The organism is Streptomyces sp. 3214.6 (assembly GCF_900129855.1).
Classification (GTDB): Bacteria; Actinomycetota; Actinomycetes; order Streptomycetales; family Streptomycetaceae; genus Streptomyces; species Streptomyces soliscabiei.
In genome coordinates, this window is record NZ_LT670819.1 from 5,707,452 (window position 1) to 5,936,739 (window position 229,288).

At 70.8% G+C, this 229,288-nt stretch carries 207 protein-coding genes, 3 tRNA genes, 1 rRNA gene, 2 pseudogenes and 1 riboswitch (2 of these 214 only partly in view); of the genes and pseudogenes, 118 read left to right on the forward strand and 95 right to left on the reverse strand.

Going from position 1 to position 229,288, the window contains the following annotated elements; all coding sequences use genetic code 11:
* Window positions 1-988: the 5' portion of a potassium/proton antiporter gene (locus tag B5557_RS25855; protein WP_099936670.1), read on the reverse strand. It extends 515 nt beyond the left edge of the window; 988 of the gene's 1,503 nt are visible here — the first part of the coding sequence; its start codon is at window positions 986-988; the stop codon falls past the left edge of the window.
* Between the two features lie 267 nt (window positions 989-1,255).
* On the opposite strand from B5557_RS25855, the gene B5557_RS25860 reads away from it, so the two are divergent.
* Window positions 1,256-4,075: a penicillin acylase family protein gene (locus B5557_RS25860; RefSeq protein ID WP_079661688.1), complete on the forward strand. Its 2,820-nt coding sequence runs from the start codon at window positions 1,256-1,258 to the stop codon at window positions 4,073-4,075.
* Window positions 4,076-4,158: 83 nt separating this feature from the next.
* Here B5557_RS25860 and B5557_RS25865 read toward each other — a convergent pair whose 3' ends face one another.
* Window positions 4,159-4,773: a 5-formyltetrahydrofolate cyclo-ligase gene (locus B5557_RS25865; RefSeq protein WP_079661689.1), complete on the reverse strand. Its 615-nt coding sequence runs from the start codon at window positions 4,771-4,773 to the stop codon at window positions 4,159-4,161.
* Window positions 4,774-4,897: 124 nt separating this feature from the next.
* Here B5557_RS25865 and galU point away from each other — a divergent pair, with 124 nt between their 5' ends.
* From galU to B5557_RS25900, 7 genes are all read left to right on the forward strand, one after another.
* The gene (gene galU / locus B5557_RS25870; RefSeq protein ID WP_079661690.1) at window positions 4,898-5,809 is read left to right on the forward strand and encodes a UTP--glucose-1-phosphate uridylyltransferase GalU; all 912 of its coding nucleotides are present in this window, start codon (window positions 4,898-4,900) and stop codon (window positions 5,807-5,809) included.
* Complete coding sequence (gene glp / locus B5557_RS25875; protein WP_079661691.1) at window positions 5,806-7,131, forward strand: molybdotransferase-like divisome protein Glp; 1,326 nt, start codon at window positions 5,806-5,808, stop codon at window positions 7,129-7,131. Before galU ends, glp begins: the two co-directional genes overlap by 4 nt.
* 62 nt (window positions 7,132-7,193) lie before the next feature.
* The gene (moaC, locus tag B5557_RS25880; RefSeq protein ID WP_079661692.1) at window positions 7,194-7,673 is read left to right on the forward strand and encodes a cyclic pyranopterin monophosphate synthase MoaC; all 480 of its coding nucleotides are present in this window, start codon (window positions 7,194-7,196) and stop codon (window positions 7,671-7,673) included.
* Complete coding sequence (locus B5557_RS25885; protein WP_079661693.1) at window positions 7,670-8,188, forward strand: MogA/MoaB family molybdenum cofactor biosynthesis protein; 519 nt, start codon at window positions 7,670-7,672, stop codon at window positions 8,186-8,188. Before moaC ends, B5557_RS25885 begins: the two co-directional genes overlap by 4 nt.
* Window positions 8,185-8,811, forward strand: a complete 627-nt coding sequence (locus B5557_RS25890; protein ID WP_443031366.1) for a GNAT family N-acetyltransferase — start codon at window positions 8,185-8,187, stop codon at window positions 8,809-8,811. Before B5557_RS25885 ends, B5557_RS25890 begins: the two co-directional genes overlap by 4 nt.
* Before the next feature lie 140 nt (window positions 8,812-8,951).
* Window positions 8,952-10,307 carry a divisome protein SepX/GlpR gene (gene sepX / locus B5557_RS25895; RefSeq protein ID WP_079661695.1) on the forward strand — a complete coding sequence of 452 codons (1,356 nt, stop codon included), beginning with the start codon at window positions 8,952-8,954 and terminating at the stop codon, window positions 10,305-10,307.
* Between the two features lie 92 nt (window positions 10,308-10,399).
* Window positions 10,400-10,473 (forward strand) — tRNA-Ala (locus tag B5557_RS25900).
* A gap of 47 nt (window positions 10,474-10,520) precedes the next feature.
* Here B5557_RS25900 and B5557_RS25905 read toward each other — a convergent pair.
* Together B5557_RS25905 and B5557_RS25910 are read right to left on the reverse strand one after the other, a co-directional pair.
* Entirely contained in the window at window positions 10,521-13,007 is a 2,487-nt protein-coding gene (locus tag B5557_RS25905) for an ABC transporter permease (protein WP_079661696.1), read from the reverse strand.
* On the reverse strand, window positions 13,001-13,843 hold the full coding sequence (locus tag B5557_RS25910) for an ABC transporter ATP-binding protein (protein WP_079661697.1): 843 nt from the start codon (window positions 13,841-13,843) through the stop codon (window positions 13,001-13,003). The genes B5557_RS25905 and B5557_RS25910 overlap by 7 nt, the downstream gene beginning before the upstream one ends.
* A gap of 133 nt (window positions 13,844-13,976) precedes the next feature.
* Between B5557_RS25910 and B5557_RS25915 the strand changes: the two genes are divergently transcribed.
* Window positions 13,977-15,365: a sensor histidine kinase gene (locus B5557_RS25915; RefSeq protein WP_079661698.1), complete on the forward strand. Its 1,389-nt coding sequence runs from the start codon at window positions 13,977-13,979 to the stop codon at window positions 15,363-15,365.
* 20 nt (window positions 15,366-15,385) lie between these two features.
* Entirely contained in the window at window positions 15,386-15,997 is a 612-nt protein-coding gene (locus B5557_RS25920; protein WP_231976473.1) for a response regulator, read from the forward strand.
* Between the two features lie 15 nt (window positions 15,998-16,012).
* On the opposite strand, the gene B5557_RS25925 is transcribed toward B5557_RS25920, so the two are convergent.
* The gene (locus B5557_RS25925) at window positions 16,013-16,495 is read right to left on the reverse strand and encodes a GNAT family N-acetyltransferase (RefSeq protein ID WP_173877736.1); all 483 of its coding nucleotides are present in this window, start codon (window positions 16,493-16,495) and stop codon (window positions 16,013-16,015) included.
* Window positions 16,496-16,583: 88 nt separating this feature from the next.
* Here B5557_RS25925 and B5557_RS25930 point away from each other — a divergent pair, with 88 nt between their 5' ends.
* Window positions 16,584-17,387, forward strand: coding sequence for an exodeoxyribonuclease III (locus B5557_RS25930; RefSeq protein WP_079661701.1), 804 nt, complete (start codon window positions 16,584-16,586; stop codon window positions 17,385-17,387).
* 6 nt (window positions 17,388-17,393) lie between these two features.
* Here the strand turns inward: B5557_RS25930 and B5557_RS25935 are convergent, their stop codons facing one another.
* Entirely contained in the window at window positions 17,394-18,038 is a 645-nt protein-coding gene (locus B5557_RS25935; RefSeq protein ID WP_079661702.1) for a MerR family transcriptional regulator, read from the reverse strand.
* Window positions 18,039-18,199: 161 nt separating this feature from the next.
* Here B5557_RS25935 and B5557_RS25940 point away from each other — a divergent pair, with 161 nt between their 5' ends.
* From B5557_RS25940 to B5557_RS25960, 5 genes are all read left to right on the forward strand, one after another.
* The gene (locus B5557_RS25940) at window positions 18,200-19,732 is read left to right on the forward strand and encodes a flavin-containing monooxygenase (RefSeq protein ID WP_079661703.1); all 1,533 of its coding nucleotides are present in this window, start codon (window positions 18,200-18,202) and stop codon (window positions 19,730-19,732) included.
* A complete protein-coding gene (locus B5557_RS25945) occupies window positions 19,729-20,688 on the forward strand; it encodes an alpha/beta fold hydrolase (protein ID WP_079661704.1) in 960 nt (319 codons plus the stop codon). The genes B5557_RS25940 and B5557_RS25945 overlap by 4 nt, the downstream gene beginning before the upstream one ends.
* Entirely contained in the window at window positions 20,685-21,581 is an 897-nt protein-coding gene (locus B5557_RS25950) for an SDR family oxidoreductase (protein ID WP_079661705.1), read from the forward strand. The genes B5557_RS25945 and B5557_RS25950 overlap by 4 nt, the downstream gene beginning before the upstream one ends.
* 91 nt (window positions 21,582-21,672) lie before the next feature.
* Window positions 21,673-21,876, forward strand: coding sequence for a hypothetical protein (locus B5557_RS25955; protein WP_079661706.1), 204 nt, complete (start codon window positions 21,673-21,675; stop codon window positions 21,874-21,876).
* Window positions 21,877-22,011: 135 nt separating this feature from the next.
* Entirely contained in the window at window positions 22,012-22,767 is a 756-nt protein-coding gene (locus B5557_RS25960) for a hypothetical protein (protein WP_079661707.1), read from the forward strand.
* A gap of 39 nt (window positions 22,768-22,806) precedes the next feature.
* Here B5557_RS25960 and B5557_RS25965 read toward each other — a convergent pair whose 3' ends face one another.
* A complete protein-coding gene (locus B5557_RS25965; protein ID WP_079661708.1) occupies window positions 22,807-26,064 on the reverse strand; it encodes a S41 family peptidase in 3,258 nt (1,085 codons plus the stop codon).
* A gap of 191 nt (window positions 26,065-26,255) precedes the next feature.
* On the opposite strand from B5557_RS25965, the gene B5557_RS25970 reads away from it, so the two are divergent.
* The 3 genes from B5557_RS25970 (at window position 26,256) to B5557_RS25980 (ending at window position 30,172) form a co-directional block, all read left to right on the forward strand.
* On the forward strand, window positions 26,256-26,864 hold the full coding sequence (locus B5557_RS25970) for a TetR/AcrR family transcriptional regulator (protein ID WP_079661709.1): 609 nt from the start codon (window positions 26,256-26,258) through the stop codon (window positions 26,862-26,864).
* 162 nt (window positions 26,865-27,026) lie between these two features.
* Window positions 27,027-29,267 carry an MMPL family transporter gene (locus B5557_RS25975; protein ID WP_079661710.1) on the forward strand — a complete coding sequence of 747 codons (2,241 nt, stop codon included), beginning with the start codon at window positions 27,027-27,029 and terminating at the stop codon, window positions 29,265-29,267.
* Window positions 29,268-29,584: 317 nt separating this feature from the next.
* Entirely contained in the window at window positions 29,585-30,172 is a 588-nt protein-coding gene (locus B5557_RS25980; protein ID WP_231976040.1) for a lamin tail domain-containing protein, read from the forward strand.
* Window positions 30,173-30,502: 330 nt separating this feature from the next.
* Here the strand turns inward: B5557_RS25980 and B5557_RS25985 are convergent, their stop codons facing one another.
* Window positions 30,503-31,024 (reverse strand): ATP-binding protein, encoded by a 522-nt coding sequence (locus B5557_RS25985; RefSeq protein ID WP_079661712.1) that lies wholly within the window; start codon window positions 31,022-31,024, stop codon window positions 30,503-30,505.
* Between the two features lie 136 nt (window positions 31,025-31,160).
* On the opposite strand from B5557_RS25985, the gene B5557_RS25990 reads away from it, so the two are divergent.
* From B5557_RS25990 to B5557_RS26000, 3 genes are read left to right on the forward strand one after another with little or no spacing between them, the layout of a single operon-like run.
* Window positions 31,161-32,009, forward strand: a complete 849-nt coding sequence (locus tag B5557_RS25990; RefSeq protein ID WP_079665008.1) for a helix-turn-helix domain-containing protein — start codon at window positions 31,161-31,163, stop codon at window positions 32,007-32,009.
* Window positions 32,006-32,206 carry a DUF397 domain-containing protein gene (locus tag B5557_RS25995; RefSeq protein ID WP_079661713.1) on the forward strand — a complete coding sequence of 67 codons (201 nt, stop codon included), beginning with the start codon at window positions 32,006-32,008 and terminating at the stop codon, window positions 32,204-32,206. The genes B5557_RS25990 and B5557_RS25995 overlap by 4 nt, the downstream gene beginning before the upstream one ends.
* Entirely contained in the window at window positions 32,203-32,871 is a 669-nt protein-coding gene (locus B5557_RS26000; protein ID WP_079661714.1) for a hypothetical protein, read from the forward strand. Before B5557_RS25995 ends, B5557_RS26000 begins: the two co-directional genes overlap by 4 nt.
* Window positions 32,872-32,881: 10 nt before the next feature.
* On the opposite strand, the gene B5557_RS26005 is transcribed toward B5557_RS26000, so the two are convergent.
* A complete protein-coding gene (locus B5557_RS26005; RefSeq protein ID WP_079661715.1) occupies window positions 32,882-33,289 on the reverse strand; it encodes a RidA family protein in 408 nt (135 codons plus the stop codon).
* Between the two features lie 99 nt (window positions 33,290-33,388).
* Between B5557_RS26005 and B5557_RS26010 the strand changes: the two genes are divergently transcribed.
* Window positions 33,389-33,772, forward strand: a complete 384-nt coding sequence (locus tag B5557_RS26010; protein WP_079661716.1) for a winged helix-turn-helix transcriptional regulator — start codon at window positions 33,389-33,391, stop codon at window positions 33,770-33,772.
* 108 nt (window positions 33,773-33,880) lie between these two features.
* Here B5557_RS26010 and B5557_RS46315 read toward each other — a convergent pair whose 3' ends face one another.
* From B5557_RS46315 to B5557_RS26020, 3 genes are read right to left on the reverse strand one after another with little or no spacing between them, the layout of a single operon-like run.
* Window positions 33,881-34,087, reverse strand: a complete 207-nt coding sequence (locus tag B5557_RS46315; protein WP_159424512.1) for a hypothetical protein — start codon at window positions 34,085-34,087, stop codon at window positions 33,881-33,883.
* Between the two features lie 18 nt (window positions 34,088-34,105).
* The gene (locus tag B5557_RS26015; protein ID WP_079661717.1) at window positions 34,106-35,086 is read right to left on the reverse strand and encodes a DUF1648 domain-containing protein; all 981 of its coding nucleotides are present in this window, start codon (window positions 35,084-35,086) and stop codon (window positions 34,106-34,108) included.
* Window positions 35,083-35,430 (reverse strand): GntR family transcriptional regulator, encoded by a 348-nt coding sequence (locus B5557_RS26020; RefSeq protein ID WP_079661718.1) that lies wholly within the window; start codon window positions 35,428-35,430, stop codon window positions 35,083-35,085. The genes B5557_RS26015 and B5557_RS26020 overlap by 4 nt, the downstream gene beginning before the upstream one ends.
* Window positions 35,431-35,663: 233 nt before the next feature.
* Between B5557_RS26020 and B5557_RS26025 the strand changes: the two genes are divergently transcribed.
* Both B5557_RS26025 and B5557_RS26030 read left to right on the forward strand, forming a co-directional pair.
* The gene (locus B5557_RS26025) at window positions 35,664-36,149 is read left to right on the forward strand and encodes a YbaK/EbsC family protein (protein WP_079661719.1); all 486 of its coding nucleotides are present in this window, start codon (window positions 35,664-35,666) and stop codon (window positions 36,147-36,149) included.
* Window positions 36,146-36,991: a DMT family transporter gene (locus tag B5557_RS26030; protein ID WP_079661720.1), complete on the forward strand. Its 846-nt coding sequence runs from the start codon at window positions 36,146-36,148 to the stop codon at window positions 36,989-36,991. The genes B5557_RS26025 and B5557_RS26030 overlap by 4 nt, the downstream gene beginning before the upstream one ends.
* A gap of 2 nt (window positions 36,992-36,993) precedes the next feature.
* Here B5557_RS26030 and B5557_RS26035 read toward each other — a convergent pair whose 3' ends face one another.
* Window positions 36,994-37,383 carry a VOC family protein gene (locus tag B5557_RS26035; protein WP_079661721.1) on the reverse strand — a complete coding sequence of 130 codons (390 nt, stop codon included), beginning with the start codon at window positions 37,381-37,383 and terminating at the stop codon, window positions 36,994-36,996.
* Between the two features lie 282 nt (window positions 37,384-37,665).
* Here B5557_RS26035 and B5557_RS26040 point away from each other — a divergent pair, with 282 nt between their 5' ends.
* A complete protein-coding gene (locus B5557_RS26040) occupies window positions 37,666-37,938 on the forward strand; it encodes a DUF1876 domain-containing protein (RefSeq protein ID WP_079665009.1) in 273 nt (90 codons plus the stop codon).
* Between the two features lie 91 nt (window positions 37,939-38,029).
* On the opposite strand, the gene B5557_RS26045 is transcribed toward B5557_RS26040, so the two are convergent.
* The 6 genes from B5557_RS26045 to B5557_RS26070 all read right to left on the reverse strand — a co-directional run bounded on the left by B5557_RS26045 (window position 38,030) and on the right by B5557_RS26070 (window position 43,017).
* On the reverse strand, window positions 38,030-39,208 hold the full coding sequence (locus B5557_RS26045) for a serine hydrolase domain-containing protein (protein WP_079665010.1): 1,179 nt from the start codon (window positions 39,206-39,208) through the stop codon (window positions 38,030-38,032).
* Window positions 39,209-39,303: 95 nt separating this feature from the next.
* Window positions 39,304-39,777, reverse strand: coding sequence for an organic hydroperoxide resistance protein (locus B5557_RS26050; protein WP_079661722.1), 474 nt, complete (start codon window positions 39,775-39,777; stop codon window positions 39,304-39,306).
* A 142-nt stretch (window positions 39,778-39,919) separates the two neighbouring features.
* Window positions 39,920-40,387 carry a MarR family winged helix-turn-helix transcriptional regulator gene (locus tag B5557_RS26055; RefSeq protein ID WP_079661723.1) on the reverse strand — a complete coding sequence of 156 codons (468 nt, stop codon included), beginning with the start codon at window positions 40,385-40,387 and terminating at the stop codon, window positions 39,920-39,922.
* Complete coding sequence (locus tag B5557_RS26060; protein WP_079661724.1) at window positions 40,384-41,181, reverse strand: energy-coupling factor ABC transporter ATP-binding protein; 798 nt, start codon at window positions 41,179-41,181, stop codon at window positions 40,384-40,386. The genes B5557_RS26055 and B5557_RS26060 overlap by 4 nt, the downstream gene beginning before the upstream one ends.
* Window positions 41,169-41,930 carry a cobalt ECF transporter T component CbiQ gene (cbiQ, locus tag B5557_RS26065; protein WP_079661725.1) on the reverse strand — a complete coding sequence of 254 codons (762 nt, stop codon included), beginning with the start codon at window positions 41,928-41,930 and terminating at the stop codon, window positions 41,169-41,171. The genes B5557_RS26060 and cbiQ overlap by 13 nt, the downstream gene beginning before the upstream one ends.
* A gap of 4 nt (window positions 41,931-41,934) precedes the next feature.
* On the reverse strand, window positions 41,935-43,017 hold the full coding sequence (locus tag B5557_RS26070; RefSeq protein ID WP_079661726.1) for an energy-coupling factor ABC transporter permease: 1,083 nt from the start codon (window positions 43,015-43,017) through the stop codon (window positions 41,935-41,937).
* A 191-nt stretch (window positions 43,018-43,208) separates the two neighbouring features.
* Between B5557_RS26070 and B5557_RS26075 the strand changes: the two genes are divergently transcribed.
* Window positions 43,209-43,565, forward strand: coding sequence for an SsgA family sporulation/cell division regulator (locus B5557_RS26075; protein WP_079661727.1), 357 nt, complete (start codon window positions 43,209-43,211; stop codon window positions 43,563-43,565).
* Window positions 43,566-43,592: 27 nt separating this feature from the next.
* On the opposite strand, the gene B5557_RS26080 is transcribed toward B5557_RS26075, so the two are convergent.
* The 16 genes and pseudogenes from B5557_RS26080 to B5557_RS26160 form a co-directional block, all read right to left on the reverse strand.
* A complete protein-coding gene (locus tag B5557_RS26080) occupies window positions 43,593-45,278 on the reverse strand; it encodes a penicillin-binding transpeptidase domain-containing protein (RefSeq protein WP_079661728.1) in 1,686 nt (561 codons plus the stop codon).
* A 226-nt stretch (window positions 45,279-45,504) separates the two neighbouring features.
* On the reverse strand, window positions 45,505-47,139 hold the full coding sequence (locus B5557_RS26085; RefSeq protein ID WP_079661729.1) for a penicillin-binding transpeptidase domain-containing protein: 1,635 nt from the start codon (window positions 47,137-47,139) through the stop codon (window positions 45,505-45,507).
* 348 nt (window positions 47,140-47,487) lie between these two features.
* Window positions 47,488-47,910: pseudogene (locus tag B5557_RS45335) on the reverse strand (restriction endonuclease); the annotation flags it as partial.
* A gap of 294 nt (window positions 47,911-48,204) precedes the next feature.
* On the reverse strand, window positions 48,205-49,449 hold the full coding sequence (locus B5557_RS26100) for a tyrosine-type recombinase/integrase (RefSeq protein ID WP_079661732.1): 1,245 nt from the start codon (window positions 49,447-49,449) through the stop codon (window positions 48,205-48,207).
* 83 nt (window positions 49,450-49,532) lie between these two features.
* Window positions 49,533-49,778, reverse strand: coding sequence for a helix-turn-helix transcriptional regulator (locus B5557_RS26105; protein ID WP_079661733.1), 246 nt, complete (start codon window positions 49,776-49,778; stop codon window positions 49,533-49,535).
* 53 nt (window positions 49,779-49,831) lie between these two features.
* Entirely contained in the window at window positions 49,832-51,286 is a 1,455-nt protein-coding gene (locus B5557_RS26110; protein WP_079661734.1) for a DNA primase family protein, read from the reverse strand.
* On the reverse strand, window positions 51,286-51,630 hold the full coding sequence (locus B5557_RS26115) for a hypothetical protein (protein WP_231976042.1): 345 nt from the start codon (window positions 51,628-51,630) through the stop codon (window positions 51,286-51,288). Before B5557_RS26115 ends, B5557_RS26110 begins: the two co-directional genes overlap by 1 nt.
* Entirely contained in the window at window positions 51,627-52,544 is a 918-nt protein-coding gene (locus B5557_RS26120) for a bifunctional DNA primase/polymerase (RefSeq protein ID WP_079661735.1), read from the reverse strand. Before B5557_RS26120 ends, B5557_RS26115 begins: the two co-directional genes overlap by 4 nt.
* 89 nt (window positions 52,545-52,633) lie before the next feature.
* A complete protein-coding gene (locus B5557_RS26125; protein WP_079661736.1) occupies window positions 52,634-53,083 on the reverse strand; it encodes a hypothetical protein in 450 nt (149 codons plus the stop codon).
* Window positions 53,084-53,105: 22 nt separating this feature from the next.
* Window positions 53,106-53,414: a hypothetical protein gene (locus B5557_RS26130; protein ID WP_079661737.1), complete on the reverse strand. Its 309-nt coding sequence runs from the start codon at window positions 53,412-53,414 to the stop codon at window positions 53,106-53,108.
* A gap of 247 nt (window positions 53,415-53,661) precedes the next feature.
* Window positions 53,662-55,767 (reverse strand): ATP-binding protein, encoded by a 2,106-nt coding sequence (locus B5557_RS26135; RefSeq protein ID WP_079661738.1) that lies wholly within the window; start codon window positions 55,765-55,767, stop codon window positions 53,662-53,664.
* Window positions 55,768-55,885: 118 nt separating this feature from the next.
* Window positions 55,886-56,203: a hypothetical protein gene (locus B5557_RS26140; RefSeq protein ID WP_079661739.1), complete on the reverse strand. Its 318-nt coding sequence runs from the start codon at window positions 56,201-56,203 to the stop codon at window positions 55,886-55,888.
* Between the two features lie 2 nt (window positions 56,204-56,205).
* A complete protein-coding gene (locus B5557_RS26145) occupies window positions 56,206-56,595 on the reverse strand; it encodes an RRQRL motif-containing zinc-binding protein (RefSeq protein WP_079661740.1) in 390 nt (129 codons plus the stop codon).
* Window positions 56,592-57,446, reverse strand: coding sequence for a protein spdB (locus B5557_RS26150; protein ID WP_079661741.1), 855 nt, complete (start codon window positions 57,444-57,446; stop codon window positions 56,592-56,594). Before B5557_RS26150 ends, B5557_RS26145 begins: the two co-directional genes overlap by 4 nt.
* Window positions 57,443-57,889: a Pycsar system effector family protein gene (locus B5557_RS26155; RefSeq protein WP_079661742.1), complete on the reverse strand. Its 447-nt coding sequence runs from the start codon at window positions 57,887-57,889 to the stop codon at window positions 57,443-57,445. Before B5557_RS26155 ends, B5557_RS26150 begins: the two co-directional genes overlap by 4 nt.
* The gene (locus tag B5557_RS26160; RefSeq protein ID WP_079661743.1) at window positions 57,886-58,155 is read right to left on the reverse strand and encodes a DUF6284 family protein; all 270 of its coding nucleotides are present in this window, start codon (window positions 58,153-58,155) and stop codon (window positions 57,886-57,888) included. The genes B5557_RS26155 and B5557_RS26160 overlap by 4 nt, the downstream gene beginning before the upstream one ends.
* A 639-nt stretch (window positions 58,156-58,794) precedes the next feature.
* Here B5557_RS26160 and B5557_RS26165 point away from each other — a divergent pair.
* The gene (locus B5557_RS26165; protein WP_079661744.1) at window positions 58,795-59,571 is read left to right on the forward strand and encodes a GntR family transcriptional regulator; all 777 of its coding nucleotides are present in this window, start codon (window positions 58,795-58,797) and stop codon (window positions 59,569-59,571) included.
* A 14-nt stretch (window positions 59,572-59,585) separates the two neighbouring features.
* Window positions 59,586-60,134 carry a UTRA domain-containing protein gene (locus B5557_RS26170; RefSeq protein WP_079661745.1) on the forward strand — a complete coding sequence of 183 codons (549 nt, stop codon included), beginning with the start codon at window positions 59,586-59,588 and terminating at the stop codon, window positions 60,132-60,134.
* A 126-nt stretch (window positions 60,135-60,260) separates the two neighbouring features.
* On the opposite strand, the gene B5557_RS43120 is transcribed toward B5557_RS26170, so the two are convergent.
* Together B5557_RS43120 and B5557_RS26180 are read right to left on the reverse strand one after the other, a co-directional pair.
* Entirely contained in the window at window positions 60,261-61,820 is a 1,560-nt protein-coding gene (locus B5557_RS43120) for an ATP-dependent nuclease (protein WP_159424433.1), read from the reverse strand.
* Between the two features lie 331 nt (window positions 61,821-62,151).
* Entirely contained in the window at window positions 62,152-63,903 is a 1,752-nt protein-coding gene (locus B5557_RS26180; protein ID WP_079661747.1) for a dolichyl-phosphate-mannose--protein mannosyltransferase, read from the reverse strand.
* Window positions 63,904-64,042: 139 nt separating this feature from the next.
* On the opposite strand from B5557_RS26180, the gene rsmI reads away from it, so the two are divergent.
* The 12 genes from rsmI (at window position 64,043) to B5557_RS26240 (ending at window position 79,078) form a co-directional block, all read left to right on the forward strand.
* The gene (rsmI, locus tag B5557_RS26185) at window positions 64,043-64,894 is read left to right on the forward strand and encodes a 16S rRNA (cytidine(1402)-2'-O)-methyltransferase (protein WP_079665012.1); all 852 of its coding nucleotides are present in this window, start codon (window positions 64,043-64,045) and stop codon (window positions 64,892-64,894) included.
* A 277-nt stretch (window positions 64,895-65,171) separates the two neighbouring features.
* Window positions 65,172-65,600: a hypothetical protein gene (locus B5557_RS26190; protein ID WP_079661748.1), complete on the forward strand. Its 429-nt coding sequence runs from the start codon at window positions 65,172-65,174 to the stop codon at window positions 65,598-65,600.
* Between the two features lie 61 nt (window positions 65,601-65,661).
* Window positions 65,662-66,576, forward strand: coding sequence for a TatD family hydrolase (locus B5557_RS26195; protein WP_079661749.1), 915 nt, complete (start codon window positions 65,662-65,664; stop codon window positions 66,574-66,576).
* Window positions 66,577-66,690: 114 nt separating this feature from the next.
* Window positions 66,691-68,115, forward strand: coding sequence for a resuscitation-promoting factor (locus B5557_RS26200; RefSeq protein WP_079661750.1), 1,425 nt, complete (start codon window positions 66,691-66,693; stop codon window positions 68,113-68,115).
* A 45-nt stretch (window positions 68,116-68,160) separates the two neighbouring features.
* Window positions 68,161-69,096 carry a 16S rRNA (adenine(1518)-N(6)/adenine(1519)-N(6))-dimethyltransferase RsmA gene (rsmA, locus tag B5557_RS26205; protein ID WP_079661751.1) on the forward strand — a complete coding sequence of 312 codons (936 nt, stop codon included), beginning with the start codon at window positions 68,161-68,163 and terminating at the stop codon, window positions 69,094-69,096.
* Window positions 69,093-70,013 (forward strand): 4-(cytidine 5'-diphospho)-2-C-methyl-D-erythritol kinase, encoded by a 921-nt coding sequence (locus B5557_RS26210; protein ID WP_079661752.1) that lies wholly within the window; start codon window positions 69,093-69,095, stop codon window positions 70,011-70,013. Before rsmA ends, B5557_RS26210 begins: the two co-directional genes overlap by 4 nt.
* Complete coding sequence (locus B5557_RS26215; protein ID WP_079661753.1) at window positions 70,010-71,299, forward strand: HEAT repeat domain-containing protein; 1,290 nt, start codon at window positions 70,010-70,012, stop codon at window positions 71,297-71,299. The genes B5557_RS26210 and B5557_RS26215 overlap by 4 nt, the downstream gene beginning before the upstream one ends.
* Window positions 71,300-71,637: 338 nt before the next feature.
* On the forward strand, window positions 71,638-73,446 hold the full coding sequence (locus B5557_RS26220) for an ABC-F family ATP-binding cassette domain-containing protein (RefSeq protein WP_079661754.1): 1,809 nt from the start codon (window positions 71,638-71,640) through the stop codon (window positions 73,444-73,446).
* 189 nt (window positions 73,447-73,635) lie between these two features.
* A complete protein-coding gene (locus tag B5557_RS26225) occupies window positions 73,636-75,480 on the forward strand; it encodes an outer membrane protein assembly factor BamB family protein (RefSeq protein ID WP_079661755.1) in 1,845 nt (614 codons plus the stop codon).
* 73 nt (window positions 75,481-75,553) lie between these two features.
* Window positions 75,554-77,629, forward strand: coding sequence for an outer membrane protein assembly factor BamB family protein (locus tag B5557_RS26230; protein ID WP_079661756.1), 2,076 nt, complete (start codon window positions 75,554-75,556; stop codon window positions 77,627-77,629).
* A gap of 274 nt (window positions 77,630-77,903) precedes the next feature.
* Window positions 77,904-78,605, forward strand: coding sequence for a helix-turn-helix transcriptional regulator (locus B5557_RS26235; RefSeq protein ID WP_079661757.1), 702 nt, complete (start codon window positions 77,904-77,906; stop codon window positions 78,603-78,605).
* Window positions 78,602-79,078 (forward strand): hypothetical protein, encoded by a 477-nt coding sequence (locus B5557_RS26240; RefSeq protein ID WP_079661758.1) that lies wholly within the window; start codon window positions 78,602-78,604, stop codon window positions 79,076-79,078. The genes B5557_RS26235 and B5557_RS26240 overlap by 4 nt, the downstream gene beginning before the upstream one ends.
* Before the next feature lie 20 nt (window positions 79,079-79,098).
* On the opposite strand, the pseudogene B5557_RS26245 reads toward B5557_RS26240, so the two are convergent.
* A pseudogene (locus B5557_RS26245) lies at window positions 79,099-79,377 on the reverse strand (Scr1 family TA system antitoxin-like transcriptional regulator); the annotation flags it as partial.
* A 227-nt stretch (window positions 79,378-79,604) separates the two neighbouring features.
* On the opposite strand from B5557_RS26245, the gene B5557_RS26250 reads away from it, so the two are divergent.
* Together B5557_RS26250 and B5557_RS26255 are read left to right on the forward strand one after the other, a co-directional pair.
* Window positions 79,605-80,402, forward strand: a complete 798-nt coding sequence (locus B5557_RS26250; protein WP_079661759.1) for an SGNH/GDSL hydrolase family protein — start codon at window positions 79,605-79,607, stop codon at window positions 80,400-80,402.
* A gap of 112 nt (window positions 80,403-80,514) precedes the next feature.
* Window positions 80,515-80,787, forward strand: a complete 273-nt coding sequence (locus B5557_RS26255; protein ID WP_079661760.1) for a hypothetical protein — start codon at window positions 80,515-80,517, stop codon at window positions 80,785-80,787.
* Window positions 80,788-80,866: 79 nt separating this feature from the next.
* Here B5557_RS26255 and B5557_RS26260 read toward each other — a convergent pair whose 3' ends face one another.
* Both B5557_RS26260 and B5557_RS26265 read right to left on the reverse strand, forming a co-directional pair.
* Complete coding sequence (locus B5557_RS26260; protein ID WP_079661761.1) at window positions 80,867-81,262, reverse strand: hypothetical protein; 396 nt, start codon at window positions 81,260-81,262, stop codon at window positions 80,867-80,869.
* Window positions 81,263-81,310: 48 nt separating this feature from the next.
* Window positions 81,311-83,011: a sodium:solute symporter family protein gene (locus B5557_RS26265; protein ID WP_079661762.1), complete on the reverse strand. Its 1,701-nt coding sequence runs from the start codon at window positions 83,009-83,011 to the stop codon at window positions 81,311-81,313.
* A 148-nt stretch (window positions 83,012-83,159) separates the two neighbouring features.
* Between B5557_RS26265 and galT the strand changes: the two genes are divergently transcribed.
* From galT to galK, 3 genes are read left to right on the forward strand one after another with little or no spacing between them, the layout of a single operon-like run.
* Window positions 83,160-84,221, forward strand: a complete 1,062-nt coding sequence (gene galT / locus B5557_RS26270) for a galactose-1-phosphate uridylyltransferase (RefSeq protein WP_079661763.1) — start codon at window positions 83,160-83,162, stop codon at window positions 84,219-84,221.
* Window positions 84,218-85,198, forward strand: coding sequence for a UDP-glucose 4-epimerase GalE (gene galE / locus B5557_RS26275; protein WP_079661764.1), 981 nt, complete (start codon window positions 84,218-84,220; stop codon window positions 85,196-85,198). The genes galT and galE overlap by 4 nt, the downstream gene beginning before the upstream one ends.
* Window positions 85,198-86,355, forward strand: a complete 1,158-nt coding sequence (gene galK / locus B5557_RS26280) for a galactokinase (protein WP_079661765.1) — start codon at window positions 85,198-85,200, stop codon at window positions 86,353-86,355. The genes galE and galK overlap by 1 nt, the downstream gene beginning before the upstream one ends.
* Before the next feature lie 102 nt (window positions 86,356-86,457).
* On the opposite strand, the gene B5557_RS26285 is transcribed toward galK, so the two are convergent.
* The gene (locus B5557_RS26285) at window positions 86,458-86,913 is read right to left on the reverse strand and encodes a GNAT family N-acetyltransferase (RefSeq protein WP_173877860.1); all 456 of its coding nucleotides are present in this window, start codon (window positions 86,911-86,913) and stop codon (window positions 86,458-86,460) included.
* A 268-nt stretch (window positions 86,914-87,181) separates the two neighbouring features.
* On the opposite strand from B5557_RS26285, the gene B5557_RS26290 reads away from it, so the two are divergent.
* Window positions 87,182-87,949 carry a LuxR C-terminal-related transcriptional regulator gene (locus B5557_RS26290; RefSeq protein ID WP_079661766.1) on the forward strand — a complete coding sequence of 256 codons (768 nt, stop codon included), beginning with the start codon at window positions 87,182-87,184 and terminating at the stop codon, window positions 87,947-87,949.
* Here B5557_RS26290 and B5557_RS26295 read toward each other — a convergent pair.
* Window positions 87,908-88,405: a MarR family winged helix-turn-helix transcriptional regulator gene (locus B5557_RS26295; protein WP_079661767.1), complete on the reverse strand. Its 498-nt coding sequence runs from the start codon at window positions 88,403-88,405 to the stop codon at window positions 87,908-87,910. The genes B5557_RS26290 and B5557_RS26295 overlap by 42 nt on opposite strands.
* Window positions 88,406-88,524: 119 nt before the next feature.
* On the opposite strand from B5557_RS26295, the gene B5557_RS26300 reads away from it, so the two are divergent.
* Together B5557_RS26300 and B5557_RS26305 are read left to right on the forward strand one after the other, a co-directional pair.
* A complete protein-coding gene (locus B5557_RS26300) occupies window positions 88,525-89,325 on the forward strand; it encodes a trans-aconitate 2-methyltransferase (RefSeq protein WP_079661768.1) in 801 nt (266 codons plus the stop codon).
* 53 nt (window positions 89,326-89,378) lie between these two features.
* Window positions 89,379-89,582 carry a CsbD family protein gene (locus B5557_RS26305; protein WP_443031272.1) on the forward strand — a complete coding sequence of 68 codons (204 nt, stop codon included), beginning with the start codon at window positions 89,379-89,381 and terminating at the stop codon, window positions 89,580-89,582.
* 166 nt (window positions 89,583-89,748) lie between these two features.
* Here the strand turns inward: B5557_RS26305 and B5557_RS26310 are convergent, their stop codons facing one another.
* A complete protein-coding gene (locus B5557_RS26310; RefSeq protein ID WP_079661769.1) occupies window positions 89,749-90,435 on the reverse strand; it encodes a TetR/AcrR family transcriptional regulator in 687 nt (228 codons plus the stop codon).
* On the reverse strand, window positions 90,432-91,442 hold the full coding sequence (locus tag B5557_RS26315) for an acyl-CoA desaturase (RefSeq protein WP_079661770.1): 1,011 nt from the start codon (window positions 91,440-91,442) through the stop codon (window positions 90,432-90,434). The genes B5557_RS26310 and B5557_RS26315 overlap by 4 nt, the downstream gene beginning before the upstream one ends.
* Window positions 91,443-91,678: 236 nt before the next feature.
* Here B5557_RS26315 and ppc point away from each other — a divergent pair, with 236 nt between their 5' ends.
* Window positions 91,679-94,420: a phosphoenolpyruvate carboxylase gene (gene ppc, locus B5557_RS26320; RefSeq protein WP_079661771.1), complete on the forward strand. Its 2,742-nt coding sequence runs from the start codon at window positions 91,679-91,681 to the stop codon at window positions 94,418-94,420.
* Window positions 94,421-94,495: 75 nt separating this feature from the next.
* Here ppc and B5557_RS26325 read toward each other — a convergent pair whose 3' ends face one another.
* The 8 genes from B5557_RS26325 to B5557_RS26360 form a co-directional block, all read right to left on the reverse strand.
* On the reverse strand, window positions 94,496-95,233 hold the full coding sequence (locus B5557_RS26325; RefSeq protein WP_079661772.1) for an LPXTG cell wall anchor domain-containing protein: 738 nt from the start codon (window positions 95,231-95,233) through the stop codon (window positions 94,496-94,498).
* A gap of 135 nt (window positions 95,234-95,368) precedes the next feature.
* The gene (locus B5557_RS26330) at window positions 95,369-95,926 is read right to left on the reverse strand and encodes a hypothetical protein (protein ID WP_099936700.1); all 558 of its coding nucleotides are present in this window, start codon (window positions 95,924-95,926) and stop codon (window positions 95,369-95,371) included.
* A gap of 42 nt (window positions 95,927-95,968) precedes the next feature.
* Window positions 95,969-96,571, reverse strand: coding sequence for an aminoacyl-tRNA hydrolase (gene pth, locus B5557_RS26335; protein WP_079661773.1), 603 nt, complete (start codon window positions 96,569-96,571; stop codon window positions 95,969-95,971).
* Between the two features lie 75 nt (window positions 96,572-96,646).
* A complete protein-coding gene (locus B5557_RS26340) occupies window positions 96,647-97,243 on the reverse strand; it encodes a 50S ribosomal protein L25/general stress protein Ctc (protein ID WP_079661774.1) in 597 nt (198 codons plus the stop codon).
* Between the two features lie 208 nt (window positions 97,244-97,451).
* Window positions 97,452-98,426 carry a ribose-phosphate diphosphokinase gene (locus tag B5557_RS26345; protein ID WP_079661775.1) on the reverse strand — a complete coding sequence of 325 codons (975 nt, stop codon included), beginning with the start codon at window positions 98,424-98,426 and terminating at the stop codon, window positions 97,452-97,454.
* A 134-nt stretch (window positions 98,427-98,560) separates the two neighbouring features.
* Entirely contained in the window at window positions 98,561-100,009 is a 1,449-nt protein-coding gene (gene glmU, locus B5557_RS26350) for a bifunctional UDP-N-acetylglucosamine diphosphorylase/glucosamine-1-phosphate N-acetyltransferase GlmU (protein ID WP_079661776.1), read from the reverse strand.
* Between the two features lie 115 nt (window positions 100,010-100,124).
* A tRNA-Gln gene (locus tag B5557_RS26355) sits at window positions 100,125-100,195 on the reverse strand.
* Between the two features lie 6 nt (window positions 100,196-100,201).
* Entirely contained in the window at window positions 100,202-101,065 is an 864-nt protein-coding gene (locus B5557_RS26360) for a hypothetical protein (RefSeq protein ID WP_079661777.1), read from the reverse strand.
* 166 nt (window positions 101,066-101,231) lie between these two features.
* On the opposite strand from B5557_RS26360, the gene B5557_RS26365 reads away from it, so the two are divergent.
* Window positions 101,232-102,524, forward strand: a complete 1,293-nt coding sequence (locus B5557_RS26365; RefSeq protein ID WP_079661778.1) for a sensor histidine kinase — start codon at window positions 101,232-101,234, stop codon at window positions 102,522-102,524.
* 81 nt (window positions 102,525-102,605) lie between these two features.
* Here the strand turns inward: B5557_RS26365 and B5557_RS26370 are convergent, their stop codons facing one another.
* Window positions 102,606-103,100, reverse strand: a complete 495-nt coding sequence (locus B5557_RS26370; protein WP_079661779.1) for an SUKH-3 domain-containing protein — start codon at window positions 103,098-103,100, stop codon at window positions 102,606-102,608.
* 151 nt (window positions 103,101-103,251) lie between these two features.
* Window positions 103,252-103,878, reverse strand: a complete 627-nt coding sequence (locus B5557_RS26375) for a YwqJ-related putative deaminase (protein WP_443031273.1) — start codon at window positions 103,876-103,878, stop codon at window positions 103,252-103,254.
* 300 nt (window positions 103,879-104,178) lie between these two features.
* On the opposite strand from B5557_RS26375, the gene B5557_RS26380 reads away from it, so the two are divergent.
* The 4 genes from B5557_RS26380 to B5557_RS26395 all read left to right on the forward strand — a co-directional run bounded on the left by B5557_RS26380 (window position 104,179) and on the right by B5557_RS26395 (window position 109,782).
* Complete coding sequence (locus B5557_RS26380) at window positions 104,179-105,195, forward strand: SMI1/KNR4 family protein (RefSeq protein ID WP_079665017.1); 1,017 nt, start codon at window positions 104,179-104,181, stop codon at window positions 105,193-105,195.
* Window positions 105,196-105,203: 8 nt separating this feature from the next.
* Window positions 105,204-107,981: an SUKH-4 family immunity protein gene (locus tag B5557_RS26385; RefSeq protein WP_079661780.1), complete on the forward strand. Its 2,778-nt coding sequence runs from the start codon at window positions 105,204-105,206 to the stop codon at window positions 107,979-107,981.
* A gap of 105 nt (window positions 107,982-108,086) precedes the next feature.
* Entirely contained in the window at window positions 108,087-108,701 is a 615-nt protein-coding gene (locus B5557_RS26390; protein ID WP_079661781.1) for a dihydrofolate reductase family protein, read from the forward strand.
* Window positions 108,702-108,894: 193 nt separating this feature from the next.
* Window positions 108,895-109,782: a cellulose-binding protein gene (locus B5557_RS26395; protein ID WP_079661782.1), complete on the forward strand. Its 888-nt coding sequence runs from the start codon at window positions 108,895-108,897 to the stop codon at window positions 109,780-109,782.
* Window positions 109,783-109,893: 111 nt separating this feature from the next.
* On the opposite strand, the gene B5557_RS26400 is transcribed toward B5557_RS26395, so the two are convergent.
* Window positions 109,894-111,411 carry an MFS transporter gene (locus B5557_RS26400; RefSeq protein ID WP_079661783.1) on the reverse strand — a complete coding sequence of 506 codons (1,518 nt, stop codon included), beginning with the start codon at window positions 111,409-111,411 and terminating at the stop codon, window positions 109,894-109,896.
* Between the two features lie 476 nt (window positions 111,412-111,887).
* On the opposite strand from B5557_RS26400, the gene B5557_RS26405 reads away from it, so the two are divergent.
* From B5557_RS26405 to mfd, 3 genes are all read left to right on the forward strand, one after another.
* On the forward strand, window positions 111,888-112,676 hold the full coding sequence (locus tag B5557_RS26405) for an ABC transporter ATP-binding protein (RefSeq protein WP_079661784.1): 789 nt from the start codon (window positions 111,888-111,890) through the stop codon (window positions 112,674-112,676).
* Complete coding sequence (locus B5557_RS26410) at window positions 112,673-115,252, forward strand: ABC transporter permease (RefSeq protein ID WP_079661785.1); 2,580 nt, start codon at window positions 112,673-112,675, stop codon at window positions 115,250-115,252. The genes B5557_RS26405 and B5557_RS26410 overlap by 4 nt, the downstream gene beginning before the upstream one ends.
* A gap of 380 nt (window positions 115,253-115,632) precedes the next feature.
* Window positions 115,633-119,166 carry a transcription-repair coupling factor gene (gene mfd, locus B5557_RS26415; protein ID WP_079661786.1) on the forward strand — a complete coding sequence of 1,178 codons (3,534 nt, stop codon included), beginning with the start codon at window positions 115,633-115,635 and terminating at the stop codon, window positions 119,164-119,166.
* A 163-nt stretch (window positions 119,167-119,329) separates the two neighbouring features.
* Here mfd and B5557_RS26420 read toward each other — a convergent pair whose 3' ends face one another.
* Entirely contained in the window at window positions 119,330-119,515 is a 186-nt protein-coding gene (locus B5557_RS26420; protein WP_079661787.1) for an antitoxin, read from the reverse strand.
* Between the two features lie 186 nt (window positions 119,516-119,701).
* On the opposite strand from B5557_RS26420, the gene B5557_RS26425 reads away from it, so the two are divergent.
* The gene (locus B5557_RS26425) at window positions 119,702-120,448 is read left to right on the forward strand and encodes an HNH endonuclease family protein (RefSeq protein ID WP_079661788.1); all 747 of its coding nucleotides are present in this window, start codon (window positions 119,702-119,704) and stop codon (window positions 120,446-120,448) included.
* A gap of 73 nt (window positions 120,449-120,521) precedes the next feature.
* Here B5557_RS26425 and B5557_RS26430 read toward each other — a convergent pair whose 3' ends face one another.
* Window positions 120,522-120,986, reverse strand: a complete 465-nt coding sequence (locus B5557_RS26430) for a hypothetical protein (protein WP_079661789.1) — start codon at window positions 120,984-120,986, stop codon at window positions 120,522-120,524.
* Between the two features lie 269 nt (window positions 120,987-121,255).
* On the opposite strand from B5557_RS26430, the gene B5557_RS26435 reads away from it, so the two are divergent.
* From B5557_RS26435 to B5557_RS26495, 13 genes are all read left to right on the forward strand, one after another.
* Window positions 121,256-122,086 carry a glycoside hydrolase domain-containing protein gene (locus B5557_RS26435; protein WP_079661790.1) on the forward strand — a complete coding sequence of 277 codons (831 nt, stop codon included), beginning with the start codon at window positions 121,256-121,258 and terminating at the stop codon, window positions 122,084-122,086.
* 184 nt (window positions 122,087-122,270) lie between these two features.
* On the forward strand, window positions 122,271-122,915 hold the full coding sequence (locus B5557_RS26440) for a SurA N-terminal domain-containing protein (RefSeq protein WP_079661791.1): 645 nt from the start codon (window positions 122,271-122,273) through the stop codon (window positions 122,913-122,915).
* Between the two features lie 126 nt (window positions 122,916-123,041).
* Window positions 123,042-124,256: a nucleoside triphosphate pyrophosphohydrolase gene (locus B5557_RS26445; protein WP_269460182.1), complete on the forward strand. Its 1,215-nt coding sequence runs from the start codon at window positions 123,042-123,044 to the stop codon at window positions 124,254-124,256.
* A 44-nt stretch (window positions 124,257-124,300) separates the two neighbouring features.
* Entirely contained in the window at window positions 124,301-126,673 is a 2,373-nt protein-coding gene (locus B5557_RS26450) for a tetratricopeptide repeat protein (protein ID WP_079661792.1), read from the forward strand.
* Window positions 126,670-127,965, forward strand: a complete 1,296-nt coding sequence (locus tag B5557_RS26455; RefSeq protein WP_079661793.1) for a cytochrome P450 family protein — start codon at window positions 126,670-126,672, stop codon at window positions 127,963-127,965. Before B5557_RS26450 ends, B5557_RS26455 begins: the two co-directional genes overlap by 4 nt.
* A gap of 242 nt (window positions 127,966-128,207) precedes the next feature.
* The gene (locus B5557_RS26460) at window positions 128,208-129,332 is read left to right on the forward strand and encodes a LysM peptidoglycan-binding domain-containing protein (protein ID WP_079661794.1); all 1,125 of its coding nucleotides are present in this window, start codon (window positions 128,208-128,210) and stop codon (window positions 129,330-129,332) included.
* Between the two features lie 204 nt (window positions 129,333-129,536).
* Window positions 129,537-129,707, forward strand: a riboswitch (cyclic di-AMP (ydaO/yuaA leader).
* A gap of 3 nt (window positions 129,708-129,710) precedes the next feature.
* Entirely contained in the window at window positions 129,711-130,418 is a 708-nt protein-coding gene (locus B5557_RS26465) for a LysM peptidoglycan-binding domain-containing protein (RefSeq protein ID WP_079661795.1), read from the forward strand.
* Window positions 130,419-130,804: 386 nt separating this feature from the next.
* Window positions 130,805-132,091 (forward strand): phosphopyruvate hydratase, encoded by a 1,287-nt coding sequence (gene eno, locus B5557_RS26470; RefSeq protein WP_079661796.1) that lies wholly within the window; start codon window positions 130,805-130,807, stop codon window positions 132,089-132,091.
* A gap of 103 nt (window positions 132,092-132,194) precedes the next feature.
* A complete protein-coding gene (locus B5557_RS26475; protein WP_079661797.1) occupies window positions 132,195-132,671 on the forward strand; it encodes an FtsB family cell division protein in 477 nt (158 codons plus the stop codon).
* A gap of 26 nt (window positions 132,672-132,697) precedes the next feature.
* On the forward strand, window positions 132,698-133,345 hold the full coding sequence (locus B5557_RS26480; protein ID WP_079661798.1) for a DUF501 domain-containing protein: 648 nt from the start codon (window positions 132,698-132,700) through the stop codon (window positions 133,343-133,345).
* Window positions 133,342-134,301: a Ppx/GppA phosphatase family protein gene (locus B5557_RS26485; protein WP_079661799.1), complete on the forward strand. Its 960-nt coding sequence runs from the start codon at window positions 133,342-133,344 to the stop codon at window positions 134,299-134,301. The genes B5557_RS26480 and B5557_RS26485 overlap by 4 nt, the downstream gene beginning before the upstream one ends.
* A gap of 481 nt (window positions 134,302-134,782) precedes the next feature.
* Window positions 134,783-136,186: an NAD(P)/FAD-dependent oxidoreductase gene (locus B5557_RS26490; RefSeq protein WP_079661800.1), complete on the forward strand. Its 1,404-nt coding sequence runs from the start codon at window positions 134,783-134,785 to the stop codon at window positions 136,184-136,186.
* 252 nt (window positions 136,187-136,438) lie between these two features.
* Window positions 136,439-137,740 (forward strand): SAM-dependent methyltransferase, encoded by a 1,302-nt coding sequence (locus B5557_RS26495; protein ID WP_079661801.1) that lies wholly within the window; start codon window positions 136,439-136,441, stop codon window positions 137,738-137,740.
* 70 nt (window positions 137,741-137,810) lie between these two features.
* Here the strand turns inward: B5557_RS26495 and B5557_RS26500 are convergent, their stop codons facing one another.
* Window positions 137,811-140,339, reverse strand: a complete 2,529-nt coding sequence (locus B5557_RS26500; protein ID WP_079661802.1) for an ABC transporter permease — start codon at window positions 140,337-140,339, stop codon at window positions 137,811-137,813.
* 63 nt (window positions 140,340-140,402) lie between these two features.
* On the reverse strand, window positions 140,403-141,173 hold the full coding sequence (locus tag B5557_RS26505) for an ABC transporter ATP-binding protein (RefSeq protein ID WP_079661803.1): 771 nt from the start codon (window positions 141,171-141,173) through the stop codon (window positions 140,403-140,405).
* Between the two features lie 429 nt (window positions 141,174-141,602).
* Between B5557_RS26505 and B5557_RS26510 the strand changes: the two genes are divergently transcribed.
* From B5557_RS26510 to B5557_RS26520, 3 genes are all read left to right on the forward strand, one after another.
* Window positions 141,603-141,686 (forward strand) — tRNA-Leu (locus tag B5557_RS26510).
* A 200-nt stretch (window positions 141,687-141,886) separates the two neighbouring features.
* Window positions 141,887-143,071 (forward strand): 4-hydroxybenzoate 3-monooxygenase, encoded by a 1,185-nt coding sequence (locus tag B5557_RS26515; RefSeq protein WP_079661804.1) that lies wholly within the window; start codon window positions 141,887-141,889, stop codon window positions 143,069-143,071.
* Window positions 143,072-143,283: 212 nt separating this feature from the next.
* A complete protein-coding gene (locus tag B5557_RS26520) occupies window positions 143,284-144,186 on the forward strand; it encodes a Bax inhibitor-1/YccA family protein (RefSeq protein WP_079661805.1) in 903 nt (300 codons plus the stop codon).
* A 103-nt stretch (window positions 144,187-144,289) separates the two neighbouring features.
* On the opposite strand, the gene B5557_RS26525 is transcribed toward B5557_RS26520, so the two are convergent.
* Window positions 144,290-144,517, reverse strand: a complete 228-nt coding sequence (locus B5557_RS26525) for a DUF4287 domain-containing protein (protein WP_069768564.1) — start codon at window positions 144,515-144,517, stop codon at window positions 144,290-144,292.
* Window positions 144,518-144,621: 104 nt separating this feature from the next.
* Here B5557_RS26525 and B5557_RS26530 point away from each other — a divergent pair, with 104 nt between their 5' ends.
* Window positions 144,622-144,933, forward strand: coding sequence for a hypothetical protein (locus tag B5557_RS26530; RefSeq protein ID WP_079661806.1), 312 nt, complete (start codon window positions 144,622-144,624; stop codon window positions 144,931-144,933).
* Window positions 144,934-144,966: 33 nt separating this feature from the next.
* Here the strand turns inward: B5557_RS26530 and B5557_RS26535 are convergent, their stop codons facing one another.
* The 3 genes from B5557_RS26535 to B5557_RS26545 form a co-directional block, all read right to left on the reverse strand.
* Window positions 144,967-145,758, reverse strand: coding sequence for a hypothetical protein (locus B5557_RS26535; RefSeq protein WP_079661807.1), 792 nt, complete (start codon window positions 145,756-145,758; stop codon window positions 144,967-144,969).
* A 270-nt stretch (window positions 145,759-146,028) separates the two neighbouring features.
* The gene (locus tag B5557_RS26540; RefSeq protein WP_079661808.1) at window positions 146,029-147,249 is read right to left on the reverse strand and encodes an acetyl-CoA C-acetyltransferase; all 1,221 of its coding nucleotides are present in this window, start codon (window positions 147,247-147,249) and stop codon (window positions 146,029-146,031) included.
* A gap of 142 nt (window positions 147,250-147,391) precedes the next feature.
* A complete protein-coding gene (locus B5557_RS26545) occupies window positions 147,392-148,423 on the reverse strand; it encodes an SGNH/GDSL hydrolase family protein (protein ID WP_079661809.1) in 1,032 nt (343 codons plus the stop codon).
* Between the two features lie 161 nt (window positions 148,424-148,584).
* Here B5557_RS26545 and B5557_RS26550 point away from each other — a divergent pair, with 161 nt between their 5' ends.
* Entirely contained in the window at window positions 148,585-149,973 is a 1,389-nt protein-coding gene (locus B5557_RS26550; protein ID WP_079661810.1) for a cystathionine beta-synthase, read from the forward strand.
* A gap of 323 nt (window positions 149,974-150,296) precedes the next feature.
* Window positions 150,297-150,608 (forward strand): DUF6924 domain-containing protein, encoded by a 312-nt coding sequence (locus B5557_RS46320; protein ID WP_443031367.1) that lies wholly within the window; start codon window positions 150,297-150,299, stop codon window positions 150,606-150,608.
* Here B5557_RS46320 and B5557_RS26555 read toward each other — a convergent pair.
* Window positions 150,512-151,357: a helix-turn-helix transcriptional regulator gene (locus tag B5557_RS26555; RefSeq protein WP_079661811.1), complete on the reverse strand. Its 846-nt coding sequence runs from the start codon at window positions 151,355-151,357 to the stop codon at window positions 150,512-150,514. The genes B5557_RS46320 and B5557_RS26555 overlap by 97 nt on opposite strands.
* A 146-nt stretch (window positions 151,358-151,503) precedes the next feature.
* On the opposite strand from B5557_RS26555, the gene B5557_RS26560 reads away from it, so the two are divergent.
* Complete coding sequence (locus B5557_RS26560; protein ID WP_079661812.1) at window positions 151,504-152,301, forward strand: SDR family oxidoreductase; 798 nt, start codon at window positions 151,504-151,506, stop codon at window positions 152,299-152,301.
* Window positions 152,302-152,317: 16 nt separating this feature from the next.
* Here B5557_RS26560 and B5557_RS26565 read toward each other — a convergent pair whose 3' ends face one another.
* The 5 genes from B5557_RS26565 to B5557_RS26585 all read right to left on the reverse strand — a co-directional run bounded on the left by B5557_RS26565 (window position 152,318) and on the right by B5557_RS26585 (window position 156,166).
* Window positions 152,318-152,749 (reverse strand): hypothetical protein, encoded by a 432-nt coding sequence (locus tag B5557_RS26565; protein ID WP_079661813.1) that lies wholly within the window; start codon window positions 152,747-152,749, stop codon window positions 152,318-152,320.
* A gap of 110 nt (window positions 152,750-152,859) precedes the next feature.
* The gene (locus tag B5557_RS26570) at window positions 152,860-153,792 is read right to left on the reverse strand and encodes an ABC transporter substrate-binding protein (RefSeq protein WP_079661814.1); all 933 of its coding nucleotides are present in this window, start codon (window positions 153,790-153,792) and stop codon (window positions 152,860-152,862) included.
* A 12-nt stretch (window positions 153,793-153,804) separates the two neighbouring features.
* Window positions 153,805-154,476 carry an ABC transporter permease gene (locus tag B5557_RS26575; protein ID WP_079661815.1) on the reverse strand — a complete coding sequence of 224 codons (672 nt, stop codon included), beginning with the start codon at window positions 154,474-154,476 and terminating at the stop codon, window positions 153,805-153,807.
* Window positions 154,476-155,117 (reverse strand): ABC transporter permease, encoded by a 642-nt coding sequence (locus B5557_RS26580; protein WP_079661816.1) that lies wholly within the window; start codon window positions 155,115-155,117, stop codon window positions 154,476-154,478. The genes B5557_RS26575 and B5557_RS26580 overlap by 1 nt, the downstream gene beginning before the upstream one ends.
* Complete coding sequence (locus B5557_RS26585) at window positions 155,114-156,166, reverse strand: ABC transporter ATP-binding protein (protein WP_079661817.1); 1,053 nt, start codon at window positions 156,164-156,166, stop codon at window positions 155,114-155,116. The genes B5557_RS26580 and B5557_RS26585 overlap by 4 nt, the downstream gene beginning before the upstream one ends.
* A gap of 142 nt (window positions 156,167-156,308) precedes the next feature.
* On the opposite strand from B5557_RS26585, the gene B5557_RS26590 reads away from it, so the two are divergent.
* The 3 genes from B5557_RS26590 (at window position 156,309) to B5557_RS26600 (ending at window position 159,437) form a co-directional block, all read left to right on the forward strand.
* Window positions 156,309-157,829 (forward strand): aromatic amino acid ammonia-lyase, encoded by a 1,521-nt coding sequence (locus tag B5557_RS26590; protein ID WP_079661818.1) that lies wholly within the window; start codon window positions 156,309-156,311, stop codon window positions 157,827-157,829.
* Window positions 157,826-158,770 carry a MurR/RpiR family transcriptional regulator gene (locus B5557_RS26595; RefSeq protein WP_231976043.1) on the forward strand — a complete coding sequence of 315 codons (945 nt, stop codon included), beginning with the start codon at window positions 157,826-157,828 and terminating at the stop codon, window positions 158,768-158,770. The genes B5557_RS26590 and B5557_RS26595 overlap by 4 nt, the downstream gene beginning before the upstream one ends.
* Window positions 158,771-158,852: 82 nt before the next feature.
* Window positions 158,853-159,437, forward strand: a complete 585-nt coding sequence (locus B5557_RS26600; protein WP_107472632.1) for a hypothetical protein — start codon at window positions 158,853-158,855, stop codon at window positions 159,435-159,437.
* Between the two features lie 37 nt (window positions 159,438-159,474).
* On the opposite strand, the gene B5557_RS26605 is transcribed toward B5557_RS26600, so the two are convergent.
* Genes B5557_RS26605 through B5557_RS26620 form a run of 4 tightly spaced genes read right to left on the reverse strand, consistent with a single transcriptional unit; the run spans window position 159,475 to window position 162,018 of the window.
* Entirely contained in the window at window positions 159,475-159,849 is a 375-nt protein-coding gene (locus tag B5557_RS26605) for a hypothetical protein (protein ID WP_079661820.1), read from the reverse strand.
* Window positions 159,850-159,870: 21 nt separating this feature from the next.
* Window positions 159,871-160,398: a roadblock/LC7 domain-containing protein gene (locus tag B5557_RS26610; protein ID WP_079661821.1), complete on the reverse strand. Its 528-nt coding sequence runs from the start codon at window positions 160,396-160,398 to the stop codon at window positions 159,871-159,873.
* A gap of 34 nt (window positions 160,399-160,432) precedes the next feature.
* Window positions 160,433-161,551: a hypothetical protein gene (locus B5557_RS26615; protein ID WP_079661822.1), complete on the reverse strand. Its 1,119-nt coding sequence runs from the start codon at window positions 161,549-161,551 to the stop codon at window positions 160,433-160,435.
* Complete coding sequence (locus B5557_RS26620) at window positions 161,548-162,018, reverse strand: hypothetical protein (RefSeq protein ID WP_079661823.1); 471 nt, start codon at window positions 162,016-162,018, stop codon at window positions 161,548-161,550. The genes B5557_RS26615 and B5557_RS26620 overlap by 4 nt, the downstream gene beginning before the upstream one ends.
* 381 nt (window positions 162,019-162,399) lie before the next feature.
* On the opposite strand from B5557_RS26620, the gene hutU reads away from it, so the two are divergent.
* The 4 genes from hutU to hutI all read left to right on the forward strand — a co-directional run bounded on the left by hutU (window position 162,400) and on the right by hutI (window position 167,973).
* On the forward strand, window positions 162,400-164,064 hold the full coding sequence (gene hutU, locus B5557_RS26625; RefSeq protein WP_079661824.1) for a urocanate hydratase: 1,665 nt from the start codon (window positions 162,400-162,402) through the stop codon (window positions 164,062-164,064).
* A gap of 95 nt (window positions 164,065-164,159) precedes the next feature.
* Window positions 164,160-165,368: an allantoate amidohydrolase gene (locus tag B5557_RS26630; protein ID WP_231976476.1), complete on the forward strand. Its 1,209-nt coding sequence runs from the start codon at window positions 164,160-164,162 to the stop codon at window positions 165,366-165,368.
* On the forward strand, window positions 165,365-166,738 hold the full coding sequence (locus tag B5557_RS26635) for a formimidoylglutamate deiminase (RefSeq protein ID WP_079661826.1): 1,374 nt from the start codon (window positions 165,365-165,367) through the stop codon (window positions 166,736-166,738). The genes B5557_RS26630 and B5557_RS26635 overlap by 4 nt, the downstream gene beginning before the upstream one ends.
* 47 nt (window positions 166,739-166,785) lie before the next feature.
* Window positions 166,786-167,973 (forward strand): imidazolonepropionase, encoded by a 1,188-nt coding sequence (gene hutI / locus B5557_RS26640; protein WP_079661827.1) that lies wholly within the window; start codon window positions 166,786-166,788, stop codon window positions 167,971-167,973.
* Here hutI and B5557_RS26645 read toward each other — a convergent pair.
* Window positions 167,913-168,902, reverse strand: a complete 990-nt coding sequence (locus B5557_RS26645; protein ID WP_231976044.1) for a DMT family transporter — start codon at window positions 168,900-168,902, stop codon at window positions 167,913-167,915. The genes hutI and B5557_RS26645 overlap by 61 nt on opposite strands.
* 169 nt (window positions 168,903-169,071) lie before the next feature.
* Here B5557_RS26645 and B5557_RS26650 point away from each other — a divergent pair, with 169 nt between their 5' ends.
* Complete coding sequence (locus B5557_RS26650; RefSeq protein WP_079661829.1) at window positions 169,072-169,587, forward strand: DUF6584 family protein; 516 nt, start codon at window positions 169,072-169,074, stop codon at window positions 169,585-169,587.
* A 1-nt stretch (window position 169,588) separates the two neighbouring features.
* On the opposite strand, the gene B5557_RS26655 is transcribed toward B5557_RS26650, so the two are convergent.
* The 3 genes from B5557_RS26655 to B5557_RS26665 form a co-directional block, all read right to left on the reverse strand.
* Complete coding sequence (locus B5557_RS26655; protein WP_079661830.1) at window positions 169,589-169,795, reverse strand: DUF397 domain-containing protein; 207 nt, start codon at window positions 169,793-169,795, stop codon at window positions 169,589-169,591.
* An 8-nt stretch (window positions 169,796-169,803) separates the two neighbouring features.
* On the reverse strand, window positions 169,804-170,583 hold the full coding sequence (locus tag B5557_RS26660; RefSeq protein WP_269460183.1) for a DUF5753 domain-containing protein: 780 nt from the start codon (window positions 170,581-170,583) through the stop codon (window positions 169,804-169,806).
* 89 nt (window positions 170,584-170,672) lie between these two features.
* Window positions 170,673-171,608 (reverse strand): RNA polymerase sigma factor SigF, encoded by a 936-nt coding sequence (locus B5557_RS26665; RefSeq protein ID WP_079661831.1) that lies wholly within the window; start codon window positions 171,606-171,608, stop codon window positions 170,673-170,675.
* A gap of 239 nt (window positions 171,609-171,847) precedes the next feature.
* On the opposite strand from B5557_RS26665, the gene B5557_RS26670 reads away from it, so the two are divergent.
* From B5557_RS26670 to B5557_RS26695, 6 genes are all read left to right on the forward strand, one after another.
* A complete protein-coding gene (locus B5557_RS26670; protein ID WP_079661832.1) occupies window positions 171,848-172,222 on the forward strand; it encodes an STAS domain-containing protein in 375 nt (124 codons plus the stop codon).
* A gap of 215 nt (window positions 172,223-172,437) precedes the next feature.
* Window positions 172,438-173,049 carry an ATP-binding protein gene (locus B5557_RS26675; RefSeq protein ID WP_079661833.1) on the forward strand — a complete coding sequence of 204 codons (612 nt, stop codon included), beginning with the start codon at window positions 172,438-172,440 and terminating at the stop codon, window positions 173,047-173,049.
* Between the two features lie 281 nt (window positions 173,050-173,330).
* Window positions 173,331-174,008 (forward strand): LPXTG cell wall anchor domain-containing protein, encoded by a 678-nt coding sequence (locus tag B5557_RS26680; protein ID WP_079661834.1) that lies wholly within the window; start codon window positions 173,331-173,333, stop codon window positions 174,006-174,008.
* Between the two features lie 30 nt (window positions 174,009-174,038).
* Window positions 174,039-174,875 carry a COG1470 family protein gene (locus B5557_RS26685; protein ID WP_079661835.1) on the forward strand — a complete coding sequence of 279 codons (837 nt, stop codon included), beginning with the start codon at window positions 174,039-174,041 and terminating at the stop codon, window positions 174,873-174,875.
* Between the two features lie 58 nt (window positions 174,876-174,933).
* Complete coding sequence (locus B5557_RS26690; RefSeq protein WP_443031274.1) at window positions 174,934-176,136, forward strand: hypothetical protein; 1,203 nt, start codon at window positions 174,934-174,936, stop codon at window positions 176,134-176,136.
* A gap of 83 nt (window positions 176,137-176,219) precedes the next feature.
* A complete protein-coding gene (locus B5557_RS26695; RefSeq protein ID WP_079665020.1) occupies window positions 176,220-177,494 on the forward strand; it encodes a hypothetical protein in 1,275 nt (424 codons plus the stop codon).
* A gap of 72 nt (window positions 177,495-177,566) precedes the next feature.
* On the opposite strand, the gene B5557_RS26700 is transcribed toward B5557_RS26695, so the two are convergent.
* Entirely contained in the window at window positions 177,567-179,063 is a 1,497-nt protein-coding gene (locus tag B5557_RS26700; protein WP_079661836.1) for an oligopeptide:H+ symporter, read from the reverse strand.
* A 526-nt stretch (window positions 179,064-179,589) separates the two neighbouring features.
* On the opposite strand from B5557_RS26700, the gene B5557_RS26705 reads away from it, so the two are divergent.
* Both B5557_RS26705 and B5557_RS26710 read left to right on the forward strand, forming a co-directional pair.
* The gene (locus B5557_RS26705) at window positions 179,590-180,267 is read left to right on the forward strand and encodes a response regulator transcription factor (protein ID WP_079661837.1); all 678 of its coding nucleotides are present in this window, start codon (window positions 179,590-179,592) and stop codon (window positions 180,265-180,267) included.
* 116 nt (window positions 180,268-180,383) lie between these two features.
* A complete protein-coding gene (locus B5557_RS26710) occupies window positions 180,384-181,658 on the forward strand; it encodes an ATP-binding protein (RefSeq protein WP_079661838.1) in 1,275 nt (424 codons plus the stop codon).
* Window positions 181,659-181,676: 18 nt separating this feature from the next.
* On the opposite strand, the gene B5557_RS26715 is transcribed toward B5557_RS26710, so the two are convergent.
* Window positions 181,677-182,252 carry a GtrA family protein gene (locus B5557_RS26715; protein ID WP_079661839.1) on the reverse strand — a complete coding sequence of 192 codons (576 nt, stop codon included), beginning with the start codon at window positions 182,250-182,252 and terminating at the stop codon, window positions 181,677-181,679.
* Window positions 182,253-182,450: 198 nt separating this feature from the next.
* Here B5557_RS26715 and B5557_RS26720 point away from each other — a divergent pair, with 198 nt between their 5' ends.
* From B5557_RS26720 to B5557_RS26735, 4 genes are all read left to right on the forward strand, one after another.
* Window positions 182,451-183,590, forward strand: coding sequence for a 5-(carboxyamino)imidazole ribonucleotide synthase (locus tag B5557_RS26720; protein WP_079665021.1), 1,140 nt, complete (start codon window positions 182,451-182,453; stop codon window positions 183,588-183,590).
* Window positions 183,591-183,610: 20 nt separating this feature from the next.
* Entirely contained in the window at window positions 183,611-184,108 is a 498-nt protein-coding gene (purE, locus tag B5557_RS26725) for a 5-(carboxyamino)imidazole ribonucleotide mutase (RefSeq protein ID WP_079661840.1), read from the forward strand.
* A gap of 11 nt (window positions 184,109-184,119) precedes the next feature.
* Window positions 184,120-185,298, forward strand: coding sequence for a dipeptidase (locus B5557_RS26730; protein ID WP_079661841.1), 1,179 nt, complete (start codon window positions 184,120-184,122; stop codon window positions 185,296-185,298).
* Window positions 185,299-185,450: 152 nt separating this feature from the next.
* Window positions 185,451-186,650, forward strand: coding sequence for a dipeptidase (locus B5557_RS26735; RefSeq protein WP_079661842.1), 1,200 nt, complete (start codon window positions 185,451-185,453; stop codon window positions 186,648-186,650).
* 34 nt (window positions 186,651-186,684) lie between these two features.
* Here the strand turns inward: B5557_RS26735 and B5557_RS26740 are convergent, their stop codons facing one another.
* Both B5557_RS26740 and B5557_RS26745 read right to left on the reverse strand, forming a co-directional pair.
* Window positions 186,685-187,083, reverse strand: coding sequence for a VOC family protein (locus B5557_RS26740; protein ID WP_079661843.1), 399 nt, complete (start codon window positions 187,081-187,083; stop codon window positions 186,685-186,687).
* A 14-nt stretch (window positions 187,084-187,097) separates the two neighbouring features.
* Window positions 187,098-187,457 (reverse strand): VOC family protein, encoded by a 360-nt coding sequence (locus B5557_RS26745; RefSeq protein ID WP_079661844.1) that lies wholly within the window; start codon window positions 187,455-187,457, stop codon window positions 187,098-187,100.
* A 112-nt stretch (window positions 187,458-187,569) separates the two neighbouring features.
* Here B5557_RS26745 and B5557_RS26750 point away from each other — a divergent pair, with 112 nt between their 5' ends.
* Window positions 187,570-188,079 (forward strand): CGNR zinc finger domain-containing protein, encoded by a 510-nt coding sequence (locus B5557_RS26750; RefSeq protein WP_079661845.1) that lies wholly within the window; start codon window positions 187,570-187,572, stop codon window positions 188,077-188,079.
* Window positions 188,080-188,201: 122 nt separating this feature from the next.
* On the opposite strand, the gene B5557_RS26755 is transcribed toward B5557_RS26750, so the two are convergent.
* Window positions 188,202-189,545, reverse strand: coding sequence for a UDP-glucose dehydrogenase family protein (locus B5557_RS26755; RefSeq protein ID WP_079661846.1), 1,344 nt, complete (start codon window positions 189,543-189,545; stop codon window positions 188,202-188,204).
* Between the two features lie 211 nt (window positions 189,546-189,756).
* Between B5557_RS26755 and B5557_RS26760 the strand changes: the two genes are divergently transcribed.
* Window positions 189,757-190,914, forward strand: coding sequence for an acyl-CoA dehydrogenase family protein (locus B5557_RS26760; RefSeq protein WP_079661847.1), 1,158 nt, complete (start codon window positions 189,757-189,759; stop codon window positions 190,912-190,914).
* 236 nt (window positions 190,915-191,150) lie between these two features.
* On the opposite strand, the gene B5557_RS26765 is transcribed toward B5557_RS26760, so the two are convergent.
* Window positions 191,151-191,711, reverse strand: a complete 561-nt coding sequence (locus B5557_RS26765; RefSeq protein WP_079661848.1) for an acyl-CoA thioesterase — start codon at window positions 191,709-191,711, stop codon at window positions 191,151-191,153.
* Between the two features lie 120 nt (window positions 191,712-191,831).
* Between B5557_RS26765 and B5557_RS26770 the strand changes: the two genes are divergently transcribed.
* Complete coding sequence (locus tag B5557_RS26770) at window positions 191,832-193,130, forward strand: LCP family protein (RefSeq protein WP_079661849.1); 1,299 nt, start codon at window positions 191,832-191,834, stop codon at window positions 193,128-193,130.
* Between the two features lie 78 nt (window positions 193,131-193,208).
* Here B5557_RS26770 and B5557_RS26775 read toward each other — a convergent pair whose 3' ends face one another.
* Window positions 193,209-193,571 carry a four-helix bundle copper-binding protein gene (locus B5557_RS26775; protein WP_079661850.1) on the reverse strand — a complete coding sequence of 121 codons (363 nt, stop codon included), beginning with the start codon at window positions 193,569-193,571 and terminating at the stop codon, window positions 193,209-193,211.
* Window positions 193,572-193,820: 249 nt separating this feature from the next.
* On the reverse strand, window positions 193,821-195,296 hold the full coding sequence (locus tag B5557_RS26780) for an LCP family protein (protein WP_079661851.1): 1,476 nt from the start codon (window positions 195,294-195,296) through the stop codon (window positions 193,821-193,823).
* A gap of 133 nt (window positions 195,297-195,429) precedes the next feature.
* On the opposite strand from B5557_RS26780, the gene B5557_RS26785 reads away from it, so the two are divergent.
* Window positions 195,430-196,497 carry a glycosyltransferase family 2 protein gene (locus B5557_RS26785; RefSeq protein WP_079661852.1) on the forward strand — a complete coding sequence of 356 codons (1,068 nt, stop codon included), beginning with the start codon at window positions 195,430-195,432 and terminating at the stop codon, window positions 196,495-196,497.
* A gap of 46 nt (window positions 196,498-196,543) precedes the next feature.
* Here B5557_RS26785 and B5557_RS26790 read toward each other — a convergent pair whose 3' ends face one another.
* The 4 genes from B5557_RS26790 to B5557_RS26805 form a co-directional block, all read right to left on the reverse strand.
* Complete coding sequence (locus B5557_RS26790) at window positions 196,544-198,160, reverse strand: LCP family protein (RefSeq protein ID WP_173877739.1); 1,617 nt, start codon at window positions 198,158-198,160, stop codon at window positions 196,544-196,546.
* Between the two features lie 132 nt (window positions 198,161-198,292).
* On the reverse strand, window positions 198,293-200,143 hold the full coding sequence (locus B5557_RS26795; RefSeq protein ID WP_079661854.1) for an LCP family protein: 1,851 nt from the start codon (window positions 200,141-200,143) through the stop codon (window positions 198,293-198,295).
* Between the two features lie 244 nt (window positions 200,144-200,387).
* Window positions 200,388-201,593: an LCP family protein gene (locus B5557_RS26800; protein WP_079661855.1), complete on the reverse strand. Its 1,206-nt coding sequence runs from the start codon at window positions 201,591-201,593 to the stop codon at window positions 200,388-200,390.
* 294 nt (window positions 201,594-201,887) lie between these two features.
* Complete coding sequence (locus B5557_RS26805) at window positions 201,888-202,646, reverse strand: TIGR03089 family protein (protein WP_079661856.1); 759 nt, start codon at window positions 202,644-202,646, stop codon at window positions 201,888-201,890.
* 149 nt (window positions 202,647-202,795) lie between these two features.
* On the opposite strand from B5557_RS26805, the gene B5557_RS26810 reads away from it, so the two are divergent.
* Both B5557_RS26810 and B5557_RS26815 read left to right on the forward strand, forming a co-directional pair.
* Window positions 202,796-204,472, forward strand: coding sequence for a peptidoglycan recognition protein family protein (locus B5557_RS26810; protein WP_231976046.1), 1,677 nt, complete (start codon window positions 202,796-202,798; stop codon window positions 204,470-204,472).
* 197 nt (window positions 204,473-204,669) lie between these two features.
* Window positions 204,670-205,752, forward strand: coding sequence for a sugar phosphate nucleotidyltransferase (locus B5557_RS26815; protein ID WP_079661857.1), 1,083 nt, complete (start codon window positions 204,670-204,672; stop codon window positions 205,750-205,752).
* Window positions 205,753-205,916: 164 nt separating this feature from the next.
* Here the strand turns inward: B5557_RS26815 and B5557_RS26820 are convergent, their stop codons facing one another.
* The 4 genes from B5557_RS26820 to B5557_RS26835 all read right to left on the reverse strand — a co-directional run bounded on the left by B5557_RS26820 (window position 205,917) and on the right by B5557_RS26835 (window position 210,170).
* Window positions 205,917-206,960 carry a DNA-3-methyladenine glycosylase family protein gene (locus B5557_RS26820; protein ID WP_079661858.1) on the reverse strand — a complete coding sequence of 348 codons (1,044 nt, stop codon included), beginning with the start codon at window positions 206,958-206,960 and terminating at the stop codon, window positions 205,917-205,919.
* Window positions 206,961-207,121: 161 nt separating this feature from the next.
* Window positions 207,122-208,477 (reverse strand): coenzyme F420-0:L-glutamate ligase, encoded by a 1,356-nt coding sequence (locus B5557_RS26825; RefSeq protein ID WP_079661859.1) that lies wholly within the window; start codon window positions 208,475-208,477, stop codon window positions 207,122-207,124.
* Complete coding sequence (gene cofD, locus B5557_RS26830; RefSeq protein WP_079661860.1) at window positions 208,474-209,433, reverse strand: 2-phospho-L-lactate transferase; 960 nt, start codon at window positions 209,431-209,433, stop codon at window positions 208,474-208,476. The genes B5557_RS26825 and cofD overlap by 4 nt, the downstream gene beginning before the upstream one ends.
* A gap of 185 nt (window positions 209,434-209,618) precedes the next feature.
* A complete protein-coding gene (locus B5557_RS26835) occupies window positions 209,619-210,170 on the reverse strand; it encodes a cysteine dioxygenase (RefSeq protein ID WP_079661861.1) in 552 nt (183 codons plus the stop codon).
* A gap of 734 nt (window positions 210,171-210,904) precedes the next feature.
* Between B5557_RS26835 and B5557_RS26840 the strand changes: the two genes are divergently transcribed.
* The 3 genes from B5557_RS26840 (at window position 210,905) to B5557_RS26850 (ending at window position 216,603) form a co-directional block, all read left to right on the forward strand.
* Window positions 210,905-211,174, forward strand: coding sequence for a WhiB family transcriptional regulator (locus tag B5557_RS26840; protein WP_020128551.1), 270 nt, complete (start codon window positions 210,905-210,907; stop codon window positions 211,172-211,174).
* 183 nt (window positions 211,175-211,357) lie between these two features.
* A complete protein-coding gene (locus B5557_RS26845) occupies window positions 211,358-215,080 on the forward strand; it encodes a glycosyltransferase family 2 protein (RefSeq protein ID WP_079661862.1) in 3,723 nt (1,240 codons plus the stop codon).
* The gene (locus tag B5557_RS26850) at window positions 215,077-216,603 is read left to right on the forward strand and encodes a DUF5719 family protein (RefSeq protein ID WP_079661863.1); all 1,527 of its coding nucleotides are present in this window, start codon (window positions 215,077-215,079) and stop codon (window positions 216,601-216,603) included. Before B5557_RS26845 ends, B5557_RS26850 begins: the two co-directional genes overlap by 4 nt.
* A 52-nt stretch (window positions 216,604-216,655) precedes the next feature.
* On the opposite strand, the gene B5557_RS26855 is transcribed toward B5557_RS26850, so the two are convergent.
* Window positions 216,656-217,036 carry a metallopeptidase family protein gene (locus B5557_RS26855; protein ID WP_079661864.1) on the reverse strand — a complete coding sequence of 127 codons (381 nt, stop codon included), beginning with the start codon at window positions 217,034-217,036 and terminating at the stop codon, window positions 216,656-216,658.
* Window positions 217,037-217,412: 376 nt separating this feature from the next.
* Between B5557_RS26855 and B5557_RS26860 the strand changes: the two genes are divergently transcribed.
* The 8 genes from B5557_RS26860 (at window position 217,413) to B5557_RS26895 (ending at window position 226,163) form a co-directional block, all read left to right on the forward strand.
* Window positions 217,413-217,835, forward strand: coding sequence for a DUF3499 domain-containing protein (locus tag B5557_RS26860; RefSeq protein ID WP_079661865.1), 423 nt, complete (start codon window positions 217,413-217,415; stop codon window positions 217,833-217,835).
* Window positions 217,836-218,300: 465 nt separating this feature from the next.
* Window positions 218,301-219,665 (forward strand): phosphomannomutase/phosphoglucomutase, encoded by a 1,365-nt coding sequence (locus tag B5557_RS26865; protein ID WP_079661866.1) that lies wholly within the window; start codon window positions 218,301-218,303, stop codon window positions 219,663-219,665.
* 172 nt (window positions 219,666-219,837) lie between these two features.
* Window positions 219,838-220,008, forward strand: a complete 171-nt coding sequence (locus tag B5557_RS26870) for a Trm112 family protein (protein WP_079661867.1) — start codon at window positions 219,838-219,840, stop codon at window positions 220,006-220,008.
* Between the two features lie 146 nt (window positions 220,009-220,154).
* Entirely contained in the window at window positions 220,155-221,288 is a 1,134-nt protein-coding gene (locus tag B5557_RS26875) for an SIS domain-containing protein (protein ID WP_079661868.1), read from the forward strand.
* Between the two features lie 86 nt (window positions 221,289-221,374).
* Window positions 221,375-222,526: a mannose-6-phosphate isomerase, class I gene (gene manA / locus B5557_RS26880; protein WP_079661869.1), complete on the forward strand. Its 1,152-nt coding sequence runs from the start codon at window positions 221,375-221,377 to the stop codon at window positions 222,524-222,526.
* 163 nt (window positions 222,527-222,689) lie between these two features.
* Complete coding sequence (locus B5557_RS26885; RefSeq protein WP_079661870.1) at window positions 222,690-223,670, forward strand: cation diffusion facilitator family transporter; 981 nt, start codon at window positions 222,690-222,692, stop codon at window positions 223,668-223,670.
* 275 nt (window positions 223,671-223,945) lie between these two features.
* Entirely contained in the window at window positions 223,946-225,403 is a 1,458-nt protein-coding gene (ahcY, locus tag B5557_RS26890; protein WP_079661871.1) for an adenosylhomocysteinase, read from the forward strand.
* Between the two features lie 145 nt (window positions 225,404-225,548).
* On the forward strand, window positions 225,549-226,163 hold the full coding sequence (locus B5557_RS26895) for a hypothetical protein (RefSeq protein ID WP_079661872.1): 615 nt from the start codon (window positions 225,549-225,551) through the stop codon (window positions 226,161-226,163).
* A 17-nt stretch (window positions 226,164-226,180) separates the two neighbouring features.
* Here the strand turns inward: B5557_RS26895 and B5557_RS26900 are convergent, their stop codons facing one another.
* Window positions 226,181-227,128 (reverse strand): RDD family protein, encoded by a 948-nt coding sequence (locus B5557_RS26900; RefSeq protein ID WP_079661873.1) that lies wholly within the window; start codon window positions 227,126-227,128, stop codon window positions 226,181-226,183.
* Window positions 227,129-227,258: 130 nt separating this feature from the next.
* Here B5557_RS26900 and B5557_RS26905 point away from each other — a divergent pair, with 130 nt between their 5' ends.
* Both B5557_RS26905 and B5557_RS26915 read left to right on the forward strand, forming a co-directional pair.
* Window positions 227,259-228,266: a stage II sporulation protein M gene (locus B5557_RS26905; RefSeq protein ID WP_079661874.1), complete on the forward strand. Its 1,008-nt coding sequence runs from the start codon at window positions 227,259-227,261 to the stop codon at window positions 228,264-228,266.
* Between the two features lie 574 nt (window positions 228,267-228,840).
* A 16S ribosomal RNA gene (locus B5557_RS26915) occupies window positions 228,841-229,288 on the forward strand; it runs 1,078 nt beyond the window's last position.

A 229,288-nucleotide genomic window follows, 5' to 3' on the forward strand; every position in this document is an offset into this window, starting at 1 on the left:
GCTCCTGCCATGGCACCCGGAACGGTGTGAGGCAGAGCACGACGCTGAGCGGTCGGGCCACCATCGTGAGCACGAGACCGATGACGAGGGCGGGCAGCACGTCGTCGCCCAGCTCGTGCGGGGTGACCAGGAGGCCGAGCAGTACGAACATGCCGATCTGGGCGATCCAGCCGAGGCCGTCGGCGAACCCGCGCGTGGCGGGCCAGTGCGGCAGTTTCGCATTGCCCATGACCATCGAGGCGAGGTAGACGCCCAGGAAGCCGCTGCCGTGCGCCAGTGAGCCCGCCGCATACGCGGTGACGGCGATCGCCATGACGGCGATCGGGTAGAGGCCGGAGGCGGGCAGCGCGACGTGCCTGAGACCCCAGGAGCCCAGCCAGCCGACCGCGAGGCCGATGGCGGCGCCGATGGCCAGCTCAAGGGCTATCTCGCCCAGCAGCACGTACCAGTGCTCGACAGGGCCCGCCGTGGAGAAGGCGACCACCAGGATGACCACCGGGGCGTCGTTGAAGCCGGACTCGGCCTCCAGGGTGCCCGTCACGCGCGCGGGCAGGGGGATCTTGCGCAGGACGGAGAAGACCGCCGCCGCGTCCGTCGAGGACACCACCGCGCCGATGATCAGCGCCTGCCGCCACTCCAGCCCCACCACGAAGTGCGCGGCCGTGGCGGTGACGCCGACGCTCACCGCGACGCCGGCCAGCGCCAGCGCGGTGGCGGACGGCAGAGCCGGCTCGATCTCCTTCCACTTCGTGCCGAGACCGCCCTCGGCGAGGATCACGACCAGGGCGGCGTAGCCGATGACCTGTGTCAGTTCGGCGTTGTCGAAATGGATGTCGCCGATGCCGTCCTGGCCCATGGCGATGCCGATCCCCAGGTATACGAGCAGGCTGGGGAGCCCGCTGCGCGAGGAGATCCGGACCGCTGCGACGGCGACGAGCAGGACGAGCGAGCAGACGAGCAGGAGCTGGTTGAGGTGGTGGACAGTCAGCGGCGGTTCCCTTCACCGGCGTGCGCGCCTCGAGTACGGGCGCCCACGTGCATCGGATACATCGGACACGAAGCGGCACGCTCCGAACCCAACTACTTCGTTACCTTACCTAACTCTTGACGATTTCTTGACGCTCGCCGAGGCAAGATCGAACATCCTTCCGTGCTGGTACCCGACTCCGCGTCAAGTGGCGCGAGGCCCTGCGCCTATGGTTGCTCCAGCACTCCAGGACCGCCTGCCGCTCGCGTTAGGACAGCAAGGACAGCGATGCCCCCCAACACCACCGCCACATCGGGTGACAAGCCCGGCAAGTCCGGCAGGAAGAAGGGGCGCAAAGCCCGTTTGATCGTGCTTGTGCTGGTGCTGGCCATCATCGGAGGCATCGCCTACGGCGCCTACTGGTCCATCAGCACGGTCCGCGCGTCCTTCCCGCAGACCAAGGGTTCGATCACACTCGAGGGTCTGTCCGGGCCCGTCGACGTGAAGCGGGACGGCTACGGCATCCCGCAGATCTACGCGGATTCCGACGAGGATCTGTTCATGGCGCAGGGCTATGTCCAGGCCCAGGACCGGTTCTACGAGATGGACGTCCGCCGGCACATGACGTCCGGACGCCTGTCGGAGATGTTCGGCAAGGGCCAGGTCGACAACGACGAGTTCCTGCGCACCCTGGGCTGGGACCGCGTAGCCCAGCAGGAGTACGACACCAAGCTGAAGCCCGAGACCAAGAAGTACCTCCAGGCGTACGCCAAGGGAGTCAACGCCTACCTCAAGGGCAAGGACGGCGCGGACATCTCCCTGGAGTACGCCGCCCTGGGCTTCACCAACGACTACAAGCCCGCCCAGTGGACCCCGGTCGACTCCGTCTCCTGGCTGAAGGCGATGGCCTGGGACCTGCGCGGCAACATGCAGGACGAGATCGACCGCGCTCTGATGACCAGCCGTCTCGGCCCGCAGCAGATCGCCGAGCTGTACCCGCAGTACCCGTACGACCGTAACCAGGCGATCGTCCAGGACGGCGAGTACGACGAGCTGACCAAGACGTTCAAGCAGAGCGACGGCGACAACGGCAGTGGGGGCAGCTCGGACGACAGCTCCACGGGCGGCGGCGCCAGTGGCGGCAGCACGGGCGGTGGCGCCAGTGGCGGCACGGGAACGTCGAACAGGTCGGGCTCGGCCCTGCAGAGCCAGCTCTCGGGCCTCTACAACGTCCTGGACGACCTGCCGACGGCCGTCGGCGTGAACGGCAACGGCATCGGCTCCAACTCCTGGGTCGTCGCGGGGAAGTACACGATCACCCACAAGCCGCTGCTGGCCAACGACCCGCACCTGTCGGCCTCGCTGCCGTCCGTCTGGTACCAGATGGGCCTGCACTGTCGCACCGTGTCGACCAAGTGCCAGTACGACGTCTCCGGCTACACCTTTGCGGGCATGCCCGGTGTGATCATCGGCCACAACCAGACGATCTCCTGGGGCATGACCAACTCGGGCGTCGACGTGACCGACCTCTACCTGGAGAAGCTCTCCGGGAACGACGGTTACATCTACAACAAGAAGGTCAAGCCCTTCACCACGCGCGAGGAGACCATCAAGGTCGCCGGTGGCACGTCCAAGAAGATCGTCGTCCGGCAGACGGAGGACGGCATGCCCCTGCTGTCCGACCGCGACGACGAGCTCGTCAATGTCGGCAAGAAGGCCACCGTCGACACCGCGGCGCCCGACCGCGGCGACGGTTACGGCGTCGCCCTGAAGTGGACCGCGCTGGAACCGGGCAACTCCATGGACGCCGTCTTCGCCATGAACAAGGCGAAGGACTGGGACAGCTTCCGCGCTGCGGCCAAGCTCTTCGACGTGCCCTCGCAGAACCTCGTCTACGCCGACACCGCGAACCACATCGGCTACCAGCTGCCCGGAAAGATCCCCACGCGCGCGAAGGGCCTCGACGGCTCGATCCCCGCGCCCGGCTGGGACTCCAGGTACAAGTGGACCGGTTACATCGCCTTCGACGAGCTGCCCTACGAGTACGACCCCGCGCGCGGGTACATCGTCACCGCCAACCAGGCCGTCATCGACAAGGACAAGTACCCCTACACGCTCACCACGGATTGGGGCTACGGCGCCCGCAGCCAGCGGATCACCGACCTGATCAAGGGCAAGATCAAGGGTGGCGGCAAGATCTCCACCGACGACATGCGGCAGATGCAGCTGGACAACGACAGCCAGATCGCCCGGCTGCTCGTGCCCACCCTGCTGAAGATCAACCTGGACGACCCGGACGTCCGCGAGGCGCAGAAGCTGCTGCAGGGCTGGGACTACACCCAGGACGCCGACTCGGCGGCGGCCGCCTACTTCAACGCGGTCTGGCGCAACATCCTCAAGCTGGCCTTCGGCAACAAGCTGCCCAAGGAGCTGCGCGTCGAGGGCCAGTGCCTGTGGGTCGACCCGGTCAACAGCACCGGCCCGGTCGACGACACCGACAAGGTCCGCGAGTGCGGTGAGCGCGACGCCGACCAGGCGCAGCCGGACGGCGGCGACCGCTGGTTCGAGGTCGTGCGCAATCTCATGCAGAAGACCGACAGCGAGTGGTGGACGACGCCCAAGTCGGTCAGCGGCCGCCCCGGCGCCGACCACAACCGCGACAAGCTGTTCGAGCGGGCCCTGATCGACGCGCGCTGGGAGCTGACCGCCAAGCTCGGCAAGGACATCGACACCTGGAGCTGGGGGCGGCTGCACCGCCTGTTCCTGAAGAACCAGACGCTGGGCACCAGCGGCCCCGGCTTCCTGCAGTACATCCTCAACCGCGGCCCCTGGAAGCTCGGCGGCGGCGAGGCGACGGTCAACGCGACCGGCTGGAACGCGGCCGGCGGCTACGGCGTCGTGTGGGTGCCGTCGATGCGGATGGTGGTCAACCTCGACGACCTCGACAAATCGAAGTGGATCAACCTCAGCGGCGCCTCGGGGCACGCCTTCAGCGCCCACTACACCGACCAGACGGGCAAGTGGGCCAACGGCGAGCTGCTCGACTGGTCCTTCTCGAAGAAGGCGGTCGACGACAGCACCAGCGACACCCTGGTCCTCAAGCCTTGAGCGACCGCTCGGTGAAAGGGGCCCTCCACGCGCGCGTGGAGGGCCCCTTTCACCTCCTCCCGTTGCCCAGGAAGGTGGGTGCCTCAGGTGAAGCGGCGCACTGCCGAGGGCGTCACCACCGCGCGCACCGGTCGGTCGTGCGGCTGCACGGGGACCTGATCGACGACCTCGCTGTCGTAGAGAAGCACCACCAGGGAGGGACGCGCGTCGGAGTCCGCCAGCCGGGCCAGCACGCGGTCGTACGATCCTCCGCCGCGGCCCAGCCGCATGCCGCGCTCGTCGACCGCCAGCCCCGGCAGCAGCACCACGTCGGCATCCGTCACGGCGTCCTGGCCGAGGCGCTTGCCGGACGGCTCCAGGAGGACCATCTTCCCGCCGTGCCTGACCCGCGCGAGGGAGTCCTCGCCGGTGTAGGTGCCCCAGTCGAGGTCGTTGTCGGGCAGGAGCACGGGGAGCAGGACACGGACGCCCCGCGCGCGCAGCGCGTCCAGCAGCGCCAGGGTGCCGGGTTCGGTGCCCACGGAGACGTACGCCGCCACCACGCGCGCGTGCGCCAACTCGGGCAGCTCCAGGGCGCGGGCGGCCAGTGCGATGCCCGCCCGGCGCATGTCATCCGACGTCAACCTGTTCCGCACGGCGAGGAGCTCTCGCCGCAACGTAGCTTTGTCGGGCTCCTGTACGCCTTCGAGGTGACTCATATGTCGCTCCCGCATCGCTCCAGCATTGCTCCCGCACTCCTCGCGCCGTTCCAACGTGGTCATATGATCATGAATTAACCGGAGCTACAGATTTCTCTCAAAGTCACCGGATAAGGTTGCCGCCATGACTCAGTCGCACCCCAGGATCAGCAAGGCTGTCATCCCCGCAGCCGGTCTCGGTACCCGGTTCCTGCCGGCCACCAAGGCCACTCCCAAGGAGATGCTGCCCGTCGTGGACAAGCCGGCTATCCAATACGTGGTCGAGGAGGCCGTCTCCGCGGGGCTCGACGACGTCCTCATGGTCACGGGTCGCAACAAGCGTCCCCTGGAGGACCACTTCGACCGCAACTACGAGCTCGAGTCGGCGCTGCAGAAGAAGGGCGACGCCGCCAGGCTCGCCAAGGTTCAGCAGTCCAGCGACCTCGCGACGATGCACTACGTGCGACAGGGCGACCCCAAAGGTCTCGGACACGCGGTGCTGTGCGCGGCCCCGCACGTCGGACAGGAGCCGTTCGCCGTCCTCCTCGGGGATGACCTGATCGACCCCCGCGACCCGCTGCTCCAGCGGATGATCGAGGTCCAGGAACGGCACGGCGGCAGCGTCGTCGCGCTCATGGAGGTCGCCCCCGCGCAGATCCACCTCTACGGCTGCGCGGCCGTCGAGGCCACCGCGGAAGGCGACGTGGTCAAGGTGACCGGCCTCGTCGAGAAGCCGGACCCGGCGGACGCCCCGTCAAACTACGCGATCATCGGACGCTACGTCCTCGACCCGAGCGTGTTCGGCATACTCCGCCAGACCGAGCCCGGCCGCGGCGGCGAGATCCAACTCACCGACGCCCTCCAGCAGCTCGCCCAGGACGAGAAGGTCGGCGGACCCGTCCACGGCGTCGTCTTCAAGGGGCGGCGCTATGACACCGGCGACCGCGGCGACTATCTGCGTGCCATTGTCAGACTCGCGTGCGAACGTGAAGATCTGGGTCCGGACTTCCGGTCCTGGCTTCGCAGTTACGTCACCGAGGAGATGCAGCCACTTTGAGCACCGCCGCGCCCCGCCCCGCCGGCCAGGACCGCCTCTGGTCGGTGGACGAACACCTGGCGGACATCCTCGCCGCCGTCCGCCCCCTGGAACCCATCGAGCTCCAACTGCCCGACGCCCAGGGCTGCGTCCTCGTCGAGGACGTCACGGTGCCGGTCTCACTGCCGCCCTTCGACAACAGCTCGATGGACGGGTACGCGGTGCGGGTCGCGGATGTCGCGGGCGCGAGCGAGGAGTTCCCGGCGGCCCTGGACGTCGTCGGGGACGTCGCGGCGGGACAGCAGGCCGACCTGCTGTACGTGGGACCGGGGCAGGCCGCCCGGATCATGACCGGCGCCCCGCTCCCGTCCGGCGCCGAGGCCGTCGTCCCCGTGGAGTGGACCGACGGCGGGCTCGGCGAGGGCCCCGTCACCGGGATGCGGGCCCGCAGCCTCGCGCCCGAGCAGGCCTCGGGGCACGTGCGCGTGTACCGGCCCGCCGAGGCGCGCGCGCACGTGCGCGCGATGGGCAGCGACGTGAAGGCCGGCGACCGCGCCCTCGACGCCGGAACCGTCCTCGGCCCGCCGCAGATCGCCCTGCTCGCCGCGATCGGACGCGGCACCGTACGCGTGCGCCCGCGCCCGCGCGTGGTCGTCATGTCCACCGGCAGCGAACTCGTCCAGCCCGGCGAGGAACTGGGCAGCGGCCAGATCTATGACTCCAACAGCTTCGCCCTCACCGCGGCCGCGCGCGACGCCGGTGCCATCGCCTACCGGGTTGGCGCGGTCGCCGACGATGCCGACACCCTCCGCTCCACCATCGAGGACCAGCTCGTCCGCGCCGACCTCGTCGTCACCACCGGCGGTGTGAGCGTGGGGGCCTACGACGTCGTCAAGGAGGCCCTGGAGCACGTCGGCGACGAGGACGAGGCGGGCAGTGGCATCGCCTTCCGCAAGCTCGCCATGCAGCCGGGCAAGCCCCAGGGCTTCGGCTCCATCGGCCCCGACCACACCCCCCTGCTGGCCCTGCCCGGGAACCCGGTGTCGTCGTACGTCTCCTTCGAACTGTTCGTGCGCCCCGTCATCCGCACGCTCATGGGCCTCGACGACGTCCACCGGCCCACCACGCGCGCGAAGGTGACCGCCGAGAAGGCGCTGACCTCGCCGAAGGGCCGCAGACAGTTCCTGCGCGCCACCTATGCCGACGGCGCCGTCAGCCCGGTCGGCGGCGTCGGCTCCCATCTGATCGCGGCCCTCGCGCACGCCGACTCGCTGATCGTCGTCCCCGAGGACGTGGAGTGCGTCGAGCCCGGCACCGAGGTCGACGTGGTCCTCCTCGGCTGAGCACGCCTGGTTGGGGGTACCGTGTCGCGCACAACAGGCCCGACCGGGAGCGCCGACAGAGCATGAGTACGCAGGACCGACTGACGCACATCGACGACGCGGGCGCGGCCCGCATGGTCGACGTATCCGGCAAGGACATCACCGCGCGCACCGCGCGGGCCAGCGGCCGTGTCCTCGTCTCACCCCGGGTGGTCGAGCTGCTGCGCGGCGAGGGGGTACCCAAGGGTGACGCCCTCGCCACCGCGCGGATCGCGGGCATCATGGGCGCCAAACGCACCCCCGACCTCATCCCGCTGTGCCACCCGTTGTCGGTCTCCGGTGTGAAACTGGACCTGTCGGTCGCGGACGACGCCGTGGAGATCACCGCCACGGTGAAGACGACGGACCGCACGGGCGTCGAGATGGAGGCCCTCACCGCGGTCTCCGTCGCCGCGCTCACCGTGATCGACATGGTCAAGGCGGTCGACAAGGGAGCGGTCATCACGGACGTGCGCGTGGAGGAGAAGACGGGCGGCAAGTCGGGCGACTGGAGCCGGGCATGACAACGGCCGTCGGGTACCGGGCGCTCGTCGTGACCGCCTCCAACCGGGCCGCCGCCGGGGTCTACGAGGACAAGGGCGGCCCGCTGGTCGCGGACGGCCTCAAGCGGTTCGGCTTCGCCGTGGACGGGCCGCAGGTCGTCCCCGACGGCGACCCGGTCGAGGCGGCGCTGCGGGCGGGCGCCGAGGCCGGCTACGACGTCATCGTGACCACCGGCGGCACCGGCATCTCGCCCACCGACCGCACCCCCGAGGCGACGCGCAGTGTGATCGACCACGAGGTGCCGGGAATCCCCGAGGCGATCCGCGCCTACGGCCGGGAGAAGGTGCCGACCTCGGCGCTCTCCCGGGGCCTGGCCGGGGTCGCGGGCCGCACCCTGATCGTCAACCTGCCCGGCTCCACCGGCGGGGTGAAGGACGGTCTCGCAGTCCTGGAACCCCTGCTGATCCACGCCGTCGACCAGATCCGCGGCGGTGACCACCCCAGACCCGGGGCCGGCCCGGGGGGTGCGAGCTGAACAGCGCATCCTGGCCCGTGGAGCTCGCTGAGGGCGACATCGTCCTGCGGCCGATAAAGCTGCGCGACCAGCGGGCCTGGCGCGAGGTCAACCGGCGCAACCGGGACTGGCTGCGCCCCTGGGAGGCGACCATCCCGCCGCCCGCGCCGAGCGGGCCGATCGCGCACCGGCCGACCTACCGCCAGATGGTCCGGCACCTGCGGGCCGAGGCGAACGCCGGGCGGATGCTGCCGTTCGTCATCGAGTACCAGGGGCGGCTCGTCGGGCAGTTGACGGTGGCCGGAATCACCTGGGGGTCGATGTGCTCGGGTCACATCGGCTACTGGGTGGACGAGTCGGTGGCCGGCCGCGGGGTGATGCCGACGGCGGTGGCGCTCGTCGTGGACCACTGTTTCCGGACCGTCGGACTGCACCGCATCGAGGTCTGCATTCGCCCCGAGAACGGCCCCAGCCGCCGGGTCGTGGAGAAACTCGGATTCCGTGAGGAAGGGTTGCGGCCGCGCTATCTCCACATTGACGGCGCCTGGCGCGACCATCTCGTCTTCGTGCTCACCGCGGAGGAGGTCCCGGAAGGCCTGCTGAGCAGGTGGCGGCGAGCGCGCTCGCAGAACGCGTCCAATTGAAAAAACGTGTCGAATAAGCGTTCGAAAATGATCGGTTGATCGCATCGGTCGCAAAAAAAGCTCGAAATATCAGCCAGATCGTGCGACACACCGGCTCAATTGGCGGATGGCCTCACGCAAACCCCTCTACCGTGTGAGGCGTGAGCAGCAGCGGCCTCATCTACGCAGTCATTGTCGGGGCCTGGGCCGCCTACTTGGTGCCGATGTGGCTCCGTAGGCAGGACGAGCTGAACGAGGCCCGTCCGACGGAACGCTTCAGCACCGCCATCCGGCTGCTGTCCGGAAGGGCGGGTATGGAGCGCCGGTACGCCAGGGACCTGCGGGCGCGCTCCACCGAGGAGGGGGAGCAGGGCGCCGACGCCTCGGACGCCGTCACCGACTCGGTGGACGTCCGGGCCTTCGCCATGCCTCCGACCCGCCCGCAGGTGAAGGCGCCGGTTCCGGAGCGAGAGCAGGAGCGGGGGCACGAGCGAGGGCAGGAACGCGGCCAGGAGCGGGCCCAGGAACGAGGGCCGGGACGTCCGGAGACGGCGCGTGAACCGGCCCGCGACCCGGCGGCCAAGCCCACGCGGGAACAGCGGGAGCAGCGCGAACAGCGCGAGCCAAGGGATCAGGGTTCCGCCCCCGCGCGCGAAGGGAACGCCGCTCCGGCGGACCGGCGGCTGCCGGTCGCGCGGCGCGCGACCTCCGCGCAGGCGTCCGCCGCACGTGCCCAGCGCTCGAAGTCGCTCGCCCGCCGCAGGCGCACCACCGTGATGCTCTTCCTCGCCTTCACCCTCGGCGCGATCGTCGCGGCGGTCGGCGGCCTCGCCTTCCTCTGGGCGCCCGGCGTGCCCGCCGTCCTGCTCAGCGCCTACATCGCGTACCTGCGCTCCCAGGAGCACCGCCGCTTCGCCTACCAGATGGACCGCCGGCGCGCCGAGGTCGCCGCGCAGCGGCTGCGGGAGCGTCAGCCGCGCCGGCGCGCACCCGCCCCCGCGAACGCGTCCTCCGTCGACCCCGGCCCCGACGCCGGCGCAGAGGAGCCGCACGAGGCCCCCGAACCGGAGACCGACCCGGGCCTGTTGGCGCTCGCCGCGGATCGCAGGGCACTCGTCGAGCAGACCGACCACGCGGAGTGGGTCGACCAGCAGCGCGAGCGACAGCGCCGGCCCGGCCACGGCGAGAGCTGGGACCCGGTACCGGTACCGCTGCCCACGTACGTGACCGCCCCGGTCGCCCCCCGGGCCACCTCCGACGTGGACCTCGGAGCGCCGGACGCCTGGAGCTCGGCCCGCTCCAGCTCGGTCGCGCCGGAACAGGAAGCGGCGGACGCCGCGGACGCAGCGGCCGGGGACCCGGAAGACGCGGACCGCGCGGAGGACCGGACGGTGGACGGCGACGAGCGCAGCGACGCCCGACGCGCGGCCTCGGCCCGACGCTCGCGCGAACGCGGACGCACCCCGCTGTTCGACCAGTACGAGGACGGCGAACGCCCCCGCGCCGCCAACGAATAAGACCCCCCGCGCCCCCGAGCACCCCGCTCCCGGCCTCGGGGAACGGATTTCCAAGCAGGCCGATGGGGGTGCTAGAGTTTCACTCGTTGCAAGGGCCTGTGGCGCAGTCCGGTAGCGCACCTCGTTCGCATCGAGGGGGCCAGGGGTTCAAATCCCCTCAGGTCCACGCAGCATAGAGCCCCCGTCGGGTTACCGACGGGGGCTCTATCGTGTTCACGGCCAGTGCCGTCTGGCGGGTGGTCGTAGCGCCGCCGCCGTTGACGCCAGGGCGGTCGTCAGCGCGAGAAGCGTGCACGCTGCTGTGGTCCGGGCGAGGGCCGGCCAGGGCAGGGTGAGCGAGGTCGGGGCCGAGAGCTGGTGGAGGGCGGCTGTCAGGGCGGCCAGGTTGGCGCACGTCACCAGCAGGCCCAGCAGGCCTCCCAGCGCGACGACCGTCAGCGCCTCCGTGGCGACCAGCCGCAGCACCTGCCCGCCCGTCGCGCCGGCCAGCCGCAGGGCCGTCAGCTCGCGTCGGCGTTCGGCGGCCGACATGAGCAGGGTGTTCGCGAGCGAGATACCGGTGTAGAGCAGCGCGATGCCGAGGACGAGCAGCAGGCCGAGCCGGGTCGTCCGGTCGCTCCGCGGGTGACTCGCCCGCACCCACTGCGCCTTGCTCATCACCCGCACCCCGACGACGGCCCGCAGCCCCGCGGCGACCGCCGCCGCGTCGGCCCCCGCCCGCACCCGCACATCCACCCGGTCGACGCCCGTGCCCGCCGCGCCGCCCGCGTTGGCCGGGGTGACGTAGGCCCCGTTGTCACCCGTTCCCGTCGCCAGGACGGCGGCGACGCGGAGGGTCTTCGCGGTGCCGTCCCCGAGCCACACCCGCACCCGCTGCCCCACCCGGTGCCGGGCCCACTCCTCGGTCACGACGATCGACCCGTCGTCGAGATCGGCGAGCCGTCCGGCCGTCACCGGCAGCCGTACGGTCTGCGCGAGCAGCGTCGGATCGGCCGCCCGGGCCTCGGACTTCACGAGCGCCACGCCGTCCTCCAGGGTGTACACGGCGGTCGCGGTGGAGGCGGACACCAGCGTGCCGGGGACCTGCTGCAGGCGCTCTACGGCCGCCGCCCGCACGGTCGTTCCGGCCTGCGCCGTCACCACGAAGTCGGCGGCCGTCTTCTGCCGCACCTCCGCCGCACGGGCCTCGTTCAGCGTGGCCGTCGCACCCAGCAGGGACCCCGCGAGTGCCACCGTGACCAGGACGGGCGCGGCCACGGCGGCGGTACGGCGCACCCCGGCGACCGCGTTCGCCCGCGCCAACAGGCCGACCGCACCCGGCAGTCGGGGCACCAGCGGGCGCACCAGCACGGGCGACAGCAGCGCCACCGCCGTGATGAGCAGCATCGGGCGGCTGATGTACGTCTTGCGGTGCAGCAGGTCGCCCGGGTCGCTCACCAGCGCGTACGCCAAGGTCGCGGCGGCCGTCAGCAGCAGCGCCGTACCGCACAGGCGTCGGCCCCGGGTCAGGGCGCGGCCGTCGACCGAGGCCTCGCGCAGCGCCTGCGCCGGGGCGGTCCGGCCGGCCCGCCAGGACGCGGCGGCCGCCCCGCACAGGGTGACCAGCAGGCCCGTCCAGAAGGCGAGGTGGAAGGGCCACAGCGCGGCCGCGCGGCCGCCGATCGTGTACCAGGCCGGTGCGAGCCCGCCGTCGACCACCAGGTCGGCGAGGAGCGGGGCGGCGTACGCGCCCAGCGCGCAGCCCGTCGCCGAGGCGGCTGTGCCGACCAGCAGCGCCTCCGTCAGGACCGTCCGCCGGATCTGGCCGGGGGTGGCGCCGGCGGTGCGCAGCAGCCCGAACTCGCGGCGCCGCCGGTCGACCGCGAAGGCGAAGGTGGACGCCACGACGAACACGGACACGAAGGCGGTCACGCCGCCGGCCGTGCCGAACAGGGCGTTCAGCGCGGTCAGGGCCTCGGCGTCCCGGCCCGGGTCGGCGTCGGCCAGCCGGCGACCGTCACCGGTGAGCACCCGTACGTCGGCGGTGTGGGCGGTGTCGGCGGTGGCGATCGCTGTCCGGACGGCCGTGGCGGTCGCCTCCACCACCAACTGGACCGGCTCCGGGGAGAGCCGGGCGGCGTGCGCGTCCGTGTAGAACACGGCGTTCTCGAAGCCTCGTCCCCCCACCGTGCCGACCACCCCCACCGTGCCGACCACCCGCACCGTGCCGACCACCCGCAACGGGCCGTCCGGGGTGCGCAGTTCGGCGCCTACGCGCGCCCAGCCACCGGACGTCACGCCCTCGCCGGCCGTCTCGGGCGCCCGGCCCGCGGTCAGTTCGTACGGCGCGAAACGTGCCGTCGACCAGGGGTGGCCGACGAGATCGGTGGGGGCGCCTGGTGCGTTGACAGGGAAGACGCGGTCCTCGGTGACCGGGCCGACGGCGCGCAGTGCGGCGATGGTCCTGGCGGGGATGGGGCGCGGTCTCGCCAGGGTCGTCGACCGCTCGCCGTTCGGGGTCGGGACGCGCAGGGTGTCCTGGCCCCTGACCACCACCGGCGCCGCCGCGAACCGCTCCGGGGCGCGCACGGGCGCCTTCTGTGACGCGGCCAGCGCCTGGCCCATCACGGTGAGCAGCGCGACGCCGAGCGAGAGGGCGACGAAACTGCCGACGAACGCGGCCCACCGGGCGCGCAGGGTGCGCAGCGCGATGCTCAGCACGAGGTGCTCACCGCCGGGCGGGTCGCCGCCGGAACCCCGGTCTCCAGCCCGGCCATCCGGGCCGCGATCTCCTCCGCGGACCCACCCGCACCCGCTCCCGGACCGGATTTCACTCCTGCACTCGCACTCGCACCTGCACTCGCACCCGCACCCGCGCAGGCCAGGTCGCCATGTACGCGGCCGTCGACCAGGAAGATCACGCGGTCCGCGTAGGAGGCGGCGAGGGGGTCGTGGGTGACCATGACGACGGTCTGACCGCACTCGTCGACCAGGGAGCGCAGCAGGGTCAGGACCTCGCGGCCGGTGGTGGAGTCCAGGGCGCCGGTCGGCTCGTCGCCGAACAGGACCTCCGGGCGGGTAATCAACGCGCGGGCCAGGGCGACGCGTTGTTGCTGCCCGCCGGAGAGCTGGGTGGGCCGGTGACCTGCGCGGTCGGCGAGTCCGACCTGCCGCAGGGCCTCGCGGACCCGTGCCTTCGGCGGGCGGCGGCCGGCCAGCCGCAGCGGGAGGGCGACGTTCTGCTCGGCGGTGAGGGCGGACAGCAGGTTGTACGACTGGAAGACGAAGCCGATCCGCTCCCGGCGCAGCAACGTCAGCCGTCGCTCGCCCAGTCCGGTCAGTTCGGTCCCGCCGATCCGCACCGACCCCGAGGTCGGCCGGTCGAGCCCGGCGGCGCACTGCAGCAGCGTCGACTTGCCGGACCCGGACGGTCCCATCACGGCCGTGAACGAGCCGCGGGGGAGGGCGAGAGTGACGTCGTCGAGCGCGGTCACCCCGGTGTCCGCGGCACCGTATCGCCTGCTCACGGAGGTCAGTTGGACGGCGTGTGTGGTCATGGCTCCACGAAACCGTGCGCCCTCCTGTCCGGTCTGTGGGGCAGGGGCGAGACTTGGGGTAGGGCCAGGCATACCTCCGTTCCTCCGTCCAGCCCGGTGGTTGTGGCGCGGCGCCCCTTCTACGGTGATCCGCATGCAACCCCGACCCGCGTCCATGACCGTGTGGCAGGCTCTGGCCCGCCCTCGCTACCTGGTGTCGCCGTGGCCCTGGCGGGCGGCCGGCTATCTGCTGACCGGGGCGGTCACCGGGGCCGTCGTCCTGGTCGCCCTGGTCGTGCTGGTGGCGGTGGGCGGTGTTCTCGCGGTCGTCCTGGTCGGGTTGCCGCTGCTCGCGGGCGTCGCGTTCGCGGGGCTGCCCGTGGCCGCCCTGGAGCGGCGCCGGCTGCGGCTGGTCGACGCGGACGACGCACCCGGCACACACGTCGAGCCGCCCGCGCCGGGCCTGCGCAGCTGGCTCACCACCCGCCTGCGCGAACGGGCCACCTGGCGGGAACTCGGCCACGCCCTCCTCACCGCCTGTCTGCTCTGGCCGGCCGAGGCGCTGCTGCTCACCGTCGCCCTGGTCCTGCCCCTGTCGGCGATCGCGACGCCGGTGCTGCTGGCGACGGTCGGCGAGGGCCGTGAGACGAAGGTGTTCAAGGTGTGGACGGTGACCGGCTGGACGGGCGCTCTCGCCGCGTCCGCCCTGGGCGTGCTGCTCCTCCTCCTCGGGGAGTACGCCGTCGGGGTCGCGGCGGGCGCCCGGGCCGCGCTGACCCGGCTCCTCGTCGCGCCGCGCGGGGGCGACCCGGAGGCCAGGGTGGTCGAACTGACGCGTTCCCGCGCGCGGTTGGTCGACGCGTTCGAGGCCGAGCGCCGCCGTATAGAACGCGACCTGCACGATGGCGCGCAGCAACGGCTGGTCGCCCTCGCCATGACTCTCGGCCTGGCCCGGCTCGACGCGCCGCCCGGCGGACCGCTCGCCGAACAGCTCGCCCGCGCGCACGAGGAGGCGGGCGCGGCCCTCGCCGAACTGCGCGAGCTGATCCACGGCATCCACCCCAAGGTGCTCGCCGACTACGGCTTGGAGGCGGCCGTCGCCGACGCCGCCGACCGCTCGCCCGTCCCCGTGGACGTCGCGTTCGACCCGCCCGCCCTTCGGTTGCCGCAGGCCGTGGAGGCGGCCGCCTACTTCGTGGTCCGTGAGGCGCTGGCCAACGTGGCCCGGCACAGCGGGGCGCGACGTGCGTGGATCACGGGGGAGCACGGGGCCGGACGGCTGGTCGTGGAGGTGCGGGACGACGGCCGTGGTGGCGCCGATCCGGTGCGCGGCACCGGCCTCACCGGTCTCGCGGACCGGGTGTCGGTGCTCGATGGAAGACTGACCCTGACCAGCCCGCCGGGCGGACCGACCCTGCTGCGTGTGGAGATCCCTTGCGAGCCGAGCCAGCCGATCCAGCCGATCCAGCCGAGCGCGTTGACGGAAGCGACGGAGGTGACGGAGGTGACGGAAGCGACGGAAGCGGTGGGGCGCTCCGCGTAGTCCTCGCCGAGGACGGCGTTCTGCTGCGCGACGGCCTGACGACCCTGCTCACCCGCTTCGGCCACGAGGTCGTGGCCGCGGTCGGTGACGCGCAGGCGCTGCTGTCGGCGGTCGCCGAGCACACGCCCGACGTCGTCGTCACCGACGTCCGCATGCCGCCCGGCTTCCAGGACGAGGGACTGCGGGCGGCGGTCCGGCTGCGCGCGGAGCGGCCCGGGCTGCCGGTGCTCGTGCTCAGCCAGTACGTGCAGCGCGCCTACGCCGCCGAGCTCCTCGACTCCGGGGACGGCACCGGCGTCGGCTACCTGCTCAAGGACCGGGTCGGGCAGGTGGAGGAGTTCGTGGCCGCGCTGCGTGAGGTCGCGGCCGGCGGCACGGTCGTCGACCCGGAGGTCGTACGACAGTTGCTGCGCCGGCGCCGTGACCCGCTGGCCCGGCTCACCCCGCGCGAGCGGGAGGTGCTGGAGCTGGTCGCGGAGGGCCGGTCCAACGGGGCGATAGCGCGCCGGCTGGTGGTGTCGGAGGCGGCCGTCGGCAAGCACATCGGCAGCATCCTCACCAAGCTGGACCTGCCTCCGGCGGACGACACCCACCGCCGGGTCCTGGCGGTCCTCACGTACCTCAGGGCCTGAGCGGCTCGACATACCTCAGGAGGTGAGCGGCTTGGCGAAGCAGCGGCTCGACTCGTACTCCCGGTAGTAGCCGAACTTCGTGCACGGCGTGTACCCGTTGGAGGTGTACAGGGCGATGGCCTCGGGCTGCTCGGTGCCGGTCTCCAGGACCATGCGGAGCCGCCCGGCGCTTCGTGCGTCCTCCTCCAGAGCGGTGAGCATGCGCCGGGCCAGTCCCAGGCCGCGCATCTCGCGGATCACGTACATCCGCTTCAGCTCGGCGTCGCCGTCCTCGTTGCCCTCGCCGTTGCTGTCCTGGCTGCGCCAGCCGCCGGTGGCCACGGGGCGGTCCAGTTCGTCGTACGCGATGAGGTACACCCCGCGCGGCGGCCGGAAGTCGGACGGCTCCAGGGTGGTGGCGTCGCCGCCGTCGCCGTAGCGCTCGTGGTACTCGGCCTGGACCTCGGCGTTGAGCTTGACGGCGTCGGGGTGGTCGAAGGGGACTCTACGTACATCCATGCTACTCACTGTAGTTTTATGCACCCTCGGGAAAAGTGAAATTCGGACCGGCTCCAGTGTGCATGTATCCGACCGGTATCGTGCCCGGGTGCTGACCGTGACCTCCGTGAACGTGAATGGACTGCGAGCCGCCGCGAAGAAGGGCTTCGTGGAGTGGCTCGCGGACACCTCCGCCGACGTGCTGTGTCTGCAGGAGGTGCGGGCCGAGCCGGAGCAGTTGCCGGAGGCGGTCCGCGCCCCCGAGGGCTGGTACGTCACCCACGCCCCGGCCGCCGCGAAGGGCCGCGCCGGCGTCTCCCTCTACACGCGCCGCGAGCCGGACGCCGTCCGCGTCGGCTTCGGCTCGTCCGAGTTCGACGGCAGCGGCCGGTACGTCGAGGCCGACCTGCCCGGTGTGACGGTCGCCTCCCTCTACCTCCCGTCCGGCGAGGTCGGCACCGACCGGCAGGACGAGAAGGTCCGCTTCATGGACGAGTTCCTCGCCTACCTGAAGGACCTGCGCGGGCGTGCCGCCGCCGACGGCCGCGAGGTCCTGATCACCGGCGACTGGAACATCGCCCACCAGCAGGCCGACCTCAAGAACTGGCGCTCCAACACCAAGAACTCCGGCTTCCTCCCGGAGGAGCGGGACTGGCTGACCCGGGTCCTCGCCCCGCAGGACGGCGGGTACGTGGACGTCGTACGGTCCCTGCACCCGGACGTGGACGGGCCGTACACCTGGTGGTCGTACCGGGGGCGGGCCTTCGACAACGACTCGGGATGGCGCATCGACCTGCACGTCTCGACGCCCGGTCTCGCGGGCAAGGCCGTCAAGGGGCTCGTGGAGCGGGCCGCCACGCACGGCGAGCGCTGGTCGGACCACGCTCCGGTGACCGTCGTCTACGACCTGTAGGCCCCTTCAGTTCCCTTTGCGCAGCCGTCTGTCCAGCGCCAGGGAGAGTTCGGCTTCCATGACGCTGCGGGCCAGGGGGCGCAGGCGGGGGAGGTCTTCCTCGGTGGCGTGGCGGAGGATCAGGGCGGTGAAGAGTTCGGCGAGGGCGTCGGCGTGTTCGCGGACGCGGACGCCGGCGGCAAGCACCTCGGCGAGCGGGATGCCCTCGCGGACCAGGGCGGAGGAGACGTCCAGGAGCCGTCGGCTGATGTGGACGATCTCGTCGCCGTCGATGCCCAGATAGCCGAGGTCGAGGGAGGCGGCGAGGTTCTCGGGGGTGACCTGGCCCTCGAAGCGAGCCGCGAGTTCCTCGGGGGTGAGGTGGATCGGTTCCTCCTCGGTGGGGCCGTCGACGCCGAGGAGGTCGGCGACGCCGCGGCCGTGGTCGAGGGCGTCCGCCAGCTCCGCGATGCCGGTGAGGGTGTGGCCGCGCTCCAGCAGCGCCGCGATCGTGCGCAGCCGGGCCAGGTGATGGTCGTCGTACCAGGCGATACGGCCTTCGCGGCGGGGCGGCGGGAGCAGTTTGCGCTCGCGGTAGAAGCGCAGGGTGCGCACCGTGATGCCGGCCTCCCTGGCCAGCTCCTCAGTCCTGTACTCCCGCTTCTCGGTCACGGGCGAAGCTTATGTTGTACCGTCGGTAACTTTCGTTGCCCTGGCCTCTACCCATCGGTACGGCACTGCTCTACCCTCCCATTGCGCCAGTGTTCACTGGCAGAGTCCGCAAGGTCCGCAGAGTCCGCGAAGCGGTGCGCACGGCTGGGAGGTGTGTCGGGATGACCGAACACGTACGGGTGGCGGTGATCGGGTCCGGCTTCGGTGGGCTGGGGGCCGCGGTGCGGCTGCGCCGCGAGGGGATCACCGACTTCGTCGTCCTGGAGCGGGCGGGCAGCGTCGGCGGGACCTGGCGGGACAACGACTACCCGGGGTGCGCCTGCGACGTCCCCTCCCACCTGTACTCCTTCTCCTTCGCGCCCAACCCGGACTGGCCGCGCACCTTCTCCGGTCAGAAGCACATCCGCGCCTATCTGGAGCGGGTGACCGACGTGTTCGGGCTGCGTCCGCACCTCCGCCTCGACTCCGAGGTCCTGCGGATGACGTGGGACGCGCGGGAGTTGCGCTGGGACATCGAGACCAGCGCGGGACGCTATCTCGCCGACGTCGTCGTCTCCGCGACCGGGCCGCTGTCCGATCCGAAGATCCCGGACGTCCCGGGGCTCGACACGTTCCCGGGCAAGGTCTTCCACTCGGCCCGCTGGGACCACGACCACGATCTCACCGGGCAGCGCGTGGCCATGGTCGGCACCGGCGCCTCCGCCATCCAGATCGTGCCCGCCCTCCAGCCCGACGTCGCGCGGCTGACGGTCTTCCAGCGCACCCCGCCGTGGGTGATGCCCCGCGTCGACCGGGTGATCAGCGGCGCCGAGCGCGCGCTCCACCGTGCGCTGCCCGTCACCGCCCAGCTGCGGCGCGGGCTGCTGTGGGGTATCCGGGAGCTGCAGGTCCAGGCGTTCACCAAGCACCCGGGCGAGCTCGGCTTCGTCGAGCAGCTCGCCAAGCGCAACATGGCCCGGGCGATCAAGGACCCGGCCCTGCGGGCCAAACTGACCCCGGACTACCGCATCGGCTGCAAGCGGATCCTGCTGTCCAGTACCTACTATCCGGCCCTCGCGCAGCCCAACGTGGACGTCGTCGCGAGCGGCCTGAGCGAGGTCCGCGGGTCCACGCTGGTGGCCGCCGACGGCACCGAGACCGAGGCCGACGCGATCGTCTTCGGCACCGGGTTCCATGTCACCGACATGCCGATCGCCGACCGGGTGGTGGGCGCCGACGGGCGGACCCTCGCGGAGAGCTGGCAGGGCGGCATGGAGGCCCTGCGCGGCACCTCCGTCGCCGGCTTCCCCAACTGGATGACGATCATCGGCCCCAACAGCGGCCTCGCGAACTCCTCCATGATCCTCATCATCGAGTCCCAGCTGAACTACCTGGCCGACTATCTGCGGCAGCTGAACGTCCTCGGCCGCCGGGCGGCCCTGGATGCCCGTCCGAGCGCCGTGCACGCGTGGAACCGCCGGGTGCAGGAGCGGATGAAGCGCACGGTGTGGAGCACGGGCGGCTGCGTCAGCTGGTACCTGGACGCCAGTGGCCGCAACACGACCATCTGGCCGGGCACGCCGAGCGAGTTCCGGCGCGCGACGCGACGCGTGGACCTCGCGGAGTACGAGGTCCTGCGCGCCCCCGCCGTCGTCAGGAACGACGAGACGAAGGGCGAGAACATGGACGAGAAGAAGGACGAGGTGACCGCGTGAGCGTCCTCGGCGGCTCCCCCCGCGAGCTCACCGCCGTCTCCGCCGACGGCGCCCCGCTGCACGTCGAGGTGTACGGCCCCGAGACCGGCCCCGCCGTTGTCCTCGCCCACGGCTGGACCTGCTCGACCGCTTTCTGGGCGGCCCAGATCCGGGATCTCGCCGCCGATCACCGGGTCGTCGTCTACGACCAGCGCGGCCACGGACGCACCCCGCCGAGCGCGGTGTGCAGCACGGACGTCCTCGCCGACGACCTTCTCGCCGTTCTCGGCGCGACGCTCGCGCCCGGCGAGAAGGCCGTGATCGCCGGTCACTCCATGGGCGGCATGACGGTGCTGGCGGCGGCCGCCCGGGACGCCTTCCGGGAGCACGCGGCCGCCGTCCTGCTGTGCAGCACCGGCGCCTCGCGGCTGGTCGCCGAGGCCACCGTCGTGCCGATCCGGCCCGGCCGGCTGCGGAGTTGGCTGACCCGGCAGGTCCTCGGGTCGAAGGCGCCCCTCGGGCCGGTCACGCCGGTCGCCAAGGCGATCCTCAAGTACGCCACGATGGGCGCCGGTTCGGCCCCGCACCTGGTGGAGACGTGCGCCCGGATCGTGCACGCCTGCCCGCGCCGGGTCCGCCACACCTGGGGGCATGTGCTGAGCCTGCTCGATCTCGACCACGGGATACGGGAGTTGAGCGTGCCGACGGCGGTGGTCGTCGGCACCGGCGACCGGCTCACCCCGCCGGTGCACGCCCGCCGGATCGCCGCCGGGCTCCCGCGGTGCGTCGGCCTGACCGAACTGGCCGGCCTCGGCCATATGACGCCGGTCGAGGCGCCCGAGCTCGTCACGGCACGCATCCGCGAACTCGTCACCACGTACGCGCCGTACACCCCGAAGGCGCCGCACGCCACGCACACCCCGAACAGCACGACCACCACGCACACCCCGGACAGGCAGTTGAAGGAGGGCGCATGAGCGGCAGGGTGAGTCTCGAAGGGCAGGTCGCCGTCGTGACCGGGGCCGCGCGGGGCGTGGGCGAGTTGCTCGCCCGCAAGCTCTCCGCGCGCGGTGCGAAGGTCGCCCTGGTCGGCCTGGAGCCCGACGAACTCAAGCAGGTCGCCGAGCGGTTGCACGGCGACAGCGGGCACTGGTACGCCGACGTCACCGACCAGGAGGCGATGGCGCGGGTCGCGGCGGAGGTGAAGGAACGCTTCGGGAAGGTGGACATCGTCGTCGCCAACGCGGGTGTGGCGAGCGGCGGTCCGTTCGCCGACTCCGACCCGGAGGCCTGGCGCCGGGTCATCGAGGTCAACCTGATCGGCTCGGCGGTGACGGCCCGCGCCTTCCTGCCGGTGCTTGTGGAGAGCCGGGGCTATCTGCTGCAGATCGCCTCCCTCGCCGCGATCACCCCGGCCCCCATGATGACGGCGTACTGCGCATCGAAGTCGGGGGTGGAGGCGTACGCGCACTGTCTGCGTGCCGAGGTCGCCCACCGGGGTGTCCGGGTCGGCGTCGGCTATCTGTCCTGGACGGACACGGACATGGTGCGCGGGGCGGATCAGGAGGAGGTGATGCGGGAGCTGCGGCAGCGGCTGCCGTGGCCGGCGAACAGGACGTATCCGCTGGGGCCGACGGTCGACCGGATCGTGGCCGGGATCGAGCGGCGCTCGGCGCATGTGTACGGGCAGGGGTGGCTGCGGGGGATGCAGGGTGTGCGCGGCTATCTGCCCGGACTGATCGGGAGGGTCGGTGGGCGGGAGATGCGGCGGTTCGCGCCCCGGCTGCAGGGGATGCGGACGGGGCTGGTGGGGGCGGGCGGCTCCGCCGACGAGCAGGCGCGACAGGCGAGGACTACGCAGCGTGGTTGATCGACATGCGCGCCGTGACCGCCCGTGTGAATCTGGTCGAGGCCCCACCACGGGGCCACAATCCCCTCATCTCCCACAGGAGTGAACCCACATGGGTATGAAGGACAAGTTCCAGGACCAGTCCGAGCAGTGGCAGCAGCAGGCCAAGCAGAAGGCCCAGCAGGCCAAGGAGCAGGTCCAGCAGCGCGGCAAGAAGCGTCCGGGCGAGGAGTCCGAGCGTATGCGTCCGGAGCGCGGTGAGTCGGAGCGCCGCTCGCCGGAGGCCCCGCACCACCGCGACGACGAAGCGTTCTGACGCACCGCTCCCGGCGGACGTCGAACAGCGGTTGACGGAAGGGGTGTCCCCGACGGGGGGCACCCCTTCTCGTGTGCCAACTCACTGCTGCACACTGCTGGTTGACGCACAGGCGAGGGCGAGGGGGAGCCGGTCGTGCAGGATCTGACGGTCAACCTCATCGCTTCGTTTCTGGCGTTCGTCGTCGGGTGGCTCGGCCGCGCCCTGCTGCAGTACCGGCGGACCAGGAGGCCCGCCGCGCGCGTGTGGCGGCTCGACCGGCGCAGGCGGGTGGTGATGGTGGTCGCGGAGTCGACCAGTGGGACGCGGGGGCATCCAAAGATCTCCGAGACGGACGCCCTCGCGGCGATGAACCTGCGCCAGTTCCTCTCCCAGGAGCTGCGGCGGCACGAGGTGACCACGGTCCGGGCCAGGGCCTTCGTGATGGCGTCCGACGCCGAGGAGAACCTGGTGGTGATCGGCGGACCGGCGCGCAACGCCCTCTGGCAGGTGCTGGCCGACCGGCTGAACGCGCCGTACGCGTTCCGGCAGTATCCGACGGAGTACCGCATCGCCTCCGTGGACGGTGATGAGGACTACGGGGCGTCGACGCCGGACGGGGCGACGCTCGTGGATCACGCGATCGTCGTGCTGGCCCGCAATCCCTTCGCGCCCGGCAGCCGCCTCGTGATGATCGCGGGCTGTGCCCTGCTGGCGACGTCGGGCGTGACCCAGCTCTTCGCCCGGGGCGAGATCCGCGCACTGGCCAGGGCGTACGACACGGCGTCGCCGCTGGCGCTCGTGGTGCGGGTGGAGAGCGTCGGCGGGTATGTGCGCACGCCCGAGGTGGTGGCCGCGGCCAACTTCGCGCAGGCCCCGACCGGCAGCAACGCCCCCGCCTCAGCCTCCTGAGGACCTCAGCCTCCTGAGGACCTCGGCCTCCTGAGGACCTCAGCCTCCTGAGGCGCGTGGCGGCAGTTTCGGGCGGGAGCGGTCCGGGGTGTTGGCGTAGTCGGGTGGGGTCGCCGGGGGGCTGGTGGTGAGGAGGTCGAGGGCGAGCTGGACGGCGTCGTCCAGTTGGGCGTGGCGGCCCTCGGCCCAGTCCAGGGGGGTGCGCTGGATCTCCAGGTCGGGGGTGACGCCCTTGTTCTCCACGGTCCAGCCGTACGCGTCGAACCAGGCCGCGTTCATCGGGACGGTGATGACCGTGCCGTCGCCGAGCTGGTGGCGGCCGGTCATGCCGACGACTCCGCCCCAGGTGCGCTGGCCGACCACCGGGCCGAGCTTCAGCAGTTTGAACGCGGCCGTGATCATGTCGCCGTCCGAGGAGGTCGCCTCGTCGGCGAGGGCCACCACCGGGCCGCGCGGCGCGTTCGAGGCGTACGACACCGGCTGGGCGTTGCGGGTGAGGTCCCAGCCCAGGATGGTGCGTGTCAGTTTCTCCACGACCAGTTCGCTGATGTGGCCGCCCGCGTTGCCGCGCACGTCGACGATCAGCGCGGGCCGTGACACCTCCATCCGCAGGTCGCGGTTGAACTGGGCCCAGCCCGAGCCGCCCATGTCGGGGATGTGTAGGTAGCCGCACCGGCCGCCGCTCAACTCCCGTACCACGGCCCGGCGTTTGGTCACCCAGTCCTGGTAGCGCAGGGGGCGTTCGTCGACGAGGGGGACGACGGCCACCCGGCGGGAGCGGCCCGCCTCGCCCTCGGCGGGCGTGAAGGTCAGCTCCACGGTGGTGCCGCCGGCGCCGGCGAGGAGTGGGTACGGGCCGGTCACCGGGTCCACGGCCCGGCCGTCCACGTGCGTGAGCACCGCGCCCTCGCGGATCCCGGTGCCGGCCAGCGGTGAGCGTGCCTTGGAGTCGGAGGAGTCGCCGGACAGGATCCGCAGCACCGTCCAACCGCCTTCGCGGTGTACGAAGTTGGCGCCCAGGAGCCCTTGCAGGCGCTGGTAGTGCGGTGGTCCCTCGTTGCGGCGGGCGGCGGTGACGTACGCGTGGGAGGTGCCCAGTTCGCCGAGGACCTCGCGCAGCAGGTCCGCGAACTCGTCGGGCGAGGCGACCCGTTCGACGAGCGGCCGGTACTGGTCGAGGACGGCGTCCCAGTCGATGCCGCACATCCCGGGCTCCCAGAAGTAGGCGCGGATCAACCGCCCGGCCTCCTCGTAGGACTGACGCCACTCGGCGCCCGGGTCCACCTCGTGCATGATGCGCCGCAGGTCGATCCAGACCGTGGAGTCGGGGTCGCCGGACTCGACGGACGGCACCGCCCGCAGGTCGCCCTCGTCGACCACGACGAGCCGGGTGCCGTCGCCGCTGACCGCGAAGAAGTCCAGGTCGCCGACGAGTTCGGACTTCTTCGCCTTGCTGATGGTGAAGTACTCCAGCGTCGGCCGCCCGCTGGTGTCGTCGGGGTTGGCGAACGTCTCGCCCAGCGCGCCGGAGATCGGCCAGCGCAGCCAGACCAGCCCGCCGCCCGCCACCGGGTGCAGCGCCGAGTACTTGGAGGCGGTCACCGGGAAGGGCGTGACGCGGCTCTCCAGGCCTTCGATCTCGACGGTGACGGCCCCGCCGGCGCCTTCGTCCTCCTCCTCCACCGGGTCGAGGCCGCCGGCCGCCGGACGGCCCTCCGGGGTCAGCGCGAAGGGCGAGGGGGTCGCCGACGACAGCGGCACGAGGTAGGGGCGGCAGCCGAGCGGGAAGGACAGGTCGCCGGTGTGCACGTCGTACACGGGGTCGAAGCCGCGCCAGGACAGGAACGCCAGATAACGGCCGTCCCTCGTGAACACCGGGTTCTCGTCCTCGAAGCGGCCGTTGGTCACGTCGATGATCAGCCGGTCCTTTGTGCGGGCCATCTTGATCTGGCGCAGGGAGCGCCCGATCCCCGGGTGCGACCAGGTCAGCCAGCTGCCGTCGGGGGAGAAGGCCAGGTCGCGGACGGGGCCGTTGACCGACGAGATCAGCTCGGTGACCTCGCCGTTCGAGTCCTCCGTGGCGTCTATGAGCAGGAGCCGGCCGTCGTGTGAGGCCAGGGCGAGCCGCTCGCCCTCCGGGTCGGAGACCATCTCCAGCACCCGTCCCAGCTCCCCGGAGGCCAGCCGTCGCGGCTCGCGGTCGCCGCTCGCGCGCGGCAGGTAGGCGATCTCGACGGCGTCCTCGCCCTCCGCGTCCGTCACATAGGCGACCTGCCCGCCCGAGCCGAGCATCTCCGGCAGCCGCACCCGTACCCCGGGGGTGTCGGTGATCGTCCGGGCGGGGCCGTCGCGGTGCGTCAGCCAGTACAGGCTGCCGCGGACGACGACGGCGCTCGCGCGTCCGGTCTCGTCGACGGAGATGCCGTCCACATGCTGGGCGGCCGGGATCTGGTAGGGCCGCCGTCCGGCGCGCGGCCCGCTCAGCCGTACGTCGATCCGGCGCGGCTCGGAGCCGGCGGCGAGGTCGTCGACGATCCACAGGTCCCCGGCGCACTGGTACACCACCCGGGCGCCGTCGGTGGAGGCGTGCCGGGCGTAGAAGGCGTCGTGGTCGGTGTGGCGGCGCAGGTCGGAGCCGTCGTAGGCGCAGGAGTAGAGGTTGCCGACGCCTTCGTGGTCGGAGAGGAAGGCGATCCGGCCGCCGACGAAGAGAGGGGAGGCGAGATGCCCGTCGAGGCCTTCCAGGAGCCGCTGCCCGTGCAGCCACAGGCGGCCCGTGGCGCCGCCCCGGTAGCGTTTCCAGGCGGCGGGCTCGTGCGGCGGGGTGCCGGTGAGGAGCAGGGTTCTGCGCTCGCCGTCGATCTCGGCGACCTGGAGGTCGGAGACCGGCCCCCAGGGGAGTTTGCGGCCGGGGGCGCCGTCGGTGGGCACCTTGTAGGCCCACGTGTAGTAGGAGAAGGGCTCGCCGTGGGAGGCGACGGCGAGGATGTCGGCGTGGCCGTGCTGGTCGGGGGGCGTCCAGCCGCAGACCTGGGTGTCGGAGTTGCCCCAGTACGTCAGCCGTCGCCCCGGGCCGCCGTCGACCGGGACGAGGTGGATCTCCGGGACGAGGCTGCGCCAGCTCGTGTACGCGATCCGGCGGCCGTCGGGGGAGAAGCGGGGGTGTCCGGCCTTGGTACGGTCGACGGTGAGCCGCCAGGCGCGGCCCGGGTCGGCGAGGGGGGCCAGCCAGAGGTCGTCCTCGGCGACGAAGCACAACAGGTCACCGCTGAGATGGGGCAGACGCAGATAGCTCACCTTCCCATGCTTTTCCGGCGAAAGGGGGCGGGCAACTCGTGCGGCGGGCCCGCGACCCGTGCGGCTTGCTTACGCCTCCTTCACATGCGTGAGCCAGCACACGTACGAAACGGTTTCGTTTCGCTGCATCTCAGGGTATGTTCATGGTGTACGAAACGAGTGGGTGACGACGGAACCGGAAGGTGTGTGCCATGACTGAGATCGCAACGGCGCGTCGCAGTCGCATCACGCCCGAGCGTGAGGCCGAACTGTACGAGGCCGTGCTCGTCCTGCTCCGCGAAGTCGGCTACGACGCCCTCACCATGGACGCCGTCGCCGCGCGCACCCGTTCCAGCAAGGCCACGCTCTACCGCCAGTGGGGCGGCAAGGCCGAACTGGTGGCGAAGGCGGTCCGGCACAACAAGCCGGGCATCGCCGGTCTCGGCGAGATCGACACCGGCTCGCTCAGGGGCGACATGCACGCCCTCACGCAACGCACGGACGACTGCGAGATGGAACAGAGCTCCGCGCTGATGCGGGGTCTGGCGATGGCGATCCACGGCAACCCCGACCTCCTGCAGGCGTTCCGCGAGCATCTGATCGAACCGGAGATGGCGGACTTCCGCCGCGTCCTGCAGCGGGCGATCGACCGGGGCGAGATCCGAGCGGACAACCCGGCGATCGAGTTCGTGATGCACATGATGATCGGCGGGTTCGCCGCCCGTTCGATGATCGACGAGCAGCCGCCGACGCAGGAGTTCCTCCTTTCGTACATCGACGCAGTGGTCCTCCCCGCCCTCTGCGCACCTGCCACCACCTGACCCCGACCGTCCCCACGGTCCGCCCACCCTGACGCACCGCTCACGTCGTCGGGCCGATCACCCCTGCCTCCCCGCCGGGTTGGTCAACCCTGCCCTTGGGGCCTGTGTCGGAAATCCCGGCCGGGCGCCCTCACCACACGACCTGACCGGGAGTACGCCTCCGTGGCCACGTTCCTCTACAAACTCGGCCGGCTCGCCTTCAGGCGACGCCACTTCGTAGCCCTGATATGGGTGGCGCTGCTGACCCTCGCCGGGGTCGGCGCGGCCTCCGCGCCCGCCGCCGGCACCACCTCCTTCTCCATCCCGGGCGTCGAGGCCCAGAAGGCCTTCGACCTGCTGGAACAGCGCTTCCCCGGGGCCAGCGCCGACGGCGCGACCGGGCGCATCGTCTTCAAGGCCCCCGAGGGCCAGAAGATGACGGACGCCGCCAACAAGGCGACCGTCGAGAAGACCGTCAGCACGCTGGGCGACGGCTCCGAGGTCGTCTCCGTCGCCGACCCGTTCACGTCGCACGCCGTGAGCAAGGACGGCACGGTCGCCTACGCGTCCGTCAAGTACAAGGTCCCCGGCATGGAGCTGAAGGACTCGACCCGGGACGCCCTGGAGAAGGCCGCGGACGACGCCCGGGCCGGCGGACTCACCGTCGACGTCGGCGGCGACGCCCTGCAGGCCCCGGCCGAGGCCGGAGCCATCGGTGAGGTCATCGGCCTCGCCATCGCCGCGGTCGTCCTCGTCATCACCCTGGGCTCGCTGGTCGCGGCCGGACTGCCGCTGCTGACCGCCATCATCGGCGTCGGCATCGGCGTCTCCACCATCACCGCCCTCGCCAACGCGCTCGACCTCGGCGACACCACCTCCACGCTCGCGCTGATGATCGGCCTCGCGGTCGGCATCGACTACGCGCTGTTCATCGTCTCCCGCTACCGCAGCGAACTCGCCGAGGGCCGCGACCGCGAGGAAGCCATCGGCCGCGCCACCGGCACCGCCGGCTCCGCGGTGGTCTTCGCGGGCCTCACGGTCGTCATCGCGCTGGCGGGCCTCTCGGTCGTCGGCGTCCCGATGCTGACCAAGATGGGCCTCGCCGCGGCGGGCACGGTCGTGGTCGCCGTCCTCATCGCACTGACCATGATCCCGGCGCTCCTCGGCTACGCGGGCAAGAAGGTCCGGGCGACGGGCGAGAAGCGCAAGGCGGCCGGCGGCAAGCGCACGGCGGGCGGCGAGCAGGACAAGCCGGCCGCCAAGCCCGGCCTGGGCACCCGCTGGGCGAGCTTCGTCATCCGCCGTCCGGCCGCCGTACTGCTGCTCGGCCTGGTCGGCCTCGGCACCATCGCCGTCCCGGCCACCCAGCTGGAGCTGGGCCTGCCCGACGACGGCTCACAGCCGACGTCCACGACCCAGCGCCGCGCCTACGACCTGCTGTCGGAGGGCTTCGGCCCCGGCTTCAACGGCCCCCTGATGATCGTGGTCGACGCCAAGAACAGCGACGACCCGCAGGCCGCGGCCACCTCCGTCACCGACGGCATCAAGGACCTCAAGGACGTCGCGACGGTGACCCCGGCGGCCTTCAACAAGGCCGGCGACACCGCCACGATCACCGTCATCCCGGGCTCCAAGCCGTCCTCGGCGCAGACCGAGGACCTGGTGCACGCCATCCGTGACCAGGGCGTCGGCGTCAAGGCCGACAGCGGCGCGCAGGTCCTGGTCACCGGCACCACCGCGATGAACATCGACTTCTCGCAGAAGCTCACCGACGCGCTGATCCCGTACCTGGGCCTCGTCGTCGGCCTCGCCTTCCTCCTGCTGATCGTGGTCTTCCGCTCCATCCTGGTCCCGCTGAAGGCGGCCCTCGGCTTCCTGCTCAGCGTGCTCGCCGCGCTCGGCGCCGTCGTCGCGGTCTTCCAGTGGGGCTGGCTGTCCGGCCTGATCGGCGTCGAGGAGACCGGCCCGATCATGTCGATGATGCCGATCTTCATGGTCGGCGTGGTCTTCGGACTCGCGATGGACTACGAGGTGTTCCTCGTGACCCGCATGCGCGAGGCATACGTCCACGGCGAGAGCCCGAGCCAGGCCGTGGTCACCGGCTTCCGGTACAGCGCCAAGGTCGTGGCCGCCGCCGCGATCATCATGATGGCCGTCTTCGGCGGCTTCATCAGCTCCAGCGAGTCGATGATCAAGATGATCGGCTTCGGCCTCGCGATCGCCGTCTTCTTCGACGCGTTCATCGTGCGCATGGCGATCGTGCCGGCCGTGCTGGCGCTGCTCGGCAAGAAGGCCTGGTGGCTCCCGAAGTGGCTGGACCGCGCCCTGCCCAACGTCGACGTCGAGGGCGAGGGACTGCGCACGCAGGACGACGCCGCCTCCTCCCGCGACGGCGACGAGGACCGGGAACTGGTACGCGCCTGACACGCGCCTGATCTGCCAGTTCACCTGAAAGACCGCCGGTGAGGGCTCCGTGGGGACGGGGCGCCCTCACCGGCTTCTTCTTTCTTCTTCCTTGTGACCCACTTTCGGGTGAGGCGCGGTCCCGGCAGGGGCCGCGCGGGCCGATACGCCAAGGGTGTGGTGCGTTCGGTACATATATGGACATGGAAGGCTACTGTCACCGCAATATGGACGGTTCGTAACGAGTGGTGTTAATGAGGCGTTTGGTTCGTGGTTGGTGGTCAAGTGTTGGCCGTGCGGCCGGTTCGGCCGCGACCCGCACCAAGCAAGGAGACCTTGTGTCCGCTTCTGTTTCCGCTCGCTGTCTCGCCGCCGCCGCGCTCGCCGCCGCCGTGGTCGGGACGGTGGCGCTGCCGGCCTCCGCCGCCGACCACCCGCGTCAGTCCCGGCCGAAGGTGGAGATCAGCGCCGTGCAGTACGACGCACCGGGCCGAGACGACCGCTCCGGCCGCTCCCTGAACAAGGAGTGGGTGGAGCTGACCAACACCACCCGCAACGAGATCAACCTGCACGGGTGGACCCTCTCGGACGAGAGCGGCGACACCTACACGTTCCGCCACTACCGCCTGGCCGGCCGCGCCACCGTCCGCATCCACACCGGCGAGGGCCGCGACACCCGCACCGACCTGTTCCAGGACCGCCGACGTGAGGTGTGGGACAACCACGCCGACACCGCCACCCTCCGCAACGACCGCGACCGCTTCGTCGACGAGAAGTCCTGGGGCCACGACCGCCACCACGGCGGTGACCGCTACCACGGCGACGACCGTCACCACGGGGAGGACCGCCACCACGGGGAGGACCGCCACCACGGGGAGGACCGCCACCACGGCGACGACCGCCACCACGGCGGGGACCGTCACTGACGAACCCGCACAGACGGCGGCGCGTCCGACCCTTCCTTCAGGGTCGGGCGCGCCGCTCGTCCATGTCCCGAGCGCCGGCCCCTGGGAGGATGCGGACATGTCGACGGATCCCTTGCGGGCGAGAGCCCGCGCGCTGTGGGAGGACCTGGCCGGGGTGCCGGTGTCGTTCGCGCCGAGGGGGGAGGTGACCGTGGTGGCCTCCCCGCACTCCGGGCTGTGCCCGGCGGGCTGGGTCGGCGTGGTCGCGCTGGGCGGATCGCCGATCGTTACCGTGCCGGGCGAGGCGGCGGCCGGGCTGGTTCGTAAGGCGTTGGCGGGGCTGCCGGTGGATCAACTGCCCGCCAATGACGCGGAGTTGCAGCACCTGGCGGAGGCGGCCGGTGAGGACGACGCGGATGTAGTGGCGAAGCCGGGAGTCCTTTCCCCCTCTCGCAGTACGACTTCCGCCCACACCGTCTTGCGTGGACACGGTTCCGGGACCACGCCCCAGCGGTCTGCCAAAGCGTCCACCAGGAGGAGGCCTCTGCCCGAGGGGGAGTCCGCGTCGGGTCGGCCGGGGACCGGGAGGCGGTCGCCGCGGGTGTCGGTCACCTCGATGCGGAGGGTGTCCGCGATGACGTAGAGGCTGAGCCTGAAGTCCCGTCCCGGTACGCGGCCGTGGGTTGCGGCGTTGGTCGCCAGCTCGGCGACGATCTGCGCCGCGCTGTCCAACGGCAGTCCCCAGGAGCGGAGTTGCTCCGTCGCGAGGAGCCTCGCCAGGCGGGCGCCGCGGGGCGTGGGGGACAGGAGGACGGTGAAGTTGCGGAAGTGGGCGGAGAGTTCGTTTTCAGGGGCACGCGTTTCGTGATTCACGTGACTCAGAGTGGCGGAGCCTGCTTACTGTGATCAGTGGCGGCGCGTGTGCGTAGCGTTACTGTCCGGAGTTTGTCTCGTCCTGTCTCGGCTGTCCGTAGTGCCGTGCGGGTACGGGTGGGCGTTGGAGGTGGTCATGAACGACGGTATGGACGAGGCCGGTTGGGATGTCGAGCCGGGCGACGAGATCGAGCCGGTGGTGCAGGCGGTGGGGCGTCTGCTCAAGGTCTGCCGCGAGGCGGCGGACATGCGGACGGCCGACCTGGGCGAGGTCATGGGCTACGGCGAGGACATGATCCGCAAGATGGAGCGCGGGCAGCGGATCCCGAGGCCGGAGTTCCTGGACAGGGCGGACACGGTACTGAACGCGCAGGGTCATCTCAGGGCCTTCACGGAGGACATGAGGAAGGCCCGGTATCCGAAGAAGGTGCGGGAGCTGGCGGATTGGGAGGCGCGGGCCGCCGAGTTGCTGGTGTACAGCAACCACAACATCCAGGGCTTGTTGCAGACGCCGGAGTACGCGCGTGCGTTGTTCGAGATGGCGCAGCCGCCGTACTCGGCGGATCAGATCGAGCGTGGAACGGCCGCCCGCATGGCGCGCAAGGTGATCTATGAGCGGGATCCTGCTCCGTCGCTCAGCTTCGTCCAGGAGCAGGTAACCCTCGAGCGGCCGCTCGGCGGGAAGGTGGTGCTGCGTCGACAGCTCGAACACCTGCTGGAAGTAGGGCGGTTGCGCAACGTCACGCTCCAGGTCATGCCGACCGACTGCCACGAGCACGCCGGAATCCACCAGGGCATGATCCATTTGCTCAAGTTTCCCGACGGCACGGGAATGGGGCGATCTCCCGGTGCCTTCAATGGCCGCCCGGTCTCAACTCCCAGAGACCTCCGTATCCTTGAAATGCGCTACGGCATGATCCGGGCGCAAGCCCTCACGCCGAGGGAGTCGCTGGCCTTCATCGAGAAGCTACTGGGGAGACTATGAGCACGCCGGAACTCCACTGGTTCAAGAGCAGCTACAGCGACAGCAGTGACATCAACGACTGCGTCGAAGTGGCCACCACCCCCGCCACCATCCACATCCGCGACTCCAAGAACCCCGCCCACGGCATCCTCACCGTCTCTCCCGGCACCTGGGCCGAGTTCGTCGTCAGCGTGCGGGACCGGCCGCAGGTCGGATGAGTACTCGGGTACGGATACACCACGTACGGCTGGGCGGCGACGAGTACCGGGTGATCCGGGCGGACCCGGCCCCCGGACGGCTCGCGCTGCGCGACGACCGCCACTGGCTGTCGATGTACGCCGACCGGGAGGGCGCGGCCCAGCTCGTCGCCCTGTGGGCGCTGGCCGCCCGGTCCGCCCGGTCGCTGGTCTATCTGCCGATCCGGGCCAACCCGGTCCCCGAGGGTGTCGTCGGCGACGGCGCGCCGGTCTCGCTGGACCTGGTCCTGGTCCACCACAGCCTGCAGTTTCCGGCTGCGTCGTGGAAGCGGATCAGGGCGCGCCTCGGTGCCGGCAAACCCCATACCGCGACCACCCCGGACCAGGACTTCCCCGACGAGACGGCCATCGACTACGACAGGCGTCACCACCGCGAGTACCGCGACCACCTCGATTTCGACATGGCCGCGCACACCCTCTTCGTCGTGGGCAGTTCCACCGCGTTCCGCGAACACGGCACCGCGCTGCGCGGCCTCGTCGAAGAGGCCCCGTCGTACCCGCATCGCCACCCGGACGCCGGGCACTTCTGCGTCGAGCTCGGCACCGGACCCTGGCCACACGCCGATGCCCGTCGCCACGTACCCGCCCGTCTGCACATCCAGTACTCCAGCACCTGGCGAGTGTGACGAACGGCGCTCAGTCGACGACGGCCGTCGCCTCGATCTCGACCAGGTGGGCAGGGACGTCCAGTGCCGCGACGCCCAGCAGCGTGGCCGGCGGGACCGGGGTCACCCCCAGCTTCGCGAACGCACGACCCGCTCCCTCCAGAAACAGGGGCATCTTGTCGGGCGTCCAGTCGACGACGTAGGCGGTCAGCTTCGCGACGTCGTCGAAGGAGGCGCCGGCCGCCGCCAGGGCCGTACCGACGTTGAGGTAGCACCGCTCGACCTGCGCGGCGAGGTCGCCTTCACCGACCGTGACTCCGTCGGCGTCCCAGGCGACCTGTCCGGCGACGAAGACCAGCTTCGAACCGGTCGCGACCGACACCTGCCGGTAGGCGTCGATCTTCGGCAGTCCGGCGGGGTTCATCAGAGTGATGGGCATGATTCTGCCTGCTTCCTTGCTCTCTTGTGGTTACTGGGAAACCGTAAGAGAGTGGCTGCTGACATGGAAGAACGCACTTTTCGGTGACTGGGGAACCTGATGGTGACCAAACAGTTCAAGGGCACGCCCGAGGAAATGGCGGACCTCAGGCGAGCCGACTCCCTCGCGCGCGAGATCTTCTCGGACGTCGCCAACAAGTGGGCGCTCCTGATCATCGAGGCCCTCGGCGAACGCACCCTCCGTTTCAGCGAGTTGCGGGACGAGGTCGAGGGCGTCAGCCACAAGATGCTCACCCAGAACCTGCGCATGCTGGAGCGCAACGGCCTGGTCGAGCGGACGGTGCACCCCACCGTGCCGCCGAGGGTCGAGTACACCCTGACCGAGGCGGGCCGGGGCCTGCGCGCGACGGTCGACGCGATGTGCGACTGGACCCACCGGTACCTGGGCCACATCGAGGCCTCGCGCCACAGCTTCGACGCCTAGGCATGCGCGGCGCAGAGCCCGAACAACCATCGTGACCGGTGCGGTCGTCGTCGGAGCGGCACAAGCCGTTCGGGTGTGTCTGCGCGGTCTTTCAATCTGCGCGGTCTTTCAAGCGGGCACTCGCACCTCGGCGGATTCGTCGCTTGGCGCCGGTGATGCCGTGGGTCGAGGAGAGGCCCTGCGCAGGTGTCGCTTCCCCGACGGCGGCGACCAGATCACCTGACGCCAGTCCTCCTTTTGGGCAGCGGACAGCAGCAACGCGATCTCCACACCCTGGGCGCGTGATCTGCGGTCGAGTCCGAAAGCGCATTGAATCCTTGGCGGGAGGGTTCCTCACCTTGTGTGTCTGGCGCTCAAGGAGTTCAGAAGGGCGGCTCCGCGTTCGGCGTCGTCCACGCTCACGGCGAATTCCCTGCCCTTTGAGGGGTGGATGACCAGGCATTCGCCGCCGCGCAGCATCACCGTGGTTCCCTGCCCGCTGAGTCGGTAGCCCCAGCCACCGACCTGGGCGGGCGTGCGACTCTCGACGCGTGCCGACTCGACGTCCTCGGCGGCCCAGTGCCGCGTGGGCCAGCCGAGGGGGCCGAAAGCGACGTCCAGACCCTGCTCGCCGACCCGTGCCCGCACCGAGGAGCAGCCGAGGACCAGAACGGAGGCCAAGGTGAACGGCGCGGCCGCCAGCAGGAACGGAAGGTCCGTCAGGCCCGCGAGCGCCGACACGACGACGGCGATCGCGAGCAGCCCGGTCAGGGCGGCGATCGCCTGGAGCCAGGAGTTCGATGTGCGGGCGAGCCATACGACCCGTTGCCCGGCGGGAATGTCCAGGGTCGGGCCGTCCGGCGCGGGCCGGGGCTCGGCCGGCGCCCGGCGCGCGACCAGCAGGCCGGCCGTCCCCACGGCGGCCGCCACGACCAGCGTGCCCACGACGCCGCTCGTCACCGATCCCGCCTCGTGCCAGTTCGTGCGGTCCAGGTTCGCCCGTACGACGGATGCCTGCCCGCCGAGCAGTGTCACGCCGCCGAATCCGAGGCCCGCGGCCGCCCACCCCGGTACCCCGCCACCGGCCCCTGCCCGGCGCAGCGTCAGCACGACGACGACTGCCAGTACAGACCAGATCAGCGCCGGGAAGAGTGCTGCGGCCCAGAGCGGCATGGAACCGTCGGGCCTGCCCGAGCCGGCGTCCCAGTGGGTCGCCAGCCGGTCCGGGAGCCGGCCGCTCGCGGCCAACGGCAGCGTCGGCAACAGGGCCAGGACGCCGACGCCCCAGCTGACGGCGCCCCACGCCGCTCCGCTCTTGCGTGCCCGGTCGGTCACGAGATCCCCCTGATCACGTCGATGACGTCGTCCTTGCTGTAGCCGAGGTGCGCCGCGTCGGTCACCAGGTCGCGTACACGGTCCAGCAGGACGGAGCGCTGGTCCGCCCCGTCGGCCACCGTCACGCCCCGGCCGCGCCGGAACTCCAGCACCCCTTCGTCCCGCAGCGCCCGAAGGCCCCGCAGCACCGTGTTGACGTTCACATCCAGGGCCTGGGAAAGGTCCCGGGCCGGGGGAAGGCGCTCTCCCGGCCCGCACTCGCCCTCGGCGATGGCGCGCCGGATCGCGCCGGCCACCTGCTCGTGCAGGGGGCGACCGTCCGCAGCGTTCAGTCTCAACAGCATGGTGCTAGTGAAGATAGCACCAATGGCTTGAAGTGGGAGAGAGGTTTTGAGTCGTGCGATGCGGCGACGTCACCCGCGCGCTTTGATGCCCCTTCGCCGCCGCAGGCCAGGAGCGGGAGGCCGAGATGAGCCTCGTCGGCCAGGAAAACAGGCCCCGCGGGAGTGGGACCCGCCGCCTCGCGCCCGCGGAATTCCACTCGCCTGCCCCCTGCACCGACCGTTAGCGTGCCCGCATGACGACGTCCGCCGCGCACCCCCGTTTCGCCGAAGCCCTCCGCACCCTCGGGCTGGACGGCCTTCCGACGCGCAGCTTCCCCGAGGCGACCCGGACCGCCGCCGAGGCCGCCGCAGCGATCGGGTGCGAGCTGAGCCAGATCTGCAAGTCGCTGATCTTCGCCGCGGATGGCGTGCCGGTGCTGGTGCTGATGGACGGGGCCTCGCGTGTCGATGTGGAGCTGGTGCGCGCGGAACTCGGCGCCGAGAAGGTGACGAGGGCCGCCGCCGGCGTCGTACGGGAGACGACCGGGTACGCGATCGGCGGTGTGCCGCCCTTCGGGCACCGCACGCGCACGCGGGTGCTGGCCGACCGGAGTCTGCTCGCGCACGACGTCGTGTGGGCCGCCGCCGGCACCCCGCACACCGTCTTCCCCATGGCGCCCAAGGACCTCGTCCGGCACGCCGACGCGACCCTCGTGGACGTGCGCGAGCGCACCGCGTGACCCCGCTGGTCACCGCGGCCGTCCTGTTCGCCGCGGTCACCCACGCCAGTTGGAACGCCATCGCTCACAAGATCAGTGACAAGCTCGTCGGGTTCACGCTCATCGCGGGCGGCGGCATGCTCATCGGGCTCGCCCTCGTGCCGTTCACCCCGTTCCCGGCGGCCGGCGCGTGGCCGTACCTGCTGTCCTCCGCACTCATCCACATCGCCTACTACGTGCTGCTGATGCGGTCGTTCCGGCTCGGCGACTTCGGGCAGGCGTACCCGATCGCGCGCGGCTCCGCGCCGCTCGTCGTCACCGTCCTGGCCGCCGTCTTCGCGCACGAGGTGCCGGACGGCTGGGCGGCCGCCGGCATCGCCGTGTCGTGCGCGGGGCTGACCGGCGTCGCCCTGTGGGGGCTGCGCGGACGGCGGCCGAACTGGGCGGCGATCGGGGCCGCGCTGGCGACCGGGCTGACCATCGCCTCGTACACCGTCGTCGACGGACTCGGCGTCCGCGCCTCCGGCTCCTCCCTCGGGTACATCGCCTGGCTGATGGCCGTGCAGGGGGTCGTGCTCCCGGCGTACGCCGCCTACCGCTGGCGCGGGGAGACCGTTGCGCTGCTGCGCCCCTTCGCCGCCCTCGGCCTCCTCGGCTCAGCCCTGTCCGTCCTCGCCTACGCCCTCGTCCTGTGGGCGCAGACCCGCGCCGAACTGGCGCCGATCGCCGCCCTACGAGAGTCGTCGATCCTCGTAGGTGCGGCCATCGGCGCCCTGCTCTTCAAGGAGCGGTTCGGCGCGCCCCGCCTCGTCGCCGCCGGACTTCTCGTCGTCGGCATCGGGCTGATGCTGCACGCCGGTTGACCCTACGGGCGGGCGTACGGCCGCGTCATGATCTCCATGTTGTGGCCGTCCGGGTCGGCGAAGTACGCGCCCCGGCCGCCGAAGAGGTGGTTGGTCCGGCCGGGTTCGGTGTGCCGGGGGTCGGCGTAGTACGTCACGCCGACCGCATCCAGGCGGGCGAGCATGCCGTCGAACTGCTCCTCCGGCACGAGGAACGCGTAGTGCTGCGACTGGATCGGCTCGTCACGCTTCTCGTAGTAGTCGAGCGTGACGCCGTTGCCGAGGTCGACGGGGAGGAACGGGCCGAACGGGGCCCCGACCGTGAGGCCGAGGATCGCCGCCAGGAACTCGGCCGACAGGCGGCGGTCGCTGGCGTAGACCGCATGGTGGTTGAGCTGGACGGACGTGGTCATGTGAGCGGCTTTTCTCCGTGTCTTGGATGGTGTCCGGGGTGTCGGAAGACGCGGAGGAGAACGGCGGGCCTCTCGCCCGCCTCGGGCTCACGCCGAGGCCGGGCGCCTCACTCGTGCGTGGCCCATGGCCGACCCGGCAGTCACCCGGGCGACAGTAGTGTCCGGCGGGGGTCGCGGCAACGAGGTATTCCGGCGTCGCCGTCCTGAGCCGACTGGGTGCGTCCGCGCGCTCTCAGGAGCACCCTGGAAACAGGAGTTCCGGAGGTGATCGTCATGACCGCTATGCACACCGCTGTCGGATGGCACGTCGAGCTGGAGTTCGAGGAGGACGACCGGCACACGCGCGCGGTAGCGCTGGTACGCCTGCCCGACGGCACTGAAGTCAAGGCCGCGGGGCACGCGAGCCGGCACAACATCGACGCCAACCAGCCGCGGGTCGGTGAGGAGATCGCCGGCGCGCGTGCCCTCAACGAGATCGCCATGCAGCTGCTGACCAAGGCTCACACGGAGATCGACGACGCGTCGGGGCGGACGTCCCACTCGATCAACGTGTGAACGATCCAACGTGTGAACGATCCAACGCCTCAACGAATCAACGAGTCGATGACTCAACGATTCGGCGATTCGACGAATGAACGAGTAGGCGTCACGTCATCGCCGTGCGCAGCGCTCGTAGCAGCGCCTGCGCGCGCGGGTCCGCCGTCACGCTCGACCTGAAGCCGTTGGTGACGTAGCCGAAGGCGATGCCCGACTCCGGGTCGGCGAGGCCGAGGGCGCCGCCGCGGCCCGGGTGGCCGAAGGAGGTGGGGGACAGCAGCGGGGACGCGGGGCCGTGCAGCATGTAGCCGAGGCCGAACCGGGTGTTCACCACGAGCACCCGGTCCGGGCCCGACGACTGCTCGGCGCGCGCCAGTTCCACCGTCTCCGGGCGCAGCAGCCGTACGCCGCCGTCCACCTCGCCGATCAGCGACGCGTAGAAGCGGGCCAGGCCGTCGGCGGTGGCGATGCCGTTGGAAGCGGGGAGGGCGGCGGCCCGGTAGGCCGGGTCGTTCTCGTCGGGGAGCGGGGTGATCGCGGCGAACGCGCGGCGGGTGAGGGAGTCGGGGTCGGCGTAGGCGGCGGTGACGGCGGGCTTGGGCCGGGTCTTGAGCGCTCCCGCTTGCGCGGGCGCATCCACCTGCCCCACGCGCCCCACCCGCGCGCTCTGCGCCGCCGGCAGCCCGAGCCACAGGTCGGCCCCCAGCGGCCCGGCGATCTCGTCGGCGATCCACTCGCCGACGGGCCGGCCGGTGATCCGCCGCACCAGCTCGCCCGTCAGCCAGCTGAACGTCTGCGCGTGGTAACCGTGGTCGGTCCCCGGCTCCCAGGCAGGCGTCTGCGCGGCGACCGCCGCCGCGCCCCGTTCGGGGTCCGCGGCCTCGGCGGGCGTCAGCGGCCGGTCCAGCACGGGCACGCCCGCGCGGTGCGCGAGCAGGTGCCGTACGAGCGTCCGGTCCTTGCCCGCGGTCTTGTACTGCGGCCAGTACGCCCCTACGGGCGCGTTCAGGTCCAGCTCGCCGCGCTGGTGCAGCAGCAGGAGGACGGCGGCGGCGACGCCCTTGGTCGCCGACCGCACGATCTGCGCGGTGCCGTGCTCCCAGGGAGCCGCGCCCTCCGCGTCGGCCGCGGCGTCCACGTCCCTCGTGCCGGCCCACAGGTCGACGACCTTGTGCCCGTTCCGGTAGACGGCGACCGCCGCGCCCCGGTCGCCGAGCGTCTCGAAGTTCGCCGCGAACGCCTCCCGGACCGGCTCGAAGCCCTCGGCCACCGCACCGTTCACGTACACGCCCACGTTCGCACGCCCTCTCGACCCGCCTCGCTCGGCCTCGCCTTCGACTCTCCGCGGAACACGCCCGCCGGGCCTGCGATTCCTTCGTCTCGCTAGCCGAGAAGGATCGTTACGTCGATGTTGCCGCGGGTGGCGTTCGAGTACGGGCACACCTGGTGCGCCGCGTCCACCAGCTTCGCGGCGAGGTCGGCGTCCAGGACGGGCAGCGAGACGCTGAGGGCGACCGCCAGCCCGTAGCCCTTGCTCTGGTTCGGGCCGATCCCGACCTTCGCCGCCACCGTCGACCCGGTGAGGTCGTAGCCCGCCCGGTTGCCGACGAGGATCAGCGCGTTGTGGAAGCAGGAGCTGTAACCGGCGGCGAAGAGCTGTTCCGGGTTGGTGCCGTTGCCGTCGCCGCCCAGCTGCGGCGGCATCGCCACCTTCAGCTCGATCTGGCCGTCCTGGCTGGTGACATAGCCGTCCCGCCCGCCGTGCGCGGTCGCCTCGGCGACGTACATGATCTTGGTTGGACGGGTGTCGACGGTGTCGACGGCGGCGACAGCGTCGTCGGCGGCGCCTTCGGTCATGCGGGACCTCCCCCGGAATCTTCCCCGATTACATCGTGCACAAGGTACCGGCCGGTAGGGAGGTGGATGCTTACCAGGGGTAGTAACCGTGGGTAACCTCAGCTCAGGGCCCACCGCGTCCACGGTGCGGGGCCCACCGCGTCTACCGCGCGCGGTCAGCCGCGCTCTGGGCCCGTTCCGCGAGCACCCACAACTCCTCGCGCAACCGTGCGACCTCCGCCGCCAGGAGCCCCGTCGACGCGAGCAGGGTGCCGGGCACGCGCTCCGCGCGCCCCTTCAGCTCCTCGCCGCGCACGGTGCACGCGACGAGCACCGTGCGCTCGTCCTGCGCCGAGCGCTCCCGGCGCACCAGCCCCGCCGCCTCCAGCCGCTTCAACAACGGCGACATCGTGCCGTAGTCCAGCCGCAGCGCCGAGGCCAGCTCCTTGACGGTGGTCTCACCGCGCTCCCACAGGGCCAGCAGCACGAGGTACTGCGGGTAGGTGAGACCCAGTTCGTCCAGGAGCGGGCGGTACGCGGCGGTCACCGCGCGCTGGGCCGCGTACAGCGCGAAGCACAGCTGCTCGTCGAGGAGCAGCGTGCCGTCGGCGATGGGTGCCTCGTTCGTCACGCGCCCATTGTGGCCGAGCGCGGGTCGAACCCGAAGGGCAGCTCCAGGCGGTGCGCGCGCATGACGGCGTCGTCGGCGAGCAGATCGCCGGTCGGACCGTCCGCCGCGATCACGCCCTCGCTGAGGATCAGGGCGCGCGGGCACAGCTCCAGGGCGTACGGCAGGTCGTGCGTGACCATGAGCACCGTGACGTCCAACGAGCGCAGGATGTCGGCCAGTTCGCGGCGCGAGGCGGGGTCGAGGTTGGAGGACGGCTCGTCCAGGACGAGGATCTCCGGCTCCATGGCGAGCACCGTCGCGACGGCCACCCGGCGCCGCTGGCCGAAGGACAGGTGGTGCGGCGGACGGTCCTTGAACTCCGCCATGCCGACCTGCGCGAGCGCGTGGTCGACGCGGGCCTCCAGCTCCGCGCCCTTCAGCCCGGCGGCCGCCGGTCCGAACGCGACGTCCTCACGGACCGTCGGCATGAACAGCTGGTCGTCGGGGTCCTGGAAGACGATGCCGACCCTGCGCCGGATCTCGGCCATGTGCCGCTTGCCGACGGGCAGCCCGGCCACCGTCACGGTGCCCGCGCCGCCGGTCAGAATGCCGTTGAGGTGCAGCACCAGGGTCGTCTTCCCGGCGCCGTTCGGGCCGAGCAGCGCGACCCGTTCCCCGCGCGCGACGGAGAAGTCGACGCCGAACAGGGCCTGGTGGCCGTCGGGGTAGGCGAAGGCGAGGCCGCAGACCTCGAGGGAAGCCGTCACACCAGGAACCGTCACGTCGGAAGCCGTCACATCAGTCACAGGGACCATCCCAACACGCAGACGACGAGGGCGGCGAACGGGAGGGTCAGGGCGTACGACCACTGCGCCCGGGACGCGGTCACCTCGTCGATCACCGGCATCGATCCGGCGTACCCGCGGCTGACCATGGCCAGGTGCACGCGCTCCCCGCGCTCGTAGGAGCGGATGAACAGAGCGCCCGCCGACTTCGCGAGCACCCCCCAGTGCCGCACGCCCCGCGCCTCGAAGCCGCGCGACTCCCGGGCGATCCGCATGCGCCGCATCTCGTCGGTGATGACGTCGCCGTAGCGGATCATGAAGGAGGCGATCTGCACGAGCAGCGGGGGCAGCTTCAGGCGTTGCAGGCCGAGAAGCAGTGCGCGCAGCTCCGTGGTGGACGCCAGGAGCACGGAGGCGGCGACGCCCAGGGTGCCCTTCGCGAGGACGTTCCAGGCGCCCCACAGCCCGTTGACGCTGAGGGGCAGTCCGAGGACGTCGACGCGTTCGCCCTGTGCCACGAACGGCATCAGCACGGCGAACGCGACGAACGGCACCTCGATCAGCAGCCGCTTCAACAGGAAACCGGCCGGCACGCGCGCGTGGTACGCGACGAACGCCAGCAGGACGGCGTACAGGGCGAACGCCCACATCGCCTCCCGCGGCGTCGACACGACGACGACCACGAAGGCGAACGTGGCGGCGAGCTTGGTGTGCGGCGGCAGGGCGTGCACGGGCGAGTGCCCGTGCCGGTAGAGCCGGTGCGCGTGTCCCGCTCCCACGACGTCAGACGCCGCTCGTGGAGGCGCCCGTGGACGCGCTCGTCGACGTCGGGGACACGTCGTCCGTACGGCGCCTGCGCACCGCCCAGAACACCGTGCTGCCCGCGACGACGGTCGTGCCGACGCCGATCACGCCCGCGAGACCGCCCGAGAGGCGCGCGTTGGTGATGTCCTTGACGCCGTAGTCGGCGAGCGGGGAGTCGGAGGACGCGTGCTTCTGAGTCCGCTTGTCGATGCCCTTGTCGGCGGCGACCTTCTCCAGGCCGTCGGGGTTGGTGGAGGCGTAGAAGCTGACGAAGCCGGCCAGGACGAGGGAGGTGACCAGACCGGTCACCCACAGCGTGCGCCGGGAGGTGCGCGCCGCGACGGGCGTCGTGCGCGCCCCCTCTGCGGCGGGCGCGTCGACCAGTTCGCCGTTCACCCGCAGCTGGAGCCTCTGCCGCAGATCGCGCGCGCCGTGGACGAGATCCGGCCGTACCGCGACGACGGCGCCCACGGTCAGCGCGGTGATGACGGCCTCGCCGACGCCGATCAGCACATGCACGCCGATCATCGCGGTGGCCACCTTGCCGATCGCCACGTCGGTGGTGCCGCCGATCCAGTACAGGAGCGTGAACGCCACGGCGGCGGCCGGCACGGACAGCAGGGCGGCGACGAAGGACGCGGTGGTGATGGACCGGCGGCTGCGCGGCAGCACCTTCACCAGGGCGCGGAAGACGGCGTAGGACACGACGGTCGTCACGATCGCCATGTCGGTGATGTTCACGCCGAGCGCGGTCAGGCCGCCGTCGGCGAAGAGGATGCCCTGCATCAGCAGGACCACGGACACGCACAGGATCCCCGTGTAGGGGCCCACGAGTATCGCGGCGAGCGCACCGCCCAGCAGATGGCCGCTGGTTCCCGCAGCGACGGGGAAGTTCAGCATCTGCACGGCGAAGATGAACGCGGCCACCAGGCCGGCCAGCGGCGCGGTCCGGTCGTCGAGTTCACGGCGCGCGCCGCGCAGGCTCACGGCGATGGCGCCCGCGGCGACGACTCCGGTCACGGCGGAGGTCGGGGCGTTGATGAATCCGTCGGGTACGTGCACCCGTCGATGATAGTGGCTTAATGCGAACAGTTCGCAAGAGCGAGGGACTTGTCTCTCGTGGATGCTTGCCTATCGCAGATGTGAGATGGGTCGGGACGGAGGCGCGTATTCCAGAAAATATGGGACATTGGGAAGAGCGAAAGCGGACTCACAGTTTCCGCACAGGTTACGCTGCGTGAGAGGGTCGGCCGATGTCTGTAGTCGAGCAGTACGCGCGAGCCCACATCGTCACGGACGCGGACCAGGTCGAGGAGGAACGCACGGCCGTCCCCGTCGTTCTGCGCTACGACCCCGAGGACGACCCCCGCTCGGTACGCGTCGGACTCCCCGACCGGCACGAGTGGACGTTCTCCCGCAGCCTCCTGGAACAGGGGCTGCGCGCCCCGGCCGGCACCGGCGAGGTGCGGGTGTGGCCGCTGGGGCGCGTCCAGGCCGTCGTCGAGTTCCACTCCGCGCACGGCGTCTCGGTCGTCCAGTTCGAGTCGAAGACGCTGCTGCGCTTCCTGCGCCGCACGTACATGGCGACGGCCCAGCCGGTCACTCACTAGTGGTGTGACCGGCCTTCCAGTCGGGTCTCAGCCGCCCATCCGCAGCAGGGACGCCACGATCGGGCCCGCCGTGTCGCCGCCGTGGCCGCCCGCCTGGACGACGCCCGCGGCCGCCAGGTCGCCGCGGTAGGCGGTGAACCAGCCGTTGGGCTTGTCCTGGTTGTCGACCTCCGCCGAGCCAGTCTTCGCGCCGTAGTCCGGGCCGAGGCCCGACATCGCCTCGGCGGCGGTGCCGGCCGCGGCGGTGTAGTTCATCAGCTCCCGCAGCTGCGACAGCGTGGACGACGACATGGTGCGCGAGGCCGTCGCGAGCGTGCGGTCGTCCACCGACGGGGCGACCAGGTACGGCTGGTGGAACGTGCCCGCCTTCACCGTGGAGGCGACCGACGCCATGTTCAGCGGGTTCATCCGCACCCCGCCCTGACCGATCAGCGAGGCCGCCATCTGGGCCGCGGACTGCACCGGCACCGAGCCGTCGAAGGACGGGACGCCGATGGCCCAGTTGTCCATCGACAGGCCGAAGACCTGCTGCGCCTGCTGGGTCAGACTGTTGTTGTCCAGCTCGGGGGCCTGGCTGATGAAGGCGGTGTTGCAGGAGCGCGCGAAGCTCGCCTTGAACGTGCCGCCGGTGATCTGGAAGTCGTCGTCGTTGTGGAACTTCCAGCCGCCATAGGTGAACGTCTTCGGACAGGGGTGCACCTTGTCCGCCGACGCCAGGCCCTTCTCGATGAGCAGCGACGACGTGATGACCTTCATCGTGGAGCCGGGCGCGAGCGAGCCGTTGAAGGCGGTGTTGAAGCCGGGGCTCGCGTTGGCCACCGCGAGGATCTCGCCCGTGGAGGGGCGCATCACGACGACCGACGAGCGCGCCGTCTTCGCCACCTGCTGCTCCGCGGCGGCCTGCAGGGTCGGGCTCAGCGTCGTCTTCACCGTGCCCGGGGTGCCCTTGCTGAGCTCCAGCAGCGTCTTGTCGGAGGCCTTCTTCGCCTTCGACGCCTTCCCGCGGACGACCTGGAGCTCCACGCCCGCCTTGCCGCCCGCCTTCTTGCCGTACTTCTCCCGCAGGCCGTCCAGCACCGTGCCCAGGGAGGGGTACTTGGCGGCCGTCAGCTCGCCGCCGTCCCGGTCGACGGCCTTCACCGGCGGCGTGCCGGACTCGCCGGTGACGAGCGTGTCGCCGTCCTGAAGGTCCGGGTGGACGACGGACGCGTGCCAGTCGATCTGCGCCTTGCCGTTCTTCGGGTTGCGTACGACGGTGAGCGCGCTGGAGTACGTCAGCGGCTTGCTGACGTCCTTGTACTTCACCGTGCCCGTCACGGAGAACGGGACCTTGGTGCCGGAGGGCGCGCCGGCGGTCAGGGTGACGCCCGTGACGTGGGCGTCCTTGGTGTAGCCGGTCAGGAGGGCGGTGGCGGCGGCGGAGTCGTCCGTGATGGCGGCGGCCCGGTCCACCTTGCCCTGCTGCCAGGCCGTCAGGAACGTCGCGGCCAGGGTCTTCGCCTCGGCCGTCGAAGGTGCGTCGGCCCTGACCCGCGGGATCTGCTTGCCGTTGGCGGCCGCTGCCGAGCCCTCGTCGGCCGCCGCCCCGCCGCCGTACAGCGCGTAGACGCCGAACCCCGCCCCGCCGACCACGACGGCGATCATGCCGCCGACGACGGCGGGACGCCGCTTGCTCGTGCTGCTCCGCTCGTCGACACGCCTTCTCTTGCCCACTGCCCAGATCCTCCGGATCCTCAGGGACTTTCCCCCCAGCCCCACTGCCCTCGTTGCCCTCATTGACCCCAACGACGGCAACCACACTAGAGTCCCGTGCTGTGGGAGTGACGTCATATGTGACGTCAGCCACCTCGGAGCCGGTGCGCGTGGCCCGTCCGCGTGGCCCGTCCGCGTGGCCCGTCCGCTTGGCCCGGTGGGCCAGGCCGGTGCGGCAGTGGCCGGTTCAGCCCGCCCGCAGTACCTCCACCACGATCGGGCCGGACGCGTCGACGCCGTGGCCGCCGTCCTGGGTCATCGCCGCGGCGGCGACGTCGCCTTGGTAGCCGGTGAACCAACTGTCGGACTTCGTCTGGCCGTCGACCTCGGCGGAGCCGGTCTTGGCGCCGATCTGGCCCCTGAGCCCGGCCATCACCTCGGCGGCGGTGCCGCTGGTGGCGGTGCGGTTCATCATGGAGCGCAGCTGCTGCACGGTGCTCGACGACAGTCCACGCGCGTGTGCCGGTTCACGGTCGTCGAGGCTGAGCGGCACGATCACCGGCTGCCGGAACGTGCCCGTCATCGCGGTCGCCGTCACCGAGGCCATGTTCAGCGGGTTCATCTGGACCTTGCCCTGGCCGATCAGCCCGGCCGCGGTGTCCGGGCCGCCGGCGGCCGGGACGGAGCCGTCGAAGGACGGGATGCCGGTCTGCCAGTCGAGACCGATCCCGAAGCGGTCGCGGGCCTCGTTGGTGAGCGAGTCGACCTTCACCGAGTCCGCGAACTTCACGAACGCCGTGTTGCAGGAGCGGGCGAAGCTCTCCGAGAGCGTCGCGTTCTCGTTCGGCTTCATGTTCTTGATGTTCTTGAAGGTCTGGCTCTCCGAGACGGCCGACGGCGGACAGGGCGCGGGGCCGTTCGCGGTGGTGAGCCCGTTGTCGATGAGGGTGGCCGCGCTGATGATCTTCATGGTGGAGCCGGGCGCGACCTCCCCCAGGAACGCGGCGTTCCAGCCGTCCGTCCGGTGGTTGGCGACGGCCAGCACCTCGCCGGTGCTCGGCTTGACGGCCACCACCGACGACTGGGCGTACTTCTGCACCGCCCGCTCCGCCGCCGCCTGCACGCTCGCGCTGAGCGTGGTGGTCAGCTTGCCCGCCTTGCCCTCGGCGAGGGTCAGCAGCGGGGTGTCGGCGGTGTCCGGGGCGGCGTGGTGGATCGCCAGCTCGACGCTCGCCGTGCCGCCCGCCTCCTTCCCGTACTTGGCGCGCAGCTGGTCCAGGATCGGCCCCAGGGAGGGGTACTTCTCCTTCGTCAGGACGTTGCCGTCCCGGTCCACGGCCTCGATAGGCGGTGCCGCCGAGGCACCCGTGACCAGCGTGTCGTCCATGTTCTTCAGCTCGGGATGCACGACCGAGGGCTGCCAGTCCACCAGCGCCTTGCCGGTGGTGAGCCCGCGTACGACGGTGAGCCGGCTCTGGTACGCCAGCGGCTTGGACTTCCCGTCGTACGACACCGTCGCCCTGACGCTGAACGGCACGCTGTCCCCGACCGCCGCGCCCGGTGTGATCTTCACGCCGGTGATGTGCGCGGCCTGGCCGTACGAGGTCAGCAACGGCCCGGCCTTCGCCGCGTTGTTGGTGAGCTGGGCGGCCACCGCGGCCTGCCCCTTCTCCCAGGCCGCGAAGAACTTGCCGCTCGTGTCCTTCACCTCCGAGCCGCTGGGCGGCCCGGTCTTCACGGCCACCGGCTCGGACGACCCCGGCGCGCCGCCGTCGTCGTCCCCGTTGAGCGCGTTCACGATATTGAAGGCGCCATACCCGGCCCCGCCCACCATCACGGCGAACACCGACCCGACAATGGCTGCCTTGGCCCCCTTGCGCATGCTGTGCACCCTCCCCGTTGACCCCGCCGGACCCGCCGGACCCGACGGATCCCCCCGAACCCGTCCCCGCCTCACGGGCGCATTCTGAACGTGTTCAGAAAGTTCTTCTCAGGGTCACAGTAAGCGGAAAGGGTGACGCGCGGGGCGACAGTTTCCGGAATCGTTAGACCCAGGTGTCCAACCACATACGTGAACGCCAGTTGTCGATCGGGATCGACGTCCCCGTGTACAAAGGCCAGAAATAGATGAAGTCTGCGCAATCCGGCCCGAAAGGGGTCCGACCAGCGCGTTCGCCGCTTGCTGGGGCCGTCCTAGGCGGTCTGGGCCGTCTCTGGGCCGTGATGAGGCTCAGCGCCACGTGCCGCTGCCCATCTGCTGCCATGGCGCGGGGCCCGTGCGCCCAGACCAGGCCTCAAGATCATGTTTGTCGACGAGTACGATGTTCTGCATCGCCGCGTACTCGATCGCTGGGCGGGTGAACCCGCCGGTGGTCACGACGACAGCGACGTCTGCTCTATGGACAGTGAAGCAGGTGCCCCCGAAGCGCTGTAGATCTTGGGATCCGACCTTTCTGGCCGTCCCGTAGCGTTTGCATTGCACGACGAGTCTGCGTCCGTCGGATGTAGTGGCGAGTACGTCGGCACCGAGGTCACCCGCCCCTCCGATCGCGGCAGCATCTCCGCAGCCATCCCTCACGCACAGCCGGGCGATCGCCTCTTCGAACTCTCGGGCGCTCATTGATTGGTACGAGGTGACTTCGGCAGGGCAGGGGAAGGGCATCACGATCTCGTCAGCCTCTGGAGCTGGAGGGACGGGGCGAAAGAAGTCCCACCCCGGCCAGGGCCCCATCTTTCGGACCAGGGCAAACAAGCAGAGACCGGCGATGAGCAGGGTGACTAGGAACTGCGTAGCTCCTCGCCCGATCGCACCGTCCTGCCAGAGAACGATGCCGTTTGCGCCTGACAGCAGCAGGAAGATGCCGAAGCAGCCACCTGCGCAGCCGGCACCACTATTCGGTGAACTTCCCATACACCCCCCACCGATCACAGAAGTGCCATTTTGGCATCAGCGGGACGTGTCAGTAGGCGGCTTGGCATACACGCTGTCGACAGCTTTTCGGGTGCGTCCCTCACTGCTCGGCATCAGATGCGTGTACGTCCGGAGCGTGAACCCAGGGTCGGCGTGACCGAGGTACGAACTCAGGGCCCGGATGCTCTCGCCCGCGTCCAGCAGCACCGAGGCATAGAAGTGCCTGAGAGCGTGCATGCCGTGCTCGCGCGCCGACGCGTACCGCTCGCCTGCTTCCGGCTTCGGGATGATGCCCGCGACGGCCAGGGCAGGCTTCCAATGGTGGTCATTGATGTGGCTTACGCGCACGTGCCGACCCTCGACACCGCTGAACACGAGCCGCTTCGTCACGAGGGGGCCATCCGGCGTGCGCCAGGGGAGCGTGACGTCGACCGGCAGGAACGCTGCCACATGGTCTCGAAGCGCCGTTGCCACGGCTTGAGGAAGCGGCACGTCCCGGACTTTGCCACCCTTCGGCAGAGCGAACACGTACTTGCCCCGGATGCGCTTGAGCTGGTGGCCGACGTGCAGCCAGCCGCGCTCGTAGTCGAGTTCATCGACGGACAGTCCGAAGATTTCGCCTTGGCGCAGTCCGCACCCCGCCCCGACGTCCACAGCGGCCCGTAGGCGGCAGTCGAGGGCATCCCGCACCCCGAAGACCTGAGCGGCCGTCCAGGGCGTCACGTGGGGCTTCCCGGGCTTCGGGAGCTGCACTGTGCGGGCCCGGCAGGGGTTCTTACTGAGCATCCCGTCGTCGACCGCCGCACTCAGGGCCGCTGAGACGGTGCCGACGATGATGCGGCGGTGAGACTCGGCCGGCACGGTGGCTTCCAAGTCGGCAATCCAGGCCCGGATGTGCTCGGGCTTGAACGAGCCGAGGGGGCGCGACCCGATGTGCGGGTAGGCGTGCAGACGGAGCCGACGTTCCGCAGCCTCACGGCTGTTGATCTCGCCCGTATGTGTCCGCACCCACCGTTCCGCGTACTGCCGGAACGTGATCCGGGAGGCGCGGGGGTCGATGTATTGACCGCGCGTCATGTCCGCTTCGACCTGCGCAAGCCACTGCTTGGCGAGGCGTAGTTCCTTGTCACGGAACGACTTGCTTTTCTCCGTGCCGTCCGGACCGACGTACCGGGCCCGGTACCGGAGACCCGTTCCATGACGGTCGGTTTGGGTCTTGACGGGGTGACCGTTGGGACCGGCGACGGTCTTGAACCATCGGTCTTGGATGTGGCCTGCCATGTGGCAGTTGTCCTCTCGTCGACATGCAGCAGGGAGAGCTGTGTGCACGGCTCTCCCTGCTCGGTGGTGTGGTGGAGGCGGGCCTACGCTGCGGCCGCGTCCTCGGCTTTGCGCCGGTCGACGTAGGCGCGTACGTCGGCGGGGTCGTAGCGCACGTACTTGCCGATGCGGAACCCGGGCGGCCCGGTGCGCTTCTTGCGCCACTGGTAGACGGTTTCGACGGGGACGTCGAAGATCTCGGCGACGTCGTCGGGGTTGAGGTACCGATCGGGGAGACCGCCGCGGAGAGTTGCGCGGGGGCCGGTCTCTTCGAGGAGAGGGGGCGTCACTGCGTCCTCCGGAGGTTGGATTCACATTCCTCTGAGTCGCGACTCATCGGCACTCAGCGGCTCTCACAGGGGTCTTGAGACGCGATGAGTCGCGACTCAGGCAAATGTGGTTCAGACACGTTCACCGTGATTCCGGTGTAGGTGACGACCTGTCGGCCGTAGGCGTCGCGGGGTCGGGAGCGGTTGAGTTGGGGGACCACGGAGAGGAGGTTGCGGCCGAAGACCTGTTTGGTGCCGGGGCGTACGCCGTTGTCTTCGGCCCACTCGCGCCAGACGTTCCACAGGGTGTCCACGGGCACGCTGCACGTGGGTCCGGTGGCGCAGCGTTCGCGGACGAACGCGCTGGTGGGTGAGGCGGTGTCCTGCATGGTCGTGACCGCTTCACGGCTGGACTTGGGTTCCGTGATCCGGCCCGTGCGCTGGAGTTGGGCGAGGCCGTCGAGAGCCCAGTTGAGGATGCCGGGCATCTCGGCTGCGAGGCGGTCGGTAAGGGTGGTGTCTTCCTTGCCCAGCCACGAGACCCGCATGTTGAGCAGCACGAACCGTTTGGCGATGACTCCGGAGGAGTCGCCGAAGTGCGGCAGTTCGTTGGACAGCAGCATCAGCCGGGTAGGGAGCCTGCCGGTCCACTGTTGACGGTATTTGCGGTCGACGTCGATGGTGTCCTCACCGGAGATGGTGAGCAGTCGCTCGACGACTTGGCTGCTGTCGTTGCCGGACAGGCGGGCGTCGGAGATGACCGCGAGCGGCTTGCCGACCAGGGTGGCCAGACCGAAGTTCGTGCCCAGGCCGGCGAGGGTGGGGCCGGCAAGGTTCTCCTTGCCGACCAGCTCTTTGAGGACGCGCGCGATGGTGCCCTTGCCGGACCGGGACGGCCCGACGATGAGCAGGATCTTCTGTTGGTCGGTGCGGCCGGACAGGACGTAGCCGAACCACTCTTGTAGTGCGGCGATGGCGTCGGGGTCGTCGGGCCAGATCTGCGCCAGGAACCGTTCCCACGTCGGCGCGGTCGCGGCGGGGTCGTAGGCGAAGGGGACGGAGACGAGGTTGAAGAAGTCGGGCCCGTGCGGCAGCAGTGCCCGGTCCCGGATCCTGAGCAGGCCGTTCTCGCACGCCACGATCGTTCCGTCGTCCTGCTCACCGTCACCGTGGGTGTCGAGCCAGGTGGGTGCGTCGGTGTCGGTGGGCAGGAGGGTGAGGGCTCCGAGGGCGTCGAGAAGGTTGCTGATCTTCTGCTTCGTGGGTGCCCAGTCGCGCTGTTCGGGTTCGCCGTCCTTGCCGCGGGCGCTGTAGACGGTGTGCTCAAGCCGCTCGTACATGGCCTTGCGCACCTGCGCTTCGTCCAGCTCGCGCCAGCAGGTGCCGGTCCAGCGCATCCACGATGCGCGCCAGCGTCGGCACACGAGCTTGCCGTCCTCGGTCTGCCAATCCGGCAGGAGACGGCGGGCGACGGCCAACGGGTTGGAGGGTGCGGGCAGTTCCTCGGTGTCGGTGGTGCGGGTGTCCATCACGCGGCGGCCCTGCCTTCCTGTGCGGGGGCGGTGCGGTGGGGGCAGTGGCCGACCTTGACGCGGGTGGTCAGCTCGATGACTGCGGCACGGCCGCGGGCGCGTTCGTGGTGGCCGCAGGAACACAGCCAGTCCGCGACCGGAGGGCTCGTGAACTGCACCTGAAGACCGGGCCAGATGCCGGTGACGATGACCGCGTCCGGGTCATGGGCAAGAGCAGAAGAGACGCCCTGACGGGCGGCGACCCTCGGCACGCCCCCGGCCGCCAGGGACAGGGCCGGTTCGGCGGCGGACGGCTGGTCGGGGGCGGGGGTGACGCTCTTAGAGGGGGGAGGGTTGGTCATGCGGCCCTGCCCCGGGGCGTGTTGTGGGTGATGGACCAGTCCAGCGCGCGCCGGATCACGTCGTCGTAGTAGCGCTGTGACTGTGTGGCGTTGGCCCCCGCCGCTCCCCTAAGAGCGTCCTCGACCACGGTGCGGGTGAGGTCGCCGGACGCGATGAACCGTCCCAGGGCGCGCGCGGCCCTCAGCAGGGTCGCGTTGCGGGTGCCGTCGGCGGCGGTGGCCACGTTGGACACTTCGTTGGTGAGCGCTACGTCCGCGTATCGGCGGGATTGCCCCGCTACGGCCCCTGTGGGGGCCTGTACGGGCTTGGGGGCGGGCTGAAGGCTGCTCAGCAGCCATTCGGGCAGAGAGACCGCCTCAGGGCCGCACAGCGCTTCGTACGCTCCCGTGGCGGTGATGGAGCCTGCCGCGACGACGTATCCGCCGCACGCGCGGGTGTCGACCAACGGGGCGACGCTGCCCGCCGTGTTGGTCAGCCGGATCCCGTCCGGGGCGGTGAAGTACAGGTGATCCCCGCCGCTCGCGGTCCGCACCCGGTAGGTGGTGGGGACGGCGTGGCCGGCGCGCTCGCAGAGCGCTGCAAAGGTTGTCGCGCCGCAAGGCGCGTCCGAACTGCCCTTGTCGTCTTTGGCCTTGGGCATGTCGAGGTCGATCACGACCAGCCGTGAGGGGCCGGTGGCGATGCCGACGTTGAACGGGCCGTGCGACCAGGTGCCGCGGATGCGGTCGGGGTCAGTGGTGGCGCGCTGCTCCCACTTACGGTGACCGCCCGCGCACGGGCCGGTGAGGGGACATGCCGTCTCGCCGTGGAGGGCGGGGCGCTTGGTGCCGGGTCGCAGGGGGAAGACGTGCCAACCGCGTTCTGCGGCCTCCAGCGCTGCGCGCAACAGCGTGGAACGGGCGTCGTGGGGCATGCTGGTTGTCTCCAGTTCCTTGATGGGTGACTGGCTGGACAAGGGCGACCCCGACTTCTTGGCGGAATGGGGGGTCGCCCTTGGCGTAGCTACTGGTCGTCGGTGGTCATGAGGGCGTATTGCTGGCGGACGTAGGCGCGGGGGTCGCAGTCGGCGTGGGCGTCGTCGAGGTCGACCAGGAACGTGGCCGCGATGTGGGCGGTGTCGTCGTCGCGGTGGTCGGCTCCGTCGGCGAGCGCGATGCGGTCGAGGACGGCGGCTTTGCGCAGGTAGTAGCTGCGTTCGAGCTTGGTGTAGCAAGCGGCGGTGCCGAGGGTGTGAGCGATCCAGTCGAGTTCGCTGGGGATCGTGGGGGCGTCGGCGTAGGCCTGCTCAGGCTCGGGCCACACGTCGGCGTGGTCGGCGTCGAGGTAGAGGCGCTGACGTTTGCCGTCGGCGGTGGGGAAGACGGTGACCCGTCCGGCCTTGAACGCGGTCTGCAGGGCGTCGGTGACGCGGTCGGAGTCGGCAGGGTCGCAGATGATGCGGATCTCGAACACGGGTGGTTCCTCTCGGGGTTGGTCAGCGCTTGGAGCCGAAGAGTTTGAGGCTGACGCCGCCCACGCTGATCGGACCGGAGGCGGCGGCGATGGCGACGGCGGTGTGGACGGCGAAGTCGAGCAGGGCGAGGAGGGCGGCGACGGTGGCGAAGACGCCGATCGCGCCGGCGGTGGCGACGGCGAGCGGGTAGAGGTAGGCGCTGAGGGGGCGGCCGTGGTGGTCGGTGGTGTGGACGACGATCACGACGGGTTGGCCGGTGGCCTGTGCGCGGTGGTAGGCGTCGGCGGGGATGTGCGGGGCGAGGTTGCCGGGCGGGTCGGAGCGGCGCATGGGTCCTCCTTCGAGGGCGCGCGACGGATGGGTGTGGGGCTATGCGGAATCCCTCCCGGTGGTCGGTCAGGGAGGCGGAGCCACCCCCTTCGGGAAGGCTTCAGAAGGGGGTTTCAGGGGTGCTGACCTGCGCGCCTCCCTGCCTCCCTGAGAGATCATCTGTGCAGGTCAGGGCCAGGGAGGCGGGGCAGGGAGGGGGTGAGGGAGTTCTCCCTGCCTCCCTGCCCCGGGGAGGGGTCGCCTCCCTTCATCCGTCGGCGGAAGCGGAACCCTCGCCGTCGCGGTTGGCGAGAGCGCGGGCGACGCGGTCGCGGCCGACGACCATGCGGCCGTCGGACTTGTAGGGCTCCGCGCCGGCGTCCTCCAGCACGCGCTTGAGGTCGCCGGGCGTCCACCGGCCGTAGGCGTCCGCGTTCAACGCGGTGAGCCGCTTGAGGACGTCGGCCGTCAGGACGCGGGAGGCGTCCCCGAGGACGGCGAAGACGTCGGCGAGCGGGTCGCGCTCCTCGCCCCGCTCGATCACGTGCACGGTGGTGACGCCGTCGCGCACGGCCTTGGCCCGGGCCGCGATCGCCTTGGCGTCGTCGGTGCTGATGTAGTGCGTGCGCACCGTGATGGACGTCTGTCCCTTGGGGATCTCGATGCCGTCGGAGGCGACGACCAGGGTTCCCTTGTCCAGGCCCTGACGCAGCAGGTGCGGCGCGGCACCGCCGTTGACGGCCTTCTCCCCGAGTGCCATGACGGCCTGCGACGCGGTGCCCAGCGCGAGCGAGGCACGGGTGTGCGCGCCCTCGCGGACCAGCTTGGGAAGGTTCTGGTCGGTCGGGTCCTGCGTGCCCTGCCACAGCAGCACGTTCACGGCCCGCCCCTGGTTGTGGATCTTCCGGGCGGCCATGAAGTAGCGGGAGGTCGAGGACGACCCGCCGTAGGGGCGCTTGTCCTCGTCCTTGACCGGGCACATGAACGCGACCTGCGCCTCGTCCACGATCACGATGAGCGGCGGGAACTCGGTGCCGGGCGGGGCCTGGAGACGGCGGTTCATCTCCTCGACCGCGTCCTCGGCCATCTCCGTGACCTGGATGACGTGGTCGTCGGTCGGGCCCTGGATCAGCCGCGAGGCGATCCCGTCGAACATGTTCCAGTCCCCTGCGCCCTTGAGGTCGCCCACCCAGAACTCCACCGACCGGTCCAGAGCCAGCCACAGCGCGAGGGAGCGCAGGGCGGCGGTCTTGCCCTGGTTGGACAGACCCGTGATGAGCAGGTGCCGCTGATAGACGCTCAGCGATGCGGCGTCGCCGCGCAGGTCCTGACCCCACGGGGCGCGGCCCGTCGTGTAGTTCGCGGTCATCGTCTCGTCGGTGACCAGCGGGGACGGGCCGATCGGCTCGTCCAGCGCCCCGGAATCGGCGATCCACAGCCGCACCGTGCGCGCGGCCTCCGGGATCGTGATGAACACCTCGTGCTCATGCCGGGTCAGGTTCTCCGCCAGCTTCCGGCGGCGGTTCTGCACCTCGATCGTCGCCACCCCGGACGGAAGCGTGACGTCCACCTCGACCCCGCAACCGGCGATCCGGATGGGTCCCAGCATGGACGCGCCGGCGTCGCCCATCTCCTTGATGGCGTTGCGCAGGGCGGGCACTCCGAGGTCGCGCAGGGCCTTGACCACGATCGACGGCGTGATCGGCTCACCCTCGCCCGACCGGACGTTGGCGGGCAGCGCCCACGCGGGCGCGGCCTGCTGCTTGCTGCCGACCGCCCACAGGGCGAGCAGGGCGAGGAACGGGCCCAAAGAGACCAGCGGCCCCCACACCACCTGAATGATGGTGATCAGTAGGTTGATGAACTCGATCACGGCCGCGATGGGGGTGACGACGTCTTTGACGTCCTTGTTCGCGATGGCCATGACGATGCCGAGGGCGACCAGGGACCCGATGCCCATCCCGGTGCCTACGGCGACGCCCTTGGCGGCGTCCAGCGGGGAGTGGAGCAGGTCCATGCGGCGGCGGTGGCGGGCGTCGCGGTAGCGCTGCCCGCGCTCCTCCCATTCCGCAGCAGCCTCCATGTTCCCCGCGGCTTCCGCCGCGCGCATGAACCGCTCGTAGCGGGCGGCGGTCTTGCCGTCCCAGGTGCGGCGGGCCACGATCCGCGCCCCGCCGGCCACGTAGAGGGTGTGGCGGGCGACGGCGCGGCCGGCGGTGCGGGTGTGCTCGTGCGTGACGGCGGTCTTCACGGCGCGGCCGGAGCGCACCCACAGGGGCGTCGGTGCCGGCGGCGTGGGGTCGGGCACCACCGTGAGCACGGTCGGTGCGGCGGGGGTGGGGTCTTTGTGCAGTTGAACGACGTTCTCGGACATGCGGAAGTCTCCTCAACACCCCACGACGGGGGCAGGAAGGCAGGCAGACAAGGAGGGAGAGGGGCCGGGACGGGCGGGGCCGTCCCGGCGTGGGGTGTTCAGGCGAGCCGGGCGGGCGTCACCACCAGCCGGAGGCCTTCTTCGCGGCCTTGGCGGCGGCGGCCTCGCGCACGATCCGCTGACGCTCCATGTGCAGCGCGGTCAGTTCGGCGGTCAGCCGGGTCTCGGCCGAGCTCGCGACGGAGTCCAGCCGGTTCTCCTCGCGGCCGGTGCTCTTGCCGCGCAGGACCCGGTAGGAGCCGCCGGCCAGCGCGCCGATCACGGCACGGCGTTCGGCACTGGTCAGCGGCCACATCTCGCCCTTGCGGACCGCTTCCAACTTGCGGGTGGTCTTGCTGATCTCGCGGTCAAGGCGGCGGGTGTCGGCGTTGCCCATGGTCAGCTACTCCTCAAGGCGGGTTGCCGCAGGTCGGCGGCGGGGCGGGTGTCGCAGGACTCGCACGTGCCGATGGACGTGCGGATGACGTAGCCGACGTCGCGACGGCAGGCGGGGCAGGTGCGGCGGGGACGCATCATCGCTTCGTGCGCCCGCCACCGGCCCGGCGTCATCGGCCGGACCGGCTTGGCCAGGTCGATGCGGTAGAGGTAGGCGGCCGCGATGCCGCGCGGGTAGCGCCACAGCAGTTGAGCGGCCACCTGCTGACCAGCGGGCCGCAGGCCACGCGCCCTCAGTTGGCGGCGGGTGGCGAGGCCCTCGGGGGCCATGCGCAGCGGGTAGGTGGGGATGCCGTACGTCGTGCCGTCCGGGTCCCAGAACCGCACGCTCATGCGGCGACCACGCGCTTCCATGCCTCACGCAAGCGGACTTCGGATGCGGAGTGGCCGGCCGCGCGGAAGCGGGCGGCCATCTCGCGGTAGGACAGGGCCGGGGTCTGGCTGTGCCGGATCTCGTGCACCACTCGGTCGAGAGCCTCGTCGGTAAGCGCGAGAGCGAGCGCCGGCACGGCCTCCGTGGGGCCCCACACGGGCAGTTCCCAGCGGGGTGTGACGTCGGGTGTGACGCGGGTCGTCACGCTGGTCAGCGCCCTGCCCGTGTCCTCGCCGCGCCGCGCCGTCTCCAGCGTCGACCAGGCCCCGGCGAGGGTTGCGGCGGTCTTGGCCTGCACGCGTGCGACGCGCGCGCCGGCCTGCGTCACGGCCGTCAGCCGGGTCTCCTCGGTGGCTGCTTCGGCGTGCAGTCGGGCGCGGGCCACGGCCGCTTCGTCGCGGGCTTCCTGCTGGATGCCCGCGATGGCGTCCAGCGCCACCGGGGTGAGCGCGGTGCGCTCCCACAGCCCGTGCACCAGCCACAGCGCCTTGGCCGCGATCGGCAGCCACGCCACGGCCAGCCACGCGCCGGCCGCCTCCCCAGCGGTCAACGCGTGAGCGACCAGAACGCCCGTGGCGATCAGACCGAAGAACCAGCCGACGGCGGTCACGGTGCGGTTGTGGTCGCCCTGCGCTGCCAGGCGGCGTTCGTAGGCGAGTATGGCCAGCCATCCCCCGTCGATGCCGACGCCGACGACCAGCGCGACCAGCCACGGCATTGCGCTGCCCAGCCACATCACGACCACGGCGAGGGTGAGGACCATGGACACGGCCGTCATGGCGACGGCCGGCAGTACGGTCTTGACCTTCATGCCGCACCCCCGACCGTGAGCAGCACGGCGAGGACGAGGAGCGCTCCGCCCGCCCAGGTCAGGTCGACCGCGCGGCGCAGGCTCGTGAACTTGGCGACGGCCAGGCGGGACAGTCCGGCGACGTCGGCGGCGAGGTCGCCGCCGTCGACCGTGGCGGTGATCTCATCCGGCGTGAGCGTGGCCCACAGCGGGAAGCCGTGCCGGCCGCGCAGGTTCGGCCGCACCGACCGCAGCAGCAGAGCGGCCGCGCCGACCAGCAACGCCATGCCCGAACCGCCCGCGATGCCGGCAGGGACGTTCAGCGGCACGTCGCGGGCGATCGTCCACGCGCCGGCCAGGACCGCGCCGACGAATGCCAGCAGCAGGGCCGTCTTGGCGTCGGTCCGGGCGATCTCCGCCTTCACCTCAGCGTGCGCGGCGGTCAGCTTCGGCGAGGCACTCATGCCGCACCCCCCGGCAGCAGCGCGCCGGCCGGGCCGTTGGCCAGGTCCCGACGGGCCGCCAGCACCCGGTTGGGGGCCCGGCGGATCCGGCGGGCGTCCACCTCGTTCGCGGGACGGTCAAGGGTCATGATCTGGGCGTCGAGCAGGTCGACCTCCGCCAGGATCAGCGGGGACTCCAGCTCGATCGCGTCCAGCTCCGCAGCCGTCGGCTCCATGAAGTCGGCGAACGCGGTAACAGCGTCCTGAACAGTCACGATGGTGTTCATGGGTCGTGGTCTCCCTAGCAGGTGAAACGGCCCGAACAGCACCCCCGGAGTAGGCGCTCCGGGGGTGCGCGCCGTTGGAGTCGGTTCCGGCTCCCCTCAACCCCGCCCGTACGGACTCCACATGGTGCGGGACCGGACGGGCGAGGGAGGCAACCGGCGCAGCGTGAGCCGCCGCGAAAGCCGAAAGAGAGTGGACCGAGCTACTGCACAGGCGACGCCGGCCGGTCCATCACGTCGACGCCCAAAGCTGTCGTTGGCGCATCGGAACTCCTCGGTCGAAGGGGTACGGGGTAAGCACTGCAAGGGGGACCTTGTCCCCACTCTCCGGCCGTTGCTCGCGGTCGCCGGGCCACCTCCCCAGTACGGGCCGAAACCCTGTTTCACCTGGGCCTTAGCGGGCGGTCTTGCAGCGTCTTCCGCCCTGGTCGGAGCAGCCCAAAGAAGGCCCTCCTGTCGCTCCGCTGAACTAGTTCTGCGGTGCGCTGTGACGATTAAGGCACGCTCCGGAGTGGGCGTCAATAGAACTAGTTCAGAGAGTCTGCGACTCGCCCGATCGATCCCGAAGTGATCCCGGCTATCCTTCTAGGACTAGTTCTGTAAGACTGGGGGCGCGTGAGTCACACATCGAGGGAGTCAGGCATGGAGGAGACCAAGGTTCCGAAGGTTCAGCGGCTCGCCGCTGAGCTTCGGGCGAAGATTCGGGAGGGGGTCTATCCCCCGGGTTCCGCGCTGCCCAAGGTGCGGGAGCTCCAGGAATCCGAAGGTGTCGCCTACCAGACCGCGCGCGACGTGTACCGCGTACTGGAGGACGAGGGCCTGATCATTTCCCGCAGGGGTGAAGGCACGTTCGTCTCACCGATCCTCGGGAAGATCCACCGGGACGGGACGGGCCGCTACATCAAGTCGGCTCGGGAAGAGGCCGGCGCGCGGGGCGCGTTCGCGGCTGAGATCGCCAGGCTCGGGATGACGTCGGGCGCATCAACCGTGATCAGTCGGGAGCGACCGCCGAAGCGGATTGCTCAGATCCTCGGCGTCCATCACGCGGCGAAAGCCCTCGTCCGGGCCAGGGTCATGCGCGCCGACGCCACGGTCGTACAGGTGGCAACCTCGTACTTCCCCGGTGACGTGGCGTTCGGTACGCAGCTTGAGCAGCAGGACACCGGCGACGGCGGAAGCAAGTCGCGCCTCGCCGAACTCGGCTACGAGCAGACCCGGATCCAGGAATCCATCGACGTACGGCCCCCCAGCAAGGAAGAAGCCGAGTCACTCGGCGTGTCCGCCGACCGGTTGGTCTACGAGATCACCCACGTCGGCCTCACCGAGAGTGGCAGGGCTGTGGAGGTTTGCGTTCACGTTATGCCCATCACCCTCTGGTCACTCAGCTATGAGTGGCCCATCGACCTGCCCGCAGTCTGAGAGGAAAGAACGAAGTGAGCAGCAACACCGCGATCGTCCGCGACGCCACTGAGCGCTACCGCACGGCTCGCCGGGAGGCGGGCGAAAGCCGGGGTGCCTTCGAGGCCGAGATCAAGCGGCTTGGGGGAACCCCTCGTGTGGAAACCGCGATCCGTCGCGACACCGCACCCTCTCAGGTCGCCGAACTTCTCGGCGTCGCGAGCACTGACCAGACCGTGATCCGCGCCAGGCACATGTACGACGGTGACCGCCTGGTCCAGCTTGCCGACTCCTACGTCCCCCTGGACGTGGCAGAGGCTGCCGGCGTTGAGAACCCCGACCCCGGCCTCGGCGGCATCATCAGCCGGATGCGGGACGCAGGGTTCGAGCAGACCGAGGCGATCGAAGAGGTCGCGCTCTACGCGGCGTCCTCCATCGAGGCAGAGGCGTTCGGCGTCGAGGTCGGCACCAACCTGCTCCGCATCACACACACTGGCTACACGAAGACTGGTCGTGCCGTCGAGGTTACTGTTCACCGCCCGGGCCCTGGCTGGGTTCTGCGCTACAGCCCGCCCATCAGCTGAGCCCAACGTATCGACGGCCCGCACCGAAAGCGTCTAAATGGTGCGGGCCGTCGCTTTGTACCCGGAACCGCAATTGACAGAGGTCATCGAGGAGGGCTCTTTTCGATCTACAGCCGGACAGCGGGTCTACAGAGATCCCAAGAATGTGCCAAGATCGGTGCCGTCGATCTCTGCTTTATGCATCTCCGAAGCGGCTCTCCAGTTGTCTGTCTTACGCCACTTAACGCCAGGCGTCTTAGCCAACTTCCCGAAAGGCGCAAGAGAGCGGGCAGAGTCGCCAAATGCCCGCCTGACGGCCCGGTCTGTGAAATAGTTTTCCAGTGCGCGGCGATCGAGGACATGGCCAGTGATGTTGATTTTTTGGCACAGATCCACAAAGGCTTGCCGCTCCGGATCGAGAGATGTGCCCGGTGCCGATCGCTCACTGTCGATAAGGTAGTGGACTTCCTTTCCGATTCGCAGCAAGTCGGTCAATTCTTGCCTGACGTCTCCGCGAATCATGTCGCCACCGTGTAGTGGAAGCATGAGTACGTCGTGCTCTTTTCCGTACAGGCGAAGGAATTGCATGAGAGTGCGAAGTTCAGTTTTCCCTTCTACCAGTAGGACCTTGTTAAAGCCCATTTCTGGTCGGTGGGCGAAGGAGAGTTGGCCGAGCAGGGTAACCAGATCTTGGTCTTCCTCGTAGGGGCGGATCTGGCTGGTGCCGCCAGTGGGCTTAGCCACTGTATAGATGTGATCGGCCGCCGTCCGGGCAAGCCCGAGACTGTGAGTGGCGAAGAGTACGCCCTGCTCGGTGTAGCGAGCCAGCGTCTGCAAAAAGTCGAGTTGAAGCGAGGCGTGGAGATTTAGTTCTGGTTCATCGAGGAGGAGCAGCTTCGGCCTGCGTACGAGAACATTTACCATTACGACGACGAAGTGGGCAAATCCTGCTCCCAGTTCGCTGAGGCGGTGGCTGCGTCCGTCAATCATGAGTTGCAGCGTATTGCCCGAAGGGTTGATCTCCAGCTTCTCGTAACCGAAGATTCGCCGTAGCTCCTCTGTCATCTCATGTACAGCTTCGTTGGCTGTCGGATCAGGGCCAGTCTTGAATTGATTGAACGCATTAATGAATGCATTCCCTGTCTGAATGTCATAGTAATTATCGTTACTGCCGACATGGATAGCATTACGGAATGGCCCGATGTACATCGTATCGGAAATTGTTTTCATTACGCCGCTTAGTGGCCTGAAGAAGCTTTGAATATTTTCCATAGTGGGGTTTTGGAGCGCGGTGAGTCTATCCCCTGAAAATGTCCTGAGCTCTAGAGGTGGACGGCCGCCCTTCCTGTCGAATTGCGTTGAGAGGATAAGCTTATTACCGTTATCGACGAAAGGCCCGTGCGGACCGTCGTGAACAATGAACTGAAGCTCCACAGGTCGCTCGACGCCAGCTCGGTTAATCCTTTCCCCTGGAAGCACGGTTGGCGACCAGCTCCATTGCTGATCAGTGAAGATGTTTTGGTAGATCGTCAGCTCGCTATGAAGGAGATTTAGCAGCGGTCTAATCTCATATAGAAGTCGAAGCAGTGAACTTTTCCCCGAATTATTGGTTCCAATAAATGCACTAAAATCATCGCGCACTCGGAAGCTGGATGGTTCGTCGCCGAAGCATCGGTAATTTTTGATTCGAATTTCAACGTCGAGCATGACGCACATTGTATGAGTTCAGTCGAGTTGTGGCACACGGTTTTGAGGACCTGGCTCGTGTGGTGCAGCCCTCAGTTGCCAGTGATGGTGGATGGGGATTGAAGGCGCAGCAAGATCAGGACGAGCCGTAAACGAGAGTGCGGTCCCCGATGCTTGAGCTATACAAACAGCATGGGCAGACGATGGCTGAGCGAGTGATCTTGAGCAGACTGTAAACCAGGAACTGGGCCGTCTCAGGGCCGTCCGAGGGCGGCCCGCGACGACCAACAACGACCAACGATGACCACGACGGCCGAACGTCCGTCGTGGTCATCGTCGCGTGTCTGCCCAGCTAGACCCAGGTGTCCAGCCACATCCGCGAACGCCAGTTGTCGATCGGGATCGACGTCCCCGTGTACAAAGGCCAGAAATAGATGAAGTTCCAGGCGATGAGCAGGACCAGGACGCCCGCTCCCGTCGCTCCCGCCACGCGGCGGGTGTCGCTCGAACCCGGTGGGCCGATGATCGCACCGATCATCATCGCCACGGCCAGACAGAGGAACGGCAGGAAGACGACGGCGTAGAAGAGGAAGATCGTGCGTTCCTGGTACATGAACCACGGCAGGTAGCCGGCCGCGATGCCGCAGGCGATCGCGCCCGCGCGCCAGTCGCGGCGGAAGAGCCAGCGCCACAGCACGTAGGCGATGGCGAAACAGCCCGCCCACCACAGCAGCGGCGTGCCGATCGCGAGGACCTCACGGGCGCACTTCTCGCCCGCGTCGGACGGACAGCCGTCCTTGCCGGCCGCGGGGGACTCGTAGAAGTACGACACCGGACGGCCCAGGACCAGCCAGCTCCACGGGTTCGACTGGTACGGGTGCGGCGAGGTGAGGTGGGTGTGGAACTCGTACACCTCGTGCTCGTAGTGCCACAGGCTGCGCCACCAGTCGGGGAACAGCCACGTCCAGTTGCCGCCCTTGCCGTCGGTGGCCGCCCAGTTGCGGTAGTAGCCGCCCGAGCCGTCGGTGGCGGACAGGATCCAGCCCGTCCACGATGCCACATAGGTGACCAGCGCGATCGGGACCGTCGACAGGAACGCGAAGCCCGTGTCGCGCTTCAGCACCGCCCGGTACGGGTGGCGGGCGCCCGCCACCTTGCGCGAACCGGCGTCCCACAACACCGTCATCACACAGAACGCGACCAGGATGTACAGGCCGTTCCACTTCGTGCCGATGGCCAGACCCAGCAGCAGACCCGCACCCCAGCGCCAGGGGCGGAATCCGATGCGGGTGGTCTCGGCGATGTGCGCGTTCGGGCGGTAACGGCCGTCCTCGTCCGGCTGGAGCGCGGCGGCGAGTTTCGCGCGGGCCCACTCCCGGTCGGCCACCAGACAGCCGAACGCCGCCAGCACGAAGAACATCAGCACCCCGTCGAGCAGCGCGGCGCGGCTCATCACGAAGTGCAGCCCGTCCACGGCCATCAGGGCGCCCGCCAGGCAGCCCAGGAACGTGGAGCGGAAGACACGGCGCCCGATCCGGCACAGCAGGAAGACGGACAGCGTCCCCAGCACGGCGGTCATGAACCGCCAGCCGTACGGGTCGAACCCGAAGATCAGTTCGCCCAGCCCGATCACGTACTTGCCGACCGGCGGATGCACGACGTACGCCGCGTCCGTCGGGATCGGGACATGTCCGCCCGAGGAGAGGATGACGTCGTTGGCGTTCTTGTCCCAGTTGACCTCGAACCCGCGGTGGACGACCGCCCACGCGTCCTTGGCGTAGTACGTCTCGTCGAATATCACCGCCTTGGGGCTGCCCAGATGCCAGAACCGCAGCACCCCCGCCATCAGCGTGACCAGCAGCGGGCCACCCCACGACGACCAGCGCACGAGCCGCTCCGCCCACCGGTGCGGGACGCCGAGCGCCTGCCACACGCGCGGGCTGGGCTTCGCGAACGGCGGCACCAGCCGCTCACGGACGTCGGCGGCGGGTTCCGCCGTATATCCGAAACGGCGCAGCCGCTGCTGCCACGCGGGCCGCTGATCGTGCGGCGGCCGGTCGGGCCGGTAGTCCGTGGAGTCCATGGAGGACGCGGTACTGGTCACCGCGCCATCGTAGGGAACAGGTCTGTGTGAGTCCCGTGCTTGGGGCCTCCCTCGGCCCTGCGAGGATGGAAACGTGACAGCCGCACCCCGAAGCACGCCCACAGCCTCGCCCGCAACCCCCTCCGCGACCACGCCCGGAATCCTCGTGCTCGCCGGTACGCCCATCGGCGACGTCTCCGACGCCCCGCCCCGGCTCGCCGCGGAGCTGGCCGGCGCCGATGTCATCGCCGCCGAGGACACCCGGCGGCTGCGGCGGCTGACGCAGGCGCTCGGGGTGACGCCCAAGGGGCGCATCGTGTCCTACTTCGAGGGCAACGAGTCCGCCCGTACGCCCGAACTGGTCGAGGACCTCGCGGGCGGCGCGCGCGTGCTGCTTGTCACCGACGCCGGGATGCCCTCGGTCTCCGACCCCGGCTACCGGCTGGTCGCCGCGGCCGTCGAGCGGGACATCCGGGTCACCGCCGTCCCCGGCCCGTCCGCGGTGCTCACCGCGCTGGCCCTGTCCGGGCTGCCCGTCGACCGGTTCTGCTTCGAGGGATTCCTGCCGAGGAAGGCGGGGGAGCGGCTGTCGCGGCTGCGGGAGGTCGCGTCGGAGCGCCGCACGCTCGTCTACTTCGAGGCCCCCCACCGGCTCGACGACACCCTCGCCGCCATGGCCGAGGTCTTCGGCGCCGACCGGCGGGCGGCCGTGTGCCGTGAGCTGACCAAGACGTACGAGGAGGTCAGGCGCGGCCCGCTCGGCGAGCTGGCGGAGTGGGCGGCCGAGGGCGTGCGCGGCGAGATCACCGTCGTCGTCACCGGCGCGCCCGAGCGCGGGCCGCAGGAGCTCGACGCGGCGGAACTGGTGCGGCGGGTGAGGGTGCGCGAGGAGGCCGGCGAGCGCCGCAAGGAGGCCATCGCGGCGGTGGCGGCGGAGGCCAATCTGCCCAAGCGGGAGGTGTTCGACGCCGTCGTGGCGGCGAAGAACGCGGGGGGCACAAGGGCCCTGTGAAGGGGCTCACACCCCCTCTGAGCAGGGCGCATGTCGTCTGAGCGTGCGCCCCATGTGCGGGCAAAGGGCAGTCGCCGAAGGCAAAGCCCACCCCCGTCAGTGAGGCCGCTTTGGCAAGGAAAGTCCAAATCGGCTCCAACAGTGCACAGGCCTGATGCATTCGGTCCGGTCGAGGCGTCCACTGGTGGCAGGGACGCACCCGTCCCTCGCTCCCAAGGACGTTCCGGGGGGAACGCCCGCGCCGGGAGCGCTTGTCCAGCGGACAGCAGGAGCTGGCATGAGTGAGATCACAGGGCAGACCGGCCTCCGGGGCGGCGCGAGCGCCGTCGTCAACGAGTCGTACTCCTTCGCCTGCATGCGCTGCGGGCACGGCTGGGAACAGTCGTACGAGATAGAGCACCACACCGACGCCGACGGCCACGAGTTCGTCCTCTATGTGGCGAACGGCCAGGTCGTGCCGTCCCCGCTGAGCCGCCCCGCGTGCCAGAACTGCGACGGGCACGTCGTGCGCATCATGGCGGCGGGACAGGTCTCGTCGGTGCTCAGTGCGGCGCGTCAGCGCAAGTCGCCCCCGGCGGGACCGGTCGAGGCGCCGGTGACGGCCGCAGAGGAGGAAGCCGGGCAGCAGCGGGCCGGGGAGCGGCCCGAGGAGCACCACCACTGGCACCTGTCCGATCTCCTGCACCCCTTCCGCAAGGCCGGCTAGCAAGCTCGGCCGGCAGGGCCGGCCAGCAGGGCAGGGCGTGCCCCTTCCGTAGGATCGGGGCATGTCTTCGAACGCAGACAAGAGCGCCGGCAAGAACGCCGAAAAGAGCGCCGACAAGAGCGCCGCGCCGCCGCTTCCGGCCCCCCTCGGGGTGCCGGTCGCCGACTCCCACACCCACCTCGACATGCAGTCGGGCACGGTGCAGGAGGCCCTCGCGAAAGCCGCGTCGGTCGGCGTGACGACCGTCGTCCAGGTCGGCTGCGACGTACGGGGCTCCCGGTGGGCGGCCGAGACGGCGGCGGCGTACGACAGTGTCCACGCCGCCGTCGCCCTGCACCCGAACGAGGCGCCGCGCATCGTGCACGGCGACCCCGACGGCTGGTCCCGGCAGGGCGCGCGCGAGCCGGGCGGCTCCGGGGCGCTCGACGAGGCGCTCGCCGAGATCGACCGCCTGGCCGCGCTCGCGCACGTCAAGGGCGTCGGAGAGACGGGACTCGACTACTTCCGCACCGGCCCCGAGGGCAAGGAAGCACAGGAGAACTCCTTCCGCGCCCATATCGAGATCGCCAAGCGGCACGGCAAGGCGCTGGTCATCCACGACCGCGACGCCCACGCCGACGTCCTGCGGGTCCTGAAGGAGGAGGGCGCCCCCGAGCGCACCGTCTTCCACTGCTACTCCGGCGACGCCGAGATGGCCGCGATCTGCGCCCGCGCCGGGTACTTCATGTCCTTCGCCGGCAACGTCACCTTCAAGAACGCCCAGCAGTTGCGGGACGCCGTCGCCGTGGCCCCGCTGGATCTGCTCCTGGTGGAGACCGACGCACCGTTCCTGACCCCGGCGCCCTACCGGGGCCGGCCCAACGCGCCGTACCTCATCCCCGTCACGGTGCGCGCCATGGCCGCCGTACGGGACATCGACGAGGACGCCCTGGCCGCCGCCCTCGCCGCCAACACGGCACGCGCGTTCGGTTACTGAACGCCTCCCGAGACGTCGAACACAACTCTCGGTAGCCGGGTCGCTTTGGAGAGTGACGGTCGCTCCGCTAGGTTCTGGGGGCCCGATCCGGACCCCACCCCCTGGAGTGTCGGCGTGAGCAACTCGCAGCACCTCGAGTACGACCCCTACGGCGGTGGCGGATCGTACGTCGACCTGCACAACGCGGAGACGATCGCGTACGGCGTGTACGCGGCCCCCGGAACGTACGACGACACCTACCGGCCCGCATACGAGGCGTACGGGGCGTACGGGGACCACGAGGCATACGGGGACCACGGGGCGCACGGAGCGTACGAGGCACCGCCCCCGCCTCCCGAGACCCTCGTGCTGCCGGAGCCGGTCCAGCTCGCGGCCGAGCCGCCGTTTCCCCGGCAGAGTGCGGGGCGAGCCGGGCGCCGGCGCAGGACGCGCTCCGCCGAGCTCCCGGAATCCACGATGCGCCGCCTGCTCCCGCAGGCCCTCGTCGTCGCGTTCCTGGCCGGCGGCACCACCGCCTTCGTCGCCGAGGACAAGGCGGTCGAGCTGACCGTCGACGGCAAGCCGCGCACCCTGCACACCTTCGCCGACGACGTGGGCGAACTCCTCGCGGAGGAGGGCGTGCAGGTAGGGGCGCACGACCGGGTGGCGCCCGGCCCCAACGCCGAGCTCACCGACGGCGACGAGATCGCCGTCCACTACGGCCGTCCCGTCCGCCTCACCCTGGACGGACAGCGGCACGACCTGTGGACGACGGCGCAGACGGTCGAGGAGGCGCTCCAGCAGCTCGGGGTGCGTGCGGAGGGCGCGTACATGTCCGTCTCGCGCGCCCAGCGCATCGGCCGCGCGGGGCTCGCGCTGGACGTGCGCACCGAGCGTGCCGTCACCGTCATGGCCGACGGCCGGGCCCGCACCATCCGCACCAACGCGGCGACCGTGCGCGAGGCGGTCGAGGCCGCCGGGATCGTTCTGCGCGGTCAGGACACCACGTCCGTCGCGCCCGGCAGCTTCCCGCGCGACGGGCAGACCGTCACCGTGCTGCGGATCACCGGCGCCAAGGAGGTGCGCGAGGAGGCGATCCCGTTCGCCGTGCGCCGTACCGACGACCCCTCGCTGTTCACGGGCACGGAGGTCGTGGAGCAGGTCGGACAGCCCGGACTGCGGCGCGACACGTACTCCCTGCGCATCGTCAACGGTGTGAAGCAGAAGCCCAGGCGGATCCGCAGCCAGATCGTGCGCGAGCCGCGCGAGCAGCTGGTGAAGGTCGGGACGAAGCCGCTGCCGACGTCTGTGCGGGGCGCCGACGGCCTGGACTGGCAGAGCCTCGCGGCCTGCGAGTCGGGCGGCCGGCCGGGCGCCGTCGACCCCTCGGGCAACTACGGCGGGCTGTACCAGTTCGACACCCACACCTGGCACAGCCTCGGCGGCAGCGGACGGCCCCAGGACGCCCCGGCGACGGAACAGACCTTCCGCGCGAAGAAGCTGTACGTGCGCCGTGGGTCGAGCCCCTGGCCGCACTGCGGGAGGCGGCTGCACGGCTGAGGTGCGGCGGCGGGGGGTGTCGGTGCGTCCCCGTACCCTTGTCCCGTGAGTACCAGCCCCACCCCCGACGCCCTTCTGGGCCCCGCCGACATCCGTGAGCTGGCGGCGGTCCTCGGCGTGCGTCCCACCAAACAGCGCGGCCAGAACTTCGTGATCGACGCGAACACGGTCCGCCGCATCGTCCGCACCGCGGGGGTCCGGCCCGACGACGTCGTCGTCGAGGTCGGCCCGGGCCTCGGCTCCCTCACCCTCGCCCTGCTGGAGGCCGCCGACCGGGTCACGGCCGTCGAGATCGACGACGTCCTCGCCGGCGCCCTCCCCGCGACGATCGCGGCACGCATGCCGGAGCGCGCGGACCGCTTCGCGCTGGTGCACTCCGACGCGATGCATGTGACCGAGCTGCCCGGCCCCGCCCCGACCGCGCTGGTCGCGAACCTGCCGTACAACGTGGCCGTGCCCGTGCTGCTGCACATGCTGGAGATGTTCCCGAGCATCGAGCGCACCCTCGTCATGGTCCAGTCGGAGGTCGCCGACCGGCTCGCCGCCGGCCCCGGTTCGAAGGTGTACGGCGTTCCCTCCGTCAAGGCCAACTGGTACGCCGAGGTCAAGCGGGCCGGCGCCATCGGCCGCAACGTGTTCTGGCCCGCGCCGAACGTCGACAGTGGACTGGTCTCCCTCGTGCGCCGCAGCGAGCCGATCAGGACGACGGCGTCGCGCCGCGAGGTCTTCGCCGTCGTCGACGCGGCGTTCGCCCAGCGCCGCAAGACCCTGCGGGCCGCGCTCGCCGGATGGGCGGGCTCCGCGGCGCAGGCGGAGGCGGCCCTCGTCGCGGCCGGCGTCTCGCCCCAGGCGCGCGGAGAGGCCATCACGGTCGAGGAGTTCGCGAGGATCGCCGAGAACAAGGGCGAGCAGAAGAACGAGAACAAGGCCGAGCAGAAGAACGAGCACAAGGGCGAGAACAAGGAGTCGGGGCAGAAGTGAGTGTCACCGTGCGGGTGCCGGCCAAGGTCAACGTGCAGCTCGCGGTGGGCGCGGCCCGGGCGGACGGCTTCCATGACCTGGCGAACGTCTTCCTGGCGGTCGGCCTGTACGACGAGGTCACGGTGACCCCGGCCGACACGCTGAGCGTCACCTGCGAGGGCCCGGACGCGGACCGAGTCCCCCTGGACCGCACCAACCTCGCGGCGAAGGCGGCGATCGCTCTCGCCGAGCGGTACGGCCGTGATGCCGACGTGCACCTCCACATCGCCAAGGACATCCCCGTCGCCGGGGGCATGGCGGGCGGCAGTGCGGACGGCGCGGGCGCGCTGCTGGCCTGCGACGCGCTGTGGGGCACGGGCGCCTCCCGTGACGAACTCATCGACATCTGCGCCGAGTTGGGCAGCGACGTGCCCTTCAGTCTGGTCGGCGGGGCGGCACTCGGCACCGGACGGGGCGAGAAGCTGACGGCCCTGGAGGTCGGCGGCACGTTCCACTGGGTGTTCGCGATGGCCGAGCGGGGGCTGTCGACCCCGGCGGTGTTCCGCGAGTTCGACCGCCTGACGGAGGGCCGGAGCGTTCCGGAACCGCTCGCTTCACGCGACCTCCTGGCCGCCCTCGCGAAGGGCGACCCCGACGCGCTCGCGGCCACCCTCTCCAACGATCTCCAGCCCGCCGCGCTGTCCCTCTTCCCCGAGCTGGCGGACACCCTGGCAGCGGGCCGCATGGCAGGCGCCCTCGCCACCCTGGTCTCAGGCTCGGGCCCCACCACGGCCCACCTGGCCCGCGACGCCGCCTCGGCAGCAGAAATCGCAGAGAAACTACGAACCTCGGGCACCTGCAGAAGCGTCCGAGTGGCGTCGGGACCGGCGCCGGGGGCGACGGTCGTCGAGGGCCGGCACGACAACGGGGTCGGGTGACCCTTTACCCAACCGAGTCGGGCGGCGGGGCGGATGCCAACCGCGCCGACCCGACCGACGCCGACCCGACCGACGCCGACCCGACCGACGGAGTCCCACCCCTCTGCCTCGCCGTCGCCGCGTACGACGAGCCCCTCGCCGAGGAGCTGCTCAACGCCGGCGCCGACCCCCTGCGCCCACTGGACGGTGTGCCCGGCGGCGACCCCGTCCTCCCCGGCGGCGACACCCCGCTGACCCGGGCCGTGGACAGCGGCTGCTCCTGGATGACCACCAGGCTGCTTCCCGAGCCCGTACGCCTCGACGCCGACGCCCGCGCCGCTCTCCTGGCCCGCGCCCGGCACTGGGCCGACGCGGACCTCGAGGCCGAGCTGCGCCGCAGGACGGGAGCGGCCGGCCCGGTCGAGCGGCGAACAGTGCGGGTCGACGGCTGGAGCTGCCACCACGAGCGGTACACGCTCGCCGGCCAGACCGTGTGGGACGGCCACCTCGGCGTCCTCACCGCCCTGGAGGAACGCTTCCGGATCCGGACGCCGTTCGACGAGCTCCTCGCGCGGGCGCTCACCCGCCCGGACCGGGACCACGCCGTGTGGACCGACGTCGTCGTCCACCTGGCCACCCGTCAGGACGACGAGACCTGGACCGCGGCCGAGGCGCTGCGCGACCACCCCGACCGGCTCCGCCGTCTCTTCGCCGCGGACGTGCTGCGGTGCCTCGTCATCGGGTTCGGCGGTCTCTTCGCGCGGCCGGGAGCCGTCGTCGACAAGCCGGCGACCGAGGTGTTCCTCCCCTGGGCCGTGCAGGAACGGGACCCGGAGGTGCTCGCCGTGGTGCTGTCCGGGCTGAGCGAGGCCGACGGGGACGGCGTGGACGGCACCCGGGCCGATGAGATCGACGCCGTCGGTCTGTCGTACGTCGGGCATCTCGATCCACGGGTGCGCCTGGAGGTGCCCGAGACCCTGAGGAGGGCAGCCGAGCGCGTCCCGGCGGAGAAGCTCGACGCCCTGTACACGCTCACCCGCGATCCCGACGCCGGGGTCCGCGAGCGGGCGGCGTACTGGCTGGCGTCCTGCCGCGCGCAGGCGCCCGGCATCACCGACGTACTGGCCGCACTCCTCGACGACGAACTGCGGGAGACCCGGGTGCACGCCGCCTACGGGCTCGCGAAGCGCGGTGATCCGCGCTGTGTGGAGGCCGGGCGGCGGCTGCTTCCCCTGGATCCCGACGGATGGCCGGACGCAAACCTGGTGCGGGCGATGTGGGCGTACGAGAAGGGTGACGACGGATAGACCGGCGTGAGAGCCGGGCGTGCGCGAGAAGTCGCCCGCCCGTGCGTGCACCCGGCCGCCGTCCGGCGTGAGCTGCCCGGCGGCCCGCCGCGACCCAGGCGGCGTGAGCGGCTCGCGCACGCGCCGTTTTTGAGCGGCGCGCACGCGATCACGCGCGCCCTTCCGGACACCGCAGGCCGCCTCCGCGCACCGCACTCCGGCCCCGCCCGCCTCCGGCGTGTACGTCACCCGGACGGGCCGAAACGCCGTGACCGGTCCCTGTCAGTGAACGCCTGACAGGCGATGCGCCCGTCCGGACTACCCTGGAGGGTCGATCGATCCCCCCGGGCAGGAGAGAAATGGCCGTCAATCTGGTCAATGTCGAGAACGTCAGCAAGGTGTACGGGACCCGTGCGCTCCTTGACGGCATCTCGCTCGGCGTGTCCGAAGGGGACCGGATCGGTGTCGTCGGCCGTAACGGCGACGGCAAGACCACGCTGATCCGGATGCTCGCCAGGCTGGAGGAGGCCGACACCGGCCGGGTCACGCACTCCGGCGGGCTGCGCATGGGCGTGCTCACACAGCACGACTCCCTCGACCCCGCCGCGACCGTCCGCCACGAGGTCATCCGCGACCTCGCCGACCACGAGTGGGCGGGCAACGCCAAGATCCGCGACGTCCTGACCGGCCTCTTCGGCGGGCTCGACCTGCCCGGCTTCCCGCAGGGCCTGGACACCGTCATCGGCCCGCTCTCCGGTGGCGAGCGCCGCCGTATCGCACTCGCGAAGCTCCTCATCGAGGAGCAGGACCTCATCGTGCTCGACGAGCCGACGAACCACCTCGACGTCGAGGGCATCTCCTGGCTCGCCCGGCACCTGCGCGAGCGTCGCTCCGCGCTCGTCTGCGTCACCCACGACCGCTGGTTCCTCGACCAGGTCTGCACCCGCATGTGGGACGTCCAGCGCGGCGCCGTCCACGAGTACGAGGGCGGCTACTCCGACTACGTCTTCGCGCGCGCGGAGCGTGAGCGCATCGCCGCAACGGAGGAGACCAAGCGGCAGAACCTGGTCCGCAAGGAGCTGGCCTGGCTGCGCCGCGGCGCCCCCGCGCGGACGTCCAAGCCGCGCTTCCGCGTCGAGGCCGCCAACGAGCTGATCAAGGATGTGCCGCCGCCCCGCGACAGCAGCGAGCTGATGAAGTTCGCGTCGTCCCGGCTCGGCAGAACGGTCTTCGACCTCGAGGACGTCACCGTCCAGGCCGGCCCGAAGGTGCTGCTCAAGCACATCACCTGGCACCTCGGCCCCGGCGACCGCATCGGCCTGGTCGGCGTGAACGGCGCCGGCAAGACGTCCCTGCTGCGCGCCCTGGCCGACGCCGCGCGCAGCGAGGGCGAGAAGCAGCCCGCGGCCGGCAAGGTCGTCGTCGGCAGGACGGTCAAACTCGCCTACCTCTCCCAGGAGGTCGGCGAACTCGATCCCGGCCTGCGCGTTCTGGAGGCCGTCCAGCAGGTGCGTGAGCGCGTCGACCTCGGCAAGGGCCGCGAGATGACCGCCGGCCAGCTGTGCGAGACGTTCGGCTTCAACAAGGACAAGCAGTGGACGCCGGTCGGCGACCTGTCCGGCGGTGAGCGCCGCCGCCTGCAGATCCTGCGCCTCCTCATGGACGAGCCCAACGTCCTCTTCCTCGACGAGCCCACCAACGACCTCGACATCGAGACCCTCACCCAGCTGGAGGACCTCCTCGACGGCTGGCCCGGCTCGATGATCGTCATCTCCCACGACCGCTTCTTCGTCGAGCGCACCACGGACCGCGTCTTCGCGCTCCTCGGCGACACCACCCTGCGGATGCTCCCGCGCGGCATCGACGAGTACATCGAGCGCAGGCTGCGCATGGAGGAGGCCGCGGCCGCCGCCTCCGCCCCCGCGGTCGCGCAGAAGCCCGCGACGGAGAAGAGCGCCGCCGACCAGCGCGCCGCCAAGAAGGAACTCCAGAAGATCGAGCGGCAGTTGGACAAGGTCACCGAGAAGGAGGCCCGGCTGCACACTCAGATCGCCGACAACGCCACCGACTTCGAGAAGGTCGCGAAACTCGACGCGGAGCTGCGCGAGTTGGCCGGCGAGCGGGAGGAACTGGAGCTGCGGTGGCTGGAACTCGCCGAGGACGCGTGAAGGGTGCGTGAAGGCGCATAACGACGGCATCACAGGCCGGTCCTCCCTTGGGAACAGGGGTGGATCGGCCCCAGGAGCTGTCGGACACGGGTGATAGAAAGAGCCGTCTGAGAACGTCTGAAGACGGCTCCGGGTGGTCACTGACCTGGGGGCGTGGCTAAAAATCAGTGACATAGGGGGAACACGCTGATGGCTCAGCCGCCCAATCCGCCGCCGCAGCAGGGTGGTTTCGGAGCACCGCAGGACCAGCCGCACCAACTGCCGCCGCAGCCACACCAGCAGCCGCAGCAGTCGCAGCAAGGCGGCTTCGGCGCACCCCAGATGCCGCCCCAGCCGCCCCAGACGTCCCCGGGTCCGCCCGCCCAGCAGCCGGCACAGCCCGGCTACGGCTACCCGCAGCAGCCGGCCCAGGCCGGGCCTTACGGCCAGCCCGGCCCCTACGGGCAGCAGCCCGGCCCGTACGGCCAGCAGCAGGGCCCGTACGGCCAGCCGAGCGGCCCCTACGGTCAGCAGCCCGGCTACGGCTACCCGGCCCAGCCGCCCCAGTTCCCGGGCGCTCCCGGCGCTCCCGGCGCCCCGGGCACCCCGCCGGGCAGCCGTAACCCCTTCAAGGGGCGGCCCGCGCTGGTCGTCGGGGCCGCGGTGGCGGCGCTGCTGGTGATCGGCGGGCTGGTGTTCGCGGTCACGAGCGGCGACGACAAGGGCGACAAGAAGCCGGTCGCCGGACCGAGCGACGACGACAAGGCCACGGCGACGTCCAGCGGCAGCCCGGTCAACCCCGGTGACGGCAGCGGCGACGGCGGCGAGGACACCGAGGACTTCAACGCCGACCGCAAGGCCGGTGAGGCGAAGGTGCTCTGGTACAAGGAGGCGCCCGACGCGCCCGCCTCCGGCGCCGACGCCCCCGGCATGTGGATCACCTCCAAGGCGGCCGTGAAAGCGGCGTACAAGGAGGTCGTCGCGTACAACGTCGGCGACGGCAGGCCGACCTGGGCCACCATCGGCTTCCCGCAGAAGATCTGCGCGGTCACCCCGCAGAAGACGGCGGACGACAAGGTCGTCGTCGCCTACATGAGCGGCACCAGCGACCGCGCCAAGTGCAACCAGCTCCAGCAGATCGACCTCAGCACCGGCGCCAAGGGCTGGACCGGGGTCGTCGCGGACGGCGCGCTGTTCGACAGCGCGATCGACATCGAGCTGTCGCTCACGGGCAACACCCTGATGGTGGGCCGCTCGCAGTCCGGGACGGCGTACGACGTGCGCACCGGCAAGAAGCTGTACGACAAGCAGAAGTACGGCAACGCGTGCTTCCCGTCTGCGTTCGCGGGCGGCACCAAGCTGTTCGCGGTGGCGTCCTGCGACGCGACCGAGGCGAATGAGCACGACGAGATCCAGGAACTGGACCCGGCGACCGGCAAGGTCAAGTGGACCCAGAAGTTCGACAAGGGCTGGACGGTCTCGAAGACGTACTCCGTGGACCCGTTGGTCGTCTACAGCACCAACCAGGACAAGAAGACCTGGAACATCTCGACGTTCAAGCCGGACGGCACCTACCGCTCGCAGGTCGGCTTCGACGAGGACTTCGCCCCCGAGTGCGGTTCAGGCTTCCTGCAGCGCGACCTGACCGGCTGTGGGGGCGTGGCCGCCGACGCCAACACCCTGTACCTGCCGACCGAGGCGAAGAGCGGCCCCAACGCGATCGTGGCGATCGACCTCTCCACCGGCAAGGAGAAGTGGCGCGTGAAGTCCCCGACCGACGAGGCGATGGCGCCGGTGAAGGTCGAGGGCGGCAACCTCGTCGCTTACGTCGAGCCGTCGTACGACACGGCCGGCCGGGTGGTGGGCATTCCGACGGCCGGCTCCGCCCACACGCCGAAGACGCTGATGCAGCTGCCCCAGAGCACGGCCAAGATCGAGGACGGCTTCTACTCGCGCGACCTCGACTGGGTCGACGGGCGCTTCTACCTCTCCTCGACCCGGCTGACGGGCAACGACGACGACAAGGAGAAGCTGATGCTCGCCTACGGCAAGTGAGGCGGCCTGCCACCTTCTCGACGCTCTGTCGCCCTCCGTCCGTCGTCCGTCGCCCTTCCGAGGTACCCACACCATGACCCAGCCGCCGCCCCCGCCCCCGAACCAGCCCCCGCAGCAGCCTCAGCAGCCGCAGCAGGGCGGTTTCGGCCCGCCCCCGCCCCCGCCGCCGCAGGACGCCGTCCCGCAGGACGCCCCGCAGCCGCCCCCCGCCCCGAACCTGGCAAAGGCCCCTGAGCCGGGCTACGGCTACCCCCAGGCGCCCCAAGCACCCCAGGCGCCCCAGGCCCCGGGTCAGGCACCGCAGACGCCCCCGCCGCCGGCAGCCCCGGCCCCGGCCGGTCCTCCGCAGCCCCAGCCGGGCTACGGCTACCCGCAGGCACCGGGCCAGCCGACCGCGCCCCCGCAGCCCCCGGCCGCCGCACCCGGCTACGGCTACCCGGCCCAGCCGGGCGCCCCCGTGCCCGGCGCTCCCGGCGCTCCCGCCGGTCCCGGCGCGTACGGTCAGCCGCCCCAGCAGCCCGGCCCCTACGGTCAGCCGAGCGCCCCGTACGGCCAGCAGCCCGGGTACGGCTACCCGGGGCAGCCCGGCCAGCCGGGTCAACCGGGATACCCGTCCCCCCAGCCGGGGTACGGCTACCCCGCGCCGCCCACCATGCCCATGCACCCCCAGCCGGGTGGCGGCGGGGCCGGCAGGAAGTTCAACGCGCAGATGGCGATCATCGTCGCCGCCGTCGCCGCGGTCGCGCTGATCATCGGCGGCGGGGTCTGGTACTCGCAGTCCGGTGACAGCGGCAAGGGCAAGGAGAAGAGCACCGCCGGTCCGACCGGCGGCGGCGACAAGGGCGATACAGGAGGCACCGGCGGCACGGGCGGAACGTCCTCCGGCGGCAGCGAGAAGGTGCCCGCCAATCCCGCCTCCGACGTCCTCTTCAAGGTCCCGATGCCCGCGGTCAAGAAGGGTGCCCATGTCGGCGTCCGGGGCTCCTGGGTGACCGACAAGGCGTATGTGAAGACCGGTGCCGGCGAGATCGGCGGCTACGACCTCGCCAAGGGCACGAAGCTGTGGACGGTGAAGCTGCCCGGCCCGGTGTGCGAGGCCAGCAAGTTCGCCACCGACGACTACCGCACGGCGATCGTCTTCCAGGCGAGCAGCGCCGAGACGGCCCGCTGTGACCAGGTCGCCGCGATCGACCTCGCCGCGGGCAAGCAGCTGTGGAAGAAGACGGTCTCGTCCGGCGACTACGCGATCGACTTCGACAACGTCACGGTCAGCGCGAACACGGTCGCCCTGGGCAGCACCCAGGGCGGCGCCGCCTTCGACATCGACTCCGGCAAGGTGCTGTGGTCGCCGAAGCCGGCCGACACCTGCTACGACGCCGGCTACGGCGGCGGCCCGAAGCTGGTGGCGGTGCGCAAGTGCGGCGACTACGACAACCCGCAGCTGGGCATCCAGACCATCGACCCGGCCTCCGGGAAGGTGCTCTCCGAGTACAAGCTCGCCGCGGGCATCGAATACGCGTCCGTCGTGTCGACCGACCCCCTGGTGGTGGCCGCCGACGTCGGCGACAGCGCCGGTGACGGCAGCGGTATCTCGGACCTCTTCTCCATCGACAACAAGACCGGCAAGCTGCGCACCCGCATCTCCGTGCCGGGCGACGACTACGCGGCCGACTGCGAAGGCATCACCAGGATCGAGGCCTGCATCGGACTGGCCGTCGGCAACGGCAAGGTCTACATCCCGACCGAGGAGCACGACGGCGGCGGCAACTACAGCCGCACCAACGAGGTCATCGCCTTCGACCTGGCCACCGGCAAGCAGACCGGCCAGCGCGCCGACGCCGGCGACGGCTACACGATCTACCCGCTGCGCATGGACGGCACCAACCTGATCGCGTACAAGCGGCCGCCGTACGACAAGGGCGGCGAGGTCGTCAGCATCGACGGCGGCTCCTTCAAGGAGACCAAGCTGATGGTGAACCCGGCCACGGAGTCGGTGCACCAGCTGGAGACCAGCATGTCCCCGGAGTACTCCGAGGTCCTCTTCGCCAAGGGGCGGCTGTTCATGTCGGAGGTGTACGCCGACGACGGCGCGACCTCGGGCGGCGATCCGCAGTACCTGGCGGTCGCGTTCGGCGGCGCGGGCAGCTGATCGTCTTAATCGCCGTGACGGCCCCGTCCCTGCTCAGGGGCGGGGCCGTTCACGTACCGCGCATGACCCTCGAATGCTAGGAATTTCGGCGATCCGGGGCACTTCTCGCCGGTAGGGGGAGCGCAACGTCGAACAAGCGTGTAGCTTCCGGGGGCATGAAGGACGGGGTGCCGGGGGGCACCCCCTTTGGTGGTCCGGGTTTGGTCCGGCTTTGTTCCGGGTTGGTCCGTGTGGGTCCGTGTGGGCATCCATACAGGGACTGGGGGGTTGCTCGATGGGAGTGCGGCTGATGGTGGTCGACGACCACCGACTGCTCGCCGAGGCGTTGGCCTCGGCACTCAAGCTGCGGGGGCACCGGGTGCTCGCCGCGGCGGCGCCGGCCGCGGGCGCGGCCGAGCTGGTGATCACCCGCGCCCCGGAGGTGTGCCTGCTGGGCACCGCGACCCCGGCCGAGCCGGGCATCTTCGACCCCGTCGTCCGCATCAAGCGGGAGCGTCCGCAGGTCGCGGTTCTGGTCCTCGGGCCGGTGCCGAACCCGCGCGGCATCGCGGCGGCCTTCGCGGCGGGCGCCTCCGGCTACGTACGCCATGACGAACGCATCGAGGGCGTGGAACGCGCCATCATGAAGGCGAGGTCGGGCGAGGCGGCGGTGGCTCCACAGCTGTTGCAGGGCGCGTTCAGTGAACTCCTCAACCCGGCAGCCCAACCGGACGACGAGGGCCAGCGCCTCCTTCAGATGCTCACGCCGAGGGAGGTGGAGGTCCTGGTCCGGGTGGCGGACGGCGAGGACACCCGTCTGATCGCCGCCGGCATGGGCATCGCCCCGTCCACGGCCCGCACCCACGTCCAACGCGTCCTGATGAAACTGGGCGTGGGCTCCCGCCTGGAGGCGGCGGCACTCGCGGCACGCACGGGCCTGCTGGACCGCGCGGGCCCCCTTCCCACCTCGGCGGACAGAAGCGGAGGCCCCTCATGACGCCCCGCATAACTCCTCGCACGGTCGTCGCCCGCGGCGTACGCCTCGGCGCGCTCGTCGGCGCCTGGCCCGCGGGAATCGGCGCCATCCTGTGCCTCATAGCGTCGTTCGTCTTCCTGACGGGCGGCCAGCAGGGAACAGCGCGGGCGCTGCTCGTCGCGGCCGCCTACGCCGTCCTCGGCAGCATGGCGGTGGGCCTCACCCTGGGCACGGCCACCGGCCTCACCCTGGCACTGGCCCCCCGCCGACTGCTGGCACGCCCGCTGCTGCGAGGCCTCCTGGCGGGCATCACCGCGGCCCTCCCCGTAGCACTGGTGTCCATCGCCGCCCTGACCGGCGACGGCTACACCCTCGCGAGCTACCCGCCCTCAATCCACCTCCTCACCTGGACCGCAACCCTGACGATCGCCTTCGTGGCGGCAGCCCGAAGCGGCGAGATCGCCGGCTGCGGCACCAGCGCTGACCGGCCCTGAACCCCGGCGCGTATCTCTGCCAGGAGTTGGGCGAGCAACGTCTGGCGGTCGGCTACGCGGACACGTAGAGCGAACTCGTGGACGATCGTTTCGTACGGGGTGGGGGCGTCGCCCTCGATGACCGCACGCCGCTGCATTCGGTGTTCGACCCGGGGCCTCAGCTCGCTCTCGGGCAGCTCCGGACGCATGTAACCGAACACGGCACGGGCGTAGTCGGGGGTCTGGAGCAACCCAGGAACGTATGTGATGACGACCTCCTGCAGGAAAGTCGCATGGTGCTCGGCTTCCGCCACGTCACGCCGCGGAAGCGCACCGCCCCGTCCTGTCATGACGGCTGCGGCACTGCAGCCGCTGTCCCGCATGGGCCACCGGGGCAAGCTCGTCTGGTGCGAACTGGCCGTCGCGTAGGGGCTCGGAGGGCAGGAGCGGGGGCAGATCGTCACCTTTCCCCGCCGTCCCGGCCGGCGTGGCTGATGGACTGCAGCTTCCATGCGACATGCCTCACTGACCAGACCAGAAGGAACTCATGCGTAAGTTGACGTCTACTGTCGTGACCGGCCTGATGGCGTTCGCCGGGACGGCCGGCATGATGGCCGCGCCCGCCCATGCGGCGGGGGAGCTGGAGTACGTGGCTCTCGGGGATTCGTACGCGTCCGGGGTCGGTGCCGGCTACTACGACAGTGCCAGCGGCGACTGCAAGCGCAGCACGCTCAACTACCCCGCCCAGTGGGCGGCCGCGCACTCGGACTTCACGCTGAAGGACGTCTCCTGCAGTGGGGCGACCATCGCGGACGTGCGTACCAACCAGCTGTCCGCGCTGAGCGCCGAAACCGACCTCGTCACCCTCACCGTGGGCGGCAACGACGCCCAGTTCTCGAGCGTGGTCCAGGCCTGCCTCACCCAGGGCGACAGCTACTGCAGGACGGCCACGGACTGGATGTCGTCGTACGCGAAGAACCAGCTGGTGACGGAGCTCGCCGGGCTGTACAAGGACGTCAAGGCCAAGGCGCCCGGCGCCGCGATCGTCGTGCTCGGCTACCCGCGGACGGTCTCCCCGACCGGGTCCTGCCCCGTGATCGACCTCGGCCCCGCCAAGCGCACCGCCATGAACGGGCTCGCCGACGCGCTGGCCGAGGGCGCCCAGGCCGCGGCGGCCAAGGAGCCGGTCTCCTTCATCGACATGCGCGACACGTTCAAGGGCCACGGGGCGTGCGGCTCCGACCCCTGGATCAACGACCTGACCGACGCGGCCTCCGTCTTCCACCCCAACCTGAAGGGCTACATGGCGGGCTACGCCGCGAAGCTCAACGAGGCCACGGGCTGAGATCCCCCGTCGACGTGGCGACGTGCGGAACCGATAATCACCCCATACGGTGTGTAATCGTAGTAATTCGTTCCGTTACGGAACGTGCCACTCGCGACGAAAAGGGAATGGAATGCGCAAGCTTCACAAGATCGCTCTCGTGGCCGCCATGATCGGGTCCCTCGGCATGGCCGGGGCGGGAGTCGCCTCCGCCGATGTCTCCGGCGTGGACGGGGACTCCAGGGAGTGCGCCAACCACGTGGAGAACATCTCGTTCGGTCTCATCAACATCCCGGACCTGAACCTCCCCCTCCTCGCCCTCTCGCAGAACCAGCACGCCACCCAGCAGATCTGCAACAACGGGGACAACGCCGTCAACGCGAACGTCGCCAGCCAGGAGGGCTAGGGCCTGACCGGCGGATCAAGTCGGACCGCGGCGGCTCCGGGATGCGAGGCCTCGCATCCCGGAGCCGCCCGGCACGCCGCTAGTCGCCCCGCGGGGAGTCCCCTTCCCCCCGCACCGCCTCCGGCGGCAGCGTCGGGGTGACCGGCGCCGCGGGACGCAGCTTCAGCCAGGCCAGGAAGAAGACACCCAGGGCCAGCATCCCCAGCCCCGTCCACAGGTTGATGTTGATCCCCTGCGCCTTGTCGATCTCCGCGTCGCTGTCCGTGAGGCCGGCGATCGTGACGATCACGCCGTATACGACGAACAGGCCGCCGATGATGCGGCGCAGGTCGAAGATGCGGGCCGCGGTCGCGGACTTCTCCTCGAGTTCCGTGACCTCCCGCTGGACGTCGGCCTCGGAGTACCCGGCATGCCGCAGCCGCTCCACGCGCTCCGCACGCGCCGCCTGCTCGTCGGGTTCGAATTGCTCGGACATGGTCCTTCCATTCTCCCGCAGTAGTCGTGACGGGCTCGGACGACGGGCTCAGATCGAGAACGGGATGTAGCAGGCGGCGGCCAGGATCACCGCGCCCCAGCCCAGCAGCGCGGGCCGCCGGTACCACGCGTCGTCGCCCGCAGCCGGCGGCTCGGCCATGCCGGGCGAGACGGTGCCGTACACCAGGCCCTGCAGTTCCTCGTCCGGCTTCGGGGCGGTGAACAGCGACACCGCCACCATCACCACCGCGCCCGCCACGAACCCCGCGATCGCCGACACGAAGTTCGCGCCCTGGTCGGTGGGAATGCCGATGACGTCCTGCTTGTAGAGGACGAAGTAGTTGACCATCGCCGCCGTCGTGCCGGCCAGCAGCCCCCAGAACCCCGATTTCTTCGACGCCCGCTTCCAGAACATGCCGACGATGAAGACGACGAACATCGGGACGTTGAAGAAGCTGAACAGCGTCTGCAGATAGCTCATGATGTTCGAGAAGGACGACGCCAGGAACGCCGTGCCCACCGACGCGGCCACGCCGATCGCCGTGATCAGACGGCCGAAACGGACGTAGTAGGCGTCCTCCCTCCCCACCACCACGTACTTCGCCCAGATGTCGTTGGTGAACACCGTGTTGAACGACGACACGTTCGCCGCCATCCCCGCCATGAACGCCGCCAGCAGACCCGTCACCGCGATGCCCAGTACCCCGTTCGGCAGGAGCTGCTCCATCAGGTACGGGATCGCGTCGTTGTACTGGAGGTCGGAGCCGGCCGTGCCGATCTTCGGCACCAGCACCGCCGCCACCAGCCCCGGGATCATCACCAGGAACACGATGAAGATCTTCGGGTACGCGGCGATGAGCGGAGTGCGCTGCGCCGCCGACAGGTTCCTCGCCGACAGGGCCCGCTGGACCTCCGCGAAGTTCGTCGTCCAGTAGCCGAACGACAGGACGAAGCCCAGCCCCAGCACGATCGTCAGCCAGTTCGCGCCCAGCGGGTTGGCGCTGCCGATGCCCGTGCCGCCCCACGCGCTGACGAAGTTGTCTCCGTGGGTCGCGGTCAGCTTGTCGCTCAGGCCGTCCCAGCCGCCCACCTTCTTCAGGCCCAGCACCGACAGCGGGATGAGGGCCGCCAGGATCACGAAGAACTGGAGCACCTCGTTGTAGATCGCCGAGGACAGGCCGCCCAGCGTGATGTACGCCAGGACGAAGAAGCCCGCCACCACGATCGCCACCCACTGCGGCCAGCCCAGCAGCGCCTCGACGACGATCGCCAGCGCGTACAGGTTCACGCCGGCGATGAGGATCGCGGCGAACGCGAACAGGGCCGAGCTCAGCAGATGGGCCCCCTTGTCGAAGCGCAGCAGCAGCATCTCCGGGACCGAGCGGACCTTGCTGCCGTAGTAGAACGGCATCATCACCAGGCCCAGGAACACCATCGCCGGGATCGCGCCGATCCAGTACCAGTGGACGGTGTACGCCCCGTACTGCGCGCTGTTCGCGGCCATGCCCAGGATCTCGGTGGCGGCCAGGTTGGCCGAGATGAACGCGAGGCCCGTGATCCAGGCGGGCAGGGAGCGGCCGGAGAGGAAGAAGTCGAGACTGGTCTTCACCGAGCGGCGGGCGGCGAAGCCGATGCCCAGGACCACGACGAAGTAGATGCCGAGGATCGTGTAGTCGAGCCAGTTCGTAGGCAGCCGCAGCTCTGCCGCCAGCTGTGCTGCCGTATGTACCGTTTCTGTGGGGGTTCGCATGCACTGCTCACTTCGCTTGGTGTTCTTTGTTTGGTTGTGGTGGTGACAGGCGTGGGGGTTTATGGTTTTATGTGTTTGATTCTGTTTGAAGCTTCGCTAGGTGTACTGAGCCAGGCCCGCGGGCCTGAGGTACGGATGGAGAGTCGCGGTGAAGAAGACCTCGACCCGCTTGGCCGACGGTCGTGAGCTGATCTACTACGACCAGCGGGACGACTTGGTGCGCGACGCGGTGGACAAGCGGCCGCTGGACCGCACGGTCACCACTTCGGAGGTACGACGGGACCCGCTCCTCGGCGATTCCATCGCCGTGGCCTCCCACCGGCAGGGGCGCACGTACCACCCGCCGGCCGACGAGTGCCCGCTCTGCCCCTCGCAGGGCGACCGGCTGAGCGAGATCCCGGACTCGTCGTACGACGTCGTCGTCTTCGAGAACCGTTTCCCCTCCCTGGCCGGCGACTCCGGGCGCTGCGAAGTGGTCTGCTTCACCTCCGACCACAACGCGTCCTTCGCCGACCTCACCGAGGAGCAGGCGCGGCTCGTCCTCGACGCGTGGACGGACCGGACGTCCGAGCTGTCGCATCTGCCCTCCGTGGAACAGGTGTTCTGCTTCGAGAACCGTGGCGCGGAGATCGGTGTGACCCTGGGTCACCCGCACGGGCAGATCTACGCCTACCCGTTCACCACGCCCCGCACCGCGCTGATGCTGCGTTCGGTCGCCGCGCACAAGGAGGCCACCGGCGGGGAGAACCTCTTCGATGCCGTCCTGGAGCGTGAACTCGCCGACGAGCGGGTCGTCCTGGAGGGTGAACACTGGGTCGCCTTCGTGCCGTACGCCGCCCACTGGCCGTACGAGGTGCACCTCTACCCCAAGCGCCGGGTGCCCGACCTGCTCGGCCTCGACGAGGACGCGCGCACAGAGTTCCCCAAGGTGTATCTGGAACTGTTGAGGCGCTTCGACCGGATCTTCGGCGAAGGTGAACCGGCCACGCCGTACATCGCCGCCTGGCACCAGGCGCCGTTCGGCGCGCTGGAGGAGTTCGAGGGCGTCAACCGGGACGACTTCGGGCTCCACCTCGAGCTTTTCACCATCCGCCGCACTTCCGGCAAGCTGAAGTTCCTCGCGGGCTCCGAATCCGGCATGAACGTGTTCATCAACGACATCCGGCCGGAGGCCGCGGCACAGCGACTGCGAGAGGTAGCGAGTTCATGAGCGGGAAGTACCTGGTCACCGGCGGCGCGGGGTACGTCGGCAGTGTCGTCGCCCAGCACCTGCTGGAGGCCGGCCACGAGGTCGTCGTCCTCGACAACCTCTCCACCGGCTTCCGCGAGGGCGTCCCGGCGGACGCCTCGTTCATCGAGGGTGACATCCGCGACGCCCGCAAGTGGCTCGACCCCTCCTTCGACGCCGTCCTCCACTTCGCCGCGTTCTCGCAGGTCGGCGAGTCCGTCGTCAAGCCCGAGAAGTACTGGGACAACAACGTCGGCGGCACCATGGCCCTGCTCGGCGCCATGCGCGAGGCGGGCGTGCGCAAGCTTGTCTTCTCCTCCACGGCCGCCACCTACGGCGAGCCGGAGCAGGTCCCGATCGTCGAGACCGCGCCCACGAAGCCGACCAACCCCTACGGCGCCTCCAAGCTCGCCGTCGACCACATGATCACCGGCGAGGCCACCGCGCACGGGCTCGGCGCCGTCTCCCTCCGGTACTTCAACGTGGCCGGCGCCTACGGCGCGCAGGGCGAACGGCACGACCCCGAGTCGCACCTCATCCCGCTCGTCCTCCAGGTCGCGCAGGGCCGCCGCGAGGCCATCTCCGTCTTCGGCGACGACTACCCGACCCCGGACGGCACCTGCATCCGCGACTACATCCACGTCGCCGACCTCGCCGAGGCCCACCTCCTCGCCGTCGCCGCCGCCAAGCCGGGCGAACACCTCATCTGCAACCTCGGCAACGGCAACGGCTTCTCCGTCCGCGAGGTCATCGAGACCGTCCGCCAGGTCACCGGCCACCCGATCCCCGAGGTCATGGCCCCGCGCCGCGGCGGCGACCCGGCCGTCCTGGTCGCCTCGGCGGCCACCGCCCGCGAGCAGCTGGGCTGGAACCCGTCCCGCGCGGATCTCGCGGGTATCGTCGCGGACGCGTGGGAGTTCGCGCAGCACATCGCAAGCAGTGCAGCAAGGGAGCGGTAGTGGGGGCACAGGAAGTGCGCGAGGGGTTCGTCCGGCTGTACGGGGCCGAACCCGAAGGCGTCTGGGCGGCACCCGGCCGCGTCAACCTCATCGGTGAGCACACCGACTACAACGACGGCTTCGTGATGCCCTTCGCGCTGCCGCACCACGCCGTTGCGGCGGTCTCACGGCGCGAGGACGGCCTGCTGCGCCTGCACTCGGCCGACCTCGACACCGGCGTCGCCGAACTCCGCCTGGACGAGCTGACGCCCGAGTCCGACGACGCCTGGACGGCGTACCCGGCCGGCGTCGTCTGGGCGCTGCGCGAAGCCGGCCACGCCGTCACCGGCGCCGACATCCACCTGTCCTCGACGGTCCCGTCGGGCGCGGGCCTGTCGTCCTCGGCGGCCCTGGAGGTCGTCGTCGCCCTCGCGCTCAACGACCTGTACGAGCTCGGGCTGCAGCGCTGGCAGCTGGCCCGCCTGTGCCAGCGCGCCGAGAACGTCTACGTCGGCGCCCCCACCGGCATCATGGACCAGACGGCGTCCGCGTGCTGCGAGGCCGGCCACGCGCTGTTCCTCGACACCCGCGACCTCTCCCAGAAGCAGATCCCCCTCGACCTGGCCGCCGAAGGACTGCGCCTGCTGGTCGTCGACACCCAGGTCACACACGCCCACAGCGGCGGCGAGTACGGCAAGCGCCGGGCGGGCTGCGAGAAGGGCGCCGCGCTGCTCGGCGTCGACGCCCTGCGGGACATCCCCTACGCCGACCTGGACGCGGCCCTGGCCCGGCTCGGCGACGAGGAGGAGGTGCGCCGCCTGGTCCGGCACGTGGTGACCGAGGACCAGCGGGTGGAGCAGGTCGTCGCCCTCCTGGAGTCGGGCGGCGACACCCGCGCCGTCGGCCCGGTCCTGACGGCCGGCCACGCCTCCCTGCGGGACGACTTCCAGGTGTCCTGCCCCGAGCTGGACCTCGTCGTCGACACCGCCCTTGCGAACGGCGCCCTCGGCGCGCGCATGACGGGCGGCGGCTTCGGCGGCTCGGCGATCGTCCTGGCCGAGGCGACCGACGTCGAAACCCTCACCAAGGCCGTCGAAGAGGCGTTCGCCGCCGCGGACTTCAAGGCGCCGAGGGTGTTCGAGGCGGTGCCCGCGGCGGGGGCACGACGCGTGAACTGAGCAGGCCCGGTGGGGCGGTGGGGGCACCCGTAAGGGTTTCGCCCCCACCGCCCCTTCCCGTTTTCGGCCTCTCCCCGTTTCCGGCCCTTACCCGGGGTCGTCCTACCCGAGTCGCTTCGTCAGCGTGTACTCCGTGATGCCCGGCGGGTAGTCCTCGATCACGCACACCACGTCGTAGCCCTGCCGTCTGTAGAACTCCGGCGCCTGGAAGTCCCAGGTCTCCAGGCGTACGCGGTCGCAGCCCCGTTCCTCGGCGGCGACGCGTTCCGCCTGCGCGAGGAGGCGGCTGCCCAGGCCCGTGCCCCGGTGCGGGGCGTCGACCCACAGATAGCTGACGTGCAGCCACGTCGTCCAGGTGTGGCCGACCAGACCGCCGGCGAGATCACCCCCGGGGCCGGTGGCCCACACATGGAGCGGCGACTCGCGCTCGGCCGGCGTGCCGCGCAGGGCGCGCAGTGTGGGGGAGGCCTCGGTATTGGTCTCCAGGAGCCGCGAACGGAGAAGATCGCGTCGGGTCCTGTCGACTTCTGTCTCAAGACGAAACATGCGGCTCACCATAAACGCCGCGGCCAATCAGTTCTGCAATTTTCCTTCCCCTGTCAGCCCGCGGGCCTACCCTGTGAACAGCACCGGTGGGGGCCGGTGCCGATCAGGGGGCGAGACAGTCGGGTACGACGCCCGCGGTGGGGGTAGCAGTCTCTGCACGGCGGCGGCCGTGCGGTCCTGGCGCCCTCTTCGGGCGTCGTACCCGCGCAGGTCTCCGTTCTCCGTTTCCGGGCCTTGGGGTATCCCCTGCTCTGTCAAGGAGCTTGGGGAAGGGGGTTTCGTGGTTCGCATCCGAGTCCTGGTCGTCGACGACCACCGTATCTTCGCCGAGTCGCTCGCCGCGGCGCTGGCGGCCGAGCCCGACGTGGACGTGTCCGCGGCCGGCAGCGGCCCGGCGGCGCTGCGCAGCCTGGAGCGCGCGGCCGCCGAAGGGCGCCGGTACGACGTGCTGCTCGTCGACGCCGATCTGGGCGGCGCCCTGCCCGGCATACGGCCCGCGGTGCCCGTGCAGGAGGTGGGTGAGGACGGGCTCGTCGACGGGATCTCGCTGGTCGCGGGCGTGCGCACCGCCCAGCCGCACGTCCGGATCGTCGTCCTCGCCGAGAAGGACGACGCGCGCCGCGCGGCCCTCGCGCTGCAGGCCGGGGCGTCCGGCTGGGTGGCCAAGGACTGCTCGCTGTCGCGGCTGCTGACGGTCATCCGGGGCGTGCTGCGCGAGGAGACCCACCTCCCGCCCGCCCTGCTCACCGGCGTCCTGCGCGAGTTGACGGCCGCCCGCAAGCACCGCACCGAGAGCGAACGCCTGGTCGAGTCCCTCACGCCGAGGGAGCGCGAAGTGCTGCGCTGCATGGTCGCCGGACTGGGCCGCAAGGCCGTCGCCGACCGCCTGTTCCTGTCCCCGCACACCGTCCGCACCCATATGCAGAACGTCCTCGGCAAACTCGGCGTCCACTCCACCCTCGCCGCGGTCGCCCTCGCCCGCCGGGCCGGCGTCGGACCCGTGGACCTAGCCGGGGATGTTGTCGAACGGGGCGGTCAACTGGCGTAGCAGGGCGGCCAGTTCGCCGCGCTGCGCGTGTGAGAGCTCGGCCAGGATCGCCCGCTCCTGGTCGAGCAGTCCGGCGAGCGCCTGATCGGCGCGGTCCTTGCCGTCGTCCGTGAGGCGGACCAGCACACCGCGCCGGTCGCTCGGGTCGGGCAGCCGCTCCACCAGGCCCTTCTTCGTGAGCCGGTCGATGCGGTTCGTCATCGTGCCCGACGTGACGAGGGTCTGCGTGAGCAACTGCCCCGGCGAGAGCTGATACGGCGCACCCGCGCGCCTCAGCGCCGTCAGGACGTCGAACTCCCAGGGCTCCAGCTGGTGCTCGGAGAACGCCAGCCGACGGGCACGATCCAGGTGCCGGGCCAGTCTGCTCACCCGGCTGAGTACTTCCAGCGGCTCCACGTCGAGGTCCGGGCGCTCCCGGCGCCACGCTGCGACCAGCCGATCGACCTCGTCCTCCATGACGATCAGTGTAGTGGTTGTGTCGACATGAAGTCTCTTGATGTCGAGTCTCTTGATAGTAAGTCCCTTGAGATCAAGTCTCTTGACATCAAGAGAGATTGGGCGGGAAGGTATGAGGCATGACGACGACCAACCCTTCCTGGGACCCCGCCCAGTACCTGCGTCACGCCGGCCACCGCGCCCGCCCCTTCGCCGACCTCCTCGCCCGCGTCCCCGACCTGCCCGGCGACCCGCCCCGGATCGGGGACCTCGGCTGCGGCCCCGGCAATGTCACCGCCGTCCTCGCCGACCGCTGGCCCGCCGCCCGCATCACCGGCTACGACAACTCGCCCCAGATGCTCGCCGACGCGGCAGCGCACGCCGGCGCGGGCCTCGACTTCGCGTACGCCGACCTCGCTGTCTGGGCGCCGCAGGAGACGTACGACCTGCTCGTGTCCAACGCCGCCCTGCACTGGGTGCCCGGTCATCTCGACGCCTTCGCCGGCTGGCTGGACGGCCTCGCCCCCGGCGGCACGTTCGCCTTCCAGGTCCCCCACAACATCGACGCGCCCCTGCACGCCCTCATGCGCGAACTCGGCGACACGCCCCGCTGGAAGGACCGCCTCGGCGACGTGCTGCGCCACGAGGACTCCGTGCACGCCCCCGCCGTCTACCTCGACCGCCTCGCCCGCCTCGGCTGCGAGACCGACGTCTGGACGACCACGTACTTCCACGTCCTCACCGGCGACGACCCCGTCCTCGACTGGGTCAAGGGCACCGGCCTGCGCCCCGCCCTCGACGCCCTCGCCGACGACCCCGAGGCCCGGGACGCCTTCGTCACCGAATACCGCGACCTGCTCCGCACGGCCTACCCGAGCGCCGAGTACGGCACTGTCCTGCCGTTCCGCCGCCTGTTCGCGGTGGCGACGAAGAGCGCCTGAGCCGGTGTTTGAACCGGGGTGCACAAGGCCACTCGGGGTGGCATCGAAGTCGGATGTGGCGATGCTGCTGGGAGGGATACACGGTGGCGAAGGACCAGAAGGCCAAGGCCAAGAAGGAGCAGGTCAAGGGCAAGGCCAAGGAGGTGGTCGGCCGCGCGGCGGGCGACATGAGGATGGAGGCCAAGGGCCGCGCCGGCCAGTCGAAGGGCGACGCCCGCCAGGCCAAGGAGAAGGGGAAGGACGTCTTCAAGCACTGACAGTCCCGCCGAGAGCAGCACTGAGAGCAGCACTGAGAGCGGTACTGAGAGCGCTGATCGCGCTGGATGACAGTAAGGCCGCCCGCGAGGCCGTCGCCGACAGGGCGACGGCCTCGCGCCGTGCGTCCCTCAGGCGTGCGTCTCGCTGCCGTGCGGGCGGTGCGAGTTACGCCTTGCGGCGTCCTATCAGGTGCGGCTTGGCCTCCAGGCCGTCCAGGCCGTGCCAGGACAGGTTGACCAGGTGGGCCGCCACCTCCGCCTTCTTCGGGCGGCGCACGTCCAGCCACCACTGGCCGGTCAGGGCGACCATGCCGACCAGGGCCTGGGCGTAGAGGGGGGCCAGCTTCGGGTCGAAGCCGCGGTTCTTGAACTCGCGGCCCAGGATGTCCTCCACCTGGGTGGCGATGTCCGAGATCAGCGACGCGAAAGAGCCGGTGGACTGGGGGATGGGCGAGTCACGGACCAGGATGCGGAAACCGTCCGTGTACTCCTCGATGTAGTCCAGGAGTGCGAACGCCGCCTGTTCGAGGAGCTCGCGCGGATGGCCCGCCGTCAACGACGACGTGACCATGTCCAGCAGACGGCGCATCTCCCGGTCCACCACGACCGCGTACAGCCCCTCCTTGCCGCCGAAGTGCTCGTACACCACCGGCTTGGACACCCCGGCCTTCGCCGCGATCTCCTCCACCGACGTGCCCTCGAAGCCCTTCGCCGCGAACAGGGTGCGACCGATCTCCAGCAACTGCTGCCGACGCTCCGCCCCTGTCATCCGGGTGCGTCGCGCGCGCCGCGGCTTCGCGTCACTGCTGGGACTGGAGGTACTGCTGGAGTCGGTCGCCACACCGTCAATCATGCCGCCTCAGCGGTCGCCTTCCCCTGTCGGGAGCCGTCCTCACCCCTGTTGCGACGCGAATCGATACGCGAGCGTGACGGCCAGCGCACGTCGTACGCCCACCCGAGCATCTCGAACCACCGGATGAAGCGGGCGGAGGAGTCCACCTGCCCGCGCATCACGCCGTGCCGCGCCGACGTCGGGTCGGCGTGGTGCAGGTTGTGCCAGGACTCGCCGCACGACAGCACCGCCAGCCACCACACGTTGCCCGACCGGTCCCGCGACTTGAACGGCCGCTTGCCGACCGCGTGACAGATCGAGTTGATCGACCAGGTGACGTGGTGCAGCAGCGCCACCCGCACCAGCGAACCCCAGAAGAACGCCGTGAACGCGCCCCACCAGGACATCGTCACCAGTCCGCCCACCAGCGGCGGCAGCGCCAGCGACAGGATCGTCCAGAACACGAACTGCCGCGAGACCGCACGGATCGCCGGGTCCTTGATCAGATCCGGCGCGTACTTCTCCTGCGGCGTCTGCTCCTCGTCGAACATCCATGCGATATGCGCCCACCACAGGCCCTTCATCAGGGCGGGAACCGTCTCCCCGAACCGCCACGGCGAATGCGGGTCACCCTCCGCGTCGGAGAACTTGTGGTGCTTGCGGTGATCCGCCACCCAGCGCACCAGCGGCCCCTCCACCGCCATCGACCCCATGACCGCCAGCGCGATCCGCAGCGGCCGCTTCGCCTTGAACGAACCATGCGTGAAGTACCGGTGGAAGCCGATCGTGATGCCGTGGCACCCCAGGAAGTACATGAAGACCAGCAGGCCGATGTCCAGCCAGCTGACCCCCCAGCCCCACGCCAGTGGCACCGCCGCCAGCACCGCCAGGAACGGGACGATGATGAAGATCAGCAGCGAGATCTGCTCGATCGAACGCTTCTGCTCGCCACCCAGCGTGGCCGAGGGGGTAGGGCTGCCGTCGGGTGCCTGGGAAGGGTCTTCGATCACGTTGGAGCCTGTGGTCATGCGCGTCCCCTGGGGGGTCTGGGATTGAGGGAGATGCCGCACCGACGGAACCAAGGGCTGTTTCCTACGGTTCCGTAACCTACGGCATCGTAAGTATGGCAGTGCACTGCCCGGCGGCAAGAGCCCGCCAACCTGCGCGTCCCCCCGGGAACTATCCTTGGAGACGGTCGGACAGCGCCGTCCGCTCTGTTTAGTTCCCTCCCGGACGAGCTTCAACACTGCAAGGAGCCGCACCTGTGAGCAGTGCCGACGACCTTGGCCAGGCCACCGCAACCACCAGCACCGAGTTGCGCGCCGACATCCGCCGACTGGGTGACCTCCTCGGCGAGACCCTCGTCCGGCAAGAGGGCCCCGAGCTCCTCGACCTGGTCGAAAAGGTCCGCCGCCTCACCCGAGAGGACGGCGAAGCCGCCGCCGAACTGCTGCGTGGAATCGAACTGGAGACCGCGGCCAAGCTGGTCCGCGCGTTCTCCACCTACTTCCACCTCGCCAACGTCACCGAACAGGTCCACCGAGGCCGCGAACTGCGCGAACGCCGCGCCGCCGAGGGCGGCCTCCTCGCCCGCACCGCCGACCGCCTCAAGGACGCCGACCCCGAACACGTCCACCAGACGGTCCGCCACCTCAACGTCCGCCCCGTCTTCACGGCACACCCCACCGAAGCCGCACGCCGCTCGGTACTCAACAAGCTCCGGCGCATCGCCGCGCTCCTGGAGACCCCCGTCATCGAGTCCGACCGCCGCCGCCACGACACCCGCCTCGCCGAGAACATCGACCTCGTCTGGCAGACCGACGAACTCCGCGTCGTCCGCCCCGAACCCGCCGACGAGGCCCGCAACGCCATCTACTACCTCGACGAACTCCACGCGAACGCCGTCGGCGACGTCCTGGAGGACCTGACCGCGGAACTGGAACGCGTCGGCGTCAAGGTCCCCGACGACACCCGCCCCCTCACCTTCGGCACCTGGATCGGCGGCGACCGCGACGGCAACCCCAACGTCACCCCCGCCGTGACCTGGGACGTCCTCATCCTCCAGCACGAACACGGCATCAACGACGCCCTGGAGACGATCGACGAACTCCGCGGCTTCCTCTCCAACTCCATCCGCTACACCGGAGCCACCGAGGAACTCCTCGAATCCCTCAAGGGCGACCTCGAGCTACTGCCTGAGATCAGCCCCCGCTACAAGCGCCTCAACGCCGAGGAGCCCTACCGCCTCAAGGCCACCTGCATCCGCCAGAAGCTGGAGAACACCAAGCAGCGCCTCGCCAAGGGCACCCCCCACAACCCTGGCCACGACTACCTCGGCACCAGCGAACTCCTCAGCGACCTCACCCTCATCCAGACCTCCCTGCGCGAGCACAAGGGAGGCCTGTTCGCCGACGGCCGCATGAACCGCACCATCCGCACCCTCGCCGCCTTCGGCCTCCAGCTCGCCACCATGGACGTCCGCGAACACGCCGACGCCCACCACCACGCCCTCGGCCAGCTCTTCGACCGCCTCGGCGAGGAATCCTGGCGCTACACCGACATGCCCCGCGAGTACCGCACCAAGCTCCTCGCCAAGGAACTCAGGTCACGCAGGCCCCTCGCCCCCACCCCCGCGCCCGTCGACGCGGCCGGCGAGAAGACCCTCGGCGTGTTCGGCACCATCAAGCGAGCCCTCGCCGTCTTCGGACCCGAGGTCATCGAGTCGTACATCATTTCGATGTGCCAGGGCGCGGACGATGTCTTCGCCGCAGCCGTACTCGCCCGCGAGGCCGGACTCATCGACCTCCACGCCGGCTGGGCCAAGATCGGCATCGTGCCGCTCCTGGAGACCACCGACGAACTCAAGGCAGCCGACACCATCCTCGAAGACATGCTCTCCGACCCCTCCTACCGCCGCCTCGTGGCGCTGCGCGGAGACGTCCAGGAGGTCATGCTCGGCTACTCCGACTCCTCGAAGTTCGGCGGCATCACCACCTCGCAGTGGGAGATCCACCGAGCCCAACGACGCCTGCGCGACGTGGCCCACCGCTACGGAGTACGCCTCAGGCTCTTCCACGGACGCGGCGGCACCGTCGGCCGCGGCGGCGGCCCCTCCCACGACGCCATCCTCGCCCAGCCCTGGGGCACCCTCGAAGGCGAGATCAAGGTCACCGAACAGGGCGAAGTCATCTCCGACAAGTACCTCATCCCCTCCCTGGCCAGGGAGAACCTGGAACTCACGGTCGCCGCCACCCTCCAGGCCTCCGCCCTGCACACCGCCCCCCGCCAGTCCGACGAGGCCCTCGCCCGCTGGGACGCCGCCATGGACGTCGTCTCCGACGCCGCCCACGCCGCCTACCGCACCCTCGTCGAGGACCCCGACCTCCCGCCCTACTTCTTCGCCTCCACCCCCGTCGACCAGCTCGCCGACCTCCACCTCGGCTCCCGCCCCTCCCGCCGCCCCGACTCCGGCGCCGGACTCGACGGCCTGCGCGCCATCCCCTGGGTCTTCGGCTGGACCCAGTCCCGCCAGATCGTCCCCGGCTGGTACGGCGTCGGCTCCGGCCTCAAGGCACTGCGCGACGCCGGCCTCGACACCGTCCTGGACGAAATGCACGAACAATGGCACTTCTTCCAGAACTTCATCTCCAACGTCGAGATGACCCTCGCCAAGACCGACCTGCGGATCGCCCAGCACTACGTCGACACCCTCGTCCCCGACGAGCTCCGCCACGTCTTCGACACCATCAAGGCCGAACACGCCCGCACCGTCGCCGAAGTCCTCAAGATCACCGGCGAGAAGGACCTGCTCGACGGCACCCCCGTCCTCAAGCAGACCTTCACCATCCGCGACGCCTACCTCGACCCCATCTCCTACCTCCAGGTCACCCTCCTCAAGCGCCAGCGCGACGCCGCAGCCGCCGGCGCCGAACCCGACCCGCTCCTCGCCCGCGCCCTGCTCCTCACCGTCAACGGAGTCGCGGCAGGCCTGCGCAACACCGGCTGAGGCCGGCCGCGACGACACAAGGGCGCCCCCGAGCGTCGAACCAGCTCGGGGGCGCCCTCATGTCCAACCCGTACGTCAGGCCCGGCGCCGCCGCACCACCAGGTAACCGCCCGCGCCGAGCAGCACGGCCGCGACACCGGCCAGAGCGCCGACCGGCGCACCGTTGCCCGTCTCGGCGAGCCTGCCGCCGCCCTGCGGGCCGGCCGCCGACGACGGAGTCGACCCTGCGGAACCCGACGGCTCCACCGACGCCGACACCGAAGAGCTCGGCGAAGGAGACGCGGACGCGGACGCGGACGCGGACGAGGACGCCGACCCCGACGGCGACGCAGACCCAGAAGGCGACGCAGACCCGGACGGGGACGCAGACGGGGACGACGAGCTGCCACCGCCGCCCTCCTCGTCCCCGCACTCCGTCCAGAACTCCTTGTGCTTCGCGGCCCCCTTCTCGCCCTCGAAGTTCCAGAACAGCTTGAAGTGTCCGTCCGCCAACGACAGGTCCTCGGTACGGCCGTGGCCCTTGCCGTCCAGGGTGATCGAGCCGGTCTTGACCGTCTCGCCCTTGGAGTCGGCGCCCGGCGCCCAGGCCTCGATGTGCCAGTCCACCTTCGCCAGGCCGTCGAAGTGGAAGGCGTCCAGATAGAACGAGCAGACATGCGGCTCGTTCCGCTCGTCGAACTCGTTCGTCGTCGACTTGTGGATCTTCACGTCGCCGTTGTCCCCCGGCGGGGCGGCATGGGCGGCGACGGGCGCGGCGAACACCGCGACAGCAGCGACGGCGGCCAGGGCGCCGACGCGGGAGGAGATACGCATGAGGCAGTCCATCTTCGAGTGATGAAACGGAAGATGTGGAGGGGGCGGCTCAGCCTCCTGCCAACACTGACCCTCGGTCAATCACAAACAGGCAACATGTGGTCGCCCTACAGCAAAACAGAACGCCGAACACGATCAAATCGTCACGAACGCCGCCGTCAACAACGCCACCCCCGACCCCGCCAGCACCCACCCCGCCCGGGTCCGCCCCAGACCGCCCGCCACCACCACCGACGCCAGCAGCAGCGCCCCGCCCAACGGCACCCACGCGAACAGAATCCCCGCAGGACCCGAACGCACCGCCTCATCACTGTCCGGCTTGAGCACCACCGTGTACGTCCGCCCCTTACGCACGGCCACCGACTTCTCCAGCACCACGCGCGCGCGTGCCGTCGAACCCGCCGACAACGGCGTGTACGGCCCCACACACGTGTCCTCACCGCACCGCGCCACCTCGACCGTGCCCTGCTCCCGGCCCTTCGTCAGCATCACGTGCTGAGCCGACCCCCAGGAACCCCACACCCCCGCGACCAGGATCAGCACCGCCACCGCACCCATCCCCGCAAGCCGCCCCAACCGCCCGAACCGCGACACGGCCACCGAACCCGAGGCAGAACCCTTGACCGAGTGCCTACGGGACGAACCCCGACGGCGATGGGACGACGCTGCTGTGGCAGGCATGGCCGGGATCATTGGCCATGCCCGAAGCAACCGTCAACCTCAGTGGGCGACAAATCAGGAGTTGTACGTGCTTTGCGCCCGCTCCAACCCCTCCAGCACCAACGCCTCCACCGCATCCGCCGCCCGATCCACGAAGTAGTCCAGCTCCTTGCGCTCCGCCGACGAGAAATCCTTCAGCACAAAGTCCGCCACCTGCATCCGCCCCGGCGGCCGCCCGATCCCGAACCGCACCCGGTGGTACTCCGCGCCCATCGCCTTCGTCATCGACTTCAGCCCGTTGTGCCCGTTGTCCCCACCGCCCAGCTTCAGCCGCAGCACCCCGTAATCGATGTCCAGCTCGTCATGCACCGCCACGATGTTCGCCACCGGCACCTTGTAGAAGTCCCGCAACGCGTTCACCGGACCACCCGACAGGTTCATGAACGACATCGGCTTCGCCAGCACCACCCGCCGGCTCCCCATCCCCGGCGGACCGATCCGGCCCTCGACGACCTGCGCCTGCGCCTTCCCCGCCCGCTTGAACCTCCCCCCGATCCGCTCGGCCAGCAGATCGGCCACCATGAACCCGACGTTGTGCCGGTTCATGGCGTACTCCGGACCAGGATTGCCGAGGCCCACGATCAACCAGGGGGCATTGGCGTCGGTCGTCACGTCCATGTCTCCTTGATACGCGCCAGCCGCCGCCCCTCAAACCGAAGGGACGACGGCTGACAAACGACTGAGGCTCGAGGATCAGGCCTCGGCGGACTCTGCACCCTCGGCGGCCTCGCCCTCCGGGGCCTCCTCCGCCTGCGCGGCCAGGATCTGCAGGACGACCGTCTCGCCGTCGACGGCCAGCTTGGTGCCCTTCGGCAGGGTGATGTCCTTCGCGAGAACCGACGCGCCGGCCTCCAGACCCTCCACCGACACCGTGACGGCCTCGGGGATGTGCGTGGCCTCGGCCTCGACCGGAAGCGCGTTCAGGACGTGCTCCAGCAGGTTGCCACCCGCCGCCAGCTCACCCTCGGCGTGCACCGGGATCTCGACCGTGACCGTCTCGCCGCGCTTGACCAGCTGCAGGTCGACGTGCTCCAGGAAACCCTTGATCGGGTCACGCTGCACGGACTTCGGGATCGCCAGCTCGTTCGTCTTGCCGTCGATGTCCAGCGCGATCAGGACGTTCGGCGTACGCAGCGCGAGCAGCAGCTCGTGGCCCGGAAGCGTGAGGTGCAGCGGGTCGGAACCGTGACCGTAGAGAACACCGGGAACCTTGCTGTCACGGCGGATACGACGCGCCGCACCCTTACCGAACTCGCTGCGGGTCTCGGCGGAGATCTTGACCTCGGACATGATCACTCCTCGTAGAGGTAGTAGGAACGTGGTCACCCGGCCACGAACGGCCTGCTACGAAGAGCGCGTCGATAACGGACAACCGCACCCCGAACCCCGAACCATCCGGAACGGAAAACGAAGACGGCCTCCCTCGCCGAGCAACTGCAGCAGTCTACTCGGCCAGGGAGGCCACAGAAAAATCGATCAGCCTCAGCGGCCGGCCGACCTACTGCTCGTCGAACAGACTCGTCACCGAACCGTCCTCGAACACCTCACGCACCGCGTTCGCGATCGTCGGCGCGATCGACAACACCGTGATCTTGTCCACCTCCAGCTCACCCGGAGTCGGCAGAGTGTTCGTGAAGATGAACTCGCTCACCTGCGAGTTCTTCAGACGATCCGCCGCCGGACCCGACAGCACACCGTGCGTCGCCGTCACGATGACGTCCTCCGCACCGTGCGCGAACAACGCGTCGGCCGCCGCACAGATCGTGCCACCCGTGTCGATCATGTCGTCGACCAGGACACACACCCGACCCTCGACCTCGCCCACCACCTCATGGACGGTCACCTGGTTCGCCACGTCCTTGTCACGCCGCTTGTGCACGATCGCCAGCGGCGCACCCAACCGGTCACACCAACGGTCCGCCACCCGCACCCGACCCGCGTCCGGCGACACCACGGTCAACTTCGCACGGTCCACCTTGCTGCCCACGTAGTCCGCGAGCAGCGGCAGCGCGAAAAGATGATCCACCGGGCCGTCGAAGAAACCCTGGATCTGATCCGTGTGCAGATCCACCGTCAGGATCCGGTCCGCACCCGCCGTCTTCATCATGTCCGCGATCAGCCGCGCCGAGATCGGCTCACGACCACGGTGCTTCTTGTCCTGCCGCGCATAGCCGTAGAACGGCACGATCACCGTGATCGAACGCGCCGAAGCCCGCTTCAACGCATCGATCATGATCAACTGCTCCATGATCCACTTGTTGATCGGAGCCGTGTGGCTCTGGATCAGGAAACAGTCCGCACCACGCGCCGACTCCTGATAACGAACATAGATCTCACCATTGGCGAAATCGAAGGCCTTCGTCGGGACGACCCCGACACCCAGCTGGTGGGCGACCTCCTCGGCAAGCTCGGGGTGGGCGCGGCCGGAGAAGAACATCATCTTCTTCTCGCCGGTCGTCTTGATCCCGGTCACAGCACTGTCTCCTCAGAGGTGTCTCAGCTGGATGTCGAGAGACCACGCCACTGGGCGCGACGAGGCCGTCTCAGCTGGTGGGGTGCGGATGTGCACTTATCACGGTACGCCGTGTTCGACGCACCTGTTTCCGGTCAGCTCTCGCTTTCCTCCTGGCGAGAGGCCGCCTCCGCAGCCTTCGCCGCCGCGCTGCCCGGACGCTTACGAGCCACCCAACCCTCGATATTCCGCTGCTGACCACGGGCCACGGCCAGCGAACCGGGCGGCACATCCTTCGTGATCACGGACCCGGCGGCGGTGTACGCGCCATCCCCGACCGTGACAGGAGCCACAAACATGTTGTCCGACCCCGTCTTGCAGTGCGAGCCGACCGTGGTGTGATGCTTGCTCTCCCCGTCGTAGTTCACGAACACGCTCGCCGCACCGATGTTGCTGTACTCACCGATCGTCGCGTCACCCACATACGACAGATGCGGAATCTTCGTCCCCTCGCCGATGGAGGCGTTCTTCGTCTCCACGAACGTGCCGATCTTGCCCTTCGCCGCGAGACGGGTACCGGGACGCAGATAGGCAAACGGCCCGACGCTCGCGTTCGGCCCGACGCGCGCGCTGTCCGAAACGGTGTTGTCGACCCGCGCACCCGCACCGACGACCGTGTTCCTCAGCCGGCTGTTGGGACCGACCTCCGCACCCTCGCCGATGTGCGTGGAACCGTGCAGCTGCGTACCCGGGTGGACGACGGCGTCCTGCTCGAACGTCACGGTCACGTCGACCCAGGTCGTGGCCGGGTCGATGACGGTGACACCGGACAGCATGGCAGCGGTCAACAGCCGCTCGTTCAGAATCCGACGGGCCTCACTCAGCTGCACCCGGTTGTTGATACCGGCGATCTCACGGTGATCGGCGGCGACGGACGCACCGACGCGGTGACCGGCCTCGCGGAGTATCCCGAGGACGTCGGTCAGGTACTCCTCGCCCTGACTGTTGTCCGTCCGCACCTTCTTCAGCGCGTCCGCGAGCAGCGCCCCGTCGAACGCGAACACCCCGGAGTTGATCTCACGGATCGCCAGTACGGCCGCGGACGCGTCCTTGTGCTCGACGATCGCGGTGACGGCACCCGAGGCGTCGTCCCGCACGATCCGCCCGTACCCGGTCGCGTCCGGCACCTCGGCGGTCAACACGGTGACCGCGTTGCCGTCCGCCTGATGCGTCGCGGCCAGCCGGGCGAGAGTCGCGCCGGTCAGCAGCGGGGTGTCACCGCAGACGACCACGACCGTCCCGTCCACGCTCCCACCGAGCTGCTCAAGACCCATCCGGACGGCGTGCCCGGTGCCGTTCTGCTCCTCCTGCACGGCGGTGCGTACGGCGGCGTCGACCTCGGCGAGGTGCGCGGTGACCTTCTCGCGGGCGTGCCCCACGACGACGACCAGGTTCTCGGGGTTCAGTTCGCGGGCGGCGGCCAGCACATGGCCCACGAGGCTGCGGCCGCAGATCTCGTGGAGAACCTTCGGTATGGCCGACTTCATACGGGTGCCCTCACCCGCTGCGAGAACGACGACGGCTGCCGGGCGATTGGCGCTCACGGAAGTTGCCCTTCGGCTGTGGAGTGAGGTGGGACATCCGAAGGATACCGGGGCGTTTCTGGGGGGACATGAGAGCGGGCCCTGACAGTGCTGTCAGGGCCCACGTTCACTGGGGCTCCCGGGGAAGGATTCGAACCTCCATAAGCGACACCAAAAGACGCTGTCCTGCCCTTAGACGACCCGGGATCGCCCTTATGTCCGGTTCGACAGGTCGTCCGGACGGACAGCTCCTACTATGCCGTACCACCAGCCTTCGATGCGACGGTGTAGGTCAGCACTTTGCAGCACGGCCACCCGAAGGCACCCGTAGTAACCCTCTCCGACGTTGGTCCGGTTGGTCTTGGGGTTATGTCTCTTGAGGGTCGTCTTCAGGAGGTCGTCGACCTTGATGCCGACCTGGTCTGCCCAGTAGGCCTCGGCTCTCGGCACGTCTGCGGATTCGTGGATGTTGACGGAGAACCGCCGGTGTTCCAGTTCCACGCCAAGCAGGTCGAGCCAAGCCAAAAACAGCCTGATCATGTTGGGGTCGCTGTTCACGAAAATGACGCGCCGGTTGGAGCCGGGCTTCGCCTTCGCTCCCTCGGACCAGTAGAGCCCGACGCCCACCAGGAACAGTTCGCGGGGCGTGATAGACCCGATTTCCGCGCACGCCTTGGTCCTCAGCTCTTCCCGCGCCACAGTGCGGTTCTCGACCGCTTGCTGCACCCCGCGTCGCGCCGCCGTCGTGTCTGAGGGGCGCGGCCGCTCCGGAAACGGAAGATCCCGCACCCAAAGTGACACCGAACTCTTCGAGCACCCCAGTTCCGCCTGGATCTGGTTGTACGTCCAGCCCTGCTGTCGCAGCTCCCTTGCTCGCTCCCGGAGGTCGTCCTTCGCTCGCGGGCGTTTCGTCCACTCCGGGGGTGGCTCACCCTCGACGAGGCGTTGGAGGGTGTCCTTGTTGTGCACCTGGAGCTCGTCGCGGATCTGCCGAAGGCTGAGGCCCTCGCGCCGCAAGGTCACCGCCCGCTCCCGGAGTGTCTCGAAGTCCGCGTACTTGCCATGAGAATGTGCCATACGCATACCGTCCGGGCGGAATGGCTGATTCCGGTGTCGAACGGGGCTGGTTCAGCAGTTCGAGGGATACCGGTGGGTTTCGATGCCGTTCGGTTATGGGGTGTGGTGGGGGCCGGTCGGGGAAAGTCGCCGGAAAAGCCGGGGGGTGCGCCCGTAGGCTGGAGGCATGACCACGACGGGGGATGAGGACACGGCGGCCCTGGGAGGGCCGTGGTGGTGGACCAGATGGCGTAGCGCGGCGTTCGACTGGAGCCTGGGGCTCGTGTCCGCCGTGGAGTGTGTGGTGGAGGGGGTTCCGTTCGCACGGGACGCGGGGATTCCGGTGGCGGTGGGCGTCGTTTTCGGGTTGCTCGCCGGGTCGGTGTTGGTGGTGCGGCGGAAGTGGCCCATCGCTGTGGTGCTGGTGGCGATCGCGATCACGCCGGCCCAGATGGGCTTCCTGATGGGGATCGTGGGGCTGTACACGCTCGCCGCGTCGGAGCTGCCTCGGCGGATCATCGCCTCGTTGGCGGGGATGCAGTTGGTGGGCACGTTGATCGTGACGTTCGTGCAGGTGCGGCAGAGCATGAACCGGGGGTCTTTGACGCTGGGGGATTGGTTTGTTCCGTTCGCCGCGATCACGACGTCGCTCGGGCTGACCGCGCCGCCGCTGCTGCTGGGGATGTACGTCGGGGCCCGGCGGCGGCTGATGGAGAGCTTGCGGGAGCGGGCGGACAGTCTGGAGCGGGAGTTGCAGCTGCTCGCGGAGCGGGCGGAGGAGCGGGCGGAGTGGGCGCGCGGTGAGGAGCGGACCCGGATCGCGCGGGAGATGCATGACGTGGTCGCGCATCGGGTGAGCCTGATGGTGGTGCATGCCGCGGCGTTGCAGGCCGTAGCGCGGAAGGACCCTGAGAAGGCGGTGCGGAATGCGGCCTTGGTGGGTGACATGGGGCGGCAGGCGTTGACGGAGCTGCGGGAGATGCTCGGGGTGTTGCGCAGCGGTGGCTCGGGGGAGCGGTCGGCGTCGGCGTCCGTGTCGTTGGTGGCGGTGGAAGTGACCAGGGCTGTGGTGGAGGAGGGGGAGGGGCCTTGTCTGGAGGAGTTGGAGGAGTTGGTGGGGCAGTCGGCGGCTGCGGGGATGGTCGTGGAGTTGTCGGTGGAGGGGGAGGTGCGGTCGTATGCGCCGGAGGTGGAGCAGACGGCGTATCGGGTGGTGCAGGAGGCGTTGACGAACGTTCACAAGCATGCGGCGGGTGCGAAGGCGCATGTGCGGTTGGCGCATCGGGTGGCGGAGATCGCGATGCAGGTGGAGAACGGTCCGCCGGCGGAGGCGGGGTCGGCGTCGGCGGCGCGGTTGCCGTCGGGGGGTAATGGGTTGGTGGGGATGAAGGAGCGGGTGGTGGCGTTGGGTGGGGTGTTTGTGTCGGGGCCGACGGAGGCGGGGGGTTTTCGGGTGTCGGCGGTGATTCCGGCCGGGTAGCCCGGGCCGGGGTGGTCCTGTCTGCGGTGGTCCTGGCTGTGGTGGTCCTGGCTGTGGTGGTGCGTGTGGGGGGTGTGGGGGTCAGTCGGCGGTGAGGCGGAGGGGCTCGATGCCGGCGGTGAGGGCTCCGAGGGCTTGGTCGATGTCGGGGCCGAGGTACCAGTCGCCGGTGTGGTCGAGGGCGTAGACGCGGCCTGCGGCGTCGATGGCGAGGAGGGAGTGGGTGTCGGTTTCGGTGCCGAGGGGGGCGACGTCGGTGTCGAGGGCGCGGCCGAGGTCGGCGAGGGTGCGGGCGAGGTGGAGGCCGTGGAGGGGGTCGAGGTGGAGTGTGGTGGGGGCGATCTGGCGGCCGGGTCCGGTGGGGGTGATGGTGAGCCCGCCGAATTCGGCCCAGGCTTCTACGGCGGCGGGGAAGACGGCGTGGCGGTGGCCGGCGGGTGAGGTGTGGTCGCGGAGGGCGTCGGCCCAGATCTCGGCTTGTTTGATGTCCCAGCGTCCGGGTTGCCAGCCGGCGGCGCGCAGGGCGGCGTCGACGGGGACGGGGAAGCGGGTGGAGGAGGTGCGGTCGGGGTGCATCTGCCCTTCGTTCGTCGTGCTGGTGGTGCGCGGCCCGGGGTGAGGCCGTGGAGCGGAGCGCGGGGGACGCTGGGGTGCTGGGGTGCTGGGGTGCTGGGGTGCTGGGGCTGGGCTGGCTGGCTGGGGTGCTGGGTTGCCTGGGGCGGTCGGTTCAGTCGTCGGTGGTGGGGGCGACGATGCGGACGCCGAAGTGGGCGCTGAGGGCGGTGCAGGCGCGGCAGGGGGTGGCGAAGCTGCCGTGGAGGGGGTCGCCGTCCTCGCGGATGCGGCGGGTGGTGAGTTTGGCTTGTTTGAGGGTCTTGCGGGCTTCGCCGTTGGTCATGGGTCTGCGGGCGGCGCGTTTGCTGCGGGCGGCGTCGGCGGCGGCGATGTGGCGGGAGATGAGGAGTGCTTCGGCGCAGCGGCCGGTGAAGCGGTCGCGTTGGGCGCTGGTGAGGGTGTCGAGGAAGTCCTGGACGAGGGGGTGCAGGGGTGGGGGTTGGTCGCCGCGGGCGGCGGTGCCGGTGAGGGTGGCGGTGCCGCGGACGGAGAGGGCGGCGGCGATGGTGGGGAGTATGCCGTCGCGGCGGTGGCGGAGGGTGGGGGCGTGGGGGGTTTCGGTGGCGGACCAGCCGATGCGGGGGTCGCCGCCGGGGTTGGTGTGCGGGCCGGTGTGGCCTGTGGGGCCGGTGTGCGGGTCGCCGGTTCGGCCGGTGTTCTGGTCGGCTGTGTAGCCGTGGTGCAGGTTGTCGGTCCTGCCGGTGTGTGGCCCCGTCTGCGTCGTGTCCATGATCGTCATCCCCTCCCGTGCATCCCCCCGGACGTCACAGGGTGCCAAATGGCGTGGCGGGTGCGGAAGCTGGGGCGGTGCGACACGCCCGGGTTTGGGCTGGCTGTCACGGCAGGGTGACGGCTGGTCACGGAAGCGGAGGCCCGGTGACCGGTGTCGTCGTACGGCATAGGCTGTCGGCACCGCGATGCGCGCGGTTGACGCGCGTTGGAGATTGTTGGAGACAGTCGATACGGGGTGTGGTGGTTCGGGACCGGAAGCGGAACCGGCCGCTGCGGTCCGTACAGAGTGCCGCAGGGGGCAACCGCCATGACGACAGGTCGGCTCGGGCAGCAAGCCGCGCCGCCGAACGCGGCCTATGCCGGGCAGGTCGTGCATTTCCCGGATCCGGTCCGGGCGGCACGGCACCCGAGGGGCGTGCGGGTGGACGAGCGGGGCTACCCGGATTTCTCGCCGTATGCGCGGGCGGTCGCGGAGATCGCGGATCCGCCGGAGGGTTTCGGCGTGGACGAGCTGCGGTTGACGGACTATGTGTCGGCGAACGCGGCGTTGGCGGCGTCGGGGCATGAGCTGTGGGACACGGTGTCGGCGGTGGCGACTCCGCATGGCTGGACGTGGCATCACGTGGTGGGGTCGCGGCGGCTGGAGTTGGTTCCGGTCGAGGTGAAGGCCTTGCTGCGGCATCACGGTGGTGTGTCGACGGCTGCGGTGGATCAGTCGAAGCGGGGGACGCGGCCGTTGCAGGAGACGCGTCCGGCGCATTTCGGGCTGCCGAAGTCGGGTGTGGCGGTGACGGAGCAGCAGGTGCAGGGGGTCGAGGAGGACCTGGGGTACCGGCTGCCGGGGGCGTACCGGTCGTTCGTGAAGGCGGCGGGTGGTTGTGCGCCGGTGGGTGCGGCGTTGGACGCGGAGCTGGGGCTGCTGGTGGACCAGCCGTTCTTCACGGTGCGGGACGAGGCGGCCGTCAATGACCTGGTGTATGTGAACAAGTGTTTGCGTGATCATCTGACGAAGGACTATCTGGGCGTCGGTTTCGTGCAGGGCGGCCTGCTGGCCGTGAAGGTGCGGGGAGAGCGGGCGGGTTCGGTGTGGTTCTGTGCGTACGACGATGTGCGGGACGTGGATCCGGGGTGGTCGCCGGCGGAGCGGATGGAGCGGTTGTTGCTGCCGTGCGGTGAGGACTTCGACGTCTTCCTGTCGCGTCTGGCCGGTAATCCGCCGGAGTTGGAGACGGTGGCGAATCTGATGGTGGACGGCGGTTTCGCGCGTGCGGTGCCGGCGGCCGCGGCGTCTTCTGCGTCTTCTGTGTCGTCGGTGGGGGAGTGAGCTGAGCGATGGTGACGTTCGCGCAGGCGCAGGAGCGCGCCGAAGAGTGGATCAACGGGGATGTGCCGGCGTACCAGCATCGTGAGGTGCGGGTGCGGGAGTTCGAACTCGGGTTCGTGGTGTGGGCCGAGGACCGTGCGGAGGGCCCGCGTTCGGACGGGGGTGCGCAGCGGCTGGTGATCGCCCGGGACAGCGGGGAGGCCACGTTGTGGCCCGCGGTTGCGGTGGGCGAGGTGATCCGCCGGTACGAGGAGGAGTACGGTCGCCCGCCGGAGCCCGCCGACGCGGTGCCGGCGCCTGCGGCGCGGGTGGACCTGAATCAGACGTCGTTCTTGTTGTCGCCGCCGGAGTGGTTGCAGGAGGCGGCGGACAAGCTGGGGATCGCGGACCAGCGGGAAGCCGGTTCCGGGGCCGGTTCGAGGGCCGGTTCGAGGGCTGGTTCGGGGGCCGGTTCCAGTGATGTGCCAGAGGGGGCGCCCGGTGGTGTGCCTGGCGGTGTGCCCGCGGGTGGCGATCCCTCGCTTCCGCAGACGCAGGCCGGTGCCCCGGCTTCCGCTCCGGTGGCGCCGGCCGCTCCCGTTGCGCCCGCCGCTCCCGCCGGGGCGACGCCGTGGGCGGGGACGGACACCAACGCCGACGCCGGTGACGACCGTTCCGTACCGCTGCCCGCGACCGTGTTCGCGCCGCCGCTGAGCGGTTCCGACGAGGAGTCGGCGCCGCCGACGGCCGCGTCGGACGCCAAGACGGCCCTGATGTCGGGCGGCAGCCAACTGCCGCCCACAGCGGTCGCACCGGCGCTCACCGAGCCGGGCGCGCCTGCCTCGCAGGGGACCCAGGGTGCGCAGGGTGCGCCGCAGTCACAGCCTCCGTCACCGGGTGCGTCGCCGCATGCGCCGTCGTACGGCTATCCGCAGCGCGCCGGTGCTCCGTCGGCTCAGGGCGGTCCGGTTGCGCCTGCGCGGCCGCTCGCGCCGAACGCCGGTGACATCGCCGACGCCGCGACCAGCAAGGCGGCGCCGCCTCCGCGTCGTAACCGTGGGACAGGAGCGGCGCCGCCGCCTCCTCCGGGTGCGCCGGGAACGCCGGGTGCGCGGCCGGGCAACACGCCTGCGGCTCCCCCGTCCGGGCCGGGCGCGCCCGGCACCCCGGCGGGCGGGTACGTGCCCACGCAGCTGGTGTCGGCCCTGGGCCCCGACGGACCGGCGGGACCGGCAGGACCGGCAGGACCGGCGGGACCTGGTGCAGGGGGTGCAGGAGGGGGCGCGGGCAACGCGCCGCAGCCTCCCGGTGCGCCGAACGCGCCGGCCGCCGGGCCGAATCCGCCTGGCGGTACGCCCCCCGGTGGCGTCCACCACGCCGCGACGATGCTCGCCGACCCCGGTCGGATGGGGCCGCCCGGGGCGCAGGGCGCGCCTCAGCCGCCCCAGCCGCCTGGCCCTCCGGGTGCTCCTGGTGCCCCGGGTATGCCGGGTGCGCCGGCCGCTCCGGGCACCCACGGTGCGCCGCAGGCCCCGGGTGCTCCCGGTGTTCCGGGCGCCCCCGGCATGGCTCCCGGCGCTCATGGCTCCGTGGGGGGCGCGCCGGGTGCCGTTCATCATGCGCAGACCATGCTGGCCGGGCCCCCGCAGGGCGGCCCCGGCGCACCGGGGGCACCGGGGGCCCCTGGCGCACCAGGATTCCCGGGTGCCCCCGGCATGCCTCCTGGCGGGCACGTGCCGCCGGGTGCGATGCCTTCGGCGGGTGGGCCCGTGCCAGGTGGTGGGCCGCTGCCGGGGCAGGCGCCTGGCTACGGGTATCCGCAGCAGCAGGGGTTGCCCACGGTCGGTCCCGGCTATCAGGCCGTGCTGCGTTATCGCGCGCACGACGGGTCGGAGCAGCAGTTGATCCGGCGTTCGGCGCCGGGGACGCCGCACCCGGAGTGGCAGATCTTCCACGAGCTGCGGGCGATGAACGTGCCGCCGGATCAGGTGCTGGAGCTGCACACGGAGTTGGAGTCGTGCGAGCTGCCGGGTGCCTACTGTGCGCGGATGATCCGGGAGCAGTGGCCGCAGGCGCGGATCACGAGCATCGCGCCGTACGGCACGGATCACGCGAGCCGGCAGCAGGGGATGCAGCAACTGCTGGCGCATCAGGGCGAGTTGCATCAGGTGGCGGACGGGCCTGCGCGTCCGGCGCCCGTTCGTGCGCCGTTGCCCGCGGTTCCGCCGGCGCCGCCGGTTCCGCCGGAGGCGATCGGGCAGGAGCTGGCGGCGGTGTTCGGGCCGTCGGTGTTCCGGTTCGAGCAGGCCGCGGTGTCCCGGCAGGGTGTGCCGCCGGTCGTGGCGCACACGCTGGTGGTGGCGGGTCTGCCGGGGGACATGGGGCCGTTCTTCTGGGCGCAGGCCCAGCCGGGCCGGCCGGTGCCGACGCTGGCGGAGCTGGCGGCGGAGCGGGGTGTGCAGCCGGCGTCGGACGCGGGTTCGTACCTCGTCATGGGCAGTGACTTCGGCAAGGCGATCTGTGTGCAGTACGGGACGGCGAACATCGTCGCGGTGCCGGTGGAGGCGGGGCCGGGCGGTGTGCCCGTGCCGCCGCAGTTCGTGAACACCGGGCTGCCGGAGTTCGCGCGCTGTCTGGCTCTGCTGGGGCGGATGTGGCGGCTGCGGTTCGGTCTGAACCAGGAGCAGGCGGGCCGCTGGACCGTCGACTTCCAGGCCCAGCTGGCCTCGCTCGACCCGGCGGCGCTCGGTTCGCCGGAGAGCTGGTGGTCGGTGCTGCTGGAGCAGATGTGGGACGGCCTGCTGTGAGGCGTATGTTCCGCCGACAGACCTGCGGAAGGGGCGGGCCCGGTCGAGCGTGAGTGATGAGAACGTCAGCGATGAGTTCGGGGGGTGGATCGGGTCTGCCCTGGTATGACTCGCATCATCGCTGACATCTCGGTTTCCCTCGACGGCTTCGTCACCGGGCCCGACCCCGGTCCGGACAACGGTCTGGGGGTCGGTGGCGAGGCCCTGCACACGTGGGCGTTCTCCGACGATCCCGACGACCGCCGGTATCTGCGTGAGGGGACCGCCCGCTCGGGCGCCGTCGTCCTGGGCCGCCGGCTCTTCGACGTGGTCGACGGGCCGCAGGGCTGGGACGACACGACCGGCTACGGCGCCGGTGAGGTCGGCAAGCCCGCGTTCGTCGTCGTGACGAACTCGCCGCCGAAGGCGGTGCGGCTCGCCGGCCTCGACTGGACGTTCGTCACGACAGGTCTGGCCGATGCCGTCGCCGCCGCGCGTGAGCGTGCCGAGGTGGCGTCGTCGGCCGTCGGCAAGGATCTCGACGTCGTCCTCATGGGCGGCGGCGCCACGATCCGCTCGGCGTTCGACGCCGGGTTGGTCGACGTGCTGACGGTGCACCTCGCGCCCGTCGTGCTGGGCTCCGGGACGCCCCTGTTCACCGGCGGAGCGCCGCGCACGCTGGTGCAGCGCAGCGTGACCTCGACCTCGACCGTGACGCATCTGACGTACGACGTCCTCTGACAGCTCAGTCACCCTGTGCACGGCTCCTGCTGTGCGCACGGTGACTGCTGTTCTCGACCCCTTTATGTTCATTGCCGACCGTAATGTGTGCGCGGAGTGTCGCGTTATGAACACTTACGTCCGATCCATCAAGATATGCGCGACATCATCATCTTCATCATGTCGTGTCCGTCGGGTGGCGAGGGGTTCCAGGATGAGCAGCGCATCGGGGTCGGTGCCGGGGTTCGTGACCGTTCGCGGGCGCGGTTACCGGCCCGAACAGGTCGAGGCGTTCACCGTCGCGCTCTGCGCCGACCGGGACGCCGCCTGGGAGCGGGCGGCCCGGCTCACGGTGCTCGCCCGGCAGATGGAGGAGGAGGCCGAGTGGTTGCGCGAGGTCGTGACCCGGCTCGCGCCGCAGACATACGACTCCCTCGGGGAGCGCGCGCAGCGCATTCTCCAGCTCGCGCTGGAGGAGGCCGCGGACGTTCGCGACAACGCGCGGCGTGAAGCGCGCGAGGAGGTCGCGGACGCCGAGGCGCGCGCCCTCGATGTGCGCCGGGCGGCGCAGGACGAGGCGGACGCGCTCCGCGCGGAGGCCGAGGAGCGCGCCCGTCAGCGGCTGCTCGCGGCGCGCGCCGAGGCCGACGAGGTCCGGATCGGCGCCCGGCGCGAGGTGAAGGAGTACCGGGGTGAGGCGCTGGGCGCGCTGCGCGAGGTGCGGCAGCGCACCGCCGGGATGCTCGCCGAGCAGGACAAGGAGCACGCGGAGAAGTGGACGGCGGCGGAGCGCGAGGCCGCCGAGCGGGCCGCGGCCCTCGACGCGCTGCACGCCCGCGCGGTGACCGGTGCCGAGGCGGCGCTGTCCGAGGCGAAGCAGGCGTTCGCCGAGGCCGAGGAGTCGGCCCGGCGGCTTCAGGAGGAGGCACACGCGCGTGCCGCCGAGATCCTCGCCGGGGCGCGTGCCCGTGAAGAGCGCACCGCGGGGGAGACCGAGCGGGTGCTGCGCGAGCACGGTGAGCGCTGGGACGACGTCCAGGCTCACATGGACCATGTCCGCAACAGCCTCACCGCCCTGACGGGAAGGGCGTCTGCGGAGTAGGCGCCGGCTTGTTGTGCCGTGTAGACGATGAACTTGCCTTTGCGGCCGGTCCTTTGCGGCACTTTGCGGCCCCTTGCGGCCCCTTGCGGCCCCTTGTGGCCCCTTGTGGTCTCACCGGGCGTCCTGGTCCTCCAGTACCGGGAAGCGGCGCGGCGCCACGCACAGCAGGACCAGGAAGGCGAGTGCGGCGGCGCACGACGCGCCGATATAGACGGCGTGCACGGCGCTCGCGACGGCGTGCCGGACGGTCTCGGGCGCCGAACCGGCGGCGTCCAGCGCGCGGGTGACGGAGTCCAGATCGCCGGCGCCGCCCAGCCGCGCGGCCAGTACCCCGTTGGCGACCGCCCCGAACACCGACGCGCCGATCGTCTGCCCGGTCTGTCGGCAGAACAGCACGGACGCGGTCGTCGTCCCGCGCTGCGACCATCCCACCGTCGACTGAACGCCGACGATGAGCGGGAGTTGGAAGAGACCGAGCGCCGCGCCGAGCAGCAGCATCAGCAGGGTCGGCTGCCAGGCCGCGCCGGGGTAGGGCAGGAACGGGAACGCGAGCAGGATCAGCGTCGCGATGCCGATGCCGAGCAGCGCGGTGTCGCGGAAGCCGATGCGCCGGTAGACGTGCTGGCTGAGGGCGGCCGACAACGGCCAGCTCAGCGTCCAGACGGACAGGACGAACCCGGCCGTCGCCGGTCCCAGGCCCAGGACCGACTGGGCGTACGTCGGCAGGAACACCGTCGGGGCCACCATCAGCAGGCCCAGCGCGCCCAGCGCGAGGTTGACCGCCGCGATCGTCCGGCGGCGCCATACCCAGCCGGGGATGATCGGCTCCGTGGCCCGGCGTTCGATGACGACGACGAGGCCGGCGAGCGTGAGGCCGGCGGCGAACAGGGCGAGCGAGGGCCCCGACAGCCACGCCCAGGCCACTCCGCCCTGCACCAGCGCGGTCAGCAGCACGCCGCCGCACGCGAACACCGCGAGCGCGCCCGCCCAGTCGACACGCGCGCGTGCGTCCCGCGCGGCCGACGTGCGTTCCGGCTCGTGCAGATGACGGACGATCAGCCACAACGCCACCGCCCCGATGGGCAGGTTGACCAGGAAGATCCAGCGCCAGTCCGCGTAGGCCGCGAGGACCCCGCCGATGCCGGGGCCGGCGACCGCCGAGACCGCCCACACCGTGGACAGCTTCGACTGGATCTTCGGCCGCTCCTCCAAGGGGTACAGGTCGGCGGCGAGCGTCTGCACCGTGCCCTGCAACGCCCCGCCGCCCAGGCCCTGCACGATGCGGAACGCGATCAGTGCCCCCATGTTCCAGGCGAGCGCGCACAGCAGCGAGCCGAGCAGGAACAGCGCCGCCCCGACGACCAGGACCGGCTTGCGGCCGAAGGTGTCGGAGAGCTTGCCGTAGACCGGCAGGGTGACCGTCACGGCGAGCAGATAGCCGGAGAACAGCCAGGAGAAGACGGAGAACCCGCCGAGATCGCCGACGATCTGCGGGACCGCCGTGGAGACGACGGTGGAGTCCAGGGCGGCCAGCGCCATGGAGAGCATGAGCGCGGCCACGACCGCTCCCCGCCGGTGTGGTGCGGTCCGCTGCGCGGCCTCGCGCAGCGCGGGTCGTGTGTCCCCCACCGGATGCCCTCCCCTTGTCGTCCGCGTCCCCGCGTTCCGTGCCCCTTGCATCCAACTGCCGGAAGTCAGCTTCCCACTTGGCCTCTGCCAGGGGGAGGCCCGACCGTCGCCTTGACCTTCACGTCACGTGAGGGTGGAGCCTGACTGGGCCGGAGGGTGGACGAGACCCCGAGAGGCACTCCACCCGGCGGTGGACGGCCCCTAGGGGTTCCTCCGTACTACGGCTGGGGCAGGGTTCGTACCGTCGGAGGAGGAGATGGGCCCCGTCCCGTCCTTAACCTGGCTTTATGCCGCTGGGGGGCGGCTACCGCACCGGCGGGAGGTGGGGTTAACCCCCCTGGAAGAGGGGCCCGAGCACCAGCGCGCCGGACCCTTCCCCGCCGACAGACTCTTCGGCGTAGCGCTCCTCGCGCTGCTCGCCACTCGACCACCGCGGTGGAGCACTGCCCACCGACTTCCGACTTAGGAGACATACCGTGACTTCGGCTGTGACCATTCCCAGGCACGGGGGCACTGGAGGGCGTACGGCCGTTGCCGCACGGGCGCGGCAGGTCGTCAAGGCGTACGGGTCCGGTGAGACCCGTGTCGTCGCCCTCGACCACGTCGACGTGGACATCGCCCGCGGTCAGTTCACCGCGATCATGGGCCCCTCGGGGTCCGGCAAGTCCACGCTGATGCACTGCCTCGCCGGTCTCGACACGGTGTCGTCCGGCCAGATCTACCTGGACGAGACCGAGATCACCGGGCTGAAGGACAAGAAGCTCACGAAGCTGCGCCGGGACCGGATCGGGTTCATCTTCCAGGCGTTCAACCTGCTGCCCACGCTGAACGCGCTCGAGAACATCACGCTGCCCATGGACATAGCCGGCCGCAAGCCGGACAAGGCGTGGCTCAGCCAGGTCGTGGAGACCGTCGGGCTCGCCGACCGCCTCAGGCACCGTCCCACGCAGCTCTCCGGCGGCCAGCAGCAGCGCGTCGCCGTGGCGCGTGCCCTGGCGGCCCGCCCGGAGATCATCTTCGGCGACGAGCCGACCGGAAACCTCGACTCGCGCGCGGGCGCCGAGGTTCTCGGCTTCCTGCGCCGCTCGGTGGACGAGCTGGGCCAGACGATCGTCATGGTCACGCACGACCCGGTGGCTGCCTCGTACGCGGACCGGGTGCTGTACCTCGCCGACGGGCGGATCGTCGACGAGATGTTCAAGCCGACCGCGGAGACCGTCCTGGACCGCATGAAGGACTTCGACGCGCGGGGGCGTACGTCATGACCGTCCTGAAGACCTCGATGCGCAACTTCTTCGCGCACAAGGGGCGCATGGCCCTGTCGGCCGTGGCGGTCCTGCTGTCGGTGGCGTTCGTGTGCGGGACGCTGGTGTTCACCGACACGATGAACACGACGTTCGACAAGCTCTTCGCCGCCACCTCCTCCGATGTGACGGTGAGCGCGAAGGGCGCCTCGGACACCGGTGAGACGACCTCCGACAACGGCAGGCCGCCGGTCATGCCGGCCTCGGTGCTCGGCGAGGTCCGCAAGGCGCAGGGGGTGAAGTCGGCGGAGGGGACCGTCTTCTCGACCTCCGTGACCGTCGTCGACGCCGACAAGGAGAGCCTGTCGCCCTCCAGCGGCGCCCCGACGATCGTCGGCAGCTGGAACGGCAACGACGCCCGCACCATGAAGATCACCGACGGTGCGGCGCCGAAGAATTCCGGCCAGGTCATGGTCGACGAGGACACCGCCGACAAGCACCATCTGAAGCTCGGCGACGAGATCGGCGTGATCAGCGCGGTCGGCACGCACACCGCGAAGATCTCCGGCATCGCCGCCTTCCAGGTCACCAACCCCGGCGCGGCGATCTTCTACCTGGACACCAGGACCGCCCAGCGGGCACTGGTCGGCGAGTCGAACGTCTATACGAACGTCAATGTGACGGCGGCGGCCGGCGTGAGCGACGCGCAGCTGAAGAAGAACGTCGCGGCCGAGATCGGCGCCGCCTACAAGGTGCAGACGGCCAAGGAGACCGCGGACGCCAACCGCGCGGACGTGGGCGACTTCCTGAACGTGATGAAGTACGCGATGCTCGGCTTCGCCGGGATCGCCTTCCTCGTCGGCATCTTCCTGATCATCAACACCTTCTCGATGCTGGTCGCGCAGCGCACCCGAGAGATCGGCCTGATGCGCGCCATCGGCTCCAGCCGCAAGCAGGTCAACCGGTCCGTGCTCGCCGAGGCCCTGCTCCTGGGCGTGGTCGGCTCGATCCTCGGCGTCGGCGCCGGCGTCGGCATCGCGGTCGGCCTGATGAAGCTCATGGGCATGACCGGCATGAACCTGTCCACGGACGATCTGACGGTCGCCTGGACGACCCCGGTGATCGGCATGGTCCTGGGCGTGGTCGTCACGGTGCTGGCGGCCTACCTGCCGGCCCGCCGCGCCGGCAAGGTCTCCCCGATGGCCGCGCTGCGCGACGCCGGCGCACCGGCCGACGCCAAGGCCGGTGTCGTACGGGCCGTCGTCGGCCTGCTGCTGACCGGTGCCGGCGGCTTCGGCCTCTACCTCGCCTCCGCCGCCGACAAGGCCGCCGAGGGCTCGCTCTGGCTGGGCCTGGGCGTGGTGCTGAGCCTGCTCGGCTTCGTGGTGATCGGCCCGCTGCTGGCCGGCGGCGTGGTCAGGATCCTCGGCGCGGTCCTGCTGCGGGCCTTCGGCCCCGTGGGACGGATGGCCGAACGCAATGCGCTGCGCAACCCGCGCCGCACGGGCGCCACGGGCGCGGCCCTGATGATCGGCCTCGCACTGGTCGCCTGTCTGTCGGTGGTCGGCTCCTCCATGGTCGCCTCGGCCACCCAGGAGCTCGACCGGACCGTCGGCACGGACTTCATCATCCAGAGCGACAGCGGCCAGCGGATGACCTCGCAGGCGGTGCAGGCCGTGAAGTCGACGCCGGGCCTGACGCGGGTCACCGAGTACAAGACCACCGAGGCGGACTACACCACCCCCGACGGCAAGACGCTCAAGAACACGGACATCACGGCGGCCGACCCGACGTATGTGTCCGACCTGCGCAAGACGACCGTCGCGGGGAACCTGAAGGACGCCTACCTGCCGGACTCGATGTCCGTGCACGAGAAGTTCGCCGAGGCCCACGGCATCCACATCGGTTCGAAGATCGACGTCGCGTTCAAGGACGGCGCCAGCGCCCACCTGACGGTGCGCGCGATCACCAGCAGTGACGACGTGGTCGACCAGGGCGCCAAGTACACCTCCATCGCCACGCTCGCCAAGTACGTGCCGGCCGACAAGATGCCTCTCGACCAGCTGGTCTTCGCCACCGCGAAGGAGGGGCAGCAGGACGCCGCCTACACGGCCCTGAAGACGGCGCTGCACGACTACCCGCAGTACACCGTCCGCGACCAGACCGACTACAAGCAGGAGCTCAAGGACCAGATCGGCCAGCTGCTGAACCTGATCTACGGCCTGCTCGCCCTCGCGATCATCGTCGCGGTCCTCGGTGTGGTGAACACCCTGGCCCTGTCGGTGGTGGAGCGCACCAGGGAGATCGGTCTGATGCGGGCGATCGGCCTCTCCCGCCGCCAGCTGCGCCGCATGATCCGCATGGAGTCGGTCGTGATCGCCCTCTTCGGCGCGCTGCTCGGCCTCGGCCTGGGCATGGGCTGGGGCGCCACCGCCCAGCAGCTCCTCGCCCTGCAGGGCCTGGACGTCCTCGACATCCCGTGGCCGACGATCATCGGCGTGTTCATCGGATCGGCGTTCGTGGGCCTGTTCGCGGCCCTGATCCCGGCCTTCCGCGCGGGCCGCATGAACGTCCTGAACGCCATCGCGACGGACTGACGCGACAGCCGACGGGGCACAGCCACGGCCCGGCACTGAGACGGACGGGGGTCCTCTCAGTGCCGGGCCGTCGGTGCGTTTCAGCCCGTTGGGGCACCCCCTCTGGGGGAGCTTGAGGGCGAGGCCCTTGGGGGCCGGAAGCGGGGTGTGGGGTCGGCCGCCCCAGGGACGGCAACGGGCAGTGGCGGCGGGTGCGAAGACCCCGGGCGAAAGCCCGACCGCCCCGGGGGTTGTCCACAGCCCCCGGCGAACCGCACCGCCCCGTCGTACTCTGGACACCCCCGGCCCGTGACACGCGTCGGGCCCTTCGCGTTGCCCACCCCGGACGGGGTACGCCCGCACCCCGGACGTGCCCCGCCCCCTCGGACGGAAAGCCCTCCATGAGCCTGCACGGTCTGCTCGACGCCGTCGTCAAGGACACCGCCCTCGCGGAAGCCATCCCCGCGGCCGCAGACGGCAACCGCATGCACGTCGACCTGGTCGGCCCCCCGGCGGCCCGCCCCTTCGCCATCGCCGCCCTCGCCCGCGAGAGCGCCCGCACGGTCCTCGCGGTGACGGCCACCGGCCGCGAGGCCGAGGACCTGGCCGCCGCCCTGCGCTCGCTGCTCCCGCCCGACGGCGTCGTGGAGTACCCCTCCTGGGAGACACTCCCGCACGAGCGGCTCAGCCCCCGCAGCGACACCGTGGGCCGCCGCCTCGCCGTCCTGCGCCGCCTGGCCCACCCGCGACCCGACGACCCGGAGACCGGCCCCGTCTCGGTGGTCGTCGCGCCCGTCCGCTCCGTGCTCCAGCCGCAGGTAAAGGGCCTCGGCGACCTGGAACCGGTGGCCCTGCGCACCGGCCGGAGCGCCGACCTCAACGAGATCGTCGAAGCCCTCGCCGCGGCCGCCTACGCGCGCGTGGAGCTCGTAGAGAAGCGCGGCGAGTTCGCCGTACGAGGCGGCATCCTGGACGTGTTCCCGCCCACCGAGGAACACCCCCTGCGCGTGGAGTTCTGGGGCGACGACGTCGAGGAGATCCGTTACTTCAAGGTCGCCGACCAGCGTTCCCTGGAGGTCGCCGAGCACGGCCTGTGGGCCCCGCCCTGCCGTGAACTGCTGTTGACGGAAGACGTACGCACGCGCGCGCGTGCCCTCGCCGAGCAGCACCCGGAACTCGGCGAACTGCTGAACAAGATCGCCGAAGGCATCGCGGTCGAGGGCATGGAGTCCCTCGCCCCGGTCCTGGTCGACGACATGGAACTGCTGCTCGACGTCCTCCCCAAGGGCGCGATGGCCGTCGTCTGCGACCCGGAGCGGGTACGCACGCGTGCCGCCGACCTCGTGGCGACCTCCCAGGAGTTCCTACAGGCGTCCTGGGCGGCCACCGCCGGCGGCGGCGAGGCGCCCATCGACGTCGGCGCGGCCTCCCTGTGGTCCCTCGCGGACGTCCGCGACCACGCGCGCGAGCTGGACATGATGTGGTGGTCGGTGTCGCCGTTCGTGGCCGACCTCGAGCTGGAGGCGGACACCCTCCAGTTCGGCATGCACGCCCCCGACACCTACCGCGGCGACACCGCGAAGGCCCTCGCGGACACCAAGGGCTGGCTCGCCGACGGCTGGCGCGTCGTCTTCGTCACCGAGGCGCACGGCCCCGCCGCCCGCACCGTGGAGGTGCTCGGCGGCGAGGGCGTCGCGGCCCGCCTGGACGCCGACCTGACCGACCTCGGCCCCTCCCTCGTGCACGTCTCCTGCGGCTCGATCGACTACGGCTTCGTCGACCCGGCACTACGCCTCGCCGTCCTCACCGAGACGGACCTGTCCGGCCAGAAGGCGGCCGGCAAGGACGGCGCGCGCATGCCCGCGCGCCGCCGGAAGACCATCGACCCGCTCACCCTGGAGGCGGGCGACTACATCGTCCACGAGCAGCACGGCGTGGGCCGCTACATCGAGATGGTGCAGCGCACGGTCCAGGGCGCCACCCGCGAGTACCTGGTCGTCGAGTACGCGCCCGCCAAGCGCGGCCAGCCCGGCGACCGCCTGTACATCCCCACCGACCAGCTGGAGCAGATCACCAAGTACGTCGGCGGCGAGGCCCCCACCCTGCACCGCCTGGGCGGCGCGGACTGGACGAAGACCAAGGCGCGCGCCAAGAAGGCCGTCAAGGAGATCGCCGCCGACCTGATCAAGCTGTACAGCGCGCGGATGGCGGCTCCCGGCCACGCCTTCGGCACGGACACCCCCTGGCAGCGCGAACTGGAGGACGCCTTCCCCTACGCGGAGACGCCCGACCAGCTGACCACGATCGCCGAGGTCAAGGACGACATGGAGAAGACGGTCCCGATGGACCGCCTGATCTGCGGCGACGTCGGCTACGGCAAGACGGAGATCGCGGTTCGCGCCGCCTTCAAGGCCGTCCAGGACGGCAAGCAGGTCGCCGTCCTCGTGCCGACGACGCTCCTCGTGCAGCAGCACTTCGGCACGTTCAGCGAGCGGTACGCGCAGTTCCCGGTGAAGGTGCGCGCCCTGTCCCGCTTCCAGACGGACACGGAGGCGAAGGCCACCCTGGAGGGCCTGCGCGAGGGTGGCGTGGACGTCGTCATCGGCACCCACCGCCTGTTCTCCTCGGAGACGAAGTTCAAGGACCTCGGCCTGGTCATCGTCGACGAGGAGCAGCGCTTCGGCGTCGAGCACAAGGAGCAGCTGAAGAAGCTCCGCGCGAACGTCGACGTCCTGACGATGTCCGCGACGCCCATCCCACGCACCCTGGAGATGGCCGTCACCGGCATCCGCGAGATGTCGACGATCACCACGCCCCCGGAGGAGCGCCACCCGGTGCTCACCTTCGTCGGCCCCTACGAGCAGAAGCAGATCGGCGCCGCGATCCGCCGCGAACTGCTGCGCGAGGGCCAGGTCTTCTACATCCACAACCGGGTCGAGTCCATCGACCGCGCGGCGGCGCGACTGCGTGAGATCGTCCCCGAGGCGCGCATCGCCACCGCTCACGGCCAGATGTCGGAGACGGCGCTGGAACAGGTCGTCGTCGACTTCTGGGAGAAGAAGTTCGACGTGCTCGTCTCGACGACGATCGTCGAGTCCGGCATCGACATCTCCAACGCCAACACCCTGATCGTGGAGCGCGGTGACACCTTCGGCCTGTCCCAGCTGCACCAGCTGCGTGGCCGCGTCGGCCGTGGTCGCGAACGCGGGTACGCCTACTTCCTGTACCCGCCGGAGAAGCCGCTGACGGAAACGGCCCACGAGCGCCTCGCGACGATCGCCCAGCACACGGAGATGGGCGCGGGCATGTACGTGGCGATGAAGGACCTGGAGATCCGCGGCGCCGGAAACCTGCTCGGCGGCGAACAGTCGGGCCATATCGCGGGCGTCGGCTTCGACCTGTACGTCCGGATGGTCGGCGAGGCCGTCGCGGACTACCGGCGTCAACTGGAGACCGGCGCGATCGAGGAGGAGCCGCCGCTCGAGGTGAAGATCGAGCTGCCCGTCGACGCGCACGTCCCGCACGACTACGCCCCCGGAGAGCGGCTGCGCCTGCAGGCCTACCGGGCCATCGCCTCCGCCAACTCGGAGGACGACGTCAAGGCCGTCCGCGAGGAACTCGTCGACCGGTACGGCAAGTTGCCCGAGCCGGTGGAGAACCTGCTGCTGGTGGCCGGGCTGCGCATGCTGGCACGCGCGTGTGACGTCGGCGAGATCGTCCTCCAGGGCGCCAACATCCGCTTCGCGCCGGTGGAGTTGCGCGAGTCGCAGGAGCTGCGCCTCAAGCGGCTGTACCCCGGGTCCGTCATCAAGCCGGCCGCGCACCAGGTCCTCGTCCCCCGCCCGAAGACCGCGAAGGTCGGCGGCAAGCCGCTGGTCGGGCGGGACCTGCTGGGCTGGGTGGGGGAGTTCCTGGCGACGGTGCTGGGGTCGTAACCCGCCGTTCGCGGCTGCCGGCGCTGCCTGGTGGCGTGGTCGGGCCACCGGCCGGATCCGTTCCGGTCCGCCGGTGGCCTCCGCCAGGGCCGCGGAGAGCCGGTCGCGGACCGCGACCTGGGCCGCGATCCGCTTCTCCATCCGACGGATCCGGCCCGGGAAGCTACGGCTTGTCGGGCCGGTTCTCGTCCATGCCGAGCCGCTCCTGCAGTTTCTGCTGTGCGGCGTCGACCTGCGACTCGTACTTGTTGCCCGTCTTCTCGTTGATCTTCTGTTCCGCGACGTCGGACATGTCCCTGGCCTTGCCCTGTGCCGCCTTGTTGCTCTTGAACCTGTCGAAGATGCCCATCCAGAGCTCCTTCCCGAGGTGACTCACACCGACGATATTCCTGAGATGAGAGGTATGCCCACTTGAGTGGGTTGTGGTCTGGACCTCCCGACTGCCCCCACGCGCCCCCTCGCTACGGTGTGCCAGTCTCCATCAGGGGAATCCGCCCTGTGCGGGGTGGCAGCGGTCAGGCAGAGGGAGGGGCGCGTGAGGCGTCTGAGGGGCGGGGCGGCGGCTGCCGTCGTGCTGATATGCGTGGTGACGGCGGCCGGGTGCACCGAGCAGACCACCGGATCCGGCGCCGGTTCCACCGGTGCGGGGCCGACGGCAGGCGGCGGAGCGGCGAACGGCGGAGCGGCTCTCGCGGCGGCCGAGTCGCTGACCGTCAAGGGGCGAGCCCCCAAGACCGGCTACGAGCGGGACAGGTTCGGCGCCGCCTGGGCGGACACGGACTCCAACTCCTGCGACACCCGTGACGACATACTCAAGCGCGACCTGAAGGAGGTGAAGTTCACCGGCGGCACCTGCAAGGTGTCCTACGGCGTGCTGGAGTCGGACCCGTACTCCGGGAAGGACGTGACCTACCGGCGAGGCAGCAGCAAGGTCGACATAGATCACGTCGTCGCCCTGTCCGACGCCTGGCAGAAGGGCGCCAAGTACTGGGACGCGAGCAAGCGGATAGCGCTCGCCAACGACCCGCTCAACCTCCTGGCCGTCGACGCGAGCACGAACCGCTCCAAGGGGGACGGCGACACGGCGACATGGCTGCCGCCCAACAAGGCCTACCGGTGCACGTATGTCGCGGCGCAGGTCGCCGTGAAGAAGAAGTACGCACTGTGGGTCTCCGCGGCGGAGAAGTCCGCGATGGAGGAGGTCCTCAAGACCTGCCCCGACCAGAAACTCCCCACCGGGGGCAACCCGACGAAGGCGCCGGAGCGATTCCACGCGGGCTGAGCGGGTCGGCCGCCCGGGGCCGCCGGTGTACGTAGAGCCCAGCGTGTGGATGCGGCACGGCCGTTGAGGCGCTCTACTGCCCGTACGGGTACCCCTGCTGATACGGATTCGGCTGGCCCGCGCCGTACGGCTGACCCGCGCCGTACGCAGGAGCCGACGCCGACGCCTGCGCCGACGGGGAGTTCGACGTCGACCGCGAGCCCGCAGCCTGGGTCTTCTGGTCGAACACCGCGAACAGCAGCAGTACCGACGCCGTCACCAGGGCCACCATGATCGCGACGCCCAGGAGGGCGTCCCCGTCGTCGGTGTCCGAGACCACCGCCCACGTCACGATCACGCACTCGTACAGGGAGAACGAACCGAAGGCCGTCCAGTCGGAGGCGAGCCCGCGGCGGACGGCCACGTACAGGAAGGGCACCCAGGCCAGAAAGCCGAGTGAGCCCCACACCAGGGCCGTCCAGGCGAGCCGCTGGAACCAGCCCCCCTCCAGCCGCCTCTCCGCGCCGGCCGCCGTCGGCGCCGTCGTCGGTATCGTCATGTCGCCCCCAAGTCACCAGGGGGCAAGGGTAGGACATGGGCGGACCGGGCCAGGGCCGCCCCTTCTTTACTGTGACATGAGCGAAACTTGTGGCTATGGGGGACCTGTGTTTTCCGACCCCAGGGACGCCGCAGGTTACGGTGCGATCCGTTTCCGGGTGCCGGACGTCGAGTCGACACCGTATCGTCGCACCGGCTCGGGCGACTTGAGCGAGACACAGCCGTACGCGACGACAGAACCGTACGCACAGACGAACGATGGGGTGGGGGATGGCCGAGCACCGGCAGTCCAGGAAGCGCAGATACATCACGTGGGGCGTGGCCGGCGCAGCCGTCCTCGCGGGGGCCGGGATAGCGGCGCAGACCTCGATGGCGGCCACCACCTGGCCCGCCCAGAAGACCTACACCGGCCGCGCCTTCGACACCTGCACCGCGCCCTCCCTGGCCGCGATGAAGGCCTGGAAGACCGACGGCTACTACGGCGGCGCCGCCGTCTACGTCGGCGGCAAGAACCGCGGTTGCGCGCAGCCCAACCTCACCGCGTCCTGGGTGAAGTCGGTCAACGCGGCCGGCTGGAAGCTCATCCCGCTCTACGTCGGCGCCCAGCCGCCCTGCCAGACCGGCTCCAGCCCGGAGAAGATCACCGCCGCCACGGCCACCTCCCTCGGCGCGACCGACGCCGCGGACGCCGTCGCCAAGGCCTCGGCGCTCGGCATGAAGGCCGGCAGCCCGATCTACCTCGACATGGAGGCGTACGACATCACCAACAAGGCGTGCAACGACGCCGTGCTGGCGTATGTGCGCTCCTTCACCAAGACGCTGCGCGCCAAGATCTACCGGGCCGGCTACTACGGCTTCACCAGCTCCAGCGCCAAGGCGATCGCCACCGCGACGAACAAGACGGACCTGCCGGGCAACCTCTGGTACGCACTGTGGGACAAGAAGGACACCACGACCACCGACTGGCCGTGGGGCGCCACCCAGTACACGAACCACAGCCGCGGCCACCAGTTCATGGTGAACAGCAAGGAGACCCGCGGCGGCTACACGATCACCGTGGACCGCGACACCTGGGACGCCCCGGTCGCCATCGTCGGCTGAAGCCGAGCGGGATCACCGGCCGAACCGGTGCGGGGGAGGGGCCCGCGCGACGTCCGGGCGCGGCGGTGCCCGAAGTCCTGGTGAATCGTTGGTCGAATGGGTTGGCCCCAGCCGTCCCACTGCCTACCATCGATCACCGCAAGACTTTGTGCACCGTCGCACAATCTCCGACCGGGAGGTTCCCTTGCACCGCCGCCGTCGCACCGCGCTCCTGCTGTCCGCCGCGATCGTGGCGGCCCCCCTCCTCACCGCCTGCGGGAACGACACGCATCCCGGCGCGGCGGCCGTCGTGGGCGGCCAGCGGATCTCCGTCGCGCAGCTGGAGAGCCGGGTGAACGAGGTGCGCACGGCCCAGCGCGCCGCGGTCAAGGACGACGCGCAGTACGCGCAGGCCATCGCCCAGACCGGCACCCTCACCCGCGACACCCTGCACGGCATGGTCCTCGACCAGGTGCTGCACCGCGCCGCCGAGGACGCGGGCGTCACCGTCAGCCGCCGCGAGGTCCAGCAGATGCGGGCCGGCCTGGAACAGCAGGCCGGCGGCGCGCAGGGCCTGGAAACGGCGTGGCTCCAGCAGTACGGCATCCCGCCGCAGCGCCTCGACGAGAACCTCCGCCTCCAGCTGGAGGCCCAGAAACTCGCCACCGCGCTCGGCACGAACACCAACCAGGCCCCGTTCTGGAACGCCCTGTCCAAGGCGTCCAAGGCCCTCGGTGTCGACCTGAACCCGCGCTACGGCAGCTGGGACGCGCAGAAGGTGGCCCGCGTCGACGCGAAGACGCCCTGGGTGCGGGAGATCACCACGGCCGGCACGCAGCAGACGACGTGACGGCGCGGCCTGACGGACGCTGACCGACAGGCGCTGACGCGACCCCGCGCAGGGCCGGTATGACTTATCCACCGGGCCTGTGGACAACTCGTGGGGCCGTCGGCGGGTGTGGGTTACGTTCGAGGTGTGAACGCATCCAGCCCGTCCAGTCCATCCAGCCCGTCCAGTCCGTCCGGCCCGTCCAGCGAGCCCGTCGGCGGTCCCGCCGTCGCCGCCGGCCGTATCGTCCTGCTCACCACCAGCCACCGCGTCGCCCCCGGCCTGCTGTCCTGGCCCGCCTGGCAGGCCCTGCGCGCGGCGGACCGGGTGCTGTGCGCGGACGGCGCGCATCCGCAGCTGCCCTATCTGCGGGACGCGGGCATAACGGTCGAGGAGGCCTCCCCGACCGCCGAAGACATCGTCGCCGCCTGCGCCGGCGGCCGCGCGGTCGTGGTCGTGGCCACCGGTGAGGGCGAACCGGCCCTCACCGACGGGCTGGCCCGCCTGGCGGGCTCCGGCCGGGTGTCGATGCCCGAGCTGGAACTCCTCCCCGCCTCCTACGACCTTCCCGGCGCCCGGCTCCTCGACCTCGTCCAGGTCATGGACCGCATCCGCGCCGAGTGCCCGTGGTCCTCCCAGCAGACCCACAAGGGCCTGGCGAAGTACGCGGTGGAGGAGTCCTACGAACTGGTCGAGGCGATCGAGACCGGTGACTACGACGAACTCCGCGAGGAACTGGGCGACGTCCTGCTCCAGGTCGTCTTCCACGCCCGTATCGCCGAGGAGGACGAGGAGTCCCCGTTCTCCGTCGACGACGTCGCGGGCACGATCGTCGCCAAGCTCATCCACCGCCACCCCCATGTCTTCGGCGACGCCACCGCCACGACCCCGGAAGAGGTGAAGGAGCACTGGCTGCGCACGAAGGCGGCCGAGAAGCGGAGGGAGTCGGTGACGGACGGCGTCCCTCTCCACCAGCCGGGCCTGGCCCTCGCCGCGAAGCTGGCCTCCCGGGCCCGGATGGCCGGCCTCGACGTGCCCCTGCCGACGGCCGAGGGCTCGGGCACGGACGCGGATGCCACGGTCGTGGGGACCGACGGCATGAGCACCAAGGGCAGAGGGCTCGAAGGCAGAGACGCCGAGGGTAGAGATTTCGAGGGCAGAGACGCCGAGGGCAGAGAGTTCGAGGGCAGCGGCGCCGGGGGCGGAGGCGCGGAGCACATAGGCGCGGAAGGCATCGGTTACGAGTTGCTGGCCCTCGCCGCGCGGGCGGAAGCGGAAGGCGTGGACCCGGAGGCGGCCCTGCGGGCGGCGGCGCGGGCCTATCGGGACGCGATCCGGGCGACCGAAGGGGTGATGGGTTAGTACGGTGGTCTCCTGAGCGGGCTGCGGGGTGAGGGGGGGCTTGTATGGGCAGGGAAGACGAGTTTGACGAGCTGGACGAGCTGGCCTCCGAGGGCGCGGAGGTGCTGGAGGCGGGGCTGCGGTCGGAGCAGCGGGAGACGGTGCGCTGGGCGTTCCGGAAGTGGCTCGCGGACCACACACACACCTCGCTGGACCGGATCCTCGCCCCGCTCCCGCCCGACAAGTCCCGGCACTTCAAGGTCGGTTACTTCCGTGGCTACTTCCGTGAGGCCCTCTCCGGCACGGGAGGCCAGGAAGCGGCGGCAGACCTGCGGGCGCTGATGGACGACCTGCCGGAGCTCCAGCAACCGACCGAGACCGAGACCGAGTCCGCCTCCGCGGCCGACAACGTCCCCGGATTCCCTCCGGCCGACAACGTCCCCGGATTCCCGCCGGGCGACATCGTCGGCTTCTACGGCGGGGACTACCGCGGCCCCGTCGTGGGCGTCGTGAACCAGACGACCTACGCCTCGCCGCCCGGCGTCTTCATCGTGCCGGACCCCGGCAACTGGCCCGCGGTGGAGGACGCCGACCCGGTGACGCTCGGCGTCCGGCCCACCGAGCGGCACTACGGGGACCCCGGCCTGCCGCCGTATGTTCCCCGTGATCTCGATGAGCGGCTGCGCGGCTGGAGCGCGCAGTACCGGCTGCTGGTGATCACGGGTGGACCACTCACGGGCAAGTCGAGGACGGCCTGGGCCGCCGTGGCCGGCGACCTGGACCCCCGCGCCCGGGTGTACGCGCCCGCCCACGGTACCGACCTGCGCGGACTGCCTGCCCTGCTGCGCGGTCGGCAGGGCACGTACGTGCTGTGGCTGGACGAGTTGGAGCACCACCTCGGCGAACACGGGCTGACCCTGGGCCTGCTGGCCGAGCTGAAGGCGCTGGGCGTCCCGGTGGTGGCCACGATGGGCGACGACGCGTACGAAACGCGCCGCTTCGCGCCCGGACCGGCGTCCCAGGTGCTCAGTCTGGCCCGTTCGGAGCCGGTGAGCTCCACGTGGACCCCCCAGGAGCTGGGCCGGCTCCGCGCCGCGTTCGACACCCGGCTCGACGAGGCCGAGCGGTGGCGCGGCGCGACCGGAGTCACCCAGTACCTGGCCATCGGCGCGGAACTCAGGGAACTGTGGCACCGCTCCGGCCTCTCCAACAGCCGCCACCCGTACGGGAATCTGCTGATCCGGGCCGCGACGGACCTGGCCCGCTGCGGGGTCACCGGGGACATCCCCCGGCGGCTGCTGCACGAGGCCTGCCAGTGCTATACGGCGCGGCAGTCGGCTGGGCGGCTGGAACGGCAGTCGTTCCAGGAGGCGCTGGACTGGGCCCGGGAACTGCGCCATGACGTCACCGGGTTGCTGGTGCCCGGAGCGCCGCGTCGGGTGGGGGACAGCGACGAGACCTGGCGGCCGTACGGCTCACTCGTCGTCGACGCCGAGCGGGCCTCGTCGGGGACGGGCATCCCGATCGCCGTCTGGCGCTGCGCGCTGGCGGGCACGGCGTACGACGCCGAGGTGCACCGCAATGTGCGGACGACCGCGCACTCCGTCTTCGCGGTCCGCGCGGAGGACGGCGACGCCGAGGCCATGCACATGCTCGGTCTGCTCGCCGAGGACAACGAGGACGAGGCCACGGCGCTGGAGTGGTTCCGCAAGGCCGTGGACGCGGGCAAGAAGGAGCTGTCCGGGCGGCTCGGCGAGCTGCTGCTGGCGAGGGGAGAGGCGGAACAGGCGCTGCCGTACCTGCGGGCGGCGGCGGAGGGGAAGCCGGGCGGTCAGGAGATGAGGCTGGTCGGCGAGGCCCATCTGGCGCTGGCTGAGCAGGCGCTGCGCGAGGCCGTGAGCGGGGGTGACATGGCGGCGGCACACCGGCTGGGTGATCTGCTGCTCGGGCGGGGTGAGTTGATCCAGGCGGCGTCCTACTACGTGGAGGCCGAGACGCAGGGGTACGCCCCGGTCGCCCGCAGCATGGCCGTCTACTTCCTGTTGCGCCATAAGACCGAGATCGCGGAGGTGCTGCTCACCCGTGCCGCCGCAGCCGGCGACGAGACGGCGACCCTTCTGCTGAACGACGTGCAGAAGCCGAGGGGGAGCCTGAAGGACGCCGCGGCGTACTTCACGTCCGGTCACCCGCTGGACGCCGCCCACCTCGGGGCCGTGACGGAGAAGGCGGGGTTTCCGGAGCAGGCCCGCGGTCACTACGAGCAGGGGTGTGCCAACGGTGACGCCTACGCCGCCTACCGCCTGGCGTCCCTCCTCGACAAGCAGAACGATCCCGCCGAAGCCCTCCTCTGGTATGGCAAAGCCGCCGACATGGGGCACCCGGGTGCGATGAAGGCGCTCGCAGAGCACGCCGAGAACCCCGCTACCGTCGAGGAGTGACCAACCAGCCCCACCCCACGCCCGACGCCCCGCCCGCCACCCCGCCCGCTCCCGCCCTCTTCACCTGGGAGTTCGCCACCGACCCCTACCCCGCCTACGCCTGGCTGCGCGAGCACGCCCCCGTGCACCGCACCCGGCTGCCCAGCGGGGTCGAGGCCTGGCTGGTCACCCGTTACGCCGACGCGAAACAGGCCCTCGCCGACCAGCGGCTGTCCAAGAACCCCGCACATCACGACGAGCCCGCCCACGCCAAGGGCAAGACCGGCATCCCCGGTGAGCGCAAGGCCGAGCTGATGACGCATCTGCTCAACATCGACCCGCCGGACCACACCCGGCTACGACGGCTCGTCAGCAAGGCGTTCACGCCGCGCCGGGTCGCCGAGTTCGCGCCCCGCGTCCAGGAGCTGACGGACCGGCTGATCGACGGGTTCGCCGCCCGGGGAGAGGCCGACCTCATCCACGACTTCGCCTTCCCCCTCCCCATCTACGCCATCTGCGACCTGCTGGGCGTTCCCCGCGAGGACCAGGACGACTTCCGCGACTGGGCGGGGATGATGATCCGGCACGGTGGCGGCCCCCGCGGCGGGGTCGCGCGGTCGGTGAAGAAGATGCGCGGCTACCTGCTGGAGCTGATCCACCGCAAGCGCGCCGAGCTCCCCGCCGACCCGGCCCCCGGCGAGGACCTCATCTCGGGCCTGATCCGCGCCTCCGACCACGGCGAGCACCTCACCGAGAACGAGGCCGCGGCCATGGCCTTCATCCTTCTCTTCGCCGGCTTCGAGACGACCGTCAACCTGATCGGCAACGGCCTCCACGCCCTGCTTTCCCACCCGGAGCAGCGGGCGCGGTTGCAGGCATCCCTCGCGGCCGGGCAGCGGGACCTGCTGGAGACCGGCGTGGAGGAACTCCTGCGCTACGACGGTCCCGTGGAACTTGCCACCTGGCGGTTCGCGACCGAGCCGCTCAGCATCGGCGGGCAGGACATCGCGCCCGGCGACCCCGTGCTCGTCGTCCTGGCGGCCGCCGACCGCGACCCGGACCGCTTCCCGGACCCCGACACGCTCGATCTCTCCCGCCGTGACAACCAGCATCTCGGCTACGGCCACGGCATCCACTACTGCCTGGGCGCCCCGCTGGCCCGGCTGGAGGGACAGACGGCGCTGGCCACTCTCCTGACCCGGCTGCCTGACCTTCGGACGGCCGTGGATCCGGCGGACTTGAGGTGGCGCGGCGGGCTCATCATGCGGGGCCTTCGGACCTTGCCGGTGGAGTTCACTCCCATGCATGGCTAAGGCAATCCGAGCGCACTCAGAGCGCACTCCGAGCGCATTTCTGATCGCACGTCAGCCGGAGTGTGACCATTCGGGGAAGTGAAGGTGACCGTCCCTCAAGTCTGTGATCTTCACGTGATCTGCGCGGCATTAACTTGTGACAAGTGATCGTCTGCCGATACGTTCACTCGTCAGCGCGACGCGTCGGTCTCACCCGCCTCACCCGCCGCGCCGGTACTGCTGTCCAGAGAAAGGCCCCTCGCATGCTCTCCGGGAACGGTCGACACCGTCGCCCCCGCCAGGCCCCGGCGCTGCTCGTCGCGGCCGGAGTGACGGGCTCCGCCATCGCCATCCCGCTGCTCGCCGCCTCGGGCGCGAGTGCCGCCGACGGCACGGTGTGGGACAAGGTGGCGCAGTGCGAGACCGGCGGCTCGTGGAGCGCCGACAAGGGCGGCGGCGAGTACGGCGGCCTGAGTCTCACCCAGAAGCAGTGGGAGACGTACGGGGGGCTCGACTACGCGACGCGCCCCGACCTGGCCAGCCGCAACCAGCAGATCGCGGTGGCGCAGAAACTGCTCGCGGCCGAGAACATCGGCGCCTGGGGCACCTGTGGGCTGACCTCCGGGCTCACCCAGGCCAACGGCGCGCTGAACGTGGACACCGGTCTGGCGAACGACTCGTCCGACTCGCCTGCCTCATCCGGATTGTCCGACCTGTCCAGGGGATTGTCGGGGTCGTCCGGATCGTCCGGGTCCACGGGTTCCTCGAACTCTTCCGGCAGCGGTGACGGTTCGACCGGTTCGACCGGTTCGGCTGGTTCCTCCGGCCCCTCCGGCTCCTCCGGCTCCTCCGGCTCGTCCGGGTCATCCGACTCATCCGGCAATTCATCGAGTTCACCCTCCGCGTCGCCTTCGTCCCCTTCGTCCTCCTCGTCCTCTTCTTCCACCGGTACGGGCGGCTCCACCGGTGCCGGCGCGTCCGACGGCTCCGGCGGTCAGGATGACGCGCAGGCGACCGGCGGCTCGCCCACCGGGGCCCCGAAAGCGGACGACCCGGACAAGTCGGTCCAGGATGCGGGCTCTTGGAGTCTCGTCGACACCGGCTCCCTCGGCTCGGGCCGGCACCGCGGCGCCACCGCCGACGAGAACACCACCAAGAGCGCCACCGTCGCCGACGATGCCGCCGTCGACGGCACCACGACCGCCTCCGTCGGCCGGCATGCCGCGGCCACCTATGTCGTCCAGGAGGGCGACTCGCTCGCCTCCATCGCCGACTCCCTTGGCCTCGACGGCGGATGGCGTGCCCTCTATGCCGAGAACAAGGGCCTCATCGGCGCCGACCCGAGCGACATCGTCCCCGGTCAGACCCTCGACACAGGGGTCAAATAGGGCGCAAAACCCAAGAAAAACAGCGGGAGTTCACGTCACGCTTCGCACTGAATGTCCGGTTTGGTGAAAGTGTGGGATGAGTCTCAGAAGCCCTGATCGTCTTTGAAATTCCGCGGATCGCGTGTCTACGGTCGTCCCGCTCGGCAACCCGAGCCCCGGCCGTCGCAACGCCGAATCCTGCCAGTGGCAGCCCGGGAACAGTCGTCGCGTCAAGCGCCGTAGGCAGGAGCGGGGGACCCAAGGTAGGCGCCGCACCGGGCAGTTGACCGGAGTGGCTTGGGGTGAAGCCGCGCCTCGTGAAAGCGAGAGCGTGGCCGGGCAACTCAACCGGCCCGAACCCGACAGCTCACCTCGCAGGCGTCGGTGAGGGGATCCACCATGCTGTTTTCCGGCAAGGGCAAGCACCGCCGTCCGTCCAAGGCCACCCGCGTCGCCGCGCTGGCCGGCGTCACCGGCGTCGCCATCGCCGCCCCGCTGATGGCGGCCGGCAACGCCTCCGCCGCCACCGCCTCCGAGTGGGACGCGGTCGCCCAGTGCGAGTCCGGCGGCAACTGGTCCATCAATACCGGCAACGGCTACTACGGCGGCCTGCAGTTCTCCGCCTCCACCTGGGCCGCCTACGGCGGTACGCAGTACGCCGCGCAGGCCAACCAGGCCTCCAAGTCGCAGCAGATCGCCGTCGCCGAGAAGGTCCTCGCCTCCCAGGGCAAGGGTGCCTGGCCGGTCTGCGGCACGGGCCTGTCCGGCGCCGCCTACAACGGCAGCAGCTCCTCCGGCTCGTCGAGCAGCACCGGCGGCTCCGGCTCCAGCAGCTCGGACAGCAGCGCCGGCACCCGCTCGACCGAGAACCAGAGCGCCTCCCGCTCCACCGACCGCCCGGCCGCCTCCAAGACGGTCACCACGCCGACCGGCAAGAAGGTCAAGAAGGGCGACGGCGAGTACAAGGTCGTCAAGGGCGACACCCTCAGCTCCATAGCCGAGAAGCACAAGGTCAAGGGCGGCTGGCAGAAGCTGTTCCAGCTGAACAAGGACATCGTCGCGGACGCCGACCTCATCTACCCGGGTCAGCAGCTGCACCTGAAGTGATCCCCCGCTCCCAGAGCGGACCCAGAGAAGCCACAGCGCCCTCACATCCGAGGTCGGCACACTGAAGACCTTGTGAGGGTCACCCCCCGTCCCCACGGGCTCCCCGCTCCGGTGCGTGTTCCCCCGTACGCACCGGAGCGGGGTTTCTCTTTGCCCGCTCGCCCCGCCGCCCGCTCGCCTCACCGCCCCCGCTCGCCCCGCCGCCCGCTCGCCCCGCGCGCTTTCTTCGCCTGTTTGTCACCCGCTCTTTGTTCCGGGCGGGAACAATGTGTACGGTCAGTTCGTCCACAGGGCGGTCGGTCGGCTGCCGACGCCCGTCGGGCGGTTAGGCTCTAGTCGCAAGGCCCGCGGGCCCCGCACTCTCAGCGTCACATCCCAAGAAGGAGATGCTCGTGCCGTCCATCGACGTCGTCGTAGCCCGGGAAATCCTCGACTCGCGAGGGAACCCCACCGTCGAGGTCGAGGTCGGCCTCGACGACGGCAGCACCGGTCGTGCCGCCGTCCCGTCCGGCGCCTCCACCGGCGCCTTCGAGGCCATCGAGCTGCGCGACGGTGACCCGAACCGCTACCAGGGCAAGGGTGTCGAGAAGGCCGTCCTCGCCGTCATCGAGCAGATCGGCCCGGAGCTCGTCGGCTACGACGCCACCGAGCAGCGCCTGATCGACCAGGCCATGTTCGACCTGGACGCCACCGACAACAAGGGCTCGCTCGGCGCCAACGCCATCCTCGGCGTCTCCCTCGCCGTCGCCCACGCCGCCTCCGAGGCCAGCGACCTTCCGCTCTTCCGCTACCTGGGCGGCCCCAACGCGCACCTGCTGCCGGTGCCGATGATGAACATCCTGAACGGCGGCTCGCACGCCGACTCCAACGTGGACATCCAGGAGTTCATGATCGCCCCGATCGGCGCGGAGTCCTTCTCCGAGGCCCTGCGCTGGGGCACCGAGGTCTACCACACGCTCAAGAAGGTGCTGAAGGCCAAGGGCCTGTCCACCGGCCTCGGCGACGAGGGCGGCTTCGCCCCGAACCTCGGCTCCAACCGCGAGGCCCTCGACCTCATCCTCGAGGCCATCAAGGAAGCCGGTTACGCGCCGGGCGAGCAGATCGCGCTCGCGCTCGACGTCGCCGCGTCCGAGTTCTACAAGGACGGCGTGTACGAGTTCGAGGGCAAGTCCCGCTCGGCCGCCGAGATGACCGAGTACTACGAGGAGCTCGTGGCGGCCTACCCGCTCGTCTCCATCGAGGACCCGCTGTTCGAGGACGACTGGGCCGGCTGGAAGGTCCTCACCGACAAGCTCGGCGACAAGGTCCAGATCGTCGGCGACGACCTGTTCGTCACCAACCCCGAGCGTCTCGCCCGCGGCATCGAGGACGGCGCCGCGAACGCCCTGCTCGTCAAGGTGAACCAGATCGGCTCGCTCACCGAGACGCTGGACGCCGTCGAGCTGGCCCAGCGCAGCGGCTTCAAGTGCATGATGTCGCACCGCTCCGGCGAGACTGAGGACGTCACCATCGCCGACCTCGCCGTCGCCACCAACTGCGGCCAGATCAAGACCGGCGCCCCGGCCCGTTCCGAGCGCGTCGCCAAGTACAACCAGCTGCTGCGCATCGAGGAGATCCTCGACGACGCCGCGGTGTACGCGGGCCGCTCGGCCTTCCCCCGCTTCAAGGGCTGACCCTTACGGGGTTAAGCCTTAGCCAGTCGTACGTACGTCCCCGTACTCGGTCCCGTACCGTGTGCGGGGACGTACGCACATGGGAGACGGGAGGCGGGGGAACATGGCCGTGAAGGACCGGGACCGGTTCTCCACCGCGACGAGGATCAAGCTGCTCGGGGAGCAGACCGCGGCCCGGGTCTACCGCTCGCAGACCAAACGCCAGGCCCGCCGCTCCCGCCTCACCGGCCGCGCCGCGCTGCTCGCCCTCGTCCTGTGCACGCTGATCGTCGCTCTGGCCTACCCCATGCGCCAGTACGTCTCCCAGCGCGCCGAGATCGCCGACCTGGAGCGCGAGAAGCAGCAGGCCGGCGAACGCGTCGAGCAGCTGCGCGACCTCAAGGCGCGCTGGCAGGACGACGCGTACGCCGAGCAGCAGATCCGGCAGCGCCTGCACTATGTGCTGCCGGGGGAGACCGGCTACGTCGTGATCGACCCGGACGCGGCCAAGCAGTCCCGCGCCGACCTCGGGGCGGCCGACCGCCCCTGGTACACGAACGTCTGGGACGGCGTCGACAAGTCGGACGCCTCCGACCACTGAACCGACAGAGAGACAACCCCGGAAGTATGGATACGCCCCCGCCGACCACCCCGCGCACCGAGCCCACCGACGCGGACGTAGAGGCCTTCAAGCAGCAGCTCGGACGCCCGCCGCGCGGCCTGCGCGCGATCGCGCACCGCTGCCCGTGCGGTCAGCCGGACGTCGTCGAGACGGCCCCCCGCCTGCCCGACGGCACCCCCTTCCCGACGCTGTACTACCTGACGTGCCCGAAGGCCAACTCGGCGATCGGCACGCTCGAGGCGAACGGCGTGATGAAGGAGATGACGGAGCGGCTGCAGGCCGACCCGGAGCTGGCCGCCTCCTACCGTGCCGCGCACGAGGACTACATCCGGCGCCGGGACGAGATCGAGGAGCTGAGGAACTTCCCCAGCGCGGGCGGCATGCCGGACCGGGTGAAGTGCCTGCACGTCCTCGTGGCGCACTCCCTGGCGGCCGGCCCGGGCGTGAACCCGCTGGGCGACGAGGCCTTGGCGATGCTTCCGCAGTGGTGGCGCAAGGGGGCCTGTGTGACGCTGTCCGGGCCGCCGACCGGCGAGGGATGGCAGGTGGACGTCTCCGAGGACGGCGCGGGCCACTTCGCCTTCAGGCCCGTCGACCAGGACGCGAAGCCGGGCGACCAGGACGCGAAGCCGGGCGAGGGGGACGCGCAGTGAGCCGTGTCGCCGCCGTCGACTGCGGTACGAACTCGATCCGCCTCCTCGTCGCCGACGCCGACCCGGTCACGGGTGAACTGGTCGAGCTGGACCGCCGGATGACGATCGTCCGCCTCGGCCAGGGCGTCGACCGCACCGGCCGGCTCGCGCCCGAGGCGCTGGAGCGGACCTTCGCCGCCTGCCGCGAGTACGCGGCCGTCATCAAGGAGCTGGGCGCGCAGCGGGTGCGCTTCGTCGCCACCTCCGCCTCCCGGGACGCCGAGAACCGCGACGAGTTCGTGCGCGGCGTGCTGGACATCCTGGGCGTCGAGCCCGAGGTCGTCACCGGCGACCAGGAGGCCGAGTTCTCCTTCACCGGCGCGACGAAGGAGCTGGCGGGCCGCGACGACCTCACCAAGCCCTACCTGGTGGTGGACATCGGCGGCGGCTCGACCGAGTTCGTCGTGGGCGAGGAGCACGTACAGGCCGCCCGCTCGGTCGACGTCGGCTGTGTGCGGATGACGGAGCGGCATCTGGTCGTGGACGGCGAGGTCGCCGACCCGCCGACGTCCGAGCAGGTCGCGGCGATGCGCGCCGACATCGAGGCGGCCCTCGACCTCGCCGAGGAGACGGTCCCGCTGCGCGCGGCGCACACCCTGGTCGGCCTGGCCGGCTCGGTGACGACGGTCTCGGCGATCGCCCAGCACCTCCCCGAGTACGACTCGGCGGCCATCCACCACTCCCGCGTCTCGCGCGACAAGGTCCGCGAGATCACCGAGTGGCTGCTGCGCTCCACGCACGCCGAGCGCGCGGCGGTCGGCGCGATGCACCCGGGCCGGGTCGACGTGATCGCGGCGGGCGCCCTCGTCCTCCTGTCGATCATGGAGCGGATCGGCGCGGAGGAGGTCGTGGTGAGCGAACACGACATCCTCGACGGCATCGCGTTCAAGGTGGCGGAGGACGCCGAGCAGGCGTGAGAGCGGCAGGGGCGCGGGGGGAAACCCTGGGGAAGCGGGCCCTCGGGGGCACTCTGCTGAGCAGCGCGAATGACGCATGAGCGGGGCGGGGAGGCCTTCGCGAGGCCCCGAAACGGTTCTCCGCGAGAGCCCGCCGGAAAACTTCGTGAAGTTCTTCACAAGGAATTCGGCCCTGTCGGAGGATGAAGTGAGTCCGGTTGACCCTTCCGAGGGCCCAACACCTGTGTGAACGTGTTCAAAAGAGGCAGGCGCGGACGTTTCGCGGCCGGGCCCGACGACGCTTCCACGGCCGCCTCACGGAGGCTCTCCAGGCCCGGAGAGGCAGCTCACGCGGCATTGACAACGGCACCCTGAGTACACAGGTTCCCGTTCCGCGCCATGATGTGGATCACGTGAGCCGCGGAGGATAGCACACACCCTCCACAAGCTTGTGAAGGGGCGCACGAGCGACCCCCCCTGGAGCGGGTGGATACTCGATGGCATGAGCACCACGGAGCGTCCCAGGATCCTCGTAGTAGGCGGTGGGTACGTAGGCCTGTACGCAGCTCGGCGCATTCTCAAGAAGATGCGCTACGGCGAGGCGACCGTCACGGTCGTCGACCCCCGGTCGTACATGACCTACCAGCCCTTCCTCCCCGAAACCGCCGCCGGCAACATCTCCCCGCGCCACGTCGTCGTCCCGCTGCGACGCGTGCTGCCCAAGGCGGAGGTTCTCACCGGTCGGGTCACCACCATCGACCAGGACCGCAAGGTCGCCACGATCGCCCCGCTGGTCGGCGAGGCGTACGAGCTGCCCTTCGACTACCTGGTGATCGCGCTCGGCGCGGTCTCCCGCACCTTCCCGATCCCCGGCCTCGCCGAGCAGGGCATCGGCATGAAGGGCGTCGAGGAGGCCATCGGCCTGCGCAACCACGTCCTCGAGCAGCTGGACAAGGCCGACTCCACCACCGACGAGGAGATCCGCCGCAAGGCGCTCACCTTCGTCTTCATCGGCGGCGGGTTCGCCGGCGCGGAGACCATCGGTGAGGTCGAGGACCTGGCCCGCGACGCGGCCAAGTACTACAAGACCGTGTCCCGCGAGGACATGCGCTTCATCCTCGTCGACGCCGCGGACAAGATCCTGCCCGAGGTCGGCCCGAAGCTCGGCCAGTACGGCAAGGAGCACCTGGAGAGCCGGGGCGTGGAGATCTACCTCTCCACCTCGATGGACTCCTGCGTCGACGGCCACGTCGTGCTGAAGAACGGCCTCGAGGTCGACTCCAACACCATCGTGTGGACGGCCGGCGTCAAGCCCAACCCCGTCCTGGCGCGCTACGGCCTGCCGCTCGGCCCCCGCGGCCACGTCGACACCGCCGCCACCCTCCAGGTGCAGGGCACCGACTACATCTGGGCCGCCGGCGACAACGCCCAGGTCCCGGACGTCGCCGCCCGCAAGGCCGGCGTCGAGAACGCCTGGTGCCCGCCGAACGCGCAGCACGCGCTGCGTCAGGCCAGGGTCCTCGGCGACAACGTGATCTCCGGCATGCGGGGCTTCCCGCAGAAGGAGTACGCGCACTCCAACAAGGGTGCGGTGGCGGGCCTCGGCCTCCACAAGGGCGTCGCGATGATCGTCATGGGCAAGATGAAGATCAAGCTCAAGGGCCGCCTCGCCTGGTACATGCACCGTGGCTACCACGGCATGGCGATGCCGACGTGGAACCGCAAGATCCGCGTCTTCGCCGACTGGACCCTCGGCATGTTCCTCAAGCGTGAGGTCGTCGCCCTCGGCGCCCTGGAGTCCCCGCGCGAGGAGTTCTACGAGGCCGCGAAGCCGGCCCCGGTCGCAGCCAAGCCGGCCGCCGAGAAGAGCGAGAAGGCCGAGAGCGAGAAGGCCAAGGCCTCCTGACCTCGGTCACCCGACCCGCGGTCCGCTGACCGCCGGTCACCGAAACACCCCCGAAGGGGCCGTCCGCCATCCGTGGTGCGGGCGGCCCCTTCGGCGTGTCCGCCGCCCTGCCGACGCCCTGCCGACGCCCTGGCGTCGGCAGGGCGTGGGAGTTTGCTCAGCTGTAACGCGCATGGGGGACTGCGCTGCGGCTTCGCTGGTGTTTACGTGGTGTCAGGACATTCCGGGATCACCGTCACGGAGGTGTGCATCATGGCTGACGCCGCGCCGCGGCTCCATGCGCTCGTCGAACAGTTGCTGGGGGCCCCGCTCCCGGTACGCGTCCGCGCCTGGGACGGTTCGCAGGCTGGCCCGCCCGACGCGCCCGTTCTGGTCGTACGCAACCGCAGAGCCCTGCGTCGTCTCCTGTTCAAACCGGGCGAACTGGGCCTCGCCCGCGCCTGGGTGGCCGGCGACCTGGAGATCGAGGGGGACCTGTACGTCGCTCTCGACCTGCTCTCCGGCCTCGTCTGGGAACGCGGCGAGGACGCCCGTACCCTCGCCCAGGCCCTGCGCGACCCCGGGTTCCGCGCGGCCGTGCGGGGGCTGCTGCGGCTGGCCGGGCCCCCGTTGCCGCCCGCCCCGCCCCGCGAGGAGGTCCGCAGAGCCCGTCATCTCCACACCCGCCGCACCGACAGACGCGCCATCAGCCACCACTACGACGTCGGCAACGACTTCTACGAACTCGTCCTCGGCCCGTCCATGGTGTACTCCTGCGCCTACTGGGAGTCCGGCGACCAGAGCCCCGAGAGCACCCTGGAGACCGCGCAGCGCGACAAGCTCGAACTCGTCTGCCGCAAGCTCGACCTGGGGCCCGAAAAGCGGCTGCTGGACGTCGGCTGCGGCTGGGGTTCCCTCGCCGTCCACGCGGCCCGCGAGCACGGCGCGAACGTCCTCGGGATCACCCTGTCCCAGGAGCAGGCGACGTACGCCCGTAAACGCGTCGCCGACGCCGGGCTCACCGACAAGGTCGAGATCCGCGTCCAGGACTACCGGGACGTCACCGACGGCCCGTTCGACGCGATCTCCTCCATCGGCATGGCGGAACACGTCGGCTCCGCGAAGTACCTGGAGTACGCCCAGGTCCTGTTCGCGCTGACCGGACCGGGCGGCCGGCTGCTCAACCACCAGATCGCCCGCCGCCCGCAACGCGACGAGTCGACGTACGACGTGGACGCGTTCATCGACGCCTACGTCTTCCCCGACGGCGAACTCGCCCCCGTCGGCACCACGGTCACCCAGCTCGAACGCGCCGGCTTCGAGGTTCGCGACGTCGAGTCGATCCGTGAGCACTACGCCCTCACCCTGCGCCGCTGGGTGGCCCGTCTGGAGGCCGGCTGGGAGCGGGCCGTCCACCTCACCGGTCCCGGCCGGGCCCGCGTCTGGCGGCTCTACATGGCCGCCTCCGCCGTCGCCTTCGAACGCAACCGCATCGGCGTCAACCAGGTCCTGGCCGTCCGCACCCCCGAGTCGGGCGCCTCCGGGATGCCCCTGCGCGCCCGCACCTGGAACTGACGGCAGGACAGAGGGGCCCCCGGCGCCGCACGTACGGTGCCGGGGGCCCCTCTGTCCGCCCTCGACGCGGCTACTCCGACTTGATCGCGGACAGCATGTTCAGCCGGGACGCCCGCCGGGCCGGCCACAGCGCCGCCAGGATGCCCACCCCGGCCGCCAGCACCAGGAAGAGAGCCATCCGGCCCCACGGCAGGACAAGCTCGTACGTCGCCATCTTCGTGCCGATCAGCTCACCGGCCGCCCAGCCGAAGAACACGCCGAGGCCGAGGCCGAGCACCCCGCCGAAGAGCGAGATGACGAGGGACTCCAGGCGGACCATCCGCTTGACCGAGCGCCGGTCCAGGCCGATGGCGCGCAGCATGCCGATCTCCTGGGAGCGCTCGAAGACCGACATCGCCAGGGTGTTGATGACGCCGAGGACGGCGACGATCACGGCCATCGCGAGCAGCCCGTAGAGCATGTTCAGTATCAGCGTGAACATCTTCGCGACCTCGTTGGACAGGTCCTTCTTGCTCTGGACCTTGATGGCCGGGTTGGCGCCGAGGGCCGTCTCCAGCTTGTCCTTCGTGCCGTCCGAGGCGCCGGCGGAGGTCTTGACCAGGACCCGCCGGTCCGCCGGGGACTCCAGATGCGGGGTGAGGACCGAGGTGTCCAGAAGGATGCCGTCGATGAGCTCGTTGCCCTCGTAGACCGCGGCGACCGTCAGCTGCTGCTTCCTGCCGTCCTCGTAGTTCATCGTGAACGCCGAACCGGCCTTCCAGCCATGGGACTTGGCGACGTTCTCGTCGACGGCGACCTGCGCGCCGCCCACCTTGAACGCGCCGTCGTCGACCTTGAGGTCGGTCAGCTTGCCGATGGTGGAGCCGGTGACGCCGGTGAGGTTCTCGGTCGTGCCGTCGACCCGCCCGTACCCGGCCCGCATCGGGCTGGTGGCGGTCACCCCGTCGGTGGCCTTCAGCTTCTGGTCGATGTCGGCGGAGAGCTCGTTGCCGTTGGCCATCGACACGACGTAGTCGGCCCGGATCGCGGAGGACGCCATCTTGTCGATGGCGTTCTGCAGGCTGCCCGCCATCACCGTCATGCCGGTGATCAGGGTCAGGCCGATCATCAGCGCGGAGGCGGTGGCCGCGGTCCGGCGCGGGTTGCGCACCGAGTTCTGCCGGGCCAGCTTGCCGGACACCCCGAAGATCCGCAGGACGGGGGCGGCGGCCGCGATCAGCGGACGCGACAGCAGCGGGGTCAGGATGAACACGCCGATGATGAGCAGGCCCGCGCCCAGCCCCATGGGGGCCTGGCCGTCGCTGCCGTCCATGGTCGTCGCGGCCAGGATCACGGCCACGCCGGCCGCCGAGAACAGGGCGCCGAGGGTGTTGCGCAGGACGAGCGACTTGGTGGTGGCGGTGGCGTGCACGCTGCTCATGGCCGCCACCGGCGGGATCTTCGCGGCCCGGCGGCCGGGCAGCCACGCGGCCAGCATGGTGATGACGACGCCCACGAGGAGGGCGGCGGCGATCGTGCCGGGCGAGACGACGAGCGGCCCGTCGGGGACGGTCGCCCCCAGCGTCCCCAGCAGCGAGCGCAGCCCGGCCCCGATGCCGATGCCGGCGACCAGACCGGTCACCCCGGCGACCGCGCCGACGACGAACGCCTCGATCAGCACCGACCGTGTCACCTGGCGGCGCGAGGCCCCGACGGCCCGCAGCAGCGCGAGCTCCTTGGTGCGCTGGGCGACCAGCATGGTGAAGGTGTTGGCGATGATGAAGGTGCCCACGAAGAGCGCGATACCGGCGAAGACCAGCAGGCCCTGCTTCAGCCCGCTCATCGACGCGGAGATCATCTCGGCCTGGTCGTCGGCGAGCTGCCTGCCGGTGGTGGTCTCCACCTTGCCCTTCGGCAGGGCCGTGTCCAGGGCCGCCTTCAGCGCGCCCTGCGAGGTCCCGGCGGCGGCCTTCACGTCGATCTCGTCGTAGGTGCCGGTCTTGCCGAACAGCTGCTGGGCGGTCGCCGTGTCGAAGAGGGCGAGGCTGCCGCCGGCGGTGACGTTGCCGTCGTCGGTGGTGAAGATCCCGGTGATCCTCGGGGTGAGGACGGGGCCGTCGACGGAGATCCGCACGGTGTCGCCGACCTTGTACCCGGCCCGCTCGGCGGTCTTGGCGTCGATGAGGACCTCGCCCCTGCCGCTCGGCGTGCGCCCCTCGGCGAGCGGGTACCGGGCGTCCTTGTCCCCCCAGTAGTTGGCGCCCTGCGACTGGAAGCCGCCGCCGATGAGCTTGCCGTCCTTGTCGGCGATGGCGGTGAAGCCGTTGACGACTCCGACGGCCGACGCGGCGCCCGGGACCTTCGCGCTCCGCTCCAGCAGGGCCTGGGTCAGCTCGGGCGTCTTGCCGATACGGTCGTCGACGTCCGGCTGGGCCAGCGCGGTGACGGCGACGTCGACCTGGTCGAAGCCCTTGGCGGAGCTGTTCTGCAGGGCGTTGGAGAGGGTGTTGGTGAAGACCAGGGTCCCCGACACGAAGGCCACGCCGAGCATCACGGCGAGCACGGTCATCAGGAGCCGGGCCTTGTGCGCGAGCACGTTGCGCAAGGCGGTACGGAACATGGGTGTTGTCTTCTCAGTCCTGCTCGTCGCCGAGCGGTCGGTCCCGGACGGGATCGGACGGGATCAGCTGGTGCGGCCCTTGGCGTCGAATTGCTTCATTCGGTCCAGCACCGACTCGGCCGTCGGGCCGTACACCTCGTCGACGATGCGCCCGTCCGCGAGGAAGACCACCCGGTCCGCGTACGCCGCGGCCACCGGGTCGTGGGTGACCATCACCACTGTCTGCCCCAGATCCCGCACGGAGTTGCGCAGGAAGCCCAGCACCTCGGCACCCGAGCGGGAGTCCAGGTTGCCGGTCGGCTCGTCGCCGAAGACGATGTCGGGCCGGGACGCCAGGGCGCGGGCGACGGCGACCCGCTGCTGCTGACCGCCGGAGAGCTGCGAGGGACGGTGGCCGAGTCGGTCGGCGAGACCCACCATCCGGATGACCGTTTCCAGCCACTCCTTGTCCGGCTTACGGCCCGCGATGTCCATCGGGAGGGTGATGTTCTCGATCGCCGTCAGCGTCGGCAGCAGGTTGAACGCCTGGAAGATGAACCCGATCTTGTCCCGGCGCAGTTTCGTGAGCTGCTTGTCCTTCAGCGAGCCGAGCTCGGTGTCGCCGATGCGCACGGAGCCGGAGGAGAAGGTGTCGAGGCCCGCCACGCAGTGCATCAGCGTGGACTTGCCGGAGCCCGAGGGACCCATGATCGCGGTGAACTCGGCCTGCCGGAAGTCGACCGAGACGCGGTCCAGAGCGACGACCTGGGTCTCGCCCTGTCCGTAGATCTTCGACAGGTCCGTGGCACGCGCGGCCACTGCGGTGGTGCGCTCGGCGAGGGGGCTGGTGGTCACGGGCGTGAGCTCCTGTCGGGACGACGGCATGGCGGGACGGTGTGTCTCGGGGACATGAACCATCGTCCCGGCCGCCGGCCGTCGTGTAGTCAGCCGCTGTTCCGGTTCCGAAGGCAGACTCGAGTCGGACCAGCTGCCGCCGTGTCATACCTGGGGATGACCCGCGCCCCCTACGCGTCCTTGGGGCCGCCCAGTCGTTGAGTAAGTGTCAAGAACCGGTGGAGCACCCTTGTTCTGGCGGTGAAATTCCGTCATTCCGCATACGCAAGCGGTTGCCGCGCGCGAGGCTACTGGCAAGTGCGGATGGCCAGTTCCGTGTGCTGATGCACCCTCAGACATCAATAAAATAAGACAACATCGGGTCTGCCCGTCCGCTGATCGGGGGACGGAGCCCGATAGGGTCGGAAGCTCAAGCGGAGCCCTCGGCCTGCCCAGATGGTGGAATGCAGACACGGCGAGCTTAAACCTCGCTGCCCCTTCGCGGGCGTGCCGGTTCAAGTCCGGCTCTGGGCACTTCCGAGGCCTTGTCGATCCGCCGCATCCTTCCGTGAGGTATCGACCGCCTCGACCGTTGACACCCGTTCCACGGAGGCGCAGACTCACGTCCGAAGTCAGTGAAGAAAACTTCACTACGCGAACATGTGCGGCGAACGAGCGCAGCGAACACGATCAACGAACACCATCAGCGAACAGAACTCCGAAGGGAACGCCCGATGCGCACGACCGTCGGCATCGTCGGCGCCGGCCCCGCCGGCCTCCTCCTCGCCCGTCTGCTCCACAACGCCGGCATCGACTCCGTCGTACTGGAGAGCCGCGACCGGGCCTACGTCGAGCACCGGCAGCGCGCCGGGATCCTGGAGCAGGGCACGGTGGACGTGCTGCGCGCGGCCGGCGCCGGGGAGCGCATGGACCGGGTGGGGCTGCGCCACGACGGCATAGAGCTGCGATTCGCGCGGCAGCGCCATCGCGTCGACTTCCCCGCCCTCACCGGAGGCCGGTCGGTGATGGTCTACGCCCAGACCGAGGTCTGCAAGGACCTCATCGCCCTCCAACTGGAGGAGGGCGGCCCGCTGCTCTTCGAGACGGAGGCCCTGGCCGTCGAGGACGCCGGCACCGACCGCCCGCGCATCCGCTTCCGCCGTGGTGGCCCAGAAGGCGTCGAGGAGGTCCTGGAGTGCGAGTACGTCGTCGGCTGCGACGGCTTCTGGGGCGTCTCGCGGAAGGCGATCCCGGCCGAGCTGACCCGCGCCTTCGAACGGACGTACCCCTTCGGCTGGCTCGGCATCCTCGCCGACGTGCCGCCCTCCCACGACGAGCTGGTCTACGCCCGCCACGACCGAGGCTTCGCGCTCTTGTCCATGCGCTCGCAGTCGGTCTCCCGCCTCTACCTCCAGGTGCCCGAAGGCACCGACGCCGAGACCTGGGGCGACGACGAGATCTGGGACGAGCTGGAGCGCCGCTTCGAGACGGACGACGACTGGAAGCTGGAACGCGGCCCGATCACCCAGAAGTCGGTCACCCCGATGCGCTCCTACGTCCACGAGCCCATGCGGCACGGCCGGCTCTTCCTCGCCGGGGACGCGGCCCACATCGTGCCGCCGACCGGCGCGAAGGGGCTGAACCTCGCCGTCGGAGACGTCGTCACCTTCGCGCGGGCGCTGACGCACCAGAGGCGGACGGGCTCCTGCGACCTCCTCGACGCCTACTCCGAGACCTGTCTGCGCCGCGTCTGGCAGGCCGAGCGGTTCTCCTACGACATGACGACCCTGCTGCACCCCGCCCCCGACGCCACCCCCTTCGAGGCACGCCTCCAGCTCGCCCGGCTGGAGCGGATCGCCTCCTCCCGCGCCGCCGAGACCGACCTGGCCGAGGGGTACACCGGGTTCCCGTTCGGGTGACCGGACATGACGCGTCGGCCGGTCTCCGACTGGTTCCGGACAGGTAGCAGGTTGGTCATGAATGAGGTCCGCCGGTGCCGGGAATCACGCTGCCGCGTAGCGTGTTGCGCAGCACAAGAGGGAAAGATCCTCCTCAAGCACTAGGGTCAATCCTTTGCCTACCTATTACCCTTGAGCCCAAGGCGACGCAACTGTGGCCATGGAGGAGTGAAATGCAGAGCAGAAACCCGGTCTTCTCGCGACGGGGGTTCAGCCGCGACAACGGCTACGCGGGCTTCAACGCACAGGCCGGGGGACCCGCTGGCGGCACGCAGGCCAACCCGTACGCGCAGGGCGATCCGTACGCCCAGCAGGCGGGCAACCCCTACGCGCAGAACCCCTACGCCCAGCAGGGCCTGCAGCAGGGCGCACCGCCGCAGGCCCCGGCCGCCACCGGCCGGATGACCATGGACGACGTCGTCGCGCGCACCGCGACCACGCTCGGCACCGTGGTCGTCACCGCGGTGCTGGCCTGGCTGCTGCTGCCCGTCGACGAGGCGAACCTCGGCAAGTCGTACGGCATCGGCATCGCCGCCGCCCTGGTCGCCATGGTGCTGGCCTTCGTCCAGTCGTTCAAGCGCCGCCCGGCCCCCGCGCTGATCCTGTCGTACGCCGCCTTCGAGGGTGTCTTCCTCGGCGTGATCTCCAGCGCGGTGTCCACGTACATCGCGGACGGCGTGGTCGCCCAGGCGGTGCTGGGCACGATGGCGGTCTTCGCCGCCGTGCTCGTGGCGTACAAGGCGGGCTGGATCCGCGTCAACCGCCGCTTCTACGGCTTCGTGATGGCCGCCGCGCTCGGCTTCGTCCTGCTGATGGTCGCGAACCTGCTGTTCTCGGTGTTCGGCGGCGGTGACGGCCTCGGCTTCCGCAGCGGCGCCCTGGGCATCGTGTTCGGCGTCATCGGCATCATCCTCGGCGCCTGCTTCCTCGCCCTGGACTTCAAGCAGGTCGAGGACGGCGTCGCGTACGGCGCCCCGCGCGAGGAGGCCTGGCTCGCCGCCTTCGGCCTCACCATGACGCTGGTGTGGATCTACATGGAGTTCCTGCGGCTCCTGTCGATCCTGAACAGCGACTGACCGCCGAGGCTGAGCACAACACCGCGTGACAGCGCGAAGGGCCCCGGGATTTTGATCCCGGGGCCCTTCGTCGTATCCGGCGTGGTGGTGGTGTGTCGGCGCGCTAGAGCAGTTTGCGCGCGGCCCTCCTCAGGTCGTACTCGTGGATGATCGCCTTGGCGTGGCCGTACGCGAGGTTGTGCTCGGCGCGCAGCCAGCTGACCTTCTCCTCGAAGCGGAGAGCGGGGCCTTCGTCGACGGTGCGCAGCCAGTCGGAGACTTCACGACCGGTGCAATGGGGGATACGGGCCAGTATGTTGCGGTGGGTCTCCTCGGAGAGGACATGGGACATCGGCGCCTCCGGTAGCAAAGGGGATGTAAGCCGGTCCTTCAGGTCACGGTGCCTGAGTGTTCGCCTGTTGGCAACAGTCCCGGTCCGACGCGTAGTCTCGCGGCGTGGTGGATACGACGTCCCTGACCCGTGCGGTGGATCACTTCGCCGATCGTCTGCGTGCCGCTCCGCAGAGCCGGCTCCAGAGAAGCGCTGCCGCGCAGGCGCTGGGGTTGGCCCGGGAGTTGGCCGCCTGGGCCCAGCGTATCGAGGAGCCCGGGGTGGAGCCTCGGCAGATGCCCGACGCCGGGATGTTCGCGGCCGCCGACCAAATCACCGTGGCGGTGCATGATTTGGCCCTCGTGCTGTCGGACGAGGACCAGGTGGCCGAGGCCGTGCGGCTGGTGCAGGAGGCGCAGAAACGGGCGGGGGTGTGACGGCCGTGGGGGCGTGCCGCGGGAACGAGGCCTCTACAGGCTCGCTATGACCCGGTCCGCCAGGATGTAGACGTTCTCCTCGCCGCACGCGAAGGTCAGGGTGTAGGCGCCCGAGATGCCCGAGCCGCCCAGCAGGAACGGGGTCTCGCCGGCCGTGAGGGCCCTGGCGAGACGTTCCGCCGTCTCGCGGTGGCCCGGCGTCATGCACAGGGTTGTGCCGTCGGCGAAGACATAGACGTCGAGCGTGCCGAGCGGGCCCGGGCGGACGTCGGTCAGCTCGATGCGGGACGCGGCCAGTTCCTCAAGGGTGGCGACGGTGCGTTCGTGATCGTTGACCATCGGTGACTGGACCGGCACGAAGTCGGGGTGGGACGGGTGGCGGCGGCGGGCCGCGGCCAGTTCGGGGGACTCCCCGGCGAACTCGTCGGCGTCCGCGGTCGGCTCGGTCACCGGCTCCAGGGGCTCCAGGCCCACGAAGTCGCTCTGCCGGGGCAGGAACAGCTCACTGTCCGGCAGGCCCAGCAGGGAGGGGGCGTCGGAGCCGTCACGCGCCTCCTGGGCGGCCCAGAAGGCGCGCGCCTCGGCGAGCTCCCGCTCCCGCTCCTCCGCGAGCGCCTCCGCCACCGCGGCGCGTATCTCAGCCGTGTCGGCGGTCGTGCGGGCGGCCGGGACCCGGCCGCGCAGCTCCGCGGCGTGGTTCTCGGCGAGCTGGGTGTGCAGGGCGGCGACCTGCCGGCGCAGCTGCAAGAGGGTGCGCAGGACGGCGACGCCCACGGCGCCCGTGGCGGCCGTGGTGACCAACAAGGCGATCGGCATGGCGCTCACTGACGTACTCCCGGTTCAAAGTCGACCCCCGACTTCCTACATCAGCTTGAAGGGTGGACTATCCAGCTGTCAGTGCGTAACGTCACGAAACGGACAGGTCTTTGGGCCTGGGGTTTGGTGTCGAACCGCGCTGAGCTGCGTAAATCCCTCCGGGAGGGAGATAGGTCACATCCTGGGGGAGATTGGATCACAGAACGGCCCGGAGTCCAGGTGTATTCCGGACTCCGGGCCGTCAACTCACCGTGGGTGCCGTGACGGTCACCGAGAGGTTCAGCTGAGGCGCTCGATGACCATCGCCATGCCCTGGCCGCCGCCGACGCACATCGTCTCCAGACCGAACTGCTTGTCGTGGAACTGCAGCGAATTGATGAGCGTGCCGGTGATGCGGGCGCCCGTCATGCCGAAGGGGTGGCCGACGGCGATGGCGCCGCCGTTGACGTTCAGCTTGTCGACGTCGATGCCGAGGTCGCGGTAGGAGGGGATCACCTGCGCGGCGAACGCCTCGTTGATCTCGACCAGGTCGATGTCGTCGATGGTGAGGCCGGCGCGACGCAGCGCCTGGTTGCTGGCGTCCACCGGGCCGAGGCCCATGATCTCGGGGGAGAGGCCGGAGACGCCGGTCGACACGATGCGGGCGAGCGGGGTCAGGCCGAGCTCGCGGGCCTTGGTGTCGCTCATGATGACGACCGCGGCGGCGCCGTCGTTCAGCGGGCAGCAGTTGCCGGCGGTGACCAGCCCGTCCGGGCGGAACACCGGCTTCAGGCCCTGGACGCCCTCCAGGGTGACCCCGGCGCGCGGACCGTCGTCCTTGGAGACGACCGTGCCGTCGGGCAGGGTGACGGGGGTGATCTCGCGCTCCCAGAAGCCGTTCTTGATGGCTTCCTCGGCGAGGTTCTGGGAACGGACGCCGAACTCGTCCATGTCCTGGCGGGTCACGCCCTTGGAGCGGGCCAGGTTCTCGGCGGTCTGCCCCATCGCGATGTAGGCGTCCGGGACGAGGCCGTCCTCGCGCGGGTCGTGCCAGGAGGTGCCCTCCTGCTCGGCGACGGCGGCCGTGCGGGCCTCCGCTTCGGCGAAGAACGGGTTGTGCGTGTCCGGCAGGCTGTCGGAGTTGCCCTTGGTGAACCGGGAGACCATCTCGACACCGGCCGAGATGAAGACGTCGCCCTCGCCGGCCTTGATGGCGTGCAGGGCCATCCGGCTGGTCTGGAGCGAGGAGGAACAGTAGCGGGTGACCGTGCAGCCGGGAAGGTGGTCCATCCCCATCTGGACGGCGACGATACGGCCCAGGTTGTTGCCCTGCTCGCCGCCCGGCAGACCGCAGCCGAGCATCAGGTCGTCGATGTCCCTCGGGTCGAGCTCGGGGACCTTGGCGAGGGCCGCCTGGATGATCGTGGCGGTGAGGTCGTCCGGGCGCAGGTCCTTCAGGGAGCCCTTGAAAGCGCGGCCGATGGGCGAGCGGGCGGTCGAGACGATGACGGCTTCGGGCATCACGGCTCCATTGGCGGGAAGGGGGTTCCGTACGGACACGGCTGCTTGGGAAGTTACCGGTACGTATGGCTTGGGTCACGCCGGTTGCGGTGTGACCCTGACCGCACTTTCTAAGCGCTTGCTTGGTTCACCCGGGTGCGGGTCAGGAGGAGGGGGCGGCAGGTGTCCGCTCCGGTTCGGTCACCCGGCGGCGCCTGCGCCGCTTCAGCAGGGCCCATGGGCCCCGTGGCCCCGTCGGCATCGCTGCCGTGACTTCCGTGCCCGCCTCCGACGCCGCTTCCGCCGCTGCCCGGGCCACCGGCAGGAAACCCTCGCGGCGGGAGACGTCCGGGCGCTCCTCCTCCGCCGGCCACAGGCCGAGGGCCGCGCAGACCGTGGGCAGCACCGCCATCGCCGCCGTCGCGTACCCCTCCGCCGACGGGTGGTAGTGATCGGGGCCGAACAGCTCGCGCGGGTTCGCCTCGAACTCGGGGCCCAGCAGGTCGCCCAGCGACACCGTGCGCCCGCCCTGCTCGACCGTGCCGATCGTCTGGGCCGCCGCCAGCTGGCGGGACGCCCGGCGGGCCAGCCAGCGCAGGGGCTGCTGGACCGGCTCGATCGTGCCCAGGTCGGGGCAGGTGCCCACGACGACCTCCGCGCCGGCCGTGCGCAGCCGCCGTACCGCCGCCGACAGGTGACGGACCGAGCGGGTGGGCGGCATACGGTGGGTCACGTCGTTCGCGCCGATCATGATCACGCAGATGTCGGGCACCCGATCGGAGTCCCCGAGGACCAGCGCCACCTGCCGGTCCAGGTCGTCGGACTGGGCGCCCGGGAGCGCCACGTTGCGCAGTTCCACGGGGCGTTCCGCGACCGCCGCCAGGCCCGACGCCAGCAGGGCGCCCGGGGTCTGCCCGGAACGGTTCACGCCCTGGCCCGCCGCCGTGGAGTCGCCCAGCATCGTCAGCAGCAGCGGTTCCTTGCCGGGCCCGGGGGCGTCGTAGGCGTGGCCGTAGCGGCCGTCCGCCTGCGGGACGTGCGGATGCGCCCCGTTGTTGACCTGGCGGCGCGCCAGATGCACCTCCGCCAGCACCAGCCCGACCGCCGCCGCTCCGGCCAGTCCGATGCCGCCGCCGCCGTAGGCCGCGCCGGCCGCGATGCGCCGGGCCACTCTCGCCCTCGACATGCTCGTCATGCCTCGACGCCACCTCCTCGTGTCCGTACACCCACTCCTTGCCCCGTACGGGGCGTCGCCCAATCTCCACCAGGAGTGAACGTGCCGCCCCGGCCGCGACCCGGCCCGTAGGCTGGCTTCACCACTACGACCACTGTTTTTGCAAGCAACCGGAGACAACGGTGCGATTCCACGACTCGATGATCAGCCTCGTCGGCAACACCCCGCTGGTGAAGCTCAACAGCGTGACCAAGGGCATCCAGGCGACCGTCCTGGCCAAGGTGGAGTACTTCAACCCGGGCGGTTCCGTGAAGGACCGCATCGCCCTGCGCATGATCGAGGCCGCAGAGCAGAGCGGGGAGCTCAAGCCGGGCGGCACGATCGTCGAGCCGACCAGCGGGAATACCGGGGTCGGGCTGGCCATCGTGGCGCAGCAGAAGGGGTACAAGTGCATCTTCGTGTGCCCCGACAAGGTGTCCACGGACAAGATCAACGTGCTGCGGGCGTACGGCGCCGAGGTCGTCGTCTGCCCGACCGCCGTGGACCCCGAGCACCCGGACTCGTACTACAACGTCTCCGACCGGCTGGTGCGGGAGACGCCGGGGGCGTGGAAGCCCGACCAGTACTCCAACGCGAACAACCCGCTCTCCCACTACCACTCCACCGGCCCCGAGCTGTGGGAGCAGACGGAGGGCAGGATCACCCACTTCGTGGCGGGCGTCGGCACCGGCGGCACCATCTCCGGCACCGGCCGCTATCTGAAGGACGCCAGTGAGGGCCGGGTGCAGGTCGTCGGCGCCGACCCCGAGGGCTCGGTGTACTCCGGCGGGTCCGGGCGGCCGTACCTCGTCGAGGGCGTCGGCGAGGACTTCTGGCCGACCGCCTACGACCGGACCGTCGCCGACGAGATCGTCGCGGTGTCCGACAAGGACTCCTTCCAGATGACCCGCCGGCTCGCCAAGGAGGAGGGGCTGCTGGTCGGCGGCTCCTGCGGGATGGCCGTCGTCGCCGCGCTGCGGGTCGCCGAGCGGCTCGGCCCGGACGACGTCGTGGTGGTCCTGCTGCCCGACAGCGGTCGCGGCTACCTCTCCAAGATCTTCAACGACGAGTGGATGGCGGACTACGGCTTCCTGGAGGACGAGGGTCCCAGCGCCCGTGTCGCCGACGTCCTCAACGACAAGGCGCACGGCTCCATCCCGTCCCTCGTCCACATGCACCCGGACGAGACCGTCGGCCAGGCCATCGAGGTGCTGCGCGAGTACGGCGTCTCGCAGATGCCGATCGTGAAGCCGGGCGCCGGTCATCCCGACGTCATGGCGGCGGAGGTCGTGGGCTCGGTCGTCGAGCGCGAGCTGCTCGACGCGCTGTTCACCCAGCGGGCCTCGCTCTCCGACCCGCTGGAGAAGCACATGTCGGCCCCGCTGCCGCAGGTCGGCTCCGGTGAGCCGGTCGGCGACCTGATGTCGGTGCTCGGCAGCGCCGACGCGGCGATCGTCCTCGTCGAGGGCAAGCCCACCGGGGTCGTCAGCCGCCAGGACCTGCTCGCCTTCCTGGCCAAGGGCGGGAAGTAACTTCCGGGGGCCGGGAGCCGGAACCTCCGGGAAACCTCCGGTGAACGGCCCCTCCGGGCGGGGAACTTCCGTTTGCCCACCAAAACAGTGGACTTCGTGGAAGTGGTACGAGCGCGTCACGTCCGCGCAGCACTCGCTTAACACGCGTCCTGCATATTTATGGGTGTCGGCAGGGCGGGAGCGGCTCCCCGCCCCACCGGCACCAAAACGGCGTCACGGACCTCCGGAGCGGCTCCCGGACCTCCACCGACGCCACGGACGCGCAGCCCGGCCTGACCCGGCCCGCGTCCCTCGCGGGGACCGCCGTCGTCCCGCCCCCCGGTATCGGGGGTGCGGCGGTCCCCGCGAAAGCTTTTCCGGAGCCTGTCGACGCCCTCGACGACGGACCCCACGCCACCTGGGTCAGCGACCCGCGGTACGAGGACGTGAGCATCCCCGAGCTCATGTGCGTGGACAACGCGGCCGACGAGGACGAGCAGCTCACCCACCTGTTCCTCGCCGACGCCCACGCCATGGCGGGCGCGGAGCACTCGACGTCTCAGGTGCGGTTCGTGGCTTCGGGGGCGGGTGACGTCGTCCAACTGCCCAGCAGTGCCAGGCGTTCCGCGGTGTCCGAGCCCGGCTGGGGGGTGTAGACCAGGAGGGACTGGTTCGGGTCCTCCGCGATGGTCAGGGTTTCGTAGGGGAAGGTCAGCGGGCCCGCTACCGGGTGCTGGACGCGTTTCACGCCGTAGGCGCAGGCCCGGACCGGGTGGTCGGCCCACAGGCGGCGGAAGTCCTCGCTCTTCAGGGAGAGTTCGCCGACGAGCGAGGTCAGCCGGCGGTCCTCCTGGTGGTGGCCCGCCTGCATCCGCAGATGCGCGACGCACTGGACGGCCACCGCCGACCACTCCGGGTAGAAGTCGCGGGAGGCGGGGTCGAGGAAGACGTGCCGCGGGATGTTGCGGCCGTCCGGCGTGCTCCTGCTGTAGCCGAAGACGGCGTCGGCGAGCGCGTTCCACGCCAGCACGTCCATCCGGACGTCCACGACGAACGCGGGGGTGCGCTCCATGCTGTCGAGCAGCAACTGCACGCCCGCGCGCACGCGGGGCGTGGCACAGCCCCCGGACGGCTTGCGGGGGCGCGCGACGGCGTGCAGGTAGGCGCGCTCCGTGTCGTCCAGGCGCAGGACGCGGGCCACGGCGTCCAGGACCGTGTCGCTGACGCTCGGCCCCCGGCCCTGTTCCAGGCGGATGTAGTAGTCGACGCTCACTCCGGCGAGCTGCGCCACCTCCTCGCGGCGCAGTCCGGGGACGCGCCGGCGCCCGTGCGAGGGCAGTCCGACCTCCTCCGGCTGGATGCGAGCACGGCGTGAGCGCAGAAAGTCTCCAAGGTCCCCGTCCATGGGTTCGATCGTAGAGGAGGGCCTCGATCCCAACCTGGTACTGGCAGACCCAGGAAAAGCTCATCCCTGGGTGGGGCCGTGGCCGGCGGTGAGAGTGGTGTGTGTCGCCGGGGAGACGCCCCGGCTCACCTTCCCAGGAGCAACAGATGTCGTACGAGAACCAGAACGGCAACCAGTACGCGAGCCCTTACGCGAGCCTTGCCGGTCGTACCGCCGTCGTCACCGGCGCCGCCAGCGGGATCGGGGAGGCGGTGGCCGTGCTGCTCGCCGCCTCGGGTGCCCGGGTCGCGCTGCTGGCCCGGCGCGGGGACCGGCTGGAGGCGGTCGTGGAGAAGATCCGCGCCGACGGCGGCGAGGCCCTCGCGGTCGTCGCCGATGTCACCGACGACGCGTCGGTGACATCGGCCGCGGGCCGGATCCGGGAGGCCTACGGGAGCGTCGACCTGGTCGTCAACAACGCCGGCGTGATGCTGCCGAACCCGGTCGACGCCGGCCGGATGGACGAGTGGCAGCGGATGCTCGACACCAACGTCACCGGGGTGCTGCGGGTGATCCGCGCCTTCACCGGCGACCTGGTGGGCGCCGCCGCCGAGGGCCGCAGCGCCGACCTGGTGAACGTGTCGTCCATCGGCGCGCACATCACCTTCCCCAACTACGCCGTGTACGGCGCGACGAAGGCCGCCGTCACCTACCTCTCGCAGTCCCTGCGCACCGAGTTCGGGCCCCGGGACGTGCGGGTCACCAACGTGGAGCCGGGGCTGACCGAGACCGAGCTGGCGACGCACCTCGACAACGACGACCTGGCCGGACAGTTGGACGGCTTGTTCGGCGCGATCGGCGCGCTGTCGTCGGCGGAGATCGCCGACGTCGTCGCCTATGCGACCAGCCGCCCCCGGCACGTCAACCTGCGGCAGATCATGGTGCTGCCGACCCGGCAGGCGTGAGGCCAGGCCCGACGGTTCAGTCCTTCCAGTCGTCGCCCTTGCCGGCGGACCGGCGCCGCCGGCCGGAGAGCAGCTCGGGGTTGGTGCGGACGGCCTGGAGGAAGTTCACGCCGACGATGCCGACCCAGGCGGCGAGCACGCCCGGGAAGTTCGCCAAGCCGCCGCCGATCGCCGACAGCGGGATCGCCAGGATCAGCGAGACGATGGCGAACCCGAAGCGGTCGCCCCAGGAGTCGGTGGGCTTCGGCGCCCGGGAGCCCCGCGCGGCCACCATCTGCTGCTCGGCCAGCTGCCTGCGCACCCGGCGCTCCACCGCACTGTCGATGCGCTGGTCGACCTTCTCCAGGAACGAGTCCACCAGCGCGGACTCGTACTCCTCGCCCAGTTCCCTGCGTGTCTGCAAGGTGGCGTCGAGTTCCTTCTTCAGGTCCGTGTCCCGCGCGTCCATGGCCGTCTCCCATCCCGTCATGGACACCAAGGTTAGGGAGCCGGGACGCCCGCCGCACTGGGGATAGCCCCCCACTGCGGGGTCGGGTCCGCAGGCGGGTCAGGTCCGGCTCACTTCGCCAGCCCGTGCTGTTTCGCATAGGTGTTCGCCACGTCCTCCGGGTCCTTCTTGTCCTTGTCGACCTGGCGGTTGAGCTCGGTGAGCTGCTCGGTGGTGAGGACGTTGCCGAGCCGCGCGAGGGCCTTGCGGACGGTGTCGTCGGCCTTGCGGTCGGCGATCAGCGGCACGATGTGCTGGCTCGGGATGAGGTTCTCGGGGTCGGCCAGCACCACCCAGTCGTTGGCCTCGATGTCGGTGTCGGTGGTGAAGAGGTTCGCCACGTCCACGTCGCCCTTCTTCAGGGCGCCCTTGACCAGCGGGCCGTCGGAGTCCAGCGACTTGAACTCCTTGAACTCGACGCCGTACACGTCCTTCAGCCCGACCACGCCCACCTGACGCTTCTTGACCTCGGGGGCCGCGCCGATGACCAGCTTGCCGTTCTGCTTCTTCAGGTCGGCGAGGGAGGTCAGGCCGTACTTCTTCGCCGTCTCGCGGGTGACGACGAAGGCGTCGGAGTCCTCGGCCGTGCCGTACGGCAGCACCTGAAGGCCGCTGGGCAGTGCGAGGGTGAGGGCGTTCTGCATCGCGCCCTCCTCGGCGGCCGTGGCCTTCGGGTCGAGGTAGTTGAGCAGGGCGCCCTGGTACTCGGGCAGCAGGTCGATGTCGCCGCCCCGGAGCGCGGGGATCACGATCTCGCGGGTGCCGAGGTTGGGGCGGACCTTCACCTTCACCCCGGCCTGTTCCAGGACGGCCGCGTAGAGGTAGCCCAGCACCTGGTTCTCGGTGAAGTTGGCGGTGCCGATGGTGACCCCGTCCTTGCTGGAGCCGCCGCCACCGGAGGCGGCGCCGCCGTTGTCGAGGGAGGTGATGCCGCTCGCGCAGGCGGTCAGGGCGGGGACGGTCGCGGCCGCGAACAGGCCGCCGAGGATCGTGCGTCGGTTCATTTCGCTGTTTCCCTAGGCGGTCTGGGCGGGGCGGTGGCGGAAGAGGAGGCGCTGCAGGCCGGAGAGCGCCAGATCCAGGGCGATGGCGACGGCGGCGACCAGGACAGCGCCGCCGAGCACCTGGACGAGGTCGCGCTGGGCGAGGCCGTCGAAGACGTAGCGGCCGAGGCCGCCGAAGGAGACGTACGCGGCGATCGTGGCGGTGGCCACGACCTGGATGAGCGCGAGGCGCAGGCCGGTCATGATCAGGGGGAGCGCGAGCGGCAGCTCCACCTGGAGCAGGACCTGGTGGCCGCGCATGCCCTGGCCGCGCGCCGCGTCCTTCACGTCCGGGTCGACGGCCGTCATGCCGGCGTAGGTGTTGGTGACGATCGACGGGACCGCGAGGGCGACGAGCGCGACGTAGACCGGCAGCATCGACAGGCCGCCGGCCAGGAAGACCAGCACGACCAGGCCGACGGTCGGCAGCGCGCGGCCGAAGGAGGCCAGGTTGATCGCGAGGAACGCGCCCTTGCCGGTGTGGCCGATCAGCAGGCCGAGGGGGAGGCCGATCACGGCCGCGATGAGGGTCGCCAGCAGCGAGTACTGGAGGTGTTCGGCGAGGCGGTGGGCGATGCCGTCCGAGCCGGACCACTGGGTGCCGCTGGTCAGCCAGCTGCCGAGGTTCTTGATCAGTTCGTACATCAGGCTCGCCGCCTCTTCCACGGGGTGAGGAGGTACTGGACGCCGACCAGCGCCGCGTCCGCGACGACCGCGAGGAGGATCGTGAGGACCACGCCGGCGATCACCGGGGTCGGGAAGTTGCGTTGGAAGCCGTCGGTGAAGAGCTGGCCGAGGCCGCCGTCGCCGATGTAGGTGGCGACGGAGACCAGGGAGATCGACATGACCGTCGCGATGCGGACGCCCGCCATGATCACGGGGAGCGCGAGCGGGAACTCGACGGTGAGCAGCGTGCGCAGGGGGCGCGTGCCCATCGCCTTGGCCGCCTCCTTGGTCTTCGTGGGCACCGAGTCGAGGCCCTCGACGGTGTTCCGCAGCAGCACGACCAGGGTGTAGACGGTCAGGCCGATGACGGTCGTGGTGCGGGTCAGGCCGCTGACCGGCAGCAGCAGCACGAAGATCGCGATCGACGGGATCGTGAAGAGCACGTTGGACAGGCCGAGCAGGAAGCCGCGCAGGGGACGGACGCGGTGGGCGAGCACCGCGAGCGGGAGGCTGATCAGCAGGCCCAGGAAGACGGCCGTCAGGGCGGCCTGGAGATGGGAGATCGTGAGGGTGATCAGGTCGTCGGTGTGGCTGGATATCCAGGACCAGTCGATGGTCATGCGGCCACCCCGGCGTCCGTGTGGGCCCGGGCCGCGGTGTGCGCCCGGCCCGCGTGGGTGTGGATGTCGTCGCGGGAGGTGACGCCGGTGAGGACGCCGTCGGCGTCGACGCGGGCGACCAGTCCGGTGGGGGAGGCCACCGACTCGTCGAGCGCCGCGAGGAGGGAGTCGGCGTCCTTCAGGGGGCGGACGGGTACCTCGGCCTCCTTGGACGTCCAGTGCAACGGCCTGCGGGCCTCGTCGAGGGTGAGGGTCCAGGGGCCGCCCTCGGGGGCCGGGCCCTGGGGGACGTTCGCGAGGGTCGTCAGCGAGAGCAGCTTCAGCCCGCGTTCGGCGCCGAGGAAGTCGGCCACGAAGTCGTCGGCGGGGCGGGCGAGGAGTTCGGCGGGCGCGGCGCACTGGACCAGGTGGCCGCCGGTGCGGAACACGGCGATCTGGTCGCCGAGCCGGACGGCCTCGTCGATGTCGTGCGTGACGAAGACGATGGTCTTGCTCAACTCCTTCTGGAGTCTGAGCAGTTCGTCCTGGAGCTGGGTACGCACCACCGGGTCGACCGCGCCGAAGGGCTCGTCCATGAGGAGCACCGGCGGGTCGGCGGCGAGCGCGCGGGCCACGCCGACGCGCTGCTGCTGGCCGCCGGAGAGCTGGTGCGGGTAGCGCTTGCCGGCGTCGGCGGTCAGGCCGACGGTCTCCAGCAGCTCGGCGGCGCGGGCGCGCGCCCTGCGGCGGCCGTGGCCGAGGAGCAGCGGCACGGTGGCGATGTTGTCCAGCACCGTGCGGTGCGGGAAGAGGCCCGACTGCTGGATGACGTACCCGATGGAGCGGCGCAGTTCGGCCGCGTCCTGGCGGGTGACGTCCTTGCCGCCGACCTCGATGGTTCCGGAGGTCGGGTCGACCATCCGGTTGATCATCCGCAGGGTGGTCGTCTTGCCGCAACCGGAGGAACCGACCAGCACGGTCACGCCGCCCTCCGGCATGTGGAGGGAGAGATCGTGGACTGCTGTCGTGCCGTTGGGGAAGCGCTTGTGGACCGCGTCGAACTGGATCATGAGATGTCCCTTGCCCGGCTGTATAACGTCATGCAGAGTTCTCCGTAGATGAATAACTTGTCAACGGTTCGGTGTTAATCCGAGGTAACGGATGACCGGCAGGCAAGATCAGGTGTCCGGATTGAGGGGAGTTTGTGGCCTTATGTCATCTCGGATCGTGGACGCCGCTCATGGGTCCGGCACTGGAGCCGGCCCCGGTCTCGTCGTCCTGGACGGGATCGCCCTCGGCGTCGCGGACGTCGCGCGCCTCGCCGACGGGACCGCGCGGCCCGTCCCCGGCACCGACGCGACCAAGCGGATGACCGAGTCCTGGGACGCCGCCCGCCAGATCGCCGCCACCGGCCGCGTCTACGGCCGCTCCACCGGCGTCGGCGCCAACCGGAACGAGGACGTGCCCACCGACGCCGCCGCGGAACACGGCCTGCGCCTGCTGCGCAGCCACGCCGGCGCCATCGGCGAGGAACTGCCCGCCCGGCAGGTCCGGGCCATGCTCGCGGTCCGCGCCAACCAACTGCTCGCCGGCGGCGCGGGCCTGCGGCCCAGCGTCGTCACTGCGCTGTGCGAAGCACTGGAGAGCGGCGCCCACCCGGTCGTCAACGAGTTCGGCTCGGTGGGCACCGGAGACCTGGCGGCGCTCGCCCAGCTCGGACTGGCGCTCGTCGGAGAACACCCCTGGCGCGGCGACGGCGCCCCCGAACCGCAGCAACTCGACAACAACGACGCCCTCGCACTCATCAGCAGCAACGCCCTCACCCTCGGCCAGTCCGCGCTCGCCCTGCACGAACTGCGCGGACTCCTGGAGGCCACTCCGGTCGTCGCCGCGCTCTCCCTGCTCGCCGTGGACGGCTCGCACGAGGCGTACGCCGCCCCCGTGCACGCTGCCCGACCGCACCGCGGCTCCGCCGAAGTCGCCCGCCGCATGCGGGAGTTGATCGGCGCCGAGGACCGGCCCACGCCGCCGCTCGGCCGCATCCAGGACCCGTACGGCTTCCGCTGCCTGCCCCAGATCCACGGCCCCGCGCACGACGCCGCCGACGCCCTGGAGGAGGTCGTCGCCATCGAGATCAACGCGGCCGCCGAGAACCCGCTCATCTCGCCCGAGGACATGGCCGCCTACCACCACGGCGGCTTCTACCAGGCCCAACTCGCCCTCGCCCTGGACCACTTCAGGCTGGCGCTGACCCAGGTGGCGAGGCTGTCCACGTCCCGCCTCTCGACCCTCAACGAACCCGCCTACACCCGGCTGCGCCCCTTCCTCGCCGACCCCGAGCCCGCCTCCTCCGGCGTGATGATCCTCGAATACGCCGCCGCGGCCGCCCTCGGTGATCTGCGGGCCTTCTCCGCGCCCGCGTCGCTCGGCCACGCTGTACTCTCCCGGGGCGTCGAGGAACAGGCCAGTTTCGCCTCGCTCGCCGCCCGGCAGACACTGCGCGCCTGCGCCGCGTACCGTCTCGTCGTCGGCTGCGAACTCGTCGCCGCCGTACGGGCGCTGCGTCAGCGCGAACTGCGGCCCGAGCCGGGACTTCCGGCCGGGCGGGCGCTGGAACTGGCCGAGGCGGTGCTCGACGCGGACCAGGCCGACCGGCCGCTCACGGACGACGTGAGCGCGGCGGCCCGGCTGCTGGACCGGTTCACGGACATCTGGAGGGGGAGCGAGGCATGAGCGCCGAAACGGGGACGGAGACGGGGACCGGGATGGAGACAGGGCCGGGGACCGGTGTGGGTGAGCCTGGCGCGGAGATCGCGGGTGCGGAGCCGGGTGCGGGGGTGCCGGACAGTCCCGCGGGCCGGCTGCAGGCCCTCTTCGAGGGGCACCGGCTGACGCCGACCCAGCGCCGCATCGCGCACAGCATGGTGCGCCGAGCCGCCGACGTGCCGTTCCTGTCCAGCGTGGAGCTGGCCGAACTCGCCGGGGTCAGCCAGCCGTCCGTGACCCGCTTCGCCGTCGCCCTCGGCTTCGACGGCTACCCCGCCCTTCGCAAGCACCTGCGCGAGGTCGCGCCCACCGAACAGCCGGCCGGCTCGGCCTCGTACAACGAGTACCAGCAGGCCGTCGAGGCCGAGATCGAGAACCTGAAGCACCTCGCCGAACTGCTCGCCGACCCCCGGCCCGTACAGCGGGCGGGCCGGCTGCTGGCGGCCTCGCGGCCGCTCCCCGTGCTCGGCCTGCGCGCCGCCGCCTCCCAGGCGTACGGCTTCGCCTACTTCGCCGCCAAGGTCCACCCGGACGTACGGCTGCTCAACGAGGGCGGCACGATGATCCACGACCGGATCGACGCCGCCGTCCGCGCGGGCGCCTCGGCGCTGCTCTGCTTCGCGCTGCCCCGGCACCCGCGCGAGGTCGTCGACACCCTCGCCTACGCCAGGGAGGCCGGGCTGAGCGTGGTGACGGTCGCCGACTCCGCGTTCGCGCCGGTCGCCAAGGTCTCCGACCTGCTGCTGCCGGCCGCCGTCGGCACCGGGCTCGCCTTCGACACGGCGTGCGCGCCGATGCTGCTCGGGCGGGTGCTGCTGGAGGCGATGTGCGACGACCTGCCCGACGCGCAGGCCCGGCTGGAGGAGTTCGACACGCGGGCCGCGGCCCGGGGACTGTTCGTGGAGTAGACCCGCGCTCTCAGACTCGTCTCACGTTCGCTCACTAGTCTGAACGGTCACAAGACTGTGCCGGAGTGACGAGGAGACGGACGTGGCACGCGGAGGGCAGGGGCTGGCTCGGGTGGCCGTCGTCGTACGGGCCGGGGCCGCGCCGTTGTGGTGGTGCGGGGTGTTCGCGGCGGGGGTCGGGGTCCTGGTGCCCGGCCTCACGGGACGACGGATCGGGGTGCTGGCCGGGGCCGCGCTGTTCATCGTGGCCGTCGCCGCGGTGACGTGGCGCGGCCGACGGCGCTACCGGGAACTCGGCCGCGGCGCCGCCCGGGCCGGCAAGCACGATGTGCTCCAGGACCGGGCGGTGACCGTCCGCATCTGGCGGCGCGGTCACCGCTGGTGGCTGCTGCTCGCCTTCGCCGCCGCGCTGGGCAGCTCCTTCGCGGTACCCGCGGCCGGCGGCCTGCTGCTCGCCGGCTGCGGGACCGGGCTGCGGCTGAAGGCCGCCTGGCTCGGGCGGCGCGAACGGGACGAGGACGCGCTGCTGTGGGTGCGCGTCGACTGGCTGGACCGGCGCGGCGGTCGCCCGTCCGGCAAGACCGTCAAGGCGTACCGCAGCACCGGCATCGCGGCCGGCGACGCGGCCCCGGGCGGCGCCCGCCGCCGCACCGCAGCACTGGTGTGACCTTTCGGGACTTCGCGGATACGGCCTAGGACAGGCGCTAGACCTCCAGGTCCTCCTCGATCCTCTTGAGCTGGTGGCGGGCCATCGCCAGGTTGGCCCGCTTGGCGTCCAGGACGAGGTAGAGGAAGAGCCCGTTACCGCCGCGACCGCTGATCAGGCGCAGCAGGTGGTACTGGTCGGACAGGGTGATCAGGATGTCCTCGATCTGGGCCTTGAGCCCGAGGTGCTCCATGGTGCGCATCTTGGCGCGCACCACGTCGGTGTTGCCGGCGGCGGCGACGTTCAGGTCGAAGGTCTTGCTGCCGCCCAGCGTGCCCAGCGCCATGCCGCTGGTGTAGTCGACGAGCGCGACGCCGGTCGCACCCTCGATGGAGGCGAGCGCCTCTTTCAGGCAGGTCTCGGTATTGGCCATGACTGTGCTCCTAGGGTCCTGTCAACTTTCCGTGGTGGTGCGCGCGTTGGCGGTGGCCGTGCCGCGCGCCGATCTGGTCCGTACGGTCGGGGGTTTGGCGGGCGTCCGGACGGGCGCCTTCGCGGGCGTCTTCGCCGGTGGCCCGGGGGGTGCGGCGCGCGCCTCGCGGGCCTTCGCCTCCCGCGCGTCGACGAGCTCCCCGATTCGGGCGCCTGCCCGGCGGCCCTCCAGATGCAGCCGGCCGACGTTGACGCGGCCCTGCGCGAGCAGGGTCAGTACGGCGCTCTCGCCGGCCGCGTAGGTGGCGACGTAGCCGTACATCCCGCGCACGAGCAGCTCGCGGAAGTCGCCCTGACCGGTCGTGTCCGCCAACCGCACCGCGACGCCGAGGGCGGCGGCGGTCAGCGCGGCCACCACCTCCGGCTCCACGCCGGGCGTGTCGTGGGCGAGGACGAGACCGTCCACGCCGGCCGCGAGTGCGCCGGTCAGCTGCGGCACCCGGGCCCGCAGCCGCCGGAGTTCGTCGAGTATCTCGGGCTCGGACGCCATCAGCTCGCTCCTCTCGGCGCGCGGTCGCTGGCGTTCAAAGGGCCTCCAGCGCATCCCTGAGCCTCTTCAGCAGGGTGATGTCGGGGTCGTTGACGCGGGGCAGGGTGATGCCCGGCGGGGGGTCGGGGTCGGGGGCGTGGGCGGTATCGGGAGCGGGGGCGGCGTGGGGGGCGGGGGGTATGGGATGGGGACGGGGGTGGGTCTGGGGTTGGGGGTGGGAGTGGGGTTGGGGGTGGGAATGGGAGGGAGGGAAACCGTCGGGATGGGCGGGGGAAAAGCCGTGGGGAAGGGCGTACGGAAGGTCGTGGGGGAGACCGTGGGGAAGGTCGTTGGGGTGGGCCTGGACAGGGGCTTGGACAGGAGCTTGTAGAGGGACTTGGGTGAGGGGCGTCGGCGGTGGGTGGTGGGGGCGCGGGGGTGGGAAGAGGGCGGTGAGCAGGCCCGCCGCCGCCAGGCGGCGGACGTCCACCAGGGTGTGGAAGGCCTGCCGCCCCAGTTCGCGTGCTATGTCCGACGCGGTGCGCACGCCGTCCACGAGGGCCAGCACCCCGCTCTGCCGGGCGGTCGGCGCCGGCGCCGCGACGCTCTCGGCCCGCCGCAGCGGCGCCCCGTCGGTCAGCGGGTCCGGCCACAGCCGGTGCAGCAGCTCACGGCGGCGCAGCGTCTCGCGCTCCACCGCGTCGACCGGGACCGGTCTCAGGGCGCCGAGCCAGTGCCCGGCCCCGTACCGGAACCGGCCCGGGGTGCTGCTGGGGGCGAGCGCGAAGAACGCCGCGTCGAACACCGCCTCCAGGTGGCACAGCTCCAGCGCCCCGCGCGGGACCCGGCCGGCGTCGAGCAGCAGACGGGCCGCGCCGTGTTCCTCGTCGGCCCGGTCCACCGCGTCCTGCCAGGCGGCCGGGGCGAGGGTGCCGTGGGCCAGGAGGAGCACGTCGAGGCCGGGGGCGAGGGGGCTCTCGGCGTGCACCACGCGGCCCTCGGCGAGATAGAGCGAGCCGCGCTCGCGTTCCAGGACGCCGGTCGCCCGCTCGGCGGCCAGCCGGGTCAGCATCGGCGACAGCCCGCCGCCGCGCTCCCGGCCCGCCGACTTCTCCCGCACGGGCAGCCGGGGCGGCGGGGTGGTGCCCGGCGGGGTCGTTCTCACCGCGGTCATCCCAGCACCAGCCGTCCGGCCATCTCGCCCAGCCGGATCCGGGCCAGCGCGAGATTGCCGTCCGGCCGGCCCAGCCAGACGTGCAGGAACACGCTGCTGTCGAAGGACGTCGGCACGAAGCGGAGCACGTGATAGCTGTCCCGGTTGCTGATGATCAGGTCCTCGACCGGTGGATCGGCGATCCCGGCCCCGGTTCCGGTCCCGGCTCCGGCCCCGGTCCCGGCTCCGGCCCCGGTCCCGGACTCGGTCCCGCCGCCGTGGGCGGCATGGCCCTCGGGCGTGAAGGCGCGCTGTTCAGTGGTGAGGCGGGCGACCTCGGCGGCCTCGGCGGCGGCCGCCTCGTGGTCGCCGCCGGGGCACTCCCCGACCGCGCCCAGGGCCAGTCCGCTCGTCCAGTCGACCAGCGCGGCGCCCCGCGCGCCGGGCAGCCGCATGGCCTCCAGTAGACACTCGTCGATTCCGGGCACCGTTGGCTCCCCTCCTGCCGTCGGTTCGGCTGAGTGAGGAAGAAGCTACGCAACGTGTGCGCGAGGGGTGAGTCTTCTGGCATTTTCCAGCGGAACATGCTGCCGGGTTACTAGGGTGGGTCGGCTGACCCCGCATCGGGCCGCGTTCCGGGCCGCGTCGACGCCCATGTCTCCCTTCAACACCGTGCGCCTCGGCGTGCGTCAACGGCGCGCGCGTCCGTCCGGGGTGGTGAGTGCGGCCGTGCGCGCCCCCTTCTCCCCGTCGTCCTCCCCACCGGCTCCCCGCCGTTCTCCCTATTGACTAGCTCTATTCAGCAAGTCAGGATGTGAATAACAACAGCAACAGCCCGCCGGGATCACCCATCCGCAAGGAGGCCGACCATGTCAGGACCCCGCCCCGTACGAGCACCGCGCGGTACGGAACTGAGCGCCCTGGGATGGCAGCAGGAGGCCGCCCTGCGCATGCTGCAGAACAACCTCGACCCCGAGGTCGCCGAACACCCCGACAAGCTCGTCGTCTACGGCGGCACGGGCAAGGCGGCCCGTGACTGGCGCTCGTTCGACGCGATGGTGCGCACGCTGCGGACCCTGAAGCAGGACGAGACCATGCTCGTCCAGTCCGGCCGGCCCGTCGGCGTCATGCAGACCCACGAGTGGGCCCCGCGCGTCCTCATCGCCAACTCCAACCTCGTCGGCGACTGGGCCAACTGGGAGGAGTTCCGCAGGCTGGAACAGCTCGGCCTGACGATGTACGGCCAGATGACCGCCGGGTCGTGGATCTACATCGGCACCCAGGGCATCCTCCAGGGCACCTACGAGACCTTCGCCGCCGTCGCCGCGAAGAAGTTCGGCGGCACGCTCGCCGGCACCATCACCCTGACCGCCGGCCTCGGCGGCATGGGCGGCGCCCAGCCGCTCGCCGTGACGATGAACGACGGCGTCGCGATCTGTATCGACGTCGACCCGCGCGCCATCGAACGCCGCATCGAGCACCGCTACCTCGACGTGCGGGCCGACAGCCTGGAGCACGCCCTCCAACTCGCCGTCGAGGCCCGCGACGCCCGCCGCCCGCTCTCCATCGGCCTCCTCGGCAACGCGGCGGAACTGCTGCCGCGCATGCTCGCCGAGGGCGCCCCCATCGACATCGTCACCGACCAGACGTCGGCCCACGACCCGCTGTCGTACCTGCCGGTCGGGGTGGACTTCGACGACATGGCGTCGTACGCGGCGAAGGACCCGGCCGGTTTCACGACCCGGGCCCGCGAGTCGATGGCCCGGCACGTCGAGGCCATGGTCGGCTTCATGGACGCCGGCGCGGAGGTCTTCGACTACGGCAACTCCATCCGCGGCGAGGCCCAACTCGCCGGATACGACCGCGCGTTCGCCTTCCCCGGCTTCGTGCCCGCCTACATCCGCCCGCTGTTCTGCGAGGGCAAGGGCCCCTTCCGCTGGGCCGCGCTGTCCGGCGAGGCCTCCGACATCCACAAGACGGACAAGGCGATCCTCGACCTCTTCCCCGAGAACGAGTCGCTGCACCGCTGGATCAAGATGGCCGGCGAGCGGGTCCACTTCCAGGGCCTTCCTGCCCGCATCTGCTGGCTCGGCTACGGCGAGCGCGACAAGGCGGGCGAGCGCTTCAACGACATGGTGGCGTCCGGTGAACTCGCCGCCCCCCTCGCCATCGGCCGCGACCACCTCGACTCCGGCTCCGTCGCCTCCCCGTACCGCGAGACCGAGGCCATGCTCGACGGCTCCGACGCGATCGCCGACTGGCCGCTCCTGAACGCGATGGTGAACGTCGCCTCGGGCGCCTCCTGGGTCTCCATCCACCACGGCGGCGGCGTCGGCATGGGCCGTTCCATCCACGCCGGCCAGGTGTCCGTGGCGGACGGCACGAAGCTCGCCGGTGAGAAGCTGCGCCGCGTGCTGACCAACGACCCCGGCATGGGCGTCATCCGGCACGTCGACGCCGGCTACGACATCGCCGAGACGGCCGCCGATGAGCGGGGCGTGCGGGTACCGATGCGCGAGGGTGACGACGCGTGACCCTTCCGGGAGATGGGCGGAACGGCAACTCTCCGGCGGGGGCTGGGCTCTCGTCGCCGAGCGAGGGGCCGGCGGGTGGTGGCTCCTTCCACGAGATGTGGCGTGAGCTGCTTCCCATCGGGCGGCATCACGACTCTCAGGGCTATCGGCGGTTTGCCTGGACGGCCGCCGATGCCGAGTGCCGGGCCTGGTTCAAGGAGCAGGCCGAGGGGCGGGGGCTGGCGTACGAGATCGACCGGAACGGGAACCAGTGGGCCTGGCTCGGGGATCCGCGCGCCGGGGATGCCGTCGTCACCGGGTCGCATCTCGACTCCGTGCCGGACGGCGGCGCCTTCGACGGGCCCCTCGGTGTCGTGTCCTCCTTCGCCGCGCTCGACGAACTCCGCGCGCGGGGCGTCACGTTCACCAAGCCCCTCGCCCTGGTCAACTTCGGCGACGAGGAGGGCGCCCGCTTCGGGCTCGCCTGCGTCGGCTCCCGGCTCGCCGCCGGGCAGCTCACCGTCGAGCAGGCGCACCGGCTCACCGACGGCGACGGGGTCACTCTCCCGCGGGCCATGGAGGCCGCCGGGTACGACCCCGACGCCATCGGCGCGGACCCGGAGCGGCTCGCCCGCATCGGCGCGTTCGTCGAGCTGCACGTCGAGCAGGGCCGTGCCCTCGACCTGAGCGGGGACCAGGTGGGCATCGCCAGCGCCATCTGGCCGCACGGGCGCTGGCGGTTCGACTTCCGGGGCGAGGCCAACCACGCCGGCACCACCCGCCTCGTGGACCGCCGCGACCCGATGCTGTCGTACGCGGAGACGGTCCTCGCCGCCCGCCGCGAGGCCCGGCTCGCGGGCGCCGTAGCCACCTTCGGCAAGATCTCCGTCGAGCCCAACGGAGTCAACGCCATCCCCTCCCTGGTGCGCGGCTGGCTCGACTCCCGCGCCGCCGACCAGGCCACCCTCGACACAGTGGTCACGGGCATCGAGCAGGCCGCCCGTGAGTACGCTGTCGCCCAGGGCGTCGATCTCGACGTCGTCCGTGAGTCGTTCACGCCCGTCGTCGAGTTCGACCACGCCCTGCGCGACGAACTCGCCCGCATCCTCGGCAAGGACAAGGACACCGACCTCACGGTCCCCGTCCTCGGCACCGGCGCCGGACACGACGCCGGGATCCTCTCCGGGACCGTGCCGACCGCCATGCTGTTCGTGCGCAACCCCACGGGCGTCTCGCACTCCCCGGCCGAGTTCGCCGCCGAGGACGACTGCGTGGCCGGGGTGCACGCCCTCGCCGACGTACTGGAAGGACTGGCCTGCCGGTGACCCCCACGCAGCGGACACGGACGTACTGGCTGGAGCATGCCTGGCTCGACACGAACGTCGAGCCGGGCGTCGCCCTCACGGTGTCGACGAGCGGCTCAGGCGCGGGGACGGGCGGCCGCATCACCGACGTCCGCACGGGCGTCGACTCCCCGCCGCCCGGCGCCGAGATCCTGCGCGGGCTGACCCTTCCGGGCCTGGCGAACACCCACAGCCACGCCTTCCACCGTGCCCTGCGCGGCACCGTCCAGGTCGGCTCCGGCACCTTCTGGACCTGGCGCGAGGTCATGTACTCGGTCGCCGACCGGCTGACCCCGGAGACCTACCACCAGCTGGCTCGCGCCGTGTACGCCGAGATGGCGCTGGCCGGCATCACGGCCGTCGGCGAGTTCCACTATCTGCACCACGCCCCCGGCGGCGCCCCGTACGCCGACCCCAACGCCATGGGCGAGGCCCTGATCGAGGCCGCCGCCGAAGCCGGCATCCGCATCACCCTCCTCGACACCGCCTACCTTTCCTCCGGCTTCGGACAGCCGCCCAACGCCCACCAGCTCCGCTTCTCCGACGGCGACGCGGACGCCTGGGCCGAACGCTGTTCACTTCTCAAGGAACGGGATCACGCGAGGATCGGGGCGGCCGTCCACTCCGTACGGGCCGTGCCCGCCGACCAGTTGGCAACCGTGGCGCGCTGGGCGGAGGAGCGCCGGGCGCCGCTGCATGTGCACCTGTCCGAGCAGACCGCCGAGAACGACGCCTGCCGCGCCGCGCACGGCCGCACGCCCACCCAGCTCCTCGCCGACCACGGCGTCCTCGGCCCGCGCACCACCGGCGTGCACAACACCCACCTCACCGACGAGGACATCGCCCTCCTCGGCCGCACCGGCACCGGCACCTGCATGTGCCCGACGACCGAACGCGACCTCGCCGACGGCATCGGCCCGGCCGTCGCCCTCCAGGCCGCGGGCTCGCCCCTCTCCCTCGGCTCCGACAGCCACGCCGTCATCGACCTGCTCGAAGAGGCGCGCGCGATGGAGCTGAACGAGCGGCTGCGCACCCGCACCCGCGGTCACTGGACGGCGGCCGCCCTGCTGCGCGCCGCCTCCGCCGACGGCCACGCCGCCCTCGGCAACCCGGACACGGGCAGCCTGGAGGTCGGTTCGGCCGCCGACTTCACGACGATCGCCCTCGACTCGGTCAGGACGGCCGGCCCGGTGCCCAGGCTCGGCGCCGAGACGGCCGTATTCGCGGCGACCGCGGCGGACGTACGGCATACGGTCGTCGCCGGACGTCACGTCGTACGCGACGGGGCGCACACGCTCGTACCGGACGTGCCGCAGGCCCTCGCGCGGGCCGTGGCAGCCCTGCGCGCGTAGCGACCACAGGACCCCGCCCCCACGAGGACACGACCGAGGACACGACGATGAGCAGCAGCACCGGCACGACCACCGTCATCACCAACATCGCCACGCTGGTCACCAACGACCCCTCCCTCGGAGACGGCTCCCCTCTCGGACTGATCCAGGACGCGGCCGTCGTCATCGACGGCGACCGCGTCGCGTGGACCGGTGAATCAAGCAAAGCACCCGCCACTGACAATCGGGTCGACGCGGGCCGCCGGGCGGTGCTCCCGGGCTTCGTCGACTCCCACTCCCACCTGGTCTTCGCGGGCGACCGCACGCAGGAGTTCAACGCCCGCATGTCGGGCCGCGGTTACACGGCGGGCGGCATCCGCACGACGGTCGCGGCGACGCGAGCGGCGAGCGACGAGGAACTCGAAGCGAACGTCGTCCGTTTCCTCGCCGAGGCCCTCCGTCAGGGCACCACCACCTTCGAGACCAAGTCCGGCTACGGCCTCACCGTCGCCGACGAGGCCCGCGCCCTGCGCCTCGCGGCGAAGCACACCGACGAGGTGACGTACCTCGGCGCGCACATCGTCTCCCCCGACTACGCCGACGACCCGGCCGCATACGTAGCCCTCGTCACCGGCGAGATGCTCGACGCCTGCGCCCCGCACGCCCGCTGGATCGACGTGTTCTGCGAGAAGGGCGCGTTCGACGGCGACCAGGCCCGCGCGATCCTCACCGCCGGCAAGGCCAAGGGCCTGCACCCCCGCATCCACGCCAACCAGCTCTCCTACGGCCCCGGCGTGCAGTTGGCGGTCGAGCTGGACGCGGCCAGCGCCGACCACTGCACCCATCTCACCGACGCGGACGTGGACGCGCTGGCGAACGGGAGCACGGTCGCCACGCTCCTGCCCGGCGCGGAGTTCTCCACGCGAGCGGAGTGGCCGAATGCCCGCCGCCTGCTGGACGCGGGCGTCACCGTCGCCCTCTCCACGGACTGCAACCCGGGCTCGTCCTTCACCTCGTCCGTGCCGTTCTGCGTCGCGCTCGCCGTCCGGGACATGCGGATGACGCCGGACGAGGCGGTGTGGTCGGCGACGGCGGGCGGCGCGGCGGCCCTGCGTCGCACGGACGTGGGCCGCGTGACCCCGGGCGCGTACGCCGACCTGACCCTGCTGGACGCCCCGAGCCACGTCCACCTGGCCTACCGCCCGGGCGTGCCACTGGTGTCGGGGGTATGGCGGCGCGGCCGACGAGTCGTCTGAGCAGGGACCGCCCCCGATCCCCGCCCCCGGTCCGCGACCGTCCGCCCCCACCCGGTGCCGACGAGCACGAGCACCGCGCCCACGTAGCCGAGCCATCCCGGCCGGTCCCCGGCGAGCGCGATGCCGACGGCCGCCGCCCACACCGGCTCGGTGCCCAACAGCAGACTGACCCGGGACGGTGACGTACGGCGGACCGCCCACATCTGCACGAAGAACGCGAACAGCGTGCAGAACGCGGAGAGATAGACCAGACCGAGCCAGTCCCCGGCGTCGAAGTCCGCGGCGGCGGCCCACGGCGACGCGCCCGTCCCCGGCACCGCCACCAGCACCGCGAACACGGCCACCGCACCGCCCAGTTGGACGGTCGTCAGCGACAACGCGTCGGCCCCGCGCACCGACTCCATGCGGGCCATGGCCAGCACGTGCACGGTCCGCGCGACGGCGGCCCCCAGCATCAGCAGATCGCCGCCGGAGGGCGCGGTGAACCCGGCCCCCTGCGTCAGCAGCGCCACGCCGAGCACCGACAGCCCGGCCGCCGCGAGGAAGGCCCCCGGCAGCCGCACCCTCCGCACCCCGCTCTCCGCGAGCGGCGTGAACACCATGGTCAGACTGATGATCAGCCCCGCGTTGGTCGCGGAGGTGTGCACGACCCCGTACGTCTCCAGCACAAAGATCCCGGCCAGGATCACCCCCAACCCCACGGCCCCACGCCATTGCGTGCCGCTCAACGCCCGCAGCCGCCGCCACCCCGCCACGACCAGCACCGGCAACACCACAGCGAACCGCAGCACCAGCACGGCCAGCACGGTGCCAGAGGTCGTGACCCCCTTCGCCGCGAGATAACTGGACCCCCACACGACGGCGACCAACAGAACGGGAACATCGGCGAGCCGGGACGGGACGGCGGACGCAGCGGGGGAGTGGGCCACGGGGCTCCTCACGGACGGACGACGTGACTGGCCCAGCGGCTCTGCTGGTCAGAGGGCCGGGCCAGAGTAGTCAGCGGGAGGAATCCGGCCAACGGGTTTTCACGATGAGGACAGGGGTCGCGACCGAACCAGGTCGACGGCGGTCGTCGCCTTACCCGATCATGCGCATATGCCGCTGAGAGACACCCTTGCCCGAGTTGACGGGGACCTGGCCGCCGGCCGGGTCCCCGTCGCGCGCCAGCGCCTGCGTGGGCTGGTGTCGTCCTTCCCGGACGACCTGACGCTTCGCCGCCGACTGGCGGACGTGTACCGACTGTACGGAGAGCCCGCGGAAGCGGGTCGCTGGATGTACCTCGAAGAGGACCGCGACGCAGCCGAGACCTCCGCCTTCGAGGCGAGGTACGACACAGCTCCGAAGCGCATGCAGGCACTTGCCTGGCGGGGCCCCGAGTCGCTTGCCGATTCGGCTTTCGCCAGAGAGCAACTGGCAGCAGTGCGAGTGGACTGCTCCGAGGCCATGGGACGCCCTGTCGACTGGGACACGGTGCCGTCTGGGCCGTCCAGCGGAAAGGCAGACAGCAGGGGAAGCAAGTTCGTCGATTTCCTGGCAGGGGCCGGATGCCTGGTGACGGCCCTCGCGTTTTTCGCGATCTGGGTGAACGGACTCGTCGCTCTCTTCGACTGACTCAGCCGAGGGGGCGGCCGGGCAGTGAACGGGTGCGTATGGCGTGCAGGAGGTGGGTGAGGGGGGTGTGGGTGGTGGTGAGGATGGTGGTGGGGTCGTCGGATTCGCGGAGGTGGAGGGTGGTGGGGGTGGAGGCGAGTTCGATGCAGTTGTTGCCGTCGCCGCCGCCGGAGAAGGACGACTTCTGCCAAGTGTCGGGAGCGGTCATGCTGCGCCTCACAGTTCCTTCGCGAGTCGGTGGATGAGGTCACGCGAGCGTTCGGGATCGAGTGACGCGGCCTCCACTTTACGGAAGAGCGTTCGAAACGCTGCGAGTTGGGCTTCGGAGTCGACGAACCCCGTGCCGTGGGGTGCGTCGCGTACGACTGTGTCCAGTTTGGGCAGGGCACCGCCCGCGTACATCATCGTGCTCCACGCCCCTGCGAAGCTGTCGAGGTCGAAGGGGACGACCCGTACGGTGACGTGGTCTGCGTCGGAGATTTCCAGGACGCGGGTGAGCTGGGCGCGTGCGGCTGCCCGGTCGCCGACCCTGATGCGCAGTGCGGCCTCGTGGATCACCGCCTCGTAGGGGATGGCCGCGGGACCTTCGATGACAGCTCGCCGTCGCATCCGGTGCTCGACCCGCAGTTCGGTGTCCGTGTGCGGGAGTTCAGGCACTCGGTACGAGAAGACGGCGTGTGCGTAGGCCTCCGTCTGGAGCAGGCCGGGGATGTTCAGGGACTCCACGTCGCGCCGGTGCGTCGCATGGTGCTCCAGCTCGGCGATGTCGAGGAACGACGCGGGCAGCCGACCCCGGTACTGCTCCCACCAGCCCCGTGTACGGTCGGTCGGGCGGAGACCGTTCTGCGTAACCTCAGGTGGCGGCAGGTCGACATCCCCAACTCCGTCCGCGAGCGCGTTCTCTCCTGCGCCGACATGGACGAGCTGGGTGTCTGGCTCGACCGCTCCTGCCAGGTCACCGACGCCTGGGGTTTGTTCGACGAAGGGTTCTGACACCGGTGCCGGAGCCCCCGGGGGCCGGAGCCCCCGGGAAGGCCTCATTCCTTCAGCCGCAGTCAGAGCCTTGCTCCTCCACCGTCAGACCGTCATTCCTCCAGGGTCAGGCCCTTGCGCAGGCGCACCAGGGTGCGGGACAGCAGGCGGGACACGTGCATCTGGGAGATGCCGAGTTCCTCGCCGATCTCCGACTGGGTCAGGCCGGCGACGAAGCGGAGAGAGAGGATCTGCCGGTCGCGGGGCGGGAGTTCGGCGATCAGCGGCTTCAACGACTCGACGTACTCGATGCCTTCGAGTCCGTGGTCCTCGTAGCCGATGCGGTCGGCGAGCGCGCCTTCCGCGTCGTCCTCCTCCGGCTGCGCGTCGAGCGACGAGGCCGTGTACGCGTTCGACGCCGCCATGCCCTCGACGACCTCCTCCCGCGAGAGGTCGAGGCGCTCGGCCAACTCCGCGACGGTGGGCGCGCGGTCGAGCTTCTGGGCCAGTTCGTCGCCCGCCTTGGCCAGGTCGAGCCGGAGCTCCTGGAGCCGGCGCGGGACGCGTACCGACCACGAGGTGTCGCGGAAGAAGCGCTTGATCTCGCCGATGATGGTTGGCATCGCGAAGGTCGGGAACTCGACGCCGCGCGAGAGCTCGAAGCGGTCGATCGCCTTGATCAGGCCGATGGTGCCGACCTGGATGATGTCCTCCATCGGCTCACTGCGGGAGCGGAACCGGGAGGCGGCGAACTTGACCAGCGCGAGGTTCAGTTCGACGAGGGTGTTGCGTACGTACGAGTATTCGTGCGTGCCCTCCTCGAGGGACTCGAGCCGCGCGAACAGGGTCTTTGACAGGGCCCGTGCGTCGACGGGGCCGACCTCGTCGTACGGGGGGATCTCCGGAAGTCCGGCGAGGGCGTCGGTGGGGTCGACGTCCAGCGCCGTGTTCTGGGCGATGGGTTCCAGATGTTCCTGATCCGGAGGGGGTGTCGACGTCGCTCCGCGGGTATGCGGTGCGTCGAGCCGGGGTGACATGATGTCCTCCATCGTTCTCGGCGTATGGCTGCCGAAGCCAGTGAGCGCACTACGGTGTGCGGCGCCTCCAAAGCCGGCCGTGTCGGTTACGTGTTCCTACTAGCCCTACCCGCTTTACTCGGCCGATCGCAAGTGGCTTTTGTGCGATTGTGTCCGTTTGTGGGTGATTGTTCGGGTGTTGAGGTGCGGGTCGAAGGCGTAGGGTTCGAGGGCGTCAGCAAGCAGTTCACGACCCCAGGAGAAGAGACGGCATGGACCGCGGGACGGTCGGCAGCGCACAGTCGGGCCGGCTTCTGGTCGAGGTGCGGGATGAGGGCTCCAGTGCCGTCGTGACCCCGGCGGGTGAGTTGGATCACCACACCGCCGATCTGTTGCGTGAGCCACTCGAAGACTGCCTCGCCCGGGGGCACAACCGGCTGGTGGTGGACTGCGCCCGCCTGGAGTTCTGCGACTCCACGGGACTGAACGTGCTGCTCGGAGCACGTCTGAAGGCGGAGGCGGCCGGTGGCGGGGTCCATCTCGCGGGGATGCTGCCCGTGGTGGCGCGGGTCTTCGAGATCACCGGCGCGGACGCGGTGTTCACCGTGCACGCCACCGTCGAGGCGGCTCTGGCCGACGACGGCTGAACTTCGCCGCCCGCCGGGGAAAGGGTGCGAACGGGTGGGAACGGGGGGTGTTCCGCCGGTTCCCCCGGGCAGGAGACACCCTGGACCTGAACATGTCGGCGGCAAGGTCGACGCGAACGCCGTCGGCCTACGTACTACCCACGTACAGAGTTTGTAGAGATCCGACTCTTGAATTGTGAACCGGTTAATCGGGGAATCGGTGAGGTGAAGCGCTGATGAGCACCACCCGGCCTTACTCGCCGGGCGACCGCGGGCCGGAGCCCAGCGGCGCTTCCGGGTCGTCCGAAGGGGGCGCGGCAGCCGAGGCGGAGGGATCGTCCGGGGCGTCCTCCGGGTCCTCGGCGTCCTCCGGGCCCTCCGGGTCCTCGGGAGCGTCCGGGTCCTCCGGGGTGTCGGGGTCGTCCGGCGCCTCGGGCAGCCGCCAGGTGCGCCGGCTGAGCTTCGACGACGCCAGCGGGGTCGTCCCGCTCGCCCGCGACTTCGCCCGCCAGGCGCTGTACGCGTGGGGCTGGCTGCCGGCCGCCACCGCCGACCAGCGGGCCGCCGCGGAGGACGTGCTGCTCGTCGTCTCCGAACTGGTCACCAACGCGTGTCTGCACGCCGAGGGACCGGACCGGATGGTCCTCGGCTGCGACAACAAGGTGATCCGCGTCGAGGTCTCCGACCGCGGCACGGGCCAGCCCGCCCCGCGCACCCCGCACCGCGCGGGCCGCCCCGGCGGACACGGCATGTTCATCGTCCAGCGCCTCTGCCTGGACTGGGGCGTCGTACGGGCCCCGGGCATCGCGGGCAAGACGGTCTGGGCGGAACTGGGCGCCCCGGCCTGACCGCCCGCCCGGCGCAACGCCGTGTGCGCCGACGCCGGTTCAATCAGCGGAAGGCTCTCCGGGAACAGCATCGGCGCCCCTACGGGACGGTCGTCGTCCCCGAAGCGCTGCGTCGCCGGGGCGTTCCCGACGTCCTCGGAACCCCCTGAACCCGTGCGCCGGATCCCCACAACTCCGGCGCGCACCTTCTCTTCCCTCCTCATCGCCCCGGGCGTACCTTGACGGCTCAATCTGATGCCTCGTCAGTAAGGGCGGGGCGGTGGGAGTGAGGGGACGGGACCGTGTCGAACCGGAAGCGAACCGCCGCGCTCGCGACGGCCGCGGCCCTGGCCGGCTCGGCGGTGTGGATGGCCGCCCCGGTGGCCGTGGCCGAGGTCGTGAACGTCAACTACGGCTGCAAGACGCCCATCGGCGACAAGAACGCCGTCTCACCGATCGACATCAAGGGCGTCAAGAGCGGCACCGGCTACAAGATCACCATGTCCTGGCAGAAGGGCGTGTCCTCCAGCCCCGTCGAACTCGGCGCGGGCTCGATGAAGCCGAGCGCCACGATCAAGCTGGGCGGCGCCGACAGCGGCACCCTGAACGTCACCGGCCCCGCCAACGAGGCCGCGATCCCCGAGAACACCCCCATCAAGATCAGCGATCTGAGCGGCACGTACACCCCGAAGGAGACCGGCAAGGTCACCTTCACGCCCGGCGTGCTCACCATCAGGGCGCTCGGCACGATCACCACCTGCACGCCCCGCAACAGCCCCGGGCCGTCCCTCACCCTCGACGTGACGGCGGCGGGCGGCGGCGCCAAGAGCGACGGCGGCTCCGGCGACGACCTTCCGCAGACCGGCCCCGAGGACTCCGCGATCGCCCTCGGCACCCTCGGCGGCACGGTGCTGCTCGCGGGCGCGGCGGGCGTCCTGTGGCTGACCCGGCGAGGCCAGACGGCACGCGTCCGCCGCTGACCGCCCCTCGTACGAGTGCTGGAGCCGTTGATGCCGTACGCGCCCGCCCGAGCCCTGCTCCTGACCCTGCCGCTGCTGCTCGCCGCCACGCCGGCCATGACGCCTGCCGGCACACCGGCCGCCACGCCCCGCGGCTGGTCGGTCGCGCCCTCCGGCGGCGGACGGCCGTCCTTCTACGCGGAGGGCGCGCCCGGGACGGTGCTCCAGGACACGGTCTCCGTGACCAACCGGGGCACCGAGCCGCTCACCGTACGGCTGCACGCCACCGGTGCCGGGGCTGGTCCGGGGGTCGTCTTCGCCGACGCAGCCCCCACCGTCCCCGCCCGCACCCGCGCCGAGGTGCCCTTCACGGTGACGGTCCCGGTGGACGCGGAGCCCGGCGACCGCGCCGGCGAGATCGTCGTACGGGACGCGGCCGGCCGCGAGGCCACCGTCCGGCTGCTGATCCGGGTCGGCGGACCCGAGCTGTCCGCGCTGACCGTCGAACGCGTGGCCGTGCGCGGCGACCGCATCACGTACGAGCTGGTCAACCGGGGTACCACGGCCCTCGTCCCACGGCTCGCCGTCCACGCGGACGGTGTCCTCGGCGCCGTCCTGGACCGTCCCTCGCGCACCCTGCCCGTCCAACTGGCGCCGGGCCGCCGTCTCGCTCTCGACGAGCCGTGGCCCGACCGCCCGGCCCTGGACGCCGTCACCGTCCGCCTGACGGTCACCGCGCCCGGCGCGGGGCAGGCCACCGGGCGGGCGTCGGCGCGGTTCGTGCCCCCGGGAACGGCAGCCGGCGCGCTGTCGGTCGCGGCGGCCGGTGCGACCGGTGCGGCCGTCGTGGTCGTACGACGACGCAAGCCGATCCGGAGGGAGCGCTGACGTGAGAGATGGGGGAGATGGGGGAGACGTGAGAGGCGAGCCGCGGAGCACGGCGCCGGTGTCGGCCCTGCTTCTGTTCCTGCTCCCGCTGTTGCTCCTCTTCCTGGGTCCGCTGTCCCTGGCCGACACCGCCGCGGCGGCCGGCGGGCCGACCGTCACCCTCTCCAAGTCCCAGGCGGGGACCGGCGGTTCGATCACCGTCAGCGGCAGCGGCTGGCGTGCGCGCACGCTGCTGATGCTGCTGGTCTGCGGGCAGGCGACACCCGCCCGGGGCGTGGTCGGCGGCACCAACTCCTGCGCCAACGCCGACGGCCGCGCCGCCACCACCGACGCCGACGGCCGCTTCAGCCGGGCCCTGCCGGTGGCCGAGCCGCCGGCGCCCTGCCCCTGTGTGGTGCACGTGGCCACCGCGACGGGCGAGAAAGCGCAGGCCGACGCGGTGTTCCAGGTGGCCGGTCACCCGGTCCGACCGCTGCCCGCGGCGACCTCGGGCGGACGTCTGTCCGTGCTCACCGACACCCGGCTCGACGGCTCCGGCGGTCTGCTGACCTGGTTCGGGGCGCCGCCCGCCCGCACGCTGGTCTTCACCGTCGGCAACGTCGGCACCGCACCTGTCGAGAACCCGGTGTTCCAGGTCGGCACCGTCCACGGGGTGTTCGCCCCGCAGTGGGACGAGCGGCAGTGGCGCGGCACGATCGACCCCGGTGGGAAGGCCCGTGTCGAACTGCCCGTCGAACTCGCCGCCGGCGCCCACGGCGACTACACGGTCTCCCTGAAGTACGGCGGCAAGGTCCTCGCCGAGCAGCCGTGGGGCGTGGGCAGGCCCTGGGGCGTGACCCTGTTCTGGATCCTGCTCTGCGTGGTGGTGCCGGCGGCGCTGTTCCGCATCGGGATGGCGGTGGTGGACCGGGTGCGACCGCGGCACGCCGCCCGCCGCCCCGCCCGCGCCGGACGGCCGCCGCGCACCCCGTGGCGCCGGACCGGGACGAAGGCCCTCGCCCCGGCCTCCTCGGCCGCGGAGTCCGCGCCGCTCTCCTCGACCGTGACCCTGCCGTGGTTCACCCCGGACACCGGTCCGGACCCGGCGGGCCGGCTCTCCGCACCGCACGAAGAACGACGACGCACGAGTCCTACGACTCCTACGGGTCCTATGACTCCCACGGGTCCTACGACTCCCACGGGTCCTACGACTCCCACGGGTCCTACGACTCCCACGGGTCCTACGACTCCCACGACTCCCGGAGGGAAGGCAACGAGTTGAGCGAGAGAGCCGTACCACCACCAGAGCATGCGCCTGATCACGTGCCCGTGCGCAAGCGGGCGGCGGCGGCCGGTGTCGCCGTCATGCTCACCGGGGCGGCCGTCCTGCTGGGCGTGACCGCCGGGCAGGCGCAGGCCGCCGAGGTGTCCTACGCCACCAAGTGCGTGCCGCCCTCGGGCATAGGCCTGCCCGACGTCAACGGCACCACCAAGGTCGACATCACCGCGCCGGCCACGGCGAAGGTCGGCGACACCGTCGACATCGTGTGGAAGTTCACGCAGGCCGCGTCGAAGAACCCCGACATCATCGACCTGCCCGCGAACTCGGTCCAGCCGTCCGGCACCCTCAAGGCGTCCGGCGCGCAGACCGCGGACATCGCGCTGCAGGGGCCCCGCGAGAACCCGGCGATCCCCAAGGGCGGCGCGATGACGCTGTCCGACATGAAGGGCACGCTGAAACTGACGGCGGCGGGGCAGGTGACGCTGACGCCGGACGCGTACGTCGTCAACGCACTGGGGACGAACACCAACTGTGCGCCGACGGAGGCGGTCCAGCCGGCGGTGACCATCACGGTGACGGCGGGGCAGGGGAGTTCGGGCTCGCCCTCGTCGAGCACCTCCCCGTCGCAGAGCCAGAGCCCGTCGCAGAGCCAGAGCCCGAGCGGGTCGCCGTCGTCGAGCGCGTCCAGCTCGCCCAGCACCTCCCCGTCGTCGTCCCCGACCGGCGGTGACGACGGCCGGACCGACTTCACCGGCAAGGTCGTCGACATCCCCTACACCTGCGCCTCGCCCATCGGGCAGAAGAAGGCGACCTCGCCCATCCAGATCAACGCCAAGAAGAACAACGGGAGTTACGACCTCACCGTGCAGTTCAAGAAGTCGGTGATGGACAGCCCGATCGACATCCCGGCCGGCAAGGTGAAGCCGACCATGCAGATCGTGCTCGGCGGCGCGGACACGGGCTCGGTGAAGGTGGAGGGGCCGCTGAACCCGGCGCCGATTCCGCAGAACTCCCCGATCGAGATCCCGGACCTCAAGGGCACCTACAAGCCCGGCGCGACCGGTGAGTCCACGCTCTCCCCGGGCGTCCTGGTGATCGAGGCCATGGGCACCAAGACCACGTGCACCCCGGACAGCACGGCCGTCTCCCTGACCCTGAACACCGCGGAACAGGCGAGCGGGGCGTCCGGCGGCAGCGGCTCGTCCTCGGGCGGCAGCACGTCGACCAGCGGCGGCCTCGCGGAAACGGGCTCCGGCGACCACGGCGCCCTGAAGGCCCTGGGCCTGGTGGCGGGCACGGCGATCCTGCTGGGCGGCGCGGTCTTCACGTTCATGCCGGGACGGCGGCGGCTGCGCTGAGCGACCCGAGTCACAACGAGGAGGGCCGCCGCACCCGATGGATGCGGCGGCCCTCCTCGCTCGTGGCGGACGTCAGTGCACGTCGCCCATGAGTTCCTTGACCTTCTTGCGGTACATCCACACCGCCGCACCGGCGATGACGGCGAGCACGGCCTCCAGGGCCACGATGCCCGTCTTGTTGAGGTCGACGCCGGCGATGGACAGCAGGCCGGTCGTGGCGTCACCGGCGGTGACGGCCAGGAACCAGACGCCCATCATCTGCGAGGCGTACTTCGCGGGAGCCATCTTCGTGGTGACCGACAGACCGACCGGGGAGACGGTCAGCTCACCGACGGTCTGGACGAAGTAGATCGCCGCCAGCCACAGCGCGGCCGCCTTGTGACCGCCCTCGGCGATCGACAGCGGGGCCAGGAAGAGGAAGAAGGACGCGCCGATCAGCGCCAGACCCATCGCGAACTTCGTCGCGGTGCTCGGCTCCTTGCCGCGCCGCGCCAGCGCCAGCCAGGCCCAGGCGAAGAGCGGGGCCAGCGCCATGATCATGACCGGGTTGACCGACTGGTACCAGGAGACCGGGAAGTCCCAGCCGAAGACGCTGTTGTCCGCGGAGGACTCGGCGAACAGGGAGACCGTCGAGCCGCCCTGGTCGTAGATCATCCAGAACACGGCCGCGGCCACGAAGAACCAGATGTACGCGGTCAGCTTGGACTGCTCGGCGCGGTCCAGTTCCTTGTCCCGCTTCATCCGGGCGATGACGACGACCGGGATGACCAGGCCGGCGACGGTGATCGGGACGAGCAGCCAGTTCAGCGTGTAGACGCCGGAGACGCCGACGACGGCGTAGAAGACGATCGCGACGGCCGCCCAGAACGCGGCCTTGCGCAGCGTGGCCGCCTTCTCCTGCGCGGACAGCGGGGTCGGCACGACGTCCGAGCGGGAGCTCAGGTGGCGGCTGCCCAGCAGGAACTGCGCCAGGCCCAGCGCCATGCCGAGCGCGGCGAGCGCGAAGCCCAGGTGCCAGTTGACGTTCTCGCCGATGGTGCCGATGACCAGCGGCGCGGCGAACGCGCCCGCGTTGATGCCGATGTAGAAGAGCGTGAAGCCACCGTCACGGCGCGGGTCGTCGGGGCCCTCGTAGAGGTGGCCGACCATCGTGGAGATGTTGGCCTTGAGCAGGCCGGAGCCGATGGCGACCAGACCGAGGCCCGCGTAGAAGGTGCCGGCGTTCGGCAGCGCGAGGGTGAGGTGGCCGAGCATGATGACCGCGCCCGCGACCGCGACCGTCTTGCGGGGGCCGAGCACACGGTCCGCGAACCAGCCGCCGGGCAGGGCGAGCAGGTACACGAGCGACAGGTAGACCGAGTAGATCGCCGTCGCGGTCGCCGCGCTGAGGTGCAGGCCGCCGGGGGCGACCAGGTACAGCGGGAGCAGGGCCCTCATGCCGTAGTAGGAGAACCGTTCCCACATCTCGGTCATGAAGAGGGTGGCCAGTCCGCGGGGGTGGCCGAAGAAGGTCTTCCCGGAGCCGGGGGTGCCCGGGCGGACCGAGTCCTTCGTCAGGCTGGACGCCATGTCGTTCCTTGCTGCTCGGGACGCGCTGCACAGCGGCGGTGCGCGCCCGGTGGGGGGCGGCCGGCACCGGCGGACACGTCGTCCACCCCTACGCCCGGGGGGATCCCGCTCCGGGTCTCGGAAACGGCGGACGGCGACCACCGGGATCCACGCCCCCTCAAGTCGGGGGCCCGGCCACAGGTCGTTCCTTTCAAGGCCGGCGCGAACCGGCCCGCACACAAAAGGGACCCTCAGCGTCAAGCCGACCGCCAAAGGTCATTTGCGTACTACAGGCGTTCTTTCACCATACGACAGCACAACGCCGGATATGGAAGGACTTGAGACACGGATCACAGGTGATCAAGGAACCGTGAGCCGTGATTCGAAGGTATGTACCAGCATGCCATCCCTCGACCGTAGGTACGTACCAAGATCGCTGAGAGGGTGGTGACCGCTCCGCACCCCGCCTGTCCGGCATGTCCGTAGGTAAGAGACAGTGCGGGCGATCACACTTCGACGGCCGCCCCGCGCGGACTACCATCAGCTCATGACCCGTGTACTGCTCGCCGAGGACGACGCGTCCATCTCGGAGCCGCTGGCCCGCGCCCTGCGCCGGGAAGGCTACGAGGTCGAGGTGCGTGAGGACGGCCCCACCGCACTCGACGCCGGAATGCAGGGCGGTATCGACCTGGTCGTGCTGGACCTCGGCCTGCCCGGCATGGACGGCCTGGAGGTGGCCCGCCGGCTGCGCTCCGAGGGCCACGCCATTCCGATCCTCATCCTCACCGCGCGCGCCGACGAGGTGGACACCGTCGTCGGTCTGGACGCGGGCGCCGACGACTACGTCACCAAGCCCTTCCGGCTCGCCGAGCTCCTCGCCCGCGTCCGGGCCCTGCTGCGGCGCGGCGCGTCCGAGCCGCAGCAGCCGCCCGCCACCCACGGCGTGCGCATCGACGTCGAGTCCCACCGTGCGTGGATGGGCGACGAGGAACTCCAGCTGACGGCCAAGGAGTTCGACCTCCTGCGGGTCCTCGTCCGCGACGCGGGTCGGGTCGTCACCCGCGACCAGCTGATGCGGGAGGTCTGGGACACCACGTGGTGGTCGTCGACCAAGACGCTCGACATGCACATCTCCTGGCTGCGCAAGAAGCTCGGCGACGACGCGGCGAATCCTCGCTACATCGCCACGGTGCGGGGTGTGGGCTTCCGCTTCGAAAAAAGCTGAGCGCTGCCGCGGGTCGCGTTGTCGGGTGCGGGCCGGTGGGGCTTCTCGCGCAGTTCCCCGCGCCCCTGGGTGGGTTGCCCATACCCATCTCGTAACGTCACCGCCCGGAGGGCCTTGTGCGTCGCCGTCTCATTCAGTCCACTCTTGCTGTCGTGCTTGTCGTCATCGCCGTCTTCGGGGTCTCCCTCGTCCTCGTCGAGACCCGCACGATCAGCAACAGCGCCCAGGAGCGGGTGGACTCTGAGGCGCTGCGGTTGGCCAGCATCGTGGACAGCCGGCTGGTCGGCTCGGAGAACATCACCGCCGAGATACTGCGCGACCAGGTCACACAGGACCGTTACGCCGAGATCCGGATCCCTGGCCGACCGGTCATCCAGGTAGGGGCCAAGCCCGAGGGCGACGTCATCAGGTCGACGGCCGACGGCGAGGAGGGCGAGACCGTCCTGGTCCAGGAGCCCCGCTCCACGGTGACCCGGGAGGTCGGCCGGACTTTGCTGATCATCGGCCTGGTGGCGCTGCTCGCGGTGATCGCCGCCGTGCTGCTGGCCATCCGCCAGGCCAACCGCCTCGCCTCCCCCCTGACCGACCTCGCCGAGACCGCGGAACGCCTGGGCTCGGGCGACCCGCGCCCCCGCCACAAGCGGTACGGCGTCCCGGAGCTGGACCGGGTCGCCGACGTCCTCGACTCCTCCGCGGAACGCATCGCCCGCATGCTCACCGCCGAACGCCGGCTCGCGGCGGACGCCTCCCACCAGCTGCGCACCCCCCTCACCGCCCTCTCCATGCGCCTGGAGGAGATCACCCTCACCGACGACCCGGACACCGTGAAGGAGGAGGCGACCATCGCGTTGACACAGGTGGAGCGCCTGACGGACGTCGTGGAGCGTCTCCTGACCAACGCCCGGGACCCGCGCACCGGCTCGGCGGTCACCTTCGACCTCGACGAGGTCATCCAGCAGCAGCTCGCCGAGTGGCGCCCCGCCTACCGCGGGGTGGGCCGGGCCATCGTCAGCTCCGGCAAGCGCCATCTGCGGGCGGTGGGCACGCCCGGCGCGGTCGCCCAGGTGCTGGCCGCGCTGATTGAGAACTCCCTGATGCACGGCGGCGGCACGGTGGCCCTGCGCACCCGCGTCACCGGCAACCAGTCCGTGGTCGAGGTGACGGACGAGGGCCCCGGCGTCCCCGCCGATCTGGGTGCCCGCATCTTCGAGCGGGCCATCAGCGGCCGCAACTCCACGGGCATCGGCCTGGCCGTGGCCCGCGACCTCGCGGAGGCCGACGGCGGCCGCCTGGAGATGCTCCAGGCCCAGCCCCCGGTCTTCGGCCTGTTCCTGTCCCGCACGGCCCCGCAGAAACGCACCACGGACGACGAGGAACCGACGGTCAGGTAGGGATTTTCAGGCCGTCGCTCAGCGCATCCGCTGCGCGGCCGTGGCTGAAGCCGCAGCGGTGGCCGCAGCCGGGGCGGGGGCTGTGGCCGGGGCCTGCGGCTCCGGTGGCCTGGGCCTGGTCTGTTCCGCCGCCGCGAGGAACGACTCCGCGCCGGCCACCGCCTCCTTCGCGGGCAGCGCCCGGAACACCCACGTCCGGTAGGACCAGAACCGGAACAGCGTCGCGATCCCGATCCCGACGAACTTGGACACGTTGCTCTGCAGTGGGCTGTCCCACCCGAACCCGTACGTCGCCGCGAACAGCAAGCCGTTCTCGATCACCAGTCCCACCATGCTGAACAGCAGGAACAGCGTCAGTTCCTTCGTACGCCCGCTCTTGTCGCGGTCACGGTAGGTGAAGTAGCGGAACCCGACGTAGTTGAAGACGATCGACACGACGGTGGCTATGACGCTCGCCCGCACCACCTGCAGATCGGTGAGATGCCGCACGAGGTTGAACACGCCGAGGTTGACCAGCAGCCCCGCACCGCCCACGGCTCCGAACTTCGCGAGCTCACGGAAGAGCCTCTTCAGCCCCGAGGAACCATGCGGCATGGTCGGACAGGCCCCCGTTCGGGTTCGATTTCGTCAACCCCGCCATGCTAACCACCACTCTTGCCGGTTTCCTGTGGTACGGCTCACGAGCCGGTGACCAGCGGGGAAGAAGCCGGGAAACAGCGGGTATGAGGCCGGAAAGGCGCGGGTAAGAGGCGCGGGATCCGGCCGCGGCGGCGTGGCCGATACCCTGGGGTGGTGACGTTCCCGGTAGTCGGCATGGTCGGCGGGGGGCAGCTCGCTCGTATGACACACGAGGCGGGCATCCCGCTCGGCATCAGATTCAAGCTCCTCAGTGACACCCCACAGGATTCCGCGGCACAGGTCGTGAGCGAGGTCGTCGTCGGCGACTACCGCGATCTGGACACGCTGCGTGCGTTCGCGCGCGGGTGCGATGTGATCACTTTCGATCACGAACACGTTCCCACCGAGCACCTCAGGGCGCTGGAGGCGGACGGCATTCCCGTCCGCCCGGGCCCCGACGCACTGGTGCACGCCCAGGACAAGGGGGTGATGCGCGCCAGGCTCGACGCGATCGGTGTCCCGTGCCCGAGGCACCGGATCGTGACGGACCCGGCCGACGTCGCCGCGTTCGCCGCCGAGGGCGAAGGCTTCCCGGTGGTCCTGAAGACCGTCCGGGGCGGCTACGACGGCAAGGGCGTGTGGGTCGTCGACTCCGTCGAGGAAGCCGCGGACCCCTTCCGCGCCGGCGTGCCCGTCCTCGCCGAGGAGAAGGTCGACTACGTCCGCGAGCTCGCCGCCAACGTCGTCCGCTCCCCGCACGGCCAGGCCGTCGCCTACCCGGTCGTCGAGTCCCGGCAGGTGAACGGCGTCTGCGACACCGTGATCGCGCCCGCCCCCGACCTCGATCGGGCCCTCGGTCTGCGCGCCGAGGAGATGGCCCTGCGCATCGCCAAGGAGCTGGACGTCGTCGGCCACCTCGCGGTCGAACTGTTCGAGACCCGCGACGGCCGCATCCTCGTCAACGAGCTCGCGATGCGCCCCCACAACTCGGGCCACTGGACGCAGGACGGCGCGATCACCTCGCAGTTCGCCAACCACGTCCGCGCCGTCCTCGACCTCCCCCTCGGCGACCCGCGCCCCCGCGCGACGTGGACGGTCATGGTCAACGTGCTCGGCGGCGACTACCCCGACATGTACTCCGCGTACCTGCACTGCATGGCCCGCGACCCCCAGCTGAAGATCCACATGTACGGCAAGGACGTGAAGCCCGGCCGCAAGGTCGGCCACGTCAACACCTACGGCGACGACCTGGACGACGTCCTCGAACGCGCACGTCACGCAGCCGGTTACCTGAGAGGCACGATCACCGAATGAGCCCTGTCGTAGGCATCGTCATGGGGTCGGACTCCGACTGGCCCGTCATGGAGGCGGCCGCCCAGGCCCTCGACGAGTTCGAGATCGACTACGAGGTCGACGTCGTCTCCGCGCACCGCATGCCGCGCGAGATGGTCGCGTACGGCGAGCAGGCGGCCGAGCGCGGGCTCAAGGTGATCATCGCGGGCGCGGGCGGCGCGGCCCACCTGCCCGGCATGCTCGCCTCGGTCACCCCGCTGCCCGTCATCGGCGTCCCCGTGCCCCTGAAGTACCTGGACGGCATGGACAGCCTGCTGTCGATCGTGCAGATGCCGGCCGGCGTCCCGGTCGCGACCGTCTCCGTCGGCGGCGCCCGTAACGCGGGCCTGCTCGCCGCCCGCATCCTCGCCACCCAGGACGAGGAGCTGCTCACCCGCATGCGGGAGTTCCAGCAGGAGCTGGGCGACCAGGCCATCGAGAAGGGCAAACGCCTGCGCGCCAAGGTCGAGGGCTCGAACGGCTTCGGCTTCCGAAAGTGACCCGGACACCGATGACCTCACTGGACGAGGCCCGCGAGCTCCTGCGCGAGTTCCCGGTCGTCGACGGCCACAACGACCTGCCCTGGGCGCTGCGCGAACAGGTCCGCTACGACCTCGACGCCCGCGACATCGCCACGCCCCAGCACGGCCACCTGCACACCGACATCCCCCGGCTGCGGGCGGGCGGGGTCGGCGCGCAGTACTGGTCGGTGTACGTGCGCGCGGACCTGCCCGACGCGGTCCCGGCGACGCTGGAGCAGATCGACTGCGTACGGCAGCTCATCGCCCGCCACCCGGCCGACCTTCGCGCCGCGTTCACCGCCGCCGACATGGAGACGGCGCGCGCGGAGGGCCGTATCGCCTCGCTGATGGGCGCGGAGGGCGGCCACTCCATCGCCAACTCGCTCGGCGCCCTGCGCGGCCTGTACGCGCTCGGCGTGCGCTACATGACGCTCACCCACAACGACAACGTGGACTGGGCGGACTCGGCGACCGACGAGCCCGGCGTCGGCGGCCTGTCGGCCTTCGGCCGTGAGGTCGTGCGGGAGATGAACCGCGAGGGCATGCTGGTCGACCTCTCGCACGTGGCGGCGACGACGATGCGCGACGCGCTGGACGCCTCGACCGCCCCGGTGATCTTCTCCCACTCCTCGGCCCGCGCCGTCTGCGACCACCCCCGCAACATCCCGGACGACGTCCTGGAACGCCTGCCGGGCAACGGCGGCATGGCGATGGTGACGTTCGTGCCGAAGTTCGTCCTCCAGGCGGCGGTCGACTGGACGGCCGCGGCCGACGACAACATGCGCGCCCACGGCTTCCACCACCTCGCGACCACCCCCGAGGCGATGAAGGTCCACCGGGCCTTCGAGGAGACCAACCCCCGCCCGATCGCCACCGTCGCCACGGTCGCCGACCATCTCGACCACATGCGCGAGGTCGCCGGCGTCGACTGCCTCGGCATCGGCGGCGACTACGACGGCACGGCCTTCACCCCCGACGGCCTGGACGATGTCTCCGGCTACCCGAACCTGCTCGCGGAACTCCTCGACCGCGGCTGGTCCAAGCCGGACCTCGCCAAGCTGACCTGGCAGAACGCGGTGCGGGTGCTGGGCGCGGCGGAGGACGTCGCCCGCGACCTCCGGGCGACCCGCGCACCGTCCAACGCGACGATCGGTTCACTGGACGGCTGACCCCACTCGCACGTCGACCCCTACGTGAGGGCGGGGCGGGCGGTGCGGCCGGCCGCACCGCCCGGCCGTACCCCGAACGCCCCGCCCACCAGGAAGCGCACTCCCGGCCGTGCGACCGTGACCGTACTGCTGATCGACGTACGGAGACCGTCATGGCCGACCTCCAGGACGAACTGCACTCCCTCCCCGAGGCCGGCGACCACGAGACGCAGGACGACACGCAGGACGGGGCGCAGGACGACACGCAGGACGACACGCAGGACGAGGTACAGGACGGGGCGCGGCCCGCGACGCGGGAGGCGCCCCGTACCCCCGGCCGCTCCCAGGCCCAGGCCCAGGCCGAAGCCGACGACCTGGACCGCGCCCGCGCCCTGCTCGCCGCGCACCCCGTCGCCGACGGCTACAGCGGACTGCCCTGGGCCCTGCGCCATCTGCCCTGTTACGACCTCCAGCTCGGCGAGACCGCCGTCGACACCGATCTGCCCCGACTGCGCGAGGGCCACGTCGGCGCCCTGCTGTGGTCGCTGCACCTGCCCGAGGGCCTCGCCGCCGCCCGGGCCGTCGGCGCCACCCTGGAGCAGCTCGACCTCGTCCGGTCGGTGATAGCCGCCCACCCCGAGGGGCTGCGGCTCGCGCTCAGTGCCGGGGAGGTCATCGACGCCCGCCACTGCGGCCGCGTCGCCGTCGTCCTGGGGCCGGCCACGGCCGTCGCGCTCGACGACTCCCTGGGCATCCTGCGGGCGCTGCACTCCCTCGGCCTGCGCGTCCTGACCCTCACCGGCACCTCCTGGGCGAGCGAGGCGGGGCTGACCCGGTTCGGCGAGGAGGTCGTACGCGAGATGAACCGGCTCGGCGTGCTCGCCGACCTCTCCGGCGCCTCCGACGCCACGGTCCGGCGCGCCCTCGTCCTCTCCAAGACCCCGGTCCTGTGCACCCGTTCCGCCGCCCGCGCCCTGCGCCCGCACCCCGACAACCTTCCCGACGACCTGCTCGCCGGGCTGGGCGCGGCCAAGGGCCTGTGCCTGGTGCCGCTGACCGCCGAGCAGACCGGCCCGAGCGTCCGGGACGTCGCCGACCATCTCGACCACGTCCGTGCGCTCGCCGGCCCGGACAGCGTGGGCCTGTCGGGCACATACGACTCCGGCACCGCCCACCCGCAGGGCCTCGCCGACGCCTCCGGCTACCCGTACCTGATCGCCGAACTCCTCCGCCGCGGCTGGCCGGAGCCCGAGATCGCCCTGCTGACCTGGGGAAACACACAGCGCGTCCTGCGCAGCGCCGACTTCGCGGCCCGCGCGGCCCAGGAACGCCGAGAGCCGTCGACGGCACGCATCGCCCACCTCGACGGCTGAACCGGGGTCTCAAAGGGACAGAGTGCCCAGGACCTCAGGGGTGATCGATCCGGCAGAGGCAGAACGGATGCCCCGCCGGATCGGCGTACACCTGGAACTCCTTCTTCTCCCGGTCCTCCAGATCCAGCGGCCGCGCGCCCAGCGCCAGCACCCGCTCATGGGCCGCGTCCATCTCCGCCCAGGTGGCGCCGCCGTCGAAGTCGAGGTGGAACTGCTGGGGGTTGCGGTCGGCCCGCGGCCACTCGGGCGGGGTGTACCCCTCCACCTGCTGGAACGCGATCCGGGGACCGCCGGGGACCGGCAGGACGATCCAGTCCTCCTCGCCCTCCTCGGCCTCGGGCGTACCACCCACGACCGCCGCATAGAAGTCGGCGAGCGCGCGCGGGTCGGGGCAGTCGATCACGACGCTACGGAAACGGGCCACGGGCGGCATGGTGCCTCCAGGTGTCAGCCGGCGCAGAGACAGAACGGGTGCCCGGCCGGATCGGCGTAAACCCGGAAGGTCCGCGAGCGGTCCTCGGCGTCCAGCGGCTGCGCGCCGAGCGCCAGCACGCCCTTCTCCGCCGCGTCCAGGTCGTCGACCGTCAGATCCAGGTGGAACTGCTGCGACGCGTCGGGCGCGGGCCACTTCGGCGGTACGAACCCGGGGGCGGCCTGGAAGGCCAGGGTCTGCCCGCCGGGCAGCTTCAGGTCCACCCAGTCCTCCTCGTCCACGATGCTGCCGCCCAGCACCTCGGCGTAGAACCCGGCCAGCGCGCGCGGGTCGGGACAGTCCAGGACGACGGAACCCAGCTTGGCGAGAGCCATGACTTCCTCCTTGAAGTTACCTGTGCGGGCTACCTGTACGTCGGTTACCCGTATGGACGGGTAACCGGTAACGGTTACTGCATGCTCCCGCATTGGCGGTAACGTCGCAAGCATGAGTGACAGATCGGCCGCGCCCGGAGACCTGGCCCTGGTCGAGTCCCTGGTGAACACGCTGGACATCGAATCGGGCGCCGACGCGCTCGACACGCCGGAGGGCCGGGCGCGGTTCGGGCTCGCCGAGGGCGAGGAGGTGGAACGGGCCCGCGAGCTGCGGGAGTCCCTGCGTGCGGCCCTCCTGGCCCACGCCGGCCACTCACCGCACCGCGAGGTGACCCCACTGGGCGAGCTGCTGGCGGCGGCCCCCCTGCTGGTGACGGTGGACGCGCACGACGGCTCGGCCCGTCTAGCCCCCGCGCAGGCCGAGGAGCCCGCGCTGCTCACCCGTACGGCCGCCGCCGTGGCGCAGGCGCTGATCGCGGGCACCTGGACCCGGCTGAAGGCCTGCGAGGCCGCGGACTGCCACTGGGCGTACTACGACCGCAGCCCGGCCGGCCGGGGCCGCTGGTGCTCGATGCAGGTGTGCGGGGCGCGTGCCAAGATGCGCCGGTACCGCGCGAAGTAGTCCCGGGCGAAGGTTCACCAGCCACGGCACGGGCCGGTGGTGCAGAATGCAAGCAGACGCCGGTTCGGCCGACTGAGCCTCGGCCGAACCGGCGTCACCTGTCGTGCGCGGTCTCGTACAGATCAGGCGGTGGGACGTCCCATCGCCCGGTACGTCCACCCGGCCTTGCGCCACAGCACGGGGTCGAGCGCGTTGCGTCCGTCGAGGATCAGGCGGGTCGTCGCGACCTCGCCGAGCGCCGCCGGGTCCAGCTCGCGGAACTCCCGCCACTCGGTCAGATGCAGGACGGCGTCGGCGCCCCGTACCGCCGCCAGCGCCGAGTCGGCGTACCCGAGCGTCGGAAAGACCCGGCGGGCGTTCTCCATCCCCTTCGGGTCGTACACCGTGACCTGCCCGCCCTGCAGATGGATCTGCCCGGCGACGTTCAGGGCCGGCGAGTCCCGTACGTCGTCCGAGTCCGGCTTGAAGGTGGCGCCCAGCACGGCGACCCGCTTGCCCAGGAACGACCCGCCCCCCAGCGCCTGCCGGGCCAACTCGACCATCTGCCCGCGCTGGCGCATGTTGATGGAGTCGATCTCGCGGAGGAAGGTGAGGGCCTGGTCGGCCCCGAGCTCACCGGCGCGCGCCATGAACGCCCGGATGTCCTTGGGCAGACACCCGCCGCCGAACCCGATCCCGGCCCGCAGGAACTTCTTCCCGATCCGGTCGTCGTGCCCGATGGCCTCGGCCAGCTTGGCGACATCACCGCCGGAGGCCTCGCACATCTCCGCCATCGCGTTGATGAAGGAGATCTTGGTGGCCAGGAAGGAGTTCGCGGAGGTCTTCACCAGCTCGGCGGTCGGGAAGTCGGTGACCACGAACGGCGACCCCTCCCCGATCGGGGTCTCGTACACCTGCCGCAGCATCGCCTCGGCCCGCTCGCTGCGCACCCCGACGACGATCCGGTCCGGGTGCAGCGTGTCGTCGACGGCGAAGCCCTCCCGCAGGAACTCCGGGTTCCAGGCGAGCTCGGCGTCCTCACCGGCGGGCGCGAGCTCGGCGATCGTCCGGGCCAGCCGCTCGGCGGACCCCACCGGCACGGTGGACTTGCCGACGACGAGGGCCGGACGCGTCAGATGCGGGGCGAGCGACGCGATCGCGGACTCGACGTAGGACATGTCGCACGCGTACTCGCCGTGCTTCTGCGGAGTGTTCACGCAGACGAAGTGGACGTCGCCGAAGGCCCCCACCTCGGCCCAGTCCATCGTGAACCGCAGCCGCCCGCTGGACCCCTCGAACCCGGCGACGTGCCTGCGCAGCAGCTCCTCGAGCCCCGGCTCGTACATCGGGGTCTCGCCCCGCTCAAGCATCTCGATCTTCTCCGGCACGACGTCGAGCGCGAGCACCTCGAAACCCAGCTCGGCCATGGCCGCGGCGTGCGTGGCGCCGAGATAGCCGGTGCCGATCACGGTGATTTTGAGGGCCATGGATGCTCCTGGTGGGGATGCCGTCGCTGCGCGCCCGAGCATAGTCGGGGCGTGTTCGCGCCTTTCACCGGGCAGATGTGGGAGGGGAGGAAGGAGGGGAGGACCCTGTCGCCAAGCTCACGTATCACTCGGTCGGGCGGACCCCTAAAATTTGAGTTACTTAACGGTAATTAGCGTCAGTGACCGTAGCGTCTTTGGAGCGTGAGACACCTTGGCCGGATCGGCTGACTTCGACCTGTACCGCCCGTCCGAGGAGCACGACATGCTCCGCGACGCCATCCGCTCGCTGGCCGAGGCGAAGATCGCGCCGTACGCCGCCGCGGTGGACGAGGAGGCCCGCTTCCCGCAGGAGGCGCTGGACGCCCTGGTGGCGAGCGATCTGCACGCGGTGCACGTTCCCGAGTCGTACGGCGGCGCGGGCGCCGACGCGCTGGCGACGGTCATCGTGATCGAGGAGGTGGCGCGCGCCTGCGTCTCCTCCTCCCTCATCCCCGCGGTGAACAAACTGGGTTCCCTGCCGGTGATCCTCTCCGGCTCGGAGGACCTGAAGAAGAAGTACCTCACGCCCCTGGCCAAGGGCGACGCGATGTTCTCGTACGCCCTCTCCGAGCCGGACGCGGGCTCGGACGCGGCCGGCATGAAGACCAAGGCGGTCAGGGACGGCGACCACTGGATCCTGAACGGCGTGAAGCGCTGGATCACCAACGCGGGCGTCTCCGAGTACTACACGGTGATGGCGGTCACGGATCCCACAAAGCGCAGCAAGGGCATCTCGGCCTTCGTCGTGGAGAAGTCCGACCCGGGCGTCTCCTTCGGCGCGCCGGAGAAGAAGCTGGGCATCAAGGGCTCCCCGACCCGCGAGGTCTACTTCGACAACGTGCGCATCCCGGCGGACCGCATGATCGGCGAGGAGGGCACCGGCTTCGCCACGGCCATGAAGACCCTGGACCACACCCGCATCACCATCGCGGCCCAGGCCCTCGGCGTCGCCCAGGGCGCGTTCGACTACGCCAAGGGCTACGTCCAGGAGCGCAAGCAGTTCGGCAAGGCGATCGCCGACTTCCAGGGCATCCAGTTCATGCTCGCCGACATGGCCATGAAGATCGAGGCCGCCCGCCAGCTGACCTACGCGGCAGCCGCCAAGTCCGAACGCCTGGACTCCGACCTCACCTTCCAGGGCGCGGCCGCGAAGTGCTTCGCCTCGGACGTCGCCATGGAGGTCACGACGGACGCGGTCCAACTCCTCGGCGGCTACGGCTACACCCGCGACTACCCGGTGGAACGCATGATGCGCGACGCCAAGATCACCCAGATTTACGAGGGCACGAACCAAGTCCAGCGCATAGTGATGGCGAGGAACCTTCCCTAGGGCTTCCCCAGGGCTTCCCCAGAGGTCGCCAAGGGACCGTGACGCCATGGTCGCCCCCGCCCGCATCCTCGCCGGGCGGGGGCGACGCGTGTCCGAGTCACGGCCGCCGCTGTTCAGACCCCCGTAAGACGGTCCGTCCCGGATGATCCGTGCGCCGGCCGCGCACCGGACGGTGAACCGCTCGTCGTCACGCCGGGTGGCAGGTAGGGCGGCCAGGGGAGCCCAGCCCCCGGGCCTCAGTCGTCCAAGCCCTCGGCCACCCGGCGCTCCCGTAGTTCCCTGATGGCGCGGCGGCGGGCCAGGCGGTGGGTGCGGCGGATCTGGGCCTCCTGGTAGCGGCGTTCGTCGCGTTCCGTCTCCGGGAGGACCGGGGGGACCGCGCGGGGCTTGCCGTCGGCGTCGACGGCGGCGAAGACCAGGTAGGCCGAGCCGACCTGAGTGGCGGGTGCGGACTCGTTCCAGCGCTCGGCAAGGACGCGGACGCCGACCTCCATCGACGTCCGGCCGGTCCAGTTGACCTGGGCCTTCACATGGACGAGGTCGCCGACGCGGACCGGCTCCAGGAACGCCATCTCGTCCATGGACGCGGTGACGGCGGGCCCGCCGGAGTGCCGTCCGGCCACGGCGCCCGCCGCGTCGTCGACGAGCTTCATGATCACACCGCCGTGCACCGTGCCCAGCAGGTTGGTGTCGGCGTGGGTCATGATGTGGCTGAGCGTGGTGCGCGACGCGGACGTGGGCTTGCCCGGGATGTCCGGGGTGCTGCCCGAGTCCGCCGCGGTGACCTGGTCTGTCATGTCCTCCACCTTATGCCGAGGGGGACAACCCGGGACTTTGTGTCAGCTTGGCAACAGCGGGGCCCTGATTCTCCGACGGCCCTTGTCCGGCACACAGTCCTGCCCTGCACACTGGTCCGCATGAACGATTGGCCCGAGGGATGGTCCGACAACGACCGCGGCAACCGGTACGGAAGCGGCAGCGCGAGCGCACAGCCCGAGAGCGCGCGCGTCATGCGGCAGGTACGCCGTGGCCCGGCCGCCCCGCCGCACGGCCCCGGCGTCCCGCCGCAGCCGTCGTACGTCAACGGTCAGGGATACGGCGACTACACCGACGCGCGGGGGTCGGGGTACGACAGCGGCTACAACACGGGCCAGGTCTACGGAGGCGGCAGTGACTCCGGGGGGCCGGGCGGACCGGCCGGCCCCGGCGGTACGGCCACCCGGGGTCCGCGGCCCGCGCCGAACTGGCGACGCCGTATCAAGTGGACCGCGATCACCGTCGTGACCGTGCTGGTCGTGACGTCGGTCGCCACCTACTTCTGGGCCGACTCCAAGCTGCGCCGCGAGGTCGACCTGTCCAAGGTCATCGACCGGCCGGAAGGGGGCGACGGCACCAACTACCTCATCGTCGGCTCCGACAGCCGTGAGGGCCTGTCCGCCGCGGAGAAGAAGGAGCTGCACACCGGTTCCGCCGAGGGCAAGCGCACCGACTCGATGATGATCCTGCACGTCGGGTCCAACGGCGACACGCTGGTCTCGCTGCCCCGCGACTCGGACGTGGAGATCCCGACGTTCGTCGGCTCCGAGTCCGGCAAGACGTACAAGGGCACCGGCCGGCACGTGAAGCTGAACGCCGCGTACGCGATGGACGGCCCGGAGCTGCTGGTGCGCACCGTCGAGTTCAACACCGGCCTGCGCATCGACCACTATGTCGAGATCGGCTTCGCCGGCTTCGCGAAGATCGTGGACGCGGTCGGCGGCGTCGAGATCACCATCGACAAGGCGTTCAAGGACAAGTACTCGGGTGCCGACTTCCAGGCGGGCAAGCAGAAGCTGAACGGTGAGGAGGCGCTCGCCTTCGTCCGTACCCGGCACGCGTTCGCCGCGTCCGACCTGGAGCGTACGAAGAACCAGCAGAAGTTCCTCGCGGCCCTGGCCCACGAGGTGGCGACCCCGTCGACGGTCATGAACCCCTTCAAGCTGTACCCGACGCTGGGCGCGGGCCTGGACTCCCTGATCGTCGACAAGGACATGGGCCTGTACGACCTGGCCTCCATGTTCTTCGCGATGAAGGGCGTCAACGGCGGCGACGGCACCTCGATGAACATGCCGATCTCCGGCTCCACCGGCGGCAACCTCGTCTGGGACAAGGCGAAGGTGAAGCAGTTGGTGAGCGAGCTGAACAACGACGAGAAGGTCACCGTCTCGGGCAACTGACCCGGCGGCGGACCGGCAGGGCACGGGCCCGCTCGGGGGCACCCACACAGGGTGCCCCCGAGCTCGTTCAGACGGCGGTCACATCCGGGCGCCCGCCATCGCGCGGCACATCTCGGCGCAGCGGCGACAGGACTCGGCGCAGCGCATCATCTGCGGATCGTCCGGCATGGCCATACACGCCTCGGCGCACATGTCGCACGCCTTGGCGCACAGGGCGCACATCTCGGCCGACATGGGCGAGCGCCGCATCATCATGTCGGCGCACATACGGGTCATCTCGGAGCAGTCCATGAGCGCGCGCATGATCTGCATCTGGGCCTGGCCGCCCATCTGCATGCAGGAGCTCATGGTCTCCTCGCACATGCTGTGGCAGGACATGCACGCTTCGACGCAGTCCTGCATCTGCTTGCTCATGGCGGTCATGGTTCCGGGCTGGGTCATGGCTCCTCCTGGGGGGGTGAGGGGGCCCGGGCGGGCCCGCGCGTGCGTTTCCGTCCTACGCCCTCCGGGGCCCCCACGCCATTGGGCGGACGGCCCCGATCCGCACCGATCCGCACCGATTCGCAACGGAAACGCACATTCGCCCGGACGTCTCAACGACGCCCCGCCGGCGCCCCACCGGCACATCGTCGGCAGCGCCGCAGGTCCATCAGGGTTACGGTCCGGCCGTCGCCCCCTACGGCACACCCCTCAGGAACACCCCACCTCGTCGCCCCGAACCACCCCGGACGCCGCCTGTGCCGAGTCCCCGTTCCCGTCCCCCTGCACCTTCCGCACGCCCCGGAAGTCCGTGCCCGTGATCACCTTCAGGGTGGGGCCGAGGCCGGGGACGGCGCGCAGTTCGCTGCCCGGCAGGGCCGTCGCGAGGGACTTCGCGGAGCGGTCCCAGCGGGGGTCGTAGGCGACGACCGTGCGCCGGGCGGCGGGCGCGGTCGCGCTGACCGGGTGGCGGGTCGTGCGGAAGCCCGTCGCCGCCAGGGCGCTGTCCACGCGCTTGCCGAATCCCGCCGTGCGGGTGCCGTTCTCGACCTGGACACGGATCTGCTGCGGGGCGACGTCCACGCGCGTGACCGGGCGGTCGGGATGCCGGACGGCGAGGGGCTCGTCGTCGCGCAGGGACGCGAAGAGGCGCTGCGACTTCACCGGGTCCCACTTCAGCGTGGAGCCGATGCCCTTCACGACGTATCCCATCCGGCCGATGGGGACGGTGGTGAACTCGGAGGAGGAAGGGGAGAAGGTGCGCATCGCCCGGCCGAGGTCCAGGAGTTCGTCGGCGCCGAAGCCGCGGTCGGCGCGGACCGAGCCGAGGACGGCCCGGGTGACGTCGCGGAACTTCAGCGGGTTCAGCAGGATCCCGGAGGACGTCGCCCGCTCCACCAGGGCCGCCAGGAAGCGCTGCTGGCGTTTCATCCTGCCCAGGTCGGAGGTGGCGTCCGCGTGCCGGGAGCGGACGTACTGCAGGGCTTCGCCGCCCAGCAGCGTGTGTGTGCCCGGCGCGAGGTCGAGGCCCGTGTAGGAGTCCTTCAGGGGCGTGGCCGTGCAGATCCGCACGCCGCCCAGCACGTCCACCGTCTTCATGAAGGTGACGAAGTCGACCTCCAGATAGTGGTCGATCTTGACGTGGGTCATGTTCTCGACGGTGCGCACGGTGAGCTGCGGGCCGCCCTCCGCGTACGCCGCGTTGAGCTTGACGGGGTGGCCGTGGTGCTCCTCGCCGGTGACCCGGTCGGTGTGCGGGGGCGTCTCGGCGTAGGAGTCGCGCGGGAGGCTGACCACGCTGGCCCGCTCCCGGTCCGCCGAGATGTGCACGATCATGATCGTGTCGGTGCAGTGGCAGGGCGCCCCGCCCAGACGGTACCGGCGGCGCTCGGCCGGGGTGATCCGGTCGCGGCCGTCGGTGCCGACCAGCAGGACGTTCATGCCGTGACCGGCCCGGGGACGGTTCTTCATGTCCTTGAACGGGTCGACCCGGGCGATGCCCGCGTCGATGCTGCTGATCACCGAGTGGCCGATCCCGGCGGCGGCGAGCAGCACCACCGACAGCGTCGTCGCCGCCCGCATGGCCCAGCGCGGACGACGAGGGCGCCGGGCGGGCCGGACGGACGAACGCGGCGCGTGGCGCTGTGGGTGGGGGCGGCGCGGGGGCCGGGGCGAAGTGGTGGGCATACGGGGGCACCTCCGGGCGGCGGCGGTGGGCGGGGGAAGCCGTGAGAACGGTAGGCCCATACGATCTGCCGACCGGTGCAGCGCACCCGGCGGGGCGGGCCGTGTCCCCCGTTCGCGGTAACGTGAACCCCCTATGAACGCCAATCCCGACGTGCAGCTCCCCGCCGTTTCCGTCATCATGCCCGTCCTCGACGAGGAGCGGCATCTGCGCGGAGCCGTCCAAGCGATCCTCGCGCAGGAGTACGCCGGCGAGCTGGAAGTCGTGATCGCCATCGGTCCGTCCACGGACCGTACGGACGAGATCGCGGCCCAGCTCGTGGCAGAGGACCCGCGCGTGCACACCGTCCCGAACCCGACCGGTCGCACGCCGGCCGCCCTCAACGCCGCGATCAAGGCCTCCCGCCATCCGATCGTCGTCCGCGTCGACGGGCACGGCATGCTCTCGCCGAACTACATCGCCACCGCCGTACGGCTCCTTGAGGAGACCGGCGCGCAGAACGTCGGCGGCCTGATGTACGCCGAGGGCGAGAACGACTGGGAGCACGCGGTCGCCGCCGCCATGACCTCGAAGATCGGGGTCGGCAACGCCGCCTTCCACACGGGAGGGCAGGCCGGGCCCGCCGAGACGGTGTACCTCGGGGTGTTCCGGCGCGAGGCGCTGGAGCAACAGGGCGGCTACAACGAGGAGTTCATCCGCGCCCAGGACTGGGAGCTGAACTTCCGCATCCGCGAGGCGGGCGGCCTGATCTGGTTCTCGCCCGAGCTGAAGGTGTCCTACCGGCCGCGGCCCAGCGCGCGGGCGCTCGCCAAGCAGTACAAGGACTACGGCCGGTGGCGGCATGTCGTCGCCCGCTACCACGAGGGCTCCATCAACCTGCGCTACCTCGCCCCGCCGACCGCGGTGTGCGCGATAGCGGCCGGGATCGTGGTCGGCGCCGCGCTCACCCCGCTGGGCTTCCTGATCCCGGGCGGCTACCTCGCGGCGATCGTCGCCGGGTCGCTGCCGGCCGGCAAGGGGCTGCCCGTGAAGGCACGGCTGCAGATCCCCGTGGCCCTCGCCACCATGCACATGTCGTGGGGCTTCGGCTTCCTGACCAGCCCGAAGGCGCTGGCCAGGAAGGTCATCGCGTCACGACGCCCCGCGGTCCTCAGCGACACCCCCGTCGAGACCGGCAGCGACAGCCACAGCGACACCCACTGACTGAAGACGGCGCCACGAGGCGCCGTCACAGACCGCCGGACCCGGGCTACCAGGAGTAGTTCGGGTCCACGTGCATGCACTGGCTGGTGTCGGAGGCGTTGATCGCCCCGGCCGAGGCGGGCGTCCTGTCGTTCTTCACCGGCGCCTTGTACGTCGTCCCCGACCGCCAGTCCGCGCCCACGACGACCGTGACCCCGGAGACCTCGGTGGACTTCTTCACCTGGCTCGTCGGGATGCCGAGGGCCTTCGCGACCGCCTGGGCGTCGCCCTGCAGATCGGCGCTCGGGTACTGGACGACCGTCTTCGCGACGGTCGTGGCCGCCGAGGTGTCCGCGACGGCCTCGGTGAAGCCCTTGCCCGTCAGCACCTGCGTCACGTCGGAGGCCCGGCCGCGGGCCGCGCCCAGCTCGTCGGTGCGCGTGCCGTTGTGGACCTGCACCGCGATCTTGTCGTTGGGGGCGGCCGGGTCCGCGGGCGTCGTCGCCGTCGGCGACGGGTTCGCGGTGGCCTTCTTGGCGTCCTTGCCGTCCAGCGCGATGTCCTCGCGCACCAGGCGGAACAGCTGCTTGGCGTCCTCCGTGGGCACCACCCGCTCGCCCTGGTAGCGGTTCGGCATCGTCGTCATCGTGATGCGGTCGGTGGGCACCTTCTGCAGCTCGCCCGCCAGGTCGTACATCTTCGTGATGGTGTCCAGGCCGTCGTCGACGGTGATCGCCTTCGTGGCCGCCTCGGCGAGCTTGCGCAGCTTGTTGGGGTTGGTCAGCTTGGCGTTGGCGCGCAGCTCGCGGACCATCGAGTTCATGTACATGTGCTGCGCCTTGGCGCGCGCGAGGTCGGTGTCGTCCTCGAAGCCGTAGCGGGTGCGCAGCCACTCCAGGGCCTGCTCGCCCTTGATGGAGTGCGTGCCCTTCTCCAGCTTCAGGCCGGAGCCCTTGCCGGTGCTGGTGTGCGAGTAGACGTTGGCGTCCACACAGACCGGGACGCCGCCTATCGCGTCCGCCATCGAGACGACACCCGAGAAGTCGATCATCATGAAGTGGTCGATGTGGATGTCGGTGAGCTTCTCCCACGTGGCCACCGTGCAGCCCGGCCCGCCTCGGCTGAGCGACGCGTTCGCCATCTCGCTGGTCAGCGCCTTGTACGTGGTCCCGTCGTCGGGATTCGTGCACTTGGGAATGGACAGCAGGGTGTCGCGCGGAATGCTCACCACCGACATGTTGCTGCGGTCCGCCGACACGTGCAGCAGCATCTGCACGTCCGCGAGCGGCGGGCCGCCGAAGTCGTACTTGGCGCCGCCGAGCTTCTGGTTCGCCGCGGTGTCGCGGGCGTCCGAGCCGATCAGCAGGATGTTCAACGCCGTCTGGCCGGCCGAGTTGGCCTTGGTGTCGGCCGCCCGGTCCTTGGCGTCGCCGATGTTCAGGTCGTCGTGCTTGATGTTCGCGTTGAGGTGTTCGTAGTAGAGGTATCCGGCCCCCGCGCCGCCGAGTATCACCACCGCGAGCACCGTCGCCGACCAGCGCAACGCGCGTCGACCCCGGCCTTTGCGCCGCGGCCCACCGCCGTCGCGGCCGCGCTTGCGCCCGCCGCCGTGTCTGGCGTCCTTGTGTCTGCCGTCCTTGTCGGATGCGTCCTGGTCCTGCTGCTCCCGGGCGGTCAAGGACATCGTGTCCTCGACCGCGGGAACCTCGCCTCGCACCCCACTGCTCCCCGCCAATTCCCCTGCCCCTCCCCGCCGTGCGCCTGACACGGGCCCGTCCCGCGTCAAGTCAGACGCTCGACGGGCCCGAAGGGTTACCTACTTGGCGCACTGGACCTTGTCCGCTGTGGACTTCTGGACCGAGTCCGGGACTTTCGCCGGCGCCGTGAGCGAGACGCCCGCGCCCTTGAAGTCCTTGCCCAGCGTCAGCGTCATCGTCGGCAGACCCTGGGAGTTCAGAACGCTCTTGCCCGGCTTCAGAGCGGTACCGGGCAGCCCCATGACGGCGGCGAGCTTGCGTGCCTGGTCCGCCTGGTCGGGCCCGTACTCGAGCGTCGTCCTGGCCAGTGCTGCCGGTGCGTTGCCCGCGTTCTCGGACTTCGTCACGCCCTCATCATTCTGCAGCCAGTTAAGAGTCTCCTGTGCGCTGCCGGCGGGCGCACCGCCGTTCATGACCCGCACCCGCACCGCGGAGGCGGCGGACTGCGGGCCCTTCAGACGGGCCGCGGCCGCCGCGGCCGCCGCGTTCTTCGACGCCGCCGCCTTCTCCTTCACCTCGGTGAACGAGACATCATCCTTGATCATCTGGAAGACGGTGGACGCCGACGACTTGTCGAGGACGACGGTGGCCTTGACCTTCTCCGCCGGGTTGTCGACGACCGGCACGGTGGTGAAGGTCAGGTTCTTGACGTTGAGCTTGCCCAGCTCCAGACCCAGGTCCTTCAGCTTGTTGATGCTGTCGAGCTGGGAGTCGACGGTCAGCGCCTTGGTGCCCGCCTCCGCCAGCTTGATCATCTTGGTGGGGCTGGTGAGCGTGTCGTTCGACTTCAGCTTGCGCATCAGCGCGCTGAGGAACTGCTGCTGGAGCTGGATCCGGCTCAGGTCGCCGCCGAAGCCCACCGAGTGCCGGGTGCGCACGAAGGCCAGCGCCTCCTCGCCCTGGATGAGGTGCGTGCCCTTGGCCAGCTTCAGCTTCGAGTCCTTGTCGTCGATGTCCTTGGCCAGACACACCTCGACACCGCCGACCGCCGTGGTCAGCGTCTTCACCGCGTTGAAGTCGGCGACCATGAAATTGTCCGCCTGGATCCCCGTCAGCTCGGTGACCGTGCGCACGGTGCAGCTCGGCGTACGGCCGTCCTGCCCGAGGCTGGTGTTGAAGCGGACGCCGCTCGTGCCCGGGATGACCTTGGTGGTGCCGTCCGGCTGCGCGGTCTGGCAGTCCGGGACGTCCACGATCAGGTCGCGCGGGATGCTCAGCGCGGTCGCGTTCGTCCGGTCCTTGGAGACGTGCAGCAGGATCGTGGTGTCCGCGTGCCCCACGCTGCCGGAGTCGCCGTAGCCCTCGTTGCCCGAACCGGTGCGCTTGTCGGTGCCGATCACCAGCAGGTTGATCGCCTTGTCCTTGCTGAAGCCACCGGTGCTCGCGCCGTCGTCGGAGACGGACGTGATGTTGTCGTTGAGGTGCTGGAGATAGAGGTAGGCCGCACCGGCCGTACCCACCAGCACGAAGGCCATGACCCCGCCGGTCCACAGCAGTATCTTCTTCGCCTTCGACTTCTTCTTCACCGGCCGGCGCCCACGCCGGTTCGTCACCGGTTCCTCCGGCGTACCCCGGCGCCGGCGCGGCCCCGGCACCTCCGTGCTGAGCGCCGTCCCGGACGGCGAGGCCGACGGCGAGAGGGACGACGAGGGTGACATCGCACCCTGCCCCACCGCCGCTCCCGTCGTACCCGTCGTACCCGTCGTACCCGTTGTACGACCGCGCGCGGAACCACCGCCGCCGCGCCCGCCACCGCCGGATTGGCCGGAGCCGGATCTGCGCGGTCCGGGCACCGCCGACTGCGGTCCGGAAGGACTCAGTCGCAGTTCGTATTCACCGGTGTTCGGATTGAGCACCCACTGGTCTGCGGGATCGATGTTGTCCGCCCGCCCACGGCCTTGCGCGTCCACGGTTGTCCGAATCCTCCGTCGGGGCCACGCGGCGCCTTTCCCCCTTCAAAGGCGCTCGGGTCTCGGTCACACGGTGCGCGACCCCAGGAAGGACCTCGCGGCCAGGTGCACCGGACCGCTCACACTATCCGCCCAGTTCAGCGTCGGGCGACGGCCGTGACAAATTCCACGCCCCTACAAGCGGGCAATCCGCCCCATTTCCTTGAACTCCAGTTCTCCGCAAGGGCTCGGTTTGGTGAGCGCTTTACCCGCAGGCGTCCTCGGCGGCGGTGTTTCCGCGGAACGTCGGAGCGGGCGGAGTGGGCGAAACCGCCGCGTAAGCCGCACGGTTCACAACCAAGGATCCGTACGGTCCGTAGCCGGGAGACTTCGAAGAGCTGGATTTCGTGGGAACTTCCTTGGAAACCACGAGCGGCGCGTCGATGCGCAACCGCTCGAAGAGTTCTTCCGCCTCGGGCTCCACGAGTTGGTCGCGATTTGCGTTGTAGACGTACGACTCCCGTGGAACGGTCAGGAATTGCACATGTTCGGTAGGAATGTCTCGCAAACCGCGCACGAGTTCGTAGAGTCCGCGCAGACTCGCCAGATCCGGGTCGGTGGTGAGGGAGGACGTGGCCGCGTCCAGCACCGGATACAGCTTCACCGGGTTCAGCAGAACGTCATTGCTCTGCACCTTGTTGACGAGCGCCCCGAGGAACCGCTGCTGCCGTTCCATCCGGTCGGTGTCACTCCCGTCCCCCAGCGACTTACGGGCCCGCACGTACCCGAGCGCCTGCTCCCCGTCGAGCGTGACCTTCCCGGCGGGCAGCCGCAGCTTGGCGGCCTTGTCGTCGATGGGCTTGCTCAGACAGACCTCCACCCCGTCCACGGCGTCCACCACATCCTTGAACCCACTGAAGTCGACGACGACGTGATGATCGATCCGTACCCCCGTCAGCTTCTCCACCGTCCGGATCGTGCAGGCCGAACCCCCGGTCTGGAACGCGTAGTTGAACATCGCGAAGGTCGCTTCGGCCCGCTTCCCGTCCGCCCGCAGACACGCCGGCACGTCCACCATCAGATCCCTGGGCAGGGACACGGCGGTGGCGCTGCGCCGCCCGGCGGCCAGATGCAGCAGGATCGTCGTGTCCGACCGCTCGGTCCCCGAGTCCCGCCCGTACTCCTCGTTACCGTCCCCGGCCCGCGAGTCGGACCCGATGAGCAGGATGTTCTGCGCGTCCTTCACCAACGACGTCGGCCGCTCCTTCGCATACCGCGCAAGCTCCGCCGCGGCCGCGTCATCGGGCGTGATGTTCCCGTCGAGCTTCACATAGACGACCCACCCGGCCACCCCGACCCCCAGCACGACCACGCCCACGGCCCCCACCCCGTACCGCACCCACCGCCGCCGACGCCGCACCGGAGGCGACCGCCACAGCTCCCACTGCCGCGGCCGCAAGGAGTACTTCATGTCCGATCACCCCCTCCCGCCACGCGAGCGCACAGAACACCACCGCAGCACCGCACCACGGCTGCACTTACGACGATGGCGCGAAGTGGGGGGCGGGGGCGGGTGGGGGTGAGCCGAATGGGTGAGGGGCGGGGCCTTGTGAGCGGGGTGGGGGGGGCGACCCCGGGGTGTCGGGTGGGTTGCGGTGCGGCACACCCTGCCCGGCGGCGCACAGAAGGCGGGGGCGCGTACCTTCAGCCGCACGGTGCCTCACCGGCACCGGCCACCGCACCTCACCCCCGGCCCCCAACCCCCTTACCGAGCCGTAGCCGAAACCCTCTCGCTCTCGATCCGCTTCGCCAGCGCCTCCTCGCCGAGCTGCGCCAGATTCCGGCACAGCACCACGGACCCCCCACTCGCCAACGGCGCGTACAACCCAGCGCTCAGCCCGTCCCAGGTGTCGTACGCCAGCCCGGACAGCAGCCGTGACCCGGGCCCGGTCAGCCCCAGCCCCGACGCCTCCGCCCGCGCCCGCTCCACGACCTCCGCACCGGTGTACTCGCCCCCGGCCACGATCAGCGCGGGCTCCTCGGGGTCGACGGGGACGTACGGCACGAAGCGGTCCCCGAAACTCGGGACGCTCACGGCGTAGTCGTCGTACCCCTGGGGAGGACCCGGCGCGAACCGTCGGCCGAGCGGCGCCAGCGACAGCGCGTACCGCTCGCCCCGGCACGCCAGCCCCGCTTCGAACTGCCCCGGCCCGGCGACGACGAAGTCCGCCCGCGCCGGATCCCCGGCCACGTCCGCGACGACGCCCACCGACGAACACGCCAGCAGCCACACCGCCGTTTGCCAGTGTGCGGGCAGCAGCAGCGCGACCCGGTCGCCGGGCTCGGCGGACAGCCCGTCCTGGAGGAGATTCGCGGTCTTGGCCACCCAGTTGGCGAAGGTGGCCACGGACAATTCGACCCGTTCGCCGGTGGCATCGTCGTAGAAGGTCACCAGGGGACGCGCGGGGTCCGCGGCCAGCGCGGAACGCAGCAGGTCGGCAGGGGTGCGATCGGTGGCAGTCACCCGCGCAAGCGTACGCGCCGCCCCGCTGCCGCACGTGTCACGGCCCTCTCCCGGAGCCCTCCCGGCGCCACCGGTTCGGCGGAACGCGCCCGACGGCCCGTCAACTCCCCGATGGACAGAAATGTATGACTATGTCCAGGATCGGTGGCATGCGTGGATTGCTTGCTTCCTCGATCGGTGTCACCTGCGTGGCGGCTCTCGCCCTCCCGCTGACGCCGCCCGCCACCGCGGCGACGGTGCGACCGGCGCCGGCCGCAGAGGCGGCGTCCGCCGGGACGACCAGGGCCACAAGCCCCGACACCCCCCCGACACGGTCCCTACCCGACCGCCCCGACCTACCTGACCGACCAGATCGCCTCGACCTACCTGATCGCCCCGACCTACCTGATCGATCCGACCTACCTGACGTACCGGGCCTCCCGGGCAGTACCCAGTCGCTGCCCCTCACCCCGCTCACCGGCGACCGAGCCCTCGGTGGCGTCGTCGTCGACCAGGGCCTGCCCCGTCGGGACGTACGCCACTTCTCCCTCCTCGGCGTCGTCTGGGACGACCCGGCCACCGAGCTCCACGGCCGAGTCCAGGTCCGTACCCGCCCGGCCGGCGCCGGCGCCTGGTCCGGCTGGCAGGACGTCGAGACGCACAACGCCGACCACGGCGCCGACCCCGGCACCCCCGAGAGCGTCTCGGGACAGGTCCGCGGCGCGACAGCCCCGCTCTGGGTCGGCGACTCCGACGGCGTCGAGATCCGCGTCCATCCGGACATGGAACGCCGTACGGAGGAGACGGCCCGCGGCACCCGCATCCTCTCGACCGCCGCCCCCCTCCCCGCGGGCCTGCGCCTGGAACTGGTAGACCCCGGAACGACCGCCCCGGCCGCCCCGGCGGGCCCCCCGTCCAGCCAAACGCCGCCCGTCGGAACCGACCCGAAGGCCGACCGGCCCCCGGCAAGTGCCGACGCGGGCACCACCGCAAGGCCCGCCGACACGACCACCACCACAACGGCCGATTCCACGACCACCACCACAACGCCCGCCGACACGACCACAACGCAGGTCGACGCCACCGAGATGACGCCCGCGGCGATCGAGGCCTCGGCCGTCAACACCCCCCTCGCCCCGCTCGGCGCCACGGAGATCCCCGCCCTGGACCGAGGGGGCACCGAACGCGAGCTCTTCAGCCTGCGCGCGGCCGAGTTGACGTCGGCCCAGCGGACGAAGCCGTACATCGGCCCGCGCCCGACCATCGTCACGCGCCGCGGCTGGGGCGCCGACGAGAGCCTGCGCGAGAGCGGCTTCCGCTACACGACGTCCGTCAAGGCGGCGTTCGTGCACCACACGGCGTCGGGCAACACCTACAAGTGCTCGCAGGCCCCCTCCGTCATCCGCGGTATCTACCGCTACCACGTCAAGAGCATGGGCTGGCGCGACATCGGCTACAACTTCCTCGTCGACAAGTGCGGGAAGATCTACGAGGGCCGCGCCGGGGGAGTGGCGAAGCCGGTCCTGGGCGCCCACACCCTCGGGTTCAACACCAACAGCATGGGGATCGCCGTCCTCGGCACCTTCTCCAGCGCCCAACCGAACTCCGCCACGGTCACGGCCGTCGCCCGACTGACGGCGTGGAAGCTCGGACTCTTCGGGGCGAATCCGAAAGGCAAGACATACCTGAAGTCCGCGGGTGGCAATCTCTACGCAAAGGGAAAGAACGTACGGCTGAATGTGATCTCCGGTCACCGGGACGGCTACGCCACGGAATGCCCGGGCAAGCAGCTCTACGGCAAGCTCGGCTCGGCCCGTTCGACCGCGGCGCGCTACCAGGGGCGCTGAGGGAGATGGGGGCACATTCAGCAGCCGTCGGGGGGACAGTCTCCTGGGACCGGGACGGAACGCTCCTTGGTCTGGAACGGAACGTTCGGGGGACGGGAACCGAACACCAACGGCCTGGAAGTCGCCACACAACGGTCTGCATAAACTGGCCGGTCGAAAGACAGTTCGGCCGGTCCCGGCAGGAAGCAGAGACGACGGTGACAGAAGCGATCCTCCTGGTCGGCGGCAAGGGCACCCGGCTGCGCCCGCTCACGGTGCACACACCCAAACCCATGGTCAGGGCGGCGGGCGTGCCGTTCCTCACGCACCAACTGGCGCGGGCGAGAGCGGCGGGCGTGGACCACATCGTCCTCGCGACGAGCTATCTGGCGGAGGTCTTCGAACCGTACTTCGGCGACGGCTCGGCACTGGGTCTGCACATCGAGTACGTGACGGAGGACGAACCCCTCGGCACCGGCGGCGCGATCCGCAACGTGGCGTCCCGGCTGCACTCGGCCCCCGACGACCCAGTGCTGGTCTTCAACGGCGACATCCTCACCGGCCTGGACATCGGGCGACTCGTGGCCACGCACGAGACGACGGGTGCGGACGTCTCCCTGCACCTCACGAAGGTCACGGACCCCCGGGCCTACGGCCTGGTCCCCACGGACGAGACGGGCAAGGTCCTGGCGTTCCTGGAGAAGCCGCAGACCCCCGAGGAGATAGTCACCGACCAGATCAACGCGGGCGCCTACGTGTTCCGCCGCTCGGTCATCGACACGATCCCGCCGGGCCGCCCGGTGTCGGTGGAGCGCGAGACGTTCCCCGACCTCCTCTCCGCCGGCGCCCACCTCCAGGGCATGGTCGACTCGACGTACTGGCTGGACCTCGGCACCCCCGCGGCCTTCGTCCGCGGCTCGGCCGACCTGGTCCTCGGCCGCGCCCCGTCGCCTGCGGTCCCCGGCCGCTGCGGAGACCGCCTGGTCCTGCCCACGGCCAGGGTCGCCCCCGACGCCAAGCTGACCGGCGGCACGGTGGTGGGCGAGGGCGCGTTCGTGGCGGAGGGCGCGCGGGTCTTCGGCTCCACGATCCTTCCCGGCGCCGTCATCGAACCCGGCGCCGTCATCACCGACTCCCTCATCGGCACCGGGGCCCGCGTGGGCGAACGCTCCGTCCTCACCGGCACGGTCATCGGCGACGGCGCGATCATCGGCCCCGACAACGAACTCCGCGACGGCGCGCGGGTGTGGTGCGACGCGCGCATCCCGGCAGGCGCGGTGCGGTTCTCCTCGGACCAGTAGACGCGCCATCCCGCCGCCCGCAGGGAAATCCAGCCCGTCCGGCGTTCGAGGACGAGGCCCCTTCAGAGCCGATCGGGGGTCTGGGGGCCGATCGGGGACCTGGGGGCCGATCGGGGAGCTGAAGGCGCAGCCCCTCAGGTACCGCAACCCCGACGGCGGCCCACCTACAACCGGCCGATGTCGGTCTTCGGCATCTTCGGAGCCCGCCGCGCCGGCGTCCGTCCGCTCAGCAGAATCAACCGAGCCGCCCGATGCCGCTGCCCCGCATACGGCTCCAGCAACTCCAACATCGCGGCATCATCGGCATCCCGGTCCCCGGCCAGCGCCCACCCCACGATCCCCGGCAGATGCAGATCCCCCACGGTCACCGCATCGGCGGCGCCATGACTGCGCTGCACCACCTCCGCAGACGTCCACGGCCCGATCCCCGGCACGACCTCCAACCGAGCCTGCGCAGCGGCAGGTTCCATACCCACCGCCTGCTCCAGCCGCGCGGCGACCCGCACCGCCCGCAGAATCGTCGACGCCCGCTTGTTGTCGACCCCCGCCCGATGCCACTCCCACGACGGAATCAACGCCCATGTCCGAGGCGCCGGCATCACCCACAGCCGCCCGCCCGCCGCAGGTCCGGGCGCGGGCTCCCCGAACTTGCGCACCAACAACCGCCACGCCCGGTACGCCTCGTCGGTCGTGACCTTCTGCTCCAGCACGGACGGGATCAACGACTCCAGCACCAACCCGGTCCGTGTCAGCCGCAACCCCGGCCGCCGATGCCGGGCCGTCGCCACCACCCGGTGCCGAGGCACGAACGCCTCCGGCGCGTCCGCGGCCCCGAGCAGCTCCGGCAACTGCTCGAGCAACCACTCGGCCCCCGACCCCCAGGCCTCCCCGCGCACCACGCCGCCGCCGGTCACGGCGACCCGCAGCGTCCCCGGCCCGGCAGGGGTGAGGCTGGCCCGCCACACGGACCCGTCCGGCATCGCCCGGAACGTCGGGTCCCCGGGCCCGCGCCGAAGCGGCCCGAGCACGAGCCCAAGATCGAGCGCCCCCTCCGGGACGTACTCGCGAACCCGAACTGGAACCCGTACCTGCTCCGGCCCCGCCCCCGACATCTGCCGCGGGACCCCGCCAGGCCCGGCGCCGGGCACCCCGGCATGCCCGCCGCGCACGGTCGTACGCGTGGGCCGAGGATCGAACCGTCCTGCCACGAATGAAGTCCCAGGTCGACGAAGAGGCTGCTTTAGAGACTAGGCGCACCCACGCACATCACCGCACCCCACACACGACCGCGTACCTCACAGGCACCGCGCATGTGACCGCACCCGTACAGCACCAGGCATGTGACCGCACCCGTACAGCACCGCGTATCTCACCGCACCTCGACAAACCCCTCCACCTCCCGTTCCCCCCGGGCCCGAGGCTCCTCAGCCGCGTGCCCGACCGCCACCGCGCCCATCGGATCCCACCCCTCCGGCAGTTCCAGCACCTGGCGCACCACGTCCCGGCAGAACATCGTCGACGACACCCACGCGGATCCCAGCCGCTCCCCGGCCAGCGCGACCAGGAAGTTCTGCACGCCGGCGCCGGTCGCGACCACGAACATCTCCCGCTCGGCCGCGTCCCGCCGTGCGTCCCCGTAGGTGTGCGAGCCGTCCATCACCAGACACGGAACCACCAGATAGGGCGCGTTGCGCAGGACGTCACCCCGCCGCACCCGCTTGGCGATGGACTCCTCGGACTTCCCGTCCCGCCGCAGATCCGCGATCCACGCGTCCCGCATGGCATCCAGCAGCCGGACCCTCGACTCCTGCGACTCCAGCAGCACAAACCGCCACGGCGTCGTGTGATGCGGCGCCGGCGCGGTGACGGCCGCCGCGACGGCCCGCCGTACCGCCCCGGGATCGACCGGCTCGTCGGTGAAGGACCGCACCGTCCGCCGCTGCGTGACCGCCAGCCGCACCGCCTCGGACGTCCCCAGACGGAACATGTCGTCGCGGGCCCCCCGCACCATGACCCGCGCGCCCTCGACCTCCCCGTCGGGTCCGACGTCCCCGCCGTTCTCGCCGGTCCCGCCGTCCCTGGTGACGACGACATGCCCCAGCCCCCGCACCACGGCCACGGGCAGCCCGGCCGCCTTTCCCTTCACGAGGTCCCCCGCGGCGGCCAGCTCGTCCGCCGTGGCGACGACCGTCGCGCTCAGCGGGTTGCCGTGGGCGTCCGTGCCGCCGCGCAGATCGTCCAGCACCCGCACACCCGCGGCGCCGATCGCCACGTCCGTGAGCCCCGCGCGCCAGGGACGTCCGAAGGTGTCGGTGACGACGACCCCGACGTCGACGCCGAGGGCGTCCCGCAGGCCGGCCCGGATCGCCCGCGCCGACGCGTCCGGGTCCTCGGGCAGCAACAGCACCGTCCCCGAAGGAGTGTTGGAGGCGTCCACGCCCGCCGCCGCCATCACCAGCCCCTGCCGGTTCTCGACGATCCGCAGCGGCCCGCGCCGCGCCACGACCCGTACGGTCTCGGCGTCGATGGCGGCCTCCCGGTCCTGTGCCCGGACGATCCGCCCCTCCGCCTTGGAGACGATCTTCGAGGTGACGAGCAGCACGTCCCCGTCGACGAGCCCCGGCTCGGCGGCGGCGATCATCTTGGCGAGGTCGTCCCCGGCCTGCACCTCCGGCAGGCCGCCCACGGCCCAGACCCGGTAACCACTCTCGACGGATCCGCTCATGCCCCCCGCACCTCCTCCGCCAGCTTCAACGCCTCCCGAGCCATCTGCGCGGTCGCGTCGAGGTCGCTCATCATCAGCGGCACGGCCCGGCAGCGGATCCCGGCCGCCTCGACCCGCTCCACGGCGCCCGCGTCCACGGTGTCGACGAGCCAGCCGTCGAGCAGTCCCGGCCCGTAGTGCTCGGCGACCGCCGCGGCCGTCGACTCCACGCCGACCGCCGCGAGCACCTTGTCGGCCATGCCGCGCACCGGAGCGTCCCCGACGATGGGGGAGAGGCCCACCACCGGTACCCCGGCCTCGGCGATCGCCTCGCGGATGCCGGGCACGGCGAGGATCGTGCCGACGGAGACGACCGGATTCGACGGCGGGAAGAGCACCATGTCCGAGCCCGCGATCGCCTCCAGCACCCCGGGCGCGGGCTTCGCCTGCTCGGCGCCGACGGGCACGACCGCCTGCGCCGGCACCGACGCCCGCAGCCGCACCCAGTACTCCTGGAAGTGGACGGCCTTGTGCTCGCCGTCGACCTCGACCGCGACATGCGTCTCGACCCGGTCGTCGGTCATCGGGATCAGCCGCACCCCCGGCTTCCACCGGTCGCACAGCGCCTCGGTCACCGCGCTCAGCGGATACCCGGCGCCGATCATCTGCGTCCGCACGATGTGTGTGGCGAAGTCCCGGTCGCCCAGCCCGAACCACCCGGGCCCGGCGCCGTACGCCGCGAGCTCCTCCTTCAGATGGAAGGTCTCGTCGGAACGACCCCAGCCCTGCTCCTCGTTGATGCCGCCGCCGAGCGTGTACATCACCGTGTCGAGGTCCGGGCAGACCTTCAGCCCGAAGAGATGGATGTCGTCGCCGGTGTTGCCGATGACCGTGATGTCCGCGTCCGGCACGGCCTGCTTCAGACCGCGCAGGAACCGGGCACCGCCGATGCCGCCTGCCAGAACCACAATGCGCATGAGAGCAAGTCTTGCAGGCGACCACGACAACGCGACGGCCGGTTGTGGACAACCGCCCCCCCCTGTGGATAACCAGCTCACCCGTACGAGCCGACGACCCCCGCCCACACGCTCCCCCCGTCCATACGCCGGCACCTCCCGCACGTCGGCAGCGCCCTGCTCACACGCCGACCGCGCCGCCCTGCCTACGCGCCGACCGCGTCCACCTGTTCGGAGGGCCCGAGGGCCGCGCACGCGATGGGGCTCCGGGTCCCTGCGGTCGGGCGCAGCGCGGACTGGGGGAGCATCGGCATCTCCGTCAGGCCCGGGAAGTACACGTGCAGGCTCACCGCCGGCGCCAGTGCGTCGTTGACGACCTCGTGCACGTATCCCGGCGCGAACACCCGCTGTGTCCCCGCCCCCAGTACCCGCGTGCCGCGCTCGGTGTGCTCGGTCAGCTCGCCGTCCAGGACCGTGAGCACGCCGCTGGAGCGGCCGTGGTCGTGCAACCCACTGCCCTGGCCGGGCACCCAGGACAGCAGCCACACCTCGTAGCCGGGGCCGGTCTGCAGCCGGTGGTACCAGCGGGTCGTGGCGTCGTACCGGACCAGGTGCTCCCACTGGGCGCGGTCGGCGGCGATGGAGCGGGCCAGGCCGACGAAGTCGGCGACGGTGGCCGGGTGCTCGCGCGGTGCCTGCAGGAGGTGGGGGACTTCGAGGATGTCGCCGGCGATCTGGAGGTCGCTGTCGCTGTTCATGGAATGCGGTGGTTCCTCGGCGGGAGAGGCGGAAGGAGTGGGGGGCTTGCTGGGTGTCGCGTACCGTCCGCCCGGATCACGGGTGGAACAGGGGCGCCCTGGTGTGGGCCAAGGGGAGACAGCAGCCGAGTCGCGGTGGACTCAGAAGGAGCAGCCGGAGCGCGTTGGGCTCAACAGCTGGAACAACGACAACAGCTACAGCGAGCGCGGGCAGCACCGTGGGACCCGGCGGAGCCGGTCGAGGTGAGTGCCAAGTTCGCGAGCATGCCCACAAGGACATCGGTTCACACCTTCACTGTCAACTCGACGCCCGGTATGTGGGACATGGTTCACCTCTTCCGGTCCATCTGTGAGGTGAAAGGTTTGTGCACACGCCGACCGGGACACATGGCGCACAAGCCGGGCGCACAAGCCTCGTGGCGACCTCGTGATCGGACTGTGATCCGGTTCGCTTCCGTGCGCGTGCCGCAACGAGATCGAACTTCTGGACGTCATTCCTCGTGCAAGCGCTGTGCGGGGCCGTGATCCTCCGGGGCTTCATCTGCTTGTCAAGGTTTATGGCGATTTGAACACTTACTGCATGGCCTTGGTTCCGCAGAGTGAATAAGGGGCCCAATAGCAGATCTCGGCTTGACTCGCCCGGAGCAGCACACTTGTAATTTCACTCGTGTCGTTCAGCCGAAATCGGTAACGGCCACGTCACGGGGACGCGAAAGACAGAGCGAGGGGCGCACATGACCGAGCTGGTGCAGCAACTGCTGGTCGACGTCGACGACGCGGACGAGGAACTCGGCTGGCAGGAGCGCGCGCTGTGCGCCCAGACCGATCCCGAGTCCTTCTTCCCCGAGAAGGGCGGCTCCACCCGCGAGGCCAAGAAGGTCTGCCTCGCCTGCGAGGTCCGCTCCGAATGCCTTGAGTACGCCCTCGCCAACGACGAGAGATTCGGCATCTGGGGCGGCCTGTCCGAGCGGGAGCGCCGCCGGCTGAAGAAGGCGGCGGTCTGAGAACCGCCCGCTCCACAGAGGTACGTCCGCACAGGCCCAACGGCCCGTCGCAGGTGGGTTGTCCACAGGCGGCGGGCCGTCGTCCTGCCCAGCCGATAGTGTGGGCGCTCGTCCGAGACACCCCGCCGCCCGCGCGCGGCGCCGGCGTCCACCGCAGTCCATCGAACCGGGGCCCGTACCTCGATGTCCGTGCACAGCCACACGGCAGCCCATCACGACAGCGCTGCCACACCTGAGTTCCCGCGTCATGTAGTGACCGCGGTGATCGTCTCCCACGACGGTGCCCGCTGGCTGCCCGACGCGCTCGCCGGGCTGCTCGGCCAGGAGCGCCCCGTGCAGTCCGTCATGGCCGCCGACACCGGCAGCTCGGACGCCTCCGCGCAGCTGGTCACCGACGCCCTCGGTGACGACCGCGTCCTGCACCTCGCCCGGCGCACCGGTTTCGGCCAGGCCGTCGAGGAGGCCAACCGCACGGCCCCGGTCCTCACCCCCGAGGAACTGCCCTACCTGAAGCGCCCCAGCGGCTGGGACCCCGTCACGCGCACGTGGCGCGACGACGCCTACGACCTGCCGGACCTCCCGCACGGAGAGCCCGTCCAGTGGCTGTGGCTGCTGCACGACGACTGCGCCCCCGAACCGCACGCGCTGGCCGAAATGCTGCGCGTGGTGGAGAACGAACTCGAACTCGGCCGGGACGACGTGGCGATCGTCGGCCCCAAGCTCCGCGGCTGGTACGACCGCCGCCAGCTCCTCGAGGTCGGTGTCACCATCGCCCACTCCGGCCGCCGCTGGACCGGCCTGGACCGCCGCGAACAGGACCAGGGCCAGCACGACCACGTCCGGTCCGTGCTGTCCGTGTCCACCGCCGGCATGCTGATCCGCCGCGACGTCTTCGAACAGCTCGGCGGCTTCGACCGCCGGCTGCCCCTGATGCGCGACGACGTCGACCTGTGCTGGCGCGCGCAGGCCGCGGGCCACCGCGTCCTCATCGCCCCCGAGGCCGTCGTACGGCACGCCGAGGCCGCCTCCCGCGAGCGCCGCACCGTCGACTGCGCGGGCCGCACCAGCGCCTCCCCGCACAAGGTCGACAAGGCCGGCGCCGTCTACACCCTCCTCGTCAACAGCCGCACCGCCCTGCTGCCCTGGATCCTGGTGCGCCTGGTCCTCGGCACGCTGCTGCGCACGGTCGCCTATCTCGTCGGCAAGGTCCCCGGACAGGCCCTCGACGAGATCCGCGGCCTGCTGGGCACCCTGCTGCGCCCCGAGCGGATCATCGCCGGGCGGCGCAGCCGCGGGAAGCCGACGGTCGGCAAGGACGAACTGCGCCCCCTGTTCCCGCCGCCCGGCGCGACCGTGCGGGCCACCGTCGAACAGGTCGCCGGCGACCTCTTCGGCTCCTCCGACCCCGAGGCCGTCTCCGGCGCGGGCCGGCACGGCGGCGCCGTCGAGTCCGGACCCGGCGGCGACGACGCGGACTTCCTGGAGATCGAGCAGTTCGCCCGCCTCAAACGCATCGCCCGCAAACCCGGCCCGGTGCTCTTCCTGATTCTCCTGTTCGTCTCCCTGGTCGCCTGCCGCAACCTCCTCGGCGGCGGCGCGCTGGCGGGCGGCGCCCTGCTGCCCGCCCCGGCCGACGCCTCCGAGCTGTGGTCGCGCTACCTCGACGCCTGGCATCCGGTCGGCGCGGGCGGCACCCCGGCCGCCCCGCCCTACCTCGCGATCATCGCGACGCTGGCCACCCTGCTGCTCGGCTCGACCGGCCTCGCCCTCACCGTGCTGCTCGTCTGCTCGGTGCCGCTGGCCGGCGTCACCGCCTACTTCGCGTCCCGCCCGCTCGTCGAATCGCGCCTCCTGCGCGCGTGGGCGGCCGTCGTCTACGCCTTCCTGCCGGCCGCCACCGGCGCCCTCGCCGGCGGCCGCGTCGGCACCGCCGTCCTGGCCGTCCTGCTGCCGCTCATCGCCCGCGCGGGCGTCGCCGCGAGCGGCCTGACCCATGCCTCCGGCGCCCGCGGCAGCTGGCGCGCCACCTGGGCGTACGCGCTGCTGCTGACGATCACCACCGCGTTCACGCCGATCATCTGGCCCGTCGCCCTCGTCCTCGGGCTCGCGGTCCTGGCCGTGCGCCGCCGCGACATCACCGCCTACGGGCCGCGCTTCCTGGCCCAGCTGGGCACCCCGCTGCTGATCCTCGCGCCCTGGTCGCTGTCCCTGCTGCCGTTCGGCTTCTTCACCCAGGCCGGCCTCGACTACGGCCCGTCGACCGCCACCGCGCTCGACCTGCTCGGCGCCAGCCCCGGCGGCCCCGGCACCGTCGACGGCCTGATGCTCATCGGCATCGTGCTGGCCGCGCTGGCCGCCCTGCTGCGCTCCGAGCGTCACTTCGGCGTCTGGGCGGCCTGGGCGGTCGCCCTGGTGGGCCTCGTCCTCGCGGTCCTGTCCAACAGCTCCACCTGGGCCGGCCCGGCCACCCTCGTCTACGGCCTCGCGCTCCTCGCCGCCGCCGTCATCGGCGCCGACGGGGCACGCACGCGTGTCGCCGAGCAGAGCTTCGGCTGGCGCCAGCCGGTCGCCGTCCTCATCGCCTTCGCCTCGGCAGCGGGCCCGCTGCTCGTCGCCGCCGGCTGGATGATCGGCGGCGCCGACGGCCCCCTGGAGCGCCGCGACCCCGTGCAGGTGCCCGCGTTCGTCGCCGAGGAGGCCGGCAACCGCGACCAGGCCCGCACCCTCGTCCTCGACAGCGCTTCCACCGCCCACGTCGGCTACATGCTGGTCCGCGGCTCGGGCGCCCGCCTCGGCGACGCCGAACTCGCCGCGGCCGACGGCGAGAACAAGCAGCTCGACAAGGCCGTCGCCAACCTTGTGGCCGGCTCCGGCGCCGACCAGGCCGACGAACTCGGCAAGTTCGCCGTGGGCTACGTCCTCGTCCACAAGGGCGCCCCCCGCGAGGTCACCCGCGTCCTGGACGCCACACCCGGCCTGAAGCGGCTCAGCCAGCAGGACGGCAGCGCCCTGTGGCGGGTGAACCAGGAGGTGTCCCGCGCGGCGATCGTCGCCGACTCCGGCAAGGGCGCGGCGACCCCGGTCGCCGCGGGCCCCGTCGACATCCACACCACCGTCCCCGACGGTTCCGGCAGCCGCGTCCTGCGTCTGGCCGACGCCGCCGCCGACGGCTGGACGGCCACCCTGGACGGCAAGGCCCTCACCCGCACCACCGTCGACGGCTGGGCCCAGGGCTTCGAACTCCCCGACTCCGGCGGGAAACTGGACGTCACCTACGACGACCCGTTCACCCACACCGCCTGGCTGTGGGCCCAGGGCTTCCTCGCCCTCGTCCTGGTCGTCCTCGCCCTCCCCGGCCGCCGCCGCGACGTCGACGACGACCTCCCCGAGGAGGAGCCGATCCCCGCCCAGGCCGCGGAGGGCGAGGGCCGCCGCGCCCGCCGCCTGCGCGCCCAGGCCGAGGCCGAGACGGACACCGAAGAGCCCACCCGGGCCGACGAGTTCCCCGCTCCTCCGCAGGAGGAGCAGGCGCTCGTCGCGGTCCCGCAGCAGCAGTCCTACGGCATGGGGGTCCCCCCGGGCGAGCAGGATCGGGCCTGGGGGAGGGACCAGACGGGCTACCAGGGCGCCGAGTACGCCGGCTACACCGCCGAGCAGTACCAGAACACCCAGCAGTACCCGGCGGACGGCGGCTACGACCAGCAGTCCTACGACCCCTACCAGGCCGGCCAGTACGACCCGTACGCCTACGACGGCCAGGCCCAGCAGGCACCGTACGACCAGGCCTACCAGCAGCAGGGCTACGACCCGTCGGCCTACGGCCAGGGCGGCTACGACCCCGCCTACGACCCGGCCCAGCACCCCCACGGCACCGGCAGTGAGCGCCCCGACGGGAGCCAGCAGTGAACCGCACCACCCTGTCCCTGATCGCCGGCACGGCCGCACTCGCCGCCGTCACCGGGTTCGCCACGCTCAACCAGCCGGACACCCCCGGCCCGGGCACCGCCAAGGCGGCCGCCGAACTGCCCGTGGAGCGCACCAGCCTGCTCTGCCCCTCACCCAGCACCTCCGACCTCGCCGAGACGTCGTACACGTCGTTCACGCCCGTCACCAAGGGTACGGACGGCGACGGCACGGCCCGGCTCACGGCGGCCGCCGATGAGTCGGCGGCCGCCGCGGGCAACGCGACGAGCGGCAAGGCGACCGGCAAGACCGGCGCAAAGAAGAAGACGGCGGCGAAGCCCGTGCTCACGCCCAAGGCGCCCGGCACCCCGGCCGTCGGCGACACCACCGGCGGCGCCGCGCCCGCGCTCCTGGGCACCGCCGAGGGGAAGTTCGCCCCCGGCTGGACCGTCCAGGAGACCACCGAGGTCGCCGCCGGCACCGGCCGCGGCCTCCAGGGCGTCACCTGCACCGCGCCGGACACGGAGTTCTGGTTCCCGGGCGCCAGCACGCTCGCCGACCGCACGGACTACGTCCACCTCACCAACCCGGACGACTCCGCCGCCGTCGTCGACATCGAGCTCTACGGCAGGACAGGCGCCCTCGCGACGACCGTGGGGGACGGCATCACGGTCCCGGCGCACTCCAGCGAGCCGATCCTGCTGTCCACGCTCATCGCCGAGAAGCAGGAGGACCTCACGGTCCACGTCAACGTCCGCAGCGGCCGCGTGGGGGCCACCGTCCAGGCCCTGGACGCAAAGCTCGGCGGCGACTGGCTGGCCGCCTCCACCGATCCGGCGGCCGCCCAGGTCATCCCGGGCATCCCCAAGGACGCCACGGCCGTCCGTCTCGTCGCCTTCGCGCCCGGCGAGGCCGACGCGGACCTGAAGGTCCAACTCGCCTCCCCCTCAGGGCTGATCACCCCGGCCGGACACGAGACGCTGCACGTCAAGGCGGGCATGACGACCTCGGTCGACCTCGGCGACGTCACGCGCGGGGAGGCCGGCTCCCTGATCCTGACCCCGACAGGCTCCTCCGCGCCGGTGGTCGCGGGCGTACGCGTCCTGCGCGGCAAGGGCGCCAACCAGGAGTCGGCGTTCATCCCCGCCACCGCGCCGGTCGGCACGCGCGCGTCCGTCGCCGACAACAGCGCCAAGGGCTCCACCCTCTCCCTGACGGCCCCCAAGGGCACCGCCAAGGTCAAGGTCACCGCGTCCGCGGGCAGCGGCGGCGGCACACCCGTGTCCAAGACGTACACGGTCAGGGCCGGCACCACGCAGGACGTCGAACTCCCCGTCCCCACCGGCCTGAAGGGCACCTACGCGCTCACCGTGGAACCCCTCACGGACACCCCGGTCTACGCCTCCCGCACCCTGGCGGCGACCGAGGACGGCGTCCCCGGCTTCACGATCCAGACCCTGCCGCACGACCGGGGCACAGTGGCAGTGCCGGAGGCCGACGAGGACGTCGCGGTGCTGCAGAAGTAACCCGAAAGGGTGCCCGGGTCCCTCGAACGAGGGGCACGGGGGCGGCCGGTGGTCAGTCCTCGCCGTAGCGCGGGTCCACCGTCTCCGGAGTCAGCCCGAGCAGTTCCGCGACCTGCTCCACGACCACCTCGTGCACCAACGCGGCCCGCTCGTCACGCCCCTTGGTGCGGATCTCGACCGGCCGCCGATAGACGACGACCCGCGCCCGCCGCCCCTCACGCGCGGGAACCGTCCCGCCCAACGGGACGGCCTCGTCGTTCCAGGGCTCCGGGGTCGTGTCCAGGCGTGGTACCTCCAGCACCATGAAGTCGATGTCGGCGAGCTGCGGCCACCGCCGCTCCAGCCGCTCCACGGAGTCCTGCACGAGATCCGCGAACACCTCGGCACGGCTGGCGGCCAACGGCACCTGCGGCGGCGCGATCGGCCCCCGCATGCCCCGGCCGTGGCGATCGCGACGACGGGGTCCGGGGCCTGCGGCGGGGGGCGGTACGGGGCTGTCCATCACTACTGAAGCGTAGTCCCCGCCGCAGCCGGCGCACGGCACACCGCACGGCACACCGCACGGCATCCGGGCCGCCTTGGGCCGCCATACACGGCATGTCGCGGGATGACCATTCCAGCCAAGGTTGGGCTCGATTCCGTATCTCTCCCAGACCGGCGAACTCATGGCAATTGATGCCGTTTGTGCCGAGTGATGACCGCGGGTCGCCGTCTTCCTGCGTTTAATGACTGGTGTTCGCGCAGGTCAGCGGGGTATGACTGGAGTGGCGCGTGGGGCGTTTCACAACACGACACGGTGGAGTGACCTGGTGGAGAGTCGTCGCGGCCCGCTCAAGAGTGCGGTACCGTCCAACGTCGTGAGCCCTGTACGTCGCTGTTCGCGCACCGCCTGCGGCCGACCCGCCGTCGCGACGCTGACGTACGTCTACGCCGACTCGACCGCGGTCCTCGGCCCGCTCGCCACCTATGCCGAACCCCACTGCTACGACCTGTGCGCCGAGCACTCCGAGCGCCTCACCGCCCCGCGCGGCTGGGAGGTCGTCCGCCTCCTTGACGGTTCGGCTCCCGCGCGGCCCAGTGGAGACGACCTGGAAGCGCTTGCCAACGCGGTCCGTGAAGCGGCGCGTCCGCAGGAGCGTGCGGCCGGCGCCGGCGGCGGTGCCCGCACGGCGGACCCGATGGAGGTCGCCCGCCGCGGCCATCTGCGGGTGCTCCGCTCACCGGACAACTGAGCGGTTCCCGCCCTTCACGAGAAACCGCTTTCCGGATGCTGTGATCCTGGCCGCGATGAGGGGCCGCACACCCGGCCGGACAGGGCGACCGTAAACGCGACCGGAATCCCGACCGGAATCGCGACCGGAAACGTGGTCCTCCCGGTCGGCCTCATGAACAGCCGACCAGGCCTGCGCGCGACCCGAGTTCCCGCCCCGGCCCACGGAACCGCCCTCGCCGCCGAGCAGTTCGCCGCACCCCCGACCACGTCTGCGCGCAACTCGCCGACATCGGCGCCGCCTTGGCGAGCGCCTGTCACCGGGCCCGGCCGGTCCGGCGTCGCCGTCTCCGCGCTCACCGCTCCTGGACCCGATGCTGCCGTAGCACCGGCCCGACCTCGGACGACGGCCCCACAGCGGACCAAGAACCGGCCCGGGTAGTTTGTGGTGACCCACAGGACTCCAGGGACTTCAGGAAGGTTGGCCGTGGCTGCTGATCTGTCACAGATCGTGAAGGCGTACGACGTACGCGGGGTGGTCCCGGACCAGTGGGACGAGTCACTGGCCGAACTCTTCGGCGCGGCCTTCGCCCGGGTGACCGGCGCCGAGGCGATCGTCGTCGGCCACGACATGCGCCCCTCCTCACCCGGCCTCACCGGCGCCTTCGCGAGCGGCGCGGCGGCACTCGGCGTGCACGTCACCGAGATCGGCCTGTGCTCCACGGACCAGCTGTACTACGCCTCGGGCGCACTGAACCTGCCCGGCGCCATGTTCACGGCCTCGCACAACCCCGCCCAGTACAACGGCATCAAGCTGTGCCGCGCGGGCGCCGCCCCCGTCGGCCAGGACACAGGCCTGACGGAGATCCGCGAACTGGTGGAACGCTGGACGGACACCGGCGCCCCCGAAGCCGCCGCACAGCCGGGAACGATCTCCCGGACCGACACGTTGAAGGACTACGCGGCACACCTGCGCGCCCTCGTCGACCTGACCTCCATCCGCCCCCTGAAGGTCGTGGTCGACGCGGGCAACGGCATGGGCGGCCACACCGTCCCCACGGTGTTCGAGGGCCTGCCCCTGACCGTCGTCCCCATGTACTTCGAGCTGGACGGCACCTTCCCCAACCACGAGGCCAACCCCCTGGATCCGGCGAACCTCGTGGACCTTCAGCAGCGCGTCCGTGAAGAGGGCGCCGACCTCGGCCTCGCCTTCGACGGCGACGCCGACCGCTGCTTCGTCGTGGACGAGCGGGGCGAGCCGGTCTCCCCGTCCGCGATCACGGCCCTGGTCGCCGCACGCGAACTCGCACGCAACGGCGGCAAGGGCACCGTCATCCACAACCTGATCACCTCCTGGACCGTCCCCGAGGTGGTGAGCGAGAACGGCGGCACCCCCGTCCGCACCCGCGTGGGCCACTCCTTCATCAAGGCGGAGATGGCCCGCTCCGGCGCGATCTTCGGCGGCGAACACTCCGCCCACTACTACTTCAAGGACTTCTGGAACGCCGACACCGGCATGCTGGCCGCCCTCCACGTCCTTGCCGCCCTCGGCACCCAGGACGGCCCCCTCTCCGCCCTGGTCTCCGCCTACGACCGGTACACCGGCTCCGGCGAGATCAACTCCACGGTCGCCGACCAGGCCGACCGCATCGCCGCGATCAAGGCGGCCTACGGCCACCGCGAGGACGTCACCCTCGACGAACTCGACGGCCTCACCGTCTCCTCCACCGACTGGTGGTTCAACGTCCGCCCCTCCAACACCGAACCCCTCCTGCGCCTCAACGCGGAAGCCCGCGACGAACCGACGATGACCAACATCCGCGACGAGGCCCTGGCCATCATCCGTTCCTGAGCCCCACCGGGAGCCGGCCCAGGACCACAGCCCCTGGCCGGGTCCCCCCCCCCCGCCCCCACCGCGCCCCGTCCAACCCCCGCACCCCACCCTCACCAGCGGTACCCTGACCAGGCACATCCGCACACCGCCCCACACACCCGCACACCCCCACACGCCGAAGGGAAACCCCATGCCGCTCGAAGCCGGCCTCCTGGAGATCCTCGCCTGCCCCGCCTGCCACGCCCCCCTCAAGGAGCAGGACACAGAGCTGATCTGCACAGGCCAGAACTGCGGCCTGGCCTACCCCGTCCGCGACGGCATCCCCGTCCTCCTCGTCGACGAGGCCCGCCACCCCGCATAACCCCACACCGACCACCGGGCGCCGGGCACCGCGCAGCCACGCCCACCCGACGCCAGGACCCCCCAGCCGGGCGACCACGCCCCGCAGGGCATCTCGCCCCCGGCCCCGCAACCCGACGACGCCTTAGGCGATCGGAGACTGCCGCCATGCTCGACGACTCTCTGCTCGACACGCCGGAGGCCCTCGCCGAGGCCGACCGCCGAGCCCTCCTGCGCGGCGCGGCCGAAGCCGGCGCCCGCGTCCGCACCGCCGCCCGGCACGCGGCCGAGGCCGGCGTCCACGACCTCGCACCGGACGGCCGCCCCCGCGCCATCCTCATCGCAGGCCCCGGGGCCGCCGCCACCTGCGTCGCCGACCTCCTCGGCACCCTCGCAGGCGCCTCCTGCCCCGTCATCCACCTGACACCCACCGGCGTCGCCCCCGCCGCGGGCGCCCTGCGCTGGGAACTCCCCGGCTGGGCCGGCTCCGTGGACCTCCTCCTCATCGCCACCCCCGACGGCAGCGAACCCGGCCTCTCCCTCCTCGCCGAGCAGGCCTACCGCCGAGGCTGCACCGTCGTCGCCGTGGCCCCCGCCCACACCCCCCTCACCGAGGCGCTCAGTGCCGCGCACGGCCTCTTCGTCCCGCTGGCGACCGCCCCGTACGAACAGGACGAGCAGCCCCCCGTCGCCGCCTCCGCGCCCGGCGTCCTCTGGGCCCTCCTCACCCCGCTCCTCGCGCTCCTCGACCGCATCGCCCTGCTCTCCGCCCCGCCCGAGGCGATCGAGAAGGTCGCCGACCGCCTCGATCAGATCGCCGAACGCTGCGGCCCCGCCATCGCCACCTACAGCAACCCGGCGAAGACCCTGGCCGCCGAACTCGCCGACACCCTCCCGGTGATCTGGACCGAAGGCACCTCGGCCGGCCCCGCGGGCCGCCGCTTCGCCGCCGCCCTCGCCGAACTCGCCGGCCGCCCCGCCCTCGTCGCCGAACTCCCCGAGGCCCTGGCCGGACACAACGCCCTCCTCGCCGGCCCTCTCGCCGCCAGCGCCGACCCGGACGACTTCTTCCGCGACCGCGTCGAAGAGCCCCCGGCCCTGCACGCGCGCGTGGTGCTGCTGCGCGACCGCCCCATCGGCGGCCTCACCGCCGCCCCGGCCGCCCGCGACCTGGCCCTCAGCCACGACACGCCGATCAGCGAACTCGAACCCGAGGCGGGCGACGAACTCGTCACCCTCGCCGAACTGATCGCCACCACGGACTTCGCCGCCGTCTACCTGGCGCTCGCCTCACAGGGTTGACGCAAGCCACACGCTCGTAACGCCCGGGCTCGATCCACAGCCCGACGACACAGTCAGCCGGCCGGACAGACAGGCAGAGAAACCCGATGGACCGCCTCGACAACACCATCCGCCCCTACGCCTGGGGCTCCCCCACCGCGATCCCGCACCTGCTCGGCACCACGCCGACCGGCGAACCGCAGGCCGAGATGTGGATGGGCGCCCACCCGGGCGCACCCTCCCGCACCGGCCGGGGCACCCTCGTCGAGGTCATCGAGGCCGACCCGCAACGCGAACTCGGCGAGCGCACCGTCACCAAGTTCGGCCCCCGCCTCCCCTTCCTCCTCAAGATCCTCGCCGCCGGCGCCCCCCTCTCCCTCCAGGTCCACCCCGACCTGCAACAGGCCAAGGAGGGATACGAGGACGAAGAACGCCGCGGCATCCCCGTCGACGCCCCACACCGCAACTACAAGGACGCCAACCACAAACCCGAACTCATCTGCGCCCTCACCGAGTTCGACGGCCTGTGCGGCTTCCGCGCCCCCACACACGCAGCCGACCTCCTCGACGGCCTCGGCGTCGACTCCCTCAAGCCGTACGTCGACCTCCTGCACGCCCACCCGGAAGACGCCGCCCTGCGCGAGGTCCTCACCGCGATCCTCACCGCAGACCCCGAGGACATGGCCCACACCGTCGCCCAGGCCGCGGCCGCCTGCGACCGCCTCGGCGGCGACTACGCCCCCTACGCCGGCATCGCCCACCACTACCCCGGCGACCCCGGCGTCATCGCCGCCATGCTGCTGAACCACGTCCGACTCCAGCCCGGCGAAGCACTGTTCCTCGGCGCCGGCGTCCCGCACGCCTACCTCAGCGGCCTCGGCGTCGAGATCATGGCCAACTCCGACAACGTCCTGCGCTGCGGCCTCACCCCCAAACACGTCGACGTCCCCGAACTCCTGCGCATCGTCCGCTTCGAACCCGGCGACCCCGGCGTCCTGCGCCCCGAGGCCACCCCCGACGGCGAAGAGGTCTACGACACCCCCATCGACGAGTTCCGGCTCTCGCGCCACGTCCTGCCCACCGGCGCCCCCGCCCGCGACCTCACCCTCCCGACCCCGCAGATCCTGCTCTGCACCACCGGCTCCGTACAGGCCGGCGAACACGAACTGACCCCCGGCCACTCCGTCTTCGTCCCCGCGGGCGAAAAAGTCGAAGTGTCCGGAACCGGCGCGGTCTTCCGTGCCACCGTCGTCGCCTGACACCCACCCACCACACAGCGCACAAGACGGCCCACCGCACAGCCGGGCGCGCCCCCGCCGGACCGGGCTGCAACAATGACCCACCGGCAAAGGACGGGCAAAGCCCACCACGGGCCCCGCCCTGCACGGCGTACGCACGAAGGCGAAGGGACAACCCGAACACATGAGCGCGTCAGGCGGCACCAAGGCGATCGTGGCGGCACTCGGCGCCAACCTCGCGATCGCGGCATCGAAGTTCGTGGCGTTCGCGTTCAGCGGCTCATCGTCGATGCTCGCCGAAGGCGTGCACTCGCTCGCCGACTCCGGCAACCAGGCCCTGCTCCTCATCGGCGGCAAGAAGGCCCAGCGCGAAGCCACCCCGCAACACCCCTTCGGCTACGGCCGCGAGCGCTACATCTACGCCTTCCTCGTCTCCATCGTCCTCTTCTCGGTCGGCGGCATGTTCGCCATCTACGAGGGCTACGAGAAGATCAAGCACCCGCACGACGTCGAACACTGGTACTGGCCCGTCGGCGTCCTCGCCTTCGCGATCATCGCCGAAGGCTTCTCCTTCCGCACCGCCATCAAGGAGTCCAACGAACTGCGCGGCGCGCTCTCCTGGTCCCAGTTCGTCCGCCGCGCCAAGGCCCCCGAGCTGCCCGTCGTCCTCCTCGAGGACTTCGGCGCGCTGATCGGCCTGGTCCTCGCCCTCGGCGGCGTCGGCCTCGCCCTCCTCACCGGCGACGGCATCTGGGACGGCATCGGCACCGTCTGCATCGGCGTCCTCCTCGTCCTCATCGCCCTCGTCCTCGCCGCCGAGACCAAGTCCCTCCTCCTCGGCGAGGCCGCCGGCCTGCAAGAGGTCCAGAAGATCGAGGCCGCCATCGTCGACGGCGACACCGTCACCGGCCTCATCCACATGCGCACCCTCCACCTCGGCCCCGAAGAACTCCTGGTCGCCGCCAAGATCGCCGTCCAGCACGACGACACGGCCACCCAGGTCGCCACCGCCATCAACGCCGCCGAGGCCCGCATCCGCGCCGCCGTCCCCATCGCCCGCGTCATCTACCTCGAACCCGACATCTACAGCGAGGCCGAGGCCGCCAAGGGCCCCGACCGCGAGGCCACCCCCGGCGGCCCCAGCCAACACCCGACCGAGCACTGACCCGACCCCGCTCCCGGTCCGTGAACGGCGCGATCTGATCGGAGGCGGACTGGGGCCGCCCGCGCCACCGGTGTAGCTTGGAACGGAGCCAGACGTCGCTGCTGATGGCGGTCGGGCGGTCCCAGCACGGACCGACCGAGGGAGAGAGGGCCTCCGACGGACTGCGCTGCGCGTACTGCGGGCATGCCTGGGTCCCCTTCGGGCACCCCTGTGTCCGCCGCCGCGCAGACCAGCCGTACCCACTCTCTCGAACCGACCCCGAGGAGCAGCACCCCATGACGACTGTCGACAACCGACAGGACTTCAAGGTCGCCGACCTCTCCCTGGCCGCCTTCGGCCGCAAGGAGATCACCCTCGCCGAGCACGAGATGCCCGGCCTCATGGCGATCCGCAAGGAGTACGCCGAGACCCAGCCGCTGGCCGGCGCCCGCGTCACCGGCTCCCTGCACATGACCGTGCAGACCGCCGTCCTCATCGAGACCCTGGTCGCCCTCGGCGCCCAGGTCCGCTGGGCCTCCTGCAACATCTTCTCCACCCAGGACCACGCGGCCGCCGCCATCGCCGTCGGCCCCGCCGGCACGCCCGAGAACCCCCAGGGCATCCCGGTCTTCGCCTGGAAGGGCGAAACGCTGGAGGAGTACTGGTGGTGCACCGAGCAGGCCCTGACCTGGCCGGACAGCCCCACCGGCGGCCCCAACATGATCCTCGACGACGGCGGCGACGCCACCCTCCTCGTCCACAAGGGCGTCGAGTACGAGAAGGACGGCAAGGTCCCCTCGGTCGACACCGCCGAGAACGACGAGCACCGCGTCATCCTCGAACTCCTCAACCGCACCATCACCGACGGCTCCCAGAAGTGGACCCAGCTCGCCTCGGAGATCCGCGGCGTCACCGAGGAGACCACCACCGGCGTCCACCGCCTGTACGAGATGCAGCGCGACGGCGTCCTCCTCTTCCCCGCGATCAACGTCAACGACGCCGTCACCAAGTCGAAGTTCGACAACAAGTACGGCTGCCGCCACTCCCTGATCGACGGCATCAACCGCGCCACCGACGTCCTCATCGGCGGCAAGACCGCGGTCGTCTGCGGCTACGGCGACGTCGGCAAGGGCTGCGCCGAGTCCCTCCGCGGCCAGGGCGCCCGCGTCATCATCACCGAGATCGACCCCATCTGCGCCCTGCAGGCCGCGATGGACGGCTACCAGGTCACGACCCTCGACGAGGTCATCGACAAGGCCGACATCTTCGTCACCACGACCGGCAACAAGGACATCATCATGGCCTCGGACATGGCCAAGATGAAGCACCAGGCCATCGTCGGCAACATCGGCCACTTCGACAACGAGATCGACATGGCCGGCCTCGCCAAGCTCCCCGGCATCGTCAAGGACGAGGTCAAGCCCCAGGTCCACACCTGGACCTTCCCCGACGGCAAGGTCATCATCGTCCTCTCCGAGGGTCGCCTGCTGAACCTGGGCAACGCCACCGGCCACCCGTCGTTCGTGATGTCCAACTCCTTCGCGGACCAGACCCTGGCCCAGATCGAGCTGTTCACCAAGCCCGACGAGTACCCGACCGGCGTCTACACGCTGCCCAAGCACCTCGACGAGAAGGTCGCCCGCCTCCACCTCGACGCACTCGGCGTAAAGCTGACCACGCTCCGCCCCGAGCAGGCCGCCTACATCGGCGTCGAGGTCGAGGGCCCCTACAAGTCGGACCACTACCGCTACTGAGCCACTGAGCCCGAAGGCCCAGCGCCCGTAGTCCGCAGCACCTCAGAGACAGGCCCCCGCACCCCCGTGTCGGGGGCCTGCCCCTTCGGTCGCCCCGGCCGGACCGCCGCGGCACCCGACCAGCCCGTCACACCCCAGGACCCCGATGCCCCGCGGCCGATATTCGCTCCACGATCCGCACGATCACACCCCCTTCGCACACGAACACTTCCACTGCGCCCCCGGCCCCTCCGGCTGGCGCTACGTCTCCCAGCTGACCACCCCCACCGGCGACCCCACCGGCTCCGTCGATCTCACCCTCGACGACCTCGGCCGCCCCCTGCGCCTCGAACTCCACGCAAGCAGCTGGCAGGTACGCGGCGCAGCCCTGGACGGCGTCACCTGGGTCCGTACCGACCCCACCGGCGCCCACGCCACGGAAGGCAACGCCCCCGCCCACGCCTTCACCGGCACATCCCCCGCCTTCCTCATCGCCACCACCCGGCTCCTACGCCTCACCCCCTCCTCCCCGGCCACCCGGGTACGCCTCGTCGCCTTCACCGAACCGGTCCTCGCTCCCCGCACCGTCGACCAGTCCTGGGCCTTGCTGAGAAGCGAAGCACACGCCACTGACAACGGCCCCCTGACCGTGGACGAATACCAGGTCACAGCCCTGGACACCGGCGAACAGCACACCGTCCACATCGCCGGCGACGTCGTCCTCGCAGCCCCAGGCATCGAGCTCGAAGACCTCGAAACACCCCCGTCGACCTTCGACTGAACCCACCCCGGACAGCGCTACACCGGCGGCACGAACCCCGTACCCGACGACCCCTCGGACCGCTCACCGGCCAACCCCTCCACGGGCGCCACACGGGACGGAGCGGGCGCACCAGACGGGGCCGGCGGGCCGTACGACGCCGGCGGACCGTAGTTTCCCGCCCCACCTTCCACAACCCTGCCCCCACTCTCGGCCACGGGCGGCCCCGCAACGGGACCACTGCCGAAGGCCCGCCGGGCTTCCCGGACCTGCCGCTCCTGCACCACCGCAGCCAGATACGCGGCGGGTGGCACCCCCGGCGGCACCGGAGCCCCCGTACGTACCGCGAGATCACCGGCCAGCCGCTCGGCCATCGCGCAACCGACCTGCGGGTCCAGCTGGCCCATCCGCCCCAGATACTGCCGGATCGCCAGCCACAACCCGTCCGGCACCGCCGAAAGATCCAGCCCCTGGAACCGACCCGCCAGCCAAGGCGGAGGCGGCGGCACCAAACCGGACCGCCCCACCGGCACCCGCTCCCGCACCACCAGCGTTCCGGCGAAGACATCACCGAGCCGTCGCCCCCGAGCCGACACCAGCGAGGCGATACAGGCCACCACCCCGATCGTCAGCAGAATCTCGACCACACCGATCGCGCCCCGCACCAGCGCGTGCCGGAACCGGATCGGCCCACCGTCGTCCCGCACCACCCGCAACCCGCACGCCATCTTGCCGAGCGAGCGCCCATGGCTGAGCGTCTCGACCGCGATCGGCCCACCCACCAGCACCAGCAGGAACGTGGCGATCGACAGCGCGATCCGCGCCGCCTCGTCCAAGGACGCGGTCGACGCCACCAGAGCGATGCTCACGACGATGTAGACCACGAAGGCCACGACCAGATCCAGCAACGTCGCCAACGCCCGGCTGGGCAGCCTGGCAGGCCGCAGCTCCAGCGCCACGGCCTCACCCGTCACCAGCTCGCTCACGTCCGTCGTCCCTTCTCTGACCTGCCCCGGCAACGGCCAGTCTGCCAAGCTGAGAACACATCGCGACCCAGTACGACAAGCTGACATCCACCACCGGCCGCCGACGAACAGCCGAGGAGCAGGCACACCGATGGACCTCGACGTCTTCGTCTCCGCCCACCGAGCCGAATGGGACCGCCTCGACGCCCTCCTACGCCGTCGGCGCAACCTCACCGGCGCCGAGACGGACGAACTCGTCACCCTCTACCAGCGCGCCGCCACCCACCTCTCCCTGATCCAGTCCAGCGCTCCCGACCCCCAGCTCACCGGCCGGCTCACCCAACTCGTGGCACGCGCGCGGAGCGCGGTGACAGGCACCCGACGTGCCTCTTGGCGCGACGTGACCCGCTTCCTCACCCAGGGCTTCCCCGCCGCGGTCTACCGGTCGCGCCATTGGTGGGTACCGACGGCGCTGCTGTCCACCGCCGTCGCCGCCCTCCTGGGCTGGTGGATCGGCACCCACCCGGAGGTCCAGTCCTCCATAGCCGCCCCCGACGAGCTCCGCGCGCTCACCCGACCCGGCGGCCTGTACGAGACGTACTACTCGAGCCACCAGGCCGCCGCGTTCGCCGCCCAGGTCTGGACGAACAACGCCCAGGCAGCAGCGATGTGCCTGGTGCTCGGTGTCTTCCTGGGGCTGCCGGTCCTCTGGATCCTGTTCCAGAACATGCTCAACCTCGGCATCGGAGCCGGCCTCATGTCCTCGGCCGGCCGACTCGACACGTTCCTCGGCCTGGTCCTCCCACATGGCCTGCTCGAACTGACCGCGGTCTTCGTCGCAGCCGGAACCGGACTCCGCCTCGGCTGGACCGTCATCGACCCAGGGCCCCGCACCCGTCGGACCGCCCTCGCCGAAGAAGGCCGATCCGCGGTGGGCATGGCCATCGGCCTCGCCCTGGTCCTCTTCGTCTCCGGAGCCATCGAAGGCTTCGTCACCCCCTCCGGCCTGCCCACCTGGGCCCGCATCACCATCGGCATCGCAGCCGAACTGGCCTTCCTCATGTACGTCTACGTCCTCGGCGGCAGAGCCGCCCGAGCCGGAGACACGGGCGACGTCGAGGCGATCGAGCGCAGCGCCACGGTGCCGACAGCCGCCTGATGTGCGTACGGCCCGGCTGAGCTGCTACTCTCCTCTTCGCCCCGCAAAAACCGTTGACACGGAGTGCGCGGGGAGGTAGATTCGAACAGTTGCCTGGAACTGGACATGGTCCGGTCGGCAGCGGTTAGTATCTGTCAGCCTCGTGAATCTCTGATTCCGCAGAGGCCCCCGATAAGTCGGAATGAATGGCCGGTCAGACCGGCTCGAAACTTCTGATAAAGTCGGAAACGCCGGAAAGGGAAACCGCGAAACGAAAAACGCGGAGAACCTGGAAAGCACCGAGGAAATCGGATCGGAAAAAGATCTGATAGAGTCGGAAACGCAAGACCGAAGGGAAGCGCCCGGAGGAAAGCCTGAGAGAGTCTCTCGGGTGAGTACAAAGGAAGCGTCCGTTCCTTGAGAACTCAACAGCGTGCCAAAAATCAACGCCAGATATGTTGATACCCCGTCCCCGGCAGTGATAGCCGAGGATGAGGTTCCTTTGAAAAAACACAGCGAGGACGCTGTGAACGGCCGGGCTTATTCCGCCTGGCTGTTCCGCTCTCGTGTGTGTGCACCGGATTACCGGTAAACATTCACGGAGAGTTTGATCCTGGCTCAGGACGAACGCTGGCGGCGTGCTTAACACATGCAAGTCGAACGATGAACCACTTCGGTGGGGATTAGTGGCGAACGGGTGAGTAACACGTGGGCAATCTGCCCTTCACTCTGGGACAAGCCCTGGAAACGGGGTCTAATACCGGATATCACTTCCACTCGCATGGGTGGGGGTTGAAAGCTCCGGCGGTGAAGGATGAGCCCGCGGCCTATCAGCTTGTTGGTGAGGTAATGGCTCACCAAGGCGACGACGGGTAGCCGGCCTGAGAGGGCGACCGGCCACACTGGGACTGAGACACGGCCCAGACTCCTACGGGAGGCAGCAGTGGGGAATATTGCACAATGGGCGAAAGCCTGATGCAGCGACGCCGCGTGAGGGATGACGGCCTTCGGGTTGTAAACCTCTTTCAGCAGGGAAGAAGCGA

Bases quoted from the DNA above. Each gene is read 5' to 3' on its own strand.
- B5557_RS25860 (WP_079661688.1), top strand. From the start codon at position 1,256: ATGCCCCCCAACACCACCGCCACATCGGGTGACAAGCCCGGCAAGTCC.
- B5557_RS25865 (WP_079661689.1), bottom strand. From the start codon at position 4,773: ATGAGTCACCTCGAAGGCGTACAGGAGCCCGACAAAGCTACGTTGCGG.
- galU (WP_079661690.1), top strand. From the start codon at position 4,898: ATGACTCAGTCGCACCCCAGGATCAGCAAGGCTGTCATCCCCGCAGCC.
- moaC (WP_079661692.1), top strand. From the start codon at position 7,194: ATGAGTACGCAGGACCGACTGACGCACATCGACGACGCGGGCGCGGCC.
- B5557_RS25885 (WP_079661693.1), top strand. From the start codon at position 7,670: ATGACAACGGCCGTCGGGTACCGGGCGCTCGTCGTGACCGCCTCCAAC.
- B5557_RS25910 (WP_079661697.1), bottom strand. From the start codon at position 13,843: ATGACCACACACGCCGTCCAACTGACCTCCGTGAGCAGGCGATACGGT.
- B5557_RS25915 (WP_079661698.1), top strand. From the start codon at position 13,977: ATGCAACCCCGACCCGCGTCCATGACCGTGTGGCAGGCTCTGGCCCGC.
- B5557_RS25925 (WP_173877736.1), bottom strand. From the start codon at position 16,495: ATGGATGTACGTAGAGTCCCCTTCGACCACCCCGACGCCGTCAAGCTC.
- B5557_RS25940 (WP_079661703.1), top strand. From the start codon at position 18,200: ATGACCGAACACGTACGGGTGGCGGTGATCGGGTCCGGCTTCGGTGGG.
- B5557_RS25950 (WP_079661705.1), top strand. From the start codon at position 20,685: ATGAGCGGCAGGGTGAGTCTCGAAGGGCAGGTCGCCGTCGTGACCGGG.
- B5557_RS25955 (WP_079661706.1), top strand. From the start codon at position 21,673: ATGGGTATGAAGGACAAGTTCCAGGACCAGTCCGAGCAGTGGCAGCAG.
- B5557_RS25970 (WP_079661709.1), top strand. From the start codon at position 26,256: ATGACTGAGATCGCAACGGCGCGTCGCAGTCGCATCACGCCCGAGCGT.
- B5557_RS25990 (WP_079665008.1), top strand. From the start codon at position 31,161: ATGAACGACGGTATGGACGAGGCCGGTTGGGATGTCGAGCCGGGCGAC.
- B5557_RS25995 (WP_079661713.1), top strand. From the start codon at position 32,006: ATGAGCACGCCGGAACTCCACTGGTTCAAGAGCAGCTACAGCGACAGC.
- B5557_RS26000 (WP_079661714.1), top strand. From the start codon at position 32,203: ATGAGTACTCGGGTACGGATACACCACGTACGGCTGGGCGGCGACGAG.
- B5557_RS26005 (WP_079661715.1), bottom strand. From the start codon at position 33,289: ATGCCCATCACTCTGATGAACCCCGCCGGACTGCCGAAGATCGACGCC.
- B5557_RS26010 (WP_079661716.1), top strand. From the start codon at position 33,389: ATGGTGACCAAACAGTTCAAGGGCACGCCCGAGGAAATGGCGGACCTC.
- B5557_RS26020 (WP_079661718.1), bottom strand. From the start codon at position 35,430: ATGCTGTTGAGACTGAACGCTGCGGACGGTCGCCCCCTGCACGAGCAG.
- B5557_RS26025 (WP_079661719.1), top strand. From the start codon at position 35,664: ATGACGACGTCCGCCGCGCACCCCCGTTTCGCCGAAGCCCTCCGCACC.
- B5557_RS26035 (WP_079661721.1), bottom strand. From the start codon at position 37,383: ATGACCACGTCCGTCCAGCTCAACCACCATGCGGTCTACGCCAGCGAC.
- B5557_RS26040 (WP_079665009.1), top strand. From the start codon at position 37,666: ATGCACACCGCTGTCGGATGGCACGTCGAGCTGGAGTTCGAGGAGGAC.
- B5557_RS26050 (WP_079661722.1), bottom strand. From the start codon at position 39,777: ATGACCGAAGGCGCCGCCGACGACGCTGTCGCCGCCGTCGACACCGTC.
- B5557_RS26060 (WP_079661724.1), bottom strand. From the start codon at position 41,181: ATGGTCCCTGTGACTGATGTGACGGCTTCCGACGTGACGGTTCCTGGT.
- B5557_RS26075 (WP_079661727.1), top strand. From the start codon at position 43,209: ATGTCTGTAGTCGAGCAGTACGCGCGAGCCCACATCGTCACGGACGCG.
- B5557_RS26085 (WP_079661729.1), bottom strand. From the start codon at position 47,139: ATGCGCAAGGGGGCCAAGGCAGCCATTGTCGGGTCGGTGTTCGCCGTG.
- B5557_RS26100 (WP_079661732.1), bottom strand. From the start codon at position 49,449: ATGGCAGGCCACATCCAAGACCGATGGTTCAAGACCGTCGCCGGTCCC.
- B5557_RS26110 (WP_079661734.1), bottom strand. From the start codon at position 51,286: ATGGACACCCGCACCACCGACACCGAGGAACTGCCCGCACCCTCCAAC.
- B5557_RS26115 (WP_231976042.1), bottom strand. From the start codon at position 51,630: ATGACCAACCCTCCCCCCTCTAAGAGCGTCACCCCCGCCCCCGACCAG.
- B5557_RS26120 (WP_079661735.1), bottom strand. From the start codon at position 52,544: ATGCCCCACGACGCCCGTTCCACGCTGTTGCGCGCAGCGCTGGAGGCC.
- B5557_RS26130 (WP_079661737.1), bottom strand. From the start codon at position 53,414: ATGCGCCGCTCCGACCCGCCCGGCAACCTCGCCCCGCACATCCCCGCC.
- B5557_RS26135 (WP_079661738.1), bottom strand. From the start codon at position 55,767: ATGTCCGAGAACGTCGTTCAACTGCACAAAGACCCCACCCCCGCCGCA.
- B5557_RS26140 (WP_079661739.1), bottom strand. From the start codon at position 56,203: ATGGGCAACGCCGACACCCGCCGCCTTGACCGCGAGATCAGCAAGACC.
- B5557_RS26145 (WP_079661740.1), bottom strand. From the start codon at position 56,595: ATGAGCGTGCGGTTCTGGGACCCGGACGGCACGACGTACGGCATCCCC.
- B5557_RS26150 (WP_079661741.1), bottom strand. From the start codon at position 57,446: ATGAAGGTCAAGACCGTACTGCCGGCCGTCGCCATGACGGCCGTGTCC.
- B5557_RS26155 (WP_079661742.1), bottom strand. From the start codon at position 57,889: ATGAGTGCCTCGCCGAAGCTGACCGCCGCGCACGCTGAGGTGAAGGCG.
- B5557_RS26160 (WP_079661743.1), bottom strand. From the start codon at position 58,155: ATGAACACCATCGTGACTGTTCAGGACGCTGTTACCGCGTTCGCCGAC.
- B5557_RS26165 (WP_079661744.1), top strand. From the start codon at position 58,795: ATGGAGGAGACCAAGGTTCCGAAGGTTCAGCGGCTCGCCGCTGAGCTT.
- B5557_RS43120 (WP_159424433.1), bottom strand. From the start codon at position 61,820: ATGCTCGACGTTGAAATTCGAATCAAAAATTACCGATGCTTCGGCGAC.
- B5557_RS26190 (WP_079661748.1), top strand. From the start codon at position 65,172: ATGAGTGAGATCACAGGGCAGACCGGCCTCCGGGGCGGCGCGAGCGCC.
- B5557_RS26195 (WP_079661749.1), top strand. From the start codon at position 65,662: ATGTCTTCGAACGCAGACAAGAGCGCCGGCAAGAACGCCGAAAAGAGC.
- B5557_RS26220 (WP_079661754.1), top strand. From the start codon at position 71,638: ATGGCCGTCAATCTGGTCAATGTCGAGAACGTCAGCAAGGTGTACGGG.
- B5557_RS26225 (WP_079661755.1), top strand. From the start codon at position 73,636: ATGGCTCAGCCGCCCAATCCGCCGCCGCAGCAGGGTGGTTTCGGAGCA.
- B5557_RS26230 (WP_079661756.1), top strand. From the start codon at position 75,554: ATGACCCAGCCGCCGCCCCCGCCCCCGAACCAGCCCCCGCAGCAGCCT.
- B5557_RS26235 (WP_079661757.1), top strand. From the start codon at position 77,904: ATGGGAGTGCGGCTGATGGTGGTCGACGACCACCGACTGCTCGCCGAG.
- B5557_RS26240 (WP_079661758.1), top strand. From the start codon at position 78,602: ATGACGCCCCGCATAACTCCTCGCACGGTCGTCGCCCGCGGCGTACGC.
- B5557_RS26250 (WP_079661759.1), top strand. From the start codon at position 79,605: ATGCGTAAGTTGACGTCTACTGTCGTGACCGGCCTGATGGCGTTCGCC.
- B5557_RS26255 (WP_079661760.1), top strand. From the start codon at position 80,515: ATGCGCAAGCTTCACAAGATCGCTCTCGTGGCCGCCATGATCGGGTCC.
- B5557_RS26260 (WP_079661761.1), bottom strand. From the start codon at position 81,262: ATGTCCGAGCAATTCGAACCCGACGAGCAGGCGGCGCGTGCGGAGCGC.
- B5557_RS26265 (WP_079661762.1), bottom strand. From the start codon at position 83,011: ATGCGAACCCCCACAGAAACGGTACATACGGCAGCACAGCTGGCGGCA.
- galE (WP_079661764.1), top strand. From the start codon at position 84,218: ATGAGCGGGAAGTACCTGGTCACCGGCGGCGCGGGGTACGTCGGCAGT.
- B5557_RS26285 (WP_173877860.1), bottom strand. From the start codon at position 86,913: ATGGTGAGCCGCATGTTTCGTCTTGAGACAGAAGTCGACAGGACCCGA.
- B5557_RS26295 (WP_079661767.1), bottom strand. From the start codon at position 88,405: ATGGAGGACGAGGTCGATCGGCTGGTCGCAGCGTGGCGCCGGGAGCGC.
- B5557_RS26300 (WP_079661768.1), top strand. From the start codon at position 88,525: ATGACGACGACCAACCCTTCCTGGGACCCCGCCCAGTACCTGCGTCAC.
- B5557_RS26305 (WP_443031272.1), top strand. From the start codon at position 89,379: ATGTGGCGATGCTGCTGGGAGGGATACACGGTGGCGAAGGACCAGAAG.
- B5557_RS26310 (WP_079661769.1), bottom strand. From the start codon at position 90,435: ATGATTGACGGTGTGGCGACCGACTCCAGCAGTACCTCCAGTCCCAGC.
- B5557_RS26315 (WP_079661770.1), bottom strand. From the start codon at position 91,442: ATGACCACAGGCTCCAACGTGATCGAAGACCCTTCCCAGGCACCCGAC.
- B5557_RS26325 (WP_079661772.1), bottom strand. From the start codon at position 95,233: ATGCGTATCTCCTCCCGCGTCGGCGCCCTGGCCGCCGTCGCTGCTGTC.
- B5557_RS26330 (WP_099936700.1), bottom strand. From the start codon at position 95,926: ATGATCCCGGCCATGCCTGCCACAGCAGCGTCGTCCCATCGCCGTCGG.
- pth (WP_079661773.1), bottom strand. From the start codon at position 96,571: ATGGACGTGACGACCGACGCCAATGCCCCCTGGTTGATCGTGGGCCTC.
- B5557_RS26340 (WP_079661774.1), bottom strand. From the start codon at position 97,243: ATGTCCGAGGTCAAGATCTCCGCCGAGACCCGCAGCGAGTTCGGTAAG.
- B5557_RS26360 (WP_079661777.1), bottom strand. From the start codon at position 101,065: ATGGCACATTCTCATGGCAAGTACGCGGACTTCGAGACACTCCGGGAG.
- B5557_RS26365 (WP_079661778.1), top strand. From the start codon at position 101,232: ATGACCACGACGGGGGATGAGGACACGGCGGCCCTGGGAGGGCCGTGG.
- B5557_RS26370 (WP_079661779.1), bottom strand. From the start codon at position 103,100: ATGCACCCCGACCGCACCTCCTCCACCCGCTTCCCCGTCCCCGTCGAC.
- B5557_RS26375 (WP_443031273.1), bottom strand. From the start codon at position 103,878: ATGACGATCATGGACACGACGCAGACGGGGCCACACACCGGCAGGACC.
- B5557_RS26380 (WP_079665017.1), top strand. From the start codon at position 104,179: ATGACGACAGGTCGGCTCGGGCAGCAAGCCGCGCCGCCGAACGCGGCC.
- B5557_RS26385 (WP_079661780.1), top strand. From the start codon at position 105,204: ATGGTGACGTTCGCGCAGGCGCAGGAGCGCGCCGAAGAGTGGATCAAC.
- B5557_RS26390 (WP_079661781.1), top strand. From the start codon at position 108,087: ATGACTCGCATCATCGCTGACATCTCGGTTTCCCTCGACGGCTTCGTC.
- B5557_RS26395 (WP_079661782.1), top strand. From the start codon at position 108,895: ATGAGCAGCGCATCGGGGTCGGTGCCGGGGTTCGTGACCGTTCGCGGG.
- B5557_RS26410 (WP_079661785.1), top strand. From the start codon at position 112,673: ATGACCGTCCTGAAGACCTCGATGCGCAACTTCTTCGCGCACAAGGGG.
- mfd (WP_079661786.1), top strand. From the start codon at position 115,633: ATGAGCCTGCACGGTCTGCTCGACGCCGTCGTCAAGGACACCGCCCTC.
- B5557_RS26420 (WP_079661787.1), bottom strand. From the start codon at position 119,515: ATGGGCATCTTCGACAGGTTCAAGAGCAACAAGGCGGCACAGGGCAAG.
- B5557_RS26430 (WP_079661789.1), bottom strand. From the start codon at position 120,986: ATGACGATACCGACGACGGCGCCGACGGCGGCCGGCGCGGAGAGGCGG.
- B5557_RS26435 (WP_079661790.1), top strand. From the start codon at position 121,256: ATGGCCGAGCACCGGCAGTCCAGGAAGCGCAGATACATCACGTGGGGC.
- B5557_RS26450 (WP_079661792.1), top strand. From the start codon at position 124,301: ATGGGCAGGGAAGACGAGTTTGACGAGCTGGACGAGCTGGCCTCCGAG.
- B5557_RS26460 (WP_079661794.1), top strand. From the start codon at position 128,208: ATGCTCTCCGGGAACGGTCGACACCGTCGCCCCCGCCAGGCCCCGGCG.
- B5557_RS26465 (WP_079661795.1), top strand. From the start codon at position 129,711: ATGCTGTTTTCCGGCAAGGGCAAGCACCGCCGTCCGTCCAAGGCCACC.
- eno (WP_079661796.1), top strand. From the start codon at position 130,805: ATGCTCGTGCCGTCCATCGACGTCGTCGTAGCCCGGGAAATCCTCGAC.
- B5557_RS26475 (WP_079661797.1), top strand. From the start codon at position 132,195: ATGGCCGTGAAGGACCGGGACCGGTTCTCCACCGCGACGAGGATCAAG.
- B5557_RS26480 (WP_079661798.1), top strand. From the start codon at position 132,698: ATGGATACGCCCCCGCCGACCACCCCGCGCACCGAGCCCACCGACGCG.
- B5557_RS26490 (WP_079661800.1), top strand. From the start codon at position 134,783: ATGAGCACCACGGAGCGTCCCAGGATCCTCGTAGTAGGCGGTGGGTAC.
- B5557_RS26495 (WP_079661801.1), top strand. From the start codon at position 136,439: ATGGCTGACGCCGCGCCGCGGCTCCATGCGCTCGTCGAACAGTTGCTG.
- B5557_RS26500 (WP_079661802.1), bottom strand. From the start codon at position 140,339: ATGTTCCGTACCGCCTTGCGCAACGTGCTCGCGCACAAGGCCCGGCTC.
- B5557_RS26515 (WP_079661804.1), top strand. From the start codon at position 141,887: ATGCGCACGACCGTCGGCATCGTCGGCGCCGGCCCCGCCGGCCTCCTC.
- B5557_RS26520 (WP_079661805.1), top strand. From the start codon at position 143,284: ATGCAGAGCAGAAACCCGGTCTTCTCGCGACGGGGGTTCAGCCGCGAC.
- B5557_RS26525 (WP_069768564.1), bottom strand. From the start codon at position 144,517: ATGTCCCATGTCCTCTCCGAGGAGACCCACCGCAACATACTGGCCCGT.
- B5557_RS26540 (WP_079661808.1), bottom strand. From the start codon at position 147,249: ATGCCCGAAGCCGTCATCGTCTCGACCGCCCGCTCGCCCATCGGCCGC.
- B5557_RS26545 (WP_079661809.1), bottom strand. From the start codon at position 148,423: ATGACGAGCATGTCGAGGGCGAGAGTGGCCCGGCGCATCGCGGCCGGC.
- B5557_RS26555 (WP_079661811.1), bottom strand. From the start codon at position 151,357: ATGGACGGGGACCTTGGAGACTTTCTGCGCTCACGCCGTGCTCGCATC.
- B5557_RS26560 (WP_079661812.1), top strand. From the start codon at position 151,504: ATGTCGTACGAGAACCAGAACGGCAACCAGTACGCGAGCCCTTACGCG.
- B5557_RS26565 (WP_079661813.1), bottom strand. From the start codon at position 152,749: ATGGACGCGCGGGACACGGACCTGAAGAAGGAACTCGACGCCACCTTG.
- B5557_RS26570 (WP_079661814.1), bottom strand. From the start codon at position 153,792: ATGAACCGACGCACGATCCTCGGCGGCCTGTTCGCGGCCGCGACCGTC.
- B5557_RS26575 (WP_079661815.1), bottom strand. From the start codon at position 154,476: ATGTACGAACTGATCAAGAACCTCGGCAGCTGGCTGACCAGCGGCACC.
- B5557_RS26580 (WP_079661816.1), bottom strand. From the start codon at position 155,117: ATGACCATCGACTGGTCCTGGATATCCAGCCACACCGACGACCTGATC.
- B5557_RS26585 (WP_079661817.1), bottom strand. From the start codon at position 156,166: ATGATCCAGTTCGACGCGGTCCACAAGCGCTTCCCCAACGGCACGACA.
- B5557_RS26590 (WP_079661818.1), top strand. From the start codon at position 156,309: ATGTCATCTCGGATCGTGGACGCCGCTCATGGGTCCGGCACTGGAGCC.
- B5557_RS26595 (WP_231976043.1), top strand. From the start codon at position 157,826: ATGAGCGCCGAAACGGGGACGGAGACGGGGACCGGGATGGAGACAGGG.
- B5557_RS26605 (WP_079661820.1), bottom strand. From the start codon at position 159,849: ATGGCCAATACCGAGACCTGCCTGAAAGAGGCGCTCGCCTCCATCGAG.
- B5557_RS26610 (WP_079661821.1), bottom strand. From the start codon at position 160,398: ATGGCGTCCGAGCCCGAGATACTCGACGAACTCCGGCGGCTGCGGGCC.
- B5557_RS26615 (WP_079661822.1), bottom strand. From the start codon at position 161,551: ATGACCGCGGTGAGAACGACCCCGCCGGGCACCACCCCGCCGCCCCGG.
- hutU (WP_079661824.1), top strand. From the start codon at position 162,400: ATGTCAGGACCCCGCCCCGTACGAGCACCGCGCGGTACGGAACTGAGC.
- B5557_RS26630 (WP_231976476.1), top strand. From the start codon at position 164,160: ATGTGGCGTGAGCTGCTTCCCATCGGGCGGCATCACGACTCTCAGGGC.
- hutI (WP_079661827.1), top strand. From the start codon at position 166,786: ATGAGCAGCAGCACCGGCACGACCACCGTCATCACCAACATCGCCACG.
- B5557_RS26650 (WP_079661829.1), top strand. From the start codon at position 169,072: ATGCCGCTGAGAGACACCCTTGCCCGAGTTGACGGGGACCTGGCCGCC.
- B5557_RS26655 (WP_079661830.1), bottom strand. From the start codon at position 169,795: ATGACCGCTCCCGACACTTGGCAGAAGTCGTCCTTCTCCGGCGGCGGC.
- B5557_RS26665 (WP_079661831.1), bottom strand. From the start codon at position 171,608: ATGGAGGACATCATGTCACCCCGGCTCGACGCACCGCATACCCGCGGA.
- B5557_RS26670 (WP_079661832.1), top strand. From the start codon at position 171,848: ATGGACCGCGGGACGGTCGGCAGCGCACAGTCGGGCCGGCTTCTGGTC.
- B5557_RS26675 (WP_079661833.1), top strand. From the start codon at position 172,438: ATGAGCACCACCCGGCCTTACTCGCCGGGCGACCGCGGGCCGGAGCCC.
- B5557_RS26685 (WP_079661835.1), top strand. From the start codon at position 174,039: ATGCCGTACGCGCCCGCCCGAGCCCTGCTCCTGACCCTGCCGCTGCTG.
- B5557_RS26695 (WP_079665020.1), top strand. From the start codon at position 176,220: ATGCTCACCGGGGCGGCCGTCCTGCTGGGCGTGACCGCCGGGCAGGCG.
- B5557_RS26700 (WP_079661836.1), bottom strand. From the start codon at position 179,063: ATGGCGTCCAGCCTGACGAAGGACTCGGTCCGCCCGGGCACCCCCGGC.
- B5557_RS26705 (WP_079661837.1), top strand. From the start codon at position 179,590: ATGACCCGTGTACTGCTCGCCGAGGACGACGCGTCCATCTCGGAGCCG.
- B5557_RS26715 (WP_079661839.1), bottom strand. From the start codon at position 182,252: ATGCCGCATGGTTCCTCGGGGCTGAAGAGGCTCTTCCGTGAGCTCGCG.
- purE (WP_079661840.1), top strand. From the start codon at position 183,611: ATGGGGTCGGACTCCGACTGGCCCGTCATGGAGGCGGCCGCCCAGGCC.
- B5557_RS26730 (WP_079661841.1), top strand. From the start codon at position 184,120: ATGACCTCACTGGACGAGGCCCGCGAGCTCCTGCGCGAGTTCCCGGTC.
- B5557_RS26735 (WP_079661842.1), top strand. From the start codon at position 185,451: ATGGCCGACCTCCAGGACGAACTGCACTCCCTCCCCGAGGCCGGCGAC.
- B5557_RS26740 (WP_079661843.1), bottom strand. From the start codon at position 187,083: ATGCCGCCCGTGGCCCGTTTCCGTAGCGTCGTGATCGACTGCCCCGAC.
- B5557_RS26745 (WP_079661844.1), bottom strand. From the start codon at position 187,457: ATGGCTCTCGCCAAGCTGGGTTCCGTCGTCCTGGACTGTCCCGACCCG.
- B5557_RS26750 (WP_079661845.1), top strand. From the start codon at position 187,570: ATGAGTGACAGATCGGCCGCGCCCGGAGACCTGGCCCTGGTCGAGTCC.
- B5557_RS26755 (WP_079661846.1), bottom strand. From the start codon at position 189,545: ATGGCCCTCAAAATCACCGTGATCGGCACCGGCTATCTCGGCGCCACG.
- B5557_RS26765 (WP_079661848.1), bottom strand. From the start codon at position 191,711: ATGACAGACCAGGTCACCGCGGCGGACTCGGGCAGCACCCCGGACATC.
- B5557_RS26770 (WP_079661849.1), top strand. From the start codon at position 191,832: ATGAACGATTGGCCCGAGGGATGGTCCGACAACGACCGCGGCAACCGG.
- B5557_RS26775 (WP_079661850.1), bottom strand. From the start codon at position 193,571: ATGACCCAGCCCGGAACCATGACCGCCATGAGCAAGCAGATGCAGGAC.
- B5557_RS26780 (WP_079661851.1), bottom strand. From the start codon at position 195,296: ATGCCCACCACTTCGCCCCGGCCCCCGCGCCGCCCCCACCCACAGCGC.
- B5557_RS26785 (WP_079661852.1), top strand. From the start codon at position 195,430: ATGAACGCCAATCCCGACGTGCAGCTCCCCGCCGTTTCCGTCATCATG.
- B5557_RS26790 (WP_173877739.1), bottom strand. From the start codon at position 198,160: ATGTCCTTGACCGCCCGGGAGCAGCAGGACCAGGACGCATCCGACAAG.
- B5557_RS26800 (WP_079661855.1), bottom strand. From the start codon at position 201,593: ATGAAGTACTCCTTGCGGCCGCGGCAGTGGGAGCTGTGGCGGTCGCCT.
- B5557_RS26810 (WP_231976046.1), top strand. From the start codon at position 202,796: ATGCGTGGATTGCTTGCTTCCTCGATCGGTGTCACCTGCGTGGCGGCT.
- B5557_RS26825 (WP_079661859.1), bottom strand. From the start codon at position 208,477: ATGAGCGGATCCGTCGAGAGTGGTTACCGGGTCTGGGCCGTGGGCGGC.
- cofD (WP_079661860.1), bottom strand. From the start codon at position 209,433: ATGCGCATTGTGGTTCTGGCAGGCGGCATCGGCGGTGCCCGGTTCCTG.
- B5557_RS26835 (WP_079661861.1), bottom strand. From the start codon at position 210,170: ATGAACAGCGACAGCGACCTCCAGATCGCCGGCGACATCCTCGAAGTC.
- B5557_RS26840 (WP_020128551.1), top strand. From the start codon at position 210,905: ATGACCGAGCTGGTGCAGCAACTGCTGGTCGACGTCGACGACGCGGAC.
- B5557_RS26845 (WP_079661862.1), top strand. From the start codon at position 211,358: ATGTCCGTGCACAGCCACACGGCAGCCCATCACGACAGCGCTGCCACA.
- B5557_RS26855 (WP_079661864.1), bottom strand. From the start codon at position 217,036: ATGCGGGGGCCGATCGCGCCGCCGCAGGTGCCGTTGGCCGCCAGCCGT.
- B5557_RS26870 (WP_079661867.1), top strand. From the start codon at position 219,838: ATGCCGCTCGAAGCCGGCCTCCTGGAGATCCTCGCCTGCCCCGCCTGC.
- B5557_RS26875 (WP_079661868.1), top strand. From the start codon at position 220,155: ATGCTCGACGACTCTCTGCTCGACACGCCGGAGGCCCTCGCCGAGGCC.
- manA (WP_079661869.1), top strand. From the start codon at position 221,375: ATGGACCGCCTCGACAACACCATCCGCCCCTACGCCTGGGGCTCCCCC.
- B5557_RS26885 (WP_079661870.1), top strand. From the start codon at position 222,690: ATGAGCGCGTCAGGCGGCACCAAGGCGATCGTGGCGGCACTCGGCGCC.
- ahcY (WP_079661871.1), top strand. From the start codon at position 223,946: ATGACGACTGTCGACAACCGACAGGACTTCAAGGTCGCCGACCTCTCC.
- B5557_RS26895 (WP_079661872.1), top strand. From the start codon at position 225,549: ATGCCCCGCGGCCGATATTCGCTCCACGATCCGCACGATCACACCCCC.
- B5557_RS26905 (WP_079661874.1), top strand. From the start codon at position 227,259: ATGGACCTCGACGTCTTCGTCTCCGCCCACCGAGCCGAATGGGACCGC.